216 protein-coding genes and 2 pseudogenes (2 of these 218 only partly in view) are annotated in these 223,914 nt (G+C 69.0%); 96 read left to right on the top strand and 122 right to left on the bottom strand.

Features of this window, described 5'->3' with window-relative positions:
• A protein-coding gene (locus tag BJQ94_RS13320; RefSeq protein ID WP_265399137.1) for a DUF1801 domain-containing protein crosses the window boundary here: on the top strand, positions 1-2 show a 2-nt sliver of it. Its footprint begins 403 nt before the window's first position; a 2-nt sliver of its 405-nt coding sequence is all that appears in the window; its start codon lies off the left edge, out of view; only part of the stop codon is in view: it crosses the left edge, with 2 bases visible at positions 1-2.
• Between the two features lie 244 nt (positions 3-246).
• Here the strand turns inward: BJQ94_RS13320 and BJQ94_RS13325 are convergent, their stop codons facing one another.
• The gene (locus BJQ94_RS13325) at positions 247-1,065 is read right to left on the bottom strand and encodes a phosphatase PAP2 family protein (RefSeq protein WP_265399138.1); all 819 of its coding nucleotides are present in this window, start codon (positions 1,063-1,065) and stop codon (positions 247-249) included.
• A 704-nt stretch (positions 1,066-1,769) separates the two neighbouring features.
• A complete protein-coding gene (locus BJQ94_RS13330) occupies positions 1,770-2,990 on the bottom strand; it encodes an MFS transporter (protein ID WP_265399139.1) in 1,221 nt (406 codons plus the stop codon).
• A 162-nt stretch (positions 2,991-3,152) separates the two neighbouring features.
• On the opposite strand from BJQ94_RS13330, the gene BJQ94_RS13335 reads away from it, so the two are divergent.
• Together BJQ94_RS13335 and BJQ94_RS13340 are read left to right on the top strand one after the other, a co-directional pair.
• A complete protein-coding gene (locus BJQ94_RS13335; RefSeq protein WP_265399140.1) occupies positions 3,153-3,743 on the top strand; it encodes a helix-turn-helix domain-containing protein in 591 nt (196 codons plus the stop codon).
• 181 nt (positions 3,744-3,924) lie between these two features.
• The gene (locus BJQ94_RS13340; RefSeq protein WP_265399142.1) at positions 3,925-4,353 is read left to right on the top strand and encodes a nitroreductase/quinone reductase family protein; all 429 of its coding nucleotides are present in this window, start codon (positions 3,925-3,927) and stop codon (positions 4,351-4,353) included.
• 7 nt (positions 4,354-4,360) lie between these two features.
• On the opposite strand, the gene BJQ94_RS13345 is transcribed toward BJQ94_RS13340, so the two are convergent.
• Positions 4,361-6,019: an FAD-dependent monooxygenase gene (locus tag BJQ94_RS13345; protein WP_265399143.1), complete on the bottom strand. Its 1,659-nt coding sequence runs from the start codon at positions 6,017-6,019 to the stop codon at positions 4,361-4,363.
• Positions 6,016-6,768 (bottom strand): hypothetical protein, encoded by a 753-nt coding sequence (locus tag BJQ94_RS13350; RefSeq protein WP_265399144.1) that lies wholly within the window; start codon positions 6,766-6,768, stop codon positions 6,016-6,018. Before BJQ94_RS13350 ends, BJQ94_RS13345 begins: the two co-directional genes overlap by 4 nt.
• A gap of 325 nt (positions 6,769-7,093) precedes the next feature.
• Between BJQ94_RS13350 and BJQ94_RS13355 the strand changes: the two genes are divergently transcribed.
• Together BJQ94_RS13355 and BJQ94_RS13360 are read left to right on the top strand one after the other, a co-directional pair.
• Entirely contained in the window at positions 7,094-7,648 is a 555-nt protein-coding gene (locus BJQ94_RS13355) for a GNAT family protein (protein ID WP_265399145.1), read from the top strand.
• Between the two features lie 101 nt (positions 7,649-7,749).
• A complete protein-coding gene (locus BJQ94_RS13360; RefSeq protein ID WP_265399146.1) occupies positions 7,750-9,063 on the top strand; it encodes an MFS transporter in 1,314 nt (437 codons plus the stop codon).
• Between the two features lie 9 nt (positions 9,064-9,072).
• On the opposite strand, the gene BJQ94_RS13365 is transcribed toward BJQ94_RS13360, so the two are convergent.
• Together BJQ94_RS13365 and BJQ94_RS13370 are read right to left on the bottom strand one after the other, a co-directional pair.
• Positions 9,073-9,330: a hypothetical protein gene (locus BJQ94_RS13365; protein ID WP_265399147.1), complete on the bottom strand. Its 258-nt coding sequence runs from the start codon at positions 9,328-9,330 to the stop codon at positions 9,073-9,075.
• A gap of 105 nt (positions 9,331-9,435) precedes the next feature.
• The gene (locus tag BJQ94_RS13370; protein ID WP_275875497.1) at positions 9,436-9,564 is read right to left on the bottom strand and encodes a hypothetical protein; all 129 of its coding nucleotides are present in this window, start codon (positions 9,562-9,564) and stop codon (positions 9,436-9,438) included.
• A 56-nt stretch (positions 9,565-9,620) separates the two neighbouring features.
• On the opposite strand from BJQ94_RS13370, the gene BJQ94_RS13375 reads away from it, so the two are divergent.
• Entirely contained in the window at positions 9,621-9,905 is a 285-nt protein-coding gene (locus BJQ94_RS13375) for a glutaredoxin domain-containing protein (RefSeq protein ID WP_265399148.1), read from the top strand.
• A 166-nt stretch (positions 9,906-10,071) separates the two neighbouring features.
• Here BJQ94_RS13375 and BJQ94_RS13380 read toward each other — a convergent pair whose 3' ends face one another.
• The gene (locus tag BJQ94_RS13380) at positions 10,072-10,551 is read right to left on the bottom strand and encodes a hypothetical protein (protein WP_265399149.1); all 480 of its coding nucleotides are present in this window, start codon (positions 10,549-10,551) and stop codon (positions 10,072-10,074) included.
• A gap of 278 nt (positions 10,552-10,829) precedes the next feature.
• Here BJQ94_RS13380 and BJQ94_RS13385 point away from each other — a divergent pair, with 278 nt between their 5' ends.
• The 3 genes from BJQ94_RS13385 (at position 10,830) to BJQ94_RS13395 (ending at position 11,666) form a co-directional block, all read left to right on the top strand.
• A complete protein-coding gene (locus BJQ94_RS13385; protein WP_265399150.1) occupies positions 10,830-11,129 on the top strand; it encodes a hypothetical protein in 300 nt (99 codons plus the stop codon).
• Positions 11,129-11,356, top strand: coding sequence for a hypothetical protein (locus BJQ94_RS13390; RefSeq protein ID WP_265399151.1), 228 nt, complete (start codon positions 11,129-11,131; stop codon positions 11,354-11,356). The genes BJQ94_RS13385 and BJQ94_RS13390 overlap by 1 nt, the downstream gene beginning before the upstream one ends.
• Before the next feature lie 73 nt (positions 11,357-11,429).
• Complete coding sequence (locus BJQ94_RS13395; protein ID WP_265399152.1) at positions 11,430-11,666, top strand: hypothetical protein; 237 nt, start codon at positions 11,430-11,432, stop codon at positions 11,664-11,666.
• 39 nt (positions 11,667-11,705) lie between these two features.
• Here BJQ94_RS13395 and BJQ94_RS13400 read toward each other — a convergent pair whose 3' ends face one another.
• The gene (locus BJQ94_RS13400) at positions 11,706-12,398 is read right to left on the bottom strand and encodes a hemerythrin domain-containing protein (RefSeq protein ID WP_265399153.1); all 693 of its coding nucleotides are present in this window, start codon (positions 12,396-12,398) and stop codon (positions 11,706-11,708) included.
• Between the two features lie 352 nt (positions 12,399-12,750).
• Between BJQ94_RS13400 and BJQ94_RS13405 the strand changes: the two genes are divergently transcribed.
• The gene (locus BJQ94_RS13405; RefSeq protein ID WP_265399154.1) at positions 12,751-15,687 is read left to right on the top strand and encodes a bifunctional diguanylate cyclase/phosphodiesterase; all 2,937 of its coding nucleotides are present in this window, start codon (positions 12,751-12,753) and stop codon (positions 15,685-15,687) included.
• A 24-nt stretch (positions 15,688-15,711) separates the two neighbouring features.
• Here the strand turns inward: BJQ94_RS13405 and BJQ94_RS13410 are convergent, their stop codons facing one another.
• Positions 15,712-16,113 (bottom strand): helix-turn-helix domain-containing protein, encoded by a 402-nt coding sequence (locus tag BJQ94_RS13410; protein WP_265399155.1) that lies wholly within the window; start codon positions 16,111-16,113, stop codon positions 15,712-15,714.
• A gap of 135 nt (positions 16,114-16,248) precedes the next feature.
• On the opposite strand from BJQ94_RS13410, the gene BJQ94_RS13415 reads away from it, so the two are divergent.
• Complete coding sequence (locus BJQ94_RS13415) at positions 16,249-16,830, top strand: NAD(P)H-dependent oxidoreductase (RefSeq protein WP_265399156.1); 582 nt, start codon at positions 16,249-16,251, stop codon at positions 16,828-16,830.
• 240 nt (positions 16,831-17,070) lie between these two features.
• A complete protein-coding gene (locus BJQ94_RS13420; RefSeq protein WP_265399157.1) occupies positions 17,071-17,943 on the top strand; it encodes a hypothetical protein in 873 nt (290 codons plus the stop codon).
• A gap of 87 nt (positions 17,944-18,030) precedes the next feature.
• Here BJQ94_RS13420 and BJQ94_RS13425 read toward each other — a convergent pair whose 3' ends face one another.
• The 10 genes from BJQ94_RS13425 to BJQ94_RS13470 form a co-directional block, all read right to left on the bottom strand.
• Complete coding sequence (locus tag BJQ94_RS13425; RefSeq protein ID WP_265399158.1) at positions 18,031-18,534, bottom strand: NUDIX domain-containing protein; 504 nt, start codon at positions 18,532-18,534, stop codon at positions 18,031-18,033.
• A 434-nt stretch (positions 18,535-18,968) separates the two neighbouring features.
• Positions 18,969-20,261, bottom strand: a complete 1,293-nt coding sequence (locus tag BJQ94_RS13430; protein WP_265399159.1) for an MFS transporter — start codon at positions 20,259-20,261, stop codon at positions 18,969-18,971.
• Entirely contained in the window at positions 20,254-22,239 is a 1,986-nt protein-coding gene (locus BJQ94_RS13435) for an allophanate hydrolase (protein ID WP_265399160.1), read from the bottom strand. Before BJQ94_RS13435 ends, BJQ94_RS13430 begins: the two co-directional genes overlap by 8 nt.
• Positions 22,236-22,925 carry an urea amidolyase associated protein UAAP2 gene (locus tag BJQ94_RS13440; RefSeq protein WP_265399221.1) on the bottom strand — a complete coding sequence of 230 codons (690 nt, stop codon included), beginning with the start codon at positions 22,923-22,925 and terminating at the stop codon, positions 22,236-22,238. The genes BJQ94_RS13435 and BJQ94_RS13440 overlap by 4 nt, the downstream gene beginning before the upstream one ends.
• A complete protein-coding gene (locus BJQ94_RS13445; RefSeq protein ID WP_265399161.1) occupies positions 22,925-23,773 on the bottom strand; it encodes an urea amidolyase associated protein UAAP1 in 849 nt (282 codons plus the stop codon). Before BJQ94_RS13445 ends, BJQ94_RS13440 begins: the two co-directional genes overlap by 1 nt.
• The gene (locus tag BJQ94_RS13450) at positions 23,770-24,426 is read right to left on the bottom strand and encodes a cysteine hydrolase (protein WP_265399162.1); all 657 of its coding nucleotides are present in this window, start codon (positions 24,424-24,426) and stop codon (positions 23,770-23,772) included. The genes BJQ94_RS13445 and BJQ94_RS13450 overlap by 4 nt, the downstream gene beginning before the upstream one ends.
• 138 nt (positions 24,427-24,564) lie before the next feature.
• Positions 24,565-25,563, bottom strand: coding sequence for an ABC transporter permease (locus BJQ94_RS13455; RefSeq protein ID WP_265399163.1), 999 nt, complete (start codon positions 25,561-25,563; stop codon positions 24,565-24,567).
• 52 nt (positions 25,564-25,615) lie between these two features.
• Entirely contained in the window at positions 25,616-26,494 is an 879-nt protein-coding gene (locus tag BJQ94_RS13460) for an ABC transporter permease (RefSeq protein ID WP_265399164.1), read from the bottom strand.
• The gene (locus tag BJQ94_RS13465; RefSeq protein WP_265399165.1) at positions 26,491-28,266 is read right to left on the bottom strand and encodes an ABC transporter ATP-binding protein; all 1,776 of its coding nucleotides are present in this window, start codon (positions 28,264-28,266) and stop codon (positions 26,491-26,493) included. Before BJQ94_RS13465 ends, BJQ94_RS13460 begins: the two co-directional genes overlap by 4 nt.
• Positions 28,267-28,350: 84 nt before the next feature.
• Positions 28,351-29,967, bottom strand: coding sequence for an ABC transporter substrate-binding protein (locus BJQ94_RS13470; RefSeq protein WP_265399166.1), 1,617 nt, complete (start codon positions 29,965-29,967; stop codon positions 28,351-28,353).
• 169 nt (positions 29,968-30,136) lie between these two features.
• Between BJQ94_RS13470 and BJQ94_RS13475 the strand changes: the two genes are divergently transcribed.
• From BJQ94_RS13475 to BJQ94_RS13485, 3 genes are all read left to right on the top strand, one after another.
• Complete coding sequence (locus tag BJQ94_RS13475) at positions 30,137-31,402, top strand: amidohydrolase family protein (RefSeq protein WP_265399167.1); 1,266 nt, start codon at positions 30,137-30,139, stop codon at positions 31,400-31,402.
• The gene (locus tag BJQ94_RS13480; protein ID WP_265399168.1) at positions 31,399-32,091 is read left to right on the top strand and encodes a TetR/AcrR family transcriptional regulator; all 693 of its coding nucleotides are present in this window, start codon (positions 31,399-31,401) and stop codon (positions 32,089-32,091) included. Before BJQ94_RS13475 ends, BJQ94_RS13480 begins: the two co-directional genes overlap by 4 nt.
• Positions 32,092-32,225: 134 nt before the next feature.
• On the top strand, positions 32,226-32,510 hold the full coding sequence (locus BJQ94_RS13485) for a hypothetical protein (protein WP_265399169.1): 285 nt from the start codon (positions 32,226-32,228) through the stop codon (positions 32,508-32,510).
• A 147-nt stretch (positions 32,511-32,657) separates the two neighbouring features.
• Here the strand turns inward: BJQ94_RS13485 and BJQ94_RS13490 are convergent, their stop codons facing one another.
• Positions 32,658-33,350 carry an alpha/beta fold hydrolase gene (locus BJQ94_RS13490; RefSeq protein WP_265399170.1) on the bottom strand — a complete coding sequence of 231 codons (693 nt, stop codon included), beginning with the start codon at positions 33,348-33,350 and terminating at the stop codon, positions 32,658-32,660.
• Between the two features lie 343 nt (positions 33,351-33,693).
• Here BJQ94_RS13490 and BJQ94_RS13495 point away from each other — a divergent pair, with 343 nt between their 5' ends.
• From BJQ94_RS13495 to BJQ94_RS13535, 9 genes are all read left to right on the top strand, one after another.
• On the top strand, positions 33,694-34,164 hold the full coding sequence (locus BJQ94_RS13495) for an Asp23/Gls24 family envelope stress response protein (protein ID WP_265399171.1): 471 nt from the start codon (positions 33,694-33,696) through the stop codon (positions 34,162-34,164).
• The gene (locus BJQ94_RS13500; protein ID WP_265399172.1) at positions 34,161-34,349 is read left to right on the top strand and encodes a DUF2273 domain-containing protein; all 189 of its coding nucleotides are present in this window, start codon (positions 34,161-34,163) and stop codon (positions 34,347-34,349) included. The genes BJQ94_RS13495 and BJQ94_RS13500 overlap by 4 nt, the downstream gene beginning before the upstream one ends.
• Positions 34,349-34,705 carry a hypothetical protein gene (locus BJQ94_RS13505; protein ID WP_265399173.1) on the top strand — a complete coding sequence of 119 codons (357 nt, stop codon included), beginning with the start codon at positions 34,349-34,351 and terminating at the stop codon, positions 34,703-34,705. The genes BJQ94_RS13500 and BJQ94_RS13505 overlap by 1 nt, the downstream gene beginning before the upstream one ends.
• A complete protein-coding gene (locus BJQ94_RS13510; protein WP_265399174.1) occupies positions 34,705-35,280 on the top strand; it encodes a DUF6286 domain-containing protein in 576 nt (191 codons plus the stop codon). Before BJQ94_RS13505 ends, BJQ94_RS13510 begins: the two co-directional genes overlap by 1 nt.
• Complete coding sequence (locus BJQ94_RS13515; RefSeq protein WP_265399175.1) at positions 35,277-35,906, top strand: Trp biosynthesis-associated membrane protein; 630 nt, start codon at positions 35,277-35,279, stop codon at positions 35,904-35,906. Before BJQ94_RS13510 ends, BJQ94_RS13515 begins: the two co-directional genes overlap by 4 nt.
• Before the next feature lie 63 nt (positions 35,907-35,969).
• Positions 35,970-36,176, top strand: a complete 207-nt coding sequence (locus BJQ94_RS13520; protein WP_265399176.1) for a hypothetical protein — start codon at positions 35,970-35,972, stop codon at positions 36,174-36,176.
• 31 nt (positions 36,177-36,207) lie between these two features.
• Positions 36,208-36,570, top strand: a complete 363-nt coding sequence (locus BJQ94_RS13525) for a hypothetical protein (RefSeq protein WP_265399177.1) — start codon at positions 36,208-36,210, stop codon at positions 36,568-36,570.
• Positions 36,571-36,665: 95 nt separating this feature from the next.
• Positions 36,666-37,211: a cysteine hydrolase family protein gene (locus BJQ94_RS13530; protein ID WP_265399178.1), complete on the top strand. Its 546-nt coding sequence runs from the start codon at positions 36,666-36,668 to the stop codon at positions 37,209-37,211.
• Positions 37,212-37,272: 61 nt separating this feature from the next.
• The gene (locus tag BJQ94_RS13535) at positions 37,273-37,839 is read left to right on the top strand and encodes a GrpB family protein (RefSeq protein ID WP_265399179.1); all 567 of its coding nucleotides are present in this window, start codon (positions 37,273-37,275) and stop codon (positions 37,837-37,839) included.
• 178 nt (positions 37,840-38,017) lie between these two features.
• Here BJQ94_RS13535 and BJQ94_RS13540 read toward each other — a convergent pair whose 3' ends face one another.
• Both BJQ94_RS13540 and BJQ94_RS13545 read right to left on the bottom strand, forming a co-directional pair.
• Complete coding sequence (locus BJQ94_RS13540) at positions 38,018-38,398, bottom strand: VOC family protein (RefSeq protein WP_265399180.1); 381 nt, start codon at positions 38,396-38,398, stop codon at positions 38,018-38,020.
• 81 nt (positions 38,399-38,479) lie between these two features.
• The gene (locus BJQ94_RS13545; RefSeq protein ID WP_265399181.1) at positions 38,480-39,529 is read right to left on the bottom strand and encodes a LacI family DNA-binding transcriptional regulator; all 1,050 of its coding nucleotides are present in this window, start codon (positions 39,527-39,529) and stop codon (positions 38,480-38,482) included.
• Positions 39,530-39,712: 183 nt separating this feature from the next.
• Here BJQ94_RS13545 and BJQ94_RS13550 point away from each other — a divergent pair, with 183 nt between their 5' ends.
• From BJQ94_RS13550 to BJQ94_RS13570, 5 genes are all read left to right on the top strand, one after another.
• Positions 39,713-40,972, top strand: a complete 1,260-nt coding sequence (locus BJQ94_RS13550; RefSeq protein ID WP_265399182.1) for an extracellular solute-binding protein — start codon at positions 39,713-39,715, stop codon at positions 40,970-40,972.
• Between the two features lie 5 nt (positions 40,973-40,977).
• Positions 40,978-42,072 carry a sugar ABC transporter permease gene (locus tag BJQ94_RS13555; RefSeq protein WP_265399183.1) on the top strand — a complete coding sequence of 365 codons (1,095 nt, stop codon included), beginning with the start codon at positions 40,978-40,980 and terminating at the stop codon, positions 42,070-42,072.
• A complete protein-coding gene (locus tag BJQ94_RS13560; RefSeq protein ID WP_265399184.1) occupies positions 42,069-42,977 on the top strand; it encodes a carbohydrate ABC transporter permease in 909 nt (302 codons plus the stop codon). The genes BJQ94_RS13555 and BJQ94_RS13560 overlap by 4 nt, the downstream gene beginning before the upstream one ends.
• 61 nt (positions 42,978-43,038) lie before the next feature.
• Entirely contained in the window at positions 43,039-45,120 is a 2,082-nt protein-coding gene (locus tag BJQ94_RS13565; protein WP_265399185.1) for a glycogen debranching N-terminal domain-containing protein, read from the top strand.
• 427 nt (positions 45,121-45,547) lie between these two features.
• Positions 45,548-46,006 carry a VOC family protein gene (locus BJQ94_RS13570; protein ID WP_265399186.1) on the top strand — a complete coding sequence of 153 codons (459 nt, stop codon included), beginning with the start codon at positions 45,548-45,550 and terminating at the stop codon, positions 46,004-46,006.
• A 67-nt stretch (positions 46,007-46,073) separates the two neighbouring features.
• Here the strand turns inward: BJQ94_RS13570 and BJQ94_RS13575 are convergent, their stop codons facing one another.
• Positions 46,074-46,592 (bottom strand): phosphohydrolase, encoded by a 519-nt coding sequence (locus tag BJQ94_RS13575; RefSeq protein WP_265399187.1) that lies wholly within the window; start codon positions 46,590-46,592, stop codon positions 46,074-46,076.
• Between the two features lie 232 nt (positions 46,593-46,824).
• The gene (locus BJQ94_RS13580; RefSeq protein ID WP_265399188.1) at positions 46,825-47,439 is read right to left on the bottom strand and encodes a heme-binding protein; all 615 of its coding nucleotides are present in this window, start codon (positions 47,437-47,439) and stop codon (positions 46,825-46,827) included.
• A gap of 117 nt (positions 47,440-47,556) precedes the next feature.
• Between BJQ94_RS13580 and BJQ94_RS13585 the strand changes: the two genes are divergently transcribed.
• A complete protein-coding gene (locus BJQ94_RS13585; protein WP_265399189.1) occupies positions 47,557-48,681 on the top strand; it encodes a hypothetical protein in 1,125 nt (374 codons plus the stop codon).
• A gap of 38 nt (positions 48,682-48,719) precedes the next feature.
• On the opposite strand, the gene BJQ94_RS13590 is transcribed toward BJQ94_RS13585, so the two are convergent.
• Together BJQ94_RS13590 and BJQ94_RS13595 are read right to left on the bottom strand one after the other, a co-directional pair.
• Positions 48,720-49,313, bottom strand: coding sequence for a dihydrofolate reductase family protein (locus BJQ94_RS13590; protein ID WP_265399190.1), 594 nt, complete (start codon positions 49,311-49,313; stop codon positions 48,720-48,722).
• A 134-nt stretch (positions 49,314-49,447) separates the two neighbouring features.
• Positions 49,448-51,622, bottom strand: a complete 2,175-nt coding sequence (locus BJQ94_RS13595; protein WP_265399191.1) for an elongation factor G-like protein EF-G2 — start codon at positions 51,620-51,622, stop codon at positions 49,448-49,450.
• Positions 51,623-51,728: 106 nt separating this feature from the next.
• On the opposite strand from BJQ94_RS13595, the gene BJQ94_RS13600 reads away from it, so the two are divergent.
• Complete coding sequence (locus BJQ94_RS13600) at positions 51,729-52,100, top strand: DUF1294 domain-containing protein (protein WP_265399192.1); 372 nt, start codon at positions 51,729-51,731, stop codon at positions 52,098-52,100.
• A 35-nt stretch (positions 52,101-52,135) separates the two neighbouring features.
• Here BJQ94_RS13600 and BJQ94_RS13605 read toward each other — a convergent pair whose 3' ends face one another.
• From BJQ94_RS13605 to BJQ94_RS13645, 9 genes are all read right to left on the bottom strand, one after another.
• Complete coding sequence (locus tag BJQ94_RS13605) at positions 52,136-52,297, bottom strand: hypothetical protein (RefSeq protein ID WP_265399193.1); 162 nt, start codon at positions 52,295-52,297, stop codon at positions 52,136-52,138.
• Between the two features lie 184 nt (positions 52,298-52,481).
• Positions 52,482-53,954, bottom strand: coding sequence for a peptide MFS transporter (locus tag BJQ94_RS13610; protein WP_265399194.1), 1,473 nt, complete (start codon positions 53,952-53,954; stop codon positions 52,482-52,484).
• Positions 53,955-54,101: 147 nt separating this feature from the next.
• Entirely contained in the window at positions 54,102-55,574 is a 1,473-nt protein-coding gene (locus BJQ94_RS13615; RefSeq protein ID WP_265399195.1) for a peptide MFS transporter, read from the bottom strand.
• A gap of 195 nt (positions 55,575-55,769) precedes the next feature.
• Positions 55,770-56,021: a type II toxin-antitoxin system PemK/MazF family toxin gene (locus tag BJQ94_RS13620; RefSeq protein ID WP_265399196.1), complete on the bottom strand. Its 252-nt coding sequence runs from the start codon at positions 56,019-56,021 to the stop codon at positions 55,770-55,772.
• Between the two features lie 52 nt (positions 56,022-56,073).
• Positions 56,074-56,304 carry a hypothetical protein gene (locus BJQ94_RS13625; protein WP_265399197.1) on the bottom strand — a complete coding sequence of 77 codons (231 nt, stop codon included), beginning with the start codon at positions 56,302-56,304 and terminating at the stop codon, positions 56,074-56,076.
• 107 nt (positions 56,305-56,411) lie between these two features.
• Complete coding sequence (locus BJQ94_RS13630; RefSeq protein ID WP_265399198.1) at positions 56,412-56,750, bottom strand: HepT-like ribonuclease domain-containing protein; 339 nt, start codon at positions 56,748-56,750, stop codon at positions 56,412-56,414.
• 28 nt (positions 56,751-56,778) lie between these two features.
• On the bottom strand, positions 56,779-57,231 hold the full coding sequence (locus BJQ94_RS13635) for a helix-turn-helix domain-containing protein (protein WP_265399199.1): 453 nt from the start codon (positions 57,229-57,231) through the stop codon (positions 56,779-56,781).
• Positions 57,232-57,344: 113 nt separating this feature from the next.
• Positions 57,345-57,755: a DUF2256 and DUF3253 domain-containing protein gene (locus BJQ94_RS13640; protein WP_265399200.1), complete on the bottom strand. Its 411-nt coding sequence runs from the start codon at positions 57,753-57,755 to the stop codon at positions 57,345-57,347.
• 197 nt (positions 57,756-57,952) lie between these two features.
• Positions 57,953-58,987 (bottom strand): NADPH:quinone reductase, encoded by a 1,035-nt coding sequence (locus tag BJQ94_RS13645; RefSeq protein ID WP_265399201.1) that lies wholly within the window; start codon positions 58,985-58,987, stop codon positions 57,953-57,955.
• A gap of 482 nt (positions 58,988-59,469) precedes the next feature.
• Between BJQ94_RS13645 and BJQ94_RS13650 the strand changes: the two genes are divergently transcribed.
• The 3 genes from BJQ94_RS13650 to BJQ94_RS13660 all read left to right on the top strand — a co-directional run bounded on the left by BJQ94_RS13650 (position 59,470) and on the right by BJQ94_RS13660 (position 60,363).
• Entirely contained in the window at positions 59,470-59,682 is a 213-nt protein-coding gene (locus tag BJQ94_RS13650; RefSeq protein WP_265399202.1) for a hypothetical protein, read from the top strand.
• A gap of 27 nt (positions 59,683-59,709) precedes the next feature.
• Positions 59,710-60,039: a hypothetical protein gene (locus BJQ94_RS13655; protein WP_265399203.1), complete on the top strand. Its 330-nt coding sequence runs from the start codon at positions 59,710-59,712 to the stop codon at positions 60,037-60,039.
• 117 nt (positions 60,040-60,156) lie between these two features.
• Entirely contained in the window at positions 60,157-60,363 is a 207-nt protein-coding gene (locus tag BJQ94_RS13660) for a hypothetical protein (RefSeq protein WP_265399204.1), read from the top strand.
• A 200-nt stretch (positions 60,364-60,563) separates the two neighbouring features.
• Here the strand turns inward: BJQ94_RS13660 and BJQ94_RS13665 are convergent, their stop codons facing one another.
• Together BJQ94_RS13665 and BJQ94_RS13670 are read right to left on the bottom strand one after the other, a co-directional pair.
• Entirely contained in the window at positions 60,564-61,169 is a 606-nt protein-coding gene (locus BJQ94_RS13665) for a hypothetical protein (protein ID WP_265399205.1), read from the bottom strand.
• 69 nt (positions 61,170-61,238) lie between these two features.
• Entirely contained in the window at positions 61,239-61,856 is a 618-nt protein-coding gene (locus BJQ94_RS13670; protein WP_265399206.1) for an NAD(P)-binding domain-containing protein, read from the bottom strand.
• A 156-nt stretch (positions 61,857-62,012) separates the two neighbouring features.
• Here BJQ94_RS13670 and BJQ94_RS13675 point away from each other — a divergent pair, with 156 nt between their 5' ends.
• Entirely contained in the window at positions 62,013-62,627 is a 615-nt protein-coding gene (locus BJQ94_RS13675) for a TetR/AcrR family transcriptional regulator (RefSeq protein ID WP_265399207.1), read from the top strand.
• 63 nt (positions 62,628-62,690) lie between these two features.
• Here the strand turns inward: BJQ94_RS13675 and BJQ94_RS13680 are convergent, their stop codons facing one another.
• The 4 genes and pseudogenes from BJQ94_RS13680 to BJQ94_RS13695 form a co-directional block, all read right to left on the bottom strand.
• Complete coding sequence (locus tag BJQ94_RS13680; RefSeq protein WP_265399208.1) at positions 62,691-63,662, bottom strand: ADP-ribosylglycohydrolase family protein; 972 nt, start codon at positions 63,660-63,662, stop codon at positions 62,691-62,693.
• A 72-nt stretch (positions 63,663-63,734) separates the two neighbouring features.
• Positions 63,735-64,007, bottom strand: a pseudogene (locus BJQ94_RS13685) (PH domain-containing protein); the annotation flags it as partial.
• Between the two features lie 152 nt (positions 64,008-64,159).
• Positions 64,160-64,426 carry a type II toxin-antitoxin system RelE/ParE family toxin gene (locus BJQ94_RS13690; protein WP_265399209.1) on the bottom strand — a complete coding sequence of 89 codons (267 nt, stop codon included), beginning with the start codon at positions 64,424-64,426 and terminating at the stop codon, positions 64,160-64,162.
• The gene (locus BJQ94_RS13695; RefSeq protein WP_265399210.1) at positions 64,423-64,644 is read right to left on the bottom strand and encodes a DUF6290 family protein; all 222 of its coding nucleotides are present in this window, start codon (positions 64,642-64,644) and stop codon (positions 64,423-64,425) included. The genes BJQ94_RS13690 and BJQ94_RS13695 overlap by 4 nt, the downstream gene beginning before the upstream one ends.
• Positions 64,645-64,883: 239 nt before the next feature.
• On the opposite strand from BJQ94_RS13695, the gene BJQ94_RS13700 reads away from it, so the two are divergent.
• Entirely contained in the window at positions 64,884-65,408 is a 525-nt protein-coding gene (locus BJQ94_RS13700) for a hypothetical protein (RefSeq protein WP_265399211.1), read from the top strand.
• A 99-nt stretch (positions 65,409-65,507) separates the two neighbouring features.
• On the opposite strand, the gene BJQ94_RS13705 is transcribed toward BJQ94_RS13700, so the two are convergent.
• Positions 65,508-66,017: a DUF202 domain-containing protein gene (locus BJQ94_RS13705; RefSeq protein WP_265399212.1), complete on the bottom strand. Its 510-nt coding sequence runs from the start codon at positions 66,015-66,017 to the stop codon at positions 65,508-65,510.
• Positions 66,018-66,283: 266 nt separating this feature from the next.
• Here BJQ94_RS13705 and BJQ94_RS13710 point away from each other — a divergent pair, with 266 nt between their 5' ends.
• The gene (locus BJQ94_RS13710) at positions 66,284-67,840 is read left to right on the top strand and encodes a hypothetical protein (protein WP_265399213.1); all 1,557 of its coding nucleotides are present in this window, start codon (positions 66,284-66,286) and stop codon (positions 67,838-67,840) included.
• A 645-nt stretch (positions 67,841-68,485) separates the two neighbouring features.
• Entirely contained in the window at positions 68,486-68,974 is a 489-nt protein-coding gene (locus BJQ94_RS13715) for a DUF4257 domain-containing protein (protein ID WP_265399214.1), read from the top strand.
• A gap of 335 nt (positions 68,975-69,309) precedes the next feature.
• On the opposite strand, the gene BJQ94_RS13720 is transcribed toward BJQ94_RS13715, so the two are convergent.
• The 6 genes from BJQ94_RS13720 to BJQ94_RS13745 all read right to left on the bottom strand — a co-directional run bounded on the left by BJQ94_RS13720 (position 69,310) and on the right by BJQ94_RS13745 (position 76,755).
• Positions 69,310-71,472 (bottom strand): hypothetical protein, encoded by a 2,163-nt coding sequence (locus tag BJQ94_RS13720; protein WP_265399215.1) that lies wholly within the window; start codon positions 71,470-71,472, stop codon positions 69,310-69,312.
• Positions 71,473-71,729: 257 nt separating this feature from the next.
• The gene (locus BJQ94_RS13725; protein WP_265399216.1) at positions 71,730-72,557 is read right to left on the bottom strand and encodes a hypothetical protein; all 828 of its coding nucleotides are present in this window, start codon (positions 72,555-72,557) and stop codon (positions 71,730-71,732) included.
• 449 nt (positions 72,558-73,006) lie between these two features.
• Entirely contained in the window at positions 73,007-74,533 is a 1,527-nt protein-coding gene (locus tag BJQ94_RS13730; protein ID WP_265399217.1) for a PTS ascorbate transporter subunit IIC, read from the bottom strand.
• A gap of 42 nt (positions 74,534-74,575) precedes the next feature.
• Positions 74,576-74,848, bottom strand: a complete 273-nt coding sequence (locus BJQ94_RS13735; RefSeq protein ID WP_134525074.1) for a PTS sugar transporter subunit IIB — start codon at positions 74,846-74,848, stop codon at positions 74,576-74,578.
• 60 nt (positions 74,849-74,908) lie between these two features.
• On the bottom strand, positions 74,909-75,367 hold the full coding sequence (locus BJQ94_RS13740) for a PTS sugar transporter subunit IIA (protein ID WP_265399218.1): 459 nt from the start codon (positions 75,365-75,367) through the stop codon (positions 74,909-74,911).
• 203 nt (positions 75,368-75,570) lie between these two features.
• Entirely contained in the window at positions 75,571-76,755 is a 1,185-nt protein-coding gene (locus BJQ94_RS13745) for an ROK family protein (protein ID WP_265399219.1), read from the bottom strand.
• Positions 76,756-76,850: 95 nt separating this feature from the next.
• On the opposite strand from BJQ94_RS13745, the gene tkt reads away from it, so the two are divergent.
• The 3 genes and pseudogenes from tkt to BJQ94_RS13760 all read left to right on the top strand — a co-directional run.
• Positions 76,851-78,914, top strand: a complete 2,064-nt coding sequence (gene tkt, locus BJQ94_RS13750; RefSeq protein WP_275875498.1) for a transketolase — start codon at positions 76,851-76,853, stop codon at positions 78,912-78,914.
• Positions 78,915-78,925: 11 nt separating this feature from the next.
• Positions 78,926-79,621, top strand: coding sequence for a deoxyribose-phosphate aldolase (gene deoC / locus BJQ94_RS13755; RefSeq protein ID WP_265397596.1), 696 nt, complete (start codon positions 78,926-78,928; stop codon positions 79,619-79,621).
• Positions 79,622-80,038: 417 nt separating this feature from the next.
• Positions 80,039-80,416 (top strand): annotated as a pseudogene (locus tag BJQ94_RS13760) (ATP-binding protein); the annotation flags it as partial.
• Between the two features lie 932 nt (positions 80,417-81,348).
• Here the strand turns inward: BJQ94_RS13760 and BJQ94_RS13765 are convergent.
• From BJQ94_RS13765 to BJQ94_RS13775, 3 genes are read right to left on the bottom strand one after another with little or no spacing between them, the layout of a single operon-like run.
• Positions 81,349-84,354 (bottom strand): HsdR family type I site-specific deoxyribonuclease, encoded by a 3,006-nt coding sequence (locus BJQ94_RS13765; RefSeq protein WP_265397597.1) that lies wholly within the window; start codon positions 84,352-84,354, stop codon positions 81,349-81,351.
• A 24-nt stretch (positions 84,355-84,378) separates the two neighbouring features.
• Entirely contained in the window at positions 84,379-85,566 is a 1,188-nt protein-coding gene (locus tag BJQ94_RS13770; RefSeq protein ID WP_265397598.1) for a restriction endonuclease subunit S, read from the bottom strand.
• On the bottom strand, positions 85,559-87,082 hold the full coding sequence (locus tag BJQ94_RS13775; RefSeq protein WP_265397599.1) for a class I SAM-dependent DNA methyltransferase: 1,524 nt from the start codon (positions 87,080-87,082) through the stop codon (positions 85,559-85,561). The genes BJQ94_RS13770 and BJQ94_RS13775 overlap by 8 nt, the downstream gene beginning before the upstream one ends.
• A 395-nt stretch (positions 87,083-87,477) precedes the next feature.
• On the opposite strand from BJQ94_RS13775, the gene BJQ94_RS13780 reads away from it, so the two are divergent.
• On the top strand, positions 87,478-87,921 hold the full coding sequence (locus BJQ94_RS13780; RefSeq protein WP_265397600.1) for a hypothetical protein: 444 nt from the start codon (positions 87,478-87,480) through the stop codon (positions 87,919-87,921).
• A gap of 224 nt (positions 87,922-88,145) precedes the next feature.
• On the opposite strand, the gene BJQ94_RS13785 is transcribed toward BJQ94_RS13780, so the two are convergent.
• Together BJQ94_RS13785 and BJQ94_RS13790 are read right to left on the bottom strand one after the other, a co-directional pair.
• On the bottom strand, positions 88,146-88,607 hold the full coding sequence (locus BJQ94_RS13785; protein ID WP_265397601.1) for a hypothetical protein: 462 nt from the start codon (positions 88,605-88,607) through the stop codon (positions 88,146-88,148).
• A 5-nt stretch (positions 88,608-88,612) separates the two neighbouring features.
• Positions 88,613-91,381 carry an ATP-dependent RecD-like DNA helicase gene (locus BJQ94_RS13790; RefSeq protein WP_265397602.1) on the bottom strand — a complete coding sequence of 923 codons (2,769 nt, stop codon included), beginning with the start codon at positions 91,379-91,381 and terminating at the stop codon, positions 88,613-88,615.
• A gap of 303 nt (positions 91,382-91,684) precedes the next feature.
• Here BJQ94_RS13790 and BJQ94_RS13795 point away from each other — a divergent pair, with 303 nt between their 5' ends.
• From BJQ94_RS13795 to BJQ94_RS13805, 3 genes are all read left to right on the top strand, one after another.
• A complete protein-coding gene (locus tag BJQ94_RS13795; RefSeq protein WP_265397603.1) occupies positions 91,685-93,577 on the top strand; it encodes a hypothetical protein in 1,893 nt (630 codons plus the stop codon).
• Between the two features lie 772 nt (positions 93,578-94,349).
• Complete coding sequence (locus BJQ94_RS13800; RefSeq protein WP_265397604.1) at positions 94,350-95,033, top strand: hypothetical protein; 684 nt, start codon at positions 94,350-94,352, stop codon at positions 95,031-95,033.
• Positions 95,034-95,766: 733 nt separating this feature from the next.
• A complete protein-coding gene (locus BJQ94_RS13805) occupies positions 95,767-96,825 on the top strand; it encodes a magnesium and cobalt transport protein CorA (protein ID WP_265397605.1) in 1,059 nt (352 codons plus the stop codon).
• 120 nt (positions 96,826-96,945) lie between these two features.
• Here the strand turns inward: BJQ94_RS13805 and BJQ94_RS13810 are convergent, their stop codons facing one another.
• A complete protein-coding gene (locus BJQ94_RS13810; protein WP_265397606.1) occupies positions 96,946-97,218 on the bottom strand; it encodes a hypothetical protein in 273 nt (90 codons plus the stop codon).
• A gap of 1,059 nt (positions 97,219-98,277) precedes the next feature.
• On the opposite strand from BJQ94_RS13810, the gene BJQ94_RS13815 reads away from it, so the two are divergent.
• The 5 genes from BJQ94_RS13815 (at position 98,278) to BJQ94_RS13835 (ending at position 102,911) form a co-directional block, all read left to right on the top strand.
• Positions 98,278-99,177 (top strand): alpha/beta hydrolase, encoded by a 900-nt coding sequence (locus BJQ94_RS13815; protein WP_265397607.1) that lies wholly within the window; start codon positions 98,278-98,280, stop codon positions 99,175-99,177.
• Between the two features lie 3 nt (positions 99,178-99,180).
• Positions 99,181-100,110 carry an alpha/beta hydrolase gene (locus tag BJQ94_RS13820; protein ID WP_265397608.1) on the top strand — a complete coding sequence of 310 codons (930 nt, stop codon included), beginning with the start codon at positions 99,181-99,183 and terminating at the stop codon, positions 100,108-100,110.
• A 119-nt stretch (positions 100,111-100,229) separates the two neighbouring features.
• A complete protein-coding gene (locus BJQ94_RS13825; protein WP_265397609.1) occupies positions 100,230-100,580 on the top strand; it encodes a GntR family transcriptional regulator in 351 nt (116 codons plus the stop codon).
• Positions 100,581-100,583: 3 nt separating this feature from the next.
• Positions 100,584-101,555 carry a hypothetical protein gene (locus tag BJQ94_RS13830; RefSeq protein WP_265397610.1) on the top strand — a complete coding sequence of 324 codons (972 nt, stop codon included), beginning with the start codon at positions 100,584-100,586 and terminating at the stop codon, positions 101,553-101,555.
• A 108-nt stretch (positions 101,556-101,663) separates the two neighbouring features.
• Positions 101,664-102,911 (top strand): acyl-CoA dehydrogenase family protein, encoded by a 1,248-nt coding sequence (locus BJQ94_RS13835; RefSeq protein ID WP_265397611.1) that lies wholly within the window; start codon positions 101,664-101,666, stop codon positions 102,909-102,911.
• Positions 102,912-102,932: 21 nt separating this feature from the next.
• Here BJQ94_RS13835 and BJQ94_RS13840 read toward each other — a convergent pair whose 3' ends face one another.
• From BJQ94_RS13840 to BJQ94_RS13865, 6 genes are all read right to left on the bottom strand, one after another.
• Positions 102,933-103,091 (bottom strand): hypothetical protein, encoded by a 159-nt coding sequence (locus BJQ94_RS13840; RefSeq protein ID WP_265397612.1) that lies wholly within the window; start codon positions 103,089-103,091, stop codon positions 102,933-102,935.
• A gap of 73 nt (positions 103,092-103,164) precedes the next feature.
• Positions 103,165-103,386 carry a hypothetical protein gene (locus BJQ94_RS13845; RefSeq protein ID WP_265397613.1) on the bottom strand — a complete coding sequence of 74 codons (222 nt, stop codon included), beginning with the start codon at positions 103,384-103,386 and terminating at the stop codon, positions 103,165-103,167.
• Between the two features lie 20 nt (positions 103,387-103,406).
• The gene (locus BJQ94_RS13850) at positions 103,407-103,781 is read right to left on the bottom strand and encodes a hypothetical protein (RefSeq protein ID WP_265397614.1); all 375 of its coding nucleotides are present in this window, start codon (positions 103,779-103,781) and stop codon (positions 103,407-103,409) included.
• 197 nt (positions 103,782-103,978) lie between these two features.
• Positions 103,979-104,386 carry a VOC family protein gene (locus tag BJQ94_RS13855; protein WP_265397615.1) on the bottom strand — a complete coding sequence of 136 codons (408 nt, stop codon included), beginning with the start codon at positions 104,384-104,386 and terminating at the stop codon, positions 103,979-103,981.
• A 103-nt stretch (positions 104,387-104,489) separates the two neighbouring features.
• Positions 104,490-105,188, bottom strand: a complete 699-nt coding sequence (locus BJQ94_RS13860) for a YafY family protein (RefSeq protein ID WP_265397616.1) — start codon at positions 105,186-105,188, stop codon at positions 104,490-104,492.
• Positions 105,189-105,276: 88 nt separating this feature from the next.
• Positions 105,277-106,401, bottom strand: a complete 1,125-nt coding sequence (locus BJQ94_RS13865) for an epoxide hydrolase family protein (RefSeq protein WP_265397617.1) — start codon at positions 106,399-106,401, stop codon at positions 105,277-105,279.
• A gap of 283 nt (positions 106,402-106,684) precedes the next feature.
• Here BJQ94_RS13865 and BJQ94_RS13870 point away from each other — a divergent pair, with 283 nt between their 5' ends.
• The 5 genes from BJQ94_RS13870 (at position 106,685) to BJQ94_RS13890 (ending at position 111,489) form a co-directional block, all read left to right on the top strand.
• Complete coding sequence (locus BJQ94_RS13870; RefSeq protein ID WP_265397618.1) at positions 106,685-107,845, top strand: hypothetical protein; 1,161 nt, start codon at positions 106,685-106,687, stop codon at positions 107,843-107,845.
• Between the two features lie 199 nt (positions 107,846-108,044).
• Positions 108,045-109,088 (top strand): iron-containing redox enzyme family protein, encoded by a 1,044-nt coding sequence (locus BJQ94_RS13875; RefSeq protein ID WP_265397619.1) that lies wholly within the window; start codon positions 108,045-108,047, stop codon positions 109,086-109,088.
• Complete coding sequence (locus BJQ94_RS13880; protein ID WP_265397620.1) at positions 109,085-109,381, top strand: CDGSH iron-sulfur domain-containing protein; 297 nt, start codon at positions 109,085-109,087, stop codon at positions 109,379-109,381. Before BJQ94_RS13875 ends, BJQ94_RS13880 begins: the two co-directional genes overlap by 4 nt.
• Positions 109,382-109,571: 190 nt before the next feature.
• Positions 109,572-110,054, top strand: coding sequence for a hypothetical protein (locus tag BJQ94_RS13885; protein ID WP_265397621.1), 483 nt, complete (start codon positions 109,572-109,574; stop codon positions 110,052-110,054).
• A gap of 94 nt (positions 110,055-110,148) precedes the next feature.
• Positions 110,149-111,489, top strand: coding sequence for a CoA transferase (locus tag BJQ94_RS13890; protein ID WP_265397622.1), 1,341 nt, complete (start codon positions 110,149-110,151; stop codon positions 111,487-111,489).
• Positions 111,490-111,535: 46 nt separating this feature from the next.
• On the opposite strand, the gene BJQ94_RS13895 is transcribed toward BJQ94_RS13890, so the two are convergent.
• The 3 genes from BJQ94_RS13895 to BJQ94_RS13905 are packed head-to-tail and all read right to left on the bottom strand — an operon-like array spanning position 111,536 to position 114,364.
• Positions 111,536-112,138, bottom strand: a complete 603-nt coding sequence (locus BJQ94_RS13895; RefSeq protein ID WP_265397623.1) for a response regulator transcription factor — start codon at positions 112,136-112,138, stop codon at positions 111,536-111,538.
• On the bottom strand, positions 112,135-113,415 hold the full coding sequence (locus tag BJQ94_RS13900; protein WP_265397624.1) for a histidine kinase: 1,281 nt from the start codon (positions 113,413-113,415) through the stop codon (positions 112,135-112,137). The genes BJQ94_RS13895 and BJQ94_RS13900 overlap by 4 nt, the downstream gene beginning before the upstream one ends.
• A gap of 4 nt (positions 113,416-113,419) precedes the next feature.
• Positions 113,420-114,364 carry an alpha/beta hydrolase gene (locus BJQ94_RS13905; protein WP_265397625.1) on the bottom strand — a complete coding sequence of 315 codons (945 nt, stop codon included), beginning with the start codon at positions 114,362-114,364 and terminating at the stop codon, positions 113,420-113,422.
• A 160-nt stretch (positions 114,365-114,524) separates the two neighbouring features.
• On the opposite strand from BJQ94_RS13905, the gene BJQ94_RS13910 reads away from it, so the two are divergent.
• From BJQ94_RS13910 to BJQ94_RS13925, 4 genes are all read left to right on the top strand, one after another.
• Entirely contained in the window at positions 114,525-115,118 is a 594-nt protein-coding gene (locus BJQ94_RS13910) for a TetR/AcrR family transcriptional regulator (RefSeq protein ID WP_265397626.1), read from the top strand.
• A 77-nt stretch (positions 115,119-115,195) separates the two neighbouring features.
• Positions 115,196-116,023 (top strand): helix-turn-helix transcriptional regulator, encoded by an 828-nt coding sequence (locus BJQ94_RS13915; RefSeq protein WP_265397627.1) that lies wholly within the window; start codon positions 115,196-115,198, stop codon positions 116,021-116,023.
• Positions 116,024-116,241: 218 nt separating this feature from the next.
• Positions 116,242-117,063 carry an alpha/beta hydrolase gene (locus tag BJQ94_RS13920; RefSeq protein WP_265397628.1) on the top strand — a complete coding sequence of 274 codons (822 nt, stop codon included), beginning with the start codon at positions 116,242-116,244 and terminating at the stop codon, positions 117,061-117,063.
• Between the two features lie 179 nt (positions 117,064-117,242).
• Positions 117,243-117,602, top strand: coding sequence for a hypothetical protein (locus BJQ94_RS13925; protein WP_275875499.1), 360 nt, complete (start codon positions 117,243-117,245; stop codon positions 117,600-117,602).
• 87 nt (positions 117,603-117,689) lie between these two features.
• On the opposite strand, the gene BJQ94_RS13930 is transcribed toward BJQ94_RS13925, so the two are convergent.
• Positions 117,690-118,595 (bottom strand): G5 domain-containing protein, encoded by a 906-nt coding sequence (locus BJQ94_RS13930; protein ID WP_265397630.1) that lies wholly within the window; start codon positions 118,593-118,595, stop codon positions 117,690-117,692.
• 636 nt (positions 118,596-119,231) lie between these two features.
• On the opposite strand from BJQ94_RS13930, the gene BJQ94_RS13935 reads away from it, so the two are divergent.
• Positions 119,232-121,568 (top strand): EAL domain-containing protein, encoded by a 2,337-nt coding sequence (locus BJQ94_RS13935; RefSeq protein WP_265397631.1) that lies wholly within the window; start codon positions 119,232-119,234, stop codon positions 121,566-121,568.
• Positions 121,569-121,884: 316 nt separating this feature from the next.
• Here the strand turns inward: BJQ94_RS13935 and BJQ94_RS13940 are convergent, their stop codons facing one another.
• A complete protein-coding gene (locus BJQ94_RS13940) occupies positions 121,885-122,457 on the bottom strand; it encodes a dihydrofolate reductase family protein (protein WP_265397632.1) in 573 nt (190 codons plus the stop codon).
• A 292-nt stretch (positions 122,458-122,749) separates the two neighbouring features.
• Here BJQ94_RS13940 and BJQ94_RS13945 point away from each other — a divergent pair, with 292 nt between their 5' ends.
• On the top strand, positions 122,750-123,610 hold the full coding sequence (locus tag BJQ94_RS13945; protein ID WP_345893447.1) for an LLM class flavin-dependent oxidoreductase: 861 nt from the start codon (positions 122,750-122,752) through the stop codon (positions 123,608-123,610).
• A 354-nt stretch (positions 123,611-123,964) separates the two neighbouring features.
• On the opposite strand, the gene BJQ94_RS13950 is transcribed toward BJQ94_RS13945, so the two are convergent.
• Positions 123,965-125,182: a siderophore-interacting protein gene (locus BJQ94_RS13950; protein ID WP_345893448.1), complete on the bottom strand. Its 1,218-nt coding sequence runs from the start codon at positions 125,180-125,182 to the stop codon at positions 123,965-123,967.
• 151 nt (positions 125,183-125,333) lie between these two features.
• On the opposite strand from BJQ94_RS13950, the gene BJQ94_RS13955 reads away from it, so the two are divergent.
• Positions 125,334-125,822, top strand: a complete 489-nt coding sequence (locus BJQ94_RS13955) for a DUF2809 domain-containing protein (RefSeq protein WP_265399033.1) — start codon at positions 125,334-125,336, stop codon at positions 125,820-125,822.
• A gap of 50 nt (positions 125,823-125,872) precedes the next feature.
• Here the strand turns inward: BJQ94_RS13955 and BJQ94_RS13960 are convergent, their stop codons facing one another.
• The 4 genes from BJQ94_RS13960 to BJQ94_RS13975 all read right to left on the bottom strand — a co-directional run bounded on the left by BJQ94_RS13960 (position 125,873) and on the right by BJQ94_RS13975 (position 130,193).
• Positions 125,873-126,676, bottom strand: coding sequence for a nuclease-related domain-containing protein (locus tag BJQ94_RS13960; RefSeq protein WP_265399032.1), 804 nt, complete (start codon positions 126,674-126,676; stop codon positions 125,873-125,875).
• A 363-nt stretch (positions 126,677-127,039) separates the two neighbouring features.
• A complete protein-coding gene (locus BJQ94_RS13965) occupies positions 127,040-127,384 on the bottom strand; it encodes a hypothetical protein (RefSeq protein ID WP_265399031.1) in 345 nt (114 codons plus the stop codon).
• Positions 127,385-128,114: 730 nt separating this feature from the next.
• A complete protein-coding gene (locus BJQ94_RS13970; protein WP_275875500.1) occupies positions 128,115-129,164 on the bottom strand; it encodes an asparaginase in 1,050 nt (349 codons plus the stop codon).
• 267 nt (positions 129,165-129,431) lie between these two features.
• A complete protein-coding gene (locus BJQ94_RS13975; RefSeq protein WP_265398909.1) occupies positions 129,432-130,193 on the bottom strand; it encodes a GntR family transcriptional regulator in 762 nt (253 codons plus the stop codon).
• Positions 130,194-130,376: 183 nt separating this feature from the next.
• Between BJQ94_RS13975 and BJQ94_RS13980 the strand changes: the two genes are divergently transcribed.
• Positions 130,377-131,585: an MFS transporter gene (locus BJQ94_RS13980; RefSeq protein ID WP_265398908.1), complete on the top strand. Its 1,209-nt coding sequence runs from the start codon at positions 130,377-130,379 to the stop codon at positions 131,583-131,585.
• Positions 131,586-132,315: 730 nt separating this feature from the next.
• Here BJQ94_RS13980 and BJQ94_RS13985 read toward each other — a convergent pair.
• From BJQ94_RS13985 to BJQ94_RS13995, 3 genes are all read right to left on the bottom strand, one after another.
• On the bottom strand, positions 132,316-132,705 hold the full coding sequence (locus tag BJQ94_RS13985; RefSeq protein ID WP_265398907.1) for a hypothetical protein: 390 nt from the start codon (positions 132,703-132,705) through the stop codon (positions 132,316-132,318).
• Positions 132,706-133,462: 757 nt separating this feature from the next.
• The gene (locus tag BJQ94_RS13990; protein WP_265398906.1) at positions 133,463-134,119 is read right to left on the bottom strand and encodes a flavin reductase family protein; all 657 of its coding nucleotides are present in this window, start codon (positions 134,117-134,119) and stop codon (positions 133,463-133,465) included.
• Positions 134,116-134,706, bottom strand: a complete 591-nt coding sequence (locus BJQ94_RS13995) for an NAD(P)H-dependent oxidoreductase (protein WP_265398905.1) — start codon at positions 134,704-134,706, stop codon at positions 134,116-134,118. Before BJQ94_RS13995 ends, BJQ94_RS13990 begins: the two co-directional genes overlap by 4 nt.
• 361 nt (positions 134,707-135,067) lie before the next feature.
• On the opposite strand from BJQ94_RS13995, the gene BJQ94_RS14000 reads away from it, so the two are divergent.
• From BJQ94_RS14000 to BJQ94_RS14015, 4 genes are all read left to right on the top strand, one after another.
• The gene (locus tag BJQ94_RS14000) at positions 135,068-136,330 is read left to right on the top strand and encodes a nucleotide disphospho-sugar-binding domain-containing protein (RefSeq protein WP_265398904.1); all 1,263 of its coding nucleotides are present in this window, start codon (positions 135,068-135,070) and stop codon (positions 136,328-136,330) included.
• Positions 136,331-136,489: 159 nt separating this feature from the next.
• Entirely contained in the window at positions 136,490-137,197 is a 708-nt protein-coding gene (locus BJQ94_RS14005; protein WP_275875501.1) for a hypothetical protein, read from the top strand.
• 32 nt (positions 137,198-137,229) lie between these two features.
• A complete protein-coding gene (locus BJQ94_RS14010) occupies positions 137,230-137,568 on the top strand; it encodes a transcription initiation protein (protein ID WP_265398863.1) in 339 nt (112 codons plus the stop codon).
• An 84-nt stretch (positions 137,569-137,652) separates the two neighbouring features.
• The gene (locus tag BJQ94_RS14015) at positions 137,653-138,441 is read left to right on the top strand and encodes an alpha/beta fold hydrolase (RefSeq protein ID WP_265398862.1); all 789 of its coding nucleotides are present in this window, start codon (positions 137,653-137,655) and stop codon (positions 138,439-138,441) included.
• A 149-nt stretch (positions 138,442-138,590) separates the two neighbouring features.
• Here BJQ94_RS14015 and arsM read toward each other — a convergent pair whose 3' ends face one another.
• The 9 genes from arsM to BJQ94_RS14060 all read right to left on the bottom strand — a co-directional run bounded on the left by arsM (position 138,591) and on the right by BJQ94_RS14060 (position 150,096).
• The gene (gene arsM / locus BJQ94_RS14020; protein ID WP_265398861.1) at positions 138,591-139,352 is read right to left on the bottom strand and encodes an arsenite methyltransferase; all 762 of its coding nucleotides are present in this window, start codon (positions 139,350-139,352) and stop codon (positions 138,591-138,593) included.
• A 268-nt stretch (positions 139,353-139,620) separates the two neighbouring features.
• Positions 139,621-140,268, bottom strand: coding sequence for an isochorismatase family protein (locus tag BJQ94_RS14025; protein ID WP_265398860.1), 648 nt, complete (start codon positions 140,266-140,268; stop codon positions 139,621-139,623).
• Between the two features lie 44 nt (positions 140,269-140,312).
• Positions 140,313-141,887 (bottom strand): MFS transporter, encoded by a 1,575-nt coding sequence (locus BJQ94_RS14030; protein WP_265398859.1) that lies wholly within the window; start codon positions 141,885-141,887, stop codon positions 140,313-140,315.
• Positions 141,788-143,452, bottom strand: a complete 1,665-nt coding sequence (locus BJQ94_RS14035) for an amidase (RefSeq protein ID WP_265398858.1) — start codon at positions 143,450-143,452, stop codon at positions 141,788-141,790. The genes BJQ94_RS14030 and BJQ94_RS14035 overlap by 100 nt, the downstream gene beginning before the upstream one ends.
• A gap of 177 nt (positions 143,453-143,629) precedes the next feature.
• Positions 143,630-144,715 carry a pyrimidine utilization protein A gene (gene rutA, locus BJQ94_RS14040; protein WP_265398857.1) on the bottom strand — a complete coding sequence of 362 codons (1,086 nt, stop codon included), beginning with the start codon at positions 144,713-144,715 and terminating at the stop codon, positions 143,630-143,632.
• A gap of 151 nt (positions 144,716-144,866) precedes the next feature.
• Complete coding sequence (locus BJQ94_RS14045) at positions 144,867-145,916, bottom strand: ABC transporter permease (protein ID WP_265398856.1); 1,050 nt, start codon at positions 145,914-145,916, stop codon at positions 144,867-144,869.
• A complete protein-coding gene (locus BJQ94_RS14050) occupies positions 145,913-147,511 on the bottom strand; it encodes a sugar ABC transporter ATP-binding protein (protein ID WP_265398855.1) in 1,599 nt (532 codons plus the stop codon). The genes BJQ94_RS14045 and BJQ94_RS14050 overlap by 4 nt, the downstream gene beginning before the upstream one ends.
• Complete coding sequence (locus BJQ94_RS14055) at positions 147,511-148,680, bottom strand: sugar ABC transporter substrate-binding protein (protein ID WP_265398854.1); 1,170 nt, start codon at positions 148,678-148,680, stop codon at positions 147,511-147,513. The genes BJQ94_RS14050 and BJQ94_RS14055 overlap by 1 nt, the downstream gene beginning before the upstream one ends.
• A 381-nt stretch (positions 148,681-149,061) precedes the next feature.
• Complete coding sequence (locus BJQ94_RS14060) at positions 149,062-150,096, bottom strand: LacI family DNA-binding transcriptional regulator (protein ID WP_275875502.1); 1,035 nt, start codon at positions 150,094-150,096, stop codon at positions 149,062-149,064.
• 274 nt (positions 150,097-150,370) lie between these two features.
• On the opposite strand from BJQ94_RS14060, the gene BJQ94_RS14065 reads away from it, so the two are divergent.
• Positions 150,371-150,784: a hypothetical protein gene (locus BJQ94_RS14065; RefSeq protein WP_265399037.1), complete on the top strand. Its 414-nt coding sequence runs from the start codon at positions 150,371-150,373 to the stop codon at positions 150,782-150,784.
• A 230-nt stretch (positions 150,785-151,014) separates the two neighbouring features.
• Here the strand turns inward: BJQ94_RS14065 and BJQ94_RS14070 are convergent, their stop codons facing one another.
• On the bottom strand, positions 151,015-151,740 hold the full coding sequence (locus BJQ94_RS14070; RefSeq protein ID WP_265399038.1) for a pyridoxamine 5'-phosphate oxidase family protein: 726 nt from the start codon (positions 151,738-151,740) through the stop codon (positions 151,015-151,017).
• Positions 151,741-151,908: 168 nt separating this feature from the next.
• Here BJQ94_RS14070 and BJQ94_RS14075 point away from each other — a divergent pair, with 168 nt between their 5' ends.
• The 12 genes from BJQ94_RS14075 (at position 151,909) to BJQ94_RS14130 (ending at position 164,757) form a co-directional block, all read left to right on the top strand.
• Positions 151,909-153,381 carry a PLP-dependent aminotransferase family protein gene (locus BJQ94_RS14075; protein WP_265399039.1) on the top strand — a complete coding sequence of 491 codons (1,473 nt, stop codon included), beginning with the start codon at positions 151,909-151,911 and terminating at the stop codon, positions 153,379-153,381.
• Between the two features lie 372 nt (positions 153,382-153,753).
• Positions 153,754-154,272 carry a flavin reductase family protein gene (locus BJQ94_RS14080; protein ID WP_265399040.1) on the top strand — a complete coding sequence of 173 codons (519 nt, stop codon included), beginning with the start codon at positions 153,754-153,756 and terminating at the stop codon, positions 154,270-154,272.
• A 3-nt stretch (positions 154,273-154,275) separates the two neighbouring features.
• Positions 154,276-155,163: an ABC transporter ATP-binding protein gene (locus BJQ94_RS14085; protein WP_275875503.1), complete on the top strand. Its 888-nt coding sequence runs from the start codon at positions 154,276-154,278 to the stop codon at positions 155,161-155,163.
• Positions 155,160-156,032: an ABC transporter permease gene (locus tag BJQ94_RS14090; RefSeq protein WP_265399042.1), complete on the top strand. Its 873-nt coding sequence runs from the start codon at positions 155,160-155,162 to the stop codon at positions 156,030-156,032. The genes BJQ94_RS14085 and BJQ94_RS14090 overlap by 4 nt, the downstream gene beginning before the upstream one ends.
• Positions 156,033-156,167: 135 nt before the next feature.
• Entirely contained in the window at positions 156,168-157,268 is a 1,101-nt protein-coding gene (locus BJQ94_RS14095; protein ID WP_265398844.1) for an ABC transporter substrate-binding protein, read from the top strand.
• 124 nt (positions 157,269-157,392) lie between these two features.
• A complete protein-coding gene (locus BJQ94_RS14100; protein ID WP_265398845.1) occupies positions 157,393-158,475 on the top strand; it encodes an LLM class flavin-dependent oxidoreductase in 1,083 nt (360 codons plus the stop codon).
• Positions 158,472-159,152 carry a cysteine hydrolase gene (locus BJQ94_RS14105; RefSeq protein WP_265398846.1) on the top strand — a complete coding sequence of 227 codons (681 nt, stop codon included), beginning with the start codon at positions 158,472-158,474 and terminating at the stop codon, positions 159,150-159,152. The genes BJQ94_RS14100 and BJQ94_RS14105 overlap by 4 nt, the downstream gene beginning before the upstream one ends.
• A complete protein-coding gene (locus BJQ94_RS14110; RefSeq protein ID WP_265398847.1) occupies positions 159,149-160,516 on the top strand; it encodes an NtaA/DmoA family FMN-dependent monooxygenase in 1,368 nt (455 codons plus the stop codon). Before BJQ94_RS14105 ends, BJQ94_RS14110 begins: the two co-directional genes overlap by 4 nt.
• Positions 160,513-161,823, top strand: a complete 1,311-nt coding sequence (locus tag BJQ94_RS14115; RefSeq protein WP_265398848.1) for an MFS transporter — start codon at positions 160,513-160,515, stop codon at positions 161,821-161,823. The genes BJQ94_RS14110 and BJQ94_RS14115 overlap by 4 nt, the downstream gene beginning before the upstream one ends.
• Before the next feature lie 220 nt (positions 161,824-162,043).
• A complete protein-coding gene (locus tag BJQ94_RS14120) occupies positions 162,044-162,721 on the top strand; it encodes a response regulator transcription factor (protein ID WP_265398849.1) in 678 nt (225 codons plus the stop codon).
• Positions 162,714-164,042: an ATP-binding protein gene (locus BJQ94_RS14125; RefSeq protein ID WP_265398850.1), complete on the top strand. Its 1,329-nt coding sequence runs from the start codon at positions 162,714-162,716 to the stop codon at positions 164,040-164,042. The genes BJQ94_RS14120 and BJQ94_RS14125 overlap by 8 nt, the downstream gene beginning before the upstream one ends.
• Positions 164,043-164,166: 124 nt before the next feature.
• Complete coding sequence (locus tag BJQ94_RS14130) at positions 164,167-164,757, top strand: PepSY domain-containing protein (protein ID WP_265398851.1); 591 nt, start codon at positions 164,167-164,169, stop codon at positions 164,755-164,757.
• A gap of 19 nt (positions 164,758-164,776) precedes the next feature.
• On the opposite strand, the gene BJQ94_RS14135 is transcribed toward BJQ94_RS14130, so the two are convergent.
• From BJQ94_RS14135 to BJQ94_RS14165, 7 genes are all read right to left on the bottom strand, one after another.
• Entirely contained in the window at positions 164,777-165,166 is a 390-nt protein-coding gene (locus tag BJQ94_RS14135; RefSeq protein WP_265398852.1) for a hypothetical protein, read from the bottom strand.
• A 171-nt stretch (positions 165,167-165,337) separates the two neighbouring features.
• Positions 165,338-166,531, bottom strand: a complete 1,194-nt coding sequence (locus BJQ94_RS14140) for an NmrA family NAD(P)-binding protein (RefSeq protein WP_265398853.1) — start codon at positions 166,529-166,531, stop codon at positions 165,338-165,340.
• 555 nt (positions 166,532-167,086) lie between these two features.
• Positions 167,087-169,246 (bottom strand): alpha-galactosidase, encoded by a 2,160-nt coding sequence (locus tag BJQ94_RS14145; protein ID WP_265398271.1) that lies wholly within the window; start codon positions 169,244-169,246, stop codon positions 167,087-167,089.
• A gap of 275 nt (positions 169,247-169,521) precedes the next feature.
• Positions 169,522-170,853, bottom strand: coding sequence for a sugar ABC transporter substrate-binding protein (locus BJQ94_RS14150; protein WP_265398272.1), 1,332 nt, complete (start codon positions 170,851-170,853; stop codon positions 169,522-169,524).
• Positions 170,854-170,950: 97 nt separating this feature from the next.
• A complete protein-coding gene (locus tag BJQ94_RS14155; RefSeq protein ID WP_265398273.1) occupies positions 170,951-171,865 on the bottom strand; it encodes a carbohydrate ABC transporter permease in 915 nt (304 codons plus the stop codon).
• A complete protein-coding gene (locus tag BJQ94_RS14160; protein ID WP_265398274.1) occupies positions 171,862-172,812 on the bottom strand; it encodes a sugar ABC transporter permease in 951 nt (316 codons plus the stop codon). The genes BJQ94_RS14155 and BJQ94_RS14160 overlap by 4 nt, the downstream gene beginning before the upstream one ends.
• On the bottom strand, positions 172,809-174,872 hold the full coding sequence (locus BJQ94_RS14165) for a beta-galactosidase (RefSeq protein WP_265398275.1): 2,064 nt from the start codon (positions 174,870-174,872) through the stop codon (positions 172,809-172,811). Before BJQ94_RS14165 ends, BJQ94_RS14160 begins: the two co-directional genes overlap by 4 nt.
• A gap of 139 nt (positions 174,873-175,011) precedes the next feature.
• Between BJQ94_RS14165 and BJQ94_RS14170 the strand changes: the two genes are divergently transcribed.
• Positions 175,012-176,034 carry a LacI family DNA-binding transcriptional regulator gene (locus BJQ94_RS14170; RefSeq protein ID WP_265398276.1) on the top strand — a complete coding sequence of 341 codons (1,023 nt, stop codon included), beginning with the start codon at positions 175,012-175,014 and terminating at the stop codon, positions 176,032-176,034.
• 81 nt (positions 176,035-176,115) lie between these two features.
• On the opposite strand, the gene BJQ94_RS14175 is transcribed toward BJQ94_RS14170, so the two are convergent.
• A complete protein-coding gene (locus BJQ94_RS14175) occupies positions 176,116-176,679 on the bottom strand; it encodes a hypothetical protein (protein WP_265398277.1) in 564 nt (187 codons plus the stop codon).
• A gap of 189 nt (positions 176,680-176,868) precedes the next feature.
• Here BJQ94_RS14175 and BJQ94_RS14180 point away from each other — a divergent pair, with 189 nt between their 5' ends.
• Both BJQ94_RS14180 and BJQ94_RS14185 read left to right on the top strand, forming a co-directional pair.
• Entirely contained in the window at positions 176,869-177,147 is a 279-nt protein-coding gene (locus BJQ94_RS14180; RefSeq protein ID WP_265398278.1) for an acylphosphatase, read from the top strand.
• A gap of 102 nt (positions 177,148-177,249) precedes the next feature.
• A complete protein-coding gene (locus BJQ94_RS14185) occupies positions 177,250-178,020 on the top strand; it encodes a Pr6Pr family membrane protein (RefSeq protein ID WP_265398279.1) in 771 nt (256 codons plus the stop codon).
• 92 nt (positions 178,021-178,112) lie between these two features.
• On the opposite strand, the gene BJQ94_RS14190 is transcribed toward BJQ94_RS14185, so the two are convergent.
• The 7 genes from BJQ94_RS14190 to BJQ94_RS14220 all read right to left on the bottom strand — a co-directional run bounded on the left by BJQ94_RS14190 (position 178,113) and on the right by BJQ94_RS14220 (position 186,193).
• The gene (locus tag BJQ94_RS14190; RefSeq protein ID WP_265398280.1) at positions 178,113-178,382 is read right to left on the bottom strand and encodes a hypothetical protein; all 270 of its coding nucleotides are present in this window, start codon (positions 178,380-178,382) and stop codon (positions 178,113-178,115) included.
• A gap of 283 nt (positions 178,383-178,665) precedes the next feature.
• On the bottom strand, positions 178,666-180,102 hold the full coding sequence (locus tag BJQ94_RS14195; RefSeq protein WP_265398281.1) for an FAD-dependent oxidoreductase: 1,437 nt from the start codon (positions 180,100-180,102) through the stop codon (positions 178,666-178,668).
• 223 nt (positions 180,103-180,325) lie between these two features.
• The gene (locus tag BJQ94_RS14200) at positions 180,326-181,984 is read right to left on the bottom strand and encodes a methyltransferase (RefSeq protein WP_265398282.1); all 1,659 of its coding nucleotides are present in this window, start codon (positions 181,982-181,984) and stop codon (positions 180,326-180,328) included.
• A gap of 157 nt (positions 181,985-182,141) precedes the next feature.
• Positions 182,142-183,296, bottom strand: coding sequence for an NAD(P)/FAD-dependent oxidoreductase (locus BJQ94_RS14205; protein ID WP_265398283.1), 1,155 nt, complete (start codon positions 183,294-183,296; stop codon positions 182,142-182,144).
• On the bottom strand, positions 183,289-184,029 hold the full coding sequence (locus BJQ94_RS14210; protein ID WP_265398284.1) for a class I SAM-dependent methyltransferase: 741 nt from the start codon (positions 184,027-184,029) through the stop codon (positions 183,289-183,291). The genes BJQ94_RS14205 and BJQ94_RS14210 overlap by 8 nt, the downstream gene beginning before the upstream one ends.
• 4 nt (positions 184,030-184,033) lie before the next feature.
• Positions 184,034-185,296 (bottom strand): type III polyketide synthase, encoded by a 1,263-nt coding sequence (locus BJQ94_RS14215; protein WP_265398294.1) that lies wholly within the window; start codon positions 185,294-185,296, stop codon positions 184,034-184,036.
• A gap of 60 nt (positions 185,297-185,356) precedes the next feature.
• On the bottom strand, positions 185,357-186,193 hold the full coding sequence (locus BJQ94_RS14220; protein ID WP_265398285.1) for a phosphatase PAP2 family protein: 837 nt from the start codon (positions 186,191-186,193) through the stop codon (positions 185,357-185,359).
• A 124-nt stretch (positions 186,194-186,317) separates the two neighbouring features.
• Between BJQ94_RS14220 and BJQ94_RS14225 the strand changes: the two genes are divergently transcribed.
• The 3 genes from BJQ94_RS14225 (at position 186,318) to BJQ94_RS14235 (ending at position 188,365) form a co-directional block, all read left to right on the top strand.
• Positions 186,318-186,545, top strand: coding sequence for a hypothetical protein (locus BJQ94_RS14225; protein WP_265398286.1), 228 nt, complete (start codon positions 186,318-186,320; stop codon positions 186,543-186,545).
• Between the two features lie 259 nt (positions 186,546-186,804).
• On the top strand, positions 186,805-187,248 hold the full coding sequence (locus BJQ94_RS14230; RefSeq protein WP_265398287.1) for an Hsp20/alpha crystallin family protein: 444 nt from the start codon (positions 186,805-186,807) through the stop codon (positions 187,246-187,248).
• A 178-nt stretch (positions 187,249-187,426) separates the two neighbouring features.
• Positions 187,427-188,365: a phosphodiesterase gene (locus BJQ94_RS14235; protein WP_265398288.1), complete on the top strand. Its 939-nt coding sequence runs from the start codon at positions 187,427-187,429 to the stop codon at positions 188,363-188,365.
• Here the strand turns inward: BJQ94_RS14235 and BJQ94_RS14240 are convergent.
• From BJQ94_RS14240 to BJQ94_RS14250, 3 genes are all read right to left on the bottom strand, one after another.
• Positions 188,295-190,124, bottom strand: a complete 1,830-nt coding sequence (locus BJQ94_RS14240) for a stealth family protein (protein ID WP_265398289.1) — start codon at positions 190,122-190,124, stop codon at positions 188,295-188,297. The genes BJQ94_RS14235 and BJQ94_RS14240 overlap by 71 nt on opposite strands.
• 345 nt (positions 190,125-190,469) lie before the next feature.
• Positions 190,470-190,898 (bottom strand): DUF1761 domain-containing protein, encoded by a 429-nt coding sequence (locus BJQ94_RS14245; RefSeq protein ID WP_265398290.1) that lies wholly within the window; start codon positions 190,896-190,898, stop codon positions 190,470-190,472.
• A gap of 182 nt (positions 190,899-191,080) precedes the next feature.
• Positions 191,081-193,012, bottom strand: coding sequence for a DUF255 domain-containing protein (locus BJQ94_RS14250; RefSeq protein ID WP_265398291.1), 1,932 nt, complete (start codon positions 193,010-193,012; stop codon positions 191,081-191,083).
• A gap of 263 nt (positions 193,013-193,275) precedes the next feature.
• On the opposite strand from BJQ94_RS14250, the gene BJQ94_RS14255 reads away from it, so the two are divergent.
• The gene (locus BJQ94_RS14255; RefSeq protein ID WP_265398292.1) at positions 193,276-193,536 is read left to right on the top strand and encodes a PLDc N-terminal domain-containing protein; all 261 of its coding nucleotides are present in this window, start codon (positions 193,276-193,278) and stop codon (positions 193,534-193,536) included.
• A 16-nt stretch (positions 193,537-193,552) separates the two neighbouring features.
• The gene (locus BJQ94_RS14260) at positions 193,553-194,278 is read left to right on the top strand and encodes a hypothetical protein (protein WP_265398293.1); all 726 of its coding nucleotides are present in this window, start codon (positions 193,553-193,555) and stop codon (positions 194,276-194,278) included.
• Between the two features lie 434 nt (positions 194,279-194,712).
• Here BJQ94_RS14260 and pnuC read toward each other — a convergent pair whose 3' ends face one another.
• The 7 genes from pnuC to BJQ94_RS14295 form a co-directional block, all read right to left on the bottom strand.
• Positions 194,713-195,381, bottom strand: a complete 669-nt coding sequence (gene pnuC / locus BJQ94_RS14265; protein ID WP_265401167.1) for a nicotinamide riboside transporter PnuC — start codon at positions 195,379-195,381, stop codon at positions 194,713-194,715.
• Between the two features lie 80 nt (positions 195,382-195,461).
• Positions 195,462-196,043, bottom strand: a complete 582-nt coding sequence (gene msuE / locus BJQ94_RS14270; protein WP_265401168.1) for an FMN reductase — start codon at positions 196,041-196,043, stop codon at positions 195,462-195,464.
• Between the two features lie 259 nt (positions 196,044-196,302).
• Positions 196,303-197,136: an aldo/keto reductase gene (locus tag BJQ94_RS14275; RefSeq protein WP_265401169.1), complete on the bottom strand. Its 834-nt coding sequence runs from the start codon at positions 197,134-197,136 to the stop codon at positions 196,303-196,305.
• Positions 197,137-197,292: 156 nt separating this feature from the next.
• A complete protein-coding gene (locus BJQ94_RS14280) occupies positions 197,293-198,120 on the bottom strand; it encodes an ABC transporter permease (RefSeq protein ID WP_265401170.1) in 828 nt (275 codons plus the stop codon).
• On the bottom strand, positions 198,117-199,046 hold the full coding sequence (locus tag BJQ94_RS14285) for an ABC transporter ATP-binding protein (protein WP_265401171.1): 930 nt from the start codon (positions 199,044-199,046) through the stop codon (positions 198,117-198,119). Before BJQ94_RS14285 ends, BJQ94_RS14280 begins: the two co-directional genes overlap by 4 nt.
• On the bottom strand, positions 199,043-199,339 hold the full coding sequence (locus BJQ94_RS14290) for a transcriptional regulator (RefSeq protein WP_265401172.1): 297 nt from the start codon (positions 199,337-199,339) through the stop codon (positions 199,043-199,045). The genes BJQ94_RS14285 and BJQ94_RS14290 overlap by 4 nt, the downstream gene beginning before the upstream one ends.
• A gap of 2 nt (positions 199,340-199,341) precedes the next feature.
• Positions 199,342-199,989, bottom strand: a complete 648-nt coding sequence (locus tag BJQ94_RS14295; protein ID WP_265401173.1) for a hypothetical protein — start codon at positions 199,987-199,989, stop codon at positions 199,342-199,344.
• Positions 199,990-200,075: 86 nt separating this feature from the next.
• Here BJQ94_RS14295 and hrpA point away from each other — a divergent pair, with 86 nt between their 5' ends.
• A complete protein-coding gene (gene hrpA / locus BJQ94_RS14300) occupies positions 200,076-204,077 on the top strand; it encodes an ATP-dependent RNA helicase HrpA (RefSeq protein ID WP_265401174.1) in 4,002 nt (1,333 codons plus the stop codon).
• A gap of 120 nt (positions 204,078-204,197) precedes the next feature.
• On the opposite strand, the gene BJQ94_RS14305 is transcribed toward hrpA, so the two are convergent.
• On the bottom strand, positions 204,198-204,674 hold the full coding sequence (locus BJQ94_RS14305; RefSeq protein WP_265401175.1) for a MarR family transcriptional regulator: 477 nt from the start codon (positions 204,672-204,674) through the stop codon (positions 204,198-204,200).
• 130 nt (positions 204,675-204,804) lie between these two features.
• Here BJQ94_RS14305 and BJQ94_RS14310 point away from each other — a divergent pair, with 130 nt between their 5' ends.
• Positions 204,805-205,182: a DoxX family protein gene (locus BJQ94_RS14310; RefSeq protein ID WP_265401176.1), complete on the top strand. Its 378-nt coding sequence runs from the start codon at positions 204,805-204,807 to the stop codon at positions 205,180-205,182.
• 63 nt (positions 205,183-205,245) lie between these two features.
• Here the strand turns inward: BJQ94_RS14310 and BJQ94_RS14315 are convergent, their stop codons facing one another.
• The 7 genes from BJQ94_RS14315 to BJQ94_RS14345 all read right to left on the bottom strand — a co-directional run bounded on the left by BJQ94_RS14315 (position 205,246) and on the right by BJQ94_RS14345 (position 212,096).
• Positions 205,246-205,851: a TetR/AcrR family transcriptional regulator gene (locus BJQ94_RS14315; protein ID WP_265401351.1), complete on the bottom strand. Its 606-nt coding sequence runs from the start codon at positions 205,849-205,851 to the stop codon at positions 205,246-205,248.
• A gap of 43 nt (positions 205,852-205,894) precedes the next feature.
• Entirely contained in the window at positions 205,895-206,527 is a 633-nt protein-coding gene (locus tag BJQ94_RS14320; protein WP_265401177.1) for a hypothetical protein, read from the bottom strand.
• Positions 206,524-207,921, bottom strand: a complete 1,398-nt coding sequence (locus tag BJQ94_RS14325; protein WP_265401178.1) for an amidohydrolase family protein — start codon at positions 207,919-207,921, stop codon at positions 206,524-206,526. The genes BJQ94_RS14320 and BJQ94_RS14325 overlap by 4 nt, the downstream gene beginning before the upstream one ends.
• 351 nt (positions 207,922-208,272) lie before the next feature.
• Positions 208,273-209,025 carry an amino acid ABC transporter ATP-binding protein gene (locus BJQ94_RS14330; RefSeq protein ID WP_265401352.1) on the bottom strand — a complete coding sequence of 251 codons (753 nt, stop codon included), beginning with the start codon at positions 209,023-209,025 and terminating at the stop codon, positions 208,273-208,275.
• Positions 209,026-209,066: 41 nt separating this feature from the next.
• On the bottom strand, positions 209,067-210,104 hold the full coding sequence (locus BJQ94_RS14335; RefSeq protein ID WP_275875504.1) for an amino acid ABC transporter permease: 1,038 nt from the start codon (positions 210,102-210,104) through the stop codon (positions 209,067-209,069).
• A 3-nt stretch (positions 210,105-210,107) separates the two neighbouring features.
• Positions 210,108-211,004, bottom strand: coding sequence for an ABC transporter substrate-binding protein (locus BJQ94_RS14340; protein ID WP_265401179.1), 897 nt, complete (start codon positions 211,002-211,004; stop codon positions 210,108-210,110).
• Between the two features lie 195 nt (positions 211,005-211,199).
• Positions 211,200-212,096 (bottom strand): ABC transporter substrate-binding protein, encoded by an 897-nt coding sequence (locus BJQ94_RS14345; RefSeq protein ID WP_265401180.1) that lies wholly within the window; start codon positions 212,094-212,096, stop codon positions 211,200-211,202.
• Positions 212,097-212,357: 261 nt separating this feature from the next.
• Between BJQ94_RS14345 and BJQ94_RS14350 the strand changes: the two genes are divergently transcribed.
• Positions 212,358-213,224 carry a PhzF family phenazine biosynthesis protein gene (locus BJQ94_RS14350; RefSeq protein WP_265401181.1) on the top strand — a complete coding sequence of 289 codons (867 nt, stop codon included), beginning with the start codon at positions 212,358-212,360 and terminating at the stop codon, positions 213,222-213,224.
• A 132-nt stretch (positions 213,225-213,356) separates the two neighbouring features.
• Here the strand turns inward: BJQ94_RS14350 and BJQ94_RS14355 are convergent, their stop codons facing one another.
• Positions 213,357-214,187 (bottom strand): sulfurtransferase, encoded by an 831-nt coding sequence (locus BJQ94_RS14355; protein WP_265401354.1) that lies wholly within the window; start codon positions 214,185-214,187, stop codon positions 213,357-213,359.
• 82 nt (positions 214,188-214,269) lie between these two features.
• On the opposite strand from BJQ94_RS14355, the gene BJQ94_RS14360 reads away from it, so the two are divergent.
• Entirely contained in the window at positions 214,270-215,478 is a 1,209-nt protein-coding gene (locus BJQ94_RS14360) for an MFS transporter (protein WP_265401182.1), read from the top strand.
• A 77-nt stretch (positions 215,479-215,555) separates the two neighbouring features.
• Here the strand turns inward: BJQ94_RS14360 and BJQ94_RS14365 are convergent, their stop codons facing one another.
• On the bottom strand, positions 215,556-216,497 hold the full coding sequence (locus BJQ94_RS14365; RefSeq protein ID WP_265401183.1) for an SDR family oxidoreductase: 942 nt from the start codon (positions 216,495-216,497) through the stop codon (positions 215,556-215,558).
• A gap of 188 nt (positions 216,498-216,685) precedes the next feature.
• Here BJQ94_RS14365 and BJQ94_RS14370 point away from each other — a divergent pair, with 188 nt between their 5' ends.
• Together BJQ94_RS14370 and BJQ94_RS14375 are read left to right on the top strand one after the other, a co-directional pair.
• Positions 216,686-217,594, top strand: coding sequence for a DUF559 domain-containing protein (locus tag BJQ94_RS14370; RefSeq protein WP_265401184.1), 909 nt, complete (start codon positions 216,686-216,688; stop codon positions 217,592-217,594).
• Positions 217,595-217,662: 68 nt separating this feature from the next.
• Positions 217,663-218,481, top strand: a complete 819-nt coding sequence (locus BJQ94_RS14375) for an aldo/keto reductase (protein WP_265401185.1) — start codon at positions 217,663-217,665, stop codon at positions 218,479-218,481.
• 72 nt (positions 218,482-218,553) lie between these two features.
• Here the strand turns inward: BJQ94_RS14375 and BJQ94_RS14380 are convergent, their stop codons facing one another.
• The 4 genes from BJQ94_RS14380 to BJQ94_RS14395 form a co-directional block, all read right to left on the bottom strand.
• Entirely contained in the window at positions 218,554-219,540 is a 987-nt protein-coding gene (locus BJQ94_RS14380) for an aldo/keto reductase (protein ID WP_265401186.1), read from the bottom strand.
• 77 nt (positions 219,541-219,617) lie between these two features.
• On the bottom strand, positions 219,618-220,844 hold the full coding sequence (locus BJQ94_RS14385; RefSeq protein ID WP_265401187.1) for a hypothetical protein: 1,227 nt from the start codon (positions 220,842-220,844) through the stop codon (positions 219,618-219,620).
• Between the two features lie 71 nt (positions 220,845-220,915).
• Positions 220,916-221,839, bottom strand: coding sequence for an alpha/beta hydrolase (locus BJQ94_RS14390; RefSeq protein WP_265401188.1), 924 nt, complete (start codon positions 221,837-221,839; stop codon positions 220,916-220,918).
• A 20-nt stretch (positions 221,840-221,859) separates the two neighbouring features.
• Entirely contained in the window at positions 221,860-222,075 is a 216-nt protein-coding gene (locus BJQ94_RS14395) for a hypothetical protein (RefSeq protein WP_265401189.1), read from the bottom strand.
• 162 nt (positions 222,076-222,237) lie between these two features.
• Here BJQ94_RS14395 and BJQ94_RS14400 point away from each other — a divergent pair, with 162 nt between their 5' ends.
• Together BJQ94_RS14400 and BJQ94_RS14405 are read left to right on the top strand one after the other, a co-directional pair.
• Positions 222,238-223,179 carry a DUF4349 domain-containing protein gene (locus BJQ94_RS14400; RefSeq protein WP_265401190.1) on the top strand — a complete coding sequence of 314 codons (942 nt, stop codon included), beginning with the start codon at positions 222,238-222,240 and terminating at the stop codon, positions 223,177-223,179.
• Positions 223,180-223,189: 10 nt separating this feature from the next.
• Positions 223,190-223,914, top strand: the 5' portion of a protein-coding gene (locus BJQ94_RS14405; protein WP_265401191.1) for an acyl-CoA dehydrogenase family protein. Its footprint extends 469 nt past the window's final position; 725 of the gene's 1,194 nt are visible here — the first part of the coding sequence; it begins with the start codon at positions 223,190-223,192; its stop codon lies off the right edge, out of view.

A 223,914-nucleotide genomic window follows, 5' to 3' on the forward strand; every position in this document is an offset into this window, starting at 1 on the left:
GATCCGGCGCCGGCAGGGCGGGGTGCGACGCGGCGCGGCGGCGCGGGGTGCGATGCGGCGGCGCGACGGCGCGGGTGCGACGCGGCACGGAACGCGCCTTGCGCCCGTTGCGCGGGCTACGCGCCGTTTCGCGGGTGGCGCGCCGCACGCGAAACGGCGCCATGCCCGCGCAACGGTGGGGAGCCCCATCGGCGCCGCCGCTCCCGTCCGGGACGGTCTGCGGCGGTCCGCGGCGGGCCGGCGGCGCTACGCGGGGGTTGCCGCGCGGCCGCTCGGCACGACAGGCTCGTGCCGGCCGCTCGCCCGCACGCGCACGGTGCGCCAGGTGTCGAGGGCGATCACCCCGCCGAGCACCGCGAGCGCCAGGCACACCGAGGCGAGCGCATCTGTTGGCCAGTGGTAGCCGAGGTACACCCGGCTGATCGCGGCCAGCCCCACGCCGACCACCAGGAGCACCCCGACCACGACCGCCGCGCGCCGGCTCGCCGCCCGCCGCGAGTAGATCAGGTAGGTGACCAGGAGGAGGAAGTTCGTGGCGCCCGACACATGCCCGGAGGGGAATGAGTAGGTGGTGTCGACGCCGAAGAGCATCAGGTCGACGGGTGGTCTCGTCCGTTCGACGAGCCGGGTGATCACCTGCACGAGCACCAAACCGGTGAGGGTGCCCAGCGCCAGCAGCACCGGCCGCCAGAGGTGCTTGGCCAGGAAACCCCAGATCACGATGGCGCCCAGGATCACAACGGGCAGTGCCACCGGCCCGAACCCGATCGCGAGGCCGATCATGATCGCGGTCACGGTGCCGGTGCGGCTCTGCATCAACCAGGCGTTCAGCGGCGAGTCGATGCTCGCCACGTCGTCCCGCTGCACGATATCGGCCAGGATCACGAGAAACCCCACCACTCCGATGACGACCAGCGCCACCGCGAAAACGTAGAGCCTGGTGCGCTCGCTCGCGGTGCGCCAGCGGTCTTCCACGATGAACTTCTCGTGCAGCGCTCGCAGGCGTTCCCGCTTGGAGAGGGACGGGTCGGTCACAGGCGCGGCCCGTCCGAGACTCGGATGCATCGGTGCATGGTGTCCTTTCGGGTGGCGCTGGTGCTGGCAGAGCTCGTGCGGGTGGTGCGGGTGGTGCGGGTGGTGCGGGTGGTGCGGGTGACACGCGATTCCCGGAGATTGAGATTACACAGCGCCAGAAGTGAAATCCACTCGACTCGCGGGACGGATGCGGCCCGGCCGCCGGGGTGTGGGTCGGGTCGGGAGGCTCGGGGTATGTGGCCGTGCAATTCGCGGCACGCGGGTCAGGCGCCGTTATGCGGGTGGCGCGCCACCCGCGAAGCGGCGCAGTGCCCGCGCTACGAGATACGCGGGTTGGGCGCCGCTGCGCGGGTTGGGCGCCGCTGCGCGGGTTGGGCGCCGTTGCGCGGGTCAGGCGCCGCGCGGGCGTGGTGCCCGCGGAACGGCGTAGCGCCCGCGCATCGAGAAACGCGGGTTAGGCGCCGTTACGCGCGTGGCGCGCCACCCGCGAAGTGGCGCAGTGCCCGCGCTACGAGATACGCGGGTTGGGCGCCGTTGCGCGGGTCAGGCGCCGTTGAGCGGGTCAGGCGCCGCGCGGGCGTGGTGCCCGCGGAACGGCGTAGTGCCCGCGCTCCGAGATACGCGGGTCGGGCGCCGTTCCGCGGGTGGCGCGCCACCCGCGAAGTGGCGTAGAACCCGCGCATCGAGAAACGCGGGTTGGGCGCCGTTGCGCGGGGTGGGCGCCGTTGCGCGGGTTAGGGGTTGGCGCGGGGCGCCGGCAGGGCGGCGGCGCCGGCGGCACCGCGGCCGGGGAGGGCGGCCACCACGGAGGTGCCCAGCGCGAGCACGATCAGCACCGGGGCGGCCACACCGAGGGCCGTCTGCAGGCCCACCGCGGTGGCCTCGAGCCCGAGCAGCACCGCGATGATCCCCTGCATCAGGTAGGCCACCGTGTACACCACGGAGATGGTGCCGGCCCGGTGGTGCGCTGGCGCGTGCCGGTTGAGCAGCCCCAACCCGCCGAGGAACAGGAGCCCGTAGCCCACCCCGGCGGCGACCGAGGTGACCGCGAACACCGGCAGCGACGCCGTGGCCGCACTGAGCACGAGCAGCGCCACCGCCGTGGCGCTGGCCACGCCGCCGAGGCCGATGGCCAGGCGGGCGGGCATCCGTTTGGCGGCGATCGCGGTGATGCCGATGACCACGGAGGTGATGGCGAGCACCAGCCCGGAGACGAGGGTGTTGTCGGAGTGGATGAGGTCGGCGGAGATCTGCGCGCCGAGCGAGAGCAGCACCGCGCCCACGCCGAACGCCGTCGTGATCGCCAGCGCGGATGTGGTGACCACGCCGCGCAGGCCCGCCGGCACCCGGATCGGCCGGGGCCGCCACCGCGCCGAGGTCTGGGTGTCGGGCACGTGCCTGGGCAGGGTGCGCACGGCTAGGAAGACCACAGCGGCGGCGAGCACGACCACCCAGTAGCTGAGCTGGCGCGGGGCCGGCGCGTACTGCACGAGTGCGCCGGCGACGATGGTGGCCACGGCCAGGCCGACCGCGGTGGCGGCCGTGTTCACCGAGCTGGCCCTGGCCGTGCCGCCGCGGGTGTTGAACTCCACCATGGCCGCGCTGGCCGGCGCCATCGCCAGGCCCACGCCGACGCCCTGGAACGCCCTGGCCACGAACAGCCACGGCTCGGCCGGCGCCACCGCGAACAGCAGGGCGCCCAGGAACATCGCGGCAACACCGGCGAGCAGGGTGGCGCGGCGGCCGATGTGGTCGGAGAGGTCGCCGAACACGAGCAGCACCACCACGAGCACCAGCGGGTACACGGCGAACAGCGTGGTGGTGGCCGCGGGCGTCATGGCCCAGTCGTGCGCGTAGAGCGGGTAGATCATGGTGGGCGAGCCGCTGGCCCAGAGGGCGAGCATCGCCACGGAGGCCGCCGTCCAGAAGCGGGCGGCGGGGCGGGACTGCGACATTCGGCTCCAAACCGGACGACTGCCGTCGGACGCCCCAGACCAGCCGGGGCCGCCGATGGCGACGGATGCGCCGCGCCTTTGCAGGGCCGGCCGCCGGGTGGCGACCTCCCGGCAACGCTAACAGGCTGGGTTGGTTAATCCAAGTCAATGTAGGATGGGGACATGACAACGGAATCCTCCGATGCTCCGCCACCAGCTGACTCGCCGGCGCACTCGGCGACCTCGTTCCACGCCTCCCCTGCGCCGCACGCCGCGGCGAAGCGCTCCGGCGACGAGCTGCGCTGCTCCATCGCCCGCACCATGCAGGTGCTCGGCGACCGGTGGACGATCCTGATCGTGCGGGAGTGCTTCCGCGGCCGCACCAGGTTCAGCGACTTCCGCAAGGTGCTCGGCATCCCCACCGACATCCTCACCACCCGGCTCTGCTCCCTCGTGGAGGCCGGCGTGCTCGCACGCCGCGGCTACCGTGAGCCCGGCGCCCGCGAACGCTTCGACTACCACCTCACCCCCGCCGGCGACGCCCTGCTGCCGGTGCTCGGCGCCCTCGCCCAGTGGGGCAACGAGTACCGCCCCTCCGGCCACGGCCCCAGCCGGCTGTACCAGCACGCCGACACCGGCGAGGCCGCGTCGATCGCCTTCGTCACACCCGCCGGCCAGGTCATCGACCTGCCCGACATCGCCATCGTGCCGGGTCCGGGCGAGAACGACCCCGAGATCGGGCCCATCCGCCCCCTCGCCGCCGCGCCGCACTGACCCGCACCGACTGAGCCGCTACCCACCGGCCCGCGCAACGCTGCCCGTTGCCGGCCCGGCTGCAAGGGTTCACAGGCGGGCGGGTCTGTGCCTTTCGGCGGCGCGGCGGCGGCAGTACCGTGTCTGGCATGGGCGGATGCGCGCCCCAGGTTCACAAGACCAGACCGGAAGGAGCCAGACCATGAGCAGCACCTCGACGGGGCTGGGCGGGTATCTGCCGCCGAGTTACGTCATGCAGCACGTTGTCAACCCGATCGCTCGCACCATCGGCGTCCCCACCCTCATCGTGCGGGGCCGGATCAGCGGGCGGGAGATCAGCACCCCCGTCGCCCCGTTCGAATTCGAGGGCGACAAATATGTGATCGCCGGACGCGGCGAGACCCAGTGGGTGCGCAATCTCCGGGTGGCCGGACGCTGCGAGCTGCGCATCCGCTGGCACCGGCAGCCGCACCTGGCCACCGAGCTGCGCGGTACCGAGCACCAGCTCGTCGCCGCCGCCTATCTCGAGCGGCTGGGCCGCCGTGCGAACGCGTTCCTGGCCGAGCTGCCGGATGCGGCCGATCACCCCATCTTCCGGCTCGAGCCGACCGGCCCGGCCGTTCGCGGCTGAGGCCGAGTCAGCGCTCGAGGACTCCCACCATGCGCAGCCAGGCCGCGAGCTGCCCTTCGTCGAGCACGGGCGCCCGCAGGGCCGCGTAACCGTCCGGCCGCACGACGAGCATGCCGGTTCCGGGCCGGTCGTCGAGGCGATGCACGTGCACGAACGGCCCCAGCAGCCGCTCGGGCACCGGGCGCGCATCCGCCTGCAGGAAGATGTGCACACCCGGCGTCGCCATCAACTCGTGCGCCCGCACCCGGCGGCCCTCGCAGCGCACCAGGGTGTCGGCCACCCGCGAGCCCGGCCGCAGGCCCCGCCGGGCCAGGCCGTCGCGCACCGGGATCAGCGACGCCTGCACATCCACCGACAGCACGCTGCGCGGATAGCGCAGCCGGAACTGCGCGAGCGTGCGCACTCCGGCGGCGGTGAGGCGCCGCCGCCGGATGAGCCACGGCAGCAGCGGCGCGCCGGCCGGCACGAGCACGGCCCGGCCCAGTTGGGCCAGTGGATGCAGGCTGGCCTCGGCCCAATAGATCAGCCGGGTGAGGCGCAACACCGCAAGGTCCGCCGGACGGCGCTCCTGCGCGTAGGAGTCGAGCAACGCCGACCCGGGCAGTGCAGCGAGGGTGCCGGGCGCGGGCGTCTCCCCCGCCGCGGAGGGGCGGGCCCGACGCCCGGCCGCGGCCGCGAACCCGAGCTTCCAGCCGAGGTTGACCGCGTCGTGGATGCCCGCATTCATGCCCTGCGCGCCCGCCGGGGAGTGCACGTGCGCGGCGTCACCGGCGATGAACAGCGGCCCGCGGCTGAACCGGCTGGCGATCCGGTGCTGCAGCCGCACCTGCGCCGACCAGGCCAGCTCTTCGATGTGGGCGGGCAGGCCGCTCTCGTCGAGCAGCCGCTGCAGCTGGGCGCGCGGCACGGGCGGACCCGGCTGGCCGAACGGCTGCCGGTCGGCGCCCGCACGGCGGGTGGCGAGCATCCGCCAGGTGGCCCGCTCGCCGATGTTGAAGAGGAACACCAGCCCGCGCCGGCCGACGACGACGTGTGCAACCCCGGGCTCAAGGGTGGCGGGCGCGGCGGGCGGCAGCGCGGCGCCGAGCTCCACGTCGGCAAGCACCACCTCCTGCGCGTAATCGCCGCCGAGCCAGCCGCCCACCGAACCGCGCACCAGGCTGGCCGCGCCGTCGCAGCCCACCAGATAGCGGCAGAGCAGGTTCTCGTCGGATTCGCCGTCGGCGTGCCGCAGCTCGGCCCGCGCCCCGCCGTGCCGCAGACGGGCCAGCCGCACCAGCTCGGTGCCGCGTTCCACGGTCACCCCGCGCTCGGCGAGCGCCGCGCCGAGCACGGCCTCCACGTCGGCCTGCCGGATCAGCAGCAGGTGCGGGAACGCCGTGCCGGGCAGGTCGAGCTGGTCGATCGCCACCGGCACCACCCGCGAGCGAAGGTGCAGCCGCGCGGTCGGCGAGCTGTCGCCGCGCGCGAGCAGCGCATCCGTCACCCCCAGCGGGCGCAGCAGTTCGAGGGTGCGCGGATGCATCACCATGGCCCGCGACGCCCGGAACGGGTCGGTGCGCCGTTCGACGATGCGCACCAGGGCGCCGTGGTCGTGCGCCTGCAAGGCAAGGGCGAGGCCCGTGGCGCCGGCGCCCACCACGAGCACGTCGACGTCGTGGCTCATACCGGTTCGCGCACGCGGCGCTTCGCTGAGATCGGCTCGGTCGGGCGCCACCAGCCCGCCGGCCCGGATGCCTCGGCCGGCCCCGCCGCGTGCACCCGCCCGGGAGCAATCGACGTGACCGCGGCCGAGCGCGGCGTTCCGGCGAAGGGCGCAGGCCCCGCTACGTGTGCGCCCCGATGCCGGCCGTTCGGCGCCGCCGGCGCCCTCGGCGCGGAATACCGGCCCGGGTCCCGCAGGAACACGTCCCGGCACACCCCCGGCAACACCCGGTAGTGGATCGACCCCGGCACGCTGCCCAGCGCAAGCACCCGCCACAGGGTGCGCGCGTAGGTCTCCGCCGCCTGCGCGCCGTCCCACTCGTAGACCCCCCGGTAGCGGCCGTTCTCGTCGTGGGTGAGCCAGAGTTTCGACACGTAGCCGGGAAACCCCACGAATAGCGGCGTGTTCAGGATGCTCTCCACCCGGAACCAGCGGTGCGCCCTCCCCTGCAGCATCCGCAGTCGGAAACCCACCACGAGCACAACGGGTTCACGTGTGACGTCGCGGTCGACGACGGTCTCGCGGTAGACCACGGCATGGCTGCCGTCGGCGAAGGTGAGCTGCCTCCCGGTGTTCTGCCGGGGCAGGTGGATGCGCCGCTGCAACAGCAGCACGGCCGTGCGCAGCACGCATCCGACCAGGCCGAGCACCGCGGGGACCAGTGCGAGCGGAGGTCTCTCGGCCACGCCGCTGCTGGGCTGGATCGTCATGGTGCTCCTCCCCGCGGCACTGGGTGCGTCCGCCGGGGTGGCGGGAGCCGGTGCACGACCGTGCCAGCATAGGCAGCCCGTCGGCGCCCGGGAAGGGCCGGCGGCGGCAGCCGGCCGGCCGGGCGACCCGCCGGACGACCCGATTCCCGGTCGCGTCGCGCGCGTTCCGAGGGGTAGCCTGAACTGCGCCTTGGCGGGGTCTTCAGCCGCGGGGGCAGCATCCGCTCGCCATCTCTCTGCCTCGTTTCTCGCCGTCGAGCGTCCCGCAGCCTCCTCGTGGAGTCCGCCCAGCATCTCCAGCGCACGAATGATCGACGAAGGACCCATGACTTCGATCTCTCCCCTCGACGAACCGTGGCCGTCCACGGTCGCCCCGACGGTTCAGCTCGTGCAGCTGAACGCCGCCACTATCGACGCCCTCGCCGACGAAGACCTCGACCTCGCCAATGAGCAGGCCGCGGTGGAGCTGAGCCCCTACTTCGTGGAACCCGCCAGCGCGAACACCTGGCGGCGGCGCAGCCGGCAGCTCGCCGAGACCCCCACAGATGCCAGCTGGATCACCCGGGTCATCTACGACCCCACCCGGCAGCTGGCGGTGGGCCAGTCCGGCTACCACGGCGCCCCGGACGCCGATGGCATGGTCGAGGTCGGTTACGCGGTGGATGCCGCGTTCCACCGGCAGGGTTACGCCCGCGCCGCTCTCACCGCGCTGCTCGAACGGGCCAGGCTGGAGCCGTCGGTCGCGGTGGTGCGGGCCAGCATCCGCCCCGACAACCTGCCCTCGAACAACCTCATCGCCCAGTTCGGCTTCGTGGCCGTCGGCGAGCTCTGGGACGACGAAGACGGCATGGAGACCATCTTCGAACTCCCCGTCGGCTAGCCCGGTCGGCTAACCCCGTTGGCTCGCCCGGACAGTGACCGGCGGCATCCGTGCCAAGCTTGTTCCCGTACGCCGACTCCCCACGAAAGACCGCCGACGCAATGACGCCTCCCGCACGCCCCATCAGCCGCCCCGACGTGGATGTGCGCCGCGCGCGCACCGCCGTCGCCGTGCTGTTCTTCACCAATGGCGCCCTCTTCGCCAACCTGATCCCCCGGTATCCGGCGATCAAGGCCGACCTCGGCCTCAGCAACGCCGAATTCGGGCTTGCCATCGCCGCCTTCCCGCTCGGAGCGCTCATCGCCGGGCTCGCCGCCGGCATGCTGATCCGCCGGTTCCGGTCGTCGCGGGTGGCCGTGGTCTCCACCATGCTCACCGCGGTCGGGCTGATCCTGGCCGGCGTCGCGCCGGGCTGGGCGGCCCTCGCCCTGGGCATCTTCCTCGCCGGGGCGATGGACTCGATCACCGACGTGGCGCAGAACTCGCACGGGCTGCGGGTGCAGCGGCTCTACCAGAGGAGCATCCTCAACTCGTTCCACGCGGTCTGGAGCATCGGCGCGGTCACCGGCGGCCTGCTCGGCGCGGCCGCCGCCCAGCTCGATGTGCCCCGCGGCACGCACCTGATCGTCTCCGCGGTCACCTTCAGCATGTTCGCCCTGGTGGCCTACCGGTCGCTGCTGCACGGCCCCGAGCCCGTCGAACCGACCGAACCGCCGGCATCCGCCCCCACCGACCCGGCCGCCGGATCGGCCGATGTCGCCGCCGGCGGTGCGGCCGGCACCAGCCCGGCCCGCTCGTTCGGCCGGCTGGGCAAGTGGCTCGTGCTCGGCGCCCTCGTGGTCATCGCCGCCTCGGGCGCGCTGGTCGAAGACGCCGGCAGCACCTGGTCGGCGATCTTCCTCTCCGACTCGCTCGGCACATCCGCCCTGCTGGCCGGTTTCGGCTTCATCGCGCTGCAGGGCATGCAATTCATCGGGCGGATGCTCGGCGACAGGTTCGTGGACAGGTTCGGCCAGCGCGCCGTGGCCCGCACCGGCGGCGCCATCGTGTTCCTGGGCATGGGCACCGCGCTCGCGTTCCCGTCCGTCGCCGGCATCATCGTGGGCTTCGGCCTGGCCGGATTCGGCGTGGCCACGCTCATCCCCGCGGCCATGCACGCCGCCGACGAACTGCCCGGCTTCCGCACCGGTACCGGCCTCACCATCGTCGCCTGGCTGCTGCGGCTGGGCTTCCTGGTGTCGCCGCCCATCGTCGGGTTCATCGCCGACCTGTCCGCACTGCGCTACGGACTGCTCGTGGTTCCCCTGGCCGGGCTGCTCGTGGTGCTGTTCGCGCCCGTGCTCGCCACCCGGGTGCGCCCGCGCGCGACGGATGCCGCTCCCACCGACGAACCGGAGCTCGCCTCCGCGACCTGACCGTTCGCGTTAGTCCGCGGGCATCTCGTCGGCGGCCCGCACCGTGGGCGCCGGCGGCACCGGGGGCCGCAACGCGAGGCCGAGGAAGACGGCCAGGCCGAACACACCGGTGATCAGCCCGCCCGCACTCAGGTAGGTCTCCGCGGGGCTGAGCGGCGTGATCTGCGTGTCGACCCGGGCGCCCAGAATGATCAGGTACACCGTGGCCGCCACGCAGAGGGCACTGCTCACGACCAGGCCGAGCACGACAAACGCACGATGATTCACGTTGGCTCCTTCGGGTAAGGAAACGTTCACGTGCAGTCAAGCACAGATCAGCCCTGATCAGGCCGAAATCCGCGCACCCTCAGCGGGGGGCTTGGTCACGATGCGCTAACGCCAGAAGAAGACCAATTCCAGTGCCGCCCCGCCCAGCTCCGACATCTGGAGGGGCAGACGGGCCAGCCAAGCGCGCGCTCGCTCCCGCATCCGTTGCCGCCGCGCGGTGCCCGTGTCGCTCATACCCGCAGCCTAGGCGCTCAGCGGTCTCCAAGGCGCGGCGCGCTTACACTCGACGGATGACCGACTCCGCCGCTTCCGTCCCGTCGACCGCCGATGCCCGCCTCACGATGTTCGGCGCCGAGTGGTGCCGCGACTGCCGCCGGTCGAAGTCGCTGCTGGACGGCCTGGGCATCGACTACGACTACATCGACCTCGAGAGCGTCGCCGACGGCGCCGACCGGGCCAGGGCCATCAGCGGCCGCACCCAGATCCCCGTGATCGTCTTCGCCGACAACACCCACCTGGTGGAGCCAAGCGACGCCGACGTGCGCGCCAAGCTCACCGCCCTGGGCACGATCTAAAACTCCCGCGAGCCGTGAGAAGAGCCCCCCAAAAGTCGCGACTTTAGGGGCTTTTCTCACGGTTCGCGGATGCTGGTCGGTGCAGTCATCCAGGTTGGCCACCAGGGCGATCGGGTCGCGAGGGTGATCGTGTGGGAGAAGGGGACCCCGCCGCCGCTGAGCCCGGCTAGCGCGGCACCCCGAGCAGCTCCCCCAGGGTCGTCAGTGCCGCGGTCTCCTCGTCGCTGACGAAAGTGCGGCCGGCCGTCACCGGGCCGCCCTCCGGTGCAGCCCTGACCACGTGCTGCGCCACCCTGTACAGCCAGGCCCGGAACGCCGACGCCTCCGCCCGCGCGTGCGCGTCGACGATGCCCAGCGCCCGGCCCAGCTCCCGCAGCACCCTCTCCTGCCCGGCGGGCGAACCGTCGATCGTGCCCAGGTCGCGGGTCAGGTGCTCGGCCACCAGGTCCGCCTCGATCTCCCGCACGAGCGGCAGACCGTCCGGCTGGGATGCCTCCAGCGTCACGGCCTTCTCCGCGGCGAGCATCTCGGTGAGCATGCCGATCGGTCCGCTGGGTGAGGAGCCTGCCACGAACATGCCCACGAGGAACGGCGCGCTCCCCACCATCCGCCACTGCTCTGCGGTGAACGCCTCCTTGACGCTCATCTTTCGCTCCTCACCGAGTGCCGGCGGCCCCGGCCCTGCTCCCACGCTACGCCTGCCCCTCCCCGGCTCGGAAGCCCCGGAGAGCGCACGGATGCGCCGCGATCGCCCGAAAAACCCGTTGCGCGGGCACGGCGCCGTTTCGCGGGTGGCGTGCCACCCGCGCAACGGCGCGCAACCCGCGCAACGTGAAAAGACGGCCCCGCCCGGCTCCGGCAGCCCGCGCGCGGATGCCCGCCCGCCCGTTGAACCGCACCCCGCCCGGGTATACCGTGTGCGCCATGACCACCGTCACCCAGTACTGGGCACCCCACGAGGGCCAGAACGGGCTCTACCAGGCCAGGGGCACCCTCATCTGGTCGTGGCCGCTCGGCGACAACTCGCACTACTGGGGTTACGCAGTGCGCCCCTACCAGGGCAACATGCAGGTCGAGATCGAACGCGAGTGGACCACATCCGACAACGACATGCAGTTCGTCGAACACTTCCTGGTCACCGTCTCCGACCCGGTCGGCCGGGAATTCCGGCCATCCGGCAACGGCGGGCTGCTGATGTTCACCGCGATCGAAGTGGAGTCCTGATGCTCCTCATCGCCGTGCACGACCACGCCGGCACCATCATCGGGGCCGTCATCGACGACGGCGAATACCCGACCCCCACGCCCGTGCCGCCGGAGGACTACCGGCTCGCCCGCATCGAACTCACCGACGAGCAGGCCAGGCTGGGTCTGTTCGAGCTGTGCACCCGGATGTGCGTGGACGCCCACACGAACACGCTCGCCACCATCGACAACCACGCGGCATCCTGATGCCCGCGCCCCGGCCGGCCCCGCCCGGCGGCCACCGCGTGGTGCCCGGGTAGTCTTCATTTCGGGGGTACTGATGAACATGACAGACCAGGAGCTATCCGAGGCTGACGGGCTGGCGATCTTCGACGACGTCCACGAGGTGCGACCCGAACGGGCGAGCGTGATCGGCTTGCACCTGGCCACGATCGTGCTGAGCTATTCGATCATCCTCGGCATCGTGGTGGTCGTGGCCGTTGTCGTGGTCCTGGCCGTCACCCTGGCCTGGCCGTTCGTCGTGGCCGCGCTCTTCCCGGAGCTTTCACCGCTCTGAGCCGTCGCCGCCCGGCCGCCTGCCCGCGGGCGAACTCAGCTACCGCACGAGCGCCGCACGGTACCGCTCGTACCTCTGCTTGCCCACCACCCGCCAGATCAGCCGCAGCGGCGCCTGCAGGTGCTCACGCTGCCACTCCGCGCCGCCATCCGGTTGCGCGTCGAGGATCGTGCCCAGCTGGATGAACACCTTGCCCTTCGGCGTGGCCCTGCGGCCGTGCTCGGCGAGCGCGTCGACGTCCCGCGGCGCCAGAACGGTCTCCATCACCGGCACGATGTTCGTCTCCTCGTCGGGCAGGTGCACGGCGAGCGCCGCGTTGATCCCGGCGAGCGCGGTCGTCACGGATGCGGCATCCGTCGCCCGGCCGCCGGCGCGCCAGGCCGGCAGGCTCGCGTCGAGCTTCGCCAGGTGCACGAGCATCTCGGCATGCTGCTGCTTCATGCGCTCGACATGGGCCGTGCACGACGGAGCCCGGTTCTCCAGCCGGTCCCAGAGCAGGGTGTCCTCGCCCTCGTGGTGGGCGTGCAGCCCGACGGAGAGCATCGCCAAGTAGTCGCCGACGATCTCGGCCTGGGCCGCATCCGAGTCGGCGACACCGCCGACCAGCGCCGGGCCCTCGCCGAACCCGGCCCGGAACATCCGATGGATCTCGGCCATGCCGCGGGCGTCGCAGGTGCGCGTGCGGTTCGCGCCACTGGGGTCGCCGCTGGCGGGCAACGCTGTAGCGGGCATGAGGACTCCTTCGTCGGTGAACGCGGCTATCGGTAGGCGCTGCAAACTGTATTCGGGTGCGGGCCCCCCATCAAGGGGTCACCGGCTCGATCGACTATCGGCCGGGCACCCGCCCACGTGCGTCGAGCATTGTCGGCGGCGGATGCCGGTGCGCGGGTCAGGCGCCGCTCCGCGGGCTGCGCGCCACCCGCGCAACGGCGCCGTGCCCGCGGAACGCCCACGGCACTCACCGCGCAGCCGAAGAGTGCCACGGGCAGCGGCGGAGCGGTGCCGGGACGCGTCGCTCGCATCCGCTACTATTCGATAACTGATCACAGAATCGCGATCCACCCGGCTCGCAGGCAGGGGCACAATGGCACTGGGATCGTCCGTCGCCGGCCCCCAGCCCATCCCGGCCGCGCCCACCGACCCCGACCAGGCCGCCGAGATTCGCTGGCCACTCGGGATGCCCGCCGAGCTCGCCGGGCAACTCCCGCCCGTGCCCGCCGGCAGCGGGGTGATCATCCGCGGGCTCGACCACCGAGTGCTCGGCGCTAACGCCCAAGCGGTCAGACTGCTGCACCTCACCTGGGACGAGTTGCTCGCCAGCTCCGCCGATGACCCGCGCTGGAAACCCCTCGACGAGCAGGGCCTGCCGATCGCACTCGACCACCGTCCCAGCGCCGTGACGATGCGCACCGGCCATGGCGTTGACGACAGCCTCCTGGGTGTGACACTGCGCAGCCCGGGCGATGCTCCTGACCGTCTGATCTGGCTGAGCGTGAGCACTGGCCTGACCACCGGTGGGAGTGGAGCGCCCCTGGCCACCGTCACCGTGTTCGCCGATGTGACCGAGACCCCGCGCGGTCGGAGCGCCACCGACCGGGTCCTCGCCAGCTACCGCGACCTCGGCGACAACGTCACCGATTTCGTGCTGCGCACCACCACGCTCGGCACCATCGAGTGGGCTTCCCCTTCCGTCACAGCGGCCACCGGCTGGCCGCTGGCCGCGGTGATCCAGCACGTGTCGACGGAATTCCAGCACCCCGACGACACGGCGACAGCCCGCGAGCTCATGGACCGCCTCCTCGCCGGCGACCGCGCCCAGGGCCGCTACCGAGTGCTCTGCGCCGACGGCAGCTATCGCTGGTTCGTGGTCTCATCCGGGCCCATCATCGCCGGCGACGGACGAGTGACCGGCGGCGTGCACGGCTTCACCAGCATTGACGCCCTGGTCGACGCCGAGCTGACCGCCGAGGCCGAGCGGGGCATCCTGCGGGAGTCCGAGCGGCAGTACCGCCTGCTGGCGGAGAACGCCTCCGACGTCGTGCTCATGATCGGCATCGACGACAGAATCGCCTGGGTCTCGCCGTCGGCGGTGGAGCTGCTGGGCTGGAGCCCCGACGCCCTCGTCGGACAATCCTCCCTGTACCTCATCCACCCCGACAATGTCACCGACGTGCTGCAGACCCGGGATGCGTTCTCCGACGGGATGCTGCAGCTGGCCCCGTTCCAGGTGCAGCGCAAGACCGGCGAGCACCGCTGGATCTCCGCGTCGATCCGCGAAGTGCGGGACCCCGACGGCGACCTCATCGGCCGGGTGGTCTCCCTGCGCGACGTGCACGAGGAGACCCTCGCCCGGCAGGCCCTCGAGGCGTCGGAGACGATGTTCCGCGCGGTGCTGACATCGTCGTCGACGGGCATGATCCTCTGCGACCTGACCGGGCGCATCCAGGTGGTGAATAAGGCGCTGTGCCGGATGCTGCACCGGGACGAGGCAGGGCTGCTGGGCCGGTCAACCGACGATCTGGTGCATCCGGCCGACCGAGCCGCCCTGGCGCAGGCGCGTGCCACGACCATCGCTGCCGACGGCTCGGCGTCGACCATCGAGCTGCGGTTGATCCGGGCGGACGGCGTGATCATCTGGGCGCGGCGGTCCTCGTCGCTGATCCGCAATGCTGCCGCCGCACCGGACCGCCTGGTCGTACAGCTCGAAGACGTGACGACCGAGCACGAGGCACGCGAGGAGCTGCGCGTGCAGGCGTTCAACGACCGGCTCACCGGGATGCATAACCGGGCCTGGATCCTCAACGCGCTGGAGCTGGACCTCGACCAGGCCCAGCGCTCAGGGGGCACGGTGGGCGTGCTGTTCATCGACCTCGACAACTTCAAGCTCGTGAACGACTCGCTCGGCCATGCGGCCGGCGACGAGGTGCTGGCCGAGATCGCCGAGCGGATGATGGGCGCGATGCGACCGCAGGACCGGGTGGGCCGGTTCGGCGGCGACGAGTTCGTCGTGGTCGTGCCCGACGGTCACGACCCCGCGGAGGTGGAGCGGGTGGCCGAGCGCATCGCCACGGCCCTGGGCACCGAGCTCACCATCGAAGGACACCGCATCATGCCCACGGTGTCGATCGGGATCGCCCTCTCCACGCCGGAGTCCACCGCCGCCAGCCTGCTCCGCGACACCGACTCCGCGTTGTTCCGCGCTAAGAAAAGCGGCCGGGCCCGTTGGCAGTTCTTCGACGCCACCATGCATTCCCAGGCCATGACCCGGCTCACCATCGAAGACGAGATCCGCACATCGTTGCTGGCCGGCGACTTCGTGGTGCACTACCAGCCCATCGTGGCCCTCGCCGACCGCAGTGTGGTCGGCTACGAGGCGCTGGTGCGCTGGAAGCATCCGCACCGCGGCCTGCTGGCGCCGGCCGAGTTCCTCGCCGTCGCCGAGGAGTCCGGGCTGGTCGTGGGCATCGGCCGGGCCGTGCTCGACCAGGTCTGCGCGGTGCTGGCGGCGCATCCGGATGCCGCGGGCACGATCAGCGTCAACGTGTCGGCCGTCGAACTGGCGCACGAGGAGTGGGCCGAGAGGTTCCTGGCCACCGTGCACCGGCACGGGGTGGACCCGTCCCGCCTGGTCGTGGAGGTCACCGAAACCGCGGTGCTGTCGCTGCGGTCCCACACCGTGGGCAGCGTGACCGCCCTGCGCGACCGAGGTGTCGGCCTGCACGTGGACGACTTCGGCACCGGCTTCTCGTCGATCTCGGTGCTGCGCGACCTGCCCGTCACGGGCCTCAAGCTCGACGCCAGCTTCGTGGCCGGCCTCGGGTCCGCCCCCGGTGAGGATGCACCCGTCGACGGGCACGGCGACGGCCTCGCCGCCGGTCTGGCCGGCCTGGTGGCGCACCTCGGTCTCACCGGCGTGGCCGAGGGCATCGAGACCGACGCGCAGGCCGAGACCCTTCGCCGGCAGGGCTGGCAGCACGGCCAGGGCTACCTCTTCGGCCGCCCCGCTCCCTGGCCCGTCTGAGGAGTCCTCCCGGCCCCGCCCGGCCTATCCGTCGAACCGGACCCGGCTCCGTTCGATCTCGGCCCGATGGTCCTGGGTCCACTGGATGAACGCCCGCACCGGCTCGCGAAGAGTGTCACCGAGCCCCGTGAGCTCGTATTCCACCCGGGGCGGGGACTCCGGGTAACTGATGCGGGTGACCAGGCCGTCCCGTTCGAGGGCGCGCAGGGTGCGGGTGAGCATCCGGTGCGAGATGCCCTCGACGGCGACCATGAGATGGCCGAACCGCACCGGGCCATCGTTCAGCGCGCGGATCACCGGCATCGACCAGCGATCGCCGGTCATCGTGAAGACGTCCCGCACGAGAGAGCGGATGGCCGGAACCGCACACTGCGTCTCCAGCTCGGTGTCGAACGTGACACCAGTTTCTGCGGGCACAACCGTCATGGCGGGTTTCTTCCCTTCGTGTGCGTCACGCACGTCAAAGTGCGGGACTCGGAGCAGGACTAAAACCGCGGTGAAACCGCTTCCCGGTACTGACAACGCCCAATATGCACGTTTAGTTCCCAAGGAGAAGAACCTGTGACCAAGATCGCCATCATTCTCGGCAGCACCCGCCCCGGACGCAACGGAGAGGCCGTCGCCACCTGGGTGCGCGATATCGCCGCACGCCGCAGCGACGCCGAATTCGAGCTCGTGGACCTCGCCGAGTTCCCGCTCCCGCACTACGACGAGCCGATGCCGCCGTCGATGGGCGTGTACACGAACGACCACAACAAGTCGTGGTCGGCCAAGATCGCCGAGTTCGACGGCTACGTGTTCGTCACGCCCGAATACAACCACTCCACCTCCGGGGTGCTCAAGAACGCCATCGACTACCTGTACACGGAATGGAACAACAAGGCGGCCGCGTTCGTGAGCTACGGCGGTGTCGGCGGCGCGCGCGCCGTCGAGCATCTGCGGCTGATCGCCTCCGAGCTGCAGCTCGCCACCGTGCGCGGCCAGGTCGCGATCTCCCTGATGACCGAGTTCAAGAATTACTCGGAGTTCACGCCGAACGACTACCTGCTTCCCCAGGTCGACACCATGCTCGACCAGTTGGTGTCCTGGTCGAAGGCGCTCGAGCCGCTGCGCGCGTCAGGCTCGGAGCAGGCTGCCGCCTAGCGCCGCATCCACGCCGGCCGCCGCACCACGCGGGTCAGGCGCCGCGTTGCGCGGGCACGGCGCCGTTACGCGGGTGGCGCGCCACCCGCGTAGCGGCGCCTCGCCCGCGCATCGCTTGGGAGCGCCATCACCAGCCTCAGTTCCGCTCCCAATCCTGTGCGTTTGGCTGTTCGTGCCATGCTTGTCGGGCGGGGACGCGATCCAATCGCATCGTTGAGCCACGATCAGAGGAGGGCAAGTTTGCCTGACAAGACGAAACGCTCGGGATGGCTCGTTGGCGCGCAAGTCATTGGTTTTGCGGCGGCCACTATCGCATCGATTATTGCCATAGGTGCCTGGCTACCCGATGCGATCGAAAATGTCTTCCCTCGGCAACCCCTGTACGCAAAATTGGCAGCAATTCACGTGGGATATGCGGAGGACTTCCTCGTCGAATCCCTCGGCACTCCGACAACCACGACACCGTTGTCGGGCGATCTCGGCTGGAGACAGCTTGTATTCATCCGTGATGAATTCGCGGTTGGCGCGACTATTAACGATGCCGATCAGATTGTCATCTACTCCGTGCTGTCTTGTAGTCCCGACTTCGAGCCCACGTTCACTGCGCCCGATTCGCGGACCATCCAACTTCCAGCCGGCAATCTAGCCTCTACAGGCGCCTCGGATGCCGCGGTTGAGAGTGATCGATCGCTGGTCTACATCACAGGCGGGACTGGTGGATCCATCGATCAGCTAGTGGAGTTGGGCGGCCCCTCCAGCTTCGCTACGCGCGAACAGTCGTACCTTCTCGGGGTGAGCGCAGACTGCGGCTCGGTCCGTTTCTTCGAGCCGCAAGGCGAGTCGTCCTACACTGGTTTCGCATCAGATGGGCCCGGGAGGCTCCAGGAATACCGCCGTGACACTCCTCCGAATTTCTACACCGAGATCGCAGCGCTGCCATTCCCACTGATTCAACGGACAGGGTTGCCCTACGCGTTCAACGAAGTGGGCAGTCTCGAATTCTTCCCTAACGGCGAGGCAGAAGAAAGCATCGCTACGACCGCAACGATCTGGCGGTGGGACCTCCCTCCTAGTTGGGCCCGGAAGGCCGGGTACACCCCTGCTGAAGATTGAGTCGTGGCCCTTCTCGATCCGCTTCTGACTGGCGACGAGCAGACCACCGCCGAGCGATTCGCGGGGCCGCTGACGGATGTAGGAGCGTCACCCGTCGGTCTCGTCGCCCGCCGGGCCGAGCTGTCCCTGGCCGCGCAGCTCCTGCGCCAGGGCATCCAGCACCGGCAGTTGACCGCGCACCAGCTTCACCCGGGCCTCCGGCAGGCCCACCCAGCGGGCATCATCGACCTCGGCGAACTCCTGCAGCCGGCCAGACCCCTTCGGCCATTCCAGCTGGAACGTGTTGCTCACCACCCGCTCCACGGTGAAGTCGGCCTCCGCCGCGAACACCGTCACGAGCTTGCCGGACGGCTGCCGGAACTCCCCCAGCCGGAGGTACTCCACGTCGGGGGCCGGCACCCCGATCTCTTCCTCGAACTCGCGCCGGGCCGCGGCGAACGGGTCCTCGCCCGGCTCGTACTCCCCCTTCGGGATCGACCAGGCCGCCGCATCCTTGTGTGCCCAGAACGGGCCGCCCATGTGCGCGATCCACACCTCCGGCACCCCCGCCGTGCGCCGATACAGCAGGATGCCCGCGCTGCGTACTGGCATCGGCTCCCCTTTCGAGACCGATCTTGGCCGTTCTCGCGGGCCGGTGCAACGCCGGTGCCCGTAACTGATCGCGCAGCGCCATCCGCTGGTCGGCAGGTCCAGCGCTTCGGCTCGTCACAAGCATCCGGGCCGCCCAACTGGGCTACGCGGGCAACACGCCGCTGCGCGGGTGGCGCGCCACCCGCGAAACGGCGCCGCACCCGCGCAACGCAAATCCCGCGCATCCGCCCCCGGCCCGCGCCAGCGCGGCCGCGCGCCCCTGCACTCACGCGCGGGGCGGCCCCAACCGAGGTACGCGGGTCACGCGCCGCTGCGCGGGTGGCGCGCCACCCGCGAAACGGCGCCGCACCCGCGCAACGCAAATCCCGCGCATCCGCCCCCGGCCCGCGCCAGCGCGGCCACGCACCCGCCCGCGACGGATGCCGGCGCCCAGCTCAGAACGCGGCCACACGCCCCCGCGCCGAGACAAGCAGCACCAGCACGACCACCACGGCCATCACGGCCGCTCCCCAGTACGCGACCACGAGGATGCCGCCGCCCGCGATGATGACACCGCCGGCCAGGGCGCCCAGGCCGGTTCCGAGCGCGATCACCGAGGAGTTCAGCGCCACCACGAGCTGCCCGTGCCGGCCGGCCAGGCCCAGCAGGATCCCCTGCAGCGGCGAGTTCGCCGCCCACGCCGCGAAGCCCCAGGCGGCGAAGACCAGCCCGGCGCCCCACACCGAACGGCTCGCCACCGGCAGCAGCACCAGGGCGATGCCGCACACGGCAAAGCTGAGCCAAAGCGTGCGGGCGGCGCCCCAGCGGTCCGCCATTCGCCCGCCCACGATGTTGCCGAGCACCCCGGCCGCGCCGTAACAGAGCAGCAGCAGGCTCAGGCCGATGCCGTCCACCCCCGACATCGCAGTGAGCAGCGGCGACGCGTAGGTCTGCACCATGAGCGCCGCGGCGGTCTCGAGCATCGACACGAGCAACACCACGAGCACGATCGGCGACGGCCAACCGCGGCCGGGCCGGGCCACGATCGCCGCCTCGAGCAGCTGCCGGGACGGCCGCGGCACGAGCGTGAGCACGGCCACGAACGCCACCACCGCGAGTCCCGCGGTGAGCGCGTAGACGCCGCGGTAGCCGAGCACCGGGCCGAGCAGGTTGCCCACCGGCGCCGCCACCACCGTGGCCGTGGTGAGCCCGCCGAACACCGTCGCCAGCGCCCGGCCGCGCTCCCCCGGCGCCGCCAGCCGAGAGGCCAGCACCGTGGCGGTGGGCGTGAACCCGCCCGCGGCGAAAGCGGCCAGACCGCGCAGAAGCGCCACGGTGTCGTAGTCCTCGGCGAACGCTGTGCCCACGCAGGCCAGCGCGAACAGCGCCAGCGCAGTGAGCATCAGCAGTCGACGCGGCAGCCGGTTGCCCGCCAGTGCCACGAGCGGCGTCGTCACCGCATAGGTGAACCCGTACACACTCACGAGCCGGCCGATCTCCGGCACGGTCACACCCAAGTCGGCCGACATGGTCGGCAGCAGCCCGGTGACGATGTTCGAGCCGAACCCGATCGCGAAGGTGCCCAGCGCCAGCGGCCAGAGCCGGGGGCGGCTGCGCGCCGCGGATGCCGGCCCGCCGGCCTCGGCGTTCACTCGCGTGTCCGGGGTGCTCGCGGACGATGCCGGCTCAAGGCCCGACACGGGCAACGGCTGGGTGCTCGGGTGCGCCGGCAGTACCGCGTCAGGCACGGATCGATCCGGTCGTCGGGGCGGCACCGGCCGTCGCGGCGGCACCGGTCGTCGGGGCGGCACCGGCCGTCGCGGCGGCCCCCGACACGTGGGCGCGCCAGTCGCCGTCAGCGACGACGGTCTTGCCGGTGGCTGCGGTGGCCTCGCAGAGGTAACCGATCACCTCGCGGCCATCGAAGAGCGTGACCCGGCCGAGGCCGAGCGGCGGGGCGACCTCGAGCAGCAGGGCCGACAGCGCGGTCTCCGGCACCCGCCACAGTTCCCCCAGCACGCTGGTGTCGGTGCCGGGGGTGCGCACCATGCCGGGCCGGTTCAGCGCGTCGCCGAGCGCCACGAGGGTGTAGCCGGTCGCGGTGCGCACGTCGCCGGCGAACAGGGCGCCGTGGCGGCGCATCCGGTCGTGCAGGGGCAGCCCGGAGAGGTGCGCGCCCACCACGAGCAGGTGCACGCCCCGGTCGTGGTCCGTTGAAACCCGGTGCCCGGGCACGCTCTGCTCGCCAACGTGCTCGCGGGTCACCCTGTCCCGCGAAAGCACATCTCGCGAAAGCGGCGTAATGGCTGCTTCGGATGCGCTGAGGTGACCGTTCGACCGCTCTCGCGACAGCTCCCCCCGCGAGATCGGCGAAAGTTCCCCATCAACAGCGTTCAAGGGGACATTTGCCCGCTCTCGGGAGAGCAGGTCCACGCGCAGCAGCAGCGCGGCGACGTCGCGGGCCACCGCGTCGGCGAATGGGCGGGCGAGCACCTGCACGCCCACGTTCTCACCGGGCACGCCGGCGTCGATCGGCACCGCGTAGGCGGGGTAGCCGAACAGGTTGGCGAAGTTGGTGAAGGTGCCCAGCCGCGAGTTCACGGTCACGGGCTCCGCGGCCACCTCGGCCAGGGTGGGGTGGTGCGTGGTGGTGGGCAGCAGCATGGCGTCGGCGCCGGCGAAGGCCAGCTCGCCGGCGAGCTTCAGCTCGGCCAGGCGCACCACATCCGCCGCGTACCGGTGGGCGGGCAGCTCCCCCGCGGCCGTGACGATGCCGGCCACCACGGGGTCGAGGCCCTCGGGGCCCGCGGCGATGATCTCGCCCACGGCTGCATATCGTTCGGCCACGAAGGCGCCGTTGTAGAGCAGTGCAGCGGCGGCCAGGAACGGGCTGATATCGATCTCTACCAGGGTCACGCCCGCGTCGCGGAGCCGGCCCAGGTGGGTGTCGAATGCGGCGCGCCAGAGCGGGGCGAGCGCCGCGAGGTCGGCCGGCCGCGGCACGGCCAGCACCGGCGAAGCGGGCGCGGCGAGCGGGGCGGATGCCGGCACTGCGACGGCGAGCGCGTCGCGTCCGTCCGGCCCGGCGATCACCCGCAGCACGGACTCGGCCAGATCGAGTCCGGCGGCGAAGACCGTGACGCAGTCGAGGGTGCGGCAGGCCGGCAGCACACCCGTGGTGGGCACCAGGCCCACGGTGCCCTTCACGCCGACGATGCCCTGCAGTGCGGCGGGCACCCGGCCGGAGCCGGCGGTGTCGGTGCCGAGCGCGAAGTCCACCAGTCCAAGGGCCACGGCCACGGCCGACCCTGACGACGAGCCGCCGGAGATCCGGTCGGGGTGCTGGGCGCTCCGCACCGCGCCGTAGGGGCTGCGGGTGCCCACCAGGCCGGTGGCGAACTGGTCGAGGTTGGTCTTGCCGAGCACCACGGCGCCCACGGCGCGCAGTCGCGCCACGGCCGTGGCGTCGGTGTCGGCCGGATGCGCGAAGCCCGGGCAGGCCGCCGTGGTGGGCAGCCCGGCCACGTCGATGTTGTCCTTCACCGCGAACACCAGCCCCGCCAGGGGCAGCGGCTCCGACGAGGTGGCGGCGCCGGCGAGTACCTCGGCCAGCTCCGCGGCGACGTCGGCCTCGGCGCGCAGCGTGATCCACACCTCGGGCCGGTCGGCGGCGGCGATCGCCGCATAGACCTCGGCCACCCGCGCAGCGGCCCCTGCCACGGTCATCGCGCGGCCCGGGTCACGAGCATCCGCACCGGTGTGGGGTTGAACCCGTTGCAGGGGTTGTTGATCTGCGGGCAGTTCGACACCAGCACGAGCACGTCGCGCTCGGCGCGCAGGCTGAGCGAGAGCCCGGGCGCCGAGAGGCCGTCGACGATGCCGAGCGCGCCATCCGCTTCGACCGGCACGTTCATGTAGAAGTTGATGTTGCTGACCAGGTCGCGTTTGCCCAGGCCCCACAGGGCGCCCTCGGCGAGGAAGTTCTCGACGCAGGCATGCTGGTGCACGGTGTGGTGGCCGTAGCGCAGGGAGTTGGACTCCTTGCTGCAGGCGCCGCCGATGGTGTCGTGCCGGCCGACCTCGTCGTGCACAAGGGTCATCAGGGCGTCGCCGGTGTTCGCGCGCAGTACCGAACCCTGGCTGAGGTATACGTTGCCCTGGGCGCTGATGGTGTCGGGCGCGCTGTAGCGCACGGCGGTGTCGGCGGCGTCGTAGAGCAGGAAGTCGACGGCCTGGTTGCCCTCAAGATCGACGATGGTGAGCTCGTCACCGGCGGCGACAATCGCAGACCACGGGCCGCGGCGGGCCACGACCTCGTCGAGCACGATTACGCGACCGGCCAGGCGCGCGGGCAGGCTCGCGGCGCCGAGCGGTGGTACTGGGGTCAGGTCGCTGCCGGCATCGATGCCCATCACAGCCCTCTCATTCGCGCGTAGTCGATGGTGTTGCCGAAGGCGCGGGCGGCCTCCGGGGTGGCGGTGGCTTCGGGCGACTCGAGCGTGGCCGCGTCACCGCGCCAGGCCCGGATGCGCACCGGCGTGCTGGTGTACTCCGGCCGAGGGTCGACCGGGGAGGGCACATTCGCCACGAGCAGCACGGCGGGCAGCTCGAACCGCAGTCGCACCACGGCGCCGGGTCCGGTGGAGCCGGTGAAGACCAGCGCGCCGTCGTCGGCCACGCGCACGCCCTGGAACAGGGCGACGGTGGGCGGCAGGTCGCGCGGCGCCAGGCCGTGCTTGGCGGCGCCGAGGATCAACAGTTCGCGGCCGGCGGGGCTGGAGCCGTGGGCGGAGCCGTCACCGTAGCGGGCCTCGTTCACCGCCCGGGTGGAGGTGCCGGCGAAGGTGTCGTGCGCGCCGGAGTCGTCGGCGACGATGGTGGCGAGCACCCGGCCGCGATCGGAGAGCAGCATGGCGCCCTCGCCAAGGTACGCCTGCCACTGGATCTTGACGGTATCGGCCACGTTCAGGCGCTCGTCCAGCTGCGCCTGGTTGAAGATCGCCAGGTGCGCGCAGGCGTCGCCGTCGAGGTCGGTGAACTCCACGACGGTGCCGCGCTGCACGGCCAGGGTGGTGTAGTTGCCGCCCGCCACGGTCTCGGCGGCGAACCTGTCGGCCTCGGCGAGCCCGGCCGGCCAACCGTCTGCCGTTGCGGCCGGAACCGTGGGCATGGTCGTGACCCGGGTGCCGCCCTGCGCGCGAGCGTGCGCCCGGGCGCCGGAAGGCGACGCGGTCGACCCGGCCAGGCTGGCCTCGCTCACGCGTTCCGCACCAGTTCGTGCACCGGGTTCACGGGCTCGGGGGTGGGCAGGGTGTCCAGCCACTCGTTGGTCTGCGCGGCCGTCACGAGGGCGTCGCGCTGCAGGTAGTGCATGGCGTTCAGTGCGGCGGAGTGCGCCTCGAAGGTGGAGCCGCCGACGCAGTCGGTGAGCACCCGGAACCTGTAGTCGTGCTGGTGCGCATCCACTGCCGTGTAGTGCACGCAGACGTCGGTGAGGCCGCCGACGAGCAGCAGGGTCTCGGCCTTGTAGGCCTTGAGCACGATCTCCAGCTCGGTGCCGAAGAACGCGGAGTAGCGGCGCTTCTTGATCAGGAACTCGTCGGGGCGCGGGTCGATGCCGGGGGCCAGTTCGGTTTCTTCCCAGCCTTCGAGGCAGTGCGGGCCCTCTGCGCCGTCGAGTTCGCGGCCGATGTCCACCAGCGACGGCTTGTGCACCTCCTGGATGAACACCACCGGGATGCCCTTCTCGCGGCAGTGCCGGATCACCTCGCGCACCCGCGGAGCGCGCTCGGTGCGGCCGCCCATGTAGGGGATCTCGGTGCGGGAATCCTCGCGGGGAATCTCGCCGCCCTGGATGTCGACGACGATGAGCACGGTGTTTCCGACGATGTTGAGCGTCTCGGCGGCAGTCATGGTGGTTCCTTTCGTGGTGGCGGGCGCGAGGGCCCGCCGGGGCAGTTCGTACAGGCCGCGGCAGCGCCGGGCGGGAGGTGAAGGTGTGAAAGCGGGTGAGCGGATGCGCCGCCGGCGGTGGCCGGCGGCATCCGCGGGTCAGGTGAGCGAGAGGCGCCGGTCGGCCACGACCTGCAGCACGTCGACGATGGTGTTCAGCAGCACGTAGGTGATGCCGAGCAGCAGGGCCACGCCGGCGATGCCGGGGAAGTCGCTGGCGTTGACCGACTTCTCCAGGTAGCTGCCCAGGCCCGGCCAGGCGGTGATCTTCTCGACCACGACGAGTCCGCCGAGCAGCAGCCCGGCCTGGATGCCGATCATGGAGAGGGTGGCGCCGAGCGAGTTGCGCAGGGCGTGCCGCACGAGCACGGCGGACTCCTTCATGCCGGCCGAGCGGGCGGTGCGGGCGTGGTCGGAGCCGAGGTTCACCCGGAGGCCATCGACGAGCACCCGGCCGATGGCCACGGCGGGGCTGATCGCGGCGCAGGCGGCGGGCAGCAGCAGGTGCCAGATGGCGTCACCGGCCACATCCGCCCGGCCGGCGAGCAGCGCATCGAGCACCAGCAGCCCGGTGGGGCTCGACGACCCGGAGCTGAAGCTCGAGCGGCCGCCGGAGGGGATGAGGCCGAGCGAGCCGTAGAACACCAGCACCCCCACCATCGCGAGCAGGAAGGTGGGCGCGGCGGCGCCGGAGAGCAGCACGAACCGCACCACGGCGGCCCCCTTCCAGCGCACCACGGTGAGCATCGCGAAGAAGGCGCCGAGGATCAGGGCGAAGCCGAGGGTCCACAGGGCCAGCTCAAGGGTGGCCGGGAACGCGCTGGCCAGGCCGTCGGCGACGGGGGTGCGGGTGCGCAGCGAGTTCTGCAGGTCGCCGTGCAGCAGCCCGCCGAGGTAGTCGAAATACCGCACGATGGCGCTCTGGTCGAGGCCGAGCCGTTCGCGGGCGCTGTCGACCGCGGCGGCCGAGGCGTTGGCGCCCACGTAGGCCTTGGCCGGGTCCACGCCGCTGAGCTCCTGCAGGGTGAACAGGGCCACGGTGAGCGCGAGCAGCACGCCGGCCATGGCGAGGATGCGCTTGAGGATGAACATCAGCATGTCGGCATCCGTTCTGAAGTGGGTGAGTGAGGTGTGGGGGCGGATGCGGCGCTCATCGGCGGGCCAGCAAGTCGCGGATGCCGTCGCCGGCCAGGTTGGCACACAAGGCCAGCAGCATCACGGCCAGGCCGGGCACCACGGGCACCCACCAGTACTGCAGCAGGTACTGCATGCCCTGCGCGGCCATGGCGCCGAGCTCCGGGGCCGGGGCCGGGGAGGACAGCCCGATGAAGGACAGGCCCGACATAGCCACGACGAGGCCGCCCACGTCGAGGCTCGCGGCGATCACCACGGTGGAGGTGACGCCGGGCAGCAGGTGCCGGGTCACCCGGCGGGTCCAACCCACCCCGGCCAGGGTGGCGGCCTCCAGGTGCGGCCGGGCCGCCCAGGAGCGCACCTCGCCGCGCACCAGCCGGGCGTACATCGGCCACCAGACCACGGCAACGCCGATCAGCGAGCTGGTGAAGCTGGCGCCGAGGGCGGCGGCCACGACCATGGCGATGAGGATGCCGGGCAGGGCGAGGAACAGGTCGGTGACCCGCATGAGCAGACCGTCGGCCCAGCCGCCGAGGGCTCCGGCGACGACGCCGACGAGGCCGCCGATGAGCACCCCGGAGGCGATGACGATGGCCGCGGCGGTGATGCTGGCGCGCAGCCCGAAGAGCAGGCGGGAGAAGATGTCGTAGCCGAGGGCATCTGTGCCGAGCAGGAAGCCGGGGCTCAGCGGCGGCTGGAACGGGTCACCGGCGCGCAGGATCGGGCTGTACGGCGCGAGCACCGGAGCGAGCAGCGCCACGAGCACGAGCAGAACCAGGCCCCCGACGCCGATCAGGTTGACGGCCGAGGAGCGGTGCCGCAGCGCGGTGACCCGCTGCCATTTGCGGGTGCCGCGGCCGAGCGGCGCGGTGGGGGTGGGGGCGAGAACGCTCATGCGCGGGCCTCTCCGAGGTCGGTTCCGAGATCGAGGTCGAGATCGAGGTCGACGTCGAAGGTGTCGAGGTCGGCGGTGCGGATGCCGCCGGTGCGCGGCCGTTGCGGGGCGACCCGCAGGTGCTGGCCGGGAATCGCGGCCAGCAGTGACCGGGTGTACGGCTTGATCGGGTTGGCGCACACCTCGGCCGCGGCGCCGAGCTCCACGATCTCGCCGCGGTTCATCACGGCGATGCGGTCGGAGATGACGCGGGCGGCGGCGAGGTCGTGGGTGACGAAGAGCAGCGACATGTTCAGTTCCCGGCGGAGGCGCCCGAGCAGGTTGAGCACGGTGGCGGCCAGCGACACGTCGAGGGCGCTGGTGGGTTCGTCGCAGAGCAGCACGGCGGGCGGCACGATCACGGCGCGGGCGATGGCCACGCGCTGGCGCTGGCCGCCGGAGAGGCTGTCGCCGCGCACCCTGGCCACCTCGGCGGGCAGGCCGACCCGCTCGAGGGCTTCCTCGATGCGGTCGCGCACCTGGCTGCGAGTGAGGCCCGGGGTGGTGGCGGTGAGGCGTTCGCGGAGCAGTTCGCCCACGCTCAGCCACGGCGTGAGGGAGGACCCGGCATCCTGGAACACCATCTGCGGGCGGGTCGTGCCGGCCACGGTGACGCTGCCGGAGCTGGGGGTGTCCAGGCCGGCGACCATGCGCAGCAGGGTGGACTTGCCGCAGCCGCTCTCCCCCACGAGAGCGACCGACTCGCCCTGGGCGATGGTGAGGCTGACACCCCGCACGGCGTCCAGGCGTCGGCGTTTCCAGGCCGGGCCGCTGGTGAAGCTGCGGCGCACATCCGTGATGGTCACGGCCGGGGCGCCGGGCACCACGGCGGGCCAGAGCGCGGGCAGGTGGTCGGCCGCGCCGGCACCGTGCGCGCTCACGATGGGCCGGTCGGTAGGGGTGTTCAGGTCGATCCGGGAGGCGAGCAGGCCCTGGGTGTAGGCGTGTTGCGGGGTGCCGAGCACGGTGCTTACCGAGCCGGTCTCCACGATCTCGCCCCGGTACATCACGGCGATGCGGTCGCTGATCTGGGCGGCCACGCCGAGGTCGTGGGTGACGAAGATCACGCTGCAGCCGTGCTCGTCGCGGAGGGCCAGCAGCAGGTCGAGGATCTGCGCCTGCACGGTTACGTCGAGGGCGGTGGTGGGTTCGTCGGCGATGATCAGCGAGGGGTTGCGGGCCAGGGCGAGGGCGATCATCACCCGCTGGCGCAGTCCTCCGCTGAGCTGGTGCGGGAACGCGCCGAGCCGGGTCTCGGGGTCGGGGATGCCGACGTCGGCGAGCAGGCTGAGCACGTGCGCTCTGTCACGGGCGACCTCGGCGAGCTGGTGGCCGATGGTCATGGTGGGGTCCAGCGAGGTCATCGGGTCTTGGAAGACGGCGCCGATGTGCTCCTTGCGCACAAGCCGGTCGGCTTCGGCGGTGGTGCCGACGATGTCGGTGCCCTGGATCTGGATCGAGCCGGTCACGGCGGGTTTGGCGTAGGGCGGCAGTAGTCCCATCATGCTCAGGCCGAGCACGCTCTTGCCCGAGCCGGATTCGCCGACCAGGCCGAGGATCTCGCCGGGCATCACGTCGAAGCTCACGCCGCGCACGGCCTGAATGGCGGTGCCCTCGCGGTGCAGGGTGATGCGCAGGTCGCGAACACGGGCCACGGGGGCGGATGCGCCGGGCGCCGCGTCGGGGCCGGCGCCGGGCTGTGCGGGTGCGGGCTGTGCGGATGGGATGGTCATGCTCGCCTCTGGAAGATTCGGGTGGGAGAGGAGGTGGCCGGCGGGGCGCTGGTGCGCACCCGCCGGCCGGGTCGTGCTGTCCGACTACTCGTTGCCGAGGGCGGCGAAGTGCAGAACGTTGTACTCGAGCAGGTTGCGGGCGTCGTCGATGCCCGTCAGCCCGGTGCGGGTGATGGTGGTGGTCTGCAGCGAGCCGATCGAGAACCAGTACTTGGTGTCGATGATCTTCGCGGCGATGTCGCCGTACGCGGCGTCGCCATCCGTCAGCAGCGCGGCGTCGAGGTCGTCACTCAGGCCGGGAACCTCGGCGGCGAACAGGTCGAGGCCGCCGTTGGGCGTGTAGATGATGCGGGCGAATGCGTCGACGTGCGCGGCGTCGGGGAAGGCACCCATGATGACCAGGTCCGGCGCGGCGGCGAGGTCGTCGGTCATCATGTACACCGAGCCACTGCCCATCGAAACCGCCTCGGAGGGCAGGCCGGCGGAGCTGAGCGTCGCACCGAGTTCCTGGGCCACAACCGCGGCGTCGGCACTCGATGCCGGGTAGCCGATGCGGATGGTCTTGCCCGTGGCGATGCCGGAGTCCACGATCGACTGCAGCGCGGCCGGGTCGTAGGTGACGCCCTGGTCGTCGAGCGCGGAGTCGACCATTCCGGCCGGGAACAGCTGGCTGGTGGGCACCTCGAGGTCGCCCATGGCCGAGTCGATGATGGTGTCGGTGTCGATGCCTGCGAAGAGCGCGGCACGGTCGTCCGCGGTGGTGAAGATCGACGAGGCCGGGTTCATGTAGATCATCTGGGTGGTGTAGTTCGGGAACGCCGTGGCTTCGATCTCGTCGTTGTCGACGAACGAGGCGTAGGTGGACTTGTTCAGGTTGCCCAGCACCCCGTCGATCTCGCCGCGCTCGAGGCGCAGCTGGGTGGCGGAGGCGTTGTCGCTGATCTCGATGTTCACGGTGGTGAACTCCGGGGCGTCGCCCCAGTAGTCGTCGGCGGCGGTGAGCTCGTAGGAGACGCCGGTGTCGACGGCGGAGAGTTCATAGGGGCCGGTACCGGCGTCGTGGGTGGTGAGGTAGGTCTGCGCGAAGTCGTCGCCGGCTTCGTCGGCCAGCACAGTGGGGCTGATGATCTTGAGGCCGAACGGCGAGGCGAGGTAGTCCACGAATGCCGAGTTCGGGGCGGCGAGGGTCACCTCGACCGTGTAGTCGTCGACCGGGGTGACGGCGGTGACGTCGCCGACCATGTAGGCAGGTCCGCCGTCGACGTCGGTGCGACGCTCGAAGGAGGCCACCACGGCGTCGGCGTTGAACTCGGTGCCGTCGTGGAAGGTGACGCCCTCCCGCAGGGTGAAGGTGTAGGTGAGGGAGTCGTCGGAGAGGGTCCAGTCGGTAGCCAGCTCCGGAACGATTTCCGCGGTGGCTTCGCCGTCTTTGTAGGCGACGAGGCCTTCGTAGGTGTTCTCGATGATGTTCAGGCCCGGGCCGTCGTAGTTCACGTCGGGGTCCGGCGGGGTGGAGTAGGCCTGCAGGCTCACCACGGTGAGGCTGTCGGCGCCGGCGGAGCCGAAGCTGTCGGTGGAGGATGCAGAGGAGCAGCCGGCGAGGGTGAGCGCGGTGACGGCGGCGAGACCGGTGAGCAGCGCCGCCTTCTGGGGGCGGGAGAACGCGGACCGCGCGGGGCGGCTGAACAGGGTGGGGGACATCGGGTCGAACCTCTCGGAACAGGGGTGGGTGGGGCAACACCCGGGAATCGAGCGGGCCGCCGAAATATCTATCGCTGACAAAAACTATCTCGGCTCTGTTTCGCGAGCATTGCGTCATGTTTCGTGCAGGTAAATTCGATCAGCGATAGGTATTCGGTAGACTGGAGCCATGACTTCGAGCCTGCTGCTGCGCAACGTGACCCTCATCGACGGGCTCGGTGGCGCGCCGCGACCCGGCACCGACGTGCTGGTGACGGATGGCCTGATCGCGTCGATCTCCCCCACCGGCGCCCTCGCCCTGCCGCAGACCCTCAACCCGGATGCCCTCACCGTGCTCGACGGCACCGGCCACACCGTGTTGCCCGGCTTCTTCGACTGCCATGTGCACGTGAGCACCTCCCCCGCCACCGACACCCTCACCAGCATCACCGAGCCGGAGAGCGCGAAGACCCTGCGCGCGGTGCCCGCCCTGCGCGCCACCCTCGACGCCGGGGTTACCAGTGCCCGCGACCTGGCCGGCGCGGACTCCGGCTTTCGCGATGCCATCGCCGACGGCGTCATCCCGGGGCCGGCGCTGCAGCTGGCCATCCGCATCCTCAGCGTCAGCGGTGGGCACGGCGATTGGCGCACCGTGGGCGGCACCCCGCTGGACACCGGGCCCGGCGCCGGCGCCGTGGGCGACTCCCCCGCCGACTTCGTGCGGCTCACCCGCGAGGTGATCCGCGAGGGCGCCGACTGGATCAAGGTGGCCGCCACCGGCGGCATGGGCAGCCCGCGCAGCAACCCGGAGGGCGGCGGCCTGAGCGAGGCCGAGCTGCGCGCGGTGGTGGCCGAGGCCGCCCGGCACGGCCACATCGGCGTCGCCGCGCACTCCATCGGCACGGCGGGCATCATGGCGGCGGTGCGCGCCGGGGTGCGCAGCATCGAGCACGGCTACCTCATCGACGACGCCACCATCGAGCTGATGGGCGAACAGGGCACCTACCTGGTGCCCACCCTGGCCACCCTCACCCGGCCGGTCTCCCCCACCGCCGCGCCTTGGGCGATCGCCAAACGCCACCGTACCCTGGAGACCGCCCGCGACCGCGTGGGCGCGGCCATCCAGGCCGGGGTGAATGTGGCACTTGGCACCGACGCCGGCATCGTGGAGCACGGCAGCAACCTGCGCGAGCTTGCGCTGCTGGTGGAGTTCGGCCTGACCCCCATGCAGGCGATCCTCGCCGGCACGTCGGCCGCCGCCCGCATGAGCGGCATACTGGACGAGGTCGGCACCATTGAAGTCGGCAAAAGAGCCGACCTGGTGGCAACTCGCCTTGACCCGCTCGCCCAGATCGGCGCGCTGGCCGATCCGGGCGCGATGCGGCTGATCGTGCAGTCCGGCCGCATCCACCTCTCCACCCTGCCCCTCGAGACGACGGAGCCCCAGAGCGCATGACCTTGATCCCCGACCAGCCGGCCGCCCCCAAGCGCACCGCCGGCCGCCCCCGCGCCGCGGGCAAGCAGCGCGAGGGCCTGAGCACGCGCGACGAGATCCTCGAGGCCGCGGCCGCCCTTTTCACCGAGCAGGGCTACACCGACACCACCACCCGGCAGATCGCGTCGGTGGTGGGGATCCGCCAGGCCTCGCTGTACTACCACTTCGCCGACAAGGGCAGCATCCTCAGCGCCCTGCTCACCGGCACCGTCGAACCGGCGGTGCACTTCGCCGAGTGGCTCGACATGCAACCGCTCGACGCGCCCACCAAGCTGTACGCGCTGGCGAAGTTCGACCTCGACGTGATCCTGCAGGACCGCTGGAACCTGCACGTGCTCTACCGCCTGCCCGATGCCAAGGCCGAACGCGGCGACACCATGCAGGCCGCACTGCAGGAGCACTACCTCCGCTTCGCCACGGCCGCCGCCGCAACGGGCACCGACCCGCAGGCCGTCACGGATGACCTGCACCTGGTCTTCGGCCTGGTCGAGAGCATCCTGGTGCAGCGCGACTGGGGCGGGGGCGCCGCCCGCCACGCCTACGCCGAGTCCATCGCCCGAGGCTGCCTCCGCCTGGTGCGGGTGCCGGAGTCCGCCCTCGCCAACATCGACGAGGCGGCCCAGCGCACCATCGCCGCCTACCCCGCCTAGCCCCCGCGCCCACACGGCGATGCGCGGGTTACGCGCCGTTCCGCGGGTGGCACGCCACCCGCGAAGCGGCGCCGCACCCGCGCAGCGACCGGCACGCGGTTGCGCCAGCCTCGCCCCGGGCCGAGACTGGCCGGATGACCGACACCGACTGCCCGCACCCCCTCTCCCGGCGGGACGCCGCGGCCCTGATCGGCATCCTCGCGAACCTGGAGGGGCTGGTCTGGGTCTCCCGCATCGACGACGACGACGTCGAGATGCTGCGCGGCCGCCTCAAGCAGGATGGTGCCACCACGCCCGTAAGCGCCGGCGCGGGCCCGCGTGTGCAGCTGCGTCAGGCGCTCAACGACCTCAACCAACGCCTCCGCTACACGCTGGGCGAATACAACAGCCCACCCGACCCGGAACCGGTCCCGCGCTAACCGCCCGCCCCGACCGAGCTGCGCGGGTTACGCGCCGCTTCGCGGGTGGCGCGCCACCCGCGCACCGGCGCCGCACCCGCGCACCTGCATCCGCCCCGCCTGTCGGGGGCCGCGCCCAGCAGCAGCGGGCTCGCCTGAGGGCCCGCCTCAGCGGCCGACCAGCGTGGCCAGGAGGGCGGCCGTGCGGGCCGGAGCACTCAGGAACGGCGAGTGGTCGCTGTCGAGCACGACGACCTCGTCGGCCTGGGCGGCCATCGCGCGCTGCAGGTCCGGATGGATGGCATTGTCGTCGTCGCAGACGATGTAGGTCGCGGGGATGGTGTGCCACGCCGCGCCAGTGACCTGCTGCGTGAACGAGACGAACGACTGCGGGGCCAGGTCGCGGATGGCCGCCTCGGCCACCGCGGGCGCGCACCGGTTGTAGAACAACGTCGCGGGGTTCGTCGCGCCGATGGTGCTCCCGTCGTCGGAGAGCGTCCAGAGGTCGTCCCCGCCCTCGACAACGTCGCTGCCGTCATCAGAGAGGTCGAGCAGCGACATCCCCGGCCGCGGCATGAACGCGGTGAGGTAGACGATCCGCTCCACACTCGTGTTGCCCACGAGCGCCTCGGTGGTGGGCATACCGCCATAGGAGTGGCAGACGACGGTGGTGGCGCCGTGCAGCGACACAGCATCCCGGATGGCGCTCGCATCGGTGTGCAGATCGGCCAGCGCCGGCGAGGCGCTGGGCAGGTCGACGATCACCGAACGGATGCCGCGGGCGTCGAGCTCGTCCCGTAACGTGCGCCAGCTCGATCCACGATGGCAGGCGCCATGAACCAGAAGAACAGTGTCCGACACGCGCCATCTCCCTCACCGGCCCGAGGCCGAAATATCTATCACCGATAGTAATGGCACCGTGGGTGGTGCGCCGGCGATTCGCGGGCCACGCGCCGTTCCGCGGGTGGCGCGCCACCCGCGGAACGGCGCCGCACCCGCGCACCGCGCACCGCGAACCGCGAACCGCGCACCGCGCACCGCGCCAGCGGGCATCCGCCGCGGCCGAATCCGCGAGCCACCTGAGAAAAAAGGTCAAGGCCGTGACGAAATCCCCATTTCGCGCATCTCATAGGTACGGCGACTTACTCGCCCCGGCCGAACAACCTGCTTGGCCGGAATCGACACACTGTTGTGGAGGCATCTCATGGCCAACGAAGACAACCACCCCACGTCCACCATCCCCGGCGCCCGCGTCGACGGCGCCGCCAAGTTCGGCGCCGAGAACCGCCCCGGAGACGTGCACGGCAAGACCACGATCGCCGACGGCGTGGTCTCCAAGGTCGCCGGCATCGCCGCCCGCGAGGTACCCGGCGTCTACGCGCTCGGCGGCGGCGCATCCAGGGCGATGGGCGCCATCCGCGGGGCCGTCGGCCAGGATGACCTGACCCAGGGCATCAAGGTGGAGGTCGGCGAGACCCAGGCCGCCGTCGACGTCACGATCGTCGTGGAGTACCCGGCACCGATCCAGGAGGTCGCCGACGCCGTGCGCACCCAGGTCACCACCGCCATCACCCGCCTGGTGGGCCTCGAGGTCGTCGAGGTCAACATCCTCGTCAACGACGTGCACCTGCCCACAGAGGACCAGGGCGCCGACGACGAACCGCGCGTCTCATGAACGCCACCGTCACCGGCCTCGCCGTCGGTGCCGTTCTCGCGTTCGCGGCGCTGACCTTCGGGTTTTGGGGCTTCCTGCTCGTGGCCGTGTTCATGGCCGTCGGGCTGCTCGTCGGCCGCATCGTCGAGGGCAAACTCGACGTGCGGGGCCTCGCCAACGCCCTGAGCGGAAAACGAACCTCCTGATGCCCGCCGACACCGCCGCCGCCGGCTACCCCGGCAGCATCACCGTTCGGCAGCGGGCGTTGAACACCGTCGCCCGGGCGGTCTCCGCGGAGGCGCTCGGCGTGCCCGCAGGCCAGGTGACGGTCACACTCCAGGACGACCACGGCCTGCTCGGCGTGAGCGTGGTGGCCCCGATCCGGGTGCCCGACCTCGACACCGTCGCCCCTGGTGCCCCCGGCCGCACGGTGCTGCACCGAGTGCAGGAGGCGCAAGCGACCATCCGCGCCACCACCACCCGCATCACCGGCAACCAGGTGGGCCGGGTGGATGTGCGCGTGCGCGGGGCGCACATCAGCCAGGACGAGCGGGTGCGGTGATGAGCGCTCCCTACGCCCGCATCGTGCGCCGCGAAACCCATTCGCCGCGCACGGTGGCCACCATCGTGCTGGCCGGCCTGATCATCCTGGCCTGCGGCTACGCCGGCGTCGAACTGGTGCTGCGGATGCTGGGCCAGCCGCCGCTGCTCGTCACGCCGGAAGCCGCCCTCGACTGGGTGGCCACGCTGCCGGACCTGCAACCGCAGGCCGCCATCACCGCCGGCGGCGTGGCCCTGGCCCTGATCGGGCTACTGCTGATGCTGCACGCCATCCTGCCCGGCCGCACGGCCCGGCATCAGATGCTCGACGAGAACCGGGCGGTGCTCGTGGACAACGGCGTTCTCGCGTCCAGCCTCGCCCGCCGCGTCGAAACCGTCGCCCGGATCCCGCACGGCCAGGCCGTCGTGTCGGTGTCGCACCGCCAGGCCACCGTCGATGTCACCCCCACCTCGGGCATCCCCGTCGACGAGAGCGCCATCCGCGCCGCGGTCGACGACGAGATCGCCGCGTACAACCTCAAGCCCGGGCTGCGCGCCACGGTGCGCATCAACCCGACGGGAGCGGTCGGCTCATGAACAACACCAACAGGGCGCTCAACCGTACCTTTATCTTCGTAGTCGGCCTGATTCTGCTCGCGGCCGGAGCGGCAGCGGCCGCGCTTCAGTTCTGGCCGTGGTGGGCCGACCAGTGGCAGTATGCCGGCCGCCAGACCTCACAGTTTGTCGCCGACGCGCTCGAGGCCAGCCCGGTGCCCGGCACCGGCTTCAGTTGGTGGATGCTGGCCGCGCTCGCGGTGCTGCTCCTCCTCGTGATCGGCATGATCCTGCTCATCGCCAGCGTGGGCGGCGGCGGCAGCCGGGAGATCTACCGCTCCCCCAGCAGCACTCGGGCCGGCCGGCCGTCCGCCGGCGCCGACCAGGTTGTGCTCGACACTTCCTTCGCGGTGGACGCGCTGAAGAACTCGCTCGACAAGCGGCCCGACCTCGTCAGCAGCAGCGTCGGCGCCTTCACGGTGAGCCGCCAACCGGTGCTGCACATCGGTGTCACGCCCCGGCAGGGCACGTCGCCCCGGCTCGTGGCCGACGAGGTCGACACGCTGCTGAGAAACCTCGCCCTCGTCGTCGGCGACGCCCCGGCCAGCTGCCTCACGATCCAGTCGGGCCTGCGCGCCCAGCTCGGCCGCAATCAGCGCGTGCTCTGAGCATCCGCCCCCCTACCCACCCAGTTCGCTTCACTCAGTTCGCCAATCAGAAAGCAGCCCCTCATGACCGCACTCCGTTTCCTCCTCGTCGCCGCCGTGGCCTTCGTGTTCTACCTCATCGGCGCCAAGGCCGGCCGCGGCCGGTACCGCGAGATCCGCCGCAACGCCAAGAAGGCCTGGAACGACCCGACCGTGAAGAAGGTGCGCGCCCGCAGCCAGAAGCTGGCCAAGCGCAACGCCAAGCGCCTCACCAAGGCCGTTCACCACTAACCCCCCTTCCACCGCACCCGAAAGGACACCCATGACCGACAACACCGCACAGCAGGCCCACGACTTCGCCGAGGATGCCGCCGCCAAGGCCGGCACGTTCGCCGAGGATGCCGCGAAGAAGGCCGGCAACCTCGCCGACGACGCGGCCGCCACGGCCGGCGACCTCGCCGAGCAGGCCCGTCAGGCCGTCGACGACACCATCGCCACCGCCAAGTCCGCCCTGAAGGATGTCGACACCTCCGCCGTCATCGCGTCGGCACAGGACTTCGCGGGCAACACGCTCGACAAGCTCTCCGCCGCTTACAAGCGCAACCCCGCCCTGGTCATCACCATCGGCTCGGCCGCACTTGCCGCCGTCGCCGCGGTGGGGTCCGTGCTCGCCAAGCGCCGCTAACCGGTCTCACCAGGTTGCCCTCGGTCCCCTCGGGTGCACCGGGGGCAACCGGCGGAACACTCCGGCGAATGAGCGGGAGCGGCCATACTGATCTGATGACTCGCGCGCTGATCCTCGTTGATATCCAACTCGACTACTTCCCCGGGGGCGCCTACCCCCTCGCCGGCCCGAACGAGGCCGCGACCGCGGCCCGCACTGTTCTCGACACGTTCCGTGCCGCCGGCGAGCTCGTGGTGCATATCTTCCACGTGGCCACAGACCCCGGGGCCACCTTCTTCCTCCCGAATACACCGGGAATCGGCTTCCACCCGCTCGTGGCGCCGATCGCCGGAGAACCGGTTCTGGAGAAGCACGAGCCCAACAGCTTCATCGGCACCGGGTTGCACAACCTCCTCACGGATGCCGGCGTCTCCGACCTGGTGATCGTCGGCATGATGAGCAGCATGTGCATCGACTCCACCACCCGTGCCGCCCACGAGCTCGGTTTTGTCGTCACCGTCGTCGCCGACGCCTGTGCGGCACCCGACCTGACCTTCGGTGACACCGTTGTTCCCGGTGCCACCGTGCACGCCTCGTTCATGGCGGCCCTCGACGGCAGCTTCGCCACCGTCATCCCGAGCACAGGGCTGCTGCCGGGATAGGCCCGCCAGCACGCGCCACTCGGCCACGGAACGGCCAGGTTCACCCTGCCAGACTGGATCCATGAGCGAAGCCAGAGATGCCGAATTGGATGCGGTCCTGATCGGCGGCCGTGAGCACCGCGAGATTGTTGTCGTCGAGTACGACGAGGCCTGGCCGGCGCAGGCCAAAGCACTGATCGACTCGATCCGGGCCGCGGTAGGGCCCGTCGCCCTCGCGGTGCACCACATCGGCTCCACCTCGGTTCCCGGCCTGGCCGCCAAACCGATCCTCGACCTGCTGCTGGTGGTGGCCGATGTCACGGCCGAAGACGGCTACGTCGGCCCGCTGGAGCAGGCCGGCTGGGTGCTCCGGGTGCGCGAAGAGGGCCACCGGCTGCTCCGCACCCCGGCACGGGACGTGCACCTGCACGTGCTCCCTCCCGCGACCGCGGCCGAGGCGGACTACCTCGACCTGCGCGACTGGCTGCGGGTGAACGCCGACGATCGCGCCCTCTATGCCCGCACCAAGCGCGACCTCGCCGCCCGCGATTGGACGGACATGAACTACTACGCCGACGCGAAGACCCCGGTCATCGCCGAGGTCCTCGGCCGGGCGCGCGCCTGGCGCCAGGCCGCATCCGCGACCTGACCCGGCCTGCGCCGCCGCACTGCCCTCGCCCGAGCTGCGCGGGGCAGCCAGCCGAGCTACGCGGGCTACGCGGGCTACGCGGGCTACGCGCCGCTTCGCGGGTGGCGCGCCACGCGCGCAACGGCGCCTCACCCGCGCATCGCCGACCGCGGGTCAAGCGCTGCTGCGCGGGCTGCGCTCAGCTGCCCGCCGGCGGGTGCTCGGCCACGCAGAACAGGTTGCCCTCCGGGTCGGCCAGGGTGGTCCACTGCACGTGCGGGAACTCGTCCAGAACGTCCCACTTGTAGACGGCGCCAAGGCCGACAAGACGGTCGACCTCGGCCTGTCGCGATCCCCACGGCACGGTCAGGTCCAGGTGCGACGCCTGGTGGCCGGGGCGCGGCGCGGTCTCCGGTTGGAAGAACATCGCGAATCCGCCGGGGCCGGCCGGCGGCAGGTACACGCTCTCGCCGCCCGGCGAGGGTGTGGCCCCGGTGACGGATGCCCAGAATCCGGCGAGCGCGGTCGGGTCCTGGGCCTCCAGGTTGTAAGCGCCGAGGGCGATCTGGTGTGTCGTCATGGGTGCGACGCTAGCAGGCACCTCAGACATCCCGGCGAGGTCTGCCGACGCGCTCTGACGGCTGGCCGGCGTCGCAACGCGTCAGGCCGGCGTGTCCATCGGGATGGCGGCGAACTCGCGCGAGACCAGCCGCGGCTTGACCATGCGATGCCGCGGCGCGAGCGACTCCGGCGCGTTGTGCACCTTGCCCTCGAACTCGCCGGTCAGCAGCTCGAGCACCCCGGCCGCCACCTCCTCCACGGACTGGTCCACGCTCGACAGCCCGATCGCGGCGGCGATGGGGGTGTTGTCGTACCCGGTGACGGGCACCCGCTCGGGGTTGGCGATCATGGCGCCCAGGGCCAGCGAGTCGCTCGCGCAGAGCACGGCGTCCAGGCGGCCCGCACTGCGCCGCAGCTCCTGCATCGCGGCGGTCCCGGCGGCCACACCGTCAACCGTGACCACCTCGAGTGCGTCGAGCTCCGCTTCGGTCACGTCACCACGCTCGAGCATCGCGTCCCGCCAGCCACGCCGGCGGTCCTCGCCGGTGCCGGAGGGGCTCGGCCAGCCGATGTAGCCGATGCGCCGGGCGCCGGCATCCTGCTGCGCCCGGGTGGCCTGGTGCAGGCCGGCCCAGCCGTCCACATCCACCCAGAGGTGTTGCGGGTCGTCCATGTCGTCCACACCCCAGGGCCGCCCGAAGGTCACGAAGGAGATCCCGTTCTCGATCAGCCATTTCGTTCGGGGGTCGCCGTCGAAGGTGGAGGTGAGCACAAACCCGTCCACATCGGCGCCGTCGTTCAGCCGCTGCAGCTGGGTGATCTCGTCTTCGGGGCTGGTGGCGGTGAACAGCAGCACCCGCAGGCCGAGCCGGTCGGCCTGCTCGGTGAGGGCGTGCAGAAACCTGTCGAGCACCGACCCCGAGATGCCGTCGATCATCGGGTCGAGCCGGATGCCGATGGTGGAGCTGCGTCGGGTGCGTAACCTTCGCGCCGAGGCGTGTGGGCGGTAGCCCAGCCGGGCTATCGCGGCCTCGACCCGCTCCCGGGTGTCGGCGCGCACGATGCCGGGCGAGTTCATCACGTTCGAGACGGTCTGGCGGGAGACGCCGGCCGCCAGGGCGACATCCGTCACGGTTGGCAGTGAAGCCATGGCCGCCCCTCCCCTACGAGTTGATCGATCCAACACCGATCCCCCACAGAATACCGCGTTTGCTCCCACAAAATCCCGCAAATTTGGATCGATCAAAAAAGATTTGATCGATCAAATAAATTCGGCTACTGTGACCACTACACAAGCAGACGCGCAATGCAGCGCGACAGAAGGAGCACCAAGATGCAACGACGCAACTCTCGCTGGCTGATCGGCGCAGGCCTCACCGTGGTCGGCGCCCTCACCCTCAGCGCGTGTGGTTCCGGATCCGGTTTCAGCAGCGACACTGCCGATTCCGGCGGCGAACTCACCAGCGACTCCTCCCAGGGACTCAGCATCCTCATCGGCTCCAGCGGCGACGCCGAGACCGCCTCGGTCAACGTCGCCGTGGCCGCCTGGTCCAAGGACTCCGGCACCGACGCCGAGGTGAGCGTGGCCAGCGACCTCAACCAGCAGCTCGCCCAGGGCTTCGCCGCGCAGAAGCCCGCCGACGTCTTCTACCTCTCCACGGATGCCCTCGCCGGCTACGCGTCGAACGGCTCGTTGCTGGCCTACGGTGACCAGCTGGCCAACAAGGATGACTTCTACCCGAGCCTGGTCAGCTCCTTCACCTACGACGGCAAGTTCTACTGCGCCCCGAAGGACTTCTCCACCCTGCAGCTGATCATCAACACCGACCTGTGGGCTGCGGCCGGGCTCACGGATGCCGACATCCCCACCACCTGGGACGAGCTCGCGACCGTGAGCAAGACCCTCACCACCGGCACCCAGGTGGGACTGGCCGTCGGTGGCGAATACGCCCGCCTTGGCGCGTTCATGGCCGAGGCCGGCGGCAGCCTGATGAATGAAGACAGCACGGAGGCCACCGCGAACAGCGCGGAGAACGTCGCGGGCCTTGAATACGCCCAGTCCCTGCTCAACGACGGGGTGATGGCCTACGCCAGCGACATCGGCGCGGGCTGGGGCGGCGAGGCATTCGGCAAGCAGCTGTCCGCCATGACCATCGAGGGCAACTGGATCACCGGCGCGATGAAGAACGACTTCCCAGACGTCAACTACACCGTCGCCGAGCTGCCGGCCGGCCCCGAGGGCCAGGGCACCCTGCAGTTCACCAACTGCTGGGGCATCGCCGCCGACAGCCCCAACCAGGCCGCCGCGCTCGACCTCGTTGAGCAGCTCACCAGCAAGGACGCCCAGCTCACCTTCTCCGCCGACTTCGGCCCGATGCCCTCGATCCAGTCCGCCGCCGACGACTGGAAGAGCGCCAACCCCACCCTGGTGCCCTTCCTCGACGGCGCCGACTACGCCAAGGGCGTGCCCAACGTGCAGGGCGCCGCGGATGTGGTGAGCGACCTGAACGCGCAGCTCGAGTCGCTGAAGACCGGGGACGCTCAGGCGATCCTCGACTCCACGCAGAAGAACCTCGAAGCACTGCTGAAGTAGTCACCATGTCGACGCCCGCACGCACGTCTCGCCGCTCCGGAATCCGGGGCGGCGAGGCCGCCTCGGGGTGGCTCTTCACCGCCCCCATGATCATCCTGCTCGGAATGTTCCTGGTCATCCCGGTGCTGATGGCCCTCTGGGTCAGCTTCTCCGACTGGAACGGCCGCGGCAGCCCCTTCTCGGCTTCTGTATCGTTCGTGGGCTTCGACAATTACTCCGCCCTGGTCGGCGGCGGCGGTCTGGCCGAACAGGACTTCGGCACGGCGCTGCGCAACAACGCCTGGTACGTCATCCTGGTGGTGCCGATCCAGACGATGCTGTCGCTGTTCCTGGCGGTGCTGGTCAACCGGCAGATCCTGCGCGGACGCGGTTTCTTCCGCACCGCGTTCTACTTCCCGTCGGTCACCAGCTCCGTGGCCATCACGGTGCTCTGGCTGTTCCTGTTCAGCGCCAGCGGCGCCGTCAACAAGCTGCTCGCGTTCGTCGGGGTGAACGGCCCGAACTGGTTCAATGACCCCAGCGGCGTGCTGCACAACCTCCTCGGCGTGTTCGGCGTCACCACCGGCCCGGCCGCGCTCACCGGCAATACCTTCCTGGGCATCTCCTTCTGGGAATGGCTCGCCGGGCCATCCGTTGCCATGAGCGCGTTCATCCTGATGGCCGTCTTCACCACCAGCGGCACGTTCATGCTGCTGTTCATCGCCGCGCTGCAGAACCTCAGCGGCGACGTCGTGGAGGCGGCCATGATGGACGGCGCCAACGGCTGGCAACGGTTCTGGCGGGTCACCCTCCCCCAGCTGCGGCCCACCCTGTTCACCGTGCTCACCCTCGGCCTGATCGGCGCCTGGCAGGTCTTCGACCAGATCTACACCGGCACCCAGGGCGGGCCGGGCAAGACCACGCTCACCCCCGCCTACCTCTCCTACCAGGCCGCGTTCACCAACCAGGCCTGGGGCCAGGGCGCCGCGATCGCGTTCATCCTGTTCGTGATCATCGTGGTCTTCACCCTGTTCCAACGCTTTCTGCTGGCCGAACGCAAGGTCTCCGCCCGACGGATGCGCCTGTACGTGCAGACCCCGACCGCCGGAGGTTCCAAATGAGCACCACCGTGAGAACCCGTGTGCGCAGCCAGTCCCCGTCCCGGCGGCTCAAGTCGCTCGGCCGGGAGCAGCTGCCCACCCGCGCGATCGCCGGCCGGTCGCTGCTCTACGCCATCCTGATCGTGCTCGCGATCATCTACATCGCCCCGTTCCTGGTGCAGGTTGCCACCTCCTTCAAGACGGATGGCGATGCCGCCGCCAATCCGATGGCGCTGATCCCCGAGACCTGGTCGACGGCCGCCTATCAGCGGCTGTTCCTCAACTCGGACTTCCCGGTCTGGTTCCAGAACTCCGCCATCGTCACGGTCTTCGTCACCCTCGGCCGGGTGTTCTTCAACTCCCTGGCCGGGTACGCCCTGGCCCGGTTGCACTTCCGCGGCCGCAACGTGATCTTCGCGCTGCTCATCGCCGTGATGAGCGTGCCCGGCGTGGTGCTGCTGATCCCCAAGTTCCTGGTGATCAACCAGCTGGGCATCTACGACACCTACGTGGCGATGATCGTGCCGTTGCTCACCGATGCGGCGGGCGTGTTCATCATGAAGAACTTCTTCGAGTCCATCCCCGCCAGCGTCGAGGAGCAGGCCCGCATCGACGGGGCCGGCACCTTCCGGGTGTTCTGGTCGATCGTGTTGCCGATGGCCCGGCCCGCCCTGGTGACCATCATCATCCTGTCGTTCCAGGGCTCCTGGAACGAGTTGTCGCACTTCATTGTGGCCACCCAATCGGCCGAGCTGACCACACTCACCAAGGGTGTCGCGTCGCTGGCCTCCGGGCAGTTGAGCCAGGGCACCCAGTACCCGCTCAAGCTTGCCGCGGCGGCGATCATGACCATCCCGGTCGCGGTGATGTTCTTCATCTTCCAGAAACGCATCATGAACACCACCGACGGGGCAGTCAAGGAGTAACTCTCCCACCGGCCTCTTTGCCCCGATCCGCACCACAACACCCTGGAGTCGTACCTCACTCATGTTCTCTCACCCCGTCCAGCCGCTGCTCCACGATTCCGCCATCGTCCTGGCCGCACCCACCCAGGCGTGGTCCGGGTTAGACGGGCGCACGAGCCTGCCGATCCACGGCCTGTACCACGCCGACACCCGCGTGCTCTCGGGCTGGAGCCTGTTGGTCGGCGGTGCCGCCGGCGAGCCAATCGGCTCGGCGTCGCGTGGTGCGGGCGAGATGACCTTCAGCGGGCTGCTGCGACACCTCGACGACCGCACCGCCGACCCCCGGCTGCGGCTGCAGGTCACCCGCACGGTCACCGCCGGCCGGCTCACCGAACGCATCACCGTCGAGTCCGGGCTGGCCGAACCGATCGACACCACAGTGTCGGTGCGGCTGACGGCCGATTTCGCCGATATGCAGACCGTCAAGGCAGGTCTGGCCGGCGCGGCCGAGCGGGCCGCGTTCCCGGCCGCCGAGCTGCCCGAGACCCCGGTGGTCGAGGTGCAGACAACGGACGCGGGCATCCGCCTGGCCACGCCCACAGTGGCGGCGCTCGTGCAGGTGAGCGGCGACGGCGTGCTGGGCACGGATGCCGCGGCGCTCGGCCGCCACTCGGCCGACCCACTCGGCGCCCACGGCCAGCCCACCGAACTCGGCGCGAGCTGGGCGGTCACCGTGCCGGCCCGCGGCAGCGTCACCGTCACGTGGACCGTCGACATCGACCACGCCGCCACAGTTGTACAGGCTGCTCCCGGGCTGCCGGAATGGGCGGGCGTCTCGGTGCTGTCCGGCGATGCCCGGCTGGGCCGCTGGGTGCAGAAGGCGTTGGAGGACCTCTCCGGGCTGCGGATGGCCACGACCGCGCGGCCGGAGGAGCCGTTCCTGGCCGCCGGCGCCCCGTGGTTCTTCACCCTGTTCGGCCGGGACTCGATCTGGGCTGCCCGGTTCCTGCTGCCGTTGGGAACCGAGCTCGCCGCCTCAACTCTGCGCATCCTCGCCGAACTGCAGGGCACTCAGATCGTCGACGAGACCGCCGAGCAGCCGGGCAAGATCATGCACGAGCTGCGCCCGGCCGCGTTCACCATCCCCGGCGAAGACGTGTCACTGCCGCCGCTGTACTACGGCACCGTCGACGCCACCCCGCTGTGGATCTGCCTGCTCGCCGACGCGCACCGCTGGGGCATGGCCGACGCCGAGGTCGAGGCGCTGCTGCCGCACCTCGAGGCGGCGCTGGCCTGGATGCGGGACTTCGGCGACAGTGACGGCGACGGGTTCCTCGAGTACGTCGACAGCACCGGGCACGGCCTGGCGAACCAGGGCTGGAAGGACTCCGGCGACTCGATCCAGTGGCGCGACGGCAGTCTCGCCGACGGCCCGATCGCGCTCTGCGAGGTGCAGGCCTACGCCTACCAGGCCGCGATCGGCGGCGCCGCCCTGCTCGACGCCTTCGGCCGGCCCGGCGGCGACACCTGGCGCGCCTGGGCCGCGAACCTCCAGGCCCGGTTCCGTGAATCCTTCTGGATCGACTCCCCCGAGGGCCGTTACCCGGCGGTGGCCCTGGACGCGTTCAAACGCCCGGTCGACACCGTGACCAGCAACATCGGCCACCTCCTCGGCACCGGCCTGCTCTCCGCCGAGGAGTCCGCCCTCGTCGCCGCCCGGCTGGTCTCCCCCGAACTCAACTCCGGATTTGGCCTGCGCACCATGTCCACCGATTCGGCCGGTTACTGGCCGGTGAGCTACCACGGCGGCTCGGTCTGGACCCACGACACCGCCATCGCCATCGCCGGCCTCGGCCGCGCCGGCTTCGGTGCCGAAGCTGGCGAGCTGATCACCGGCCTCCTCGCCGCGGCCGAGTCCTTCGATTACCGGATGCCCGAGCTGCACTCCGGCGACGCCGCATCCGCCGTCACCGCCGCCGGTGCCTACCCGGCGGCGTGCCGCCCGCAGGCCTGGTCGGCCGCGGCGGCGGTCTCCGTGCTCGGCACCGTGCTCGGCCTCGACCGGGATCCGGTCACTGGAGAGGTGACCTCCACGCCGATCTCGCCCGCCATCGTCGGCGAGGTCAGTGTGCACGGCCTGACCGCCGGCATCCGGGTGCCGTAGGCCCGGCCCGCCCGGACGGGTTGGTCGGGTCGGTCGGGTCGGTCGGGTCGGGTCGGGTCGAGGTCGCGCGCGGGCCCAGTCCGAGTCCGGCGGCGGCCCGGCTCCGACCCGAGGTCGGTTGCGGGCCCAGTCCGAGTTGCGCGGGCTACGCGCCGTTTCGCGGGTGGCGTGCCACCCGCGAAACGGCGCCGCACCCGCGCACAACCCACGAACCGTCGAACGCGGGTCCCACGCCGCTGCCCGGGTCCCACGCCACGGATGCGCGCCACCCGCGTAGCGGCGCCGTACCCGCGTACCACCCGCGATCCGTCCGACCCGGCGCCAATGCGCCCCCGGGATTCGGGAGCCGCGCTCCGCCACGCCACCGAAGGCGCAGAAGCCCGTTTCCCGCACCCTCTGGAAGGCCCACCCGGGCTACCATCCCTGCATGAGCGAACCCACCAGTCCCCCACCCGCGCCGGTTCGGCAACTGCGTCTCGTCGTCGAGACCGAGGACCTCGATGCCGCCGTCTCCTTCTACCGAGACGTGCTGGGCCTGACCGAACGGGAGTCCTACGAAGGTGAGGTCGACGCCCGGGTGGTGATCCTCAACGCAGGCATCGCCACCCTCGAACTTTCCAACCCCGCGCAGGTGCGCCTCATCGACCGGGTGGAGGCCGAGGGCCGGCCCAGCGCACGCCTCCGCATCGCCTTCGAGGTGGACGACACCGCCGCCACGACCGACCGGCTCGTCGACGCCGGCGCGGTCCTCATCGCCACGCCCCGCGAAACGCCGTGGCGCTCGATCAACTCCAGAATGGATGCGCCGGCCGGGCTGCAGGTCACTCTGTTCCAGGAGCTGGATGCCGGGGCCCTGCCTGAGGATGCGCCCGACTTCTCGACCTGAGCGTCGCGTCGCCTCGACAGCTGCCCACCTCGCACGCTCTCCCCGTCCCGGCCCTGCGGTGATCGGCTCAGGGGCCGAGTAGCGCCGACAGTGTCGTGCCGAGCAGCCGCGCCGACTCCTCGTATTTGGCCGTCAGCCGCTCGCGCGTCTCCGGGGGCAGCGCGGCCTGGCGTGCGGGGTTCGCGTTGTGGGCAAGGTCGGCGTGCTTCACGACGAGCGCCAGCGGGTCGGCGGCCACCCGGGCCATCGACGCCGCGAGGGGTTCCCCGGCCCGTTTGGTCAGCGCATCCACGGCCAGCACGAGGCTCTCCTCGAAGCCTTGCGCGCGCAGGTCATCGAGGGTCACCGGGGTGTCTTCGACCACGTCGTGCAGCACGGCCACGGTCTTCTCGCGCACGGTGTGCACCCGGTCCATCACGCCCAGCGGATGCTCGATGTAGTCCACCCCGAGCTTGTCGACCTGCCCCGCATGCGCCGCCCGGGCCAGCGCGATCGCCGCCTCCAGGCTGCCGGCCGCCGGTTTATGCACACCGTCGCCCTCGGCATCCTCTGGGTCGGTGCCGGATGGGGCGGTGCTGAGTGTCATGGCAACTCCTCGAAGGCGAACAGTCGGTCTCCTTCGACGCTAGCGCACCCGACCGCGCCAGCTGAGATGCGCGGGTCACGCGCCGCTTCGCGGGCACAACGCCACGGATGCGCACCACCCGCGTAACGGCGCCGTACCCGCGCACCGCGAAACGCGGGTCACACGCCGCTCCGCGGGCAGCGCGCCACCCGCGAAACGGCGCCTTGCCCGCGCACCGCGCGTCCGGCCGGCCTCACGCCCCGCGAGCACCATCAGCCGGCGGCGGGGTGCCGTTGTCGTCTCCGACCTCGGCGATATCGATCATCACCTCGTTGCGGCGCATGAAGGCGGGCTTGAACGGCGGATCGAACCGGGCGAATCTCGGCTCACCCGTCGACCTGAGCCCGGCTTCGGCAATGGCCGATCTCAGCTCCTGCAGATGCCGGGTGTAGCCGTCCTGGGTCCAGCGCCCGCGATACCGGGTCACCGCCACAACGCTCCCGGCCACGGTGCGAAGGTTCACCTGCGGGTCGGTCGGGCGCGGCGCGGTCTCGGCCGTGAGGCCCGCGGGCAGCACGAACGCCACCCGAAAACTGCCCTCGGCGCCGTCCACCGGCTGCTGCACGACCGGCGCGGTCATCGCGATACGCGACGACACCGCATCCTGCACCACGGGCGCGGTCATCGCCACCCGGCTGCGGGAGATGTTCTCTCCGCTGATGTAGGCGAAGAGGTAGCGGAAGGCCCTGTTGCCGACGTCATCGAACGCCCCGGTCACGACCACTTCGGCGAGCACATGTTCGGGGTAGCGGCGCAGTTCGAACTCGTCGAAGCTCTGCACCACGTCGTAGGGCTGTTGCTCGGTCACGGTTTCACGCTACTCCGATGCGCGCCTACTACGTTCACTCGGATGCCGACCGCGTCTGGGTCTGACGGTTCGAGGACTGCGCCGCGTCACTCGCGGTTGCGCCGTTAGGGTCGGGGCATGCGATCTCTGCGCTTTGGTACCGCCACCGCCCTTGTTCTGCTGACCGCCTCGCTGGCGTCCTGCGCGGCCGCGCCGCAGCCCAGCGCCCCTGTTGAGCACAGCGCCTCAGTTGAGCAGAGCGCCAGCGCCGAACCCGTTGAGACGCCCACGCCGCTCACCTGCGGCGATCTGGTGTCATCCGACGACGCAGCCCGTGCGTTGACGGGTACCGATGGCACCACGCCCGACCCGGTGGAGGCCGTGCAACCCTCGCAGGCCGTCGAGCAGGCACTGCTCACCGGAGCCGGCGGGATCGCCTGCTCGTGGCGGGTTGGTGCCGGGCAATTGGGGATCAGTGCCGAGCAGGGCGATTGGGCGTATCTGAGCGTTGAGGTGCTGCCCGATGCGGCGGCCGAGTGGGTGCCCCCGTACGCCGGTGATACTCCCTCCGAGGAACACCGAACTGTCGGGTCGGTGGAGGCGACAACCAGCGCGGGCGAAACCGGGTGGTGGATCTCCGCCCCCGTGGGGTCCGCCTGGGTCGACGTGCGAGTCACCTCGTCCGGTCTCATCAGCGGCGGGAGCCGGTTCGAGGGCGCTGCGTTCGCGGGCGTGCTCGATGCCATGATGCCGGCCGCGGAAACGACCTTCGCGGCCATCACCACGGCGACCGCCGAACAGCTGAGCTGGCCACACCTGCCGGTCCGGGCGGGAGAAGCCCGCTGCGACGGCGGCCTCGACCAGGCGGGCATTGAAAATGCGCTCCAGCTTGACGGCGCGCCAGTGAAGTACAGCCTGGCGGATGCGCGCGCTCTGCCGATCGACGCGCTCGCCGACGCGGTCGAAGCGCGAATCGGGGTGTTCCGGTGCGAACTATTCGCCGAAGGCTACGGGTACACCGACATCACCGTGGTGCGTGATTTCGAGTCGGTCATCGACGAACTGGCGACGATGCCCGATATCGCGTCGGCGCTCGAGCCCGTCGTTCTGGTCGGGGCGGTCGACGGCGAGACGGCGCTGCAGGCCCGTCGGGAGGATGGGCCGCGCTCGCCCGTGTACTTCACCCTGGGGCAGACGCTCTACGGTGTGTCCTCCGACGGAGCGGCCACCGTCGCTGGAGCGATCATCGCCCAGACCCGCTAAGAGCGGGCGCCGGCGTAGCGGTGCTGGTCGTACTGCGATCAGTGCCGCACGCGGTAGGTGACGTGGGTCACGAACTCCTTCTCCACCGAGCTCACCAGTTCCAGGCCGAAGTCATCCGCGGGCGTGAGCACCGGCTCGCCGGCGCCGAGCACCAGCGGCGCGATGTGCAGCCGCAGCTCGTCGATCAGCCCGGCCGACAGGTACTGCCGCACGGTGGATGCGCCGCCGGCGATCGCCACCGGCTTGTCTCCCGCCGCGGCGCGAGCCTGCTCCATTGCCGACTCGATGCCCTCGGTGACGAAGTAGAACGTGGTGCCGCCCGCCATCACGAGCGGCTCACGCGGATAGTGGGTGAGCACGAAAACCGGCGCGTGGTACGGCGGTTCGTCGCCCCACCAGCCCTGCCAGTCGTAGTCCCACTCGCCGCGGTAGGGGGTGAACATGTTGCGGCCCATGATGAAGGCGCCCGCATCCAGGATCGCCGCGATCTCCGCGGCGTTCTCGTCGGGCCGCTCGAACATCCAGCGGTGCAGGTGTTCGCTACCGTCGCCGATCGGGTGCTCGAGGCTCTGGTTCGGGCCCGCCGCGTAGCCGTCGGTGGACACCCCGATGTCGCAGGTCACAATGGTCATACTCGATCGCTCCCGTTCGCCACGTTCATCCCCGCGACGGCCGCCGCGGAGTCGGCCGACCCGGCGAAACCGGCCACCGACACCAGAGTGGACGACATCGGCTCCTGCCGCAAGCATCCCCGCGGGCGTTACGGTCACACCCCTGCAGCCGCCGTCGCCACCTTGGCCGGCACCGGCTCGTGCCGCAGGTAGCCGCGCCGGAACCAGCCGCTGCCCGCGGTCAACGCCCGGAGCTCGATGGCATATCGCAGCAGTTCGGCATCCGGGATCTCGGCGCTCACCTCGGTGCGCTCACCGTCGACCGCGGTCGTGCCGGTCATGTGGCCGCGTCGGGTGGACAGGTCGGTCATCACCGCGCCCACGAAGGTGTCGGGCACGCTGATGGTCACCGTCGAGACCGGCTCGAGCAGCTGGATGCGACTGATCCGCGCGGCCTCCCGCAACGCCAGCGCGCCGGCGGCCTGAAACGCGGCATCCGACGAATCGACACTGTGCGTCTTGCCGCCCACCAGCGTCACCCGGATGTCCACCACGGGAAATCCCGCCGCCACACCCTTCTGCAGCTGCGCCCGCACGCCCTTCTCCACCGAGTCGATGTAGTGTCCGGGGATCGCGCCGCCGACGACCCGGTTCACGAACTCGAACCCGGCCCCGCGGGCGAGCGGTTCCACCTCGATGTCGCAGATGCCGAACTGGTCGTGGCCGCCGGACTGTTTGACGTGCCGGCCCCGGGCGGCGGCCGGCGTGGCGAATGTCTCTCGCAGCGGCGTGATCACGTCGACGGTTTGCACGTGCACGCCCTGGGCGCGCAGCCGGTCGAGCACCACTTCGGCGTGCGCCTCGCCCATGCACCACAGCACCAGCTGGTGGGTTTCGCTGTTGCGTTCCACTCGCAGGGTCGGGTCCACGGCGGCGACCTTGCCGAGGTTCTTGGCCAGCGCGTCGTCGTCGCTGTGCGCCTCGCCCTGCACGGCCACGGGCATCAGCGGTTCGGGCATCTCCCACGCCTCCACCAGCACCGGGTTCTCCCGGTCGGAGACGGTGTCGCCGGTCTCGGCGTCGGTGAGCCGGGTGAGCGCGCAGATGTCGCCCGCCACGCAGTACGGCACCGGCCGGAGGGTGGCGCCGAGCGGGGATTGCAGGTGGGTGACGCGTTCGTCGCTGTCGTGGTCCTGGTGGCCCCGGTCGGTGAGCCCGTGCCCGCCGATGTGCACGATGGAGTCTTCGCGCAGGGTGCCGGAGAAGATGCGCACCAGGCACACCCGGCCCAGGAACGAGTCGATGGTGGTGCGCACCACCTCGCCCACCAGCGGGCCGTTGGGGTCGCAGGCCACCGGCCCAACCGGGTGGCCGTCGAGGTCGGTCACCACCGGCAGCGCCCGCTCGAGCGGGGTGGGGAACGCGCCGGTGAGCAGGTCCAGCAGTTCGCCCAGGCCCACCCCGGTCTCCGCGGCGGTCGCCAGCACCGGGTAGAACCGCCCGCGGGCCACGGCGATCTCCAGGTCGGCGGTGAGGGTGTCCAGCGCGATCTCGGCGCCGCCGAGGTACCGGTCCAACAGGGTCTCGTCCTCGCTCTCGGCGATGATCCCCTCGATCAACGTCGCCCGCGCCGGCTCCGCGTCGGCGCGTTCGTCCGCGGTCGCCGGCCGCCCGCCGGTCTCCTGGGCCACGTCGTCGCTGCGCTCGGACACCGTGCCGGTCAGCAGGCTGAGCAGCCCGGTGATGCTGCCGCCGTGGCGGATCGGCACCGCCAGGGGCAGCACCGCCGCACCGAAGGCGTCCTGGCAGGCCGCGAGCACCGCGTCATACGAGGCCCGCGGATGATCGATCCGGCTGATGACGACCGCGCGCGGCATCCCGATCCGGTCGCACTCCGCCCAGAGCGCCGTGGTCGCGGCGTCGACCCCGTCCACGGCCGAGACCACGAACAGGGCCGCATCCGCCGCCCGCAGCCCGGCCCGCAGCTCGCCGATGAAGTCGGCGTAGCCCGGGGTGTCGAGCAGGTTCACCTTGATCTCGGCCACCGCCAGCGGCAGCACCGACAGCGTGACCGAGCGTTGCTGGTGAATCTCGGACGGGTCGGAGTCGCTCACCGTGCTGCCCGCCTCGATCGAGCCCAGCCGGGTGAGGGCGCCCGTGGCCGCGAGCAGCGCTTCGGCGAGCAGGGTCTTGCCGGCGCCGGAGCGGCCGACCAGGGCCACGTTGCGGATCTTCTCCGGCTGGTCGACCGGTGCGCCCGACGCTGATGCCCGCCGTTGCTCCGCGCCGCCGCGGCCCTTCGCCGCATCCTGTGTGCCTTTACCCGTCATGAGCAGCTCCCGACGTCGTCGTCTTGATGTGCACCGTTCTAACCGATTGATACCCACACCCGACCGAACGGCAAGGGCAGCCGGCCCGGGCCGTTACGCTCGATCCATGCGTTACCTGCCGGTGCTCCTGTTCGTGATCGGCTACCTCGTCGTGACTGCCCTCTGGCCGATCCCGCTCTGGGTCGCCGGGCTCTATCTCGTGGCCAGCATCGTCTGCTTCGTCGTGTACGCGGTCGACAAGTCCGCCGCTCGGGGCGATCGCCGGCGGGTGCCGGAGAAGACTCTGCTCGGGTTGGGCCTCATCGGCGGCTGGCCGGGCGCCATCGTCGCCCAGCAGACTCTGCGGCACAAGACCCAGAAGGTCAGCTTCCGCCGGGCGTTCTGGGCGACCGTGGTCGTGAACCTGGTGGTGTTCGCGGTTTTCGCCACGCCGGTGTTCTCTGTGCTCGTGGACTGGATCACGCGCTCGCTGTCGTAACAGCGGCAATTACGCGGCTCGGCACATCCGGGCCGTTACTCGGGCGAGGGCCGGGTGCGCGCCTGCAGCCACGTGGCGTGATCGCGCAGCCCGAACCGCACGCCCAGCCGGATCACCCAGAACAGGGCGAAGGCGACGAGCCCCACGGCAAGGGCGAGGATAAGAAAGTAGACGAGGATCCCCCATGAGCTGAACATGGGGCAAACCTACCAAGACACTCCGCGCCCGGCCCACCGGGTCGACACGCCGTTGCGCGGGCTGCACGCCGTTTCGCGGGTGGCGTGCCAGGCGCGCAGCGGCGCCTTGCCCGCGCATCACCATCCGCGGCACCCCGACGAGCCCCGCAGACATCCGCACCTCGGTGATCTGCCCCGAGTTCGGCTACCGCACCCCGCTCATCAGCCGCAGGATCGGCCGGGTGAACAGCGCCAGGATGGCGCCGAGCACGATGGCGATGCCACCGAGCACCCCGAAGTACAGCTGCTCGGGTGCCACCGCGTACCACTGGGCCAACAGCCCGGAGATCGCGCTGCCCAGGGCCACCGACAGGAAGAACAGCGCGACCATCTGCGTCTTGAACAGCTCGGGCGCGAGCTTGGTGGAGACCGACAGTCCCACCGGGGAGAGCAGCAGCTCGGCCACGGTGAAGACCAGCAGGATGCCCACCATCGCCAGCAGCGGAGTCGAGTTGGCCGCTCCCCCGGCGAACGGCAGGAACGCCAGGAAGGCGAGGCCCATGATCGCGGTGCCGAACGCGAACTTCACCGGGGTGGACGGCTGCTTGGCGCCCCACTTGGTCCAGAGCATGGCGAACACGCCCGACAACACGATGATGAAGACCGGGTTGATCGACTGCACCCACGACACCGGCATCTCCCAGCCGAGCAGCGTTCGGTCCAGGCGCACGTCGGAGTAGATCGTCACGACCGTGAACTGCTGTTGGTAGAGCGACCAGAACGCCACACTCGCAATGAACAGCGGGATGAACGCGTACACGCGCTTGCGTTCAACTGTGGTGATGCTCTTGTGGCTGAGAATCACGATGAAGTACGACACGGATGCCACGATCGTCACGCCGATCACGATGGTCACCAGGTTTGTGGCGGTGATGATCCCCGTGAGCACGAGCACCACTATGAGCACGATGGCCGCGGCGGCGATCAGCGCGTAGCGCGGGTACTGGCTGCGCGGCAGCGGCGCGGGCACCTGGCGCGACGACTCGGGCAGGTGCTTGCGCCCGAACGAGTACTGGGTCAGACCGATCGCCATGCCCACGGCGGCCAGGCCGAAGCCGTAGTGGAAGCCGATGGTGGACTGCAGCAGCCCGGTGAGGATCGGGCCGAAGAACGCGCCCAGGTTGATGCCGAGGTAGAACAGCGAGAAGCCGGCGTCGCGCCGGGGATCGTCCTTGCGGTACAGCGCCCCGACCACGGAGGTGGCATTGGCCTTGAGGCCGCCGCTGCCGAGCGCGATCATGATCAGGCCGACGATCACGCCGGCGACGCCGGGGATCAGGGCCAGGGCGAGGTGCCCCACCATGATCACGACGGCGCTCACATAGAGCACCCGCTCCGAGCCGGCCAGCCGGTCGGCGACCCAGGCGCCCAGGATCGTGGAGAGGTAGACCGCGCCGCCGTACGCGCCGACGATGCCCGCCGCCGTGGCCTGCGGAATGTCGAGGCCGCCCTCGGCCGCCGAGTAGTACAAATACAGCAGCAGGATGCCCTGCATCCCGTAGAACGAGAAGCGCTCCCACATCTCCACGCCGAAGATGCTCGCCAGCGCCCGGGGTTGACCGAAGAATCGGTGGTCGTCCTGGAGGGTGTCTGAATCAGGCTCCGCGATCTTCGTCATTGTCCTGACCCTACTCCGGGGGCGGGGGGCCAAGGTCCTTTAGGGTCGAGCGCGGGTGCCGCGCCGCTTCGCGGGTGGCGCGCCACCAGCGCAGCGGCGCATAGTCCGCGCATCGCCGGACGCCCCCACTTCTGACCCGGCCGGGCGCTAGCGAACCCCGCTCATCAGCCGCAGGATGGGCCGGGTGAACAGCCCCAGGATGATGCCCAGCACAATGGCGATGCCGCCGAGCACCCCGAAGTACAGCAGCTCGGGCGCGGTGGCGTACCACTGGGCCAGCACACCCGAAATGGCGGTGCCCAGGGCCACCGAGAGGAAGAACAGGGCCACCATCTGCGTCTTGAACAGCTCCGGCGCAAGCTTGGTGGAGACCGACAGCCCCACCGGCGAGAGCAGCAGCTCGGCAATCGTGAAGACCAGCAGAATGCCGATCAGCGCGAGCAACGGGGTGGAATTCGGCGCTCCCCCGGCGAACGGGAGGAACAACAGGAACGCCACGCCCATGATGCCCGTGCCGAACGCGAACTTCACCGGCGTGGACGGCTGCGACGCGCCCCAGCGGGTCCAGAGCGCGGCGAACACCCCCGACAGCACGATGATGAAGACTGGGTTGATCGACTGCACCCAGGGCACCGGCATCTCCCAGCCGAACAGGTTGCGGTTCAGCCGCTCGTCGGAGTAGATCGTCACGACCGTGAACTGCTGTTGATAGAGCGACCAGAACGCCACACTCGCGATGAACAGCGGGATGAACGCGTACACCCGGCGGCGTTCGACCGTGGAGATGTGCCGGTTGCTGAGGATCACGATGAAGTACGACACGGAGGCCACGATCGTCACCCCGATCACGATGGTCACCAGGTTCGACGCCGTGATGACGCCCGTGAGCACCAGCACCACGATCAGCACGATGCCCCCGGCCGCAATGGCCCCGTAGGGCAGGTACCGGCGTCGCGGCAGCGGGTCGGGCACCGCGCGGGATGAGGCGGGCAGACGCTTGCGGCCGAACGAGTACTGGGTGAGGCCGATCGCCATCCCCACCGCGGCCAGGCCGAAACCGTAGTGGAAGCCCAGGGTGGACTGCAGCAGCCCGGTGAGCAAGGGGCCGAAGAACGCGCCCAGGTTGATGCCGAGGTAGAAGATCGAGAACCCCGCATCGCGCCGGGGATCCTCCCGGCGGTAGAGCGTTCCCACCACCGACGTGGCGTTGGCCTTGAGACCGCCGCTGCCGAGGGCGATCAGGATGAGGCCCACGATCACGCCGGCGACATCCGGAATCAGGGCCAGGGCGATGTGCCCGCACATGATGATCACCGCACTGACGAAGAGCACCCGCTCGGAGCCGGCCAGCCGGTCGGCGACCCAGGCGCCCACGATGGTGGAGAGGTACACCGCCCCGCCGTACGCCCCGACGATCCCGGCCGCCGTGGCCTGCGGTATCCCGAGGCCGCCCTCGGTCGCCGAGTAGTAGAGGTAGAGCAGCAGGATGCCCTGCATCCCGTAGAAGGAGAACCGCTCCCACATCTCCACGCCGAAGATGCTGGCCAGCGCCCGCGGCTGACCGAAGAATCGGTGGTCGTCCTGTGCGATCTCTGGCCCAGGCTCGGCGATCTTCGCCATGCTGACAAGGTACGCCTGAGGCGCGCGGAGCACGACCTCTGGGTTGCGCCGAGCCTGCCCGGGCGCCGGGCGCGTGGGGCGGGCTCTGCGAGCGGTGGGTGGTTTTTCGGCCTTGCGGCGGCGGGCCACCCTTCAAGCTGCAAGACTTACCGCCTTGCGCGAGCCGGCTTCTAGCGCGGCCGCCCCGCACGAGCCCTAATCAAGCTCCAGCGCCAATCGCAACGCGTCGTTGATCTCATCAAGCTCGGCCCGACTGACGTGCCCGACGAGAGTGCCGAGACGCTCCGGCGCGACCGCTGCCGTCTGCTCGATGAGCATCTGGGTGGATTCCCCGCCGATTGTGATTGTCGGGCGAAAGCTCTGGGGTCTGGCCGAACGCGAGGTGGGCGCGACCAACACGGTCGAGAGCGTGAGGTCATCGGACTGCAGAACGATGGCGTAGCGCACACCTGCCTGCTCGTGTCCGCGGGTGCCTCGCGGTGCGGTCAGGCGGTGGATGTCACCACGCACGCAGGTCTTCCATCTCTTGGAGAACGGCACGGCTTTCGGCACGATCCGCCTCGTCCTCGAGCAGAACGGTGGATTCGTAGCGCATCTTCTCTCGCCGACGTAGGCGGGCAGCATCCACCAGCGCCTGACGAATAGCTGTGGACACCGTCGCGCCATCCGCGGTCAGCTCATCCAGAGCCCGCTGAGCGGGTTCATCGGTTCTGAAATTGATGACGGCCATGGAACAAGAATACGACAGCACGTAAGACAAATCCACTACACGATTCGTTTTTCTCCAGCCCACGGGTGGGCCTCAGATGAGGCGCACTCTCGACTTTTCCGCCCGCGCTAGTCAATCCCCAGTTGCACCAGTAGCCGAGGAAAGTCCGTGACGAGCGCATTCCAGACGATCTGGTAATCGGTGTTCGCGTAGTCATGGGCGAGGTAGTTACGCATAGCCCGCAGCTCCGTCCACGCCACGCGTGGGTGCTGGTCCCGATAGGCCTCAGGCAACCGCTCGACGGCGGTCTGCAGGTCGATCACGATGGCTTTCGCCGCGAGCTGCTGGGTGCGATCGGCTCGGTCGAAGAACACTTCTCGCCCGCGAGCCGTGATGAGGTTCGCGTGACGAACCAGATCCCGGATGTCGGCCAGCAGCGCATCCGTCCGGTCGAATTCGTGAGTCATTGTGCCACGCTCCCGCGGGCCCGGTCGCTCACAATGGCACCGCCTCGGCGACGGCCCGGTCCCGGATGGCGCCCTCGGCCCTGTCACTCATCACGTCGACGTGCATGCCGAGAAGCGTCTCGAGATCGAGCACCAGTCCGGCCGCATCGAGGATGGATGCGTCCGGGGCGAAGGTGACGAGGAGGTCGATGTCGCTGCCGACGACATCCGTGCCCCGGGCGACGCTGCCGAAGACCCGCACGGCGCCGGCCCTGCGGCTGCCGGCCAGTTCGATCACGCGGTCCCGCTCGCGCTGCAGCACCACCGACGGCCGCTCAGCGGCGGCGTCCAGGATGCGGGCCAGCGTCTCGGGTCGCGGTTGCACGCGGCCGGCCTCGTACGCAGAGAGATTGGGCTGCGGCACCCCCGCGCGGAGGGCCAACTCGCTCTGCGAGAGTCCGGCCCGTGCGCGCGCTTCGAGAATCCGCGTCGCTATGCTCATGCCGGAATTATAGCCCGGGACTATAAGCGGATGCGAGATGCCCGCCCACGCCCGAGCGCCGTGCCACCCGGCGCTTCGGGCCGATATCCCGAACCCTGTGCCTACAGTTCGCCTTACCGCGGCCTACGCAACCGGATGGGCCCCTTGGCGGTCGACGGATCGACCACCGACCCGCCCTGGGTGATCTGCAGCTCCCCGCGGGCCACCATTCGGCGGGCGGCGCGCCGGGCCGGCTCCATCAGATCGCGCCACTCGTCGCCGCCGATGGCTCGGGCCGCGTCGGACGGACAGGTCGTGGCATCCTGCGCTCGGGCCGCCAGCAACGTGCCGATGGTGTCTTCCAGCTGGCGGTCGGTGTCGTCAACCCGGTGGGCGCGGCACGCGTCGGAGCAGTACTTCACCGCATCCCAGTTGTCGGCCCACTTCGCGCGCCACTCGATGCGCCGTCCGCAGGAGGCGCAGGTCTTCTCCGACCGTTCGCCGGCAGGGTCAGACGAGGCGGATGCGCGTTGACGGTGGGCCATGCCTTCTATCCTGCGTGATCGGGCCCCTGAGCGGGTAGAGCCACCCCTCGAGGTGAGCCCCCGTGGTTCACTGCACCTCGTACCGGCGACCGCGCCCGCTAGAGCGGGCGCGGTCGCCCACACGAGGTGCAGTCACGGCCCCCAGCCCCTCGCGCGCTGGCAAAACGCGTCATCGGGCCCTTGAGCGGGTAGAGCCCCTACTGCGCAGGCGCCACGTCGATGAGCACCTTCCCCACCACGCCGCTCTCCACGAGCGCATGGGCATCCGCCGTGTGTACCAGGTCGGTGCGGTGCAGCGGCAGCCCGGCCTCCTCCCCCACGGCGAGCGCGCCGTCAACGAGGGCCGCGTTGATGTCCTCGGCCGCCGCCCGAATCTCGTCCATGCCCACGGTGTACAGCAGCACGAACTGGTAGCGCACGTTGAGGCTGAAGTGCCGGCGCACGTCGAGGGTCATCTGGTCGCCGCCGTTGTTGGCGTACACGGCGATCGACCCGCGGTTGCGGATGACGGCCAGGTCCAGCTCCGCGTTCTGGGCGGGTGCCACCTCCACGATCTGGTCCACGCCGTCCGGGGCGATGGCCCGAATCTGGCCGACGATGTCGTGGTCGGTGTAGGTGAGCACGTGCTGCGCGCCCGCGGCGGTTGCCAGCGCGGCCTTGGCCGGTGAGCTCACTGTCGTGATCACGGATGCTCCGGCCCACCGGGCCAGCTGGATCGCGGCGTGCCCCACCGCACCGGCGCCGCCGGCCACGAGCACGGTCTTGCCCGAAAGCGCACCCGGATGCAGCCGGCGCGGGCCGTCTTCGGCCACCGTCAACGCGCGGTGCGCCGTGATCGCCGGCACCCCGAGGCTCGCGCCCTGGTCGAAGCTCGCATTCGCCGGCAAGGCAAAGACGCGCTCCGCGGGCAGCACAGCCAACTCCTGAGCGGACCCACTGTTCGCGCGCTGGTACGCGGCGAGCGCCAGCCAGACCCCGTCGCCGACCGCCACGTGCTCCACCCCGGCGCCGACCGCATCCACGACCCCAGCACCGTCCTGATTGGGCACCACTTCGTCGAACGCCAGTTTCTCGCCCGGCGCCGCGCCCTGGCGCGACTTCCAGTCGGTGGGGTTCACCCCGCTCACCACGATGCGCACCCGCACCTCGCCGGCGCCCGGTTCGGCCACCGGCCGATCCACGAGCTGAAGCACGGACGGGTCACCGGTCTGGCTGTACACAATGGCTTTCATGTGAGAGGCAACGCTGGCGCGGGTGGAATGTTTCCCGGCCTGCCCATTTGGCGGCGCTGCCTCGTTGGCTCAGCCCGATCGCGCGGGGTTCGGCCGATCCACGCGTTCCGCGGGCTACGCGCCGTTTCGCGCCCAGCGCGCCACCCGCGCAACGGCGCAAGACCCGCGCAACGCCAACCGCCCGCGCGCAGCTGCGCCCGACCCGCGCAGCGGCAGCTCTTCGGGCGGCGCACGCACCCCCGCGTCAGGCCGAGCGACCCCGTTCAGTGCGGTGCACGCTATCGACCACCCCCTCCGCCGCACAAGTCGGCACTTGCGCCGACTAGCAATCCCCCGCGACTGAGCGGATGGTTGCAGGCACCCGTTCATCGTCGCTCCCGGGCCCGCACCGCCGGTGCGGCTCCCACCAATGCACGACACGGGCACGGAAGAATTGTCGAAACCTGGGTGAAGATCAGATGAGCAGCAACTCAACTAGCACCATGTCCGTGCGCTCGCTTCGGATCTGGAGCGGCATCGGAGCGGGCATCCTCACCGCCGGGCTCATACTCCTCGCCTTCGGCGTCGCGTTCTGGAAACCGCTGAGCACCGCACCCGACCTCTGGGCGATGACAACCTGGGCACTGGTCGGGGTGGGCCTGATCGTGACGGTCATCGCCACGGCCACGCTGGCCACCAGATCACGCCGGGAATAGCCGACCATGCAATCCGCGAAGGAACCCATGGACGAGACCTCCGACCGCGCCCAGACTCAACGGCAACTTGACACCATCACTGCACGCATCGACGCACACGTGTTGAACTCCCAGCGCATGACGGATGCGCGCCAGGTCACGGCCGAGCACCGCGATGCCGGCAAAGGGGCGGTGGAACAGGCCCTGTCCGAGCGGGGCCTGCCGGGCGCCGCCGAGCAGGGCAGAGCGCTGGTGTTCGGACTCGCCTCACTCGCGCGGTTGAACCGCAAACGCCTCCGGCTCGAGACGCGCATCGCGGCCATGGAACCAGACGTTGCTGCAGGCCGGGAGGAGCTGGAGCGCCAGGAGAAGCTCTAGAGCCGGAGGAGCCGCGACGCCGGGCGAACTCGGAGCTACACTCACTGCGCGGGCGACTCCGGGGCTCGCGCCGCGCCCGCACCACACTGTCTTCTCCGTGCAAGAAAGCAGGCCGCCATGACCGTCCCGCGACTTCTCCTCCTTGCCGGCATCGCGCTGCTCTGCTACCTCCTGGGCACACGGGCCGGCCGAAAACGATCAGAGCAGATCCGCGAGAGCGCCCGCAAGGTCTGGCACTCCCCCGAGTCGAAGAAGGCCCGGGGCACGCTGCAGAAGCTGGCTAAGCGCAACGCGAAGAAGATCGATAAGGCCGTTCACCACTAGCTGGCGCTGAGCCTGTCAACGTAATTCCGCTACCCGACCTCGAAAACGCGCCCCTCTCGCTGGTCGAGCTCGTCGAGACCCCGGAACCTGACCTCACCAACGCACTCTTCTCGCGGGATCTCGACAGGCTCGATCAGCGGGGCTGTCGCGCCCCTCTCGCTGGTCGAGCTCGTCGAGACCCCGTAACCCGACCTCGAAACCTAAACGTCGACGTCCGCTACCCCGCGCGTCGCACCAACCGGCAACCCCGGCACCCGAGCCCCCGCAAGTCTCCGGGTCATCTGCAAATAGTCCGGCCTCACCGTAACCCGGCCGCCCACCGCCAGCTGTCGCCGGGTCTCACCCAGCAGATGCTCCACCGCCTGTTCCAGCCGCTCGTACCTCTCCACCCCATAGTCCTCGTGCTTATCGGGCAGGCCTTTGCCCTTCTCCCGCATCGAATACGAGTGGTGCCGCACGAGCATCGCGGCCAGCTGAACCTCCGCGCCGCCGACGAGTTGCAGCTGGCCCACCCCGATCCGCACACCCTCGTGCGCGTTCTCCAGCTTCGCCAGGTCGACCGGTGCCCCCTTGCTGCCCACGAGGTGCAGCATCCGCAGGGCCTGCGAGGTCACCTCGACGGTGGCATCGCGCAGATTGTCCATCTGCATGTCGTGTCGTTTGGTGCGGCGGGCCATCACAGACTTGATACTTTCCGCCACGATAACCGACAGCGCGGCCCCGGCGAACGCGCCCACGGCGATCGGCCAGGTGGCCAGGTCGAATCCCGGAATGGCCGCGGCGAACGAGGCGGTGTCACTGATCATGACCCCACCCTAGAGCAGCGGATCAGCCGCGAACGGCCGCCGGCGCCGGGCCCGGCGGCCGCTCTAACGTCAGACGGCCCCGGCGCCCAGGGCGATGTCGAAACCGGCGCCATTCCGCGCCACGCCCACCAGCAGGATGCCGGCCCATTCCAGGGCGTGGGTCATCTCGAGCCCGCCGGCGTCGCGGGGCCGCATCCCCAGGCTCTCCAGGAACGCTGCGACCTGTGCCTTCGCCTCAGCGCCGTCGCCGGCGAAGAACAGGTCCACCGGCTTGTCCTCGGCAATCACGCCGCCGAAGATCGTATTGAACGCCTTCACCACGTGTGCGCCGTCAGGCGCCACGGCGGCGATCTGCTGGGCCACCGAGTTGCCCGGCGTCGTCACGACCCCAATGCCGTCGGCGTTGAACGGGTTGGTGATGTCCACGAGCGTCTTGCCGGCCAGGGCGTCGCCGTAGTGCGTCACCACGTCAACCGCGGCCTGGTACAGCACGGCCAAAACGACGATGTCCCCCGCCGGCCGGGCGCCATAAGTGCCGACGGTGGCGCCGTGGCCGATCTTCTCGGCGAGCGCCTGAGCCGTGGCGATGTTGCGGCTCATGAGCTCGACGGTGTGGCCGTGCGTCGCCGCGCGGGTGCCGATGGCGGTGGCCATGTTGCCCGAGCCGATGATGCTGATGGTGGTCATGGCGTGTAATCCCTTGGTGTGGTTGGAGCAGGTAATCGTGGGTCCGTGCCGGCTCGATATTATGTACACCGTTCGGTGTGGTTAACGTATCCGGCGGATGCGCGGAGTGTCAAGTTATGCACACCGATCGGTACCCGAGTGGGCTACGCTGGACCCATGACGGAGTTGGAGAAGGGCCCGCAAGGCCTCCGCCGCGGCCGGGGCGCACACGAGCGCATCCTCAGCGCGTCCCAACAGCTGTTCCCCGAGCAAGGCATCAACAGCACCGGAATCGACCAGATCTGCGCGGTGGCAGGCGTGTCCAAGCGCACGCTCTACCAGCACTTCGGCGGCAAAGACGAGCTCATCGCCGAGTACCTGCGCCGATTCGATCCCGACATCATGCCCGGCGTCTTCGACAACACCGCCCTCACCCCCCGCGAGCGTCTCCTCGCCGTCTTCGACATCCACCCGACGCTATGCCCGTTCATCAGGACGGCCGTCGAAATCCAGGACCCGGGCCACCCCGCACGTATCCTCGCCCGCGACCGCAAAGAGGGCATGGCGGCGCGGTTCACCGCCACGGCCCGCGAGGCCGGCGTCGCCCACCCCGAACAGCTCGGCGAGCAGTTGGCGCTCCTCCTCGACGGCGCGTCCGCCCGCGGCCGTGCGCTCAACACGGATGCGTTCGACACCGCCGCCGCCATCGCGCTCGTGCTCATCGACAACGCCCTCCCCGCCGCGGCGGTACCGGTCGGCGCCAGCGCTGGCGAGCAGCCGAGCCCGGCTTAGGGCGCAACTCTCAGGTCGCCGCACGACCGCGGACCGGCTCTCAGCGAGGTGCCCCTCCGCCGGTCAAGCCTGTCGAGACGCCGCACGCCGCTGTCCAGCCCGCACCGCGTCCATCCCCAAGTCCACCAGGTCCGCCGCCTTCAACCCCGGCCACCCATGCACAATCCGCATCCACTCCCCCGGCACCGCCGAAGCACCCCACCGAGCCCCGACCAACTCGCCGGCAATCGCCGCCACGGTGTCGGTGTCCCGGCCACCCCGCACCGCAGCCGCCAACGCCAGCTGCAACTGGCTCGCATCCGTCTCCGGTGCAGAGCGAATCGCCGACCAGGCCGCCTGCAACGCCTGCACCACCCAGCCGTTCCGGTCAAAGTATGCAGGCGGATGCGCTTCCGCCTCGTCGATCAATCCGGCCCACCGCTCTCGTCGTTCCTCCGGCAACGCGCCGAGCCCCACCCGCACGTCCAGCTCTGCCTCAAGCACGGCATGCCGAATCGCCAGGCACCAGAGCACGCAGGCGTCGCCGGCATCCGCTTCGATGTGGGTGAGATCGCTGATCGCCCGGGCGGCGACGGCCAAGACATCCGGGTCATCGAGGTAGGCCAGCGCCACCGGGGCGGTGCGCATCAGCGACCCATTGCCGGCGCTGCGGCCGTTGAGCTCATGGTGCTTCTGCGCTGAGATCCGCACGCCGGCCGCCGTAGGCGCCGCGCTGCCGAGCACCGCGCGCAGCTGAATGCCCACATCCGGAGCGGTGCGCGCCCAGTCCACCCACTGCGCCACGATCTCGTCGAGCACCCGCTCATCGGCTAAGTCCCGGCCGGCGGCTACAGCCCGGGCGATCGGCACCGCCATCGAGGTGTCGTCGGTCCACTCACCGGGCGCCCAATCGAACTGGCCGCCGCCCTTCATCGTGACCGCGGCACCGTCTGGCAGCGGCGGCCCGAACTCATAGCCGGCGCCGAGCGCGTCGCCGCAGGCCAGGCCCAGGAGCACTCCGACGGCGCGGTCGGTCTGCGTGGTGGTGAGTGTCATGGCAACCCCCTCGTGATCACATGCTGATCACTTCGACCGTATCGCTGCGGCAGCCCCGGCCACTACCTTTCGCTAGACGCTCGCCAGCTCAGCGCCGAGCACGGCGTGGGTGATGAGTCGGTCAAGTGCCCGAACGTCGACGGCCTTGCCTACCTTGATCTTGATGTGACCGGCGCGCGTCCACAGCTCAATTTCACCGTTGATGTCGAGTGAGCCCGCGTTCTCCGACGACCACATGTTCACGCTGGAGTAGGGCAGCGAGTACATCTCAACCTTCTTGCCGGTGATCCCCTGTGCGTCCCGCACGATGAGACGCTTGGTGGTGAAAATCGCGCTGTCCCTGAAGGCTGTATTGCCCGCACGACCAGCTCTGCGATCGAAACGCCCCCTAGCGGGGTGATGGATGGGCCCGACCGCGGTCGCCGCAACCGGATCGCCCCCCTTCGAGGTCGAGGGATGCATGGCATCCTGTCGGTTGATCTGTTTCGTGACGGGGTTCAGCACACATCTCTGCGATGGTCGACGTTCACGGCCAGGACCACCAACACGTCGTCCAAGATTTGGACGAGGATGCGGTAATCCCCTACGCGGTATCGCCAGACACCGGAGTGGTTTGCCGTCAGACCCTTCCCCCGTTGTCGAGGATCGTCGAGGCTTTCAAGGTCTTCGAGGTAGGACAGGACGCGTCGCTGCACTGCGCGGTCCAGTTTCTTGAATTGGCGATCAAACTGCTCGGTGGTCTCCACGTGCCACCGGGCGGTCACAGCTCAGACTCTGCTTTCAGCGCCGCGAGCGGCCGGGAGCGGCGGCCCCCGGCCTCGAAGGAGTCCAGCGCCTCGTCTGCCAAGAAGGCGTCCTCCAGGTCGGTCAGATGCTCGCGGAGGGCGGCCCGAACGTAGAAACTCTTGGAACGGCCCGTGCGCTGTGACAGCCGTTCCAGGCGCTCTTCCTCCTCGGGGGTGAGACGGATCGAAATCGTCATGATGCCCTTCAAAGTAAGACTTGTTTACATGCACGATACGCCTAGCGCGGAGCCGAGTCCAGGCTCGTTGGTTAGCCACCTCATGGCCTGCAACCCCACGCCGGGCCGCTCGAGTCTTGCGTTCCGGTAACGAACACGCCCCAAAACACGCCCCGAACATCGACGTGGCCGGCAACCCCGGCCAGGGTGGAGCCATGCGGCCACAGGCATCCCCACCGAGAGTCACGGTCGCTGTCCGTGTGCTGCTGGGTACGGCAACCGCGTGCGTTCTGCTCAGCGGTTGCGTCGGCGTCTCAGGCGGCGATGCCCCAGAGGTGGACCCGGCCAAGATCGTGGACGGTTACGACTGCCTGGCGCCGGACCTGATTGATTGGGCGTACCCGCCCCACTCGGCCAGCGCGCCCGACCCCGAGCATCCGTATGCGCCGGATGCCGGCCGGGTACCGGACGGCTTCACCCCCACCACGGCCGAGCGCTGCGACGTGATGACCAACCTCGGCGATGCCCAGGGGGTCAGTGTCACCGCGGTCACATTCGCGGGCGATCTCGCACCCCTTCTCGCCGCTCTGGCCGAGCCCGACGACGACGACTCGAACGTTGCGTGCACGGCCGACCTGGAACTGGTGCCCCCGCTCTGGCTCGTCGACGCGGCCGGCAAGGCCATCAACGCACACTACCCCGTGGACGCCTGCCACAAGACGAAGCCCGGCGCGCGGGACGCTCTCGCCGCCCTTCCGGTGGTGGACACCACGACGCTGCAGTAGGGGCAGGCTCCATGGCGGTGTTGCTGTGCCTCCGGGCGTCCCCCGCAGGTCACTCCCCGTCGCCCCAGCGGATGACGTCCCGCACGGGCGCCGACCGCCTCACCACCAGCGGAACCGGCGCGGCACCGCGCGGGCCAGGGTCACCAGCCCGAAGAGGGCGCAGAGCGCACTGATGTCGGCGAGAACTCCATCGGCGGCCGGCCGGGTGAGCAGCAGGATACCGACGCCGAGCGTCGCCACCCCGAGGCACAGCCGCCACGCCAGGCGCGCCCGAGGGTTGGCGACACCGCTCCGGCCCGGCCACCCGCTGCGGGGGCCGGGCGGGTTCGGGTTCTCCACCTCCGGGCCGTCCACGACCGCGGCGAACCCGTTCACCCACCGACCGGTTCCCACCTCGGGGCAGTTGGCGTGCACGCTGTCGCTGATGGGCTCGAAGTCTGTCGGCCACCCCCGGTACATCGCGGCCGTGAGATTCACGTCGAACTCGACGCGGCCATCCGCCCAAAGGGCGTCGTACCGCACCCGGCTCACCGGCCGGCGACGCCATCGGGATTCACCGATGAATCCGGTGGCGCGCACGGCGACGGCATGGTCTGTGGTTGCAGGCATAGCTAGATGGTCACACACCGAGCGCTCCCCGACGAGCCCACTCACGCGCCAACACGCAGGTCGAGCTCCTCGAGACCCCCTGAGCTAGTCATTCCGGGCACTGTCAGTCGTGAACTGACACGTACCTGATTCTCGTCCGCTCGTCACCCCGTCCGTGGGCCTGAAGAGTAAGGCGCCGCCGCGCCTGCCCGACCTTGTCTCTAGGAGCGAGCGCGAACAATTGTCAATCCGACCAGTAAGGTCATGACGAGCGAAAGGTCACAGAATTGTCGATCGAGTCATACCTTCAGAGGGCCGGGTTCGTTGGCGATCCTCTAGCCCACACGAACGCTGAGCAAGAAGATCGCCTGGGGGACTATTTCGTTCCACCGCCGTATTTCCAGAGCGTTCTGGGCGACCCAGCAACGCCGAAGTCCAATGTTATTTTCGCTCCCCGGGGCGGAGGCAAGACTGCCCAGCGGTTGATGATTGAACGAGAGGCAGTAGCACCCGGCGCCACCTACCTGTGCCTCACGTACGACGCCTTTGCATCGGTTGTCAGCCACGGTGGAGGACTGGCTGCCCACCACGTGGAACTATGCCGCATCGTCACTTTGGCGATCCTCTCCTATTTAGAAGACGAAAGCATGGAGGCGATTTTCCTATCCGATCACGAGCGCCAAATCGTCAAGGTTGCTGCACAGCAGTTTGTCGGCGTACTCGGGCTCGGTGAATACAAAGCCGCAGTCGGTGCCGTGAAGACGCTGGGTGACAAAGCCGGAGACTTCTGGAAAAAGTACGGTGGCCCCGTGGCCGCGGGCGTCGCACTGCTCATGAAAAGGGCGGGACTTGACGATGTGAACATCTCGATCACCTTAGAGCAGCAAGCACAGGACTCCGGTGCGGCAAGTAGCTACTACTTTCTGTCTGAGTTGGTCGAGATTGCGAAGAAGCTCGGGTGGGAGGCGGTATATTTCTTGGTCGACAAGGTTGACGAGACACCGAGCACCACAAATAACGCGGAAGCAGCCGGCAAGCTGATCCTTGAATTGGTCACTGATTTGCCCACGCTCGAAACCCCGGGCGCAGCATTCAAGTTCTTCTTCTGGGACCAAATGGAGGAATACCTCCGAACCAACGGCCTTAGAGGCGACCGAGTCGAAGTGGTGAACCTGGGCTGGAGTGTTAACGAACTGTCCGAGATGCTCAGTAGGCGGCTGGCGGCATTCTCCAACAACAGGGTCACCTCTTTCAATCAAATCGTCGACAGCCCTGCAGCCGTGGACTTTCACAAGGTGCTCGTCTACCTAAGTCACGGTTCGCCCCGCGACATGATCCGCATGGCGCGATCGATAGTTAAGCAGCACACTCGGATGCCAAACGAGGCCGCAACGATATCCCCAGATACTGTGGCTAGGGGAATCGTTGAGTTTTCGAAAGAGAGCACTATTGAGAAGTTCGGCCGCTTCCAGAGCGACTTCTCCCGAATCTCTAGTGCGAGCTTCACCCTCACCGACTTGGCGAGTGTTTTCAAAATAAGCCCGACGGGAGTTACCAACAAGGTGAACGCATGGATCCCCACTGGTGCTGTGAGGCCACTCGGTACGCGACCGAATCCTGGCGCCAAACCGCTCAATCTGTATGGCTTCGCGGATTTGAGAATCGTGATCGCGTCGAGTTCCGACAGAATTGGCCTCGTTTTGTCGACCAAAGCTGTTGAATGTGCCGACTGCGGGAACATCATTTACGCCAATGAAACGGCGTTGGATTGTCCCAATTGCGGTTCAAAGGTCATCGGCGAAGCGGCGAGGAGTCTGTTAGAGGTTTGCGCGCTTCAACACTGATGGTACTCAGCCGGGGAACGACCTGCGCTCCTGAGTCGATCTTCAAAGGGGTCTAACTTACTGCTATCGCCATTGGCACGCGATCTCCCGCCGCTCTCGCCGCCCTGGCCGACTCGAATGTCGCGTGCACGGCCGACCTGGAACTGGTGCCTCCGCTCTGGCTCGTCGACACGGCCGGGAGGGCAATCAACGCCTACTCCCCCGTGGACGCCTGCCTCAAGACGAAGCCCGGCGCGCCTGACGCTCTAACCAAACTCCCCGTGGTGGAGACCACGACGGTGATGCTCTCGCCCCACTCCCCGCGGTGGACACCACGACGGTGAGGCATGTGCAGCTGCAGCTGCAACCGCACCCGACACCCGCCAGCCGCCAGCCGCCAGACATCATCGTTAAGCCGCTGAGCTCGTCACGCTCCCCGACCACTCCCGCCAGCTCGCGCAATACCTGAGCGCTCGTGCCGCCGGGTCGAGGAGTAGACAAGTTGGGTTGTCCGGCCGTGCGCGGGTAGTCGGGGTTCGGGACAGAGTTGTCCGCGGCGTCGAGGTCCACGAAGCAGACCGCATCTACGGGCCTCCTACTGGGACTGACCTCTCCGAACGATACCAAATGGGGTATATGTTGTGGCCGACAGACTGGAGTCAGACGATGATTCTGTTTTCCGAATCGTGGGCATGGTTGGCCATTTACGCGATCACCATCGGCGGTGGTGCAATCGGTGGCTTCGTCGCAGAACTGTTGCTGAGAGGTGCAGCGGGCCAGATCGAAAAGCCAAAAGAGTCGAAGAGGTTTCTGGACCTTGGAGTCTGGGCAAATGTGATTGTGGGCTCGGCCGCCGCTTCGGCGGCGCTGCTCTTCGTTCAGCCGGGTGTCTTCGAAGTTGGCGGAGTGAAGATTCAGGGATATGAAATACGCACGGTTGTAGGTCTGTCTTTGGTGATTGGCTCGGCGGGTGGCGCCGCAATCGCAGCGATGCAGGAACGAGTCGTCGCCGCACTAAAGACCAAGGAAGCGAGCGACATCGCCAAACTGGCGAAACAGAAAATTCGAGCAATTGAGGAGCAGCAAAAGGAAGGCACGGTGTCGGACAAATCGTTTGCTGACGCGGTACGCGACATCGACTTGTTGAGTACGTAGGCGATTCTCCATCACAACCGCCGCCGCACAACCGCCGCCGCTGTGAGGGTCGTCGATGACGACCGAGCACTGCCCGCCACAGGTCTCCCTGAGCATGCTGCAATAAATCTTCCTAAACCCGCCCAATCGATATCCAGGGTGTGGGCCTCGAGCAGTGGACCTCATGCCGATGGTCGAAACAGAGGTTCACTAATGAACGCGCCGTCCCGTGCCGCGCTCAGCTACCGCCTTTGGGCCCATCCCTGGCGGCATGATTCGCTTATCAAGCGGCCACTCCCGGAGGCACCCCGGCGCGCATAGCTCTAGCGCGACCCGGGGCACCCCATCGTGACTGTCTACTTCTTGGCTTCGAACCACACCTGGGTGAACCCGCCGGCGGCGATGAATACTTTGCCGCTGCGCGCATCGCCCTTACCCTTGTGCGCGTCGGCGACGGGCTGCCCAGTGGCGTCGAACGCCTGCTGCACCAGCTGCTGACCGCGGGGCACGTCAACCCGGCGCTGGGCGTCGGCCGTGTCGGCGCTCACGAACAGCGTCGAGTCGCCGGCGGGCCCGGTCACCGTCACTGTGGAGATCAGCGGCTGGATCAGCAGCGCGTCGAGCTGCGCCGCGGCATCCGTGCTGCCGATCACCTGGGTGGACTTGCCCGGCAGGGTGTTGGTGAGCGGCAGCGGCAGCAGCTGGCCGGGCGCCTCGGTGACGCCCTGCTCGCCGGCGCCGCCGTTGGCGGTGCTGCCGAGCGGCTGCGTCTTGCCCTTGCCCGGCTTGGTGGTGCCGGTTGTCCAGGTGGTGGTGCCCGACGGGTCGACGGCCTGGTTCACGATCGGATGCACCCGGCGGGCCTGGTCGTCGGCCGGCACGGTGATGCGCAGGGTTCCGCCCGCCCCAAGGTCCACATAGGCGCCGCCGGACCAGTTGGCCTCCCCGGTCCAGGCCGACGCCGGGGTGGTGACCGTGCCGCCGGTGATCGTGCCGGACTCGGCCTCGACCACGCTCAACCCGTGCGTGGCCACCGTGCTGGTGACGCCGAGGGCCGCGGCCTTGAGGTCGGGGTGCGCGTCGAGGGTGAGCATCGACAGGAGCGCGTGGATGGTCGACTCGGCGCCGGAGTTGGCGTTCACCCGGCCGTCCCGTTCGATGCCGTCGATCGCGGTGCCCGTGGCCGGGTCGTACGCCGGCAGGCCGCTGCGGTTGGCGCCGAAGTACCAGCCGGCGGTGATCGCCGCCACGTTCAGCAGCCCGGGGGCGTCCGCCGCGTCGGCGGTGACGACCAGGCTCTGCAGCCGGGAGTCGACGCCGTAGGCGATCTGCGCCTCGCCGGGGGTCGGCGACCAGGCGTTGTCCGGTCCGCCCGCGGCGAGCAGCTGCGGGGTGAACTGGGCGGTGTCCTGCACCGCGGCGCTGAGCAGAGCGGGGTCGTCGAGCACCTCGGATGCGGCCGCGGCGGCCGCGGGGGCCAGCCCGCCCCAGGCGTGCCACAGGCTGGGCGACTTGGTCCACGGCATGATCGCGCCGAACGGCCAGTCCCCGCTGGCACCCTCGGTGGTGGACATCGCCGCGATGCCCTCACTGAGCTGGCTGAGCGCGGTCTCGGCGCTAGCGGCGGTAGGCCCGGTGGGCTCCGCCTCGAGGTAGGCGGCGAGGCCGAGCACGGCCTCGGCGGACGCATCCGCCCCGTCGGCGATCAGCCAGGCCGGCACCGGGTCGCCGTCGGCGACGTCGAAACTGCCGTAGTCGCCGAGCGAGCCGTCGTTCAGCGCGGCCAGGCTCAGGTCCATCCGGTCCTGCAGGAACGCGGCGAACGCCGGGTCCTCGTCGGCGAACGCGGCGTAGCCCTCGCCGAGCGCCCACACCGTGCGGGCCAGCCAATAGGACTCGGCCGAGTCGCTCGGGTCGGGCAGCTCCACCGGCTCGGCGCTCGGGTTCAGGGTGCCGTCCACCTGCTGCCACAGCACCACGTTGCCGACGCCCGGCCCCTCGGTGGTCTGCAGGTAGGTGAGCGAGCGCAGAGTCTGGAAGGCGTGATCGCGGCTCGTTGTGTCGCCGGTCTGCTGCCAGTGCCGTAGGTAGACCACGGCCGCGCGGGCGGTGTCGTCGGCGTTGAACGCGCCCTGCGTGTAGTAGCCGGTGGCCGGGTCGAGGTCTCCCCCGCCGATGGGCGTGTAGCTGCCGTCGTCGTTCTTGTCGGCGTAGGTCCAGGGTGCCTCCACCACCGGGTTTTCCGCCGCCCGGTAGGTGGTGTGCCCGGCGATCAACGGCAGCGGCACCTCGTCGAGCAGAAAGTTCAGGTGGCTGAGATTGGTCAGCGGGGCGGATGCCTCGGCGGCCGGGAGCGCCGCCGGCCCGCTGCCGACCGCCGGTGTCACCGCCGACGCGGGGGCGATCCCCAGCGCGCCGGTGCCGGCGAGGGCCACCAACAGGGTCGCGGCCAAGGCGAGCCGGCCGGCCCGCGGGTGGGTGGATGGACAGGCTTTTGATCGAACATCGTTGTACGTCATCCGTCAACTAAACCGGTTAAGGCGATAGGAGTCAAGAACATTCCTCACTCGAGTGGACCCTGCAGAGCTATGCCGGGGCGCAGCACGCCCCTGCTGCGACCGATGCTTCTCGTCCGGCCCGGCTCGCCCACCACACGCATAGCGAGCCCATCTCGCCGCCCGGAGCACAGTCACGCCGACCCCTGCACCACCGCCAGCGGACAGCTAGATCAGAGCAGACACCAAGCCAATTCTCCTGATCCTATTGAAGCCGCCGTCTAAGACATTGTTAATCTCAGGAGTTCTGCAAGGCCGGGATACCCGGAGTCCTCTGCCAGCACGCGCTCGAAGTCTTTCTTCGCCATCGCCCGCCTTCCATCGGCAAGGTACGTCAGACCTCGCTGGATGTAGGCCCAACGCCTCAGATCGACCGGCCCAGATTGAACTCGAAGTGCTTCCTTGAGCGATGCCTTCGACGCCTCGAAATACCCTTGCTCGCGGAGTGCGATTCCTCGTTGAATGAGCAGATACGTGGACGGTTCGTCGACATTGACGACGCCATTCGTGAGTTCGACGACATCCGGCCATCGCGCCTGCTCGGCATATAGCTCAGCCAATGAAACCGCTGCGATGGTCGTAGGCGTCAACGATTCAACAACTTCCGTAGCCCGAGCTCGGTTGCCAACCTGCTGTTCCAGCTTTGCGAGCAGGAGACCAAGAGCGTCGCGCGAGAGCGACATTGTGGCGGCTAACCCCTCCGTCACTGGCACCGTGAACGTTACCCACGGCATGTACCGATGCACGAAGGGATCTTGGTCGGGCTGGTATCCAGTGCTATGGAGCCAATCAAGCAAGGCCGTTGCTCGGGTCAGATCCTGAGCAGGCAACGACACACGAAGCACTTCGACTAGAGAGATGGTCCGTGCCGCCGGAGGATTTTCCACCGCGAGTCTGTACAGCGATAGCCCATCGGTCGGGTAGGTCAGCGCTCGGTAGAGCGTCTTTTCCCAGGAGGGCGCGAAGACTCCGGGCTTGATCGACGACACCGCACCCGACGAACTGGTGGCGCCCTCGTGGTCGACCGCCCTACCTGCTCCTGAAGGCACTACAAAACTGGAAGTGTGGGAGATTCCGGTTCCAGGAATCCCAGCGGTGCGGGTAACTCGTCCTCTACTATTCACGCTCACGCGCGCGCCAGCTGCTCCTGCACTGATACCCATCGATCTGGGGCTAACGTTCAAGCGCACTCCCGGGGCAATCTTGAGCGACGTCCTCACTCGGAACCCCACCTGACACCTCCTCATTGCGATATGTCGCAGAGAGTATCGCCATTTGCGTTCTCCGCCAGCCCCAAGGACCTCCCGCATCGGCCCACTCCCCACGGTCCGAGCTCGCCCGGTGACGGGTCAGGCGCTGATCCGAGCGGTGCGCGCAACCTGCGCAGCGGCGCCGCGGCCGCACAACCCGGCCCGCACCTTCACGGTGCTCCCACACAACGACAGAGGGCGACCCCGCGAACGGAGTCGCCCTCTGGCGAATCAACCAACCTGTGAAGCTAGACGGCGTCAGCCGCCGCTTCCTTCGCAGCCTTGCGCTCCGCCTTCTCGGCGTCGAGCACTGCCTTCTCGGCCGCCTTCTCTTCGGCGATCCAGATGTCACGCTTGGCCCCGGGCACCCAACCCTTGTCCACGACGCGGATCTGGAAGACGATCGCGACGCTGACGAGCACCACGGCGATGAGAATAGCGAGGATGACCGCGAGGCCGCCTCCGACTCCTACGCTCACACCCACGAGGGTGCCGAACCAGCCGAAGTCGGCGTCGCCGAAGGTGCTGTTGGCGAAGCCGAAGTCGCCGAGAACGAGCAGCAGGATGGCGGGCAGGATGGTGATGATCACGCCGTTGACGAAGCCACCGATCATCGCGCCCAGGCGTCCGCCGGTCGCGTTGCCGTAAACACCGGCACCACCACCGGTGAAGAAGTGCGGCACCATGCCGGGCAGGATCAGCGCGAGCCCGAACATCGGGTTGAGCCAGATCGCCAGAACACCCAGGGCGATGAGGCCACCGGCGAAGGAGCTCAGGAAGCCGATCAGCACGGCGTTGGCGCCGAACGGGAACACGATCGGGATGTCCAGGGCCGGGCGGGCTCCGGGGACGACCTTCTCGGCGATGCCCTGAAAGGCCGGCACCAGTTCGCCGAGCACGGTGCGCACACCGTAGAGGATGACCGCGACGCCCACACCGAACTGCAGCGCCTGAGCGAAGGCGGCCATGATGAAGGCGCCAGCGTCAGCAGATCCGAAGATGTCGAGCGCGTCCTGCAGCGGCAGGGCGATGAGCCCCCACACGGCGAAGACCAGGTAGATGAGCACCATCGACAGCGACGTGGCCACCATCGAGTCGCGCAGGAACTTGAGGCCCTGCGGGAACTTGATGTCTTCGGTGGACTTGCTGTTGCGGCCTACGGCCTGGCCGGCGGCACCGGCGGCGATGTAGCCGAGGGTGCCGAAGTGGCCGATCGCGATGGTGTCGTTGCCGGTGATCTTCTTGGTCCACGGGTGCGCGAACGCGGGCATCACGACCATGATCACGCCGAGCAGCAGCGCGCCGATCAGCACGACCAGCCAGCTAGCTCCGTCGCCGAAGCCGACGGAGAGCACCACAGTGAGCATGGTGGCCATGAAGACCATGTGGTGACCGGTGAGGAAGACGTATTTAAGAGGAGTGAAACGGGCGAGGGCGAGCATCACCAGGAAGCCGAGCGTGAGCACGTAGGCGCTCTGGGCGCCGAACTGCTCCTGCGCGATGGCGGTGATGACCTCGTTGGTGGGGATGACGCCCTGGGCACCGGTGACCGCGAGAATCAACCGGCCGAGCGGGTCAAGGGAGCCCACCACCACGTTGGCGCCGGCGCCGAGGATCAGGAAGCCGAGGGCCGCTTTGAGGGCACCGCCGATCACCTGGCCGGAGTTGCGCTTGAGGGCCATGAGCCCGATGGCGGTGATAATGCCGATCAGATAGGCCGGCACGTTGAGGATCTGCTGCCCGATGAAATTCAGTACGACGACAAGCCACTCCATTGTGGGAGCTCCATATTCTGTGAGAGAGGGACGGTGCAGGGGTTATTCGACGGCGGCGGTGAGCTTCTCGGTGATCTCCTCGAGATCGAAGAAGTTGTTGATGATGATGACCTCGGCGGGCACGTCGCCGAGTTCCTCGGCGAGCTCCTGCGAGGTGAGCACAATCTCGGCGGTCTGTGCGGCGCCGCGGGCCACGCCCATGTCGGCAGCTTCGACATCCGCATCGATACCGAGCTTGGCGAGAACCTTCTCGGCGTTCATTTTGAGCAGCACTGAGGTTCCAATGCCCATTCCACAGACGGCGACGATCTTCATGGGGTGCCTTTCGATTGGGTGAGACGAGTGGGAGAAATCGGGGGGATGCGGGTGGCCGCGTTACGCGGCTGCGGCGAGGTCGCCGAGCACGGCGCGCACCTCGTCGGCGGTGTCGGCCACGGTCAGGCGCTTCATCGCGGCGGTGTCGGAAAGCACTCCGGCGAGCGCCCGCATCACCTGCAGGTGGGCGTCGTGGTCTTTGGCGGCCAGGCCGATCACGAGGGTGACGGGGTCGTTGGCCTTGTTGCCGAACTCCACCGGGGTGGCCAGGCTAACCCAGCTCAGTCCACCGGTGAGAACCGCGGGCGACGGGCGGGAGTGCGCGAGGGCGACGCCGGGGGCGATGACGATGTAGGGGCCGTGCTTTTCGACGGCGTCGATCATCTCGTCGGTGTACGCGTCCGTGGTGGCGCCGCCGGCCACGAGTCCCGCACCCGCGAGACGGATGGCGGCCCGCCAGTCGGCAGCCTCCGCTCGGGTCTCGATCGACGAGAGGGCTTCGGCCAGGTTCAGTGCCACGAATGAACTCCTTTGTTGTTTCGGTGCGGCCGGCCCGCGAGGGCGACTGGCTTGACTGTATAAGCCTAGGCGACCTTTTGTCTATAAGTGCACCAAAGTTTTTCGAGACGGCAATACAAGCGCTTCGCTGCGGGCAGGATGCACCTATCGGCGAGGGCACGCTCGACACCTCGCCCGGCCGGAGCGAGGCACCGCGCGGGCGGTCAGCTTGAAACGGTGTGCAGCGTGACGCCGGTGGCCCCGCCGCGAGTGAGCCGGCTGATGCGGTCGGCCTCGAACAGGGCGTCCTGCGCGATGAGCGAGGCGCCGGTGACGCCGGCAATGTGGCCGAGCCGGGACTTCTCCACGACGAGCCCTTGCAGGGCGAAGTCGCGGGCACCGGCAAAGATCGCTTCCCGAATCGCGCCGAGGAATGGCTCGCCGGCCTGGGCGAGGTTGCCGCCGACCACCACGGCCTGCGGGTTGAGCAGCCCCACCACGTGGGCCAGGCTCTGGCCGATCTCGGTGCCGGTCTCGGCGAGCAGGCGCAGCACCGCAGGGTCGCCGTCGTTGGCCAGGCCCACGATGTCGCTGCTGGTGCGCACGCGGCGGCCCAGGCTGAGCAGTTCACTGCGAATGACCGCGCCGCTGGCGATCGACTCCAACCGCACGGTGCGCTCCCCGCCGGCGCGCACGGCGCTGAGCTCGCCGGCGCCACCGCGGGAGCCGTGGTAGATCGACCCGTCGAGCACGAACGCCAGGCCCACGCCGATGCCGGCCTTGAGCACCACCACGTCGCGGTACTCGGTCCAGCCGCGGCGGGCCTCGGCGAGCGCCATGATGTTCACGTCCCGGTCCACGGCGAAGACGGCGTGGTCGTAGCGGCCGGCGAAGTACTCCTTCACCAGCACGTCGTTCCACTGGGTGTCCACCTGCGGGCTGGCCAGGCGACCGGTGACGAAGTCGACCGGGCCGGGCACGCCCACGCCGATGCCCACTACGTCGGCGCGGGTCTTGCCGAGCCGGTCGAGCATGTGGTCGAACACCTGGCCGGCCCACTCGAAGATCTCGGCCGGCCCCTCGCTCAGGCCGATGTCGGCCTCGTCTTCGCTGAGGATGGTGGAGACCAGGTCGGTGATGGCCAGGCGGGTGTGCGAACCGCCGATGTCCACGGCCAGCAGCAGACCGGCATCCGGGTTCACGGCGAATTCTTCGGGCGGTCGGCCGCCGCGGGAGTCGAGCTGGCCGACACTCATGACGATGGAGGCGTGCAGCAGTTCGTCGAGCCGGCGGGCCAGGGTGATGCGCGACCAGCCGAGCTGCTCGATGAGGTCGGTGCGGGTGGTGGCACGGCCGGAACGAATGAGGTCTAGGACCACACCCGAGCCGGTGGACAGAGCGTGTGCCATGGGATTCCCGTCTTTCGAACGCATCCGCCCAACCTGCGGGTGGTGCAAAAACCAATTGTTTGACTTAAGTACATTTGTATACCAAAGTATCTCGCATGGCTACCGAAACGAAGAAGTTCCCGTCACAGACGACGTCCGCCGCACTTGACGCCCGCGCCGTCGCAAGCGCCCAGGCCCTGGCCGCACACGTGGTGCAGGCCAAAGGGCATGGACACGGCGGCACCGCCATGGCATTGGCACCAGTGTCCCACGTGTTGTTCTCCCGAGTGCTGCGGCACTCCCCCGCCCACCCCGACTGGCCCGCCCGCGACCGCTTCATTCTTTCGGCCGGTCACGCAAGCCTTCTGCTCTACACCCAGCTGTTCCTCACCGGCTACGGCCTCACGCTCGACGACCTCGCCAAGAGCCGCACCCTGGGCTCCAAGACCCCCGGCCACCCCGAGGTGCACCACACCGTGGGCGTGGAGATGAGCACCGGCCCGCTCGGCCAGGGCGTTGCCTCCGCGGTGGGCATGGCCATGGCCGCCCGGCACGAGAGCGCCGTGTTCACCCCCGGCTCCGCCCTGCTCGACCACACCACCTGGGTGCTCGCCGGCGACGGCTGCCTGCAGGAGGGTGTCTCCGGCGAGGCGTCCAGCCTGGCCGGCACCCTCGGCCTCGACAACCTCGTGCTGATCTGGGACGACAACCACATCACCATCGACTCCGGCACCGACGAGACCTTCACTGAAGACGTGCGCGCCCGGTACCGGGCCTACGGATGGCGGGTGCTCGAGATCGACACCCCCACCGACCTCGACGCCCTTGAGGCCACCCTGCGCGAGGCCGCCGAGCGCACCGGCCGGCCCACCCTGGTGGCCCTCCGCACCGTGATTGGCGCCCCCTCGGCCAAGTTCGGCGGCACGTCCGCCGCGCACTCCGGCGGCTTCGGCGCCGACGAGCTCGCCCTGGTGAAGACCACGCTGGGCTTCGCCCCCGACGCTCCCCTGCACGACCTCGTCTCCCCCGAGACCCTCGAGCACACCCGCGGCGCGCTCACCCGCGGCGACCGGATGCACACCGCCTGGGAGGCCGACCTCGCCAGCTGGGCCACCCGCGAGCCCAAGGCCGCGGCGCGCTGGCACGCCTTCCGCGGCGGCGCGGTGGAGGCCACCGCGCTCGACACAATGAAGCTCGGCGAGCCCGGCGACCCGATCGCCACCCGCAAGACCAACGGCGCCGTGCTCCGCGCCCTGCAGGGTTCGGCTCCGCTCTGGGGTGGCTCGGCCGACCTCGCTGGCTCCACCACCGTGGAGGTCGACGGAGCACGGTTCTCCGCCGCCAACCCGGCCGGCGCGTTCATCCGCTTCGGCATCCGCGAACACGCCATGGCCGCCATCCTCAACGGCATCGCCCTACAGGGCCCGTGGCGCCCGTTCGCCTCTACCTATCTGGTCTTCAGCGACTACATGCGCCCGAGCATCCGCCTCGGCGCGCTGATGGGGCTCGGCGCGGTCTACGTGTACACCCACGACTCCGTCGCCGTCGGCGAAGACGGCCCCACCCACCAGCCCGTCGAGCAGATCGCGTCGCTCCGCACCGTCCCCGGCTTGGACGTCGTGCGCCCCGCCGACTCCGTGGAGGTCGTCGCCGCCTGGCGCCGCGTCCTCGCCTCCCCCGACCGCCCGGTCGCGCTCATCCTCAGCAGGCAGGACCTTCCCGTACTGGCCAGCACTGACCTCACCCCCGCCGGGGTGACGGCCGGCGGCTACGTGCGCTGGCAGCACGGCGACGGCACCGACCTGGCCATCCTCGCCACCGGCAGCGAGGTGCACCTCGCCATCGACGCCGCCACCCAACTCGCCGAACAGGGCATCAACGCCCGCGTGATCTCGATGCCCTGCGTCGAGTGGTTCGCCGAGCAGACCGCCGCCTACCGGGAGTCAGTGCTGCCCGCAGCACTCCGCGCCCGGGTCGCCGTCGAGGCCGGCCGCGGCGACGCCTGGTACCGCTGGGTGGGCCTGAACGGCCAAGTGGTCTCGGTCGAAGAGTTCGGCGAATCCGGCAGCGGCCCCGAGGTACTGCGCCTCCGCGGCATCCACCTCGACGCCGTCCTCGCCGCCGCGCACGCCACCCTCGCCACCGCAGCGCACGGCACCCCCGAACTGATCACCAACTAAGGACGCACCCCATGACTTCCCTCTCTCCCAACGCCGCCACCGTCGCCCGCATGATCGACCACACCCTGCTCAAGCCAGAGGCCACCGCCGCCGCCGTCGCCGCCCTCATCGCCGAGGCCATCGAGCTGGGCACCTACTCGGTTTGCGTCTCCCCCTCGATGCTGCCGCTCACCATCCCCGCCGGCGCCGACCTCAAGGTGGCCGTCGTCTGCGGCTTCCCCAGCGGCAAGCACCACAGCAGCATCAAGGCCGCCGAGGCCGCCCTCGCCATCGCCCAGGGCGCCGACGAAATCGACATGGTCATCGACATCGGCGCCGCCAAAGCCGGCCGCTTCGCCGACGTGCAGGCCGACATCGCGGCCGTGCGCGCCAGCATCCCGGCCCCGAAGGTGCTCAAGGTGATCATCGAGTCCGCCGCGCTAACGGATGCCGAAATCGTCGCCGTCTGCGAAGCCGCCGTGGCCGCGGATGCCGATTTCGTCAAGACCTCCACAGGCTTCCACGCCGCCGGCGGAGCGACCGTGCACGCCGTTCGCCTGATGAAGCAGACCGTGGACGATCGAGCCCGGGTGAAGGCGTCGGGCGGGGTTCGCAGCTTGAACGATGCGCTCGCCATGATGGAAGCGGGTGCCACCCGGCTCGGTGTCTCCGGTAGCGCAGCAATACTGGCCAGCCCGGCTCAGAACAAGCCGACTAGCGCGTATTAGTCGATTGTCTCGGTCAGGATTGTGCGAAAACGGCATGGTCGGAACAGCCGCTTGTCTCAAGCATCCTCCACTGCTCGCAGACGGGCCCATATCGCCGGACCACAAAGAAGCAGGGCTCGATCGCTGTCCTTTGGAGACAGATGTGACCTGGCAGACTTGTTCAGATGGCGAGTGTTACGAGACACGCCAATTCGGACGTCTGCGATTGAGTCCCGATACATCCGCCCCGCAACGGCGTTCCTGGTGCAGGTCCATGGTCCATTCGCAGCTTCCCAAGCTGCTGGCGCGCACTTCGCCGGCGGCAACCGACTCGATGAGTTAGTGTCAGTTTGACGCCTTGCAGGCCACCTGGATGCCTCTTCCAACTTCTTGAGCCCATGCCAGTTCTCAAGGAACCTTGGACTTTCTCATTGAACTAAGCATGGCCACCGGGTCCTCTTCGACACCGCCACGGGCTGGGTCGCCCGCCTGCAAGACGCCCACGCCCGCGGCAAACTCGCCGCAGAGCTGACCCGGCTACGCCGCTACAGCGTCTTAATCTGTGACGAAGTCGGCTACATTCCGTTCGATCAGGACGCCGCGAACCTGTTCTTCCAGCTCGTCGCGAGCCGATACGAACACGCATCGCTGATCATGACGAGCAACCTGTCCTTCGGGCTCTGGGGCGAGGTCTTCGGCGACCCGACCGTCGCCTCCGCGATGATCGACCGCATCGTTCACCACGCCGACGTCATCAGCCTCAAAGGCACCAGCTACCGGCTCAAAAGCCACCAGCCCGCGCCCGGTACGGCATAGTGGAAACACACATAGTGGTCCTGTTTTCACCCGGCACTATTGGCCCTGTTTTGGGTCGGCGTCAACACCAAGTTCTTTAGCGTTGCCTTTGACCAGGATGTCCGCGCACAACACCGTCCCTCTTCATCTTGCCAGCGAACAAGCGATCTGGACCGCACTCGGCCACGACGTGGTCAAATACGGCCTTTGCTTTGTGCCTCCGTGGGCGAACACTGATCCGGCAGAACGAAGTGGAGACTGTCGAATACTTCTCCGCCGAGGAGGTGGGCGCACCTTTTCCTCAGGCAGGCGAACAACGGCGACTGATTCGCGCTGGGGCCGCCAAGGCAGCGTCACAGATGCTCGCGTGTATAGGCCGGTTCAGCCACCAACGAGACTACGCGGGCCCGGATGAGTCCTGAAGATGCGGCGCACCGCGTCACCCTGCTTCCGCTATTGGCAGCCCCGTGGCGCTCCTGAAGTCCTGCAATCGCCCGGCTTGTGTCAAAGCCGAACGTGGAATCCCGGACGGCCACGTGGCGCGAAGGAAGTCCTTTTTCTGACGGCACGCCAGCAGAACTTGATCAGCTCTCGTGCTCCGCGGTGATGACTCTTTCTCGCGCCTTTCGATTCGATCGTGCGAGATGGGAGGTGGCGGACCCACATACCGAGCCGGCCTTGTGGGCGATTTAGGCGAGGGACAATCGCACTGCCGGATGTACTAACACCATCCGAGAATCGGCCGTGCTACGGGCTCTATATCCGCGACTCGCTAGAGCTGCGCGGAGCTTCTACTTGCCCCCTGCCGGGCACCGCGGGCGAGCAGATCTAGTCTCCGAAGAAGGTTGTTGTCCTCAGCAACCCGGCGCACACCACAGTACAGGCCGTCAGTCACAGGGCGCGCCCCGAACTGGACAAATTATGCCTCGCTGGGACCAGTTTGACCCGCTTGGTCAGTAATGCATCTCCACATACCGGTAAGCGCTCTCAAACGGTTCACCTGATAGCGGTAGCTTGAACTTTCGGAAAACCTGCAGCAGGTTCTTCCGGACAGTCCGTTTCCCGTCATCTTTGACCGTCCAGCCTGGATACGACACCTGTTTCACGATGCGGTCGATCTCCGCGACTATGTCACCAATAACCACCGGCACGTCTGCGGGTTTGTACTCCTCAAATATCTGGGTCAGCGCGCCAAGATGAGGGTTGGGCAGAAGGTCTAGGCCTGGGCCACCGTCCTGGTCTTCGGCCCGTTCAGCCTCTCGCAAGTCTTTAGCGACGGTGAAGAGCTCTCGCAAGTATTCGATGGAGTCTTTGGCGCGAGCGAGCTCGGACTTCCGGAGGCGTTCGAGGCGGTCAGATAGGCCGCGGAATGCGATGTGATCACCGTTGGGCCCGGTCATGCGCCGTCGGAGTCTGGTCTCGATGGAGTCGATGATCTCGTCGATCGGCTTCAGAGTGAGCGCTTCGTCATCCGCGCCGATGACTCCGCCAGCGATCAAGTTTTGGACGGTAGTCGAGTCGGCTATCTGGACGGTAACTCTGGGGTTTCTCACGCTGATATCGGTGATGTTTGAGTATACGAGCGCCAGCGTTTTCGCGCCTACGCGGTCCCAGAGGAGGCTTGTGTCGTCGGACGGTGTGACAGCCTGGTAGATGCTGGCTAGCCAGCGGTAGTCATCGCGGTGTTCGAAGAGCGCGGGGTGTGGCGACAGTGTCTCCCAGAAGGTTTGAATGAACATGAAGCTCAGGGCGAACTCGTCACGGATCGAACCTGAGGGAACTCGTTCGACAGCGGCGTAGAGGCCGTCCATGGTGTTGTCGGTGCGGTCGAGGCCGGCGAATAAGGTCAGCAGCTCCACGAACTCATCGAGGAAGGCTTCGAGCATCCCGTCGATGTCGATCTCACGCTGCTTCTTGTCCGGGTTGTTCGGTGTCATCGCCCGAGCGAATCCGTTGCCAAGGCCGATGTAATCAACGACTAACCCGAAGGCTTTCTTCTGCTTCGTTTCTGGATTCGACCAGGGCCGGTTGGTTCGGGTGATGGTCTGAAAAAGGGTGTGAAGCTTCAGGGGTTTGTCGAGGTAGAGGACGCCCTCGATAGGGGCATTGAATCCAGTGCCAAGTTTTGCTGTGACGATGATGAACTTGAGTGGATCCCCGAACGTACGGAATCGGTTGAGCAGCGTTTCTTCCTGTGCGTCTGTGAGTTTGTGCTTATCCCATTCAGTGGGGTCGTCTTTGCCGAGTGCGCTCATGACCAGCGCGGCTTCATCCGCGATCCCACGCTCAGCTAGAAGCTCCGTGATCTGCTCGTGGTACGCGACGCATAGAGCGCGGTTGTAGACCACGATTTGTGCCTTCATCGCCAACGGATCGACCGTGGAGTAGAAGTGATCGAGGATGTCCGAGCAGACCGCGCGGATGCGTTCAGGGTTCGCGAGCAGAGTGGCGACGGTGGAGAGACGAGCGGCGACTTCTTCCATCTCACCGTCGTCAAGGTCTTCGGAGACGGCAAATTCCAGAAACTCCGTCTCAAGCTTCTCCTGGTCGATCGCGAACTCAATCATTCGCGACGACACCCGCATTGGCACGGTGGTTCCGTCGGCAATGGAGCGGTCGGAGTCGTAGGCGTTGAGTGCGTGCCCGGGATCACCCTCGTAGCCAAAGAGCGCGAAGGTGTTCCTGTCTAGGTCAGCGATGGGGGTGCCGGTGAAGCCGAAGAAGAACGCGTTGGGGACTGCGGCGCGCATCTGAGCGCCGAGAGTGCCTTCCTGGGTCCGGTGCGCTTCGTCTACCAGGACAACGATGTCGCCGTTGGCAGAGAGCAGCCCGGCGCCGCTAAATTTGTGGATTGTAGTGAAGATGACACCGCGTTGATTGGAGCTTAGGGCGGTGCGAAGCTCCTCAGATGTTCGAGCGACGGTGAGACGGGTGGCGCCGGTGTCCCGGAACTGGCTGTAGGTCTGCCGCACGAGTTGGGTGCGGTCAGCGATGGCAACGATAGTCGGGTTCTTGAGTCTGGGGTCGTTGATCAATCGGGCGGCGGCCCATGCCATCGCCAACGTCTTGCCCGACCCTTGCGTGTGGTAGATCAGTCCCTTGCGGGGTGTGCCAGCGGCGACGCGGTTGAGGATCGCTTCAACCGTTTCAACCTGAAAGTAGCGGGGGACGATTTTGATGACGGGCGCCGAGCGGTTCTCGGCGTCGCGTTCATACAGGGCGTAGTCGCTGAGGAGGGAGAGGATGGTGGCGGGTGCTAGGAGTTCATCGATCGAGAGTTTGACGCGATCCCACCCGGCGAGGTTCGCGTCAGTTGCGGTGCTCCCCCATTTTGCCCAGAAGTCTATTGGGGTGCGGATGGCGGCGTACCGGAACTCGTGGCCTTCAGTGGCGAAGGACAGGAGGTTGGGGACGAAGAAGTGGGGGCGTTCGACTTCGTAAACGTCGCGGATGTCCTTCGCCGCGTGAATCCAGGACTTTTTGTTGTCTACTGGCGTCTTCGTCTCGCCAACAACGAGCGGCAGTCCGTTGACCCAAAGGACGATATCGAATCGGGCCTTGCTTCCGGGGACACCAAATGTGACTTCGTCGGAAACGACGAAGGTGTTGTTGCTCACGTTGGCGAAGTCGATGAGGTGAATGGGCTCATCTTGACCAGTGGACGCCAGCTGGATGGACTGCCGGCCGCGGGCCCAGGCAGTGAGTTGTTCGTTGGCTGCCATCAACCCGCTCTCCCCAGTGGAGATGATGATGGTCCGGATTTTGGTGATGACGTCGTCGACGAGGGTGGCGTCTGCGTTGAGGCTCGGGTTGATCCGAATGATGGCTGCACGCAAATCGGATTCGACTAGCGCGCTTTCCAGCGGTCTACTGAGGCTGGCTCCGGGTATGTGTGTCCATCCTCCGCTTGCCAACCGGTCGACGATGGCCTGTTGGACTGTTGTCGCCTCAGTGAACACCACTATTCCCTTGCCCCCATGACCTCATGACCTCATGACCTCATCATACGATGACGGAATTTCGTGTTCACCGCTGAGATAAGTCGCGAGGATATTTGTGCGGACACTGCGGAGGGAGTCGGCGGTCGCTTGACATTCGGCCTCCGTGTCTGCGAACGCCTGCAAGATGCCAACGATTTTCGACTGAGTTTCGGAGCTCGTATCAGGCACTGGAATCTGCCGAAGCTTCTCGCCTGTCAGGTGGCGAATGGTCGTACCTGTCGTGAAGTCCTCAAGGCCGCCTGAATCCGCCAAATACTGCATGTAAAAGTACAGGAATGCGGGGTCCAATGCGTCGTTGCATCTGACGCGGTGGATCGCTTTCTGGAAGTAGATGCCGGGTAAATCCTCGGTCACGAGTGCAGAACGACCAACGATTCCGCCTTCGCAAATGAGCAGGTCCCCCTTGCGTAGCTCGAATTCGATACGGTCGACATCTGAGAGGGGCATCTCCTTGAGGTCATGAAGATCGATACGTCCCCACTGGACGTTTGCGTTGCGCAGGTACGGCCAGGAGCGATGGCTACCCGCAGTTGTGCTTGAAAGCATTTTGCCCAGCCGAGTCGATGCCAGTGCCAGCAGAGGCTTAGTCGAACCGCCGCAGAGGACCCCAAAGAGGGATTCAGACAAAGCAACCCGCACTCGTACAGTGAGTTCACCGCTCTGCACTGCCGATTCGATTGCCTCGTCCAGTGTTCCTATCAGGTCGACAATGCGCCGTTGCTCGCGGAGATTGGGCACAGCCATTCCGAGTGAAAGAAACTTCGACACGTCAAGGCGAACACGGTTAGTAGTGCCAGCTGAAACAGAATCGCAGAGGTCAGAAAACTGGGTGCTGCGCGCGACGATATCCATGTAAGCCGGCGACATCACGGAGGTATCCACCGAATACGAGAGAAAATCCCCGGTTACCACAGCGCCGTCGAGCTCTGGCGGCAAGAGGGAGTTGGACCCCTTGCGAGCGTCGATCTTGGAGATCATGAGATCGCCTGCACGCACCTCAAACCTCGCCGTACCAAGGTCGGCGCCCTTGACCACTTTCCGCAGCCGCGCCCCTCGCCCGTACAGCGGCAGTGTAACCATCTTGTAGTCCCGGTCAAGCACTATTGCTGGTGTCCGACGTATCGCTTTCAGGAACTCAGCAAAAGGTGTGATGTCCCGTGTCTCATGCATCGAAACCCGCTGCCTTCAGCTTCTCGTCGAGCACAGCCTGAGCTGCCATGAGCCGCTCCTGCGCCTCGCGCATGAGGACGATCGCCTCTTCGACATTCGCTTCCACAGCCGTCTCGCTCTTCAGGTACCGGCCGATGTTAAGGTCAAAGTGGTTCCGTTCGAGCTCATCTATTTCAACGAGGCGTGCTTTGACCCGACTTTCGGAATTGGCTGAGGCCGGCGCTCGGTAGGCGTTGCTGATAGCGGCGATGTCGTCGTCATCCATCGTGTTTTGGTTCTTGCCCGGCTGCAAGCGGTCCTTGCCGTCGATGAACAGAACTGATCCGATTCGCTCGGATGGCTTCGTCTTCCGAAAGATGAGAAGGCATACGGGGATGCTCGTGGAATAGAACAGATTGTTGGGGAGGCCGATGACAGCTTCGAGAAGATCGGCGCGGATCAGTTTCTCGCGGATAGCTGCTTCCTTGCCTCCGCGGAACAGTGCGCCGTGAGGCATAACGATGCCAGCGCGCCCGTCTCCGTCCTTCATAGTCGACACGATGTGCTGGATCCAGGCGTAGTCGCCGTTCTTCGCAGGTGGGACCTCCCCGCCAAATGCACGACCGTAGCTGTCGGAAGCCCAAGCGTCGGCCCCCCAGTTCTGGAGGCTGAACGGTGGGTTGGCCGCGACCACCGAATACTTACGGAGGCCGCCCGATGCAGTTTTCAGCTTCATGTCGTTGAACGTGTCGCCACGCACGATCTGGAAGTCGGTAAGCCCGTGAAGGTACAGGTTCATTTTCGCCATAGCGGCAGTCGTCAGGTTGTATTCCTGACCATAGAGGCTGAGCGTGCGTGCATCCCCGCCGCCGCCATTGACGGCGTTGACTGTTTCGATGAGGATGCCGGCCGACCCACACGCGGGGTCGCAGACGGAGTCGCCGGGCTGGGGGTCGAGGATGCTGACGAGCAGGTGCACGACGTGGCGCGGGGTGAAGAATTCCCCCGCTTTCTTACCGCTGGCTTCCGCGAATTCACGCAAAAGGTACTCGTATGCGGCGCCTAGGGCATCACCGGTGACGCTTAACGGATTAAGGGTGAGCTTGTCGAACGCGTCGAGCAAGTCTGTGAGCGCTGTCTCAGGGAGACGTTCTTTGTTCGCCCAGTTCACATCTCCGAAGACGCCATCGAGCTTCCCGAAGTTGGCCTCCTGGACGCGCAGAAGCGCCTTGCCTAGTTTCGAGCCGACGTTCCTAGCGGTGTCGATGACGTCATCCCAATGGCAGTCCTCTGGGATGATGAACGCCTGATAGGTCGATTCGATGTCGTCGGTGAGGTCTTCTCCGAAGTCGGCAATAGCCTGGGCGTGATTGAAATCCCAGCTGTCGCTTATCCATTTAAAGAACATCACCGGGAACACGTAGGACTTGAAGTCGCCCGGGTCGACGGGACCGCGGAGCGCATTCGCACCGGCCCACAGGGTGGCTTCCAATTGGCGCTGGGTGATGTGTGCTGGATCGGTGGGGGCAAGTGTCACTTTGGGTTCCTCTGTTGGGTCAAGGGGCGAGGAACGTTTTGCAGCAAAGCACTGAGCCCAACGCGGCCTGCGCCCCCAAGTTCAGGATAGACGGCAGACCGTCGCGACCGGCCCGGCCCACTAGGCGGTTGCCCGGACCCCACCCAACTGAAGTCCAGTTTTCGACGGGCTTCGACAGCGTGTGGCCCGACTCTAAGCACCGACACTTGTCGTCGAGACCGTTGTCGTCAAACGAGGGATCTATCTACATGCTCAGTGGCAACGCAGGCTGGCAACTCGCCACTCAATCCGCGGTGGATGGCAAGCTCCGGTCGTTCCGCTGTTCGGCTTGACCAGAGCCTTTCCTTGGCGCGCTGGGCCAATTCCGTCAGTGTGGCGAGCGGTACTGTGAATGAATGAAGAGCCGAACCAAATTCTCGAACGATGTCGCCGCTTTCGCACTAATCGACATGACCGAGCTGCGGGGCACCTGGGACCTATCTAGCACCCTGCTGCGCAACCTTCATCAGTGCACCTCCTTTTGCAAGTTCGCGAAAGGCACATTCCACGAGGCGAAGTTCTGCGACTACATGCTGGGCCTTGACCACCAGCGGGCACTTAACGATGCGACCGCATACTTGCTCGCCAACCCCGCTGGGCGAGTATCTGGCAGCCTTTCGATTTCCAAGGTATCGACGGGCCTGAGAGAAGGGTCGCCACAAGCGGAGTTGACTCTCTCGTTTCTTACCGACCCCGTTACGTTGAAGGCGCGCAGAGGTTTCGACAACGGACGCCACCGCGCAACGGCGCTTTTCGACGCTGGAGCGACAGGACAGATTCCGGTTCTCGATCTTCCGTAATTCAGCCGCAGAGCGCTGTCATATCGATCGGGTTCTGGATCCAGACGGCCTGTCGCGCTGCACTACACGGCCAGTAGCTTAAATTCGAACGGGCACCCGGCCCACACTCGATGTTTGGGCGGCATTGCGACCTTCCTTACCGTGAAGACGGTAGTCGTCGCGGACCTTGCTGGCGATTCGCCTATCCAGCCTGTCGGGTTAACGGCCCGACCAGTAACTGGAAACTAGCCTCTCGTTGTGAAGTCGACCATCATCTGGGCATACGGGGCGAAGGTTTTGTTATTTTCAAGCACAGGCCATTCGCGCCATGGGCCCGCAAAATTCAAGCGGCTGAACCTCTGCCGTGCCGGACTTTGCTCGATTCCCATGTACCAAGAATCGAAGTCTTTGAACTGATCGAGGGTGATATCAATCGTGAAGACAGCCCGACCTTCTGCGTCCCGCAGCTCGCGCCATGCGTGACCGGACAGCGAGCTGGGGAGCTTCATCTCGACGAACGTCCAATCGCCCAAACCCCGTACCGCGAGCACTTCGGCGAGAGCGATGGACGCCCACTCGCAGAGTCCCTGCGGGAAGTAGGTCTTCGCGCCGCGGAACGGCTCGTGCGGCATGTCCTGCAGCGCACCTCGTACTTCAACGGCAGTTGCACGAACCTGATCGAGATCGACGCGGCGCATCATGTTCACGCGACTTACTTCCGCTTGAGCGAGCCGATGGGCTTCAGCCCACGTCGACTTGCCAGCACCCGCAGGTCACGTCCACTTTCAGGTCGCGCAAGCTGACTCAGCACTTCCTTCTGCGTCTCGGGAGTCCAGAAGATCTTCAGCTGGCGCCGAGCCCGAGTGACCGCCGTGTAAAAGATGCTGTGGGGAATCTCGTCCTCGTTCGCATCAGTGATCACGACTTTCACGGATTCGTATTCGAGACCCTGCGCCTTGTGGATCGAGACCGCGTAGGCGACCTGGAAGGGAACGCTGCTGTTATTCCCCTCGTCGTCCTCATCGCTGTTGCCGCGCTCGTAGACTGAGAACCTGACCACCGAGCCGCTGACCCACTCAAGCTCCGTGCCGAACACATCGAACTCAGTGACGATCCGATCGATCTCCACATCGAATTGGATCCGTCCAGGGTGGCGCTCGATTGAGACGAGCTTTCCCTTGAGGTTGTTGTAGATCACGCCGCGGAAGCGTTCTGAGTCGTAGAAGAGGACAGGGTCGCCCACTTTATAGGTGGACACACCCCAGGTCACTTCCGGCTGCGGGTTGCTGCTCTGGAGAAACCGATTGATGTTGTTGATCCCGTAGAGCCCATCGTAATTCAGGCACAGGATGATCTCGTCGTCAAGCTGCGCCTCGAACAGCGTCTCGTCAAGCACGGTCGAGTAGCCATAGTGGGCGAGCAGTTCGTCGATGTTCGGATCGATCGCGCGGACCGCGCCCCAAAACTTCAGAAGGTTGTCGTTCTTGGTCCGGTAAGGATTGGTGAGTTCGAATACTGAGGTCGACGGGATATAGGCCGGGGCTAGCGTGAACCAATTTCCGAATTTGATGGACTCAATCTGGTACACATCGCCGACAAGTACCAGGAGCTTGAATTTTGTCCGAGTGAGCACTTTCAGCAGATCCTCGTTGCTGACGGTGCTGCACTCGTCGATGATAAGGACGTCGTATTCATTAGTGGACGGCCGCCACGTCTCACGCGCAATTGTACGAAAATCGGAGTTTTGCGCGGTGACCCGTCGCTCGAGGTTGTTCACGGCCGGGTTGGTGTGTGCCAGGAACAGTTTTCGCTTGTCATTGAAGTAGTTCGCGATGTGGTTGATGATGGTCGACTTGCCCGTTCCGGCGGCCCCGTAAATCAGCGCGACTTGCGACTCGCTGAACAACGACTTCAGGGCGTCGACCTTCAGCGGGTCGTCCACCGTTACGGTCGTAGTCTCCCGGAGCCATCGGTCAACAGCCTCCGAGTAACCGCCGATTCCCGACTTCGAATACTTCTGGAGCTCCTCGATAATCTCGACCGTATCGTCCTCATAGCTCCGAAGAAATAAGTGTCCGTTGTCCTCCTCGAGATCCCGCCGAGGGCGGTGTTTGTAGTAAAGCGCGCCGTTGTAGTCCGCTACCAGGGACGGCAAATCCCCGAAACTCTCAAGTTCTTCTACTGGTGTATAGAGCAACCCGCGTTGCTCGACGTTATTCTTCACGCGTCGCGCAAGTAGTTCGTGCTTGTGCGACGTCGAGTCGAGACTCTCGAAAAGATCCGCAAGGCGTGCGTTGTGGCCCATCGGGGACGAACAGAATGGCATCGAGTCGAAGGGCTTGCATCCGAACTGCAGGTTCAGGTTCGAGAGCCCACTCCAGGTCTCCGGGCTGTACTGCTGCTTCAAGATCACGTTGTTCATCCGCAACATCAAGTAGCGGATGACGTTGTGGCCGGCAGACTTGCTCGCGAACAGGCCTCGCGCTTTCTCGAGCACGGGGAAGATCTGTGCCTTCTGAACCCGTGCGGTCGCGTCGGCTTTGAGCCTCTCGAAGCGTTCGTCTGACAGCGCGACTGTGTCGAGGAGACTCGACTCAGTCTGCGTCAGATGCTCCATTAGAGTGCGGTACTCCGAGCTACCCGACTGCACCGTGGTGTGCATCCCTAGAAGCCGGGCGAAGTTGTTGAACTCGCACGGGCGGATAGAGACCTGCCAGTCGAGAATCACAGATATGGGCATTGTTTGCCCGAGCACATTAATCGACTCCGGCACCACAGTCAGGTAAGCCGCATACTTGTCGGTCATGTCCACGTCGGTGAATGCGATGATGCGGTCGAATTTGCTAAAACGATCCGTTGCCTGGCGGAACACCACTTCATAGAGGATCCGTCCTTTCGCGAAGAATGGACGAGTGCGGTGGATGTAATAGCGGTCACGGTCCCCTCCTGGCGTTGGGTCGGCGCGCACGGCCGCGATTCGCTGGGCAATTTTCTCGTGGTACTCGCGAAGCGACGGGTCGAGGTCGACCGGGAAGTCTTCCAAGTTTGTGAGGATCGCCATCCCACAGTCATCCTGGAGCAACTCCCGAATGCGGATGAGGTACTCGTAGTACTTCAGCATCAGCCGCTCGGACGTGTCACCGTCCATTGTGTAGTGCGACACACTCTCCTGCAGCAACTTGTGAAACCGATGGAGGAATTGGATACGTTTCTTGGCCGAACCGACGAATACCAACCCATCTTGGATTGCGGTGTAGGTGTACTCAGCGTTGTTGTCGCCCGTGTGAAGAAGCACGGCCGCACCCTCGACGAGGTTGCGTAGCTGCGCTAGGACGTTCAGAGAAAGAAGGCCACGGTCGTCCTTCTGCGCGGCGATACTCCTTGTGATTGCTTGATCCGCACCGCGGATCTGTTTCTCGACGCTTAGCATTTCGGTAGGGCCCCATACTCCGTCAATGATGCAGGCGTAAATCTGCAGCACCCGCGCTGAGCACCCATAGTCTCCCCCGTCTCGGTCTGGGCAGCAAATTGCACAACTGCCCAAGGATTGCTTTTTTCGGCCATTTCATCAGGAGTTTAGTCCTCAGGCTGGCACCGTCGCGAGAGTGCTTTCGTCGTTCTAGCCCGAAGGCCGCGAGTAGGCCCACATAGCCTGGGCACCACGAAACGTCGAACAATACGTTTGCGCTTCTAATATGACGTCTATTGCTCCATAGTCGAAGTCAGCCATGACTACACATTTGCACTGCACCGGGCACGAATTGCCGCGAGTGAGACACCGCCCATGATGATCGACTACAACGTCAGCGACCACTGGTCGGGTGATGCTCCTGACTGGCTCAAGTCGCTAGTTTCATCGCTCGACAGGCATCACGGCGTCAGCACCGTCCTGCCTCTCACCGTGATTATCGAAGAAGTAGCTGAGTGGGTTGAGCTCGCCAGCGGCGTAGATGCCTGGAAGAAAGCCGCCAACCGGACCTCACTGCAGCTCGACATTGATGAATCATTGGCAGCCCTTGGCCCCGCACTCACTGCGCAAATCGCGGCTGAGGTGGCAGCCTTCCAAACGGCACTAGTCGCGCTTTCAAGTAGCCCGTCAGTGGTGCTCGCACGGCCGCCCGGAACTCGCAATGATGCGGTCTGGACAGGCCTTGTCGCCGCGGCCCACAACCTGCTTGCGACACTCCATAGTGACAACGCAGCCCGCGCCAGCTGGGACGATTTGATCGCCGTTGCCCAGAGCCGCGGCCTCGACGGTCGGCAGTACCGCCCGATCTCAGAGCAGCTGTATATCCAACTTCAGCGGCGCGGGCACGACGCGGAAATCATGTTCCGCGAATTAGTCTCCATCGTCGCGTTTGGGCGTCAGCCTTGGGAGCTCCCAATCGGTGAGACGGATACGCCTCTTGAGGACCGACTTTCGAAGGCCCGCGATCTTGTGGGGACGCCAGCCGATGTGGAGCCCATCGTGGTGTGGCTGGGCTACAAGGGGCGCATCCATCTGCATTTCGCTGCTGGCCGTGTCTCGTTCTACCAGGCGCAGTGGGCGGTTCCAAACGCCGAGCCGGGCCGGTTCGAGTTCGACCACAAAGCGGAACTCTGGGAGCTGGTACACAACGGCTACACCTTCAATACTGACGAAGACTCTGATGTCGACACCCTCGTGCGCGTCGATCTCGGCAACACGACTCACGCGGGTGCGCTGGACCGAGCTACTGAGATTGTTGACGTAATCCTGAATGTCTCGATTCACCGTGCCGGCGGGATCCGTCCCCAGCTGGCTGAGCACGCGGTGCTGCGTTCTGGACAGACCGCGGGCGGCGGGCGTCGGGCTGTTCGCAATCGGACGGGCTTCCCCAACGACAATTATGGTGCGGGCATCACGTCCGAGGCGATCGAGCGGCACGGACCGCGGATCGCGGAGGCGCTCGCTCGCGAGGAACTCCCCCGATTCTTGGCTGCGGCGATTCAGGTACAGACGACCGCGGATCATCCATTCAGCCGAGACATGGCGCTTCGGACTCCGTCGGAAGCGGACATTAGCAGCGTGATCCCGCTCTCTGACCGAATCGTCCAGCACGTCGCCGCACATGCAGCCATGGATCCCAATGACTTGTTCAAGCTCCTTAGCGAACGGTGGTCGCATGCCCGGTGGCTCACCGATCTTCGGTATGCGGCGGGCATGTGTCTGCTCGGTGGCGGCAGCCGCAGCGAGCTACTCAACGAACTGACGCGCGAGTGGATGTCTGAGCGACCGGAGCTGCCTTGGATCCTCTACCTCTCGGATCGAGCCGACGATTTCCTATCGCTGTGCCGTCTGGAGCACGAGCGCGCTTGGATCGAGCGCATGCTCGCCAGCATTAGCGATCACGCCATTTACACAGCGCTAATCCACGTATACACAAGCGAGGGCACTGTCTTGGAAGCTCGTCGTCGCCGCATACGTAACGCGCTGGTGCACGGCAACCCCACGAGCTTCGCCGTCGTAGAGTCAGTGCGTGAATACGCCGAGTTTCTAGGCGGCAGCGCGCTCAACCTGGGGCTTGAGGCGTACGTCGAAGGCACCACTCCCTCCTCGGCGCTCACAAGCAGGACAGATGAGTTTGTCGCAATGCGAACGGGGCAGGATGCTGCAAGCTTCTGGCGCGGTTTACCAGACAGGCAGTCGAACGAGTAGCGGCCTGCTGAGAAACGATTCGATGTGTACGTGCTTCGGCATCTGGCCACGAGTCACGTTCGGCTCCCTCAACTCACGAACGAAGATCTACAATTACCCGCCGCCTGAGGCCAGGAAGAACTCGAGGGGGAACCGCATGAGGCTCCCACGCGACTAGCCCATCAGGCCAGAGTCACCAGTCCACAATTCGGACACAGCCAGTACGGTGTGTCATCCGGGCCGGTCAGCCGCAGTCGAACTAGGCACGAGGGACAATTCGGCCAGGCTGGAATTGCGTCATCATCCATGGAATGAACGATAGAGGCCCTAGGACGACGCCGTCGGACTTATTTTCATCCAAAGGGCATGTGGGTGTTAACGCCGACCGAAAACAGGACCATTAACGCCGATTGAAAACAGGACCACCGACAACTTGATGGGTATAACCCCTGACTTCAAGGTGCGGATCAATAGAGTCCTGTTGGATGAAGTCGACGGTCCGATGCTGCGGCACGTGCTACAGGACATGCGTGGCAAGTCGCGTGTGCTGCCGGCCCGAGTGAGGGACCGGCCGTCACGAGACGGACTAGCACTGCGCTGGGAGAAGTTCGCGGCCTGATTTCTAGGGACGAACACAGCAGCGGGATTGCAACGCTCTTTTCGGGCGCTGTCGAACAGCGCGCTTATAGCCCAATGGCAATGCAGCCAGCTGGCACAGTCAGTTGGACCAGCCCAAACGACCGCAGGATGCCGCCCGCGGAAGTATCTTGTTATCGTTTGCGAGGAGGCGTAAATGGCGCGAGTTGCACAATCAGATGACGAGCTTCGACAACACCTTCGAGAACAGATTGGATTCTTAAGAGACAGTTGCGTGCGGTTCGATGAAGGTAAGACTGAGTACGCGAAACAAGCCAGCCTGACCTTGCGAGTGCTCCTACATGACACGAGAGCAAGCCGCTCGCTCCTGGGCCTTCTCGGTCTAAAGAACAAGATGCGATTCTTGGATTCTGCGGGACAGATGTTGGAGTCAAACCTTGCCACTTCGGCCAATCTGGTGACCATGCGCATGACGATCACGGATGAGCATGGAAGCGTCCAGCCAAGCTATGTACCAGTGCTCGACGACTATGAGCATCGTACCCATCTGAACCGCCTTACTGCCTTTGGCAAGACCCGCGAGCCGGCGGCAGGGCGCGCGCTGGATTTCGACGATTGGTGGGATCTTAGCGTTGTGCGGGATGACGCCAGAAATGATTTCTCACGTCGCCAGCTCGTTCTTGCACTCTGCAATCAAGATGGGGGCGGACACATCGATCCGGAAGTTGACGCGGCGTACTATCGACTCACGCGCAGCAACTCGCTCGGATACGCCACTTTCGGAAGAGGGGATGAGACTGCCTTCGGCTCACCGGTTCCAGGGTCTGTACGCCAGATTGGGCATGAGGTACTGAGGTCGATACCGCGTTCCTGGGGCTGACCCAAACGGGACAAGTCGAGAAAGTATGAGCCTTCGAGGGCTCTGGAATGCCTCCGCGCAAGTCCCAGCCAAAGTGCCGGCGGCAGCGCGTGCGCGGTATGCGAAGCGCTTGAAAGGGCGACTGGAACGCCTCGACAACGACCCCACCCCAGCGCAGGGGGCCGACTTCCCCACAGCCTGGGGTGGATGCGCCCAAACGCCAAGCAGCGAGTCCGGTCCTCCAGCGGGACTGCATCCTGCCGATTTCTCGCGTCGCCCGGTACAGCATCGTCGATGTGGTTCCCGCCTGCCCTTCGTGTAACGCGAGCGAACGCCCGCAAGCGCCTCGACGAGCGCACGTTCCTGCTCCGCTACGCGACGATCCTGCCGACGCTCCGGTCAGCCGAGTAGGCGCCGGCATCCCACCGGGTCGCACCCCACCAGCCTCGTCCTCCTTCAGAGCACGTTACCCAACCGGTTACCTGGTGGTGGTACGGTATCCGAGGCCCAGGCAGGGCCACGACAATCTTCGATCGAAGGCGGGTGAGTAGCCATGGCTGGTGATAGTCCGCGCTCCACTCCCTTCGCGGTTGTTGTTTCGCCCTGACCTTCTAGGCCGGGCGTCGCGCCGGGAGTGGCGCGCTACTGAACCTCCCTTGCGAGGTGGCATTTGTGTGCCGTCGATTCTTGACGCGCCCCTGGCCGCCTTGGGCTTGCTCACGCGCTCTCGTCGACCGACCGACGGAGTACGACCATGGCACTCATCGACAACGGCATCTACGTGACCGGGCAGCGCACTTCCAGCCCGCAGAGCCTCGACGAGACCTACCAGCAGCTACGCGAGTGCGCGGGAATGGCCTGGATCGGGCTGTACCGTCCCGATGCGGACGAGATCCGCAGCGTCGCCGACGAGTTTTCGCTGCATCCGTTGGCCGTGGAAGACGCTTTGAAAGGTCACCAGCGGGCCAAGCTGGAGCGGTTCGGCGACACCCTCTTCGTGGTGTTGCGGCCGGCCTGGTACCTCGACGCCGAAGAGCGGGTGGAGTTCGGCGAGGTGAACGTGTTCATCGGTCCGGGCTTCGTGGTGACGGTGCGGCACGCCGAGAACCCCGACCTGGCCAACGTGCGCCGGCGGATGGAGGAGAACCCGGCGATGCTCGCGCTCGGACCCGAAGCCGTGCTGCACGCCGTGCTCGACGAGGTCGTGGACGCCTACTCCCCCGTCGTCGCCGGGCTGGAGAACGACATCGACGAGATCGAGAACCAGCTCTTCGGCGGCGACCCGTCGGTGTCCCGGCGCATCTACGAGCTACTCAGCGAGGTGATCGACTTCCAGCGCGCCACCGGCCCGCTGCGCGGCATGCTCGAGGCGCTGCTGCGCGGTTCGGAGAAGTACCAGGTGGACGTGGAGCTGCAGCGCTCGTTCCGGGACGTGCTCGACCACGTGCTGCGAGTCACCGAGCAGGCCGCGTCGTTCCGGGCGCTGCTGGAGAACGCGCTCGTCGTGCACTCCACCCTGGTGACGCAGCAGCAGAACGACGAGATGCGGCGCCTTTCAGAGGCCGGCCTGGCGCAGAACGAGGAGACCCGGCGGCTGTCGGAAGTGGGCCTGGAACAGAACGAGGAGGTGAAGAAGATCTCCTCCTGGGCGGCGATACTGTTCGCACCGACGCTGGTGGGCACGATCTACGGGATGAACTTCGACAGCATGCCCGAGCTGCACTGGGAGTTCGGTTATCCGGTGGCGGTGGCGGCGATGGGGCTGATGGGGTTGGGGCTGTGGGGGATTTTCAAGCGGCGGAAGTGGTTGTAGACGGTGGACATGCATTACTCACTTAGGCGTGCAAAGCGGCCGACACCGGTCCCTCGACTCAGAAATCTTGTCCTGACCGGTTGGCATTCCCGTTTTGTAAAGGCAAGGGATTGACCTTGACTAGATGGTGGAAAGCTCTCTTAAAATCTCTCGCTTGACTTCTTCCGGCAGTTCCCGCCACCAGGTTGGATTGGCAAACCAATGGTCCATTCCAGCCATCCAGGCCAGCGTTAGATTATCTAGGCTGGCTTCACCGTCGATGAACTGGAAATCGTAACTTTCGACGAAATGAGCATCATCGGCGGTTGACCCGAAGAGAGTCATCGTGTCATCTCCGTCTTTCATAGACGCCATGACGACCATGACGGACGGAGCACCGCTGGTGTCGAGCATTGTGCTCCCTGAAAACGCGACTCGCATGTCGCTCTTATGTCGATGGACCCTGACCCATCGAGGGAGCTCAGAGTCTCCAAGCGACTTCGTGAGGTCAGTGTGCACAAACTCCAAGTAGGACAGTCGACGCGCTTCTTCGAGAAACAAGAGCGTTAGGGGGTCGACGATTTTTCTCGTCCACTCGGCCTTTGCTTTCATGGAGATAGGTAGCGCATTAATGGCTTGCTCGTAGCAATCTCGCGTCACGTCCAGACGATCGCAGAACCACCGGCGTCTCCAGCGCTCACGAGCCGTTGTCCGCATTAGTTGCAGTAGATAGTCCTCCGTTGCCACGAATCGTTTGGCATTCTCAAACCTGCTGAAGAGCTTCTCGTGGTCAGTGCAGTACCCAGGGAAAGTGGATGCATCGTTTCGTCCCACCTTCTTGATGGTTGGCGATTGAAGATCCCTTAGGTCAGGGGTCACAACATGGCCGCATTCGGATAGTGGCGTTATTCCGGCGCCGTTGGCGATCACATGAGAGTTCTCAATTGCCTTCTCGGTGCACCCGATGAAAGAGCACGTTGTCTTCTTTGTCGTTCGACGAGGGAACTCGATTTCCCGCAGCTTGCTTTGCAAGGCAGTGGCGACCGCGGGATCACTTCTCAGCCCCGTAGATGCCATCCGAAACTCGCGCACACCTCTCGCGAATTCCGCCATAGCCTTTCCATCAGATGATCCTGACGTTGTGAAATCGTTCTCAACACTCACAGTTGCCCCCAACGATGACCGCCTGGAGTAAGTCTCGAGAGCAGCATTGCGAACCTATCAGGTTGTGGAGCAGAGCGGCCTCCGAGGAACGGTATTGCAGATCTGATCTGCATAAAAACGTCAGACCCGCGCGATGCAGTCCACGATGTCCGAGTCGCCCTGACGTGGAATCGGTCTCCGGGTCCGGGGAGCTTTCGATTGCGCCCTTCGAGGTGAACGGGAAACAAAGGCTTCGACATCAGTTCTGGAGAAGAATCCGGCCGTCGAGTCGACAGGTCAGGCAATTTTGAACGCTGTTAGGTTGAGCCGGTGACGTTACCGCTCTGGCTCGCCGATACGATCGCCAAACTCGTGCAGAAAGCACCGGGGTCTCCTCGGCTGGCTCCGGAGGTCGCCTTCGCGGAAATCCCGGCGCTCACCGAACACGTCACCATTCCCACCCGGCACGGCGTCATTGCTGCCGTGCTGTACTCCCCGGCAGGCGGCGCGGCCGGACGCGGTGTGTACGTCAACCTGCACGGCGGCGGATTCGTCATCCGTCACCCCGAACAAGACGACGCGCTCTGCCGCTACATCGCCGCCAACGCTGGGGTGACCGTGTTGAACGTGGACTACACCCCGGCCCCGCAGTCGCGTTTCCCCGGTCCCGTGGAGCAGGCCTACGACCTCGCCACCTGGGCGGCCGCAGCCGAACGGCCCTGGGATGGCAGCAAGCTGGCCATTGGCGGGCAATCCGCCGGCGGCGCCCTCGCCGCCGGTGCGGCACGCCTTGCGCTCGAACACGGCAGCCCCCGCATCGCGGTGCAGGTGCTGATGTACCCACCGTTGGATCTGACCGTCTCCGCCGCCAGCAAGAAGGCGGCCGGCAAGGAAACGTTCCTCGTGCGGATGGGACCGATCTTCGACACCGTCTACTGTCCCGACCGGGCCCGGCGCGGCGATCGGCTCATCTCGCCCGCCGGACCGAACGACCCCACGTCACTGGCCGGCATCGCGCCCGCGCTGGTCGTCACCGGTGAGAAGGACATCCTCCGCGACGAAGCCGTCCGCTACGCCGCCCGCTTGCAGGATGCGGGTTCTCTCCTCGCGCACCTCGACCTGCCCGATGTCGGGCACGGCTTCAACATCCTCGGTGCACCCCGCGAGGTCGTGCTTCCCGTCTACGCAGCCATCGCGCAGGCGATCACGACCGCCTTCGGATCGGAGTAGGCCGTGGACATCGACAGAGTGCACCCGGACTTGCGGACAGCGACGCAGAAACTCCCGGTTCCCGACGCATCCAAGAAGCTGGTGCGCATCGCGATCCGGCTGGCGACCCGGGTCATGCCCGTGCCCCGAACGGAATCCGTCACCGTCACGACCGTGACATCCGGCGGTGTGCGGTTGCGGATCTACCGTCCGGACACTCGCCTCGACGAGGGCGGGCTGCTCTGGATCCACGGCGGCGGCCTGCTCTTCGGCGACGCCCGTCAGGACGAAGCCCTCTGCGCGCAGACCGCCCGCGATCTGGGTATCGCGGTCGTCTCGGCCAATTACCGGTTCGCTCCCGAGCACCCTTTTCCCGCCGCGCACAACGACGTCCACGCCGCCTGGCAGTGGATGCTCACGCACGGAGCGGAGCTCGGCGTCGACCCGGCTCGACTCGTCGTGGGTGGGGAAAGCGCCGGTGCCGGGCTCGCCGCGGCCCTCGTGCAACGGTTGCACGACGAAGGCAAGGTTCAGCCGGTCGCGCAGTGGCTATTCGCTCCCATGCTCGACGACCGCACCGCCGACGACGACACTCTCGACAGCGCCGACCACTGGGTGTGGAACAACCGCGCCAACCGCGCCGGATGGAGCGGCTACCTGGGCGACACATTCGCACAGGACGATCTCGCGCCGTACGCCGCGGCCGCGCGACGCACCGACCTGTCCGGCCTGCCGCCGGCCTTCATCGCGGTCGGTGACATCGAGTTGTTCTATGCCGAAGACCGGGACTACGCCGACCGGCTTGAACAGGCCGGGGTTCCGGTGGAACTCGACATCATTGCGGGTGCACCGCACGGTTTCGAGAATTGGGCACGCGACACCGAACCCGCGAAGGCACTCATCCGCCGGGCCCACGCCTGGCTTCGGGCGGCGTTCGCCAACGTTCCGGTGTAAGCGCGGCCGCTGAGGCCTGTCGGCACCGCTCATCGGAGGATGGGATCGGGGTCTCGACGCGTCCAAAAGTCCCGAAGTGGGGGCTGGCGGACTCAGATTGTTCTACTAACATTACAAACATGTTGTTTCGAGTGGACCAGGCGTCGACGGTGTCGATCGCCGAGCAGTTGGCCGTGCAGGTGCGCGCGGCGGTCGCCGATGGCACGCTCGCTCCGGGCACCCGGCTGCCGCCGGCCCGGGAGCTGGCCAGCGCCCTCGACATCAATATGCACACCGTGCTGCGCGCCTACGCGCAGCTGCGCGACGACGGGATCCTGGAGATGCGCCAGGGCCGTGGGGCGTCGGTGCGGGCGGATGCCGGCGCCGGCACGGTGCGCCTGGTAGAGCTGGCCGACGCACTGCTCGCCGAGGCGCGCAAACTCGGTGTTGCCCTGCCCGAAGTACTGACCCTGATCCAAACGAGAGGCTGAGCCATGCCAGACGAGACCACCAACGAGGCCCTGCCGTCGCTCGACCCTCACGCCACCGGGCGGGACCGCCTCGCGGTCGGCTTGCTGTGGCTGCCGGTACTTGTCGTCGCGGGAACGGCCATGCTCTGGTATGACCAGCTTCCGGCCAGATTGCCGCAGCAGTGGGATGCGACCGGGGTCACCACCACCGCGCCGACAGAGGTGTTCCTGGCCATCACCGGCGGGATCGCGCTGCTCAGTGCGTTGGCAGGGCTGGCCGCTCTCGCACGCGGCACCGCCGACATCCGTCGCACCCTGCTGTTGATCGCCGGCTGCGCCGCGGGGCTGAGCACGGGCATCTGGCTGGTCTCGGCCGGGCTGGTAATCGCCACCGGAACGCCGGAACCGGCCGCGGGCGGCTGGCCGTTGCTCGCCGTTCTGCTCGGCGCCTTCGGGCTGATCCCGTTCGCGCTCTCCCCGCGCCGGCCGATCGGGCAGGTGCCGCACTCCCCCGCGTCGGTGCCGTTGGCCGCGAGCGAGACCGGTGCCTGGTTCACCACCGTGAACGTGCCGATGTTCCTCTGGCTGGCCGGCATCCTGGGCCTGGCCACGGTTGCGATCGCGGTGCTCAGCGTGGTGCTCGGCGGTCCCGGATCCGGCGGCGCAGTGACGGTGGGGCTAGTGACGCTGTGCTGCCTGGCCTTCGGCCGGCTGCGGGTGAGCGTCGACCGGCGCGGACTGCGCGTGGTGTCGGCGCTGCTGGGAGTGCCGCTGCGGTACCTGCGTCTCGACCAGATCGTGTCGGCCCGCGCCCAGACCATCGTGCCGATGGAGTGGGGCGGCTGGGGCTACCGGATCCTGCCCGGCCGCTCGGCCATCGTGGTGGCCGGCGGGCCCGGCATCGTGGTGGAGCGCACCAACGGCACCCTGTTCGCGGTGACCGTGCCCGAGCCGGAGCTGCCGGCCGCGTTGCTCAGCACGCTCGCCGCGCGGTAAGAGGGCTGGAGAAGACCCGCTCGGCGCCGGCCGCCTTGAGATCGGCGGCGGCAGACACGAACCGTCATCTCCGCGCGGGGTCGGGGGCCGCTGACCTAGTGTCCTTGCATGACCACGCTCACCTCCTCCCCCGTTGCCCCTGTCGACTACGCCAGCCTGGCCGCACGATTCCGACCGATCTTCGCTCGGATCGCCGCCGGCGCATCCGCTCGGGAACAGGATCACCAGCTGCCCTACGAGCAGATCACGGAACTCACGAGCGCCGGTTTCGGTGCCCTGCGGGTGCCTGTCGCCGACGGCGGCCTGGGCGCGACCCTGCCGCAGCTGTTTCGGCTGCTCACCGAACTCGCCGCGGCGGACTCGAACATTCCGCAGGCGCTGCGCGGGCATTTCGCCTTCGTCGAAGACCGCCTCGTGGCCTCCGGTGCCCAGCGCGACGTGTGGCTGGCCCGGTTCGTGAACGGGGAGATCGTGGGTAATTCCTGGACCGAGGTGGGCACCGTCACCATCGGTGACGTCATCACCCGGGTGCGCCCGGCGGTCAGTGGCGCGCCCGGTGACCTGGTGGTGAACGGTACCAAGTACTACTCCACCGGCAGCATCTTCGCGGACTGGATCGACACCTTCGCCCAAGTCGACGATACCGGCAAGAACGTGATCGCCGTGGTGAACGCACACCAGCCCGGCGTCACGCACAGCGACGACTGGGATGGCTTCGGCCAGCGCACCACCGGCAGCGGCACCAGCACGTTCGTGGATGCCGTTGTGGCGGAAGAGAACGTGATCGACTTCGATACCCGGTTCAAGTACCAGACGGCGTTCTACCAGGCGGTGCTGCTGTCGGTTCTGGCCGGAACGATCAAAGCCGCCGAGCGGGACATTGCGGCCGAAGTGAAGGCACGCACGCGGATCTTCTCGCACGGCAACACCCAATCCTTCGCGAGCGACCCCCAGATTCTGCAGGTGGTCGGCGAGGTTTCCGCGCAGGCGTTCGCGGCCGAGGCGAATGTTGAGAAGGCCGCCTGGGCACTGCAGGGAGCCTACGAGAGCGCGTTCCTTGGCGACTTGACCGAAGAGGAACGGCTCAACGACCTGGCCGAGTTGGCGACGGCGCAAGCCCAGGTGGTGCTGGTGGCGCTGGCCACCCGAGCCACCTCCGACATCTTCGACGCTCTGGCTGCGTCGGGGGTGTCGACCTCGAAGAACCTCGACCGGCACTGGCGCAATGCCCGCACCGCGGCCAGCCACAACCCGTGGGTGTTCAAGGCTCGCATCGTGGGCGACTATGCCGTGAACGGCACACAGCCCAACCGGATCTGGTCCATCGGGGCGGCATCGCTTAACCGGAGCGAGTAACGGGGTTGTGCTCGGTCCCGGTCAGCCGGTGACCGGGGCGAACCTGGCGATTGCGGCCGGCGTCACGGGCGTGAACGGGTTCACCTGGGTGCCGTCGGGATCGCGCACCAGCTGGGAGCGGTTGCCGGCGGGGCGGGCGGAGCCGGGCCCGAAGACGGCGACAGTGCGGTTGGGTGCCATTCTGTGTACGCAGCTCCACGAGCTCGGCGTTGGGCTAGTCGGCCTTACTGAGGCGCAGAGCGCCAGCGCTGGATCAGCTTGCGTCGGCTTGGAGTGCGCTCAGGACCGCCTCGCCGTAACGCGCGACAATCTTGTTCGTCGTGTCATGCCCGGCCATGATGGAGGATTCGCTCAGCTCCTGTCTGGCTGATTTTATGAACCAGACATGTCCCTGATTGCAGGCAATCAGAATTTCATCGTCAGACGCGAAAATGCTCAGGTCGCCATCGTCCTCGTTGTGTTTCATATAGCTCATGATTTTTCCCTATGTCTGGTTTATCGGCCGAAGGCGGAGGGGTACTTGCTCACGGCCTGTTCGTATGAACTCTTCGATGCAGTCGCCCGCAATACAGCGAACTTAACATTTGCGGCCTGCGCATCTTGTGTGGCGGCCGCCGCCGTCTTCTTTGCTTCGTCGACGCCCCTGACGCCAAACCAGTAGCCCAAAATAAGGGTAAGAAACGGAACAACCACAGCGAGAGTTTCCTTAGCGTGTGCATATGGATCAGTCACCAGCCCGGTCCCGTCGTTCTTAGTGGGCTGCGTGCCTAGCTCCAGATTGACGATGAGGAGCCACCAGACAAATATGGCGATGATGACCGCCGTAACAACCCAGCGGCCCCAATCGCCGACCCCAGTTTTCTGCGGCATTTCATGTCTCCTCTGCAAATCGGTGTTCCGTGGATAGCAGGTGGAATGCATGGCTAGATGCCGGAGACAATATCGCCGACTCTTCGCCGAGGGAAGTGGCTCCTGCGTCATGAGCCGAATTGGACCTTCGGGCCGCATTCGAACCGGTAGCCAGCAGCAGCCTCACGCCCTGGCCCGCCACCCACTACACCCGCCGGTCAGCCAGCGACCTGGGCGAACTTAGCGATCGCGGCGGCCGTCACCGGCGTGAAGAGGTTCACCAGGGTGCCGTCCGGATCGCGCACCAGCTGGGAGCGGTTGCCCCACGGCAGGTCCCGCGGTTCACCGATCAGCTCGATACCGAGGGCGGCGAGCGCGGCGCTGAGCGCATCCACATCGGCCACCAGAAACTCGACGATGGCCGAGTGGTTGTCAGCCGGGCGGGCGGAACCGGGCCCGAAGACGGCAACCGTGCGGGTGCTGCCGATGGCCAGGGTGCCGTTCGGTGTGCGCAGTTCCGCGAACTCGGGGTTCGGCCGGTCGGCGGTGAGGCCGGTGATCGTTTCGTAGAACGTGACGAGCCGGTCGACGTCATCGGTGATCAGGCGGAGGGAGACGAGGTTCATGGGGGCTGCTCTTTCGGGTGAAGGCGCGCGGAGCATCCGCGACTCTCACCATGCTGTCGGGCGGGAGCGACAGCCCTATGTCGGTGTTTCTGAGTTCTTTTTGTTAGAGCAGCGTGAGGGTTAGCAGGTCCCCGTCGGGCACCTGGATCTCGTCTTGCCGCACGCTGCGCCGCGGGGCCCGCTCGGCGGTGGCCGTGACCTGGTCGATGCGGTCGAGCTTGAACACGCGGATGCCCGCGCGCAGCCGGCACCAGCCGAGCAGGTACCAGCCGGTGGTGGAGCCAACGTACCCAAGCGGCTCGACATCCCGCAGGGTGCTGGCGCCCGTGCGGTCGGTGTAGCGCAGCCGGAGAACGTGGCGGGCCGTGACGGCCTGGGTGAGCACGGCCGGAATCGGCGGCGCCTCGGGGCTGGCGCCGACAAAGTGGATGCGGGCCGCCAGCTCGGTCGCGTTGTGCGCGTCGGTCTCGTGCATGGCCACCAGCAGCTTGCGCAGCGCGGTGTTGCCGGCCTGGTGGAACGGCGTGCCGGCCAGGCCGCGCAGCGCCACCGCGAGCGCCACGGCTTCGTCGGGGCTGAAGTTCACCGGCGGCAGGGTCATCGCCGCGTCGAGGCAGTAACCGCCGGTTCGCCCGGGTTCCGCCCACACCGGCACGCCGGTCTGCTGGAGTGCGCTGATGTCGCGTTCCACGGTGCGGGCGCTCACCTCGAACCGGCCGGCCAGCCAGGCGGCGCTGCGGGGTCGCGGTGCGATCGCGCGCAGTTCTTCCACGATCCCGTACATGCGGTCGGTGCGATTCATTTGCTTTGACGATACGGGCATTCCGGGTCTCGACAAGCTCGACCAGCGGCAGGGCGGGCTCGACCAGCGGCAGGGCGGGCTCGGCGCCCTAGCGCAGCGGCCGGAGGAACTCGCGGAGGTCCGCGGCAAGCGCGTCGGGCTCCTCGTGCGGCGCGAAGTGCCCGCCCCGCGCCATCTGGGTGTACCGCACCACGTTGTAGGTTCTCTCGGCCCAGCTGCGCGGCGGCTGTCCGAGATCGTGCGGGAACATTGCCACCGCGGTCGGCACATCCACTCGCTGCACCCGGGTGGTGAGGCCGGCGGCGAACTCCCAGTAGGGCCGGAACGAGGTGGCGATGGAGTTGGTGAACCAGTACAGCGACGCCTGGGTGAGCAGGAAGTCGTCGCTGAACCGGGTCGACAGGTCGCCGTCGCAGTCGCTCCAGGCCCGGTACTTCTCCACGATCCAGGCCAGCAGGCCGGCGGGCGAATCGGCCAGCGCCGGAGCCAGGGTGAGAGGGCGGGTCTGCTGCTGGTGCTGGTAGCCGCCCTCCTCGGCCACCCAGGTCTGCACCGCGGCCAGGTAAACCTGCTCGTCGCCGGTGAGGGTGGCCGGGTCGACCTGCACCGGCGCGGCCACGGCGAGCAGGTGGATGCCCACCACCGCATCGGGATGCGCCTGGGCCAGGCGTGAGGTGATGCCGGCGCCCAGATCGCCGCCGTGCGCGGCGTAGCGGGTGAAGCCGAGCTCGTCGGTCATGAGCTGGTGCCAGAGTTCGTGGGTCTGCTCGGCATGGCTGGGGCGCTGCGGGGAGAACGGGAACCCGGGCAGGGCGGGCACGATGACGGTGAACGCGTCGGCCGCGTCGCCGCCGTACCGGGTGGGTGTGGCCAGCCGACGAGCGAGTTCGACGAGCTCGATGGCGGTGCTGGGCCAGCCGTTGGTGAGGATGAGCGGCAGCGCGCCCGGGGTCTCGGCGTTGAACCGCAGGTAGCTCAGCGGGGTGCCGTCGAGGGTGGCCTGGTGCCAGGGCAGGTCGTTGAGGAGGGCCTGCTGGGCGGCCCAGTCGAAGCCGTCGGCCCAGTAGGCGGCCAACCGCCGAAGTTCCCGGGGGTCGGTGCCCGTGGCCCACCCCGGCGTGGGCCAGTCCGGTGACCAGCGGGTGCGCCGCAGCCGATCGCGGAGGTCATCAACGTCGGCCTGGGGAACATCGAGCGGCACAGCAGAGGTCATCAAGCCAGTCTGGGCCCTGCGAGCGGTGCCCCGGGGCCGGGCGCACGAACGTTTATGAGGAGAAAGTGAGTTTAGGAGGACCCTGTGCGATATTCCGTCCTCACAAACTCACTTTGTCCTCATAAACGTGCGCTTGCCTCCCTGGCCGATCCAGCCCATCTCATCGCCCGAGGACTGCGGGGTCTCGACGAGCTTGAGCGGCGCGGCGGGCGCATCCGCTGACCGGGCGTTACTCTCAGACGAAGCCGGTTGTCGGCGATCAGCGCACACGTGGGGTGGACGAATGCACACGACGGAGTACAGCACGACGAGCCTGCAGACCGCAGCGCTCACCGAGCGGGTGAAGCGCAGGGACGTGCGGGAGTTCTACCGAGCGTTCGCCGCTCGATATCCAACGGTGCGAAACCGGTACCTCCGGGTGCAGCGGGTTGTCATGTTCATCGGTGGCAGTGTGACGCTCCTCGGCGCGCTTCTCATGGCCTTGGGCTCGATCCGTGAGATTTACGTCGGCGGGCTCAACGGTGACGGAGATCTCGTGCCCATGGCCCTCAACGGCGTGTGGATGCTCGGCCTCGGCATTCTGTTCACGTGGTCCTTCAGGCGCCTGTCGACGCGTCGGGGCACACCGAGCAGGCACTACCGGCTCGCCCGGTTCGCGGCCGACAATGGCCTGAGTTACGAGCCCGGGCCGGTCATCGTGAAACATGTGAAACCCTGGGCGGACCGCGGCGTCCTCAGGCTCACCCGAGTGATGCGGCCCGTCTCGCAGCGCTCGATCGAATTCGCCAACTACGAGTTGCGAGCTGGAGCGGCCGGCACCGGCGGTGCCCGGTTCGGCGGTTTCTGCGCGGTTCGGTTGGCGACCCGCCTGCCGCACATCCTGCTGCGCGCCCAGGACGGCCCGGCCGACCAATTCACGCTGGCGGCGCTGCCCGACCGCGCCCAGCGGCTCTCCCTCGAGGGCGACTTCGACGACCACTTCACCCTGTACTGCCCCGAAGAGTACGAGCGGGATGCGCTGTACCTCTTCACCCCGGATGTGATGGCGCGCCTGATCGACCGTGTGCACGGGTTCGATGTCGAGATCATCGACGACTGGCTGTTCTTCGTAAGCAGCCGAGACGTGGTCACTCTCGACCCGCGCGCTTGGCAGGGACTCTACGACGCGGTGGCCGCTCTGAGCGACAAGATCGATCGGTGGGAGCGGTGGCGAGATGACCGGCTGCCGTCGGTGCCGAGGGTGGCAGCCAGTGCCGATGCTGTTGCCGAGAACGCCGCCGGTCTGATCGCTCGCGGAGTGAAGCCCCCCGCGGCCGGTTCGCGGCGGGTGGCCAAGTCCGGCCGGCGGCTGAGGATGCGCCTCGGGGCCGGTGAACTCCTCGGGATGATCGCATTCGGATTGCTGATGATCGGCGCCGTAGTGACAATCTTCTACTCGCTCTGATCCCCACCTCGGCGGGCGGGGTGGGCATGGCTTCGACTCTGCCCCCAGTTGCGGGTACATTTTTTGGCCGCCGTGGCTCTGTCTCGCGGCCGTCGGTGTCGGCCCTCGCGCCAGTGTCGGGGGTGGCGGGTAGGCTCGGCCATCTTGGCGGCGCAGCCACCCGGGCGCGCCCAGCCAGCCGACTAGCGAGGTCACGCAGATGCGCATCCCCAGTTCCCGAGGCCCGGTCAGCAGTGCCCTGCTCGAGCTCCTCGACACCTCCCCCACCGACACCCCCACCGACCTCGCCGCAACCCTGCGCGAGCGCACCGCCGCCGCGCTGCGCGACACCAGTGATGTGGTGCAGGACGACGACCTGCAGACCGCTTTGTTCACCGCCTACGAGCTGCGCTACAGCGGCCTACAGGGTGTGGACGACGACTGGGAGTGGCACCCGGAGGTGCTCGCACTGTGCGCGGCGATCGAAGCGCCGTTTGAGCGGGCGCTGCGGGAGCGCGCATCCGTGCCCGAGCTGCCCGCGCCGGGTGTGGAGAGTGTGGCGGCGGCCCTGTTTGAGCTGACCGGCGCCGACAGCGGGCCGAGTGTGTCGCGCTACCTGGCCAAGAAGGCCACCGACGAGCAGGCGCGGGAGTTTCTCATCCTGCGCTCGATCTACCAGCTCAAGGAGGCCGACCCGCACACCTGGGCCATCCCGCGCCTGCGCCGGCACGCCAAGGCCGCGCTGGTGGAGATTCAGGCCGATGAGTACGGCGGCGGCCGGTTCGACCGCATGCACGCCGAGCTGTTCGCGCGCACGATGCGCGGTGTGGGCCTGGACGCCACGAACGGCCACTATGTGGACATGGTGCCGGCGATCACGCTGGCGTCGAGCAACATGATGACCATGTTCGGCACCCATCGCCGGCTGCGCGGCGCCATCGCCGGGCACCTCGCCGCGTTCGAGATGACGTCGTCGCTGCCCAACCGGTTCTACGGCAACGGGTTCAGGCGCCTGGGCTATGACAAGGACGTCACCTTCTACTTCGACGAGCACGTTGAAGCGGATGCGGTGCACGAGCAGATCGCCGCCCGCGACCTGGCCGGGTCGCTGGCCACCGACGAACCCACGCTGCTCGAGGACGTGTTCTTCGGCGCCGCGGCCGGGCTTTACGTGGACGGCCTGGCCGGCGCCCAGCAGATCGACGCCTGGACCGCCGGCACCTCGGCGTTGCGCACGGCGGAGACCGTGAGCGTGCCGGCATGACCGGGCCCGACCAGCCCGCCACCCGGTGGGACGACCAGTGGGAAGACCAGCCCGCGGGGACCGCAGACGAGCCGGTGAGCATCACCGCGTACCCGAACGGTCCGCTGCTGGTGCGCGGTCCGTTCGAGATCCTCACCCCCACGGGCGAGGTCATCCCGCCGCGCCGGAGGACCGTGGCGCTCTGCCGCTGCGGGGTCTCCACCCTGAAACCGTTCTGCGACGGCAGCCACAAGGCCATCGGGTTCACGACCGAGCAGGAACCGCCGGAGCCGCAGCCGCCGCTGGGCTCGTAGGCAGCCGGGTCGGCGACCGCGTGCACGGGGTTCGGGGTCGGTTGCCCGGCCGGAAGTGGACCTGCTTGCGGGCGTACAAGTGGCCCTCGGCACGCGTCTCGATTGCTGGGACCGTTGTCGTTACCGCAGTGCGCGCCTGCCGCAGCCCCGGGTGGGCGGTGCCCCGTCATTGTTCCCGAGAAGGAAACCCATGTCCTCGACCGATCCGCACTCCGCCCCGACCGACTTCGACTTCATCATCGGCGACTGGACGGTTCAGCACGAACGCTTGGACGGGATCTTCGCCGGCGCGAACACCTGGACGGCGTTCGACGGGCTCTCCTCCACGCGCACGATCCTGGGCGGCTACGGCAACCTCGAGGACAACCTGCTCCAGCATCCGTCGGGTGACTTTCACGCGGCGGCGCTGCGCTCCTACTCCGCCGCGGATGACGTGTGGTCGATCTGGTGGCTGGACGGCCGCAACCCGACCCAGCTCGACACACCGGTGCGGGGTTCCTTCCGAGCCGGCATCGGCACCTTCGTGGCGAGCGATGTGCTGGATGGTGTTCCCATCCGGGTGCGGTTCATCTGGGACGCCACCGGTGCGCATCCGACCTGGCAGCAGGCGTTCTCGAACGACGACGGGTCGACCTGGGAGACGAACTGGCGGATGACGTTCACGCGGGCGTGACCGCAGACGACAGTACGTCGACCTTGCTCACAGTGCGACGGAGGTTCTGGTCGTGGATCTTGACGATCGTCATCCTCGACGCGAGTGTGGGGTCATGTCACTTGACGAAGAATTACTCGACGGCATGCTGGTCGCCCTTCCCGGCGTCGGGCGGGATGATCTGACTGTTCTGACCGAAGGTGGGCTGCCGTCGGCGTTCCCCACCACCGAGTTCGCCTCGGCAGCGGTGGCTGCGGCCGGGCTCGCGGCGGCACGGTTCGCCGGCGCGGGCGCGGTGACCGTGGACCGTCGGCTCGCCTCAGCCTGGTTCGGCTGGTCCATTCATCCGATTGGGTGGGACCTGCCGACGGTGTGGGACGCGATCGCGGGAGACTACGTCACCCGCGACGGATGGCTGCGGTTGCACACCAACGCACCGCATCACCGGGCCGCCGCGCTCCGGGTGCTCGGCACCGCCAACGAGCGTGACGAGGTAGCGGCAGCTGTAGCCGCCTGGACCGGCGACGACCTCGAGCGCGCGGTCGTGGCCGCCGGCGGCTGCGCAGCCGCGATGCGCTCACCCGAGGAATGGTGCGACAGCCCGCAGGGGCGCGCCGTCGCCGCGGAACCCCTCATCGCCTGGGAGAACCTCGTGGTGCAGCCGGAGCCACGACCTGGCGCGCCCAGCCGACCGCTCGCGGGAGTGCGGGTGTTGGATCTCACCCGCGTGCTGGCCGGACCCGTCGCAACCCGGCTCCTCGCCCAGCTGGGTGCGGATGTGCTGCGCATCGACCCGCCGGATTGGGACGAGGGCGTCGTGCCCGAGGTGACGCTCGGCAAGCGCACCACCCGCCTCGACCTGACCCTCGACCGAGACCGCACGGTGTTCAGCGACCTGCTGGCGACCGCAGACGTGCTCGTGCACGGGTATCGGCCCGGAGCCCTCGACGGCTTGGGCTTCGGAGCACACGAGCGACAGCGCATCCGCCCGGGTCTGATCGACGTGGCCCTGGACGCATACGGCTGGAGCGGTCCCCGCCGCGCCGACCGGGGCTTCGACAGCCTCGTGCAGATGAGTACCGGCATCGCCCAGGCCGGAATGGTCGACGGCGGCGCAACCGTGCCCGTGCCTCTGCCCGTGCAGGCGCTCGACCACGCCACCGGGTACCTCGCCGCAGCGGCCGCCCTCACCGCACTGGCGAGTCGACGGGACAACGCCCCGGGCATCACCGCCCGGCTCTCGCTCGCCCGCACCGCGCAGCTTCTGCTGGCGCACCGCGGGGAAGGCAACCACGAACCATTCACGCCTATCGACCCCACGGATTATGCGCCCGGCCTGGAAGCGACGAGTTGGGGTGCGGCGACTCGTCTTCGCTCCCCCGTGCGCATCACCGGGATCGACCTGTCGGCGAGCCCGGCGCACGCTCTCGGCCATGACCAAGCCCGGTGGCTGTAGGCGGCGCACCGGCACCTCCCCGGCCCGGCTACCCGCGTGGGACTGCCTAGATCCAGCCACGCTCCCACGCGGTGGCCGCGGCCTCGGTGCGGGACTCGGCGGCGAGCTTCGCCATCGCGAAGGAGATGTGGTTGCGCACGGTGCCGTGCGCGAGGCCGAGCTGTTTCGCGATGTGCCGGGTGGGCAGTCCCTCCCTGGCCAGCCTGAGCACGTCCACCTCCCGGGCGGTGAGCGGGCTCTCCTCTTCGGTGAGCGCCGCGGTGGCCAAACGCGCGTCGATGTACCGCTCGCCGGCGGCGACCGAACGGATGATCGTGGCCAACTCCGACGCGGGCGTGGACTTGGGCACGAAGCCGCGCACCCGGGTCGCGAGCGCCCGTTTGAGCGTGCCCGGCCGGGCATGCCGGGTGACGATGATCACCTGCGTGTCCACGAGGTGCAATAGCCGCTGGGCGGCGTCGATGCCGTCGAGCCGGGGCATCTCCAGGTCGAGCAGCATGATCGCCGGGCGGTGCGCGATCGCCGCGGCCACCGCCTCCTCGCCGTCGGCGACATCCGCGACGACCTCGAGGTCGGGTTCGAGGGAGAGCAACGCCACGAGGGCCCCGCGGATGAGCTCCTCGTCATCGGCGATCACCACCCGGATCATTGGCCGGCCGCCTGCCGTGTCAGCGGTGTCGACGTGCGCGCGTCCGCGGGAGCTGCGGCGGTTCGGGTGGACGCATCCGCCGTTTCGGTCGCGGCGCCGGGCGCGGGCATCCGCACCACCAGCGTGAACGTGTCGTCGGTGCGGGTGGTCTCGATCGTGCCGTGCTGCGCCGCGACCCGCTGGGCCAGACCGGACAGCCCGGTGCCGCCGCGGCGCACCGCACCGGCGGCGTTGTTGCTCACGGTCAGCCGGTACTCGGCGGCGTCGACGAGCAGGAGCTCGATCGTGGCGTGGGTGGCCGTGCTGTGCCGCAGCACATTGGTGGCGGCCTCCCGAATGGCGACCGCGAACACGGCGCCGACCGCGGTGGGCATGCCCGGGGTCTCGATGTGCGCCTCGCAGCGGATGCCTGCCGAGCGCAGCACCGCCGCCGCGTTCCGCACTTCCACGGCCACGGTCACCGTGCGGTAGTCGTTCACCACCGCCCGGGTGTCGTCGAGGGCCGCCTGCGCGATCTTGCGGATGTCGGCGATCTCGCGGGCGGCCTGCTCGGGCCGGGCGGTGAGCAGCCGCTCGGCCAGTTCGGTCTTCAGCGCGATCACCTGCAGGTTGTGGCCCTGGATGTCGTGCAGGTCGGTGGCGAACCGCAGCCGTTCCTTCGCCACGGCGAGCTCGGCGGCGGTCTGGCGGGCGTGCTCGAGTCGCAAGACCACCTGCAACGCCCAGACCGCGCTCAGCGGCATGACCGTGTACAGCGCGAGGGTTCCGAGCACGATCAGGTCGGCCGTGTCATCGGCTCCGACCGGGGCGACGATGGCCGCCGGTGAGGTGAGGAGGCCGATTAGGCCGCCGCCGATGACGGCCGCGTTGGTGCCGAGCACCACCACGCCTTTCCACCAGCCGCGCACCAGGCAGCTGAGCACCCCGCCGGCCAGGGCGAACAGGAACGCCCAGCCCCACCCGGCGAACGGGGTGAGCACGGCCAGCAGCCACACCGCGCCAGCCTGCACGAGCAGGGCGAGCACCAACGGATGCGTGGGCGCGGCCTCCCCCGACCCCCGCAACAGCAGCGGGATCGCGGCGAGCGCGGCGGCCACCGCGCCCAGTGTGAGGAGCGCGAGCAGAATCATCCGTGGGGTCAGGGGCAGGGTGATGCCCAGCAGCAGTTGTACGAAGCCGCCGACGAGCACCACCAACCCCAGCGTCAGCACGGTGGAGCGGCGCATCATCCGCAGGTCGGCGGCCCCGCCGGGCGCGGCCTGCTCAGTGTGCGTCATGGTCTCAGCGTAACGACAGCGCCGCGAGGAAATCCGTGGTGCCCGCCGCGATCTCGGGCGAGAGGGTGTGGTGCAGGTAGTGGTCGCCCGTGAGCGTGATCACCTGGCCGGTGTCGACGCTTGCGGCCTGCTGCTCGTGCAGGGCCACCCAGCCGTCCACGTCGGTGTCGTTCGCCCGCACGAAGAGCAGCACCGGCAGCTGGGCGGGGAACGTGGCGCCGCTGACCGCGGCGAAGTTGGCGGCGGTGTTCGCCATCTCGTTGACCAGTGTGGGAGCCGCCGCGTTCTTGCTGCTGAGCAGCTTCATCTGGCTCACGGTGTGCTCGTCAAAGGGCAGGCCCGCATACGGGTCGGGTGCCAGGGCGGTCAGGGCCCGGGTGATGCCGAGGGTGCTCAGGGCCGCGATCAGGTCGGCCGGGATCGGCTCGTCCGCGCCGGGCTGATCGGGCACGCTGCTGTCGATGCCCACGAACGCGACGAGTTCGTCCGCATACGCGGCACTGTAGGTGAGGGCGTAGATGCCGGCGATGGAGTGGCCCATCAGCACGTACCGATCCACGCCCAGGTGCTGCAACGCCTCGTGCACCTCCCGGGTGATGTTCGCGGCGGTGCGCTCGGTGTCGGTGGGGTCGCTCAGGCCGGTGCCGAACGGTTCAACGGCTACCACCCGGTAGCTGTCGTCGAGTTCGTCGATGAGGGGCTGGAAGTCGAGCCCGGGTGCGGCCGTGCCAAGCCCCGGCAGGAGCACGATGGTCTGGTCGCCGTCGCCGCTGAGCACGACGTTCATCTCCTTGCCGTCCACGGGCACCCGTTGCCCGTAGTCGGTGATCGAGGAGGCCTCGGCGGCCGTGGCGACGACGTTGACCACGGCGGTCGTGGCGACGAGGAGCACCGGAATCGCGACCAGGACCCCGAGGGTGACCAGGGTGATTCGGAGGGGCTTCTTCATGGGGTCTCGTCTCGATTGGCGGGGCGGTAGGGGTCGCTCCGGCGGTGTAAGACCAGCCAATCAAACGAGGGTGGCGGCCGGAAGTGCCCGGGTGTCATCGCCGGCCGTGACAGGTGTCACGAATGGGTGCGACGAGCCCGCGCTGGAGTAGCGTATGAGAATGTCCCGCCCCCGTACCTTCGATGAAGACACCCTTCTCGACGCCGCCGTCGAACTGTTCTGGGTGCACGGGTACAAAGGGGCGTCGCTGACGCACCTCTCCGCCGAGACCGGTGTCACCAACGGCAGCCTCTATCAGGCCTATGGCAGCAAATGGGCGCTCTTCCTCGCCGCCTACCGCCGCTACTGCGCCACGCGCGTCGCGGTCGTCGTCGGGGCCTTCACCGAGGAGCGCGACGGCATCGAGCGCACTGTGAACGCCTACTTCGACGCGATCGTGGACGATTGCCTCGCGCATCCCGACCGGCGCGGCTGCCTCATGCTCAACACCATCTCGGAGCTTGGCACCGACGCCGACATCACTCGCATCAGCGCGGGAACCGTCGACGCGATGGAAGCCGCCGTGGCCGGCGCGCTGGTTCGGGTGACTCCGCCCGCCGCGGACCCCGCCATGATCACGGCCTCGGCGGCCCATGTCGTGGCGCTGTCCCAGGCGCTGATCCAGCTCTCGCGAATGGGCCGCGCGCCCGAGGACCTGCGACGCATCGGCGGTCAGGCTGCCGCATCCACGCAGCGTTTGTTGCAAATCGCCTAAAAACTTGTGCGCATCCGAGGATGTGGAGGGGCCGCTCTACAAAGTACGGTGGACCTATCTAATCGGTAGGAGAGCGTATGTCGGCGGGTCTGATCGTCCTCGGTGAGTTTCTGCGGGCACGCCGCAACGTGTGCCAACCCGAGGATGCCGGCATCTTCCGCGATCCCGGCCGGCGGGTGCCGGGCCTGCGCCGCGACGAGGTCGCGAGACTCGCCGGCATCAGTGCTGAGTACTACCTGCGTCTGGAGAAGGGCCGCGGCGGCCGGCCCTCCGACCAGGTGCTCAACGCGCTCGCACGGGCGCTCGGACTCGACGCCGACTCCCGCCAGTATCTGCTCCGGGTCGCCAGTGGCGAGTTGCCCAGCCCGTTCGATGCCGTCGGCGAGTCGGCCGACCGGATCGCCCGAGTGCTCGGCCACTGGACACACACGCCCGCGTACATCTCCGACAGCAACCGCGACATCGTCGCGGCGAACCCGCTTGCCACGGTGTTCGGCCATGGCGGGCTGTCGGCCGGGTCGAACGTCGTGGTCGACCTGTTCAACGACCGGATGAAGAGCACCCTGGTGGAGTGGGAGGCGATGACCCGCTCCTCCGTGGCCGGCCTCCGGCGCGACGCCGACCCGTTCTCGCCGCGGCTGGCCGAACTCGTCGAACAGCTCTCGGCTGACCCCGACTTCGTGCGGATGTGGGCACGGTACGACGTGTCGGGGCCGGAGGACGCGCACATCCGGATGGTGGTGGAGAACGTGGGCACCATCGAGATCGAGGTGCAGAACTTCGCGGTGCGCAGCATGCCCGGGTACCTGCTCACCGTGCTCGCCGCACCCCCGCAGAGCCTCACGGCCATGGTGTTCTCGAGCCTGGCCGCGTCCCTGGACGCGCCGGGCGGCCAGTCAGCCTGACGGTGGTACTAACAGGGACACGCACGGCGCCGGGCCCCGCCCGTACCGTAAACCTAATTCCTCCCCGAGCCGGGGGGGCCGCTGGGGAGGGGGCGTAATGGGCAGGATCGCAACCCGGCCGCCGCCGCCGACCCCACGGGGGCGCCCTCGCTTCCCTGGCCAAATCAGACCATCCTGCCCCTGAAGACCCAATCGAATCCCCCCTACAAGGAGAGAACATGCCGTATTTCACCACCTCAGACGGAACCGAGATCTACTACACCGAGCAGGGCACCGGCCAGCCCGTGCTGCTCAGCCACGGTTGGCCGCTGTCGTCGGACGCCTGGCAGGTTGAGCTCAAGCTGCTGGCGGATGCCGGCTACCGCGCCATCGCCCACGACCGCCGCGGCCACGGCCGGTCGGCGAAGACCTACACCGGCAACGACATGGACACCTATGCCAAGGACCTCGCCGAGCTGGTCGAGTCGCTCGACCTTACCGACCTCGTCGTGGTCGGCCACTCCACCGGCGGTGGCGAGGTGGTGCGGTACGCCGCCCAGCACGGCAAGGGCCGGGTCGTGAAGGTCATCACCGCCGGCGCCGTTCCGCCGCTGATGGTGAAGACCGACAGCAACCCCGACGGCCTACCCATCGAGGTCTTCGACGGCATCCGCGCCGGGGTGCTCAAGGATGCCTCGCAGTTCTACCAGGAGCTCACCGAGGCGTTCTTCGGCGCTAACCGGGAGGGCTCGGCGGTGTCGAAGGGCGCGAAGGACGACTTCTGGCGCCAGGGCATGCTGGTGAACCTCGCCGCGGCCTACGACTGCATCAAGGCGTTCTCGGAAACCGACTTCACCGAGGACCTCAAGGCCCTCGACGTGCCGATCTTCATCGCGCACGGCGACGACGACCAGATCGTGCCGATCGGCGCGGCGGCCCTGAAGTCCGCCGAGCTGGTGAAGCACGGCACCCTCAAGGTCTACCCGGGCGCCCCGCACGGCGTCTATGGCGACTACCAGGCCGAGTTCGACCAGGACATGCTCGCCTTCATCGCCCAGTAACTGCGGTCTGCCGGCGACGTTTTTGCGTCGTCGTCCACTGCCCGGGGTGTCGCTCAGACGCCCCGGGCAGTTCGTGTGTGCGCAGGCGAGCCGGGCGCATCCGGGTGCTGGCACGGAGGGCGACCGGCTCAGCGATAGGCTGCGCGAGTAATAGATCCGGTGCACGAACGGAGTCGCAGGTGAGCTTAGACATGGCATTGTCGGTGTTCGGGATCGTGGCGACCGCTCTGCTGCTGGGGTTCATCGGCGGCGGGATTCATGAACGGGCGCGCGCGGAGGAAATCGTCGCTTTGGGTGTGTCTGCTGAGGGTGTGTCTGCTGAGGGTGTGTCTGTGGAACCCGAGACGACCGTTCGGCCCCGGATTCCGGTGCTCACGATCGGCCTGATCGTCATGTTCCTGGGCTGCTGTCTGCGGCTCGTCGACCCGTCGGTGATCGCTCCCCTCTGGCTGCAGTACCTCCTGCTCGCCGGGCTGCCAGCGTCGGCTGGCTACGGGGCGAGACGGATGCTGGCCGCGCGCCTCAGCTCCGCCAGCTGACTCCTCGACCCGGGCCGGTCACGCGGGCGGCGGGACTGACCAAGCGATCGTGGTCGCTTGGCCGAGCCAGCTCAGTGGAGCTGCGGATTAGCTGTCGCAGGCGATGCCATCGCCGTCACGATCGAGATCGTAGATGTCGTTGCCGACGATGCGCACCGGACCGTCGACGTATCCCGGGCCGTCGCCGCTGCCACCGGCGCAGTCCACGTCGGATGCGATTGGCACACAGGCGTCGGCATAGTTCGGGTCGCAACCGTCGCTGACCGGTGCGGGCTCGGGTGCTGGAGCCGCGACAGGCGCGGGCACCCGGGTGCCGACCGACGTGACCTCGTCGACGGGCTGCACGGTGGTTTCTTCGCGGGCCACCGACCGGGAGACTTCCACGCCGTCGATGTACTTCACAAGATAGGTTGTCACCTTCTCGCCGTTGCCACCGCTGACGGTGACCGCGGATGTGCCGACGTCGATGCCGGCGTCATCGACGGTGACGGCGGCGTAGGGAAGCACGCTCGCCTCCTGAACCTCGGCCTCGGTGGCAACCGGGGTGGGCGTCGGTGTGGACTTTGGCTTCGCGGTGGGCTTTGTCGTGGCCCTCGGGGTTGCGCTGGGCGAGGCCTGCGGAGTCGCGGTCGTGCCGGTGCTGGACTGGGCGGTAAGACTGGCCAGGTTCGAGCCTGACTGCTGCACCGCTGCGTTCGCACCGGACCCGAACAAGAGGAGCACCAGGCTGAGGATGATCGCCAGCACGCCTGCCTTGCGGGAGCGCAGCCGCGCAAGCGGTGCAGCACCCTTGACGACGGCGACGATACCGAAGATCAGCCCCAACAGTCCAAGGAGCGACACGAGCGCCCAGAAGATACCCATCACCGAGGTCACGACGATCCCCAGAACGATGACGCCTGCGATCATCCACCGGGTGCGGGTGGGAATCCGACCGGCCGGCCCGCGGAACCGGGCAAACGGACCGCCCACGGGTGGCTGCGGGAGGCTCATCGGAGCACTGACTGCGTGCGAATGGGATGGAAGGCCGGAATGTGGGTCATCAGTGTCCTCTAACGGGCCGCGGGCGCAGCACCACAAGCTAGCAGCCCGGTGGATCGCCAGGTCAGCCCGCTTTGGGGGGCCATAACGGCCGGATCTTCGGTTCGGCGGAGCTCAACCACTGGGGCAGCGTCGTCGGTCTCCCTCCAGGGCCGGGCCGCCCTCGTCACCATAAGTTGGTCGAGCTTGTCGAGACCTCGCTAGTTCGTCCATTCGCCGTGTGGCGCGACACGCAGGCCCGGTCACCGGGTCTCGACAAGCTCGACCAGCGAGGGGGGCGCGACACGCAGGCCCGGTCACCGGGTCTCGACACGCTCGACGAGCGAGACGGGCGCGACGCGCAAGCCGGGTCACCGGGTCTCGACACGCTCGACGAGCGAGACGGGCGCGACACGTAGGCCGGGTCACTGGGTCTCGACAAGCTCGACCAGCGAGACGGGTGCGACACGCAGGCCGGGCCGCCGCGGAAGGCTCGCTAGAGGCGGTCTCGTGATGATGCCAAGGGTGAGGTTGGCTCACTGGTAAGTTCTAGCTACGTGTCGACGCCGTCACCCGGCGCCGCGAACACACGGTGAAGGAACGCAACAGATGGTCGCAGTCGGGGAATGGTCCACGCCCGGGAAACCCGTACGGATCCGGCTGCGTGAGGTCCTGCCGACGCTGCTGCGCCGGCCGGCCGGCATCCTGCAGGGCACCCGTTGGTTGTTCACCTGGCTGGGGCTGCTTTCCCTGCTGTTCAGCCTGCCCGGGGTGTTCCCCCTGGCCAGCGTCTACCCGTCCGCGGCGCTGCTGGCGGGCGGCGCCACCCTGTTCCTCTGGGGTTCCTGGATCTACGGCTTCCTGCGCCAACAGGTGCCGTTCGGCCTGGAGGTGCTCGATGCCGTGGCGATCACCGCGTTCGCGCTGGCCGGGCCGTCGCCGGCGGCGGTCACCCCACTGATCTTCGCGTCCGCCTGGCTACGCACCCTCTACGGTTCGCCGTGGCGATCCGTCGCCCGCGGCGCTCTCTACACGGCGGCGCTGGTGGCCGTCACGGTGCTCTGGCCGCTGATGCCCGACCACACGACGATGCCCGACCTGCTGCGGCAGGCCGGCGTGGTGTCGATCATGCTGCTCACCGTGGTGGTGTCCGGGCAGCTGCGTGAGGGACTGCAGGCGCACGACTGGGCGATCGAACGCGACAAGGCGCTCACCCAGACCGGCGCGAAGCTGCTCGGCCTCACCGACCCGGAGCGCATCCGTGGCCTGGCCTGGACCACCGCGAACGAGCTCGGCTCAACCACACCGGGGCTGCGAGTGCTCAAGGCCGCCCGCGACGGCCAGGTGCTGCGCATCGGCGCGCGCACCGGGCAGTTCAGCGCCCTGCCCGAGACGATGCCCGGAGCGGTCGTGGACTGCGCCGGACCGCTGGAGAATGCCCAGATCGCGAACGTCGGCCCGCTCAACGACGCCGTCGGCGCGCCCCTGGAGTGGGAGTGCATCCCGCTGACCGAGGAGAAGGACGACGCCTGGCTGCTGGTGGGCGCGCCGAAACGCATCCCGGAGGGCACCATCCTGTCGGTGCGCAGCCTGGTGAACCAGGTGAACCTGGCGTTGCGCAACAGCGACGCGCACCGCCAGCTGATGGCGCAGGCCAAGCACGACGCGCTCACCGGGCTCGACAACCGGCCCTCGTTCACCGCCAAGCTCGCCGCCGAACTGCTGGGTCAGAGCGACGAAACGGGTGGGCTGCACGTTCTGTTCCTCGACCTCGACGACTTCAAAGACGTGAACGACCACCTCGGCCACCGGGCCGGCGACGCCGTGCTCACCGAGGTGGCCGAACGGCTGCGGCACTGCACGCGTCCGAACGATGTGGTCGCCCGGCTCGGCGGCGACGAGTTCGCGGTGGTGCTGCAGGGCAGCACGGATGAGACGGCCGCGGCCATCGCGCACCGGATGGTGGGCTCGCTGGCCGCGCCGATCATCGTGAACGGGCGACCCGTGCGGGTGGGCGCCAGCGTGGGCGTCGCCTCGGCGACCCCCGGCATCGACCTGGACGAGCTGGTGCACCAGGCCGACGTGGCGATGTACGCGGCGAAGGCCAACGGCAAGGGCCAGGTGAAGGTGTTCACCGTGGGGCTGCTGCAGACCGACTCGTCACTGGTGTCGTTCGAACGGCAGCTGGGCCGGGCCGCCGGTGGCGGCGAGCTCGTGGTGCACTACCAGCCGATCGTGTCGCTGACGGATCTGCACTGCACCGGCGCCGAGGCGCTCGTGCGCTGGCTGCACCCGGAGCGGGGACTTCTGCTGCCGGAGGAGTTCGTGTCGCTGGCCGAGAGCTCCGGCTCGATCCTCGGCGTTGGCGCGTTCGTACTGCGCCGGGCGTGCGCGGATGCGGCGACCTGGCCGGACGCCCGGCCGGGCGTGCCGATGACGGTGCACGTGAACATCTCGGCTCGGGAGCTGGAGAGCGACCACTTCGTGGACTCGGTGCTGTGGTGCCTGGCCGACAGCGGTCTGCCCGCCGCCCGGCTGGTGCTCGAGCTCACCGAGACGGTGGTGCTGGAGTCGGTGGCCGCGGTGGAGCGGCTGAAGACCCTCGCCGATCACGGCATCCTCATCGCCATCGACGACTTCGGCACCGGGTACGCGTCGCTGTCGACACTGCGGATGCTGCCGATCACGGTGGTGAAACTCGACGCGAGCTTCGTGGCCGGGGCGCTGGGCAACCCGGTGGACCGCAGCGTGGTGGAAGCGATCGTGCAGATGAGCGGGAAGCTGGGCATCAGCACCGTCGCCGAGGGCGTGGAGCGGCCCGATCAGCAGGAGCTGCTCGCGGAGATGGGCACCGATGCGGCGCAGGGGCACCTGTACTGTGCGGCCCTGCCGGTGGACCAGCTGTTGGAGTGGCTCGGGCGGGCGGAGCGGGCCGAGATCCGCTGACGCGCGGCCGGCCGGCCGGCTCGCGAGGACGGGTCACCGGGTCTCGACAAGCTCGACCAGCGGTACGGTCGCGACCCCGCCGTTGGTCGAGCTTGTCGAGACCCCGCGACGTGCGCGCGTGACACGACCCCACTGTCGAGGCCGGCGCGTCCAGTCCGTTGGTCGAGCGTGTCGAGACCCCGCGACGCGCGCGCGTGACGCGACCCCACCGTCGAGACCGGCGCGTCCAGTCCGCTGGTCGAGCTTGTCGAGACCCCGCGACGCGCGCGCGTGACAGGACCCCACCGTCGAGACCGGCGCGACCGCGCGCATCCGGTTAGCTCGACAGCACCTCGTAGCTGGACTGGGTGAAGCCGGCGCCCAGCTCGCGGGTGCCCACGTGCCGCAGGTGCACATCCGCGCCGAGCGGGCCGAACAACGGGATGCCGCTGCCAAGTAGCACCGGCGCCCGGGTGATGGTGATCTCCCGGATCAGCCCGGCGCGCAGGAAGCTCTGGATGGTGCGGCCGCCGTCCACGTACACGCGGCGGCGGCGCTCCGCGGCGAGGGTGTCGATCACCTCGGCGAGGGTGGCGTGCACGGTGGTGTTGGGTTCGGCCGCGGCGTCGATGCTGCGCAGCAGGGTGCGGCTGAGCACGAGCACCCGTTTGCCGGCGTAGGGCCACTCGGGGAACGCGCTGACGGTGTCGAAGGTGGCGCGGCCCACGACCATGGCATCGATGCTGGCGAAGAACTCGTCGTAGCCGGTCTCACCCAGCGCGTCGCCCGCGGCGGTGAGCCAGTCGAAGTCGCCGTTCTCGCGGGCGATGAAACCGTCGAGGCTGGTGCCCACGAAGACGCAGCCGATCATCGCGGCAGCGCCGCCGGCCGGGTCGGGCGTGGGGGTCATACCAGCACGGTAGCAGCCGCCGCCGACGACGGCGAGGGGTCGGGCGGGGCTCGCCCGGGCCGGTCGGCGAGCGCTCCCCCGGCTGGCGGGCCGGGTTGCCCCGGGCCTGCTGGCGAGCCCTCCGCGGCTGGCTGCCAGGGCGCGGCGATGCCGATGCGGCCGGCCTGCTGCCGGGCGGCCGGGGTGTGCGGCCGGGTGCTTGTCAGCCTCCGTAACCCCGCGCTAGGGTGCCCGTGCACAAGGAAGGTGGGCCGGTGCCGACGCTGCTGAACCGTTCGCGCGAGGGCGCGCGATGACCGCGGGCGACTACGGCATTGCGCTGTCGTTCGGCACCTTCATCACTCCGTTGGCCGCGGACCCGCCGGGCACGGTGGCGATGGCGGTGGCCAGCGAGCGGGCCGGGTTCGACCTGGTCACGTTCCAGGACCATCCGTATCAGCCGGCGTTTCTCGACACCTGGACCCTGTTGTCGTGGGTGGGCGCCTGCACCGAGCGGGTGCAGCTGGCCGGCAACGTGCACAATCTGCCGTTGCGGCCGCCGGCGGTGCTGGCCCGGTCGGCCGCGTCGCTGGACCGGCTCACCAACGGGCGGATGGCGTTGGGCCTGGGCACTGGCGGGTTCTGGGACGCGATCGTGGCGATGGGCGCCGACCGGCGCACCCCGGCCGAGGCGGTGTTGGCTTTGAGCGAGGCGATCGGGGTCATCCGGGAGATCTGGGACACCGACACCCGCGGCGGCATCTTTCGGGACGGCCAGTTCTACCGCCTGGACGGTGCCACCCGCGGGCCGGCGCCGGCGCATCCGATCCCGCTCTGGCTGGGCGCGTACGGGCCGCGGATGCTCGACCTCGTCGGCTGCGCGGCCGACGGCTGGCTGCCCTCGCTCGGGCGGCTCGACGGCACGGCACAACTCGGCGAGGGCAACGCCCGCATCGACGCCGCCGCTGATGCGGCGGGGCGCGAGCCGTCGAGCATCCGCCGGCTGCTCAACGTGGGGTCGGCGGATGCCGAGCCGGAGCAACTGGCGGAGCTTGCGTTGGAGTACGGGATGGACACGTTCATCGTGTCGGTGGACGACCCGGGCGTGCTCGCGCGGATCGGCGACACGGTGCTGCCGGAGACCCGTGCGCTCGTGGCCGCGGAGCGCGGCTGAGCGCGGCTGAGCGCGGCTGAGCGCGGCAACTGTTCCCGAATCGGACAATTGCGCCCGGTGCGCCGGCACCATTTGTCCGCACGGGGAACAGTTGCGGTGCGGCCGGGACGGGACGGGACGGGGAACAGTTGCGGTGCGGCCGGGACGGGACGGGGAACAGTTGCGGTGCGGCCGGGACGGGACGAGCGAGTAGCGCCCGAGGCCGCGCATCCGGCTCGGTGAGCGCATCCGGCGAGGGCATCCGGCGCGGCCGGCGCGGTCAGGGCTGCAACTGTTGCCGAACCGGACAATTGCACCCGGTGCGCCGGCAACAATTGTCCGGACGGGGAACAGTTGCGCGGCACCGGGGACGGCTCAGTCGGCGAAGATGGCCCCGACCGGTTCGCGTTTCTCGCTCTGGAACCGGTCTTCGGCGCGGCCCCGCGCCCAGTAGGCGGACAGGGACAGGGCGCGCCGGTCGATCCCCCACTCGTCCTGCAGCACCGCCCGGATCGCCTGCATGGCGCCGCGTTCACCGTGCGCGAAGACGGCGACAGGGTCGGTAGGCCGCGGTAGTGCCTGCACCGCAGCGGCGAGACGGATGCCGGGCTCGGCCGGATCCCCGGGGCCGGCGCGGTGCAGCCAGCGCAGCTCCACTCCGGCGGGCGAGGTCAGCGGCAGCTCGTCGGCTTCGCCATGCACCTCCAGGAGGGCGAGGCCGCGGGCGGTGGCCGGCAGCGCCTCGAGCACCGCGGCGATGGCCGGCAGGGCGGAATCGTCGCCGAGCAGGAGGTGCACGGTGCCCGGGTCGGTAGTCGGCGTGTACAGGCCGCCGGGGCCGGACAGGGCGAGCAGGTCGCCGGGTTGGGCGGCGGCGGCCCAGGGCCCGGCGATGCCCTCGTCGCCGTGCACGACGAAGTCGATGGCGATGCTCTCGCTGGCCGGGTCCACGGACCGCACCGTGTAGGTGCGGCGCACGGGCAAGTCCTCCGGCGGCAGTGTGCCACGGAGCCGGTCGAGGTCGTAGGGCGGGGTGAGGCCCAGGTCGGCCCGGGCGAAGAGGATCTTGACGTAGCTGTCGGCCGCGGCAAGCCGGTCCGGGTCGGCGCCGGCCAGGAACGAGGCATAGCCCGCGCCGCCCAGGTGAACGCGCACCAGGTGCGGGGTGAGCCGCTCGGTGCGCTGCACGGTGAACACGTGCTGCACCGGGGCCCGCCGGGCTGGGCGGGCCGGGGCGCTCGCTGGGGTGGGGGCGCCCGCGGCGGCGGCAGCGGCCTGGGCGGATGCGGCCGGCGCCGAAGTGGTCTTTTCGGGATCAGCCCCAGCAGGAGGAGCAGTCGCGGCGGAAGCAGCCAAGGCGGGAGCGGTCGCGGCGGCAGCAGTCGCGGCGGCAGCAGTCGCGGCGGCAGCAGTCGCGGCGGCAGCAGTCGCGGCGGCAGCAGTCGCGGCGGCAGCAGTCGCGGCGGCAGCAGTCGCGGCGGCAGCAGTCGCGGCGGCAGCAGTCGCGGCGGCAGCAGTCGCGGCGGCAGCAGTCGCGGCGGCAGCAGTCGCGGCGGCAGCAGTCGCGGCGGGGGTGAGGTCTGGGACGGACATGCTTCCATCCTTCCGGGTGCCCGGCTGCGCAGGGCCGCACCCGGGCTGGGAGTTGCCGAAGAATGTGGATGGCGGCCAGGGCATCCGCTCGATGCCTATTCGTCTGCATCGACCGTGACGCGGACACGGTGTCACGCGGTACGGTTTGGCTATGAAGCGCAACAACCGGGTGCCCGCGACGGGCTCCCCGCGGCCAGAGTCGGCCCCGGCGGATGCGCACCGCTCGCGCGATCTTCTCGGATTCACCGCCGAGGGCCCGGCCGACATCCCGGCGGTGCATCGCCGCACGGCGCTCGCCGCCGCCGCGGGCCTGATCGTGGTCACCGGTCTGGTCGTGCACTTTGCGATCAGCGGGCCGGCCGGCGATTTCGTGGCCGACGCTCTTTACGCGGTGCTGGCGTTCCTCGTGCTGTCGTTCGTGTTCGTGCGCGCCCGCAGTTGGCGGGTCGCGGTGTTCGCGTTCGCGCTCTGCGTGGGCATCGAGTTGTTCCAGCTCACCGGGGCGCCGGCCGGCCTGGCCGAGGTCTTCCCACCGGCGCGGTTGCTGTTCGGCACCACCTTCTCCGCGATCGACCTCGTGGCCTACCTTGTGGGGACCGTCGGCGCCGCCCTGGTGAGCACCTGGCGGCGGCTGGACTGAGCCGGGCCGAGCTCGGCTGAGCGGGCTGCGCCGACCAGCGCTGTTCCGCTTTAGACGGCGCCGAGCAACGCCTGCTCGATCAGCAGGGCCGCGCCCACCGCTCCGCCGCCGAGGCCGAGCACCCCGGCAACCGACCAGAGCAGCCGGCGGATGCGCGCCCTGCGCACCTGGCCGTCGAGCACGGCGAAGCGGCTCATGACGTCGGGCGATGCCGGGCTGGGGTGCTGGCGCCAGGTGGCCGGGCTGTCGAGAATCACCACCGCCTCGGCGATCTCGTCGTCGCTGAGCACGGGCTGCAACCGCTCCAACCAACGCAGCAGGCCGCGGGCATCGAGCACCTTCACCTGCACGGGCTTGTCACGGAAGGTGATCTGCTTGGGGTCGACGAGAGCGATCACCGGTTGCACGGGCGCGAGCAGCGGCATCCGCTCGCGCAACACGGTGGTGACCCGTTCGGCCTCGTGTTCGGCGGCGGGCAGGTAGGCCTTCTTGTGGCCGGAGACCGTGACGGTGCGCTGGCCCACCCAGATGTGCTTGCCGCAGTGGTGCTTGGTGTTGATGGTGAAGATGCCGCCGGGGCCCACCAGGATGTGGTCGATGTCGGTGTCGTTCTTGCCGATCGGAACGGCGTGGAAGGCGGTCCAGTCGGCCGGCAGGGTGGCGAGCAGCTTGCCCACCGTGATCTCGCCCTGCGCGCCGAGGTACCAGCTCACGCTCTCCGGGCAGAGCGGGGACTTGCCGAACAGGCGGGCCACCCGGGTGCGCGGCGGCACGGCCGTCTGGCGGGAGAGGAGGTGCTCGATGACCAGCTGCGCGGCGATGCGATTGCGCATGGCGGGTGGGTGCAGGGTCACATTGCTCCTTCGGGCGCGCCCAGACGCGGCTGCGCCCGGAAGACCGCGTGGACGGGCTGCAGGCCGGGACCACCTCACGGATGTGCGCCGCTTCGGGGCGTGCAGACCATCCGGAAAGCAGTGTGGGTGGGGCGCCTTACCGCGTTCGGTGGTCTGAGGTTAGCGAGCACGGGGACCCCGGCGGCACCCCCATAACGAGGCACGTCGCACAGCGGATGGCGCACGGGCCCCGGCGAGGCGCGGCAATCCCGCGCCGGAACGCACAACTGTTGCCCGTGCGGACAATTGGTCCCGGCACACCGGGCGCAAATGTCCGTTTCGGGACCAGTTGGGGCTCGGTACGGGCTGCGCTGACCGGGCGGGTCAGGCGGTCTCCTTGAGGTAGCGCCAGAGGAGCACCGCCGGGCTAGCGACCATGAGGATGAGGCCGCTTGCCGCGACGTAGGTGGACAGCCACTCGATCTGGTTGGGCACCCACGGCATCCTGTCGCCGGCCCAATACAGACAGCGGATGCCCAGCGGAAACCAGCTGATCTGCCCGACGGCGTTCGGCCCCTCCAACGGCACCGGGGACACCGGGGTGTAGGCGAGGTCCGTCATGCACAGGTAGCCCAGGTCGTTGCGCAGGGTGGGCAGGAACGGGGCAAGTGCCCAGGCGACGAGGAGCGCGCCCAGGACGACGAGACCACCGACAGCGCAAAGCGCCATCGCGTTCCGCTAGTTGAATCCCCGCACAGGATGCCTCCCCCGGTTGTGCCCCCAGCAGCACCCTATCCGGCCGAGCGCAGGGCCGGGCCGCTGGACAGTAGGCGGGGACGTGTGGGTTCGGGTCCCACCATCGGGCGTGCCGCGAGCACCGGGCCCAGCGGGCGGGCGTGTGCGGGTGAGCGGGTGAGCGGGTGAGCACGGGTCGTTGCGCGGGCAAGGCGCCGTTGCGCGGGTGGCACGCAGCCCGCGAAACGGCGTCTAACCCGCGCATCCGGTGTCGCGCCCGTTGCGCGGGTGGCACGCCACCCGCGCAGCGGCGCTTGACCCGCGCAACCGACCGAGCCTCTGATGCGGGTGGCGTGCTCGTGGCGCAGAAGTCCGCTTCGGCAACAGTTGCGACCCGTCCGGATGCACCGGCTCAGCTCGCAGCGCCGCGCCGTCCTCGCCGCGCCAAACTGGTCCCCGTGCGGACAAGTGGTCCCGGCACACCGGGTGCAATTGTCCGCATCGGCACCAGTTGTGGCCCGACCGGATGCACCGGCTCAGCTCGCAGCGCCGCGCCGTCCTCGCCGCGCCCAACTGGTCCCCGTGCGGACAAGTGGTCCCGGCACACCGGGTGCAATTGTCCGCATCGGCACCAGTCGCGGCCCGGGCGCAGCGGGGCCGGCGGAGGCGACTGAGCGAGGCGACTGAGCGGGATGAGCGGGACGGATGCGGCGGATCCGGCGGCTCAGTAGGCCGCGAAGGCGGCGATGATCTCGGCGCGGGAGAGCCCGGCGGCCAGGCAGAGCATCAGCAGGAGACGCGCGGCCTGGGGCGAGAGGGTGTCGCTGGCGATCACGCCGCGGTCGTCGAAACCGTGCCGCTGCACGACCCGGCCGCTGATGGCGCGGCTGGACTGCACGATGGTGACCCCGGCCGCGATGGCCGCGTCGATCGTCGCATCCACTGCCGTGGGGTTCATGCTCGGCGGCAAGGATGCCACGACCACACCGCGGGCGCCGTTGGCGAGGGCGGCCGTGAGGGCGAGCTCGTCGGAGCCGGAGTACATGGTGACGATGTCCACCCGGGGCAGCGGGGTGGCGTAGTCGGGCAGCTCGGTGGAGAACCGGCTCGCCGTCGTGTGCAGGCGCAGCAGCTTGCGGTAGAACCACACCTGGCCGTAGGGGTCGATATCGCCGAGCCGGCCATGGTCGCGGGCCTTGAAGGTGCTCAGCCGGTGGTTGTCGGTCTTCATGACGTCGCGGGCGGAGAGGATCTCGTCGTCCATGGCCACGAGCACCCCGTGCCCGACCGAGGCGGGTGAGGCGGCGACCCGCACGGCGTTGGCGAGGTTGAGCTGGGCATCCGACCCCATCGCGGTGGGTGGGCGCTGAGCGCCGACGATGACGATGGGAACCTCAGTGGGCACGGTGAGGTGCAGAAAGTAGGCGGTCTCCTCGAGGGTGGCGGTGCCGTGGGCGACGACGATGCCGGCGACGGCGGGGTCGTCGGCGATGGTGTCGAGGATCGCCTGGCGCAGGCGCAGCCAGAATTCGACGGATGCGTCGTTGCTGCGGATGCGGGAGAACCGGCGGGTGTACACCGTGATGTCGTCGGGGAATGTGTAGAGCGGCAGGGCCTCCTCGTCGGTGAGCACCTTGGCGAGGTCGACGTAGTCGAGGCGGTCCTGGGCGTCATGGCCGCCGCTGCCGATGGTGCCGCCGGTGAGCAGCACGGCCACGCGGGGCTGAGCCTGGTCGGCGGGAGAGGTGGGGGTGTGGGTGTCTGGCGGGGTCATCGGGGCTCCTCGGTGGTGTCGGGGTGGGGTGCGGGCGGGGGCGGGGTTTCGGGCGGGGTGCGGGACTACAGAACTGCGGCTAACTGTTCCGGACGGGGCACAGTTGCGGTCGCATGAGGGCGGCTGGGTGCGGGCGGGACTGCGGGACGGCGGGACGGCGGCTAACTGTTGCTCCTCCGGACAATTGCACCCGGTACGCCGGGTGCAATTGTCCGGACGGGGCACAGTTGCGGTCGCATGAGGGCGGTTGGGGACGGTTGGGGACGGTTAGGGGCGGGGCAGGAGCGGGAGCTGGGTCGGGGCATCCGGCACGATGGCCAGGCCGTGGCCACGCAGGCGCCGGGTGTCGGCGGCGAGCGCCAGAAGCAGGCGCTCGTTGGTGCCGCGGATGTGAGCGGTCAGCAGCCGGGCGGCGGTGTCGGCGTCGCGGGCCTCGAGCGCGTCGAGCACCGCGCGGTGCTCCTGCCAGGCCTGGTCGCGGGCGGCGGGGGTGCGCACCTCGAGCCAGCGGGTGCGAGCCAGGCGGGTCATCGCGCCGCGCACCGTGTCGGCCATGACGGGGTTGCCCGCGAGCCGGGTGAGTTGCTCGTGGAAGTCGCCGCCGGCCCGGACCCCCTGCTCTGCGTCGGCGCCGACGGCATCGCCGTCGCGGGATGCCTCCGCGCCCGGTGCGCCGCCAGGCCGGGCGGTGTCGAGCAGCGCGGCGACGGCCGCGATCTCGGCATCCGTGGCGCGTTGCACGGCCAGCCGCACGGCCGCCCCCTCCACAGCCTCGCGCAGCTCGGCGAGTGCACCGATCTCGGCGAGGTCGATGGGCGAGACGATCCAACCGCGACCATCGCGCTGCACGAGGCCCTCGGCGTCGAGGCGGCCGAGCGCGGCGCGCACCGGGGTGCGGGACGCGTCGAAGCTGGCCTCGAGGCCGCGTTCGGTGAGGCGCTCTCCCGGCGCGAGTTCGAGCGACAGGATGGCGGCCCGCAGTCGGTCGTAGAGCTGCACGGTCTGCGAGGCAGCAACGTTCGTGATCATCGGTCCTTCCCGGCGGGCTTACCCGTTCATCCCGCGACCCGTGAGCTGAGCCCCGAAAATCGCGTGATGTTGGGGCTTTTCTCACGGTTCGCGCAAGGTTCGCGCCCGAGCCACCCGCGACATCCGATTTGGTATACCAAGGTGGTGTACCAGAAGATTAGCAGTAACACCGAGGAGAACACCATGGCCATTGCCACCGCCGAGACACCGACCGTCAGCGCCCGCGCCTGGGTCGTGCTCGGACTCGGCGTGGCCGCACAGACTGCGGGCACCGTCTTCGTGAGCGCCCCGGCCTTCCTCATCCCCCTGCTGCACACCGAGCGCGGCCTGTCACTGGCCCAGGCTGGGCTGCTCTCCGCAATCCCCACCTTCGGCATGGTGCTCACCCTCATCCTCTGGGGCGCTCTGGCCGACCATATCGGCGAGAAATGGGTGATCGCCGGCGGGCTGCTGCTCACCGCGCTCGCGGCCGGCGGGGCGATCCTGGCCGAGGGCTACGTCATGCTCGGCCTGTTCCTGCTGCTCGGCGGCATGGCGTCGGCGAGCACCAACTCGGCCAGCGGCCGCATCGTGGTGGGCTGGTTCCCCAAGCACAAGCGCGGACTCGCCATGGGCATCCGCCAGATGTCGCAGCCGCTCGGCGTGACCGTCGCCGCCGTCACCATCCCGGTCATCGCCGCGGATGCCGGGGTGGGCGCGGCGTTGCTCGTGCCGTTCGCGCTCACGGCGGTGCTGGCCGTGGCGTGTGCGATCGGCCTGGCGAACCCGCCGCGGGTCGCCGCGCGCGCCGGGGCCCCGGGCCTGCCGGCGCACAACCCGTACCGGTCCAGCGGTTTTCTCTGGCGCATCCACGCGTCGTCGGTGCTGCTGGTGGTGCCGCAGTTCACCATCTCCACGTTCGGCCTGGTCTGGCTGGTGAGCGAGCAGGGTTGGGATGCCCTCGCCGCCGGCGTGCTCGTGGGCGCCGCGCAGTTCGTCGGTGCGATCGGGCGCATCGTGATCGGTGTGGTGAGCGACCGGGTGGGCAGCCGGGTACGGCCGCTGCGCTGGGTGGCCGTGAGCGTGGCGAGCGTGCTGCTCGTGCTGGCCGCGGTGGATGCCGCACACTGGGGCGCTGCCGCCGTGGTGTTCGTACTCGCGACAACGGTGACCGTGGCGCCCAACGGGTTGGCGTTCACGTCGGTGGCCGAGATGGCCGGGCCGGGCTGGTCGGGCAAGGCGCTCGGCGTGCAGAACACCGGCCAATTCATCGCAGCCTCCCTGGTGGGACCCCTGATGGGAGCGCTGATCGGCGTGGTCGGCTACCCGCTCACGTTCGTGGCCGCGGCCGTGTTCCCGGCGCTCGCGGTGCCGATCGTGCCCCGCGCGCACGCCGAGCACGACCACCTGTAGCGCGCCGCCACTCCCCTCGGCCGGGTCGGGCTACGCCACCCGCGGTCGTCCGGATGCGCCCCGCGTCGGGCTGCGGCACCCGCGGCCGTCCCGATGCACCCGCGCCTGGATGCGCCGCCTCTGCGGGCCCGGATGCGCCACCTCAGCGAGCACCCACTCCGTGACTTGCCGCAAAACGCCCCTTCAGCACCCGGGAAGGGGCAGAATGCGGCAAGTCGGCGAACACATATCCGCCCACTTGCCGCAAAGTGCCCTTTCAGCACTCGCCAAGGGGCAGGATGCGGCAACTAGGCGAACCCACATTCACCCACTTGCCGCAAAACACCCCTTCAGCACCCGCGAAGGGGCAGAATGCGGCAAGTCGGCGAACCCAAATCCGCCCACTTGCCGCAAAACGCCCATTCAGCACCCGCGAAGGGGCAGAATGCGGCAACTCGATGAATAGCCATCCGCGAGTTGCCGCAAAGCACCCCTTCAGTACTCGCCGGCAGGCAGGATGCGCCACCTCGGTGGCTGCCGCCGGACGATCGCACCCGCGCCGAACGGGTCACGCACTGGGCGTGACTCCGCGCTGGCGGCGCAGGTACTCAGTTGACGTTCTCACCGCAAAACGGGCACTTGTAATCGATTCTCGGTTGATACTGGTCCTTGAACACCGTGTGCCCCTTCTCGCAGGCGGCGTCGAGCAGCCAGTTGCCAGTGCGCGTCTTGGATGCCTCCGTTCTGAACATCAGAAGGCGTCCGATCCGACGAACTTCGCTTCGACGGCGTCTGCCGCACCGGTGACGAGCACCAATGGCGCGTCAAAGTCGCCCGCATCGAGGTCGGCAAGCGGCACGGAGTGTCTGATCATGAGCATGTCGCCGTAGATCACAACACCGCCGACCGAGTATTCGGACACTTCACGGAGCAGGGAGTTCAACTCGACCGTTCCGACAGTTGCCACCGGCGAAGCGATTATGGCGAACTCGACACCCGTACCGGTGGTGCTGTGGCTGACGAGCACCATTTGAGATCGCCCGTTACCGGTAGAAAACAGGAGTTTCAGCAAGTCCCCGTCGTCAGCGGAGATCTGATAGTTGGATCCGATGTAGGACTTCAGTTGTAGCCATGACGCCATGTGCCTCTCCTTAGGTCAGATTTTCGCAGGAGCATGAGGGGTGCCGCCCTGCGCTGAAGTGAACGTAGCCGCGACCTCATTCCGCCGAGACGCCCAGTACGGGGGTGACCTCTCCGCCGCCACAAGGGTGCTCCATCACCGCCCGCCAGGGCAGCAGGATGCTGCACCAGGACGAACATGCATCCACCCACTTGCCGCGAAACGCCCCTTCAGCACCCGGGAAGGGGCGGAATGCGGCAACTCGGCGAACACACATCCGCCCACTTGCCGCAAAGTGACCCTTCAGCGCCCGCGAAGGGGCGGAATGCGGCAACTCGATGATCAGTGAGGGCTCGGCAGCTCGACGGAGGAGTAGGCGCCGAAACGGCCCCTCCGATTGGGCGGAAGGGCCGTGGCGGGCGACGCGAGTGCGGACTGACAGTGACGATAACCGGATGCGCGACCGCGGGCATCCGCGCCGGTGCTGAAACCGCGGCAACGCTGGCGCGGCGCTGGCACGACACCGGCGCGAAAAGGGGAACCGGCGCGACACCGAGGCATCTGGCCGGTAAAGGGGAACCGGCGCGACTCCGAAGCGCCTCACCTATAAAGACACCGCAGGGCCTTGCCTATAAGGGGGAACCAGCTCGACGCCGAGGCATCTCGCCGGCAGAGCAGAACCGGCGCGACACCCCAGTGCCTCGCCGACGGGGGAACCGGCGCGACACGAAGGTGTGAGGTGCCACGCCGGCCGTTTGAGGGGCCGAACCGCGAGTGGTTACGCGGCCTTGGGCTCGGCGGGGAGCAGGCTGCGGAACGCGGCCGAGTGGTAGATCAGCGGGTCGCGGTCGTCGCTCACCTTAAGCGACTTCACCTCGAGCAGCACGATCGTGTGGTCGCCGGCCGGGGTCTCCGAGTAGATCTCGCAGTCGAGCCAGAGCGAGGAGCCCTCGATGAACAGCGCGCCCAGCTCGGTGGTGCGGGTGTCGAGGCCGGCGAACCGGTCGCCCTTGCGGGAGGCCAGCTGGTAGCACTCGCGGGCGTGGTCGCTGCCGAGGATCGAGACGCCGATGCGTCCGCCCTGGCGCAGCACCGGCCAGGTCGTGGAGCTGTTCTGCACCGAGAACAGCACCAGCGGCGGCTCGTACGACACACCAACGGAGAACGACGACGCCACCAGGCCGGTGGGCACCCCGTCGATCTCGGCGCAGAGTGCGGCGACACCGGAGGGGAACTTACCGAACGCCGAGCGGATGTCGCTCGGGTCGCTGCTGATGGTTTCGAGGCCGTGCGTGTCGGTGGGCGCCAGCGCCGTGACGAGGTCCAGGTCCAGGTCGAGGTCCCGGTCAGCGTCTACGGTCGACTGCGGGTCCACGGGCGCCGCCGCGTCGAGGTCGAGGTCCACCGGGGCTCCGGTCAGGTCGCGGGGGCTCATGCGCCGGCTCCGTTCGAGACGGTGGCGGATGCGTCGGACGCGGTCTGCACATCCGACTCGGGGTTCTTGCCCAACATGCCCATCGTCAACGGTTGCAACAGGCGCAGCACGGCGAGGTTCTCGGATGCCCAGGCGGCGACGATCTCCTCCATCTTCTCCATCTGGCCGGTGACGAAGTAGAGGCCCTTGGTGGGCACGCTCGCACCGAGCTCGACGAGCAGCGGACGCAGGTTCACGTCGACGCCCATCGAGTGGCTGAGGTCGGCGCCGGTCATCACCGGGATGGCGGTGACGCCGCGCAGGCCGTTCGCCGCATAACGGTCGAGGAAGCCCTTGAGCAGGCCGGTGTAGGTGGCCTTGTAGGTGGGGCTGGCGACGACGAGCAGGTCGCTGTCGGCGACGGCCTGGTTGAGTTCGGCCATCTCCGGGGAGGGCCACTCGAAGATGTGGCTCGAGTGAACGGCCAGGTCGATGACCCGCAGGTCATAGGTGCCGGCGACGAGAAGCTCGTCGACCAGCGTTTCCGCAAGCTTGAGGGTGCGGCTCTGGGGCTTGGGGTTGCCCACCAGAATTGTAATTTTCAGCATCGTGTTCCTCCATCGAACCACTGGATCAGGTCACGAATTCGAGGACGAACTACCAATCGTGAGCGCCTGGATGCGTGCGTGGAATCGCACACCTGTCGGCACGGACATGCATAGCTTCGTCATCAAACTCGATGAGTGAGCCACTGAGGATTGGTGTCTCAGATGGTGAGCAACGGCTTACGTCGCACTCATAGTCTGCGCATCCCCCGTTGCGGCTGCGTGTCCCGGTTATTACAACTGTGTTTCGCCACCTCGGTTGTTCCAAAACGGGTGGGCAATGGGTGCTGCTGGGCGGCGGATGCGGGCATCCGCCGGGCCATCGGCCCTTGCGCCGGCCCAGAACCGGCGCGACCATATTCGCATGGCGCACATCGTGCTCTCGGTCATGCCGTTCGCCGGCCACGTGGCGCCCGCGACGGGGCTCGTCGCCGAACTGGTGGCGCGCGGCCACTCCGTCACCGTGTACACCGGGGCGCACTACCGCGGCCGGTTCGAGGCTCTCGGCGCCGCCGTGCACACCTGGCAGGCCGCCCCCGACTTCGACGAGCACAACCTGCCCGCCACGTTCCCCGGCACCGATCGGCCCGGGCGACTGGCCGTGCGGGCAGACATCGAGCAGGTCTTCGTGCGCACCCTGGGCGGCCAGGCCCGCGACCTGGTGCACCTGCACCGGCGGCATCCCATCGACCTGCTGCTCGGCGACGTGTTGACGTTCGGCACCGGGCCGGCCGCCGAGCTGCTCGACGTGCCGTGGGTCACCGTGTCGTTTGTGCCGCTGAGCTACCCGACCCCCACCCTGCCGATGCCCGGCGTGGGCCTGAGCCCGGGGCGTGGCCGCGGCGGCCGGGTGCGTGACGCGGCCCTGCGGAGCGTGTTCGCCCTGTTCTCCCGCCGCATCGGCCGGCTGCTCACCGAGCAACGCGACGGGCTGGGCCTGCCGCCCAGCACCACCCCGATCAACCGGGTGTTGTATTCGCCGCGCCTCAACCTGGCCAGCGGATGCGCACTGCTGGACTTCTCCCGCACCGACTTACCCGACACCGTACGGTTCGTGGGCCGGTTGCCCACGGTGGGCGGCGAACATCCGCTGCCCGACTGGTGGGCACAGCTCGGCGACCGGCCGGTGGTGCTGGTCACCCAGGGCACCCTGAACATCGATGCCCGGCAGCTGCTGCGGCCGGCGCTGGAGGCGCTGGCCGACGTGGATGTGACCGTGCTGGCCACCACCGGTGGGGTGCCGCTGCCGTTCCCGGCGCCGGAGAATGCGTTCGTGGCCGACTTCGTGCCGTTCGATAGGGCGCTGGGCCGGGCCAGCCTGGTGATCAGCAACGGCGGCTGGGGCGGCACCGTCGAAACGCTGGCGGCCGGGGTGCCGATGATCGTGGCCGGCGGCGACCGCGACAAGCCCGAGGTGGCCGCGCGGGTGGGCTACAGCGGCGCCGGCGTGAACATGCGCACCGGGCGGCCGTCCGCGCGGGCGGTCGCCACGGCATACGCGCGGGTCGTGGCCGACCCGGGCTTTCGCGACCGGGCCCGCGCGGTGGCCGCGGAGCTCGATGGGCTCGGCGGCACGGGCCGGGCGATCGACCTCGTCGAGGAGGCACTCGCCGACGTCGGCGCCTAACGTAGCGCGGCCCAGGCCCGGCCCCAGCCGCGCCCAGCCCAGCCCAGCCCGACCCGCCGCCAGCACGCCCCGGCCCCGGCCCCGAAAACCCAATCTGCTAGCCTCGCCATTCGCCTACCGCGCCACGCGGCGGGCAGACACGGGGGGGGGGGAAATAACATGTCGGTGAAGACTCTGGGGTTCGGGTTCGCGGGGGTGCTGGTGCTGGCGCTCGTCGGTTGTGCCGGCGGTGACGCGGCACAAACGGATGCGGCGCCCACGGCATCCGCCCCGGCCGCCACCTCGGCCACGCCCACCCCCGACGCCACCGCCGAGTCCTTCCCCACCCTCACCGATGCGGATCTCGCCGGCGTCTTCACGGACCTGCAGTTCGTTCCCGACGAGTTCGACGACACCAGCGCCATGCTGAACTCGATCTACCCCGGCCTGACGACATCCGACGACACCTGCCTCACCCCGTTCGGAGCGGGCTGGGACCAGACCGTGAGTGACGGCACCGTGCAGTTCGGCACGAGCGGCGACCGCTCGATGACGGCGGTCGTGGCCAGTGCCGGCGACGGCGATGTCGCCTCTGCGCTCGTGGCCGACTCGGCGGATGCGCTCGCGCGCTGCGCCACCGGCACCGACCTGTTCGTGATGCAGGGCCAGCCCGTGCAGACGAAGGTCGAACCGTTCGATGTCGAGCTCACCGGCGCCGACGAGTCCGTCGCGTTCCGGGTCACCGGCGATGTCGGCGGTTCCGCCTTCACCCTCGTCGGGATGACGGTCCGCGTCGGCGGCAACGTGGTCGCGCTCGTCGGCTGGGACCCGGCCACGAACGAGTCCTACGTGCCGTCCGCGACGCAGATGTTCGTCGACACGCTCTAGCCTTTCGGCCCACACGCGGGCAGCATCGGGTCATGACCAAGTATCTGATCACCTTCCCGGCCGAAGCGCTGGTCGTCAGCGACGAGGAATTCCCGATCGTCGAGGCCGAATCGCGCGCTGTGATCGAGGAGGCGAAGGCCGCCGGCGTCTACGTCTTCGGCGGCGGCATCAACGAAGGCGCTGCTCCCGTGCTGGTGTCCGCCGACGGGTCGGTGGGCACGGAGATCTACCCGGGCTCCGAGCTCACGGGCGGGTTCACCGTGCTGGAGCTGCCGACGCGCGCGGACGCGGTTGAGTGGGCGCGGAAGATCGCGGTGGCCTGCCGGTGTGCGCAGGAGCTCCGCGAGTTCCACTATGACCCGGGCAGTTAGGCGGGTATCGCCGTCGACGCGGAAGCGCGGGGGCTCGCGTGGGCCGGGCGACGTATCATCCGCTCGTGTGGTCGAATAGAACCGATGCATACTCCCCCAGCCCCGCCCGCTCGCACCGTCATCGCCCCCGACAACGTGCAGATCGCCACCTACGAGTTCGGCGACCCCGATGCGCCCACCGTGCTCGCGGTGCACGGTTTCGCGTCAAGCGCGCTGGCCAATTTTCACGCCACCGGTTGGATCCGCGACCTGGTGCGCGAGGGCTACCACGTGATCGCGATCGACCAGCGCGGCCACGGCCAGAGCGACAAGCCGCACTCCGCCGACGGCTATTCGATGGACCTGCTCGTCACCGACGTGCTCACCGTGCTCGACACCTTCATGCTCGACGAGGTCGACTACGTGGGCTACTCCCTCGGCGCCCGGGTCGGCTGGCACGCCGCCCGGTTCATGCCCACCCGCATCAACCGGGCCGTCTTCGGCGGCATCCCCGACGGCGACCCGCTCACCCGGTTCCGGGTCGACGAGGCACGCGCTTTCGTGCAGAGCGGCACGCCGGTGACGGATGCGCTCACCGCCGCGTATCTGAAAATGGCCGGCGCCATCCGCGACAACGACCTCGAGGCGCTGATCGCCCTCGTCGAGGGGATGCGCGACGGCCCACAGCCGCACGCCGCGAACGCGCCCGAGCAGCGGGTGCTCTTCGCCACCGGCAGCGAGGACCGCATCCTCGAGGCGTCCCGGGCCCTGGCCGAGGCCACCCCGCACGCGTCGTTCTTCGAGATCCCTGGTCGCAACCACTTCAACGCGCCCACCTCCCGGGCCTTCCGGGATGCCGCGATCGAGTTCCTGGGCCTGCCCGGCTCCGACTGAGCCCGGGCGCGACACACGCGCACCTCACCAGGTCTCGACAAGCTCGACCAACGACCAGGCACGACACACGCGCACGTCACCACCATCCCGCTGGTCGAGCTCGTCGAGACCCCGCGAGACGACCTGCAGACGGGACCGCACGGCGCCGGCTAACTCGGCTTGACCGCCTTGACGATGGCGCCGTGCATCTGCGGGGCCACCTCGTGGGTGAACTCCACGCTCACGTCGGTGAATCCCACCGCGGTCAGCGCCACCCGGTACTCCTCCTCAGACAGCGCCCCGGCGATGCAGCCCGCAAAGGAACCGCGCTCGATGCGCTCACTCTCGCTGAGCTGGTTCTCTGCCACGACGTCGGAGAGCCCGAGCCGGCCGCCCGGCGTGAGCACCCGGAACATCTCGCGCACCACGGCGTTCTTGTCGGCCGAGAGGTTGATCACGCAGTTGGAGATGATCACGTTCACGGTCGCATTCGGCAGCGGAATCTCTTCGATGAAACCCTTGAGGAACTCGACGTTCGTGGCGCCGGCCGTGGCGGCATTCGCGCGGGCGAGGGCGAGCATCTCGTCGGTCATGTCCAGGCCGTAGGCGAAGCCGGTGGGGCCCACCCGGCGGGCGGAGAGCAGCACGTCGATGCCGCCGCCGGAGCCGAGGTCGAGCACGGTCTCGCCGGGACGCAGGTCGGCCACCGCGGTGGGGTTGCCGCAGCCGATGCTGGCCAGCATCGCCGCGTCGGGCACCTCGGCCTGCTCCATCCCGGTGTACAGCGCCGAGCCGAACACACCGCTCGTCTCCAGCGGTGTGCCGCAGCAGGAGCCCTCGCTCACGTCGGTGATCTGCAGGGCCTGCGCGGCGTAACGCTCCCGCACCTGCTCGGTGATGGCCGACTTCTCGGTCGCGGTCTTGTCGCTCATCTGCGGTCCTGCCTTCAGCACATATCGACGGGCGTCGATGTAGCAAGTATGGCGGTAACATAGACGGGCGTCAATGGGCTCACATCGGAGCTGCGTCGCCGCTGCCTCGCCCCTGGGGGACCCAGCGTCGCCGCGGGGCCCGCCGCCCACAACTGTTCCCCGTCCGGACAAATGTTGCCGGCGCACCGGGCGCAAATGTCCGCTTCGGCAACAGTTGGCGGGCGGGCGCGCGCAGACCGCGGCTAGGAGGGACTCCGGGACTGCGGGGCTAGAGGGACTCCCAGTAGGCGAGGACCTGGGCGGTGGAGTAGATCTCGCCGGTCTTCATGCCGAGGTCGAAGATGTTGGCGGCGTGCACCTCGGGCAGGCGGTCGCCCACGGCGTCCTCCACGATGATCGGGATGAACCCGTTCTGCATGGCGTCGATGGCGGATGCGCGCACGCAGCCGCTGGTGCTCAGCCCGGCGATCACGGCCGTGTCGATGCCCCGCGCCACGAGGTTCGCGGCGAGGCTGGTGCCGAAGAACGCGCTCGGGTACTGCTTGGTGATGAGGGTGTCACCGGGCAGCGGGGCGAGGCTGTCGATGAACTCCTTGTAGGGGCTGCCGGGCAGGAACGCGGCCAGGGCCGGCACCTTGCGGAAGAACACACCGGCATCGGACCCGTCGGGCGCGAGCACCACGGTGGTGATGTAGACCGGCACCCCGGCGGCGCGGGCGGCGGCGGCGAGCACCCTCATCTGCTCGGCAGGCTTCTCCACGCCGGCGTAGAGGCCGCAGGTCTTGTCGATGTAGGCCACGACCGGGTCGACGATGATCAGTGCCGGGCGGGCCCCGGGTTCGAGGCCGCCCGTGTAGCCGGCGGCGGCATAGTCGGCCGCGGCATCCGTGGACGAGGTGTCGGGGGTGGTGCTCATGGCTGCTCCTGGGGTGTGGGTGGGTCGGATGGCGGGGTTGCGGCTCACGGGTCGGTGATCACGATGATAGGCAGGGTTCGGGGGCGGCCGGGGCGCGGGCCGATCACGCTGAGGATGCCGCCGATGAGCGCGAGCACCGCGAAGAGCACGAGCGCCCACTGCACCCCGTTGACGAACGAGTTCAGGCCGGAGGGGTCCATGCCGAACAGGGTGCCGTTGTAGGCGGCGAGCCGCTCCGACGCGCTCAGGCCGCCGGTGGCGATGGCCAGCGCGATCGCGGTGCTGAACAGGTAGCCGGCGTTCTGCAGGGTGGACCGGATCGCGTTGGCGATGCCGCGCCGGGTGGCCGGCACCCGCGACATCAGCGCGGAGGTGTTCGGCGTCATGAACAGCCCCACCCCGAGCCCCACCAGGAACAGCGCCGCGGCGATGAACGGGTACGCGGTGTGCGCGCTGAGCGTCCCGGCGAACAGCAGCGCGCCGGCGCAGATCATCAGCATGCCGACGGAGGTGAGCCAGCGCGGATTCACCGTGCGCACCAGTCGGCCGGCGAACCCGGCGGCGAGCATGGTGCCCACCGGGGCGGGCAGGATCATCAGCCCGGCGTCGATGGCGCTGAGCCCCTGCACCCCCTGCAGGTACAGCGAGGCGAGCAGCACGATCGCGAAGTTGCTGATCGCGTTGAAGAACGCGGCCAGGTAGATGAACGAGATGGTGCGGCTCTTGAACAGGTTCACGTCGATCAGCGGATGCTCGCGGCGCTTCTGCAGCAGCACGAACCAGGTCCACACCACGATGGACGCCGCCACCATGGCGAGGATCCCCGGGCTGCTCCAGCCGAGCTCGCCGCCGAAGGAGACCACCATCACGAGCAGCGCGATGCCGAGCACCGAGAGCACACTGCCGAGGTAGTCCATGCTCTCGTGCCGCACCCGGGGGCCCGCCCGCGGGATCAGCCTCATCGAAAAGACCAGCCCGATCAGGCTGATCGGCAGGCCGCCGAGGAAGATCCAGCGCCAGCCGACGACGTCGGTGACCACGCCGCCGAGCAGCGGGCCGAGCACCTGCCCCACGGCGGCGACGGTGGCGTTGATGCCCAGACCGCTGGAGAGGATGTGGCCGGGGAAGACATCCGTGAGTAGCGCGGTGGTGTTGGTGATGATCGCCGCGGCGCCCACGCCCTGCACCAGGCGCATGGCGATGAGGAAGCCGGGGTCGGCGGCGAGGCCGCAGCCGAGGGTGGCGAGCATGAACACGACGATCCCGGCCAGGTAGAGCCGGCGCCGGCCGAGGATGTCGGCGACCCGGCCGAAGACCAGGATCAGCGTGGTGGTGGCGAGCATATAGACGAGGAGTACCCAGGTGGTCTGGGTGCTCGTGGCGTCGAGGTCGCGGGTGAGGCTGGGCAGGGCGATGGACAGGCCGCTGGAGTTGATGAAGACGAGGACGACGCTGAGGCTGGTGGCAAAGAGGATCTGCCAGGCCCGGCGCGCGTCATTCCCCGCTGTCAGGGCCGCGATCAGGCCACCGGGCGCTCGGGCGCCCAGGTCGTGGCGATGCCCGGCAGCCGCCGGTGGTGGTCGGTGACGGCCTGGAAGCCGATCGCGGCGGCCAGGCACAGGCGGTCCTGCCAGGGCCGGGCGATGAGCTGGATGCCCACCGGCAGGCCGTCGGGGGCGAGCCCGGCCGGCGCCATCAGCGCCGGGAAGCCGGTGTAGTCCCAGAGCCGGGTGTTGCGCGGGATGACATCGTGCAGGTTGAACACCTCGCCGTCGACGCTCATGGTGAGGTCGTCCAGCCGCGGGGCGGTGGCGCCGATGCCGGGCGTGAGCAGCACGTGCACGCCGGCCTCATCCATCCGGTCGAGGATGTGCTGCTGCATGAGCGGCCGGCGGCGGAGCGCGCGCAGGTAGTCGACGGCCAGCGGTACAAAACCGCAGTCCAGGCGGGCGTTGGTGCCGGCGTCGAAGAGGTCGCGGCGATCGTTGTTGGCCTCCTGGGTGGAGGCGAGTTCGCCGTAGAAGACGTTCCAGGACTCGTCGTGCACAGCCTCGAGACCGTCGAACTCGATGGGCACGAGCTCGGCACCGAGCCCGGCGAACACCTCGAGGGCGGCCTCGAACGCGGCGAGCACGGCGGCATCGCAGCGCTCGGTGAACCAGCCGCGGGGAACGCCGATGCGTAGCCCGGCAACACCCGCGGGGTCGGCGGCGAGGTCGGGCACGGCGGCGCCGGCGGTGGGGTCGAGGCCGTCGGGGCCGGCCATCAGCGGCAGCAGCACGGCGAGGTCGGCGGCCGAACGGGCCATCGGGCCCACGTGGTCCATGGTCCAGGAAAGAGACGCGACCCCGGTGCGGGGCACGAGGCCGTAGGTGGGCTTGATGCCGGTGAGGCCGCAGAGCGCGGACGGCACCCGGATGGACCCGCCGGTGTCGCTGCCGAGCGCGAACGGCACCAGGCCGGCGGCCAGCGCGGCGGCCGAGCCGGTGGAGGAGCCGCCGGTCCAGCGTTCCTCGTCCCAGGGGTTGGGCACCGGGCCGTAGCGGCCGTTGTCGGGGGCGCCGCAGGCGAACTCGGTCGTGGCCGACATGAACACCGGGATCGCCCCGGCCGCGCGCAGCCGGCTGACAACAGTGGCGTCGGCCGGCGCGATGCGGTCGCCGGTCTGCTTCGACCCGGCGGTCACCGGGGTGCCGGCCACGTCAATGATGTCCTTGACGGCGAACGGGATGCCCTCCAGCGGACGGGCGGTGCCGGCACGATAGCGGGCGTCGCTGTCGGCGGCGGCCTGGTGGATGCCGGCAATAGCGGCGAGCACCGCGGCGGGGGCGGGCCCGGCGGCGCTCCAGCGCGGCTCGAGCAGCGCCACCACCACGGAGGGGGTGACGGTGCCGGCGGCGTAGGCGGCGAGCAGGTCGGTGACCGTGGCGGTGGGGACCGCGAACGGAGCCGTGCCCGCGGGCTCGGCGGCGCGGGTGGATGCGACCGGGCCGGGCGCGGCATCCGCGGCCAGCAGCTGCCGGAAGAGCAGGTCGGCGTGGCCGGGTTCGTTCTTCTCGCTCGAGGGCGAGGCGGGGAGGGGGTGCCGGCGGCTCTCCTCCAGGCCGGCCTGTAGCAGGGGGGTGATGGTGCGGCGGGCCTGGTCATTGGCGTTGCCCGGGATGGTGCCCGTTGCGTGGGTCATGTCGAAGCCTGTTCTGTGAAGCCTGGTCGGGCCTGCGCGGCCGGGAGGGCGGTCGCCGGCGGCCGGGAGCGTGATCGCCCGGGGCAGGGAGCAGCGCTCGGGGCGCGCCGGCCCGCTCGAGAAGCCGAAGGGGCTCGAGCGGGCCGGGCACCGCGAGGTGCGGGGTGCGGATGCGGGTTAGGAGACCGAGAGGTTGGCCACCACGTCGGCGCGGGAGGTCATCAGCGGCTGGATCTTGGTGCCGTAGTCGTCCAGGCCCTTGATGAAGTCGTCGAAGACCAGCATGATTCCCTTGGTGCCGTGCACCTCGGCGGCCTCGTCGAGCAGGCGCGCGACGGTCTCGTACGAGCCCACCAGGGTGCCCATGTTGAGATTGACGGCGCCCTCCGGGGCGGCGATGGTCTTGGCGGTGCTGGTCTCGTCGCCGGTGTCGCTGGCGGCCTGGCCGATCATCCAGCCGATTGCCGTGAGGTCGATGCCGTCGTTGTAGTTCTGCCAGAGGGCCTGGGCCTCTTCGTCGGTCTCGCCGGAGATGATCATGAACAGCACGTAGGCGCCCACGTCACGGCCAGTCTTCTCGGCGGCCACGGCCAACGCGGTCACACCGGAGGCGTGCGCGGTGGGGGTGTTGACGCCCAGGCCCATCACGAAGTTGTAGTCGGCGTACTTGGCGGCGAACTCGATGCCCACGGCGCTCTGGCCGGCCGACACCACGGGGATGTGCTTCTCGGGCATCGGCAGCATCTTGCAGTCTTCCATGGTGAAGAACTCACCCTTGAAGTCGCTGACGCCCGTGGTCCAGAGGTCCTGCATCACGCGCACGTACTCCTCGGAGTAACGGTAGCGGCGCTCGAAGTGGACGTCGCCGGGCCAGATTCCCATCTGGGCATATTCGTCCTTCGCCCAGCCGGAAACCAGGTTCACACCGAAGCGGCCGTGCGAGATGGAGTCGACGGTGGTGGCCATCCGTGCGGCGACCGCGGGCGGCAGGGCCAGCACGGCGGCGGAGGCGTAGAGCTTGATCTTGTCGGTGGCAGCGGCGAGGCCGGCCATCAGGGTGAACGACTCGAGGTTGTAGTCCCAGAACTCGCTGTCGCCGCCGAAGCCGCGGAACTTGATCATCGAGAGGGCGAACTCGAAGCCGTAGTCCTCGGCCTTCTTCACGATCTCGAGGTTGAAGTCATAGCTGGGCTTGTACTGCGGCGAGGTGTTGGAGATGAGCCAGCCGTTGTTGCCGATCGGGATGAATACGCCGATGTCCATGAGGGGATCCTTTTCTTCGGGGAGCGGGTGCTGTGGGTCGTGCGGGTCTAGAGGGCGGTGCGGGTGCTGTGGGTCGTGCGGGTCTAGAGGGCGGTGCGGGTGCTGCGGATGGTGCCGGTCATTCTGGTCAGTCAGTCTGAGGATTTTCGGTCTATTTGTGCGCCTTAGCGGACTGCCGGCGGATGGCCTGGGAAAGGGCCACGGCCACGATCAGGGCGCCGCCGTAGAAGAGCTGCTGCACGTAGCTCTGCGCGCCCAGCATCTGCAGGCCGACGACCCCGGTGAAGAGGAAGAAGACCGCGATGAAGGTGCCAACGGCGTTGAACCGGCCGGGCACGATGGCCGTGGCGCCGAGGTAGCAGGCCGCGAAGGCCGGCAGCAGGAAGGACTGGCCGCTGGACGGGTCGGCGCCGCCGAGGCTGCCGGCGTAGACGATGCCGGCGATGCTGGCGACCAGGCCGGAGCCGATGAACGCGCCGATCCGGAGCCGGTTGACGTTCAGGCCGCTGAGCTCGGCGACCTGGCGGCCGCGGCCCACGAAGAGCAGCCGGCGGCCGATCGGGGTGGAGGTGAGGATGACGAGGATGATCGCGGCGGCGATGAGGCCGTAGAAGAACTGCAGCGGCATGCCCAGGATGCCGCGGAACCCGACGGTGGCCTGCACCAGGGCGGAGTCGACGCCGGTGACCGAGGAGGAGTTGCTCATCCACTGCACCAGGCCGAGCATCACGGTGGCCGAGCCGAGGGTGACGATGAACGAGTCGATCTTGAACACCACCACGAGTACCCCGTTGATCAGGCCCACGATGAGGCCCACGGCCAAGGCGGCGGCCAGGCTGGGCAGCAGCGGCACGCCGAACTGGGCGTTGAGCACGGCCACGGTCATCGACGACATCGACAGGGTCGACGCCACCGAGAGGTCGAACTCCCCCGCGGTGAGCGGGAAGAGCAGGCCGAGGGCGAGGATCAGCAGCACGGCCTGGGAGCCGAGCACGTTCTGCAGGTTGCCGACGGTGAAGAAGGTGTTCGGCAGCATGAGGCTGAAGACCACGATCACCGCGAGCCAGGCGATCAGCAGGGCGTACCGCTCGGTGTGCAGCCAGAAGTTGCGGGCGGGCTTGGCCGGGCGGGCGGTGCCGGGGCCGGCCGGGGTGCCGGGCGCGGCAGCCGTGGTGCTGGCGGGCGCTGTCGTGGTGGTCATGAAACACTCTCTTTCAGCAGGGCCGGGGTCTCGGTCAGGCTCGTGATGACGGATGCGGCAATCAATTCGTGGGTGAGGTCGTCGCCGGTCAGTTCGGCGTGCGGGCGCCCGTGGGCGAGCACGATGACGCGGTCGCAGACCGCGGCGAGCTGGTCGTAGTCGCTGGAGGCGCAGATGATCGGCACTCCACCGGCGGCGGTGGAGCGGAGCAGCTCGAAGATGATGCTGCGGGCGCCGATGTCGACACCCTGGGTGGGTTCCTGCAGCAGGATCAGCTGCGGGTCGTCTTGAAGCCACTTGCCGAGCACGGCCTTCTGCTGGTTGCCGCCGCTGAGGGTGCTGAACAGCGCCTGCGGGTTGCGAGGACGGATGTCGTAGCTCTCGGAGATCTCGTCGGCGCGGCGGCTGAGGCCGGCGGCGTTCAGGCCGAACCAGGAGCGGAACTTGCCGATCACGGGCAGGGTCACGTTCTGTTCCACCGTGAGTTCGCCAACGCCGCCCTGGGTCTTGCGGTCGGCCGGCACGTAGACGATGCCGGCCTTGAGGGAGTCGCGCGGGGACGCATCCGCCAGGTCGCTGCGGGTGCCGCGCAGGGTGAGCTGGCCGGTGGCGGCCTGGGCGCCGTAGATGCCGGCGAGGGCGTCTTCGAAGCCGGAGCCGGCCAGGCCGGTGAGGCCCACGATCTCGCCGGCCGCGACGTCGAAGCTGAGCTTGTCGACGTGGCCGGTGGCGAGGTCGTCGACCCGGGCGACGGCGCCGGCATGGTGGGTGTCGGTGCTGCTGGGGGCGGACTGTTTGGCCGGGCGCAGGGTGCGGCCCACGATGAGCTGCACCAGCTGCTCGTCGGTGGTGCCGGCGGTGTCGAGGTGCGCCTGTACCTCGCCGGCTCGCAGCACGGTGACCCGGTCGGTGTGTTCGAGCACCTCGGTCATGTCGTGGGAGACGAGCAGGGCGCTCATTCCGCCGTCGGCGACGAGTTCTTTCACCACCCGGAAGAGCAGGTCGGTGTCTTCCTTGGGCAGGAAGACGGTGGGTTCGTCGAGCACCAGCAGTGAGCGGTGGTCGCCGAGCTCGCTGACGGCGCGGAGGATGGCGATGAGGGCCCGGTCGGTGTCGCCGAGCCTGTCCACGGTTTCGCGCGGGTCGATGTTGAGGCCGAACCGGGCGAAGGTCTCCGCGGCTTTGGCCTGTTCCTTCTTCCAGTTGATCAGGGGGCCGCGGCCGGCGACGATGTTGCTGATCCGCAGGTTCTCCACGACGCTGAGCTCGGGCACCAGACCGAGGTCCTGGTGCACGAAGCTGATGCCGAGGGTGCGGAAGTAGCCGGGGGCGATCGGGAGGGTGATCGGGGTGCCGCGCAGCCAGGCGCTGGCACCCGCATCCGGGGTGTAGAAGCCGCTGAGGATCTTGATCAGCGTCGACTTCCCCGAGCCGTTCTCCCCGAGCAGACCATGGATCTGCCCGGGGAAAACGTCGAGGTCGACGTGAGAGAGCGCGGTGAGGCCGCCGAAGGTCTTCGACAGGTTCTCAATTTTGAGGAGGGGCGCGAGCGCCTCGGGGGTGCGCTCTGACGGTGTCGACGTGGAGGGAATCACTACGGCTGGCCCCACAGTGCTTCGTAGCCGGTGACGTAGGCGTCGCCGTAGCCTTCGGTCGAGCCCGGCGGGGTGCCGGTCTCGTCGACGTTCTCCTTGGTGAACACCTTGAGCGGGGTCTGCGCGAAGCCGTCTTCGACGACCGGGGTGCCGGTCAGCACGCGGCCGACCTGGTCCATGGTGGCCCAGCCGAGCCACGGCATCGACTCGCCCACGTCCATGGCGAGCACGTCGCCCTCCTGCATGATCTTGAGCACGGCGGGGGTGCCGTTGAAGGACGCCGCCTTCACCTGACCTACCTTGCCCGCGGCGACGACTCCGGCCTCAACGAACAGGGCCATCGAGTCGAAGACCGGCAGCACGTAGTCGAGTTCCGGGTTGATCTGGATCTCGGACTGCACGCTGGTGGAGATCTTGGTCGCCCAGTCGGCCAGCGGAACGTTGACCTCCTTGACGGTGCACTCGGGGCAGTTGGTGGCGATCTCGTCCTTCATCGCGTCGATGATGCCGCCGGCGACGGGCACCTCAGCGGTGTTGACGAGGAGGATGTTGCCCTTGCCCTCGGTCTCCTGGATGGCCCAGTCGGCGCTGAGCCGGCCGGACTCGTTGAACGGGGCCGTGACCTGCCCGGCGATGAGGTCCTTGATCGAGTCGGGGATCGCCTCGCCGTCCTGGATGGTGTGGGTGACGACCACGGGGATGCCGGCGGCCTTGGCCCGCTCGAGGGCGGGAACCAGCAGTTCGCCGTTGATGCCCTGCGAGAGCAGGATGACGTCGGCCTTCTGGCTGATCGCCTGGTCGATGCCGGCGGTGTGCTCGGTGGGGCTGCCCTGGTTGGTGTACTCCACCCAGGTGGCGCCGTAACGCTCGGCCACCTTCTGGGTCTCCTCGCTCACCGTGACGATGAACGGGATGGCACTGGTGTTGGGGATGTTGAAGATGGTCTTGCCGGCGATGTCGGCCATGGCGAACGGTTCGGCGTCGAAGGTGAACTCGGGGTCGGCGCTGAACTTCTCGATCTGCGCGGTGGCGTAGGCGAGGCCATCCGCTGTGCCGCTGGAGTCGGTGGTGGTGGATGCGGCGGTGGTGGAGGCGCAGCCGGTGAGCATGAGGGCTGCGCTCACCCCCAGTGCGGTCCAGGTGAGGAATTGCCGGGAACGAGTGTGCATGTGTTTCTCCTAGGTGCGGGCACGTCTTGAGGATGCTGTGGGCAGTGCGGGAAGGGCTGTGCGGGACTGGAAAAGCAGGGTTCCTGTTGACGGTGGGTGTCGCCGGTCGGAAGGCTGTGCATTCGAATGGATACCGAATGCATTCGAATGTAGCGGAGGTAAATTACGCGAAAACGCACAAAAGGGGGCCGAGGGTAACGGTCTCTGGTCGGTAGTGTTACGGCCGCGTTAAAGCGCCGGTGTATCGGCCCTCAGCACGCCAACTGTTCCCCTTCCGGACAATTGCGTCCGGCGCACCGGGCGCAGAAGTCCGCTTCGGCAACAGTTGTGCGCCACGCGACGGATGCGCCGGGGGCGGCGGGGCCGACGTCTGGTGCGGGGTTAGGCGGCGGGGGTGGGCCAGGGGCCGGTGGTGCCGCGTTCCACGAGGTGCACGGGGAACACCGTGCGTTCGGGCTCCTCTTCGAAGAGGCCCTCGATGCGGTCGAGCAGCCGGTGGGTGCCCGCGGTGGCGATCTCCAACAGCGGCTGGCGCACCGTGGTGAGGTCGAACATCGACCAGCTGGACATCCGCAGGTCGTCGTAGCCGATCACCTGCACGTCGTCGGGGATGGAGAGGCCCAGGCGGTTCGCCGCGTCGATCACGCCGTAGGCGATGTAGTCGGTGCCGCAGTAGACCACGCTGGGGCGCTCGGCCGGGGAGAGCAGCTCGGTGCCCATGGCGAGGCCGGTCTCGTGCTCGATGAGGCCGCGGCGCACGAACTGCGGCTGCAGCGGGATGCCCAGCTCGTCGAGCCGGGCACGGAAGGCGACCTCCCGGAAGTTGATGCTCGGGTTGTTCTCGGGGCCGCCGACCATGGCGATGCGGCGGTGGCCGAGCCCGTAGAGGTAGTCGGCGATGAGGACGCCGCCGTGGCTGCCGTCGGCCACGAACCTGTCGATGGCGCCGGCGTTGGGCGAGGTGACGTCGCGGCCGATCACCACGAGCGGCAGGCCGCGGGCCACGAGGTCTTCGGCGAGGGTCGAGCCCACGCGGGCCTGCATGAACATGGCACCGGCCACAAGCCCGCCGCGCAGAGCGTCGACGTCGCGTTCGCGCTCGCCCTCCGAGCGGTCGCTGAGCAGCAGCATCCGGTAGCCGCGTTCGTTGAGAGTGGTCTGCACCGAGTCGACCAGCTGCGGGTAGACGGGGTTCTGCAGGTCGGCCACGAGCACCGCGATGGAGCGGCTGACGCCGGTGATCAGGCTCTGCGCCATGAGATTGGGCGAGTAGTTGATGGTGGTGGCGATCAGGCGGATGCGTTCCCGCGTGGCCAGCGACACCCGCGGGTCGTCGCGCAGGGCGCGGGACACCGTGGACTGGGAGACGCCCGCCGCGCGTGCCACGTCATAGCTTGTCGCGTGGCCTGCACTCATGGGTCTCAGACTATGTCACCGGATGGCGTGGGAGCCGATGCGCGGGCGGGTGTCCCGGCCGGTTTCGCCGCCCCGGTGCGCAACTGTTGCCGCAGCGGACAAGTGCGCCCGGTGCGCCGGCACCAATTGTCCGCACGGGGCACAGTTGCACGGGCGAGGCCGGGCGGTGCGCCGCGCGCCGTACACTGAGCCATCGAGGGCACCGCGCCATCGAGAACACTGAGCCGTCGAGAACACTGAGCCATCGACACCATCGCGACGAGAGGAGCCGGGCATGACGCACATCGGGGCCACCGGGCGCATCCAGCCCGAGTCGACCGAGCACGCCATGCTGCGCGCCCTCGGCGAGCGCCTCGGCGTCGACCTCGAACCGCGCACCCTCACCGTGCCCGGCGGCCTGCGCGTAGAGGTGGAGGGCATCGACGCCGCCGCGAGCGTGCTCGTGCAGCTGGTGGCCAATACCGGCGCCCCCAAGTCGTCGCACCGCAACAAGGCCATCGCCGACATGCTCAAGCTCGTCTGGCTGCGGGGCGTCTTGCCCACCCGGCCCCGCCTGGTGATCTGCATCAGCGAGCCCCTGGCCCGGTTCTTCACCCCGGCGTCCTGGCCGAGCGCCGCGGCGGCCGATATGCACGTGGATGTCTACATCTTCCGGCCGGATGCGCCGCTGGAGCTGCTCACCCGCTGAGCCCTCGGCCTCCCCACGCCGTGCCATAGGCCGGTGCGCAACTCAGTTACGCACAAAGCACCTTCCCGCAGCCCGCACACCGTGCGAAGTCCGCTCCTCAGCGCGCGGCAGGCGGTCGGCTGCGCTTCAGCGGCGCGGGATGCGGCGGTGGCCATCGGACACGACGGCCTTGACTGTGCACACGACGCCGAAAGCCGCCAGGGCGACCAGGCCCGCGCAAGCGGCGACGATCATCCGGCCGCGCTCCCCGACTCACACCGTGCGGGCGCGATGCGGGCCGCGTAGGCGAGCGCCGCGGCGGAGACCGGGGTGCCGAGCGGGGTGAGCGCGGAGGTCTCCGGCGCCTGGGCGGTCAGCCGCAGCGGCAGCACCCCGGCCCAGATCGAGCGGTCGTCGCCGTCATCCGCCGCCTCGGAGGCGCCGTGGGCGCGCACCTTCACGCTGGCTTCGTCGAGGGGCAGGCGCAGCACGAGGGTCGCGGCGAGCTCGCGCTTGGTCATGCCACGCACCTCATCCCAGCGGCCCGGCATCAGGTGGTCGGAAACGACGCGCATGGCCTCCTCCTTGTCTTCAGCGGCGACCACCGTCGGCACGCCGAACACGACGGCGCTGCGGTAGTTCATCGAGCTGTCGAACAGCGAGCGCGCGTACACGAGGCCATCCAGGTGGGTCACCGTGACCGAGATCGGGGTGCCGGAGGCCATCGCCCGGAAAATACCGCTGCCGGTGGAGCCGTGCAGGTAGATGGCGTCGCCACCGCGGCCGAAGCCCATCGGCAGCACCAGTGGCAGGCCGTCGCGCACGATCGCGACGTGGGCGACGAGGGCGTCGTCCAGGATGCCGTACAGCTCGGCGCGGTCGGTGCGCTGGCGCTCGGGCGCCCGGGTGATGCGGGTGCGGGCGGTGATGGGCAGGTCGGTGCCCACATCATTCTGGGGCTGGGTGGGGAGGGACATGCTACTAGGATCGGTGTCAGATTGGATCAGCGACAGGGCCACTTCTGGCAACTTTGATTGGACCGGTTGGTTTCGGCGTCGCCGGTGCGACAGGCGGCGGCTCCCGGCTCGGCACGTTCCGCCCGGCACGCCCCACGCCCCACACAGAACGTGAAACGAGGAACCACGATGAACGCACACGAGCTGCCGATCCTGCTCGATCGCGCGTCCGAGCTTCCTCTCGCGGCGCAGCTCGCGACCGCCCTGCGCCGGGCGATCCTCGGCGGTATCCTGCAGCACGACGAGGCCCTGCCGTCCACCCGCGCCCTCGCGACCTCGGTGCGGGTGTCCCGCGGCACTGTCGTTGCCGCCTACGACCAGCTCGCCGGCGAGGGCTACCTGCTGGCCCGGCCAGGTTCGGCAACCCGGGTCATGGTGGAGCGGCACGATGCCGTGCCCGCACCGGCTGCCCGGAACCCGACCAGCGCCGCGTCCGCAGCGGCCAGGCCACCTCGCCCTGTCACTCCCCCGCCCCTGATCGACCTGGCGCCGGGGCATCCGTCGACCCGCACTCTCGTCGACCCGGCCTGGACCGCGGCCTGGCGGGCCGCCGTCGCCGCATCCGGGCGCAGCGACTCGCCGCCCTCCAGCGGCACGATCGACCTGCGCACCGCCATCGCCGACCACGTGAGGCGCGCACGGGGATTGGCCTGCCGCCCCGACGACGTAATTGTCACGGCAGGTACCAGCGACGCCCTGGCGACTATCGGACTGGCCGTCGCGGCCCTCGCCGGTGGAGCGGACGGCAGCGAGGCCGGCACGCACTCCGCCCGCATCGCCGTGGAGGACCCCGGCTACCCCACCGCCCGCCGGGTGCTGCGGCGGGTCGGCGCGCTCCTCCTGCCGGTGCGTACCGACTCGGACGGCATCGACCTGGCCGAGCTCGCCGCGCTCACACCGGCGCCGCACGCGGTGCTGGTCACGCCGAGCCACCAGTATCCGCTCGGCAGCAGCCTCTCGGTACAGAGCCGGCTCGACCTGCTCGGCTGGGCGCGGGCAGCGGATGCCGTGGTCATCGAGGACGACTACGACAGCGAGTTCCGTTTCGAGACCATGCCGTTGCCGGCCGTGGCCACCCTCGACAGGTCGGGGCGGGTGGCGCTGGTGGGCAGCTTCTCCAAGACCGTCACCCCGTGGATCCGTTGCGGCTACATCGTCGCCAGCGGCGACCTCGGCGAGGCGCTTCGCGCCGTGCGGCACGACCTCGACGCCACCGTCTCCGGCGTGCAGCAGGCAGCCCTCGCGCACTACCTCGCGAGTGGCGGCCTGGCCCGCAACGTCACCCGGGTGCGCCGCGAGTACGCCCACCGCCGCGCCCTGGTGATCGGCGCCCTCGGCGCGCTACCCGGCGTGCGGCTGGCGGGGCTCGACGGCGGGCTGCACGTTGTGGTGCACATTGACCTGCCGGGCGGGGCGGATGCATCCGCTCTCGTCGCGCAGGCCGCCGAGCGCGGGGTGCGGGTGGCGTCGCTGGCCGACTACGCGGTTCTGGACCGGGGGCAGCACGGGCTGGTGCTCGGCTATGGGGCGCCCACTGACCTCGAGCTGGCGCGGGCGCTGGCGGTGCTCGCCGAGCTGCTCGCGGCACCGAGCACACACTGATTTGCGGGCGCAGGACCACCACGCCGCTGGTCGAGCCTGTCGAGACCCCGCGACCATGCTTACGTTTAACGACCGCGTCGCGGGGGTCTCGACGAGCTCGACCAGCGGGATGGGCGCGACCCGCAGGCACGTCGCGGGGGTCTCGACACGCTCGACCAGCGGGAGGGGCGCGACCCGCAGGCAGTGCGGCGAGCGCCGGCGGGAGTTTACCTGCGCGAAACAGGAGACTGACTTTCGCGAAATCTGCGCGTCCTACTGTGAAACCCAACGGACCTCCGCGGGCCATTTGCCACTGACTGCTACAGCCAGCTGATCACTTCACCCGCTCGCTCTCCTCCTTTAGACCACTCGTATTGCGCCTTGGAGGCTAGCGTGCAGAAGACTGACCCCCGTTCCGGTGAACCCGCGGCCGACGCATCCGCCGCCTTCGACCCCGCCGAACTGCGCCGGGCACTGGCCGGCATGGCCACCTCGGTCACCCTCGTCACCACGAACGTGAACGGCGTCGCCTACGGCTTCACCGCCAACAGCTTCACCAGCGTCTCGGTGACTCCGCCGCTGGTGGCCGTGTTCCTGGCCGAGACCGCCGAGAGCTACCCGGCATTCGCCCGCACCGACCACGTGGCCGTCAACATCCTCGGCGCCGACCAGGGCGACGTGGCACGCCACTTCGCCACCAAGGGCATCGACAAGTTCTCCGCCGTCACCCTGCACGGCGACTACGACCGCGTTCCCGTCGTCACCGGCGCCCAGGCCTCGCTCCTCGGCCAGGTGCACGAACGCTGGACCGTCGGCGACCATCTCATGATCATCGTGCACGTCGACGAGGTCATCCGCACCGAGCTCCCCCCGCTCGTCTACCAGAACCGCGAGTTCAGGAAGCTGGTCTGACCCATGACCCTCACCGCCCCCACCCCCACCGCGAGCACCGCAGACTCGATTTCGATCCGCGGCGCCGTCAAGATCTACGGCTCCGGCAACGGTCAGCACGTGGCGCTCAGCAACGTCGACGTCGACATCAAGCGCGGCCAGTTCGTGAGCATCATCGGCCCGTCCGGATGCGGCAAATCCACCCTGCTGCGCCTCATCGCCGGCCTCGAAGACGCCGACGCCGGCACCGCCGAGGTCTTCGGGGTCACTCCCGAACGCGCCTGCGCCGCGAAGATGATCGGCCTGGTGCCGCAGGCGCCCGCCCTGCTGCCCTGGCTCGACGTGCTCGGCAACGTGAGCATGCCCGCCAAGGTCAACCGCCGCGCCGACAAACTGCGCAGCCGCATCCACGGCCACCTCGCCCGCCCCGCCCCCGACATGCTCGACCTGCTGGGCAAGGCCGGGCTCACGGATGCCGTGCACAAACTGCCCGCCCAGCTCAGCGGCGGCATGCAGCAGCGCGCCGCGATCGTGCGGGCGTTCGGCGTGCAGCCGGACGTGCTGCTCATGGACGAGCCGTTCTCAGCGCTCGACGAGTTCACCCGCGAGTCCATCCAGGAGCAGCTGCTCGACATCTGGGACGAGAACAAGACCACCGTGGTCTTCGTTACCCACTCCGTCTCCGAGGCGGTGCGGCTCTCCGACAAGGTGCTCGTGATGTCGGCCCGCCCCGGCCGCATCACGGCCTCCGTGGACATCACCCTGCCGCGCCCGCGCAGCCAGGCGATGCTCAAGAGCGCCGAGTTCCACCACTTCGAAGACCTCATCCGCGACCACCTGCAGACCGCCTGGCAGGAGAACCCGATCACCGGGTCCACCAGCATCCCCAGCCCGGCAGGAGCCGCCCAGTGACCGTCATCGCCCCCGAGCCCGCCACCCTTCAGGAGACCTCCGTGACCGAACCCACGGCGCTGCCGGTGAAGACCACCCGCTCCGGCCTGCCCAAACGGCTCGGTTTCCTGCGCCCCGCCTACTGGCTGCCGCTCGCGGTGCTGCTGGTGGGGCTCGGCATCCTCTGGAGCATCACCGCCAGGGACAGCCCCTACCTACTGCCGCCGCTCGCCGCCGTGGGTGAGGCGCTGGCCGCCAACCCCGGCTTCTACCTCACCAACGCCTGGGCCACCCTGGCCGTGGCGCTCGTGGGCCTGGCGATCGGGTTCGTCGCCTCGTTCATCCTCGCGGTGCTGGTCTCCGAACTGCCCATCGCGCGCCGGGCCATCATGCCCGTCGCCGTGGTGCTCAGCGTCACCCCGCTCGTGGCCATCGCCCCCGCGCTGGTCGTGGCGTTCGGTTTCGGCCCGGAGCCCAAGCTCATCGTCACGGCGCTGATCTGCTTCTTTCCCATTCTCATCAACGTCGCCACCGGCCTCCGCTCGGTGTCGCCGGCGGTGCTGCAGGTCTTCACCACCCTTCATGCCTCACGCCTCGAGATGCTCTGGCACGTGCGGATGCCCAGCGCCCTGCCCTACCTCTTCACCGCCCTGCGCGTGGTGTTCCCGCTCTCCATCATCGGCGCCGTCGTCGCGGAGCTCTCCGCCCCGGGCGCCGCCGACGGACTCGGCACCGTGATCAGCGTCGCGTCGTCGAACAACCGCCTCGCCGTGGTCTACGCCGCCATCTTCTGCCTCGCGATCATGGGCTCGCTGCTGCTGCTCATCATCACCGCCATCGAAGACCGCGTGCTGCACTGGCACGAGTCCCGCCAGGGCGCCAAGAGCTGACCCTCCCCCACCTTTCCCGCCGCATCACCTCCCCGCACGACCCGCATCACCCGCATCACCCGCATCACTCGCACCACTCGTTTCACAGCCCTGCATTTCCCGTCGCCTCTTCCCCCACCGCACCAGGAGACCGCTATGCCCACCCGCCCTGTCCACAAGCTGGCCACCGTCGCCATCGCCGCCCTCGCCCTCAGCCTCGCCGCCTGCAGCTCCACGGCCGACAGCGATACCCCCTCCACCGACACCGCTGGTGCAGCCAGCGCCATCTCCGCCGACCGCTGCGAGCTCAACAAGGCCGCCGGCACGATCAACTTCCTCACCGGGTACCAGTACCAGGCGTCGGTGTCGATCCTCAACATCATCGCCGCCGACGAGCTGGGCTACTTCGACGCCCTCTGCCTCGACGTCGACATCCAGCCCGGCACCGGCGACACCAGCCAGAACGCCCAGCTGCTCGCGGCCGGCACCGTCACGATCACCAGCGTCGACGAGCAGAACCTGATCACCGCGCAGGACAACGGCATCGACGTCACCGGCATCGCCACCTACTCCAACGTGGGCCTGGAAATCCTGATGACCGGCACCGACGTGACCGACCTCACGCAGCTGGACGGCACCATCCTCGGCCAGAAGGGCAACCTGCCGCCCGCCGTGGGCGCCATGCTCACCAACGCCGGCGCTGACCTCTCCAGCATCCAGCAGGTCGTCGTGGGTTACGACCCCACCATCCTGCCGCGCGGCCAGGTCGACTCGCTCACCGGCTTCATCTCCAACGAGCCCAACCTGCTCGAGGCCGCCGGCGAAGACGTCACCGTGTGGCGCCCCTACGACTTCGGCGTGGCCGGGTCGCTGGGCAGCCTGGCCGTGAACAACGAGTTCGCCGCTGACAACCCCACCGCCGTCGAGGACTTCCTGCGCGCCAGCCAGCACGCCTTCGACTACTGCGGCGACAACGGCGAAGAGTGCGTCGCCTTCGCGTCCGACCTCTCCGGCGAGGGCTACGACGCCGCGCACAACCTCAAGGTCTGGACCACCGAGTACGACATCGTCACCGACAACCAGCCGGCGGATGCCCCGATCGGCCTGATCGACTTCGACAACGTCACCGCCGAATCCGAGTTCCTCGTGGACAGCGAGCAGATCGCCAAGGCCCCCGCCGACCCCACCGCCTACTTCGACAACAGCTTCGTCGAGGCGATCTACGACGGCACCACCCTGATCTGGCCGGCACCGTAACCCAGCCCGTCGCCGGGGCGCCCACTGCGGGTGCCCCGGCTTCACCCCTCCCCACCTTCCCGGCTCGTTTCCGCCTCGTTTTCGACTCCGTCACAGCCCTCCGCACAGCAGAAAGAGTCTCCCCATGTCAGCACGCGAGTACGGCGTCTTCCTCCCGATCGGCAACGGCGGCTGGTTGGTATCCACCACCGCGCCGCATCCCGACGGCAGCTACGAGTACAACAAGACCACCGCGGTGCTCGCCGAGCAGGCCGGCCTCGACTTCGTCATGTCGATGGCCAAATGGCGCGGCTTCGGTGGCTCCACCGACCACTGGGGCAACACCCTCGAGTCGATGACCATGATGGCGGGCCTGGCCGAAGCCACCGAGAAGGTGAAGATCTGGGCCACCGTGCACGCCAACATCCACAGCCCCGCCATCGCCGCGAAGATGTTCGTCACTCTCGACCAGATCTCCAACGGCCGCGCCGGCATGAACATCGTCTCCGGCTCCTATGCCGACGAGTTCGAGCAGATGGGCCTTTGGGACGCCGATATGTCGAAGGAGGCCCGCTACCAGATGGTGGAGGACTGGACCCGCGCCGTCACCCGGCTCTGGACCGAGGACTCCGTGACCATGCAGAGCGACACCTTCACCCTCACCGACTGCGTCTCCCGCCCGCACCCGCGCGTGCAGCCCACCCTGATCAGCGCCGGCCGGTCGCCGCGCGGACGCAAATTCCAGGCCGAACTCTGCGACGGCGCGTTCCTCTCCGGCGACACCATGGAAGAGCTGCGCGACTCCTCCCGCGACGTGCACGACCAGGCCGCCGCGCTCAATCGTTCCGTGAAGACCTACGCCATGCTCACCGTGGTGATGGGCGACACGGATGCGGCCGCCCAGCGACGCGTCGACGTGATCGGCGCCGGCGTCGACGTGGAGGCCCTGGCCAACATGCGGGTCTCCTGGGGCATGCCGCGCGACCGCGCCACCTCCTGGACCCAGTCCGCCACCGGCCAGGACGCCTTCCAGACCCCCTACGTGGTCGGCTCCCCCGACACCGTGCTCAACCACATCAACACCGTCGTCGAGGGCGCCGAACTCGACGGCCTGATGCTGATCTTCCCCGATTACCACGCCGATCTGCCCAGGTTCGGCGAGGCCGTGCTGCCCACCCTGCGCGCCCAGGATGCCGCCCGCCAGACGAGCGGACTGGTCACCTCATGAGCACCGACAGCCCCTTCGCCGGCCTCGACAACCGCGCCGGCGCCCTGCTTGTCGTCGACGTGCAGCGCTCCTTTGCCGACCTCGGCTACCTCTCCGACTATGGCCTCGACTCCGCCGCGGAGGCGTCGATCGCCGCGGCCATCCGCACCATGGCCGGCCTGGTCGAGCGCGCCCGCGCCGCCGGGGTTCCCGTGGTCTGGATCGAACTGGCCTCGGACCCCGACCGGCTCTGGGGTGCCAGCAACTGGCTGCGCGGCCGCGGCTTCGACGAACCGATGGACGACACCGAACCCTGCGTGATCGGCACCCCCGGCGCCGACTGGTACGGCGTGCTTCCGGCCGCCGGCGAGCTCCGGGTGCAGAAACGGCACTACAGCGGTTTCCTCGACACCGAGCTGCACAGCCGGCTGCAGGGCCTGGGCGTGGTGTGGGTGGCCGTGGCCGGCCTCACCACCGAGTGCTGCATCGCCGCGACCGCCACCGACGCGTTCCAGCTGGACTACCCGGTGCTGATCCCCCGGGACGGCACCGCCGCGTACGACGTGCGGGTGCACGAGAACGCCCTCGAGATCCTCGCGCTCACCACGGCGCACGTGGTGACCAGCGATGAACTGGCCGGATTCTTCCCGGTCGCGAGCCGCGCATCCGTCACGACCGCCTCAGCGGTGTCGGCATGACCGCCGCCGACCGGGACCCGAGCCACCTGCACCTCGCGTTCGACCTGTCATTCACGCACACAGAGGGCCGCTGGGCCCGGCCCGGCTCCTGGACCGGCCGCACCTTCCCCGACGTGAAGATGTTCCAGGAACTGGCGATCACCGCCGAGCGCGGCGGCATCGACATGCTCTTCTTCGGCGACGGCACCGGCCTGCCCGACACCTGGCGCGGCTCCCCCGACGCCGCCGTCGAGTGGGGCGTGCAGTGGCCCCGGCACGACATGAGCCCGTTCATCGCCGCGATGAGCGCCGTCACGCAGAACGTCGGCTTCGGACTGACCTATTCCTCCACGTTCATGCATCCGTTCTATGTGGCCCGGCTGCTCAACTCGCTCGACCATGTCACGAGCGGGCGCATCGCGTTCAACGTGGTGGCGTCGACCCGGCGGGCGGATGCGGCCAACTACGGCTTCGACGAACTCCTCGAACACGGCAAGCGGTACGAGCGCATGGAGGAGTTCATTTCGGTGTGCCAGCAGCTCTGGGACTCGGTGGAGCCGGACGCCATCGTGATGGACCGGGAGACCGGCCGGTTCGCCGACCCGAAGAAGGTGCACGCCATCGACCACCACGGCGACTTCTTCGACGTGCGCGGGCCGCTCACCAGCGTGCCCAGCCCGCAGGGGCATCCGGTGCTCGTGCAGGCCGGCAACTCGCCGCAGGGCATCGCCACGAGCGCCAAGTTCGCCGACCTCATCTTCGGTTTCGGCGGCAGCCTGGCCAGCCAGCAGCGGCACCGGTCGCTGCTCGACGTGGAGCTGGCCGCCAACGGCCGCAACCCCGCCGACGTCGGCATCCTCTGGGCCACCCAGATGGTGATCGGCCGCACCAGTGACGAGGCCGCCGCCCGCAAGGCGGAAATGCTCGAGTACTGGGGCGACGAAGCCGTGGGCGCGTACCTCTCCTACAACTCCGGCTACGACTTCTCCACGGTGTTCACCGGCGCGAGCGACACCATCGTGCTCGGTGAGCTGCAGGCCGAGATCGTGGCCGGGCACGCGTCACCGTCCGGGTTCGTGGGGCAACTGGTGCAGGAGCTCGGCGCCGACCACTCGCTCTCCCGCACCGAGTTCTTCGAGCGCGGCTGGGAGCACGCCGTGGGCTACAACCACACCCTCAGCGGCACCGCGGCGCAGCTCGCCGACCAGCTCGAGGAGAACTTCGCGGCCACCGGCTCCCGCGGCGGCTACATGATCGGCAACCCGCTGAGCATGCCGGCGTCGTACAACGACATCATCGAACTGCTCGTGCCGGAGCTCCGCCGCCGCGGCACTATGGGCCCGGCGTACCCCGGCGCGACGCTGCGCGAGAACCTCGCGTCGTGAGCGTCCGCGTGACCGGGGTGGATGCCGCATCCGCCCCGGTCGGCCGCCGGGGCGCGTCGCTCGGCGAGCAGACCCTGCTGCTTTGCTGCCTGATCGGCGCCACCCAGATGACCTGGGGCACGATCGTGCCCGCGCTGCCGCTCTACGTCGACAGGTTCGGCGCCACCGCGCTCGTGCTCGGCCCGATCATCGCCGCGTTCGGCTTCGGCCGGGTGCTCGCCAACATCCCGGCCGGCATCCTGCTGCGCTGGTGGAAGCCGCGGCCGTACCTCTGGGCGGTGAGCCTGCTGCTTGTGGTCGTCACCGGCCTCACCGGGCTCGCCGCGGATGCCAACTCGTTGATCGCCGCCCGGGTGGTCGCCGGGGTGCTCGGCGGCGCCGCGATCACGATCGGCTTCGCGATCCTGGTCTCCGGCGCGCCACCCGCCCGGCGCGGCCGGGTGATGGCCACCGTCACCGCCGTGCAGATGTCCGCTGGCGCGGCCGGCTCCTTCCTCGGCGGCCTGGTGCTCACCTGGTTCCCGCTCGAGGTGGTGTTCCTGGTCGCCAGTGTGCCCCTCGCCCTGGTGCTCGCCTGGGACGCCCTGCGCCCCGCCGCGCACTACTGGCTCCCCCGCGGCCGTGCCGCGACGACGCCGGATGCGTCCCACGCGCCGGTCGAGCCCCATCCGCTGGTCGAGCTTGTCGAGACCCCGCTGGCCGCCGCATCCGAATCGAGCCCGACGGCACCCCACTACGCGGGTGTGGGCGTCGTCGCTATCGTGATTGCGCTGGCTCTCAGCTCGTTCGCCACCTTCTTCGCCCGGTTCGGCGGCGAGCAGGGACTCGTGCCGGTAGCGGCATATGACACTGGCGGCCTCACCCCGCTCACCCTCGGACTGGCGCTGGCCGCGGCGACCCTGCTTTCCCTGGCCGCGCTGCCCGTGGTGGGCTCGCTCATCGACCGCGGCCGCCGGCTCGCCGTGCTCGTGCCGGGCGTGCTCGCCTCAGCGGCCGCGCTGCTGATCTTTCCCGTCGCGAACGGCCCGTGGCTGTTCGCCCTGGCGATCGTGCTCTACGGCCTGGCCACGAGCGTGGCGGGCATCGTGCCCACCGTGCTCATGAGCGAGGCCGTGCCCGCCCGGCAGAGCGGCCTGGTGGTGGGCATCACCCGCACCGCCGGCGACCTCGGCGCCGTCGCCGGGCCGCTGGTGGCGCTGGCGGTCTACGACGCGAGCGGCCTCTGGCCGGCGATCCTCGTGATCGTGGCCCTGCTCCTGCTGGCCAACCTCACCCTCGCTCGACTGCTGCTGCGCCGCGGCGCCTGAGCCCTGAACCCATCGGTGCGCCGGCATCCGCTCACTCATTTCGGCATAAAGCACGGTCCTGGCCGCCACTAACACTGCGAAGTTCCGAACTGAAGCCTCCCCGCAGCCGCCGCCTGCGCACGACGTTCGGGCTGATCACAGCAGTTTCAGCTTGCCTTCAGGGGCAGACGCCAGACTGGCTGCGGTGGCCGTGCGGCCGATCAGCTGACGAGGGGGCCGGATGCGAGTCCTGGTGGTGGAAGACGAAGTGCGGCTGGCGACGGGGCTGAAACGCGGGCTCGAAGCCGAGGGCTTCGCGGTCGACATTGCCGGCACCGGGCCGGACGGCCTCTGGCTGGCCCGCGAGAATGAGTACGCGGTCATCCTGCTCGACATCATGCTGCCCGGCCTCAGCGGCTACCGGGTCTGCGAGACCCTGCGGGCCGAGGAGAACTGGACCCCGATCCTCATGCTCACGGCCAAGGACGGCGAGTGGGACCAGATCGAGGCGCTCGACACCGGCGCCGACGACTACCTCACCAAGCCGTTTTCCTCCGCCGTGCTGCTCGCGCGGATGCGGGCCCTCATCCGCCGCGGCACCAGTGCCCGGCCCACCGTGCTGCGGGCCGGCGACCTGCACCTGGACCCCGCCACTCGCACGGTCAGCCGGGGCGACGCATCCGTCGACGTCACCGCCCGCGAGTTCTCGGTGCTCGAGTACCTGATGCGCAACCGCGGCACCGTGGTGAGCAAGCGCGACGTGCTCGACAACGTCTGGGATTTCGACTTCGAGGGCGACCCGAACATCGTGGAGGTATACGTGCGGCACCTGCGCAACAAGGTGGACCGGCCGTTCGACCGGGCCGCGATCGAGACCCTCCGCGGTGCCGGCTACCGACTGGCGGCCAACGGTGGCTGAGCGGCGCACCCGGTCGATTCGCGGCCGGATCACCCTGGTGTCCACCGCGATCGTGGCGGTCACCCTGATCGTGGGCGCCCTGGTCTTCGTTCTCGTACTTCGCGGCGTGCTGCTCGACGAGGTGGGCACGGCCGTCGAACGCGACCTCGAGCAGATCGAGACCGACCTCGACTCCGGCACGGGCGTGGCCGGTCTCGACGCCGAAGACGATGACATGCTCTTCCAGATCACCGATGCCTCGGGCGCCCTCGTCGCCGGCAGCGACGCCCTCGACGGCCGGCTGCTCAGCGTTCCAGACGGCGGCGACGCCCAGATCATCCGGGTGCCCGGCGAAGACACCGACTATCTCGTCCTGGCAGACGACCAGAACGACACCACCATCGTGGCCGGGCGCTCGGTGGAGAACACCGACGAGGCCGTCGCCGCGGTGAGCGTGCTGCTGGCCGGGGCCGTGCCGCTGCTCACCGGCATCGTGGCGCTGCTCACCTGGATCGTGGTGGGCCGGGCCCTGGCGCCGGTTGAACGGATGCGCCGCGAGGTGGACGCCGTCACCGCGACCAACCTCGACCGCCGCATTGCCGACCCCGGTCGCGCGGACGAGATCGGCAGGCTGGCGCACACCATGAACGGCATGCTCGACCGGATCGAACGCTCCCAGCACGCTCAACGGCAGTTCGTGTCGGATGCTTCGCACGAGTTGCGCTCCCCGCTCGCGTCCCTTCGTCAGTATGCCGAGGTGGCTCAGGCGCATCCCGACCGGGTCACCCTCGACGACCTGTCCGAGGCGGTGCTCGACGAGGTCGACCGGCTGGAGCGCCTCGTGGCGGGCATGCTGCTGCTGGCGCGGGTGACCGAAAGCTCGATCACCAGCTCGGGAACGGACGTGGACCTGGATGACCTGATGCTCGCCGAGGCCCGCCGGTTGCGGGACACGATGGCCCTCAGCATCGACAGCACCGGGGTGGGGCCGGCCCGGGTGCGCGGCGATCAGAATCTGCTCGGCCAGGTGGTGCGCAACCTGGTCGACAACGCCGCCCAGCATGCCTCAGAGCGGGTGAGCCTGGCGCTGAGCGTGGTCGACGGGCAGGCGGTGCTGGTCGTGGAGGACGACGGCCACGGGGTGCCGCCCGGTGAGCGCGACCGGGTCTTCGAACGGTTCGTGCGGCTGGATGAGTCCCGCGCCCGGGCATCCGGCGGCACCGGCCTGGGACTGGCGATCGTGCGGGAGAGCATGCAGGCGCACGGCGGCACCGTGCGGGTCGTCGACAGCGCGCTGGGCGGTGCCCGCTTCGAGGTGCGGCTGCCCGCATCCGCGGACTGACCCGGCCCGACCAGAGTTTTCTGAAGCGGCGTTCAGCGGGCTTCAGCCTGGCTTCAGCGGCGCCTTGGCACAGTGGGGTCATCGGCCACGGCATCCGTGGCACCGCTCGAACAAGGGACATATCGTGAAGAAGAAGACCATCTGGATCACCGGCGCAGCCGTCGCCGCCGTTCTCGTCGTGGGCGGCGCCGGCCTGGCTATCGCCGACCCGTTCGACACCGACGGCCCGCTCACCGGCAACACCCTCGACAAGGCCAGCACGGCCGCCCTTGACGCCGTCGGCAGCGGCACCGTCACCGGCTCCGAGGCCGGCGACGACACCGACGCCCACGCCTACGAGGTGGAGGTGACCCTCGCCGACGGCACCGATGTGGACGTGGCCCTGGACGACTCGTTCGGCGTGCTCTGGGTCGACGGCCTGCCCACGGATGCCGCCACCTCGGTGCCAAGCACCGGCACCGGTGACGACACCACCGGCGCCGACGATTCCTCCGGCCTGGCCGCCCTCACCGAGACCGACCGCTCGGCCGCATCCGCCGCGGCCCTTGCGGCCGTGCCCGCCGGCTCAGTGGGCACCGTCACCGAGGTCGAGCGCAGCGACGACTTCGACCACGCCTACGAGGTCGAGGTGACCCTCGAAAACGGCCAGGACATCGACGTCGAGCTCGACGCGAGCTTCGCGGTGCTCAAGGTCGACGGCGTGCCCGCGGCCTAGCAATCCGCACCGCAGCCGGTCAGGCCGGGTCGCCGCCGCCCCAGCGGGTGCCGGCGAACTCGGCCGCGTCACCCTGGGGCGCCCGCCCCGCGGCGCAGGCCCGCAGCCGGCTCACCCACAGACGCACGAACGTGGCGGCCACGGCCAGCGGAACACACACCAGCAGCAGTCCGCGGCCGATGACAACGAGTCGGGCGGCCGCCGCGGCATCCGCCTCGAGTGCCGCCAGGTTGAGCAGCACCAGCAGGGCTCCCGTGACGGCGACGGCCACGGCCGCGGCCACCGCGGCGATCAGGGCCGGCAGGGCCGCCCGGCCGCGCTGCAGCACCAGCAACACCGTATCCGCGACGAACGAGAGCACGAACGGCAGGATCGCGCAGAGCAGGATGACGGCGGGGAGGGCGATCACCGGCGGACGGCCGCCGAGGTCAGAGCGAGTGGCATGGAGTGATCCGTCCCGTTCAGCGTTCACCTAACAGGATCGGCGACCCTCAGGATCGACGGTACCAATCCGCGCCACGGCGCCACGGCGCGTGACCGCCCCCAATTCGGGGGCCCGCATCCGGGGCGGTGCCGCGGGTCACAGCCACGTCTGCCGATGCTCCTCGACGAAGTCGCGCAGGGTCGTGGCCGGCCGGTCGGCGAGCCGGCGGATGCTGCGGTTCGGGAACCCGACGAGACGCCGCCGCATCGCCCGGTACCAGGCGGTCTGCGCGGCGATATCGGGCGGCGTCGCCCCCTGTTTCGCGGCCAGTTCCCGGTACTCGGCCTCGGTGGTGGCGGTGTAGCGCACGGGCCGGCCGAGCACCTCGGTGAGCAGCTGGGCGACCTGCGCGAAGCCGACGGCCTGCTCCCCCGCGAGGAAATACACCTTGCGCAGGTGACCGGGTGCCGTGAGCACCCGCGCGGCGGCCCGGCCCACGTCGTTTGCGTCCACGAACGCGGCCTTGGCATTGGCCGCGGGCAACACGATCTCGTCACGCAGTCGGATGTCGTCGCGATACCGGGTCGACAGGGTCTGCATGATCACGTTCGGCCGCAGGATCGTGTACGGCGTGCGGGTGCGCTTGAGGTACTGCTCCACCAGGTGATGCGGAGACCGGTTGTCGAACCGTGCTCCCGGCGCCGACAGGAACACGATCTGGCGCACACCGCTCTCCTCCATCGCCTGGTCGATGAAGGGGATGAGGGTGCGGCCCACGTCGCCGACGGTGGGCGGCAGGGTCAGGAAGACCCTGTCGACGCCGGCGAGGGCGCGGGCCCAGGTGCCGCGGTCGGCGAAGTCGAAGGCGCGCACGGTGGTGCCGCTGCCGTCGACGGCGTGACCGGCAGCGGAGGCGCCCCCGGCCCGGCCCGGCCCGGCCGCGGCGGGTCGGCCCACCGTGCGGTGGGGCGCCGAGGTGGCGGGCAGGCTGCCCGGCTTATGCGCCGGGTTGCGGTACGGTTTCTGGTTGGGCGCCCGCAGCGGCTTCCCGCCGACGGGGGTGGTGCCGGGTCGGGCGCTGCCAGGGCCGCCGGGCTGCTGGCCGGTGCCGTGACCGGCGCCCGGACGAGCGCTGCCGGGTCCGCCGGGCTGCTGGCCGGTCGCGGTGCCGCTGGCGCGCCGGGCGCCCTCGGCGATCCAGGCGCGCGGGTCCCGCATCCCGGCGACGACGGTTTCGCCTGCCGCGGCGAGGGCGTCCACCACGGCCCGCCCCACAGTTCCGGATGCCCCGGTGACCAGGACCCCGGCCCTCGGCGCGGGGCGTCGGGGCGGCGGGCTCTGCTCGGTCATCCCCTTACGTTAGTCTCCCCGCCCCGCCAAAGCGGCCCTGTGGCGCCCTCGCCACCCCGAAGTAACCCCACCCCGCTCTCGCGAAACCCCCGTCTCGCGAAAGCGGCCGCGCGGCGACCTCAGCACCCCCGAAGCAACCCCAACCCCGCTCTCGCGAAAGCACCACTGAAGGTCCCGTCCCCGGACCCCCTCTCACAACCCCATCCCGCGAAAGCGGCCGCGCGGCGACCTCAGCACCCCCGAACCAACCCCGACCCCGCTCTCGCGAGGACCTCATCTGGCGAAAGCGGCCGTGCGGCTACCTCAGCACCCCAGAAGCAATCCCAACCCCGCTCTCGCGAAAGCCCCACAGAAGGCCCCGTCCCCGGACCCCCTCTCACAACCCCATCCCGCGAAAGCGGCCATGCGGCGACCTCAGCACCCCCGAAGCAACCCCAACCCCGCTCTCGCGAGGACCCCATCCCGGGAAAGCGGCCGTGCGGCGACCTCAGCACCCCCGAAGCAACCACATTCCCGCTCTCGCGCGAGGGCAACGGATGAGCGACAGCCGCGCGGTCAGACCGCGTCGAGAGTGAACAGGGCGGCCTGCTCGGGCGTCAGCAGCGGGGCCGGCAGGCCCACGTCGGCGAGCACGGCGCCGGAAAGCACCAGCTCGTCCGCGCCGGCGGCCAGCCAGGCCGGCGGCACGGTCTGCATGGTCTGCGGCGCCGGCCCCACCAGCAGCGGGCGCACCCGGTAGCGCCGGGCCCGGTCCAGGCCGGGGAACCGGATCGGTGCGGGCAGCGCGGTGCGCGGAGCGGCCAGCGCGACCTGCGCGAATACGGCGGAGGCGCCATCCGTGGCCACCACGCCGTGCAGCTCGAGCGCCGGGTCGGAGGCATCGGCGTGCACGATGACGCCGGCGTGCAGCAGCGCCCTGCGCTCCTTATAGATGGCGATCCAGGCCGCGATCTGGTCGAGCTCGGCGGCGGATGCCCGGGTGAGGTCCCACTCGATGCCGGCACTGCCGAACAGCGCCGTCGCCAACCGGAAGCCGAGGGCCGAGGTGCGCCAGGTGGTGTGAGCGGTGGCGGCGCCGAGGTGGCCGCCGAGGTACTCCGGCGGCACCAGCACGCTCGTGTAGCGCTGGATCTGCTGCCGCTCCAGCGGGTCGTTGGTGTCGCTGGTCCAGACCCGGTCCACCCGCTCAAGGATGCCGAGGTCGATCCGGCCGCCGCCCGACGCGCAGGACTCGATCTCGAGCCCGGGCTGTGCGGCGCGCACGGCGTCGATCAGCCGGTACAGCGCGGCGGTCTGCCGGTGCACGGAGCCGCCGAGCAGGTCGCGGTTGTGGTCCCACTTGAGGTACGCGATGGGGTACTCGGCCAGCAGCGCCGTGAGCCGCTCGAGCAGCCAGGCGAACGCATCCGGGTTGGCCAGGTCGAGCACCCGCTGGCCGCGCCAGGTGGGGGCGGATGCCGAGCCGAGCAGCCAGTCCGGGTGCGCCCGGGCCAGATCGGAGTCGGGGTTGACCATCTCCGGTTCCACCCAGAGCCCGAAGTCGAGGCCCGCCGCGTGCACCCGCTCGATCAGCGGGTGCAGGCCCTGCGGCCATTTGGCGGTGTCGACGAACCAGTCGCCGAGAGCCCGCTGGTCGTCGGTGCGGCCGGAGAACCAGCCGTCGTCGAGCACGAACCGCTCCACACCGACCTGCGCGGCGGCGTCGACGAGCCGGCTCAGGGTGGGCAGGTCGTGGTCGAAATACACGGCCTCCCAGGTGTTCAGCAGCACCTTGCGCGGGCCGGTGATCGTGGACCACGAGCGGATCCACGGGTGCAGCCGGGCGCTGAGCCCGTCCAGGCCCGCGGCCGAGTACACGGCCACGGTCCACGGAGTCGTGTAACTCGCGCCGGCGGCCAGGCTCAGCTCGCCGGGCGCGAGCAGCTCCCCCGCACCCACCACGGCGTAGCCGAGCGCGCTGCGCTCGGCCCAGACCCGCTTGTCGCCGCTGTGGGCCAGGTGCACCGCCCAGACCTCGCCGCTGCGGAAACCGAACCCGGCGGTGCCGGCGACGGTGAGGTAGGAGTCGTCGTGGCCGGGCCGGCCGTGCCGGGACTCGCGGCTCCAGGCGCCCTGACCGAGCGTGCTGCGCTGCGGGCGGCGTTCGTGGCTCCACAGTCCGGTGAAGTCGAGGATCTCCGCCGCCCGGTCTGGCACCGGCAGGATCGCGTCGAGTCCGGCCAGTTCGAGAGTGCCGGCCCCGGCTTCGGACGCGGTGTTGGTCACGGTGTGCCGCAGCCGCAGCACCCCCTGCACGGTGAGTTCGAGGTCGGTCGTCACCGTCACGGATGCATGCGCATCCGCCAGCTCGATGGCGAGCGTGTTGTCGCCGCGCTTGTGCACCGCCACCAGGGTCAGCGCTGGGTCGAGGGTGCCGGACGGAGCGGGCGAGCCGTCGGGCAATCCAACGCGCGATCCAGCCGTGGCGCCGACGCGGAAACCACCCAGGGCGGGACGTCCGCTCCAGCCCTCGGCGAGGGCGGGCAGCAGGCTGAGCCGCAGCGGCACGTCGATGGAGCTGGGTCCGACGGGCGGCACGCTCGCGGCGGCCAACGCATCCAGGTCAGCAGGGGTCAACGCGCCGAGGTCGGCACCCCAGTGCACGATCACCGGGGTGCCGCTGCCGGTGGCGTCGAGAATCAGGCTGGTGCCCGCGGCACGGAGGTGGTGAATCATGACACTGCTTTCTTCCACAAACACAAAGTTGACTTGCCCAAAACTGCTAGTCCGGGAGGCCCACCCACTAGTAAAAGTGGGCCACCCACATCCAGCAACAACTGGGGTGGCCCGAATTTGCGAGTGCGGGAGGGTCCCCAACTAGCAGAAACGGGCCGGTCCAGGTTCCGGATGCCCGCACGACCGTACCGCCCGGCGCGCGAGGCGACGGGCGGTACGGGTGGTTCAGCCGATCAGCCGTGAGGCCGATCAGCCGTGAGGCCAAGGGCCCCGGTCTACTCCGCGACGGGAATGGACTGTGCCTTGAGGGCGTCGATCGTGGCGCTCTGACCGGTGGTGAGGGCATCCGCGAGGGTGCCGTCGCCGCTCACTGCGGCCTTGAAGCCGTCGGAGACGTCGTTGTACGTCTGGGTCATGGTCGGACCCCAGACGAAGTCAGCCGAGACCTCGCTGGATGCCTTCGCGAAGACGTCGTAGATCGGCTGGTTGCCGTAGAACTCCACGCCTTCCTTGAGCACGGGCAGTTCGAGGCCGGCCTTGGCGGCCGGGTACAGGTTGGCTGCCTCGTTGAGCATGGTGAGCGACTCGCTCGAGCTGTTCAGCCACAGGGCGAACTGGGCTGCTTCGTACGGGTGCTCGGAGCCGGTGAACACTGCGGTGGACGAGCCACCCCAGTTGCCGCTGGCCGCGTCGCCGGCTTCCCACTGCGGGGACTCAGCCACGGCCCACTTGCCGGCCGTGTCGGGCGCGCCGCTGGCGATGGAGTTGGCACCCCAGGCTGCGGAGTTCCAGGTCCAGGCTGCACCGGTGTTGTAGGCGTTGTCCCACTCGGTGGTCCAGGCCGGAACGGTCGAGACCAGGTCACGGTCGATCAGGTCCTGCCAGAAGTCGGCCACCTTGATGGACTCGTCGCCGGTGAGGTCGACGTTCCAGTTGTCGCCGTCGTTGCCGAACCAGGTGCCGCCGGCCTGCCAGACGAGTCCGGCGAACTGGTTGATGTCACCCTGCGAGAAGTTGGTGATGTACGCGCCAGTGGCCCGCACCTGCTCGGCGGCGGTGGCGTATTCCTCCCACGTGGTGGGGATCGCGATGTTGTTGGCCGCGAAGAGGTCGGCGCGGTAGAACATGGCCATGGGGCCGGAGTCCTGCGGGATCGCGTAGACGGCGTCGTCCTCGTTGAAGCTGACCTGGCCCCAGGTCCAGTCGACGAAGTCGTCCTTGGCTTCCATCACACCGGCGCAGGAGGCCAGGTTGACCAGGCCGTCCTGCACGCGGAAGTTGGGCAGTGCGTCGTACTCGATCTGGCCGAGGTCGGGCGCATTGCCGGCTTCGAGCTGGTTGAAGAAGTTGGCGTAGGTGCCGCCGTTGCCGTTCGGGCCGGTCTGCACGGCCACCTGGATGTCGGGGTTGGCCTCGTTCCAGACCGCGACGACGTCTTCGATGCCGGGGATCCAGGAGGTGAAGGTCAGGTCGACCTTGCCCTCGGCGGGTGCACAGTCGGCAGCGTCGGCGCTGTCGGTGCTCGTGCCGGCGGCGGAGCAGCCGGTCAGGGCAACCGTGGCTGCGGTGAGCAGGGCAACGGTGGCCGCTCTCTTGGTGATTCGCATTGTTTTCCTTTGTTGGGTTTTCGCTGAAAAGGAGTGGTGCAAGGTGGTGCGGATGGTGCGGGTAAGGCTGGTCGAACGGTCAGGAAGTTGAGGGAGGTTATTTGACGCTGCCGGCGCCGAGGCCGTTGCGCCAGAAGCGCTGCAGCAGCAGGAACAGGATGATCAGCGGGATGATCGACAGCAGCGCGCCGATGAGCACGTAGCCGCGCAGCTCGGGGATCTGGTTCACCTGGGAGTTCCAGGCGTACAGGCCGAGGGTGACGGGGAAGAGGGTCTCGTCGCGCAGCATGATCAGCGGCAGGAAGAAGTTGTTCCAGATGGCCACGAACTGGAAGAGGAACACCGTGACCAGGGCGGGGAACATCAGCTTCACCGAAACGGTGAAGAAGGTGCGCACCTCGCCGGCGCCGTCCAGGCGGGCGGCTTCGATCAGTTCGTCGGGCACGCTCGCCGAGGCGAAGATGCGGGTGAGGTAGACACCGAACGGGCTCACCAGGCTGGGCAGGAACACGGCCCAGAAGGTGTTGGTGAGGCTGACCTGGCTGAAGATCAGGAACAGCGGCAGCGCCAGTGCGGTGGCGGGCACGAGCACCCCGCCGAGCACGATGTTGAACAGCAGTTCCCGGCCGGGGAAGCGGTACTTGGCCAGGGCGTAGCCGGCCATACCGGCGAACAGGGTGGCAAGCAGGGCGCCGGCGCCGGCGTACAGCGCGCTGTTGAGCATCCACTTGAGGAAGACGCCGTCACGGTAGGCGACCAGGTTGCCGATGTTGGCGAACAGGTTGAAGTCGGCGAACCAGAGCGGGTTGGTGCTGGTGAACTGTGCGCTGCTCTTGGTGCCGGCGATGAACAGCCACCAGATCGGGATGAGGAAGTAGAGCGTGAAGACGAGCATCACGGTCATCGCGCCGACCCTGGAGAGCGGGCTCTCCTTGGCGACCTTCGGGGTCGGGGTGTTCTTCAGCCGCTTCGACGGGCGGGCGACGGTGGGCGTCTCGGTGAGGGCGCTCATTTGCCTTCCTTCCGCTGGGTGAACTTGAGGAACGAGAACGACAGCACGAAGGTGGCCAGGGCCAGCACCACGCTGAACGCGGCGGCGAGGTTCACGTTGGGGATCGAGGAGGTGGAGTAGACCATCAGGTTCGGCGTGAACGTGCTGGTCACGGCGGAGCTGAAGGAGCGGAACACCTGCGGCTCGGCGAGCAGCTGCAGGGTGCCGATGATGGAGAAGATGCCGGTGAGCACGATCGCGGGCATGATCAGCGGGATCTTGATCGACCAGGCGATGCGCAGCTGGCCGGCGCCGTCGAGGCGGGCGGCCTCGTAGATCTCGGTGGGGATGGCCAGCAGTGCCGAGTAGATGATGAGCATGTTGTAGCCCACGTAGACCCAGGTGACGACGTTCGCGATGGCCCAGAGCACCAGGTCTGCGGAGAGGAAGCTGATGTTGCCGGTGATGGCGGTGAACGGCGACAGGTTGGGCGAGTAGAGGAAGCCCCACATGATCGCGGCGATGACGCCGGGCACCGCGTACGGCACGAAGAACGCGAGCCTGAAGAAGCGCTTACCGCGGAGCAGCGGGCTATCCAGCAGCAGCGCGAACAGCAGCGCCAGGCCGAGCATGACCGGCACCTGCACCACGCCGAAGGCGAGCACCCGGCCGATGGCTGCCCAGAACGGGCCGTTCTGGAACACCAGGAGGTACTGGGTGAGACCGCCGAACACCTCGGTGGCCTTGCCGAAGGTGCCGTCGCGCTCCACGACGAGCAGCGACTGGTAGATCGCGTAGCCGATCGGCACCAGGTAGAACAGGGTGAACAGGATGGCGAACGGCACGATGAAGATCGCGATCGCCCGGGGGTGCGCGACCTTGATCTTGCGGGGTCGGGCCTGGCCGGATGCCGGGCTGCGGGGAGCCGCGCTCCGGGCATCCGCGGCCGGAAGGGCTGGTGCGCTCATGATGCGGTGTCCTCTCTGAGAACGCGTACGGCACCGGCCGGTACGCGCAGGGTGCGGGCGATGACGGTGTCGGTGACGAGCTCGAGACCGGACCCGCTCACCTCCACGTCGGTGTCGCCGTGGTTGATGATGAAGCGGTAGGCACGGTCGGGGGCGGCGCGGCGGATGACCTCGACGAGGCCGTCGCCCTCCGGGCCGACCGCGGTGACGCGGGCCTGCCCGGCGATGGTGCGGAGCAGGTCGCGGTAGGTGTCGGCGGAGGGCGCGGTGGCCAGGTACCAGGCGGTGCCGGCGCCGTGCCGGTTGCGGGTGAGCGCGGGCACGCCGGGCAGGGCGCCGTCGGTGTAGTGCGCGACGGCCTCGGCGCCGGCCAGGTGCAGGCGTTCGGACCACAGGGTTCCGGTGGCGCCGGCGGCCAGGCCGATCGGGGCGTGCAGGCCCACGGTGGTGCCCGGCGCCAGCGGCACGAACTCCTCGACGCGCACGCCGAGCAGGTCGCGGAACGCGCCCGGGTAACCGCCGAGGCGCACCCTGTCGTCTTCGTCGACGATGCCGCTGTAGAAGGTGACGAGGGCGTGGCCGCCGTCGGCGACGAAGCCGGCGAGGTTGTCGGCCTGGGCGTCGGTGACCAGGTACAGCGCGGGCACCACCACGAGGCGGTAGCCGCTGAGGTCGGCATCCGGGGAGACGATGTCGACGGTGACGCCGAGGCGGTGCAGCGCGGTGTAGGCGGCGTGCACCTGCTCGAGGTATTTCACCGACTGGGACGGCCGGGATTCGCCGTCGCCGGCCCACCAGGCCTCCCAGCTGAACAGGATGGCGGCATCCGCCACCACGCGCGTGCCGATGATCTCGTCGAGCCGGTCGAGGGTGGCACCGAGCTGAACCACCTCGCGCCAGAGCACGGTGTCGGTGCCGGCGTGCGGCACGAGTGCGGAGTGGAATTTCTCCGAGCCCTGCAGCGAGGCGCGCCACTGGAAGAAGCAGATCGCCTCGGCGCCGCGGGCCACGTGGGCCAGCGAGTTGCGGGTCATCTCCCCCGGCGCCTTGGCCAGGTTCAGCGGCTGCCAGTTCACGGCGCTGGTGGACTGCTCCATCAGCAGCCAGGCGTCGCCGCCGGCAAGTCCCCGGGTGAGGTCGGCCGCGAAGGCCAGCTCGGTGGTGGGGTCGGCGAGGCGGTGGTCGAGGTAGTGGTCGTTGGCGACCACGTCGACCGCGGATGCCCAGCGCCAGTAGTCGAGGTTGCGGATGTGCGCGGCGACCATGAAGTTCGTCGTGACCGGCAGGCTGCTGTGCTGGCGGATGACGGCCTCTTCGGCCTTGTAGTAGCCGAGCAGTTCGTCGGAGCTGAACCGGTGGAAGTCGAGCACCTGGCCGGGGTTGCGGCTGGAGAGGGTGAGCCTGGGGGTGTGCACCTCGGCCCAGGCGGTGTAGCGCTGGCTCCAGAAGGTGGTTCCCCAGGAGGCGTTGAGGGCGGTGATGCTGCCGTATTTGGTTTCGAGCCAGACCCGGAACGCGGCGGCGGTGTCGTCGTCGTAGCAGAGCGCGTTGTGGCAGCCGAGTTCGTTGGAGACGTGCCAGAGTGCCACGGCCGGGTGGGCGCCGTAACGGATCGCGACCTGCTCCACCAGGCGCAGGGCGTGGTCGCGGAACACCGGCGAGCTCGGGCACCAGGCCTGGCGGCCGCCGGAGTAGCGGGTGGTGCCGTCTTCGGTCTCGGGCAGGATTTCGGGGTGCAGCGTGGTCAGCCACGGCGGCGGCGAGGAGGTGCCGGTGCCCAGGTTCACCCGGATGCCGTGCGCGTGCAGGAGGTCGACGATGGTGTCGAGCAGGGTGAAGTCGTACTCCCCCGGGGCCGGCTCCAGCGCGGACCAGCCGAAGATGTTGATCGCGACGAGGTCGACGCCGGCCTGCTGCATGAGCAGTACGTCTTCGGCCCAGACCTCTGGACCCCACTGCTCCGGGTTGTAGTCGCAGCCGTAGGCGATGCCGTTCTGCACGAACGGGGTCGCCGGGGTGACCTGGTGCGTCACGGCCGGGGTGGCTACTGGCGAATTCATCTGCTCCTGCTTCGATCTGCGTTCTGTGAACGTGCACAGGTCGGGGAGCAAATGACTCCTCATTGAGTGTCTGTGAACGTACACAGAGTAAGTACAGCGCGGCCCCCGTGTCAAGCGAGCCGACCGGTACAGTTATCGAATGGTGACAATTCCGGGGCGGCGCAAGCGCGCGACCATCCACGACGTCGCCGCCGAGGCGGGGGTCTCCCGCGGCACGGTGAGCCGCGTGATGAACAACGAACCGTACGTCTCCGCCGAGGCGCGGATGGCCATCGAAGCGGCCATCGAGAAGGTCGGCTACGTGCCGAACACCGCGGCGCGCAACCTCGTCATGCAGCGCTCCCAGGCCGTGGGCCTGATCGTGCACGAACCCCATTCCCTGTTCCTCGAAGACCCGAATATCGGCGAGATCCTGCTCGGCGCGAACTCCGCGCTCTCCCGTGCCGACTACCAGATGGTGAGCCTGGTCATCGAGTCCGACCGCGACACCGCGCGGGTGGCGCGCTACCTCAGCGGCGGCTTCGTCGACGGCGTGATCGTGGTGTCAGCCCGGGAACAAGACCCGATCACGAGGGTTATCGAACGGTTGGATCTGCCGGCGGCGTTCGTCGGGCATCCGCAGGACCTGCGCGACCTGCCGTACGTGGGAATCAACAACCGCGCCGCCGCCCGGGCCATCACCGAACGCCTGATCGGCACCGGCCGCACCCGTATCGGCATGATCGCCGCGGCGCTGGACCGTGACTCCGGCTCCGACCGGCTGGCCGGCTTCACCGATGCCCTGGGCGAGCGATTCGACCCGTACCTGGTGGCCCCGGTGCCGCTGTACACCTATGCCGACGGACGCGACGGCATGCGTGCGCTTCTCGCCCGCGACCCGTTGATCGACGGGGTCTTCGCGGCCTCCGACGTCATCGCCGCCGGGGCGCTGAACGCCCTCCGCGAGGCCGGCCGCAGCGTGCCGGTGGAGGTGGGCATCGTCGGCTTCGATGACAGCGCCTGGGCGCTGCGCTGCCAGCCGTTGCTCTCCACCGTGCGCCAGCCCGCCAACGGCCTCGGCCAGCGCGCGGCCGAGTCGGTGCTCAGCCAGCTGCGTGGCGAGGCTCCCGAGCTCGGCGGCATCCTGCTCGACACCGAGATCGTCTGGCGCGACTCCGCCTAACCGTTCCCGAAGCGGACAATTGCGCCCGGCACACCGGCACCAATTGTCCGCATGGGCAACAGTTGAGGCTGCCCTCGTGCACTAAGCCTCGTCGAGGTGGCGCGCGATCTCGGCCAGGATGCCCGCCTGCAGGTCGATCGAGCCCCGCCAGTCCCCCGGCCGGGTCAGGCCGTGCCCCGCCCCGGGCACGGAGCGCAGCCGGGCGGCCGTGCCGGCGATCGCATCCGGCTGCCAGAACGCATCCAGCTCACCGCCGATGGCGAGCTCGGCCGCCGTGCCGTCGCGCAGCGCCTGGCGCACCGGCTCTTCGGTGAGCAGCGGCGTCAGCCACACTCCGGCGATCCCCGCGCGCCGTGCCCAGGGCAGCGCGTAGGTGCCGAACGATTTCGCGACGACGAGCCGGCGCGTGCCCGCGGGGCTCGCGGCGAACGCCTCAGCCACGGCGGTCTCCACGAAGGGCAGCGGATCCGCCCGGGCAACCTCGTCCACCGTCCAGTCCACGGCCTGCACATGCCAGCCGCGCTCGGCGAGCAGGGTGGCGCACCAGTAGAGCAGCGGCGCCTGCACGGAGTAGTTCACCCCGGGCAGCAACACGGCGACAGGCGCATCCGCCGACTCGGCCCGAGCCCAGGTGTAAGTGGTCATGCCCCGACGGTACCGCCCCGCCCGCCGCCCGCGCAGCCGCCCGTCTCGCCCCACTGTTGCCGATGCGGACTTCTGCGTCCGGCGCACCGGACGCAGAAGTCCGCACGGGGAACAATTGCAGCGGGGAGCGCCGACGGACGGACGCGGCGCGGCCCGGCGGGCTTGTCGGAGCAGCGGCCGGCGCACACAATGGGGAGCGTGAGTCGCAAACGGGTGATCGTCACTGGGATGGTGCAGGGCGTGGGGTTTCGGTACTACACCGAGGCGGAGGCCAGCGCGCTCGGACTGGGCGGCTACGTGCGCAACCGGTCTGACGGCGCGGTCGAGGCCGAATTCGAGGGCACCGACGACGCGCTCGACCGGATGCTGACCTGGCTGCACACCGGACCGCGGTTCGCGAACGTTCAGTCGGTGCAGGTGACCGACCTGGCCGAACTGGGCGAGGCCGCGTTCAGCGTTCGGCTCTGAGCCGACCCGGCGAACGCTGTCGCCGGCGACGGATGTCGACGCGGACGACGGCCGCGCACCCTGCGATTCTCTGGCACCGGCGCTCTGGCGTACCGTGGGAGTATGGGCGCGCAGGCATCCGGTCCCGACCGGACTGGACCGACGGTGCGCGAATCCTCCCGGCCACGGGCGGAACAACAGGCGCGCCAGCCGTTGCCCGCGCGCCGACGCCTCACCGTGCGCTCCGGGTACGGCATCGGGCGGCTGATCCTCGCCGCCGCCGGCGTGGTCGGGTTGATCGGCAACTACGAGTACGTGCTGCTGTTTCCCACCTTCGCGGCCTACAACGTCTTCACCTATTTCACGGTGCAGAGTGCGATCGCGGCCGTGGTCGCGTTCGTGCTCGGCGCGATCGTGGCGTTCCGGCGGCAGTCGGATCCGCAGTGGCTCGACCTGTTCCGGGCGCTTGTGACCACGTACATCCTGGTCTCCGGAATCGTCTTCCTCACCATCGTCATCCAGTCGTCGTCGCGGGACTATTCGATCGAGGTGCCCTGGCCCAGCCAGGTGCTGCACTTCTACATTCCCACTATCGCGCTGCTGGACTGGCTGACCGACACCGGCAAGGCCCGGTTGTCCTGGCGCTTTCTGCGCTGGATTCTGCCGTACCCGATCGCCTGGGGAATCTTCACCCTCGTGCGCGGCTCGATCGTGGGCTGGTACCCGTACTTCTTCCTCGATCCGGCCCAGGTGAGCGGCCCGCTCGAAACCGCGGTGTATTGCCTCATCGCGGTCGTCCTGTTCCTGGGCATCGCGGCGGTGCTCGTGGCGACATCCCGGCTGAGCTGGCGGCCACGGTCGCGAAGCGACCGCAGCTCGTCCGTGCCCAACTAGGCACGGCGACCCGGTACGGCCGCCCGGTGCGGTAGGCCCCGGCCGTGGCGGCGCATCCCACGGATGCTCCGCCGCCCGGCCGGCACCCGCCGCTACTGCTCGACGGGAACGAAGGTGTACTGGCTGGTGAGGTGCTCGGTCTCGCAGGTTCCGCAGTAGAGCACACCGGAGGCCTGCATGGCCGAGACCCGGGGCGAGCACTGGATCACCTTGGGGCCGCAGCACGGCGAGATGACCATGAAGGCGCCCGGCTCGGCGGCGGAGTGGCCGCTCAGGCTGCGGTGGTGATGGCTGCCCTCGCAGGGCAGGTTGGTGTCGAAATCGAGTAACGACATGGAGCTGAGATCAGTCAGGATATACATGGTTCACACGGTCAATCAGGAGAGGCATCGGCCGCGGTGCAAGTGGGACACCGGGATCGCGACCGCACCCGATGGCCGACGGCGGAAAGGCAGAGGACCCGACCGGACTCCGTCGGCACGACCAGTCGGGAAACGGCTGGATCTCCCCGTAGGGGCGTCCCTGTAGTGGACGGCCCCTTCACCGACTAGACGTTTCGAGGAGCTTACACCGGGACTCTGAGTTTTGCTCGTTAATTATCGGGCGTCGATGGGCGCTGTTTTGACCCGGCCGAAGAAGGCCCGATCAGGGCGCGGGGGTGGCCGTCGCGAGCACCGCAAACGGCTCGAGGCTGCGCAGCGCGGCGTCGGTGAACTCGGTGTCGCCCACCTCCGCGAGGCTCAACGCCTGCTCGCCGCTGACAAAGCCCACCAGGATGGGCTCGTTGGTGAGCGGCATCATGTTCACCCACACCCGGAACGGCAGAGTGTCGTCGCCGACGGTGGTCCACAGGGCCGCCTCGGTGTCCCAGAACGGCTCGTCGAAACGCAACCAGATCTTGTCGAGCGTGCCCATGCCCAACGCGGCGATCGCGCCCCGGTGCGCGAACGGCAGCGCCGGCTCGAATTCAATCACGTCGCCCTGCAGCACGCCGAGCGGCACGGTGACAATGGCCCGGTCCACGGTGAGGGACTCCCCGGTGCCCAGGCGCAGGCTGACCGAGTCCTCGGTGTACGCGATCCGGGTCACCACGCTGGAGTAGAGCACGTCCAGATCGGTGGCGGCGTCGTCGACGAGGGCGCTGTACCCGCCGAGCACGATGCGGGTGTCCTCCGCGGCCGTCGTGGCCGGGGTGGGGGCGTACCAGCCGGACATCTCGTCGGTCGGCGCGCCGGACTCCAGGGTGGTGGAGGTGGCGAGTTGGTAGTTCAGCCAGTCGGCGTCGGAGACGCCGGCGTCGCCATCCGTTTGGGAGAGGGTGGCGGAGCCGCTGGCAATGAGGGCCTTGGCCACCGAGGTGTCCTGGGCCTGTTCCGCGGCCCAGGCCAGTGCCGCGGTGACGGTGTCGGCGCCGACCGGCGAGACCGTGGTGACGGCGCCGTCCGGGGTGCGCACCTCCGGGGTCGGCAGGAACGGGGCGTGCGAGACCTCGAGGCCGGTCAGCTCCTCGTCGAGGGAGTTGGCGCTGGCGGAGACGATGAACGACGGGCCGAGTTCGACGGGGATCGGCCAGGCGTTGTTGGTGACGGTCTGGATGCGCCCGCCGAGCCGGTCGCGGGCCTCGATCACCATGACGGTGAAGCCGTCGTCGGCGAGCTGACGGGCCGCGGCGAGGCCGGCGATGCCGGCGCCGATCACGGCAACCCGCTCCCCCGGCTCTGCCACGTCTTCGAGCGCCCTGGCGGCGCGTTGGCCGGCGCCGCGCGCGCCCTGCACGGTGCCGGGCGCGTCGGCGGAGACGGCCTCGCCGGTGAGGAAGAGTCGGTTCAGGATCGGTTCGGCGAGGTCCTCGCGTTGCTGCGGTGTGGAGGCCACCGCCGCGAAACTGTAGGATCCGCGGGCGAACGGGTCTTCGGACCAGGAGGTGCGCAGCATGTCCGCCGGCTGCGGTACCAGCGACGGCGCGGGCGTCGCGGTGGGCGTGGGCGTGCCGGTCGGGGTGGGCTTGGGCGGCACGCAGGCGCTGAGCGCCACGAGGGAGAACCCGGAGAGGGATCCGATCAGGAAGGTCCGACGTTTCATCGCTGTACTCGCGTCAGGTGACGCACTCCTCTCGGCCCCTCGCAGTGGTACCCCTCACGCTACCTCAGGCCGCGGCCGCCGGGCTTCCGCCGCCGCGCGGGTCCCGGTGCGGGCGCGTCCCTCCGACTCCGTCATCCGCAACTGTGCCCCGTGCGGACAAATGGTCCCGGCACACCGGGCGCAAATGTCCGCTTCGGCAACAGTTAGCGCGGACTGGGGCGGATCAGGCGGTGGGCGTCTGGAGGAAGCCGTCGTCGAGGAGGGCGCGCACCCGGGGCAGCAGCTCGGCGCGCAGCAGGGCCGCGTCGGCGTCGAGCAGCTGGGCAATGGCGTCGATGATGGCGCCGACGGGCAGCTCTCCGTCGCAGGCGCCGACGAGGGCGGCCTGCGCGGTGTCCAGCGGCACCGAACGGCCGAATCCGCCGCCCTGGTGCAGGGTCATCAGGGTGGGGTCCTCCTGGCCAGGCCAGAAGTGCCGCTCCTCGGTGACATCCGACCCCACGGTGAGCGTGGCGCGGGCCAGGGCGTCGTCGTCCAGCCCGGCGTGCCAGTCGTGCGCGGCCAGGCACTCGGCGAGGTGGCTGCCGATGCCGGCGGCGTTGTGGCCGAGGGCCTCCGGCAGGCGTTCGAGCCGCAGCAGGCGGGGGCGGGCCGGAGCGGTGGCGCGACCGCGGGCATCCGTGCCTGGGCGGCGCAGCAGCATGTAGCCGAAGCCCACCTGGCGCACCCCGCGGGCCTCGAAGTCGTCGAGCCAGGCGCCGTAGAGCCTGTCGAAGTCGGGGGTGTCCGGCCGGGTGCCGCCGTCGCGGATCCAGGTTTCGGCGTAGCCGGTGGGCAGCTGCACCTCGCGCTCGATGATCCAGGCGTCCAGTGGGGTCTGATCGACGGGGCGCGCCGCCGCGCCGAGATCCGAACCGGTGCCGGGCGCCGGTGCCTCGAGCCAGCCGGTGAGCCTGTCGAAGGCGTCGGCGCCGTCGTGGTACTCCCAGTTGCCGAGCAGCTGGGCCACACCGTTCACGGTGAGGTGCTCGGCCGCGCCACGCACCACGGCCTCCACGAGCGCGTCACCGATGAGGCCGCCGTCGCGGTATTCGTAGCTGGGCACGCCCTCCACCCGAGGGGTGATCACGAACGGCGGATTGGAGATGATGTGGTCGAACCGTTCGCCCACCACGGGGTCGAACAGGCTGCCGAGCCGGAACTCGATGTTCTCGACGCCGTTGAGGCGGGCGTTCAGCGCCGCGAGCTCGAGGGCGCGTTCGGAGATGTCGGTGGCCACGACGCGGGTGGCGTGCCTGGAGGCGTGCAGGGCCTGGATGCCGCAACCGGTGCCCAGGTCGAGGACGCTGGCGACCGGGGTGGGGATCATCAGGGCGCTGAGGGTGAGCGACGCGCCGCCGACCCCGAGCACGTGATTCTCGCTGAGCGCGTGGCCCAGGGCGAGTTCGCCCAGGTCGGAGACGATCCACCAGCTGCCGGCGCCGTGCGCGTCGACGAAACTGTACGGGCGCAGGTCGACGAGCGGATGCACCTGCGCCGGTCCGGCGTCGAAGGTCGGTTCCTGCGGGGTGCCGCCGTGCGCGTGGTGGGCGCCCAGCAGGCCGAGTCGCTCGGCGCCGGCCACGCCCAGGGTGGGCAGCGCGGCGTCGATCTCGGCGCGCGTCACGGGCAGCCCGAGCACGAAGAGCTGTGCGAGGGCAACGGTGGGCTCCGGCACGGTGAGGGTGGACCGCAGCCGAGCGAGCGCCCGGAGGGCCGGCACCCGCTGGTTGCGGTGCAGCGCGGCATCCGCCTCGATACCCCACAGCCCGGTCAGGGCGGTCACCGAGAAGTTGGCGGCGGTGAGGTCGGCGCGGAGCAGGTCGATCAGAGGTGCGGTCACCCTCCCATTCAACTGCACCTGGGGCTCCCGGTTGCCCCGCTGGCGCCCTTGGCCGGTCCAACTGTTGCCGATCCGGACAATTGCGCCCGGTGCGCCGGGACCATTTGTCCGCATGGGGAACAGTTGCGGCACCGGCTCGCCGCAACGGGCGCAGCGGCTAGAGCCAGCGCATGGTGAAGGCCCGGGCGAGCAGCCCGTTCAGCGGCGGCGTCGCCAGGATCCGCACCAGGGCGTTCCGCAGCCGCAGGCGCAGCCCGTGCACGGGCCGACCCATGGCCATGTTGAAGCCGGCCTGCCGGGCGGCCCGGCGGGCGCTGCGGCGCCGGAGCCTGTCGTAGTCGCCGAGGGTGGCGCGTGCCTCGATCGGCTGGGCGAGGGCGTGTTTGAGACCCGGCGCCAGCGCCAGCGCGTCGAGCCAGCCCAGGTTCATGCCCTGCCCGCCGATCGGGCTGATCTCGTGCGCGGCGTCGCCGACGAGCACCACCCGGCCGCGCACCATCGCTGTCGCGAGCCGCTGCTGCACCGAGAACGCGCTCGGCGCCGAATCCGAGGGCGGCAACAGCACGCCGGTGCGGGCACGGATGAGCGCGGTCAGGTCGTCGATCGGCGCATCCGTCATGAGGGTGGGCGTCATGGCCACCCAGCGGCGCCGGCCGCTGGGCAGCGGGAAGGACTCCACCACGCCGCCCTCCTCGAAGAACAGCACCGCCTCGCTGCCGTGCTCGCCGGTGTCGGGGTAGTCGGCCATCAGGTAGGTGTCGCCGCCGCCGAGCAGGTGCGAGGTGATGCCAACTGTCTCGCGCAGGTGCCCGCGCGCGCCGTCGGCCACCACCACGTAGCGCGCCGCGGCCAGGATCTCGGCGCCGTTGTCGCCCGGCCCGTCGTCGGCAGGCTCCGCGAGCACGTCCACGTAGTCGCCGCGGTCCTGCAGTGTGCCCACGAGCACCCCCGAGCGGAGCCCGTCGGGCCGCAGCTGCCGGAACCGCTCGCGCAGCACGGCCTCGGTCTCGTACTGCGGCAGCGCGACGACGAACGGGAACCCGGCGGTGCGGGTGAACGACAGCCGGCCGAGGGTCCGCCCGCCGCAACGCACGCTGCCGGCCTCGATGCGCACCGCCCGGGCGAGCACCTCGTCGGCCACGCCCGCCTTGCGCAGCACCCGCATCGACGGCGGGTGGATGCCGATGGCTCTGGCCTGCATCGACGGTTCGGTGCGCCGTTCGAGTACCTCCACGTCGACACCGTGCTCGGCCAGCAGGCAGGCCAGCAGGATGCCGACTGGACCGCCGCCCACCACGATCACCTCACGCATCGCGGGTTCCGTCCTGGTCCACCCGAGGGGTCGCGGTGCCCGGCGCGGCCCAGCGCAGCACCAGCCGGTAGGGCACCTCGCGGCGCACGGTCCAGCCGGGTGGGGCCGCGGCGACGAGCTCGGGGTAGGTGAAGCTGCGCCGGATCGAGGTGAGGCCGTCGGCGCGGATGTACGAGCGGCGGAAGAACGGCCAGGTGCCCAGGCCGAAGCCGGCATAGGCCAGCGGGGATCGTTCGATGTCGCCGTGCAGCACGAGCCCGCGGCTGAGCCGTTCGGAGTCCGCCAGCAGCGCCCCGAGCTCGGCGGCGCCGAGGTGGTGCAGCACGTGGTTGGAGAGCACGGTGTCGAAGCGCTCCCCCGCGAGCACGAGGTCGCCGCTGAGCGCCCGGCGGAACTCCAGCCCGGGCAGCGCCGGCCGGCCGGTTGCGAAGGCGTGCGCGCGGGCATCCGGGTCGATCGCGGTCACGGACAGGCGCAGGCCGTCGCGGGCCGCCCACCGGGCCAGCGATCTGGCCACGTCGCCGCCGCCCGAGCCGATGTCGAGCAGGGTGTGCGGGCGGGTCGCCGACAGGCGCGGCCGGATGTCGCGGCGGTAGCTGTGCGCGAGTCCGGACACGACCGCGTTGACCAGCCGGAAATCCGCGTAGGTGCGGGCGAGGGCGTCGGGGTCGCAGTGCGGGTCGTCCATGATCTCGACGGCGTCGACCGCGCGCTCGCGGAGCGAAGGGAGCACGGCCTCAGCCGCGCGTCACGGTCATCAGGCTGGATTCGACGGTGAGGCCGGGGCCGAACGCCATCGCGCAGACGCGGTCGCCATCGGCGGTGGCCTCGCCGTCGAGAATCGCCTTCATCACGAAGAGGATGGTGGCGCTGGACATGTTGCCGTTGGTGCGCAGGGTCTCCCGCGACGGCACCAGCTGCGCCTCACTGAGCCCGAGCTTGGCCTCGGTCTTGTCCAGGATGCTGCGCCCGCCCGGATGGATCGCCCAGTGCGCGATGGCCGTGCTCAGCGGCGACCGCTGCGCCGTCGCCGTCAGCAGCTGGCCGGTCGCGTCCGGCGCGGTCGGATGCGGCGCGGCCGAGTCGCCGGCGCCGGCCTCCGCGGTCGCGGCGCCGGCCTCGGCCAGCACGCCGTCCGCGAGAGCCAGGGTGAGGGCGTCGTCACGGCCGAACAGCGGGGCGAGTGCCGACTCGATGTGCTCGTCGATGATGTGCGGCACGTAGGAGCTGAGGATCATCTCGAAGCCCTCGTCGCCGATCTTCCAGGCCATGTCGCCCTCGCCGACGGGCGTGATGACGGTCTCGAAGTGGTCGAGGATGAGGGCGTTCTCGCCGGCGACCGGCGGGCGGCTGCTCACGATGCCGGCCGCCGCGCCATCCGAGAACAGCGACGAGGCCACGATCGTGTCGGGGTCGCTCGAGGTGCGCAGGTGCAGCGAGCACAGCTCGGCGCTGACCACGAGCACCACGGCGTTCGGGTCGGCCTCCACGAACTGCTTGGCCGTGCGCAGCGCCGGCATCGACGCGTAGCAGCCCATGAAGCCGAGGTGATAACGCTGGGTGGAGGGGGCCAGGCCCAGTTCCCGCACCAGCATGTAGTCGGGGCCGGGGGCGTAGAACCCGGTGCAGGACACCGTGACGACGTGGGTGATGTCACTGGCCTCGAGCCCCGGGCAGGCGGCCAGTGCCCGGCGGCCGGCCTCCACGAACAGTTTCGTGGCCTGCTCGATGTAGAGCTCGTTGCGCACCCGGGTGCCGGGCATGAGCAGCCGCTGGGTGGCGGCGTCGAAGAACTGCGGGTCGGACGTCTCCGAGTCGAGGGTGAGTTCTTCGATCACGGTATGCCGGGTGTCGATACCGGACAGATTGAAGGATGCGGTCACCAGCCGCTGCCCGAGCCGGCTGAGGCCGGGCTGGGCGGCGAAGATGTCCCGCACTTGCTCCTGCACAAGGACAGTGGGCGGTACAACGGTCTGGAGCGCTCTCAGCGTGACGGCCATGCCCCAGTGTGACACGCACCGTGTCGAAGGCACACCCCCGGGCCCGGCGCGGCGGGTCGGTCAGGGCAGGCGGTCGAACAGGCGGGTGGCCGTGATGGCGAGCACGAAGCCCACGGCGACGATGGCGGTGACGGCGCCGAGGTACGCCACCGGGGCGGCCGAGCTGCCGAAGGCACCCGTCGCGCCGATGCCCACGGCGACCGCCGTGACGATCGCGGCGAGCACCGCTATCCAGGTCTGCAGTTTGAGGCCCACCCTGGCCGGTGTCGGCGTGCGGGCGGCGCGTTGACGACCGCCGGAGCGGGTGAGCACGGCCCCGCCGATGCAGCCCCAGAACGACACCACGAGCAGCGCGGCGATCACATCGCTGGGCCGGTGCCACAGGCTCACCAACGTCGACACACCCGCTGCGACGGCGAAGGCGGCCCCGAACGTTCCGGCCAGCCACCGGGTGTGCGGGCTGGCGACGAGGAACACCACGAGGGCGGATGCCGCCGCCACCGTCGTATGCCCGGACGGGAATGAATTGGAGACGTAGCCATCGACGCCGAGGTCCGGCCGGGTGAGGAACACGTTCTTGAGCAGCTGCGTGGTCACCACGGCGGCCATCGCGCTGCCCACGGCCACGGCCAGCGGAAACCAGGCCCGGCGCACGGCGGCGATGACCAGGCTCACGGTTGCGCCGACGGCGACCATCACCGAAGGGATCAGATCGAGCAGGCGCTTGGTCACCGCCATGCCGGTCGTGCCGTCCTCCGCGCCGTTGAACGCCAACTGGTCGATGGCTTGGCCGGCGGAGTCCCGCACGAAGAACAGGTACAGGCCGACGAAGGCCGCGACGCACAGGACCGCGGCGCCGAGATAACGGGTGGGGGTGAGGCGGGAGAACGAGTGCACCCTCTACTGTCCCACGGCAGCATGGGTGAACCGTGAAAGCGAGGTGTGCGAGACGTGAACGGCTCCTCGACGGGCCGATCGACGCGGCTCTTGACATCAGGATGCGGCGGCGTAGCGTCGGATTATGACCAGCAAGAAGACGAGGCGGGAACGACCCGCCCGTACTGCCGACGCTCGTCAGGGACCCGACCGTTCCCTCGACCGCGGCGGCTACCCCGGACTCGAGGGCGACTTCGAGTCAGAGCGACGACGGGCCGCGTCCGCCGGCAACGAGACCGTCGAACCGTACGAGCACGGTGAGGGCGACACCCCGGTGCTGCCGGCTGGGGCACCCGGCCTCACCCACCCCTGACCGCGGCGGACAGCGCCCGGCGGGCTGCCCCGCAGCCCGACCCGGCGGAGCGACACAGGCATCCGGACAGCATCCGGAGCCGTCGTGTGCCCGCCACCGGACCGCGCATTCGCTGGCCGCGAACAGTGCCGTCGCACCGGTTGCGAGCCGCGATCCGCGGGATCAAAATGTTAATAGTTGAGTCCAACCGACTCAACTTTGGAACCTTCGGCCGGTCCGACTGGCCCGCGCCGACGATAGAGAAGAAAGTGAGTCGAACATGGCCATGAACTACGATCCCTTCCGCGAACTGGACCGTGTCGCCGGAGCCCTGATGGATGTGCGCGGCCCGCGCCTGATGCCGATGGACCTCTACCGGTCCGGTGACGTGTACGTGCTGAACGCCGACATGCCCGGCATCGACCCCGGCTCGGTCGACATCGACGTGGACGGCCAGCTGCTCACCATCCGGGGCGAACGCACCCTCGCCAATCACGACAACGTGAAGTGGCTCACCCGGGAACGCACGGCTGGGTCGTTCCTGCGCCAGTTGAACCTCGGCCAGGGCATCGACCTCGACAACATCAGCGCCACGTATAACAACGGGGTGCTGTCGGTCACCATCCCGGTGACCGAGGCCGCGAAGCCGCGCAAGATCGAGGTCAGCACCGAAAAGCAGGAGACCGTGACGGTGAAGGAAGGCGAGAAGCACCTGGGGAAGTAGTGCGACGGACCACGACGTGAACCGACACGAGCACAGGATCCGGAGGGAATTTCCCTTCGGGTCCTGTCTTTTCGCGTGTTGTACACGGTATGTTCATAATTCTCTGATCGACTTGTTTTTGTAGCACCCGCAGCGTAATCCCCGTAAAGTGCATTAGTACCAAACGAATGGAAGCTCCGTGAGCATTCGAACGGCCGAATACCCCAGGCCGGATTATTTCCTTCTCCACCTCAGCGACACGCACCTGCTTGCGGACGGTAACCGTCTCTACGGAAGCGTGGACAGTGCCGCACACGTCGAACGGCTGTTCGCGGACGTCGAGGCGTCCGGCGGTAAGCCAGACGCGATCATCATCACCGGCGACCTCGCCGACAAGGGTGAGCCTCACGCCTACGCGCAGTTGCGCGGCATCGTCGAACCCGCAGCGGAACGCCTCGGCGCCAAAGTGCTCTGGGTGATGGGCAACCACGACAACCGGGCGAACTTCCGCACCGAGCTTCTCGGCCAGGAGCCCAGCCTGGCGCCGATCGACCACGTCGACTATGTCGGCGGGCTGCGGATCGTCACCTTCGACACCACGGTTCCGGGCAGCCACTACGGCGAGATCTCCGAGCGCCAGCTCGAGTGGCTCAGCGAACAGCTCAGCTTCCCGGCGCCGGACGGCACCATCCTGGCCATGCACCACCCGCCCGTGCCGAGCATGCTCGACCTGTCGGTGGCGGTGGAGCTGCGCGACCAGGCCAGCCTCGCGCAGGTGCTCCGCGGCACGGATGTGCGCAGCATCCTGGCCGGACACCTGCACTACTCGTCCACCGCCACGTTCGCCGGCATCCCCGTGTCTGTCGCCTCGGCGACCTGCTACACGCAGGACCTCAATGTGCCGGTCGGCGGCACCCGCGGCCGTGACGGCGCCCGGGCATTCAACCTCGTGCACGTCTACGCCGACACCGTGCTGCACTCGGTGGTGCCGCTGGGCGAATTCGAACCGCTGGACTACATCGACGCGGCCGAAAGCGCCCGGCGACTGGCCGCTTCCGGCATCGAGATCATGCCTGCTGGTTCTCTCCCCGCGTACCGCGAGCCGCCAATGACCAGGCCGATCCCGGTTCTGCGATAACGTCGCCGTTCATCAAGCCTGAACCGGTTCCGAGGGCACTCTCGATGAGGGTGTCCTCGCCGTGCTGGGTCTCGGCGATGACGGCTTCGCGTTCCCACGGGGCCACGATCGGGAAGTAGCGCTCGAGGAAGTCGGTGACCGCCTCGGTGCGCACCTCGTCGCTGATCTCGGGGAAGCTGCCGTCGTTGAGGCAGAACATGTCCTGGTCGCGGCGCTTGAGCAGCTTGTTCATCTGGCGCAGGGCCAGCTTGAGGGTGGTCTCCACGTAGAGCGAGCGGGCCTGGGTCTGCTCAACGGCCCGTCCGGTGGCGAGCGCGTAGTAGTGGTACAGCGAGTTGGTCACCGAGATGTCGGTGGCCGAACGGAACCGGCTGGCCATGGTGCGCTTGAAGTCCTCGGGGAACTCGGCCTCGAGGTCGAACATGACGCTCTTCCGCAACGGCGCCGGGGTGTGCTCGAGGTGTCGGGTGGTGACCTTGCCGAACCGTTCGCGCAGCAGGGCACGGTTCACCCGGGCGGCGTTCTCGAATCCGCTGCGGCTCGGGTCGTTGTCGCCCAGGCCGATGCGGGTGGCCGCCTCGACGAACTTGGTGATGCCGCCGGGCGAGTAGAACAGCTCGGGGCCCACCGGGCGGCCGAAGAACATGTCGTCGTTCGAGTAGATGAAGTGCTCGGCGATCCCCGGGATGTGGTGCAGCTGGCTCTCCACGGCGTGCGAGTTGTGGGTGGGCAGCACGGAGACATCCGGGAAGAAGTCTTCGCTGTTCATGATGGTCACCCGCGGGTGGTCCACCAGCCACTCTGGGGCCGGCGAGTCGGTGGCGATGAAGATGCGACGCACCCAGGGCGCGAACATGTAGACGCTGCGCAGCGCGTACTTGAGTTCGTCGATCTGCCGGAAGCGGGCTTCCGACTCGTCGCCGGAGCCGACGACGTAGGACTTCATGCGCGCGGCGCGAGCCTTCTGGAAGTCGGAGGACGAGCCGTCGACCCAGGAGAAGACCAGGTCGATGTCGAAGCTGATGTCGCTGACGAGGTCGTCGAACATGTTCTGCAGGGTGCGCCAGGTGCGGCCGAAGAGTTCGACCGTGGTCTCGCGGGCCTCGGCGCGGGGCAGTCGCCGGCGCATCAGGGCGTTTTCGACGGGCGCGACGATTTCGTCTTCGCCGAACCGCCACAGTTCGAGCTGGAACGCCGTTTCGGCGCCGTAGCGGAGCCGGCCGATGGGTTCGATGCGCGGCTGGTAGACACGGAAGACGTCGGAGGTGCGCAGGACGGCGAGGGCGCCGTCGGCGGCGAGGACCGGCCGGGCGGGTTCGCCGTCGAGCGGCTTGAGGTAGAAGGGGGTGTTGGCGAACGCGTCGGCGAGCACCCGGCTGATCTTCTTGCGGCGCTTGCGGTTGACGGCGATGACGGGGCGGTCGTGGTCGCCGCGCACCAGCAGATAGTCGATGCCGGCGGCGTCGAGGGCCTCCGCCAGGGCGAGGAGGTCGCTGACCCGGGATTCGTGCGGGGTGAAGTGGCCGTTGATCAGGGCGATCTCGCCCTTGCGCACAACAACGTCGTCGCGGTCGAACCGGCGAGTGCGGTCGTCGAGGGTGAGCAGCACCAGCTCGGGTTCGCTGCTCAGCGAGAGGATGGGCATGGACGCGGTGTCCGGGGCCGGTTCGTCGACCTGGGTCGGTGCGGCCTCGGAGAAGCCACTGCCGGCAGCGGTGCGGGAGTGTCGGGTGGAGTCGGTGCGGTCAAAGCGTGCCATGGTCCTCCTTGGAGCAATTGCGTGGAGCGGTAACGGGTGCAGGGCGGCTGCGGGGCGAGAGCGGCTGGTACGTGGCGATTCAGAAGGTGGAACTCCGCGTAGCGGGCAGCAGTGCGCCAGGCCCCGGAGTATGCGCCCGGGTCGCCCGGGCATCCACGCACTGGTCCAGACCGGGCGTGGAGCCCGCGGGTAACAGTGTCGTTAGTCCTAGTGTACGACGCCGCGGGGGTCGGCTCGTGACCGGCGCGGGTGCGTCGTGTCGCACCGACACGACCGGATGCGCCCGGCCGGGCCGCCCGAGCCGCGCAGCATTGTGCAGGGCGGCTGGTTCGACGCCGGATTCCGTCAGGCGGCGCCGATGCCGAACAGGCCGATGATCAGCGCCATCACCAGGATCGTGACGAGCTCGTGGGCGAGGTTGAGCGCGGTGAGGCCCCACGGCCGGCGGTCGAAGGCGTCGTGGGTGATCATCCGGGCGGCAGTGAACCCGGCCCAGAGAATGAGACCGGTGAGCAGGGTGTTGCCCAGGAAGTTGCCGCCGTAGAAGTTCTGCGCGATGGCCGCGGCGCCGGCGAGCACCCACGCGGTGATGAAGCTCACGATGACCGTCACCACGATGGCCCGGGTGGCACCGGCCTGCAGGCTCTCGTCGGTGTGCCCGGCCACCCGCATCCAGTACCGGCCGAACACCGCTTTGGCGTACCAGATCGCGCCGATCACCATGCTCGACGCCGTGGCCAGCAGCACGGCCCAGATGTTCACTTCGGGGATCATGACGGTCTCCTTCCGCCGGCGGCGGTGCCGGGTGTGCTCCGATGCTAGCGCCGTCGGCCCCCGGCGGCAGCGGCTGCGCAACTGTTCCCGTTCCGGACAAATGCACCCGGTGTGCCGGGTGCAAATGTCCGCTCGGGACACAGTTGCGGCCGCGGTGGGCGGCGCGGGAGGACGGGCGGCGGTCAGGCGAGGGCTGCGGGGTCGGTCGTGGGCAGGCGGCAGACGAAGTCGTGACAGAGGTAGGCGGTGGGCAGGCCGTCACGGGTGCTGCGCTCGGCGAAGAGCTCGAAGCCGGCCGCGGCGAAGGCGGCGCCCTGCTCCTCGGTGACCACGGCCACCAGGCCGAGGCGGCGGCGGGCCGCGTCGACGAGGGCGGCGCTGTCGGATGCGACGCTGTCGGATGCGGCGCTGTCGGATGCGGCGCTGTCGGATGCGGCGCTGTCGACGGCTGGGAGATCCGGGGCGGGGATGACCACCACGAGTTGCTCCACCGGCGAGGTGAGCGTGTTGACCAGCCGGAGGGCGGCGCCGAACGCGAGCGGGTTGGTGTTGCCCGCACCCACCAGGCGCACCATCCCGGCGGTGGCCGCCTCCCTGTACCGGGCGGCGCCGGTGAGCAGGTAGAGGCGCCAGGCCGCTGCCGCGATGGCCGAGAGCCCGGACGGGTACGCGCCCTCAGAAGGGTCGGTCGACAGGGCTAGGCCCTGGCCGGTGAGCACCGGGTCTGCGCCCTCCGGCGGGACGAAGGCCACGTCGGGCGAGGCCGTGTCGACGGAGGCCACATCGGCGTTGGGGAGGGTGCGGTCGATCAGGTCCCGCGCCGCCTCCGCGTAACGCACCTCGCCCGTGGCCGTGGCGAGCTCGAGCAGACCGCCGGCGAACATGCCGTAGTCCTCGAGGGTTGCGACGGCGGGCGACAGTCTGGCCCCGATGGAGGCGCGCACCAGGGCGCCGTCGCCCCGGCGGTGCAGAGTGAGCAGCCGGTCGGCGGCGCGGCGGGCCAGGGCCAGCGCGGTGTCGTCGGCGAAGGCCAGCCCGGCGCCGGCAAGCGCCCCGATTGCCAGGCCGTTCCAACCGGTGAGCACCTTCGCGTCGAGGGCCGGCGGCGCCTGGTCGCGGCGGGCGTCTTCGTCCAGGGCGTAGTAGCCGCCCTCCACCCGCACGCCGTCGACGGTGCTCTCGGAGTCCTGGGCGCTGGCGAAGCCACCGTCGGGCAGCTGCAGCACCTCACCGAGGAACCGCACCAGCCCCTCGGCCACGAGGCGGGCCCAGCGTTCGCCGGTGAGCATCCACGCCCGGGTATAGAGGTCGAGCAGTTGGGCGTTGTCGTAGAGCATGCGCTCGTAGTGTGGGTCGCTCCAGTCCCGGTTGACCGCGTAGCGGAAGAAGCCGCCCTCGACGGGGTCGCGGAGCGGCGACGCGCCCATCCGCTTGAGGGTGCGCAGTGCCAGGTCGCGGCCGTCGGCGCGGTCGAGCAGCAGGCCGAGGGTGGGCGATGCGGGAAATTTGGGGGCGCCGCCGAAGCCGCCGTAGACCGGGTCTTCGGCCGTCGCGAGCCGGTCGACGATCTCGGCCAACTGCGTTTGGTCGGGCAGCCGGCCGTCGGCGGCCGGTGCGGTCTGCGCGAGCGCCTCGACGAGTCCGGCGGCGCTATTCTCCACGGCGTCGCGGCGGGTGGTCCAGGCATCCGTCACGGCCGCGAGCACCTCGCGAAACGCCGGATGCCCGGGCATCGGGGTGGGCGGCGAGTAGGTGCCGGCGTGGAAGGGCCGGCCGGCCGGGGTGACGAACACATTCAGCGGCCAGCCGAGGTTCTGGGTGAACGCGCCGGCGGCGGCGAGGTAGCTGGCGTCCACATCGGGGTGTTCCTCGCGGTCGACCTTGATGCTCACGAAGTGCTCATTGAGGTAGGCGGCTATACCGAGGTCGCTGAAGCTCTCGCGAGCCATCACGTGGCACCAGTGGCAGGTGGCATAGCCGATCGACACGAGCACCGGCACATCACGGCGGCGGGCTTCGGCGAAGGCGTCCTCGCCCCAGGGCTGCCAGTCGACGGGGTTCGCAGCGTGCGAGCGCAGGTACGGGCTGATGGCATCGGCGAGGCGATTCGGCATGGCTCCATTGTCACCCGGCAGTCTGCGTTCTGGCTGGTCGCGGCGCGATCCGCGGGCGCGAACCTCTCCGCGAGGTGCCGCATCGCGCCTGGGGCGGGGCGCGAAACGGGTGGATGCCGCGGCTCGGCGACCGCCGGCAACTCGACGTGCCGCATCCTGCCTCGGCGGGGCGCGGGAAGGGACATTTCGCGGCAACTCGCGTGCGCATGGAGGGTTGCCCAGACCGGGGCCGACTGTGAGACTGGAGGCGACGAAGGGGCACGATGGACGTCTGGGCGCTGCTGCTGGGAATTGGCACGATGGCCCTGGTCGCTGCGGCCGTCGTCATGGTCTTCACGTCGCTCTTCAGCGCCCCGCTGACCGGCACCGAGCGGGCGATCTGGGTGCTGATCATCCTGGCGTTCCCGATCCTGGGTGCCTTCGTCTGGCTGTCCTGGGGCCAGGACTCGCTCCGCCACCGTCCCTCCGGTGGGCGCGCGCCCGGCAGCCCGGCAGCCTCGGCCTCCGGTCCCTCCCGGCCCTGACCGGCACAGCGTCACGATGACCGAACGCACCATGACTCCCGCCGAAGCTGCGGCGCTGCTCGAGGTGGCGATCGACGCGGAGCCGGAGCAGGTGGAGCGCGCCTACAGGTACCAGGCGCAGCGTTCCCACCCCGACCGGTTGGCTGCGGCCACACCGGCGGAGCAGGCCGCGGCGGCCGCCCGGTTCGACAGGTACACCCTGGCGCGCTCCGTGCTGCGCGACGCCGACGCCGAGCGGATGCGCGCCTCCCCCGCCGCCGGTCCCGCCGGCCCCGGTGCCGCAGAGCGTGGTTCCGGCGGCGGCGGTTCTGCTGGCTCCTCCGCGTTCGGCGTAGCCCGCGGCGCGAACTGGGGCGCGAACTGGGCGGCCGATGAGCCGTACGAGCCCGTGGTTCCGGCAGGGCCCTGGTTGTTCTGGGTGTGGGTGGGTCTCTACGCGGTGGCTGCCGTGATCGCGTTCATCGGTGGCCCGCTGCCGTATTCGGCGGCGGACCTGTGGCTTCGGCTGCTGCCGCTCGGGCTCGCCGCCGTGGCCTTCGCCCGCACCGGGCGGCGCGGCTTCCTGGCCGTGGTGGTCGCCCTGGGCGCCGCCACTGCCGTGCTCACCATCCTGTTCGCGTCGTTCGGCCCGCTCGTGTCGATGATCCTGCTCGGCGCACCCGTGCTCGGGCTCGTCGCCCTCGGCCGGCAGCGCGGCCCGCAGCGACCCGATGCGGCCGGCGCGCCCCGGCCCGCGGCCTGAGTCCAGCCCCGCCCTGCGGTCTGAGTCCCGCCCCGCGCCAGCCGCGCCCCGTCCGCACGCCGCCCGCGTCGCATCCGCACCCCACCCCACCCGCGTCGCGCCCACATCCCACCCGCGAAAGCGGTGAAACGGTCACCCCAGGTCTCGGAGGCAGCCGCACGGCCGCTCTCGCGGGAGGCCCATCTCGCGAAAGCGGCACTGTGGTCACCACCGGCGCGCCAAGTGACCACACGGCCGCACTCGCGGAAGATCGATCTCGCGAAAGACCGCTCTCGCGGAAGCGGTGAAACGGTCACATCAGGTCCCGGAAGCAACCGCACGGCCGCTCTCGCGAAAGACCGAACTCGCGAAAGCGGTAAAACGGTCACCTCAGGTCTCGGAGGCAGCCGCACGGCCGCTTTCGCGGGACGCCGGGGCAGAGCGGGCGGGGCGGGTCAGGCCGGGACGTGCTCGAGCAGCGCCTGGCGCCGGCGTTGCACCCGGCTCCAGATCACGAATCCGGTGATCGTGAACGCGCCGTAGAAGAGATACAGGATGGCCGAGGCGTAGTACCCCGCGCTGACCAGCAGCGGAACACCGACGATGTCGACCGCGACCCAGATCAGCCAGAACTCGGTCCAGCCGCGGGCCATGCCGTAGGTGGCCAGGAGCGACCCGGTGAAGATCCAGGCGTCGGCCCAGACCGGTTCGAACGAGCCCAGCGCGCGGAAGATCGGCGTGAGGATGAGCGTGCCGGCGACGAGACCGACACCCAGGCCGATCCGGGCGCGCGTGCCCGCCCAGTGCGGAGCGACCGCGACGGTGCCGGCCGAGCGACTGCGCGACCACTGGATCCAGCCGTAGACGGACACGATGATGAACATGATCTGGCGACCGGCCTGGCCGAGCAGATTGACCGGGTTGGGTGTGCCGAAGACCGCGCCGAGGAACACCGTGAAGAGCAGGGCGTTGCCGAGGATACCCACGGGCCAGGCCCAGATCTTGCGGCGCATCCCGCCGACGGCGCTGGCGATGCCGAACACATTGCCGATGATCTCGCGCCAGAGGATGGTCTGGTCACCGATCTGCAGCTGGGCGTCAAAAAGCCAATTGATCAGGGACACAAGATACTTCTCTCCCGGATGGGTCGCATCCGTGCACGTCCCAATGTAAGGCTTTGGGGCGCGGGTCTATTCCGCAGGCGCTACCAGACGATGGCGGCGGAGTCCGCCGAGAGGTTCGCCGGCAGGCTGGCCCGCACCAGCGGCAGCCCGCGGCGGATGGCCTGGTCGATGCGCTCGCTGAGCTCGGCGTTGGTCACCCGGTAGTCAGTGAAGTCGGAGTCCTTGGCGTACACGCCGAGCGGCAGGGTCAGCGCCTGGAAGAAGCTGAACAGCGGCCGGAACTGGTGCTCGAGGATGAGCGCGTGCCGGTCGCTGCCGCCGGTGGCTGCGAGCAGCACCGGCTTGTCGACGAGCGAGTACTGCTCCACAAAGTCGAAGACGTGCTTGAACAGGCCGGTGAACGACGCCCGGTACACCGGGGACGCCACGATGAGCAGGTCGGCGCCCTCGATGCGCTGGAGGTCGGCCTCGGCCGCCGGCGAGAGCTCGTCGCGGCGCAGCGCCCCTGAGAATTCGCGGCCCACCTGGCTGAGCTCGATCAGGTGCACATCGATCGACAGCTCGCGCTCCAGCGCGTCGAGGATCGCCCGCACGAGGGCGGTTGTCTTCGAGGGGGCGTGCAGGCTGCCGGAGACGGCGACGACGTTCAGGGTGTACGACATACCTCGACGCTAAATGGCCGGTGCGGATGCCGCCACCCGCGCCGACACACGGCGTAAGACGGCGGATGCGCCCGGCGCCACCGCATCCGCTGCCCGCGCCGCTCGGGCATTCGCCGAGTTGCGGCAAGCGCCCCTTCAGGCGCACCCACGGGGCATTTCGCGGCAAGTGGGCGCAGTGCACTGCACCGACGTGCCGCAAACGGCCCCTTCAGCGGTGCGGAAGGGGCCGTTTGCGGCAAGTCGATCGAGCCCGGTGGGGCTAGTTGACCTCGTTGGGGTGCGCGCTGACCCGGCCGCCGCGCTCGAGCGCCGAGATGGTGGCCAGCTCGGTGTGACTGAGCTCGAAGTCGAAGACGTCGAAGTTCTCGATCATGCGCTCGCGGCGGTTCGACTTGGGGAAGACAATGTTGCCGGTCTGCAGGTGCCAGCGGATGACGACCTGAGCGGGGGTCTTGCCGTGCGCCTCGGCCGCGGCGGTGACCACGCCTTCGTCGAGCAGCGGGTACTTGCCCTGGCCGAGCGGTCCCCAGGCCTCGATGTGGATGCCGTGCTCGCGGGCGAACGTGGTGACCTCGGCCTGCTGGTAGGCGGGGTGCAACTCGATCTGGTTGACCGCGGGCACGACCTCGGTTTCGTCGAGGAGGCGCTTCAGGTGCGGCACGAGGAAGTTCGAGACGCCGATCGAGCGGGCCCGGCCGGACTCGCGGATGGTCTCGAGCGTCTTCCAGCTCTCCACGAACTTGTCGTTCGCCGGTGCCGGCCAGTGGATCAGGTACAGGTCCACGTAGTCCAAGCCAAGCTTCTCCAGGCTCGCATCGAACGCGTCCAGCGCCGACTGGGTGCCCTGCTTGTCGTTCCACAGCTTGGTGGTCACGAACAGCTCTGAGCGGTCGATACCGGATGCGGCGAGCGCCTGGCCGACGCCCTCCTCGTTGCCGTAGACGGCGGCGGTGTCGATGTGCCGGTAGCCCACCTCGAGCGCGTCGGTGACGATGCGGGTGGTCTCGGTCGGGTCGACCTTGAAGACCCCGAAGCCGAGCTGCGGGATGGTGTGGCCGTCGTTCAGGGTGATGGTGGGTACGGATTTCGTCATCCATTGAGCCTACGGAGCACGCGGCCGGGGCGCACGTCACGCATGCCGACAGCGTAATCCGCGGCCGACTGTTCCCGAAACGGACAATTGTTGCCGGCGCACCGGGCGCAAATGTCCGCTTCGGCAACAGTTGCGAGGTGCGGCCGGGCGACAGGCCTAGTGGTAGCGGCGGCCCTCGTCGCGGCGGAAGAGCAGCAGCGCCAGAGCGAAGGTGACCGCGGTCCAGACCAGGATGCCGATCCACACCCACGGCTCCAGCTCACCGCCCTGCACGGCCCAGATCACGAACTCCCGGGCCTGCCGCGACGGCAGGAACTTCGACACGGTGTCGAGCCAGTCCGCGAAAAGGTACGGCGGCAGGAACAGACCGCCGGCGAACGCGAGGCCGAACATCACGATCTGCACCACCGCGATCGCGGCCTTGGACGACATCGAGTAGCCGATCGAGATGCCGATGAACATGAACGGCAGCGCCGAGATGCCCAACGCCACGAGCCCGGCGAGAATGCCCAGCACGGATGCCTCCGCCGCCGTGAACAACGCACCGATAGCGATCACCGGCAGGATCGACACCAGGCCCATCAGGCCGGTGGAGAAGATCTGGCCGAGCACCCGGGAGATGCCCGGCACCGGCAGGGTGCGCAGGTACGGGTCCCATGGCTGTTCCCGGTTGGCCGAGATGTTCAAGCCGAAGCTGAACAGCGAGTTGGACATCAGCGCGAACACGCTCAGCGCGATCACCGCCTGGGTGGCAAACTCCGGGTTGTCAGCGACGGTGCGTTGCGGCACCACGAAGAACAGCAGCGACAGCCCGGGGAACACCAGCGATCCGATCAGGGCGGCCGGGATGCGGAATGTCTCGAGCAGGATGATCCGCGCGTGCACGAACGTGAGGGCGAGGATGCCCGTGCGCCCGCCGAGCACCGTGCTGCGGCCGGGTGCGGCCGGAGCGGCGCCGGCCGGGGTGGGGGTGAGAGTGCTCATCGGTTCATCTCCTTCTGGGCGGTGAGGGTCGCGGAACCGGGCGCATCCGTGCTCCCGGTGAGGGTGAGGAACGCCTCCTCGAGGGTGGCGCCGCGCACGGTGAGGTCGGTGAACGGGATACCGGAGCGCACGAGTTCGACGATCAAACGGTCGCTGTCGTTGGCGTAGAAGGTGGTGCTGCCGTCGTCGCCGAGGTCGCGGCCCACCACGCCGGGTAACCCGCTGACCCGGTCGGGCTGGTCGGTGACCAGGCGTACCTGCCGCAGCGAGACCTGGTTGATCACGGCCGCGACGGTGTCGTCGGCGATCACCCGGCCGTGGCCCATGACCACCACGCGTTCGGCGAGTGCCTCGATCTCCTCGAGGTAGTGGCTGGTCACCACCACGGTGGCGCCGCGGTCGTGCTGCCGGCGCACGGCATCCCACAGGGTGCGCCGGGCATCCACGTCGAGCCCGGTGGTGGGTTCGTCCAGCAGCACCAGCCGCGGCTGGCCCACAAATGCCAGCGCCACGCTGAGTCGGCGCTTCTGCCCGCCGGAGAGCGCCCCGGTCTGGCGTTTGAGCAGCTCGCCCAAGCCGAATTCCTCGGCCACGGCCGCGGTGGTCAGCGGCTCCTCGAAGTGCCGGCCGACGAAGTCGATGACCTCGCCCACCCGCAGGGTCGGCGGCAGCGCGGTCTCCTGCGGGGTGCCGCCGAGCTTCTGGCGCATCCGGTAGTCGCCGGGCGACCCGCCGAACAGGGAGACGGTGCCCGAGCTCGGCGTGCGCAGCCCCTGCAACATGGTGAGCACGGTGGACTTGCCCGCCCCGTTGGGCCCGAGCAGGCCCAGAATGCTGCCGGAGTGAATGTCGAGGGTGACGTCGTCGACGGCGAGCACGTCGCCGAAGCGGCGGGTGACGGAGTCGAGCCGGGCCAGAACGGTCATGCGGATTCTCCCAACAGTGCACGGAGGGCTTCCAGGTAGTCCTCGAAGGCGCGTCGGCCCGAGCGGGACAACGCGAGGTACGTGGCCGGAGTGCGGCCCTGGTGCGATTTCACGACGTCAACGTATCCGGCGTCTTCGAGCTTGCGCAGATGCGTGGACAGGTTGCCGGCGGTCATGCCGAGCAGCTCTTGCAGCCGGGGGAAGGCGATCTGGTCGCCCACCGGCAGGGTGGCGAGGGTGGCGGTGATCTTGAGCCGGGCGGATGCGTGGATCACCGGGTCGAGTTCGTCCACGGTCAGCGCCCCCGCCGGCGCCGCACGGCGAGAGAGCCGGCGGCGATGAGGAACGCCACACCCACACCGAGGGCGAGCACGAGGTCGTTGCCGGGCGACCCGGCGAAGGTGGAGACCGCGCCGACCGCGAGAAGCACCAGGCCGAGCACCAGCTGGGAGACGTCGCGCCAGAGGGCGGCTCCGCCGAGGTAGATGGTGCCGCACATCAGCGCGTAGGCGGCCGGAAAGTAGAGGTTCGCGAGCTCCGGCGACAGGCCCTGGCCGATCAGGCCGGTGCCGACCAGCGCGAACGCCGCGCTGCACACCGACCAGGACAGCCCGTAAACGGCGCCGGAGAAGGTGGAGATGCCCCGCACCCCGCGGTTGATGCGGATGCCGAGCACCGCCGACGCCACGATCGAGGCCACCAGCATCACGATGAACACCGGTGTGGCCAGGTAGTCCGGGATGGTGAACCACGGGTTGCCGTCGGTGTCACCCGACCAGAGTGCCAGGAAGCCGACGAGCCAGGTGATGCCCCAGATGAGGTACATCCAGATCACCGGAGACTGCTGGGCGTTCTGCACCTGGCGCTGCTGGCTTTCGAGCAGCGCCAGCATCGCCCGCGGGTCGTCCAGCGGCTGGTCGGTGTCGGTCGTGTCGGTATCCATACCCACTTTGTAACACAAACTACTTTGCGCCACAACAGTTCGGCCCGAAGTGGGGTGGCGCCTGGAAGCAATAACATGGAGGGCTAATGATTCCCGTGAAAATCACCTTCCCGCCCGAGTTGCCGATCAGCCAGCGCCGCGACGACATCGCGCGCGCCATCCGCGACAACCAGGTCGTGATCGTGGCCGGGTCCACCGGGTCGGGCAAGACCACCCAGCTGCCCAAGATCTGCCTGGAGCTGGGCCGGGAGTCGATCGGCCACACCCAGCCGCGCCGGCTCGCCGCGCGCACCATCGCCGAGCGCATCGCCGAAGAACTCGGCCAGGAGGTCGGCGAACTCGTCGGCTACCAGGTGCGCTTCACCGACCGCGTCGGCGCCGACACCCGCATCAAGCTCATGACCGACGGCATCCTGCTCAACGAGATCCACCGCGACCGGATGCTGCGGAAGTACGACACCATCATCATCGACGAGGCGCACGAGCGCAGCCTCAACATCGACTTCCTGCTCGGCTACCTCCAGCAGCTGCTCCCCCAGCGCCCCGACCTCAAGCTCATTATCACCAGCGCCACCATCGACCCGGCCAGCTTCGCCAAGCATTTCGCGGCCGCCGACGGCACCCCGGCGCCCATCATCGAGGTCTCCGGCCGCACCTACCCGGTCGAGATCCGCTACCGCCCGCTCGTGGCCGAGGCCGCGATCGACGACGACGATGAGCTGTCGGATGCCGCGCCCAGCGTGGACCGGGACTACATCGAGGGCATCTCCGCCGCGCTCGACGAGCTCGAGCAGGAGTCCAACGGCGACGTGCTGGTGTTCCTCTCCGGTGAGACCGAGATCCGCGACGCCGCCGACGCCCTGCAGGGCAAATTCGCCGGCGGCGGCCGCACCAGCCCCACCGAGGTGCTGCCGCTCTACGGCCGGCTGTCCTCCGCCGACCAGCACAAGGTCTTCCAGCCCTCCACCGTGGCCGGGGTGCGGCGCCGCATCGTGCTGGCCACCAACGTGGCCGAGACCAGCCTCACCGTGCCGGGCATCCGCTACGTCATCGACGCCGGCACCGCCCGCATCAGCCGGTACAGCGTGCGCTCGAAGGTGCAACGGCTGCCGATCGAGGCCATCGCGCAGGCCTCCGCCAACCAGCGCTCGGGCCGCTCCGGCCGCACCAGCGACGGCATCGCCATCCGCCTGTACAGCGAAGAAGACTTCACCCGGCGGCCCGAGTACACCGAGCCGGAGATCCTGCGCACCAACCTCGCCGCGGTCATCCTGCAGATGATCTCGCTGGGCCTGGGCGACATCGCGCAGTTCCCGTTCCTCACCCCGCCGGACTCCCGCAATATCAAGGACGGCCTCGACCTACTCACCGAGCTCGGCGCCGTCAAGGCTGTGGTGGCGCCCACCGGCACGCCCACCGAAGACCCGAGCCAGGCCGGCGGCCGCTCCGGTCGTGACGGCGGGCGCGATGGCGGTCGCGGTCGCGGCGGTCGCGGGCCGCAGGGCGGGCGGATGGCCGTGACGGCCGGCACGCACAGCCTCACCCGGGTGGGCCAGCAGCTCGCCCAGCTGCCCATCGACCCGCGGTTCGGCCGCATGGTGATCGAGTCGAAGACTCAGGGCACCAGCCGCGAGGTGATGGCCATCGTGGCCGGCCTCACCATTCAGGACGTGCGCGAGCGCCCACTGGAGCGCCGCGGCTCCGCCGACGAGAAGCACGCCCGGTTCGCAGACCCCACCAGCGATTTCCTCTCGCTGCTCAACCTCTGGAACTACCTCGAGACGCAGCAGAAAGAGCTCGGCTCGAGCGCGTTCCGGCGGCTGTGCAAGAACGAATACCTCAACTACCTCCGGGTGCGCGAGTGGCAGGACGTCTACAAGCAGCTCCGCCAGCTGGCCAAGCCGCTCGGCCTGCACATCGGCGACCCGAGCGTGAACCCCGACGGCATCCACCGGTCGATGCTCTCCGGCCTGCTCTCGCACATCGGCCTCAAGGACGTGGCCAAGAAGGACTACATCGGCGCCCGGCAGCAGCGGTTTGTGCTGTTCCCCGGCTCCGCGCTGGCCAAGAAGCAGCCCAACGCCGTGATGAGCGCCGAGCTGGTGGAGACCAGCCGGCTGTTCGCCCGCATGAACGCCGTCGTCGACCCGGCCTGGGCCGAACAGCTCGCCGGCGACCTCTGCAAGCGCTCGTATTCCGAGCCGCACTGGGAGAAGAAGCAGGGCGCCGTGGTCGCCTACGAACGCGTCACCCTGTACGGCGTGCCGATCGTGCCGCGCCGCCGGGTGCAGTTCTCCCGGGTGGACCCGGCCTATGCGCGCGAGCTATTCATCCGGCACGCCCTCGTCGACGGCGAATGGGACCTGGACCGGGTCGACCAGCGGGTCACCGCATTCGACCGCTCCAATACCGCCCTGCGCAAGGAACTCGCCGAGCTCGAGGAACGCACCCGGCGCCGCGACATCCTCTTCGACGACGAGGCCGTGTTCGAGTTCTACCACCGCCGCATCCCCGCCGAGGTGCACAGCACCCGCACCTTCGAGACCTGGTGGCGCGTCGCTCGCGCCCAGACCCCCGACCTGCTCACCATGACCGCCGACGCGCTCGTGCCCGAGGATGCGCCGGAAATCGACGAGTCCCTGTTCCCGCCGGCGTGGCAGCAGCGCGACCAGCGATTCGCGCTCAGCTACCGGTTCGAACCCGGCGAGGAAGACGACGGCGTGACCGTGCAGGTTCCGCTGGCGCTGCTCGCCCGGGTCTCCCCCACCGGCTTCGACTGGCAGGTGCCTGGCCTTCGTGCCGACCTGGTCACCTCGCTGATCAAGTCGCTGCCCAAGGCCATCCGCCGCAACGTCGTGCCCGCCGCCGACTGGGCCGTGCGCCTGCTCGCCGAACTGCCGGAAGCCCCCGGCGTCGTGAAGAGTTCGCTGGTCGAGCCTGTCGAGACCTCGGTACATGTCTCGAAACGCGACCAGGATGCCGACCCGTCCTTCGCCGAAACCCTCGCCGCCCTCATCCAGCGCCTCACCTACGTGCCCGTCACCGTGCGCGACTTCGATCTCTCCCGAGTTCCCGCGCACCTGCGCATGACCTTCCGGGTCGTCGACGAACGCGGCCGCAGTGTCGCCTCCGGCAAAGACCTCGGCGAGCTGCAGCGCCGCCTGGGCAACAAGGTGCGCGAGTCCGTCGCCAAGGCCTCCGCCGCGGTGCCCAAGAACGCCATCGAGCGGGCCGGTCTCACCACCTGGGACTTCATCGAGCTGCCCCGCCACATCGACACCAAGCAGGGCGACAACACCATCCGCGGCTACCCCACCCTGGTCGACGACGGCACCTCGGTGAGCATCCGCATGATGAGCACCGTCGACGAGCAGGCCCGCACACTGCCCGGCGGGGTGCGCCGGCTGCTACTGCTCGCCACCGCGTCACCGGTGGCGTACGTGCAACAGCACCTCACCGGCGCCGAGAAACTCTCCCTGGCCACGAGCCCGTACCGCTCCACCCAGGCCCTGTTCGATGACTGCCTCGCGGCGGCCGTCGACGATGTGCTCTACCGGGTGCGGCCCGACGGCCAGGTGTTCATGAAGGCCGAGTTCGACAGCATCCGCGACCGCGTCTCGGGCGTGGTGATGGACTCGATGTTCGAGACCGTCGGCCTCGTCGCCCGGGTGCTCACGGCGTCCCGCGCCGCCGACAAGGCGCTCAAGGCGTCCACCAGCATGGCGCTGCTGGCCGCACTCACGGATGCCCGTGAGCAGCTGAACGGGCTGGTCTACCCCGGTTTCGTCAGCGCCACCGGCCTCGCCCAGCTGCGGCACCTGCCGCGCTACCTCGGCGGCATCACGGCTCGCATCGACAAGCTTCTCGACAACCCCAACCGCGACCGGGTCTGGATGAACGAGGTGCAAGCAGCCACGGCCAAGTTCGCCGACGCCGGTGGCCGCATCCCCCTGCCGGAGACCGCCGCGGCCAACCTGGTGCGCGCCCGCTGGATGATCGAGGAGCTGCGCATCAGCCTCTTCGCCCAAGAGCTGCGCGCCGCCGAGTCCGTCTCCCTCCAGCGAATCCAAAAGGTCCTGGCCTCCTAACGCCCTCATCTCGCGGGATCACTTCGACAAGCTCAGTACAGCGCTCGACAAGCTCGATCAACGAAATTGTCGCGACCGAACGCTGGTCGAGCTTGTCGAGACCCGGTGACCCTCCCTGTGTTAGGGGGACCCGTCGCAGGCGTCGGGGTCGTCGGGGTTCGCGAGGGCGCGGGCGACCTCGTTGAGCGAGGTCACCTGTCCGGGCGTCAGGTGGTCGAAGACGAGCTTGCGCACCTGGGTGACGTGGCCGGGGGCCGCGGCGACGAGCTTGGCCAGGCCGGCCTCGGTGAGAGTGGCCAACACGGCCCGGCGGTCATCCGGTGCCATCTGGCGCGTCACGTACCCGGCGGCCTCCAGCCGGGTCACGATCCGCGACAGCCTCGACTGCGAGGTGTTCGCCGAGTTGGCGAGCTCGCTCATCCGCATGCAGTGGTCATCCCGCTCCGACAGCATCACGAGCACCATGTAGTCGGCCATGGCCAGGTCGGAGTCGCGCTGCAGCTGCGAGTCGAGCGCCGCGGGCAGGAGGAACAGCACCCCCGCGAGGGCCTTCCAGGCGTCCAGCTCGTCGGCTGACAGCCACCGGGGTTCGTCCATCTGCCCACTCTAGCGAGATTTACTTGACGTCGAAAGTAGTTCACGCTAGTTTATTTGACGCGGCAACTACTTCCGTCGCAATAATCTTCGTTCGGCGTCTTCAGGGGCCGGCATCAACACAGGAGTCCCCATGAACATCGCCATCTGGATCATCACCGGCCTGCTCGCCCTCGCCTTCATCGGCGCCGGCCTGATGAAGGTGGCCCAGCCGCGCGCCAAACTCGCGACCGGTGGCATGGCCTGGGTCAACGACTATTCGGATGCCGGCGTCAAGCTGGTCGGCCTGGCCGAGCTGCTCGGCGGCCTGGGCCTGATCCTGCCCGCCGTCACCGGCATCGCCCCCATCCTCGTGCCCATCGCCGCGGCCGCCCTCACCGTGATCATGATCGGCGCTGTCGTCTGGCACGTGCGCGCCGGCGACGGCGCCAAGGAGACCATGCCCAGCGTGATTCTCGGCATCCTGTCTCTCGTGGTCGCCATCACCCGCTTCGGCCCCTGGGCGTTCTAGTCTCGCGCTACATCCCCGAACCGTGAGAAGGGCCCCAAAAACGTGACGTTTTTGGGGCCCTTCTCACGGTTCGCGGGGGTGAGTCACCTGCACTCCGAGCATTCGAAGAACGTCGACGACGAGCGCGTCTGCCAGTGCGGCGCGGTCCTCTACTGGCAGCGTTGCGGCAGCCCCCAGCACCGCCCCGATCGCCCCCGTCGCCGCGATGACCGTGGACGGGCTGCTCACCTCCTCCGGATGCAGGGACGCGATTGCCGCGACGATATCCCCCCGCACTCGATCGGCGAGGGCCGGCTTGCCGGCGTGGAGAAACGACATCTGCCCGATGAGCAGTTTCGCCTCGTCGGGATGGGTCAAGTGGAGCCTGCCGGTGAGACGGATGCTGAGCGCCAGGCGTTGCAGTGGATCGGAGACATCGCTGAGCTGGGAATCGAGCCAGTCTTCGTAGCGCCGGGCAGCCTCGATGAGCGCCGTGTCGAACAGGGCGGCCTTGTTCTCGAAATGATTGAAGAACGAGCCGAAGCCGACGTCGGCGAGTTCGGTGATGGCCTTGATGCTGGCTTCCTGGGCGTGCCCGTTGGCGAGGAGTTCCTGCGCCGCGCGCACGAGCGCCGCGCGCGTTCGCTCCTTGCGGCGAGTGTTGCGCCCTTCGGTCGGCACCGTCGTCATCTTGTCCACCGTCTCACGCTACAGCGCTCAGCATCTGCGGGATTCACCGCTCCGTCACGGCGATCCCGGCGACGGTCCTGAGGGACGCGATCGGTGTGAAGCTGTCACAGGCCAGTGTCACCGTCGAGACGTCGTGCGTCCACGTTGGCCTCGTATTCGCGCAGGTCACGTCCGCAGTGCCGTCGGCGAACGACACGGTCGCCTCGAGCAGCGGGGTGGTGCGGTCGCTCGCGCTGACGGTGAGGTCGAGGGTGGTCTGGTTATACGCATCGCTCGAGACCACGGCCACCCCCGAGACCGTGTAATCGGGCCCGGATGTGCCGGAGGTGACGTCGGCGGTCACCGTGCCCGTGGTCGCCGCGATCACGGCGACCGGAACGACGCCGGCGATGATCGCCCCGAGTGCGGTAGCGATCACGGCGGCCCGGAACGCCAGCGTCGGCCTGCGCCCCCGGTTCGGGGACACCCGCCAGATCAGCGTGATGCCCGCGCAGAAGAGGAGCAGTGTGGCGGCGCCCGCGATGGATGCGTTGACGGACTCTCCCCGGATGGTGAGTTCGACCGACCACACCCAGGAGACGATGACGCCGAGGGCGACGAGCGTCCACCCGGCCGCGCGCATCCATCGTCTGCGCGCCTGGCTCTGTGTCTTTGGTTGGATTGTGTCGTGCGTCATGATGCCTCCGCGGATGCGAGTAGTCGGTCGACGCTCTCGTCGAGCTGCGCGACGGTGTGATAGTTCCCGGAGTTGACCACGGCGCTGATCCGGCTGAGGTTGTCGACGCTCGTGAGTGGATCGCTGTCGAGCAGAACGAAGTCAGCGGCCATTCCAGCGTCGACGGCCCCCATCCGGTCGGAGCGTCCGAGGAACGCAGCCGGAACCGTGGTCGTCGCCCGCAGCACGTCGAGCGGCGTGAGACCTGCGGCCGCCAGCTCCTGGAATTCGGACGGCATGTCCTGCCCGGGGTTGCCGCCAGGGCCGTCCGTGCCGGTCATGATCGGCACCCCGGCTGCGTGCATGATTCCCACAAATCGTGAGGCTGTGTCGTAGTACTGGTGGTACGCGGCACGGCGCTTCTCGGGAAGATCGAGGAAGGCTGTGCGGGTTGTCTGGAAGTTGCTGCGGACCTGCGCCGACAACATCTGCAACCACGGATGGTCTTGGTATTCGGGAGCGTCCATCCGGTACTCGGTTCGCAGCCGCGACAGCGTCGGGGTCTGCCAGGTGCCGTTTTTCGCGAAGGTGGCCGACAGCGTCTTCGCGGCCCCCTCGTCGAACGTGTCGAGCGCCCTCTGCAACACCGAAATGGACTCCGGCGCATCCGACAGCGCAGGATTGAGCAGAGTGGTCGCCGTCGCCTTCGTGACGATCTCGCTGGCGAACAGCTGCTCGGCGAACGGCACGTAGCCGAGCGCATTGGGCAGGGCGAGCGAAGTGTCGGCTATGGCGCGCAGGGCGGTGCGTTCGCTGGAGGTCTCTATCCAGATATTGGCGCTGGTGCCGAGGTGCTCGAGGTAGTCGTAGCCCGCGTCCGATGCCTCGGCGGGGGTGATCGACGGCGGAAGGTGACCACCGATCGTCATGCCCTGCTGGTGCGCCCAGCTCACCGCAGCGAAGAACACGTCGCGTTCCACCATGATGAGTTTGATGAAGTCTGCCCCGAGGGCCTTCTGCCGGCTGATCTGGTGGCGCACGCGCTCGATCGTGGGCGAGTTGAACGGCATCAGGATCGCTCCGGCCATCGCCAGGAGCCCCGGCGTGTCTGCGCCGAGCGAGAGACGGCCCTCTGCGCGACGTTTGAGCAGCGCATCCGGTCCGGCCAACTGGCGCATCCCGGTCGTTCCCTCCCTCAGCATCGACGCCATGAACAACTCGGAGCGCTCCTCCTGAAAGACGTGCGTGTGCATGTTGTTGTAGCCGGGCACCACAAAACGACCGGCCCCGTCGATCACCCGAACCCCGCTCGCGGCCGCGGTCGCCGCGGCACCGACCGAGACGATCTTTCCCCGGCGCACCAACACCGACATGTCCGGATGCGTGCTGCCGTCGCGGGGATCGATGATCGTCACGTGGTCGATCCGCAGCGGGCGGGCATCGGCACCCGTGGATTGTGCAGGGAGGTGTTGTCCCGTGAGGCTCGACACGAGGGGCCCACCCGATGCTGCAACCACACCGAGTCCCAGTGCGGTGAAGCCGATGGTTTTGAGGAGGGTCCGTCTGGATGGTCCGGCGGGCGTGTCCCCTGCCGGGTTCTGCTTCGGCGTCATGGTCAGCTCTCTATCTCGACCGGTCGTCGCCGTCGTTATTGATCGTAGTTACACTTCTGATCGTATCATCAACAACTTGGGCTACTCCCGAACCGTGAGAAGGGCCCCAAAAACGTGACGTTTTTGGGGCCCTTCTCACGGTTCGCGTGGGTGTTAGAGCACTTTGGAGAGGAAGGCCTGGGTGCGCGCATGGCGTGGGTTGGCCAGGACCTCCGACGGGAGACCCGACTCGACGACGATGCCGGCATCCATGAAGACCAGGGAGTCGGCCACCTCGCGGGCGAAGCCCATCTCGTGGGTCACCACGATCATGGTCATGCCCTCCTTGGCCAGGCCCTTCATCACGTCGAGCACCTCGCCGACGAGTTCGGGGTCGAGCGCGCTGGTGGGCTCGTCGAAGAGCATTAGCTTGGGCTCCATCGCCAGCGCGCGGGCGATGGCCACTCGCTGCTGCTGCCCGCCGGAGAGGTGCGCCGGGTAGTAGTCGGCCCGGTCGGCCAGGCCCACCCGGGCGAGCAGGTCGCGTGCGGTGCGTTCAACCTGCGCCTTGGGCAGTCCCTTCACCCGCAGCGGGGCCTCGGAGACGTTCTGCAGGGCCGTCATGTGCGGGAACAGGTTGAACCGCTGGAACACCATGCCGATGTCGCGGCGCTGCTTCGCGGCTTCCTTGGGCGCCATCTCGTAGAGCTTGCCGCTGGACTCGCGGTAGCCGATCAGTTCGCCATCGACGCTCAGCCGCCCGGCCGAGAGCACCTCGAGGTGGTTGATGCAGCGCAGGAACGTGGACTTGCCGGAGCCCGAGGGCCCGACCAGGCACATCACCTCGCCGCGCTTGACCTCGAGAGTGATTCCCTTGAGCACCTCGTGCGAGCCGAAGCTCTTGGTCACCTGTTCGGCGAGCACCATCGGCACGTCAGCGGATGCCGCGCCCCCCACGGTTGTGTTGCTCATCGGGCTCCCCCGTCGCCGGGCGTTCCCGGATTGTCGGTCTTCGGCGGCACGATCACGGTGGGCTGGCCCGCCCCCACGACGGGCACGACGCCCGTGATGGCACCGGTGCCGGCGTCGGGCTCGGTCTTGTCGGCCTGCCGGTCGCCCACCCCGCGGGAGAAGCGCTTCTCGAGGAAGTACTGGCCCACCATGAGGATCGAGGTGAAGAAGAGGTACCAGATCGACGCCACGATGAGCAGCGGGATCGGGTTGAAGGTCTCCGCGGAGATATCGCGCGATCTCGTGAACAGCTCGAGGCTGAACGGCACGGCCGTGACCAGCGAGGTGGTTTTCAGCATCGAGATCACCTCGTTGCCGGTCGGCGGGATGATCACCCGCATCGACTGAGGCAGGATGACGCGGGTCATCGTCTGCGACCAGCTCATGCCCAGCGCGATCGACGCCTCTTCCTGGCCCTTGTCCACGGCGAGCAGGCCCGCGCGCACGATCTCCGCCATGTAGGCGGCTTCGTTCAGGGCCAGGCCGATGACGGCCAGGGTGAAGGTGTTCAGCGCCGCGTTGGTGCTGAACGAGATCCACGGCGTCATGAACGGCAGGCCGATGTCGATGCTCGTGTAGATGAGCGAGATCAGACCCCAGATGGTCAGCTGCACGTACACCGGGGTGCCGCGGAAGATCCAGAGGTAGAACCAGGCGACACTCTTGACCACGGGGTTGGGCGAGAGCCGCATCACAGCGAGGATCACACCGAGGACGATCGCGATGACCATGGAGAACACGGTGAGCTCGAGGGTCACCACGGCGGCCATCGAGATGCGCCGGTCGAAGAGGTACTTGCCCACCGACGGCCAGTCGTAGGCCGGCCGGAAGGCCGCATCCACGACGAAGAACACGAAGATCGCGACGAGCACGATCGCGAACACCACCCGCCACGGGTGCCGCAGCCGGATGGCCTTGATCGGCTCGGACGTGGGCGCCTCGCGCACCGGCGGGGGCGACCCCGCCGGTGCACCGTTCACGTTCGTGGTGCTCATGGGTTAACCGTTCGCGGCTGCGTTGATCGTGATCTCGTCGATGCCGCCGTCGGCGACACCCCACTCGTCGAGGATGGCTTGGTAGCTGCCGTCGTCAACCATGGACTGCAGTGCGGCCTGTACGGCGGCGGTGAGCTCGGAGCCCTTAGCGACGACCATGCCGTACGGGGCCACGTCGAAGGTCTCACCGGCCAGCTGCAGCTTGTCGCCGGTCTGCGCGATCGCGTACAGCGTCACCGGGGAGTCCGCGCTGAGCGCGTCGGCCTGGCCGAGCACGACGGCGTTGGTCGCGGCATCCTGGGTGTCGAACTTGAGCTTCTCGATGGCGGGCTTGCCGGCGGCGACGCAGGCGTCGCTCTTGGCGGGAACCTCGTCGGTGTCCTCGTAGGTGGTGGCCTGCACAGCGACCTTGAGGCCGCAGGCGTTGTCGGGGTCGACGTCCTTCCCCTTCGCCGACGCCCACTGGATGCCCGCGGTGTAGTAGTTGACGAAGTCAACCTGCTGCTCGCGCTCCACGGTGTCGGTGAACGACGACGAGCCGATGTCGGCCTTGCCGCCGGAGACGCTCGGAATGATGTTGTCGAACTTGGCGACCTGGAACTTCGGCTCGAGGCCGAGCTTGGCGGCGATGCCGCTGGCGATCTCGACACCCCAACCGATCGGGTCGCCGGCCTCGTTCTTGAACTCGTTGGGCGCGTAGGTCGGGTCGGTGCCGATCACGAGGGTGCCGGTGTCGGCGACCTCGGCGGGGACCATGGCCGCTGCCGCGTCGTCCTTCTCGATCGTGGGGGCGCTGCTGGTGTCTGTGCCGCTGGTCGCGGGCGTCGAGTTGTCGACGCAGCCGGTGAGCATCAGCGCTGCGACGGCAGCGAGGGCGGGAAGTACGTATCTAGCGCGCATGGCACAACCTTCTTCGTAGGGTGTCGAGGGTTCGGTTCGACTGAACGGCAGTGAACGGTACGACTGCAGTGAGCCTAATACACCCCTGCGCTGGGGGAATGGGCCGGCGATATCGGTTCGGGAACAGCCCGACCGACGCCCGCCAAGGCTACCGCGTTCCGCGGCGGCGGACTCCGGCGGCCTCGTCGCCGGGGGTTAGCCGTTCGCGGCTGCGTTGATCGTGATCGCGTCGACGCCACCGTCGGTGACACCCCAGGCATCAAGGATGGCCGCGTAGCTGCCGTCATCCACCATCGACTGGAGGGCGGCCTGCACGGCGGCGGTGAGTTCGGATCCCCTGGCGACGACCATGCCGTACGGGGCCTCATCGAACGTGTCGCCGGCCGGCTGCAGCTTGTCGCCGGTCTGGGCGATCGCGTACAGCGTGACCGGGGAGTCGGCGCTGAGCGCGTCGGCCTGGCCGAGCACAACGGCGTTGGCCACGTCGGCCTGGGTGTCGAATTTGAGCTTCTCGATGGCGGGCTTGCCGGCGGCCACGCAGGCGTCGCTCTTGGCGGGAACCTCGTCGGTGTCCTCGTAAGTGGCGGTCTGCACGGCTACCTTCAGGCCGCAGGCGTCGTCGGGGTCGACGTCAGTACCCGCTGCCGACGCCCACTGGATGCCGGCGTTGTAGTAGTTGACGAAGTCGACCTGCTCCGCGCGCTCCGGGGTGTAGGTGAACGAGGATGCGCCGATGTCGGCCTTGCCGCCGCCCACGCTCGGAATGATGTTGTCGAACTTCGCGACCTGGAAGCTGGGGGTCAGGCCGAGCTTGGCGGCGACGCCACTGGCGAGTTCGATGTCCCAGCCGATCGGGTCTCCGGCCTCGTTCTTGAACTCGTTCGGCGCGTAGGTCGGTTCGGTGCCGATGATCAAGGTGCCACGATCGGCAACCTCGGCCGGGACCAGCGCGGCTGCCGCGTCGTCTCTTGTGATCGCAGCGGCGCTGCTCTCAGGCGAACCTGACGCCGCCGGAGTCGAGTTGTCGACGCATCCGGTGAGCATCAGCGCCGCAGCAGCAGCGAGGGCGGGGATTACGTATTTAGCGCGCATGGCACAACCTTTTGATGGGTCTCGAGCCCTCACGGGATCGAGTCGACTGAGCGGTCCGGGGGTGGAACGACTGGAGCGAGCCTGAACACCCCTGCGCTGGGGTGCGGCTCGGCCGAAATCGGATTCGGGATCAGTCGAAACGGAGCAGGTCAAGGTTACCCCCTCCGCACTGGCGCGTCCGGGCCAGTCCGGGGTGAGAAGCGTCCACCGCCCACGAATTGGCCTGTACGTCACGCGGGGCACCTCTGCCAGCATGGGGCCATGACCGTACCCGTGCTGCGTTATGCCGCCTTCACCGACCCTGACCTCGCCGATGCCGCCGCCGGGGGCAACCCGGCCGGCATTGTGCTCGATGCGAGCGGCCTCGACGACGCCGCGATGCAGGCCATCGCGGCGGAAGTCGGCTACGCCGAAACCGCATTCGTCACGGTGCCCACGGTCGACGGCGACCCGCGGCACAGCCGGCTGCGGTACTTCTCCCCCGTGGCCGAGGTGCCGTTCTGCGGGCACGCCACGGTCGCCACGGCCGTGGCACTCGCCGGCCGCGACGGCGCCGGCGCGCTCACCTTCGACACCAGCGTCGGCCCCATCACCATCCACACCCGGGCGACGGATGTCGGCGTCACCGCGTCGTTCACCAGTGTCGAGCCGCAGCTGCGCGCCATCGACCCCGGGGTGCTCGCCGACCTGCTCGAGCTGCTCGGCGCCACGCCCGCGTCGCTGCATCCCGGCTACCCGCCGCGGCTGGCCTTCGCCGGCAACTGGCATCCGGTGCTGGTCTTCGCAGACCCGGGCGAGTTCGACACCTTCACCTTCGACCCGGCATCGATGCGCGCCCTGATGGATGCGCAGGGCTGGGCCGGCACCGTCACCACGCTGGTCGCGCGGGGGCCGCACGAGTTCGAGGCGCGCAACCTGTTCCCCGTCGGTTCCATCAGCGAGGACCCGGCCACGGGGTCGGCCGCCGCGTCGGTGGGCGGGTACCTGCGCGAGCTCGGGCTGGTGCGACCGCCGGCACAAGTGGTCATCCGCCAGGGCCGGCATGTGGGCCGGCCGGGCCTGCTGCTGGTGGACGTGCCCGTGGCCGGCGGCATCGTGGTGACCGGCAGCGCGGTCGAGATCGGCTAACCCTCGGCCGGCGTCCGGTCTCGCGGCACGCCTTCGGTCCGGCGGCACTAGGTAGGTCCGGCGGCACGCGTTCAAACGCGGGCCGGCGCGCGCAACGAGTGCCGCGACGCTCTGGGACTGGGGCGGGTGAGGTTATTCGGCGCCGGTCGCGACCGGCCGGTCGGGCAGGTTGGACCACTGCGACCAGGAGCCGGGGTAGAGCGCCGGGGTGAACCCCGCCAGTGTGAGGGCCACGGCTTCATGCGCGGCCGTCACCCCGGACCCGCAGTAGACACCCACGTCGAAGCCGTCGTGCGAACGCACCCCGAGCGCCTCGAACCGGGCCCGCAGCTCGGCGGCCGGCAAGAACCGGCCGGCGGCGTCGAGGTTGCCGCCCGTCGGGGCGTTCAGCGCGCCCGGGATGTGGCCGGCGCGCGGGTCGATCGGTTCGGTGTCGCCCCGGTAGCGTTCCGCGGCGCGGGCGTCGAGCAGCACGCCGTCCTGTGCGAGCGCGGCCGCGGCATCCGCGTCGAGGGTGGGCAGGGCGCCGAACGTCAGGGTCACCGACCCGGCCGCAACAGGCTCCTCCCCCTCCACGACGGGCAGTCCCTCGGCCCGCCACGCGGCCAGGCCGCCGTCGAGCAGACGCACGTCCGCCACCCCGGCGTGCCGCAGCAGCCACCAGGCGCGTGCAGCCGACATATTGCCCAGGTCGTCGTAGACGACGACAGTGTCGCCGTCGTTCACGCCCCAGCCGCGGGCCGCGTTCTGCAGGTCGGCGAGGGCGGGCAACGGATGCCTGCCGTCGGCCGGTTCGCCGTGCCCGGCCAGCTCGGTGTCGAGGTCGACGTACACGGCGCCGGGCAGGTGCCCGCGGCGGAATTCGCCCCGGCCGGGAGGGCCGCCGAGCTTCCAGCGCACGTCGAGGATGCGCGGGGCCGGGCCGACAACGAGGAGCGCGGCCAGATCGGCCGCCGAAATCAGTGTGTGCACCCGTTCACGTTAGCGGGCGGCAGGGAGGCCGCGCTGTGCGCCGACGGCCGCCCCGGTCGTAGACTGGAGGGTTGTGAGCAGCTACTGGACCCTTCTGAAAACCCCGGGCGTTGCCCGACTCATCGGAGCCCAGCTCACCGCCCGATTCCCGTTCGGCATGCTCTCGCTCGCGTTCCTCATCCACATCGAGGGCATCTTCGACTCGTATGGTGCGGCGGGCCTGGTGCTCGGCGCCATGAGCATCGGACAGGCCATCGCCGGGCCGCTGACCTCCCGGCTGATGGGCCGCCTCGGCATGCGCCCGGTACTCATTGCCACGATGGTGGTCTGCACCACAGCGATCGTGATGATGGCCCTGCTGCCGCTGCCCATCCTGGGCCTGATGATCGTCGGTTTCATCGCCGGCCTGTCGATGCCGCCCATCCAGCCGGCCGTGCGCACCATCTACCCCAAGGTCGTCAACTCCCGCCAGCTGACGCCGCTGTTCTCCCTGGATGCCTCCGCGCAGGAGATCATCTGGGTGCTCGGCCCGGTCATCGCCACCTTCGTGGCCATCCAGGTCAGCACCACCGCGGGCATCCTGCTCGCCGCGTTCTTCCTCGTCGCCGGCGGCGTCTGGTTCGTGGCACTGCCCGAGGTCGGCCGGGTGCGCATCCCCCGCAGCCGCCGCAAACTGGGCGTGGTGCTCAAGAAGCCCGAGGTGCTGCTGAGCACCGTCGTGGGCTTCATGCTCGTCGCCGCCTGCTCCGCCGTCGAGGCCGGGGTGGTGGCCGTGTTCGGCCACGGCAGCTCCAACGCCGGCTGGGTGCTGGGCATCTTCGCCGTCGGCTCGCTCATCGGCGGCCTCGCCCTCGGGCACCTGCCGATCGGCCCGTGGGCGCTGGCCAGCCGGATGCTCATCGTCACGATCGGCCTGGCCGTTGCCGCCATCTGGCTCAACTTCTGGTGGCTCTCCGGAGCGCTGCTCCTGGCCGGCATCGGCATCGCACCGTCGTTCGCGGTGCTGTTCGGCATCGTGTCGGCCAGCGTCAAGTTCAGCGACACCGCCGAGGCCTACGGCTGGATCGGCACCGGCCAGCTCATCGGCGCCGCCCTCGGCTCGGCGCTGGCCGGCTTCGCGATCGATCACTCCGGCGCCGCGTCAGCGATCTACGTGGCCGCCGGGTTCGCGGCCCTCGGCACGATCATCCCCGCGCTCGGTCGCCGTTGGCACCCCGACCTGCGCGGACGCGACGTGAGCCCGATTCCCGACACCGAGCCCATCAGCATCCAGGTGTCTTAACTCTTCCGCGAGCCGTGAGTTGAGCCCCGAAAACCTCGGGTTTTCGGGGCTTTCCTCACGGCTCGCGAGAGGGCGCCTCAGGTCGCGAGGGCGAATCCGCCGTCGCTGGTGAGCACCTGGCCCACCAGCCAGCGGGCATCCGGCGTGCACAGCCAGCCGATCAGGCGGGCAGGGTCACGGGGGTCGCCGAACCGGCCGAACGGGATGGTGCGCAGGTACTCGAGCATGCCGGCCAGCGGTCGGTCGGTGGTCTCCGGGGTGAGGTAGCCGGTGTCCACCGGGCCGGGATTGACGGTGTTGAGGATGATGCCGTGGGTGAGCAGTTCACTGGCCACCGTGGCTGTCAGACCGGCCAGAACCGCCTTGCTGGCCGCGTACGCGACCTCCCCCGGCATACGCCCGTGCATTTGCCCGGAGGTGAGCCAGACCACCCGGCCGGTGGCGAACTCGTCGATGGCCGCGGGCAGGTCGGCGCGCTCGCCCGGCCGCCGCGGCGGGGTCGGTCCGGCGTCCTCTGCGTCGCGCCTGGCCGCGTCGCCGAACTGCTCGGCGAAGGCGCGGGTGAGCAGCAGTGTCGAGCGGGCGTTGACCTGCCAGTGCGCGTCGAGCATGTCGGCGGTGAGGTCGAAGATGGAGCCGTCGCCGCCGCTGCGGGCGTGGTTGGCCACGAGGATGTCGACCCGACCGGTGAGCCCGGTCGCCGCGCCCATCACCACGGCCGCGGCATCCGGCGTGGCCAGGTCGGCGCTCAGGTCGCCGAACACGGCACCCTCGGTCAGCGCCGAGCGGATGCCAGCCCGCACCGCGTCGAGGTCGTCGCCGCCCCAGGGTTGTTCCGCGTCGTGCGGGGCGAAGTGTTGCACGAACACGTTGGCGCCCAGCTCGGCGAGCCGGCACGCCACCGCGTAGCCGATGCCCTTGCGCCGGGATACCCCGGTCACCAGTGCCGTCTTGCCGTGCAGGGCGGGCCCGGCGGCCGGCGCCGGTGGAACAGACGGCTCGGGTGGGGCGGCGCTCATCGGGGCTCCTCGCAGGAGGTGGGGCTCGGGTTCTTCGTCGTCCGTACGCTCTCGAGACTAGGCCCGAACACCCCCGCGAACCGTGAGTTGAGCCCCGAAAATCCCCCATTTTCGGGGCTCTGCTCACGGCTCGCGAGGCCTGTGGATTGTTTCCCCGGGGATGGCGGCCGGTTTGGCATCATGTGCGCATGCCACGACGCGTCTCCCTTCCTCCAGAGCTCATGGCCGAACCTTTCGCGGTGGCGTTCGGCCGGAGCCTCGGCCTCACCCGCCGCCGGCTGCAGGGACCCGACCTCAGTGCGCCCTTCCGCGGCGTGCGGGCGGCCGGCCCGCCGCCCATCACGGCGCTCGAGCGCAGCCGCAGCTACGCCGAGCGGATGGCGCCCACGCACCTGATCAGCCACCACACGGCCGCCCTCCTGCACGGGCTGCCCCTGCCGGGCTGGCTGGCCGCCGACCCGCGCATCCACGTCACCGTTCCCGCCGGCACCCGGGCACCCCAGATGAACGGCGTCGTCGGCCACGAGCTGCGGCATGAGCTGCTGCACGCCGAGTTCGTCGACGGCATCCCGGTCACCTCACCGCTACAGACCTGGATCGACCTCGGCACCGTCCTGCCGCTTGGTGCCCTTGTGGCAGTCGCCGATCACCTCTGCGGCGGCGAGCGGCCCAACTTCGTGCCGGACGACCTGCGCCGGGCCCTGCTTCCCCTCGCCGGTCGCCGCGGGGTGAAGCGCCTCCGTGAGGCCGCCTCGCTGGCCCGCGCCCGCGTGGAGTCCCCCAAGGAGACCCAGACCCGGCTGCTCCTGGTCGACGCCGGCCTGCCCGAGCCGATCGTCAACTATGTGATCACCGACGCCGAGGGCGCCTTCCTCGCCCGCGTCGACCTCGCCTGGCTGCAGCACCGCGCCTGCGTCGAGTACGAGGGAGACGGCCACCGCACCGACCGCGCCCAGTTCCGCACAGACATCACCCGCCGTGAACGGCTGGAGGATCACGGCTGGCGGGTCATCCGGGTCTCAGACGACGACCTCCAGAACGGCGGCGAGGAATTCCTCCGCCGGGTCAGGGCGACCCTCCAAGCCCGCGAGCGGTGAGCAAAACCCCAAAAACCCCCGATTTTCGGGGCCCAACTCACGGCTCGCGGAAGGGTTTAATGGGAGGCATGGACCTCGCGCTGCAACTCAACGACGGACACACGATCCCTCAGCTCGGGTTCGGGGTCTACAAGATCCCGGATGCCCTGGCCGCCGGCGCCGTGCAGATCGCGTTGGAAGCCGGCTATCGGCACATCGACACCGCGGCCCTGTACGACAACGAGCGCGGCGTCGGCGAGGGCCTGGCCCGGGCCGCCCTCCCCCGCGACGAGGTCTTCGTCACCACAAAGGTCTGGGACGACCGGCACGGCTACGACCAGACCCTGCGCGCCTTCGACGAGAGCCTGGCCAAGCTCGGCCTGGACTACGTCGACCTGTACCTGATCCACTGGCCCGCCCCGCGGCAGAACCTCTACATCGACACCTACCGGGCCTTGGAGACGCTGCACGCCGGCGGCCGCGCCCGGTCGATCGGGGTGTGCAACTTCCACACCCACCACCTCGACCGGCTGCTGGCCGAGACCGACATCGTGCCCGCGGTCAACCAGGTGGAGCTGCACCCGTGGTTGCAGCAGACCGAGGTGCGCGCCTACAACGCCGCCCACGGCATCCTCACCGAGGCCTGGTCGCCGTTGGCCCGCGGCCGGGCGATCGGCAACCCCGTGCTCGAGACCATCGGCGCGCAATACGGCAAATCCGCGGCACAGGTGGTGCTGCGCTGGCACCTGCAGCTGGGCAACGTCGTGATCCCCAAGTCGGCGACCCCGTCGCGCATCCGCGAGAACCTGGACGTTTTCGACTTCACCCTGACCGACGCCGACATCGCGGCGATCACGGCCCTCGACGCCGGCGAACGCACCGGCATGGACCCGGACGACCACAGCTGACGCCCCGAACCGTGAGAAGAGCCCCAACCCGGCGCTCGGGTTGTGGCGCAGCTCACGGCTCGCGAGTGGTGACTACCAGCGTTCGTGGATGGACTCGCGCAGGAGGCGGTCGTAGATGGACTGAACGCCTTCCATGAATTCGAGCGGCAGCGCGGGCAGGGCGCCGGCGGATGCGTTGCCCTGCGCCTGCGACACCGACCGGGCGCCGGGGATGACCGAGCTGACCCCGTCGATCTGCGCCACCCAGGCCAGCGCGGCCTGCGCGGGCGTGAGGCCCTCCGGCACCAACGCGGCGAACTCGGCCGCGGCGATCAGACCGGTCTCGTAGTCCACGCCGGAGAAGGTCTCCCCCACGTCGAAGGCGCTGCCGTCACGGTTGTAGTTGCGGTGGTCGTTCGCGGCGAAGGTGGTCTCGCGGGTGTACTTGCCGGTGAGCAGGCCGCTGGCCAGCGGCACCCGGGCGATGATGCCCACGCCGGCGGCACGCGCGGCCGGCACGACAGCGTCGAGCGGCTTGAGCCGGAACGCGTTGAGGATGATCTGCACGGTGGCGATTCCGGGCCGGGCGATGGCCGTCAGCGCCTGCTCGCAGGTCTCCACGCTCACGCCGTAGTTGGCGATCACACCGTCGTCGACGAGGGTGTCGAGGGCGTCGTAGACCTCACCGGAGTCGATGACCGCGCTGGGCGGGCAGTGCAGCTGCACGAGGTCGAGGGTCTCGGTGCCCAGGTTCCGGCGGGACCGCTCGGTCCACGCGCGGAAGTTCGCCAGCACGTAGTTCTCCGGCAGCTGGTCGACGCGGCGGCCCATCTTGGTGGCCACGGTGATGTCCACCCCCGGTGCGTCATGCTCGAGGAAATGCCCGATGATCTGCTCGCTGCGTCCGTCGCCGTAGACGTCCGCGGTGTCGAAGAAGGTGACGCCGGCGTCAACGGATGCGGCGAGCACGGCGGTGGCGTCGGCCTCGGTGACGTCGCCCCAGTCGGCGCCCAGCTGCCAGGTGCCCAGTCCGATGACGGAGACGGTGCGGCCGGTCCTGCCCAGTGTTCTCTTATCCATGCGCCCAGCCTAGCCACGAGGTCGTTCGGCGGCGGGAGGACAGCCGGTCACGCAGCGAACACGCAGCCGCGCTCAGATCACCGGCACTGCCCGGCCACGGCGACCTGCTCGTCGCTTGGACGGCCGTACGCCTCGACCCCTGAGCCGGCATCGAAGCCCTGGCTCATCGACCAGGCCGTGGCCCAGGTCTCCTGGTCTTGCTCGAAAGTGGCGCCGGAGAACAACGGCCAGCAGGTCTCCCGGTACACCTGCGCGTGGCCGACTTCGTGGGCGACGAGCGCGTGCGCCTCCGGGCCGTCGTACCAGACCTCTTCGATCGTGTAGTTCAGGCTGATGATCGACCAGCCGCCGTCGGTGTCGTAGGTCTCCGCGGTGCCGGACAACCAGTCGTGCCCGAGACCGGACACTTCTTCCGCCCAGACGAACTCGAGGGCGACTCCGTTGCTGAGGGACCGCGCGTAATCCTCGATCTCGCTGCGCACGGCCAACGCCGGGTCGGCGCGCCTGGCCTCGTTCAGGGCCTGCGAGGCGCGCACCTGCTCTTCGGCACCCATCAGGGCGGCGAGGAAGACCCCGTCCCTGGCGTTGACCATGGTGGGTTCACGGGCCTGTTCGGCCAGGCGGAGCAGCGCGACCTGCAGGGACCGGTTGGAGAGCGCGTCGGTCGAGATGGTCTGCTCCGCACGGGTCGCCGCCGCGGTGAAGTATGCCGCCTCGGCGTCGTCGAGGGAATCCCTCGTCGCCGTGACATCCGTCGCCGCCGTGAGCAACCGGTCCTCGGATCGACGGGAGTCGCGGGTGAGGCCTTCGAGTCGTTCGGCGTCAGCGATGGTCGCCCACGGGGGTCGGTACCCGGCGCCTGTGGTGAGGTCGTCGTCCGCGGCAGGTTCTGCGTCGGACTGTTCTTCTGCGATCCGGTCGGCCGCGGCCAGCGCCTCACGAAGGGCACCGGCCTCGGCGAGGGTGTCCCCGGCGAAGGCGGCGCTGTCGACCACGGAGTGAACCTGTCCGGCCAGCCAGACCGTGTTGCGCAGCCGTGCGTCGTGGGCGTTGAAGGCGTCGGTCTGCTCGTCGAGCTGCGTCGTGAGGGCAGATTCCGCTGCGATCTGACGGTTCTCGCCGGCGACGCTCCAGCCCCAGAATCCGGCGGAGAGCAGAGCGACCACAGCCAGCAGGATGCCCGCCCGGGCCAGGCGGCGACGGCCGGGTCGGCGCGGTGCCGGGGCGTCGGCCGCCGGGGCGACCAAGCCGGGGACCGGTGCGGTCACGGCGTCAGTGACGTCATCGGTCACATCGTCGGTCACGGCACCCCCAGGCTCACGTCGATGTCATCGTAGCGTGGCACGGCATCCCGGTCGGGCCGGCGCCGGAGCGCTCAGCCCAGCGCTCTCGGCGCTCTCCTCGCGCGCGCACCTGGCGCCGTCGGTGCGGGCTCTGCTGCGCCGTCGATCACCCGCACCAGCACCCGGGCGATGCGGCTGCGCACGATGTGGTCGTTGGCCTCCACCCGGTGCGTGGTGACGTGCCGCATCCGCTCGACCACACGCAGACTGCCCGGCGCCACGAAGGCGTCGAGCGCCCCGTAGATCAGGTCGACGGGGACGCGCAGGCCGGCGATGTCGCTCACCATGGTCTGCGATTCGATGCAGTGCTCGAGCGACTTCACGAACGGCGTCCAGCTCTGCGCGGTGAGCTCCAGGATGCCCTTGGGCAGCAGCCGGCCGAGCACGGCGGCATTGGCGAGGGTGAAGTCCTTGTTCGAGCGAAGGAACTCGTAGGCGCGCAGGTAGGCGGTGACCCTGGCGCGCACCCACGGGTCGCCGATGTCGGTGGGCGAGAGGTAGATCGGCGGCCCCACGAGCAGCAGCCGGGAGACCCGCATGCCCGGTCGGGCATACCGCTGATGCGTCGCCGCGAACCGGGTCGCGATCAGGCTGCCCAGGGAATGCCCCACCAGAACGAACGGCTCCGTGAGCCTGAGATCCCGGATGGTGGCGGCGAGCGCGGCAACGTGGTCGTCGAGGGTGTACTCGCAGTCCGGCGGCGCCGGGGAGGACCCGTGCCCGAGGATGTCGACGGCGATCACCCGGTGCCTCGGCGCCAGCAGCGGGACGACCTTGTGGAAGGTGACCGCGGTGGAGGCAATGCCGTGCACCAGGATCACGACGGGTCCGGTGCCGGTGCCGGTGCCGGTGTCGGTGTGGATGTGCAGCCGCGGGGTGCGGCGCCGGCGGAGTGCCTCCGCCAGCGCCGCCCGGATCCCGCTCTGCCCGGCCGCGGGCTCCGGTCCCGGACGCATGGATCCCTGCTGTGCCGGTGTTATTTGCGCAGGTCTTCCTTGTAGTCGTTCTTGGCCTTGGTGGCGTCGCGCTCGGCCTCGGCGTGCTTGACGTCAGCCTCGGCCTTCTTCACCTCGGCGTCGGCCTTGGCCTCGTCGACCTTGTCTGAGACGCGTTCCTTGGTGTCCTCTGCGGCTCGCTGGATCTTCTGACCGGTAGCGGCTAAGGCGTCTTTTGCGTCATCTGCGAATCCCATGGTTCCTCCTAGAACGAGTGCGACGTAGTTTTTCGGACTGCGGCGCCGTGGAATCCGACGCCACTTCGAGCGTACGGCCCGGCTCAGCGCCGAGACTCGATTGTGATCCGACTCCCAGAATGCACCCAGATTGGGGGTGCCGGCCGACCATACAGTTGGCCCATGAACCACAGCGCCGAGACACCAGGTGCGGCGGCGGAGCGCCGAGGCCGCACCATCCGCCGTCGGGCGAGCCGGGCCGGCGCGGCCGCGACACTCGCACTCATCGGCATGCTGCTGGCCGGCTGCACGGCCGCATCCGAGAGCAGCACCGACTCCGGCTCGTCCTCCAGCGTCTCCAGGGACGCCGGCACCATGCCCGGCGACCTCGTCGTGCCGGGTCAAGCCGCGGGAGAGGCGGCAGACGCCGCTGCCGGAGACGCCGCCACCGCCGACCGTTCGGTGATCACGACCGGCTCGGTCTCCGTCACCGTCGCCGACCCTATCCGGGCGGCGGAGAACGCGGCCACCATCGTCGAGGAGGCCGGTGGACGTGTCGACAGCCGCACCGAGACGCCGGAGACCGAGAACCAGGCCGCGAGCGCGAACCTGTCGCTGCGCATCCCCGCCGGTGACCTCGACCGCACCCTCGACGAACTCCGGGCGCTGGGCACCGTCAACTACGTGTCGTTGAACGCGTCGGATGTCACCCAGCAGAGCCAGGACCTCGACGCCAGGATCACCGCACTGACCACCTCCGTCGATCGCCTGCTCACCCTCATGTCGCAGGCCACCAGCACCACCGACCTGATCGCGATCGAGGGTGAACTCTCCACGCGGCAGGGCGAGCTGGAGAGCATGCGGTCCCAGCGCGACTACCTCACCGACCAGATCGAGTACTCCACGATCGGCCTCGACCTGTACTCCACCGGCACCGTCGCACCCGGCGCCCCCGACGACTTCTGGACCGGCATCGCGGCCGGCTGGAACACCCTGGTGACCGCGCTCGGCGCGCTCCTGGTCGGCATCGGCTTCGCCCTCCCGTGGCTGGTCATCGTGGCTCTGGCCGGCGGGATCGTGCTTCTCATCGTGCGCCTGGCTGCACGGAAGGGAAAGGCTACGTAGGCTTGCAGGTGTGACCGAATCCTTCCGCTCCGCGGTGCCCTCTCCCGCCGCCCCGGCGGCTGTGCTCGACGACGAGCTGCTCGGGCGCATCCGGTCGCGTGCTGCCGGCCACGACGCCGCCAACAGCTTCCCGTTCGACGACGTCGCCGAACTCGCCGAGGCCGGCTACCTGCGCGCTCTGGTGCCCGTGCGCTTTGGCGGGCTGGGCCTCACCCTGCCGCAGCTGGCCGTCGAGCAGGCCCGGCTCGCCGCTCACGCCCCGGCCACGGCCCTCGCGGTGAACATGCACCTGGTCTGGACCGGCGTCGCCAAGGCCATGCACGACCGGAGCGACCACGCCCTCGACTTCGTCCTCACCGAGGCCGCCCAGGGCGCGATCTTCGGGTTCGGCGTCAGCGAGCCCGGCAACGACCTGGTGCTGTTCGGGTCGGGCACGGATGCCGTGCCGCAGCCGGACGGCGGCTACACCTTCACCGGCACCAAGGTCTTCACCTCGCTGTCCCCGGTCTGGACCCAGCTGGGCACCATGGGGCTGGACGGCTCCGATCCGGCCCGGCCGCTGATCGTGTGGGCGTTCCTCGACCGCGCCGACCCGGGCATCAGCCGCAGGGACGACTGGGACACCCTCGGCATGCGCGGCAGCCAGAGTCAGACCACCCTGCTCGACGGCGCCCACGCCCCCGCCGACCGGGTCGTGCGCCGGCTGCCGCCCGGTCCGGTCAACGACCCGCTGAT

This window comes from Cryobacterium sp. SO2 (genome assembly GCF_026151165.2).
Lineage (GTDB): Bacteria > Actinomycetota > Actinomycetes > Actinomycetales > Microbacteriaceae > Cryobacterium.

What these genes read in the sequence shown, in the direction of transcription:
- BJQ94_RS13325 (WP_265399138.1), bottom strand. Translation starts at nt 1,065, where the DNA reads ATGCATCCGAGTCTCGGACGGGCCGCGCCTGTGACCGACCCGTCCCTC.
- BJQ94_RS13330 (WP_265399139.1), bottom strand. Translation starts at nt 2,990, where the DNA reads ATGTCGCAGTCCCGCCCCGCCGCCCGCTTCTGGACGGCGGCCTCCGTG.
- BJQ94_RS13335 (WP_265399140.1), top strand. Translation starts at nt 3,153, where the DNA reads ATGACAACGGAATCCTCCGATGCTCCGCCACCAGCTGACTCGCCGGCG.
- BJQ94_RS13340 (WP_265399142.1), top strand. Translation starts at nt 3,925, where the DNA reads ATGAGCAGCACCTCGACGGGGCTGGGCGGGTATCTGCCGCCGAGTTAC.
- BJQ94_RS13345 (WP_265399143.1), bottom strand. Translation starts at nt 6,019, where the DNA reads ATGAGCCACGACGTCGACGTGCTCGTGGTGGGCGCCGGCGCCACGGGC.
- BJQ94_RS13350 (WP_265399144.1), bottom strand. Translation starts at nt 6,768, where the DNA reads ATGACGATCCAGCCCAGCAGCGGCGTGGCCGAGAGACCTCCGCTCGCA.
- BJQ94_RS13355 (WP_265399145.1), top strand. Translation starts at nt 7,094, where the DNA reads ATGACTTCGATCTCTCCCCTCGACGAACCGTGGCCGTCCACGGTCGCC.
- BJQ94_RS13360 (WP_265399146.1), top strand. Translation starts at nt 7,750, where the DNA reads ATGACGCCTCCCGCACGCCCCATCAGCCGCCCCGACGTGGATGTGCGC.
- BJQ94_RS13370 (WP_275875497.1), bottom strand. Translation starts at nt 9,564, where the DNA reads ATGAGCGACACGGGCACCGCGCGGCGGCAACGGATGCGGGAGCGAGCG.
- BJQ94_RS13375 (WP_265399148.1), top strand. Translation starts at nt 9,621, where the DNA reads ATGACCGACTCCGCCGCTTCCGTCCCGTCGACCGCCGATGCCCGCCTC.
- BJQ94_RS13380 (WP_265399149.1), bottom strand. Translation starts at nt 10,551, where the DNA reads ATGAGCGTCAAGGAGGCGTTCACCGCAGAGCAGTGGCGGATGGTGGGG.
- BJQ94_RS13385 (WP_265399150.1), top strand. Translation starts at nt 10,830, where the DNA reads ATGACCACCGTCACCCAGTACTGGGCACCCCACGAGGGCCAGAACGGG.
- BJQ94_RS13390 (WP_265399151.1), top strand. Translation starts at nt 11,129, where the DNA reads ATGCTCCTCATCGCCGTGCACGACCACGCCGGCACCATCATCGGGGCC.
- BJQ94_RS13395 (WP_265399152.1), top strand. Translation starts at nt 11,430, where the DNA reads ATGAACATGACAGACCAGGAGCTATCCGAGGCTGACGGGCTGGCGATC.
- BJQ94_RS13400 (WP_265399153.1), bottom strand. Translation starts at nt 12,398, where the DNA reads ATGCCCGCTACAGCGTTGCCCGCCAGCGGCGACCCCAGTGGCGCGAAC.
- BJQ94_RS13405 (WP_265399154.1), top strand. Translation starts at nt 12,751, where the DNA reads ATGGCACTGGGATCGTCCGTCGCCGGCCCCCAGCCCATCCCGGCCGCG.
- BJQ94_RS13410 (WP_265399155.1), bottom strand. Translation starts at nt 16,113, where the DNA reads ATGACGGTTGTGCCCGCAGAAACTGGTGTCACGTTCGACACCGAGCTG.
- BJQ94_RS13425 (WP_265399158.1), bottom strand. Translation starts at nt 18,534, where the DNA reads ATGCCAGTACGCAGCGCGGGCATCCTGCTGTATCGGCGCACGGCGGGG.
- BJQ94_RS13435 (WP_265399160.1), bottom strand. Translation starts at nt 22,239, where the DNA reads ATGACCGTGGCAGGGGCCGCTGCGCGGGTGGCCGAGGTCTATGCGGCG.
- BJQ94_RS13440 (WP_265399221.1), bottom strand. Translation starts at nt 22,925, where the DNA reads ATGGGCATCGATGCCGGCAGCGACCTGACCCCAGTACCACCGCTCGGC.
- BJQ94_RS13450 (WP_265399162.1), bottom strand. Translation starts at nt 24,426, where the DNA reads ATGACTGCCGCCGAGACGCTCAACATCGTCGGAAACACCGTGCTCATC.
- BJQ94_RS13455 (WP_265399163.1), bottom strand. Translation starts at nt 25,563, where the DNA reads ATGCTGATGTTCATCCTCAAGCGCATCCTCGCCATGGCCGGCGTGCTG.
- BJQ94_RS13460 (WP_265399164.1), bottom strand. Translation starts at nt 26,494, where the DNA reads ATGAGCGTTCTCGCCCCCACCCCCACCGCGCCGCTCGGCCGCGGCACC.
- BJQ94_RS13465 (WP_265399165.1), bottom strand. Translation starts at nt 28,266, where the DNA reads ATGACCATCCCATCCGCACAGCCCGCACCCGCACAGCCCGGCGCCGGC.
- BJQ94_RS13470 (WP_265399166.1), bottom strand. Translation starts at nt 29,967, where the DNA reads ATGTCCCCCACCCTGTTCAGCCGCCCCGCGCGGTCCGCGTTCTCCCGC.
- BJQ94_RS13475 (WP_265399167.1), top strand. Translation starts at nt 30,137, where the DNA reads ATGACTTCGAGCCTGCTGCTGCGCAACGTGACCCTCATCGACGGGCTC.
- BJQ94_RS13480 (WP_265399168.1), top strand. Translation starts at nt 31,399, where the DNA reads ATGACCTTGATCCCCGACCAGCCGGCCGCCCCCAAGCGCACCGCCGGC.
- BJQ94_RS13485 (WP_265399169.1), top strand. Translation starts at nt 32,226, where the DNA reads ATGACCGACACCGACTGCCCGCACCCCCTCTCCCGGCGGGACGCCGCG.
- BJQ94_RS13495 (WP_265399171.1), top strand. Translation starts at nt 33,694, where the DNA reads ATGGCCAACGAAGACAACCACCCCACGTCCACCATCCCCGGCGCCCGC.
- BJQ94_RS13500 (WP_265399172.1), top strand. Translation starts at nt 34,161, where the DNA reads ATGAACGCCACCGTCACCGGCCTCGCCGTCGGTGCCGTTCTCGCGTTC.
- BJQ94_RS13505 (WP_265399173.1), top strand. Translation starts at nt 34,349, where the DNA reads ATGCCCGCCGACACCGCCGCCGCCGGCTACCCCGGCAGCATCACCGTT.
- BJQ94_RS13510 (WP_265399174.1), top strand. Translation starts at nt 34,705, where the DNA reads ATGAGCGCTCCCTACGCCCGCATCGTGCGCCGCGAAACCCATTCGCCG.
- BJQ94_RS13515 (WP_265399175.1), top strand. Translation starts at nt 35,277, where the DNA reads ATGAACAACACCAACAGGGCGCTCAACCGTACCTTTATCTTCGTAGTC.
- BJQ94_RS13520 (WP_265399176.1), top strand. Translation starts at nt 35,970, where the DNA reads ATGACCGCACTCCGTTTCCTCCTCGTCGCCGCCGTGGCCTTCGTGTTC.
- BJQ94_RS13525 (WP_265399177.1), top strand. Translation starts at nt 36,208, where the DNA reads ATGACCGACAACACCGCACAGCAGGCCCACGACTTCGCCGAGGATGCC.
- BJQ94_RS13530 (WP_265399178.1), top strand. Translation starts at nt 36,666, where the DNA reads ATGACTCGCGCGCTGATCCTCGTTGATATCCAACTCGACTACTTCCCC.
- BJQ94_RS13535 (WP_265399179.1), top strand. Translation starts at nt 37,273, where the DNA reads ATGAGCGAAGCCAGAGATGCCGAATTGGATGCGGTCCTGATCGGCGGC.
- BJQ94_RS13540 (WP_265399180.1), bottom strand. Translation starts at nt 38,398, where the DNA reads ATGACGACACACCAGATCGCCCTCGGCGCTTACAACCTGGAGGCCCAG.
- BJQ94_RS13545 (WP_265399181.1), bottom strand. Translation starts at nt 39,529, where the DNA reads ATGGCTTCACTGCCAACCGTGACGGATGTCGCCCTGGCGGCCGGCGTC.
- BJQ94_RS13550 (WP_265399182.1), top strand. Translation starts at nt 39,713, where the DNA reads ATGCAACGACGCAACTCTCGCTGGCTGATCGGCGCAGGCCTCACCGTG.
- BJQ94_RS13555 (WP_265399183.1), top strand. Translation starts at nt 40,978, where the DNA reads ATGTCGACGCCCGCACGCACGTCTCGCCGCTCCGGAATCCGGGGCGGC.
- BJQ94_RS13560 (WP_265399184.1), top strand. Translation starts at nt 42,069, where the DNA reads ATGAGCACCACCGTGAGAACCCGTGTGCGCAGCCAGTCCCCGTCCCGG.
- BJQ94_RS13565 (WP_265399185.1), top strand. Translation starts at nt 43,039, where the DNA reads ATGTTCTCTCACCCCGTCCAGCCGCTGCTCCACGATTCCGCCATCGTC.
- BJQ94_RS13570 (WP_265399186.1), top strand. Translation starts at nt 45,548, where the DNA reads ATGAGCGAACCCACCAGTCCCCCACCCGCGCCGGTTCGGCAACTGCGT.
- BJQ94_RS13575 (WP_265399187.1), bottom strand. Translation starts at nt 46,592, where the DNA reads ATGACACTCAGCACCGCCCCATCCGGCACCGACCCAGAGGATGCCGAG.
- BJQ94_RS13585 (WP_265399189.1), top strand. Translation starts at nt 47,557, where the DNA reads ATGCGATCTCTGCGCTTTGGTACCGCCACCGCCCTTGTTCTGCTGACC.
- BJQ94_RS13590 (WP_265399190.1), bottom strand. Translation starts at nt 49,313, where the DNA reads ATGACCATTGTGACCTGCGACATCGGGGTGTCCACCGACGGCTACGCG.
- BJQ94_RS13595 (WP_265399191.1), bottom strand. Translation starts at nt 51,622, where the DNA reads ATGACGGGTAAAGGCACACAGGATGCGGCGAAGGGCCGCGGCGGCGCG.
- BJQ94_RS13600 (WP_265399192.1), top strand. Translation starts at nt 51,729, where the DNA reads ATGCGTTACCTGCCGGTGCTCCTGTTCGTGATCGGCTACCTCGTCGTG.
- BJQ94_RS13605 (WP_265399193.1), bottom strand. Translation starts at nt 52,297, where the DNA reads ATGTTCAGCTCATGGGGGATCCTCGTCTACTTTCTTATCCTCGCCCTT.
- BJQ94_RS13610 (WP_265399194.1), bottom strand. Translation starts at nt 53,954, where the DNA reads ATGACGAAGATCGCGGAGCCTGATTCAGACACCCTCCAGGACGACCAC.
- BJQ94_RS13615 (WP_265399195.1), bottom strand. Translation starts at nt 55,574, where the DNA reads ATGGCGAAGATCGCCGAGCCTGGGCCAGAGATCGCACAGGACGACCAC.
- BJQ94_RS13625 (WP_265399197.1), bottom strand. Translation starts at nt 56,304, where the DNA reads ATGGCCGTCATCAATTTCAGAACCGATGAACCCGCTCAGCGGGCTCTG.
- BJQ94_RS13630 (WP_265399198.1), bottom strand. Translation starts at nt 56,750, where the DNA reads ATGACTCACGAATTCGACCGGACGGATGCGCTGCTGGCCGACATCCGG.
- BJQ94_RS13635 (WP_265399199.1), bottom strand. Translation starts at nt 57,231, where the DNA reads ATGAGCATAGCGACGCGGATTCTCGAAGCGCGCGCACGGGCCGGACTC.
- BJQ94_RS13640 (WP_265399200.1), bottom strand. Translation starts at nt 57,755, where the DNA reads ATGGCCCACCGTCAACGCGCATCCGCCTCGTCTGACCCTGCCGGCGAA.
- BJQ94_RS13645 (WP_265399201.1), bottom strand. Translation starts at nt 58,987, where the DNA reads ATGAAAGCCATTGTGTACAGCCAGACCGGTGACCCGTCCGTGCTTCAG.
- BJQ94_RS13650 (WP_265399202.1), top strand. Translation starts at nt 59,470, where the DNA reads ATGTCCGTGCGCTCGCTTCGGATCTGGAGCGGCATCGGAGCGGGCATC.
- BJQ94_RS13655 (WP_265399203.1), top strand. Translation starts at nt 59,710, where the DNA reads ATGGACGAGACCTCCGACCGCGCCCAGACTCAACGGCAACTTGACACC.
- BJQ94_RS13660 (WP_265399204.1), top strand. Translation starts at nt 60,157, where the DNA reads ATGACCGTCCCGCGACTTCTCCTCCTTGCCGGCATCGCGCTGCTCTGC.
- BJQ94_RS13665 (WP_265399205.1), bottom strand. Translation starts at nt 61,169, where the DNA reads ATGATCAGTGACACCGCCTCGTTCGCCGCGGCCATTCCGGGATTCGAC.
- BJQ94_RS13670 (WP_265399206.1), bottom strand. Translation starts at nt 61,856, where the DNA reads ATGACCACCATCAGCATCATCGGCTCGGGCAACATGGCCACCGCCATC.
- BJQ94_RS13675 (WP_265399207.1), top strand. Translation starts at nt 62,013, where the DNA reads ATGACGGAGTTGGAGAAGGGCCCGCAAGGCCTCCGCCGCGGCCGGGGC.
- BJQ94_RS13680 (WP_265399208.1), bottom strand. Translation starts at nt 63,662, where the DNA reads ATGACACTCACCACCACGCAGACCGACCGCGCCGTCGGAGTGCTCCTG.
- BJQ94_RS13695 (WP_265399210.1), bottom strand. Translation starts at nt 64,644, where the DNA reads ATGACGATTTCGATCCGTCTCACCCCCGAGGAGGAAGAGCGCCTGGAA.
- BJQ94_RS13705 (WP_265399212.1), bottom strand. Translation starts at nt 66,017, where the DNA reads ATGCCTGCAACCACAGACCATGCCGTCGCCGTGCGCGCCACCGGATTC.
- BJQ94_RS13715 (WP_265399214.1), top strand. Translation starts at nt 68,486, where the DNA reads ATGATTCTGTTTTCCGAATCGTGGGCATGGTTGGCCATTTACGCGATC.
- BJQ94_RS13720 (WP_265399215.1), bottom strand. Translation starts at nt 71,472, where the DNA reads ATGACGTACAACGATGTTCGATCAAAAGCCTGTCCATCCACCCACCCG.
- BJQ94_RS13730 (WP_265399217.1), bottom strand. Translation starts at nt 74,533, where the DNA reads ATGGAGTGGCTTGTCGTCGTACTGAATTTCATCGGGCAGCAGATCCTC.
- BJQ94_RS13735 (WP_134525074.1), bottom strand. Translation starts at nt 74,848, where the DNA reads ATGAAGATCGTCGCCGTCTGTGGAATGGGCATTGGAACCTCAGTGCTG.
- BJQ94_RS13745 (WP_265399219.1), bottom strand. Translation starts at nt 76,755, where the DNA reads ATGGCACACGCTCTGTCCACCGGCTCGGGTGTGGTCCTAGACCTCATT.
- tkt (WP_275875498.1), top strand. Translation starts at nt 76,851, where the DNA reads ATGGCTACCGAAACGAAGAAGTTCCCGTCACAGACGACGTCCGCCGCA.
- deoC (WP_265397596.1), top strand. Translation starts at nt 78,926, where the DNA reads ATGACTTCCCTCTCTCCCAACGCCGCCACCGTCGCCCGCATGATCGAC.
- BJQ94_RS13770 (WP_265397598.1), bottom strand. Translation starts at nt 85,566, where the DNA reads ATGCATGAGACACGGGACATCACACCTTTTGCTGAGTTCCTGAAAGCG.
- BJQ94_RS13780 (WP_265397600.1), top strand. Translation starts at nt 87,478, where the DNA reads ATGAAGAGCCGAACCAAATTCTCGAACGATGTCGCCGCTTTCGCACTA.
- BJQ94_RS13795 (WP_265397603.1), top strand. Translation starts at nt 91,685, where the DNA reads ATGATGATCGACTACAACGTCAGCGACCACTGGTCGGGTGATGCTCCT.
- BJQ94_RS13800 (WP_265397604.1), top strand. Translation starts at nt 94,350, where the DNA reads ATGGCGCGAGTTGCACAATCAGATGACGAGCTTCGACAACACCTTCGA.
- BJQ94_RS13805 (WP_265397605.1), top strand. Translation starts at nt 95,767, where the DNA reads ATGGCACTCATCGACAACGGCATCTACGTGACCGGGCAGCGCACTTCC.
- BJQ94_RS13810 (WP_265397606.1), bottom strand. Translation starts at nt 97,218, where the DNA reads ATGCTCGACACCAGCGGTGCTCCGTCCGTCATGGTCGTCATGGCGTCT.
- BJQ94_RS13825 (WP_265397609.1), top strand. Translation starts at nt 100,230, where the DNA reads ATGTTGTTTCGAGTGGACCAGGCGTCGACGGTGTCGATCGCCGAGCAG.
- BJQ94_RS13830 (WP_265397610.1), top strand. Translation starts at nt 100,584, where the DNA reads ATGCCAGACGAGACCACCAACGAGGCCCTGCCGTCGCTCGACCCTCAC.
- BJQ94_RS13835 (WP_265397611.1), top strand. Translation starts at nt 101,664, where the DNA reads ATGACCACGCTCACCTCCTCCCCCGTTGCCCCTGTCGACTACGCCAGC.
- BJQ94_RS13840 (WP_265397612.1), bottom strand. Translation starts at nt 103,091, where the DNA reads ATGGCACCCAACCGCACTGTCGCCGTCTTCGGGCCCGGCTCCGCCCGC.
- BJQ94_RS13845 (WP_265397613.1), bottom strand. Translation starts at nt 103,386, where the DNA reads ATGAGCTATATGAAACACAACGAGGACGATGGCGACCTGAGCATTTTC.
- BJQ94_RS13850 (WP_265397614.1), bottom strand. Translation starts at nt 103,781, where the DNA reads ATGCCGCAGAAAACTGGGGTCGGCGATTGGGGCCGCTGGGTTGTTACG.
- BJQ94_RS13855 (WP_265397615.1), bottom strand. Translation starts at nt 104,386, where the DNA reads ATGAACCTCGTCTCCCTCCGCCTGATCACCGATGACGTCGACCGGCTC.
- BJQ94_RS13860 (WP_265397616.1), bottom strand. Translation starts at nt 105,188, where the DNA reads ATGAATCGCACCGACCGCATGTACGGGATCGTGGAAGAACTGCGCGCG.
- BJQ94_RS13865 (WP_265397617.1), bottom strand. Translation starts at nt 106,401, where the DNA reads ATGACCTCTGCTGTGCCGCTCGATGTTCCCCAGGCCGACGTTGATGAC.
- BJQ94_RS13870 (WP_265397618.1), top strand. Translation starts at nt 106,685, where the DNA reads ATGCACACGACGGAGTACAGCACGACGAGCCTGCAGACCGCAGCGCTC.
- BJQ94_RS13875 (WP_265397619.1), top strand. Translation starts at nt 108,045, where the DNA reads ATGCGCATCCCCAGTTCCCGAGGCCCGGTCAGCAGTGCCCTGCTCGAG.
- BJQ94_RS13880 (WP_265397620.1), top strand. Translation starts at nt 109,085, where the DNA reads ATGACCGGGCCCGACCAGCCCGCCACCCGGTGGGACGACCAGTGGGAA.
- BJQ94_RS13885 (WP_265397621.1), top strand. Translation starts at nt 109,572, where the DNA reads ATGTCCTCGACCGATCCGCACTCCGCCCCGACCGACTTCGACTTCATC.
- BJQ94_RS13890 (WP_265397622.1), top strand. Translation starts at nt 110,149, where the DNA reads ATGTCACTTGACGAAGAATTACTCGACGGCATGCTGGTCGCCCTTCCC.
- BJQ94_RS13895 (WP_265397623.1), bottom strand. Translation starts at nt 112,138, where the DNA reads ATGATCCGGGTGGTGATCGCCGATGACGAGGAGCTCATCCGCGGGGCC.
- BJQ94_RS13900 (WP_265397624.1), bottom strand. Translation starts at nt 113,415, where the DNA reads ATGACGCACACTGAGCAGGCCGCGCCCGGCGGGGCCGCCGACCTGCGG.
- BJQ94_RS13905 (WP_265397625.1), bottom strand. Translation starts at nt 114,364, where the DNA reads ATGAAGAAGCCCCTCCGAATCACCCTGGTCACCCTCGGGGTCCTGGTC.
- BJQ94_RS13910 (WP_265397626.1), top strand. Translation starts at nt 114,525, where the DNA reads ATGTCCCGCCCCCGTACCTTCGATGAAGACACCCTTCTCGACGCCGCC.
- BJQ94_RS13915 (WP_265397627.1), top strand. Translation starts at nt 115,196, where the DNA reads ATGTCGGCGGGTCTGATCGTCCTCGGTGAGTTTCTGCGGGCACGCCGC.
- BJQ94_RS13920 (WP_265397628.1), top strand. Translation starts at nt 116,242, where the DNA reads ATGCCGTATTTCACCACCTCAGACGGAACCGAGATCTACTACACCGAG.
- BJQ94_RS13930 (WP_265397630.1), bottom strand. Translation starts at nt 118,595, where the DNA reads ATGAGCCTCCCGCAGCCACCCGTGGGCGGTCCGTTTGCCCGGTTCCGC.
- BJQ94_RS13935 (WP_265397631.1), top strand. Translation starts at nt 119,232, where the DNA reads ATGGTCGCAGTCGGGGAATGGTCCACGCCCGGGAAACCCGTACGGATC.
- BJQ94_RS13940 (WP_265397632.1), bottom strand. Translation starts at nt 122,457, where the DNA reads ATGACCCCCACGCCCGACCCGGCCGGCGGCGCTGCCGCGATGATCGGC.
- BJQ94_RS13945 (WP_345893447.1), top strand. Translation starts at nt 122,750, where the DNA reads ATGACCGCGGGCGACTACGGCATTGCGCTGTCGTTCGGCACCTTCATC.
- BJQ94_RS13950 (WP_345893448.1), bottom strand. Translation starts at nt 125,182, where the DNA reads ATGTCCGTCCCAGACCTCACCCCCGCCGCGACTGCTGCCGCCGCGACT.
- BJQ94_RS13955 (WP_265399033.1), top strand. Translation starts at nt 125,334, where the DNA reads ATGAAGCGCAACAACCGGGTGCCCGCGACGGGCTCCCCGCGGCCAGAG.
- BJQ94_RS13965 (WP_265399031.1), bottom strand. Translation starts at nt 127,384, where the DNA reads ATGGCGCTTTGCGCTGTCGGTGGTCTCGTCGTCCTGGGCGCGCTCCTC.
- BJQ94_RS13970 (WP_275875500.1), bottom strand. Translation starts at nt 129,164, where the DNA reads ATGACCCCGCCAGACACCCACACCCCCACCTCTCCCGCCGACCAGGCT.
- BJQ94_RS13975 (WP_265398909.1), bottom strand. Translation starts at nt 130,193, where the DNA reads ATGATCACGAACGTTGCTGCCTCGCAGACCGTGCAGCTCTACGACCGA.
- BJQ94_RS13980 (WP_265398908.1), top strand. Translation starts at nt 130,377, where the DNA reads ATGGCCATTGCCACCGCCGAGACACCGACCGTCAGCGCCCGCGCCTGG.
- BJQ94_RS13985 (WP_265398907.1), bottom strand. Translation starts at nt 132,705, where the DNA reads ATGGCGTCATGGCTACAACTGAAGTCCTACATCGGATCCAACTATCAG.
- BJQ94_RS13990 (WP_265398906.1), bottom strand. Translation starts at nt 134,119, where the DNA reads ATGAGCCCCCGCGACCTGACCGGAGCCCCGGTGGACCTCGACCTCGAC.
- BJQ94_RS13995 (WP_265398905.1), bottom strand. Translation starts at nt 134,706, where the DNA reads ATGCTGAAAATTACAATTCTGGTGGGCAACCCCAAGCCCCAGAGCCGC.
- BJQ94_RS14000 (WP_265398904.1), top strand. Translation starts at nt 135,068, where the DNA reads ATGGCGCACATCGTGCTCTCGGTCATGCCGTTCGCCGGCCACGTGGCG.
- BJQ94_RS14005 (WP_275875501.1), top strand. Translation starts at nt 136,490, where the DNA reads ATGTCGGTGAAGACTCTGGGGTTCGGGTTCGCGGGGGTGCTGGTGCTG.
- BJQ94_RS14010 (WP_265398863.1), top strand. Translation starts at nt 137,230, where the DNA reads ATGACCAAGTATCTGATCACCTTCCCGGCCGAAGCGCTGGTCGTCAGC.
- BJQ94_RS14015 (WP_265398862.1), top strand. Translation starts at nt 137,653, where the DNA reads ATGCATACTCCCCCAGCCCCGCCCGCTCGCACCGTCATCGCCCCCGAC.
- arsM (WP_265398861.1), bottom strand. Translation starts at nt 139,352, where the DNA reads ATGAGCGACAAGACCGCGACCGAGAAGTCGGCCATCACCGAGCAGGTG.
- BJQ94_RS14025 (WP_265398860.1), bottom strand. Translation starts at nt 140,268, where the DNA reads ATGAGCACCACCCCCGACACCTCGTCCACGGATGCCGCGGCCGACTAT.
- BJQ94_RS14035 (WP_265398858.1), bottom strand. Translation starts at nt 143,452, where the DNA reads ATGACCCACGCAACGGGCACCATCCCGGGCAACGCCAATGACCAGGCC.
- rutA (WP_265398857.1), bottom strand. Translation starts at nt 144,715, where the DNA reads ATGGACATCGGCGTATTCATCCCGATCGGCAACAACGGCTGGCTCATC.
- BJQ94_RS14045 (WP_265398856.1), bottom strand. Translation starts at nt 145,916, where the DNA reads ATGACCACCACGACAGCGCCCGCCAGCACCACGGCTGCCGCGCCCGGC.
- BJQ94_RS14055 (WP_265398854.1), bottom strand. Translation starts at nt 148,680, where the DNA reads ATGCACACTCGTTCCCGGCAATTCCTCACCTGGACCGCACTGGGGGTG.
- BJQ94_RS14060 (WP_275875502.1), bottom strand. Translation starts at nt 150,096, where the DNA reads ATGAGTGCAGGCCACGCGACAAGCTATGACGTGGCACGCGCGGCGGGC.
- BJQ94_RS14065 (WP_265399037.1), top strand. Translation starts at nt 150,371, where the DNA reads ATGACGCACATCGGGGCCACCGGGCGCATCCAGCCCGAGTCGACCGAG.
- BJQ94_RS14070 (WP_265399038.1), bottom strand. Translation starts at nt 151,740, where the DNA reads ATGTCCCTCCCCACCCAGCCCCAGAATGATGTGGGCACCGACCTGCCC.
- BJQ94_RS14075 (WP_265399039.1), top strand. Translation starts at nt 151,909, where the DNA reads ATGAACGCACACGAGCTGCCGATCCTGCTCGATCGCGCGTCCGAGCTT.
- BJQ94_RS14085 (WP_275875503.1), top strand. Translation starts at nt 154,276, where the DNA reads ATGACCCTCACCGCCCCCACCCCCACCGCGAGCACCGCAGACTCGATT.
- BJQ94_RS14095 (WP_265398844.1), top strand. Translation starts at nt 156,168, where the DNA reads ATGCCCACCCGCCCTGTCCACAAGCTGGCCACCGTCGCCATCGCCGCC.
- BJQ94_RS14100 (WP_265398845.1), top strand. Translation starts at nt 157,393, where the DNA reads ATGTCAGCACGCGAGTACGGCGTCTTCCTCCCGATCGGCAACGGCGGC.
- BJQ94_RS14105 (WP_265398846.1), top strand. Translation starts at nt 158,472, where the DNA reads ATGAGCACCGACAGCCCCTTCGCCGGCCTCGACAACCGCGCCGGCGCC.
- BJQ94_RS14110 (WP_265398847.1), top strand. Translation starts at nt 159,149, where the DNA reads ATGACCGCCGCCGACCGGGACCCGAGCCACCTGCACCTCGCGTTCGAC.
- BJQ94_RS14120 (WP_265398849.1), top strand. Translation starts at nt 162,044, where the DNA reads ATGCGAGTCCTGGTGGTGGAAGACGAAGTGCGGCTGGCGACGGGGCTG.
- BJQ94_RS14140 (WP_265398853.1), bottom strand. Translation starts at nt 166,531, where the DNA reads ATGACCGAGCAGAGCCCGCCGCCCCGACGCCCCGCGCCGAGGGCCGGG.
- BJQ94_RS14145 (WP_265398271.1), bottom strand. Translation starts at nt 169,246, where the DNA reads ATGATTCACCACCTCCGTGCCGCGGGCACCAGCCTGATTCTCGACGCC.
- BJQ94_RS14150 (WP_265398272.1), bottom strand. Translation starts at nt 170,853, where the DNA reads ATGCGAATCACCAAGAGAGCGGCCACCGTTGCCCTGCTCACCGCAGCC.
- BJQ94_RS14155 (WP_265398273.1), bottom strand. Translation starts at nt 171,865, where the DNA reads ATGAGCGCCCTCACCGAGACGCCCACCGTCGCCCGCCCGTCGAAGCGG.
- BJQ94_RS14160 (WP_265398274.1), bottom strand. Translation starts at nt 172,812, where the DNA reads ATGAGCGCACCAGCCCTTCCGGCCGCGGATGCCCGGAGCGCGGCTCCC.
- BJQ94_RS14165 (WP_265398275.1), bottom strand. Translation starts at nt 174,872, where the DNA reads ATGAATTCGCCAGTAGCCACCCCGGCCGTGACGCACCAGGTCACCCCG.
- BJQ94_RS14170 (WP_265398276.1), top strand. Translation starts at nt 175,012, where the DNA reads ATGGTGACAATTCCGGGGCGGCGCAAGCGCGCGACCATCCACGACGTC.
- BJQ94_RS14175 (WP_265398277.1), bottom strand. Translation starts at nt 176,679, where the DNA reads ATGACCACTTACACCTGGGCTCGGGCCGAGTCGGCGGATGCGCCTGTC.
- BJQ94_RS14180 (WP_265398278.1), top strand. Translation starts at nt 176,869, where the DNA reads ATGGGGAGCGTGAGTCGCAAACGGGTGATCGTCACTGGGATGGTGCAG.
- BJQ94_RS14185 (WP_265398279.1), top strand. Translation starts at nt 177,250, where the DNA reads ATGGGCGCGCAGGCATCCGGTCCCGACCGGACTGGACCGACGGTGCGC.
- BJQ94_RS14190 (WP_265398280.1), bottom strand. Translation starts at nt 178,382, where the DNA reads ATGTATATCCTGACTGATCTCAGCTCCATGTCGTTACTCGATTTCGAC.
- BJQ94_RS14195 (WP_265398281.1), bottom strand. Translation starts at nt 180,102, where the DNA reads ATGAAACGTCGGACCTTCCTGATCGGATCCCTCTCCGGGTTCTCCCTC.
- BJQ94_RS14205 (WP_265398283.1), bottom strand. Translation starts at nt 183,296, where the DNA reads ATGCGTGAGGTGATCGTGGTGGGCGGCGGTCCAGTCGGCATCCTGCTG.
- BJQ94_RS14215 (WP_265398294.1), bottom strand. Translation starts at nt 185,296, where the DNA reads ATGGCCGTCACGCTGAGAGCGCTCCAGACCGTTGTACCGCCCACTGTC.
- BJQ94_RS14225 (WP_265398286.1), top strand. Translation starts at nt 186,318, where the DNA reads ATGACCAGCAAGAAGACGAGGCGGGAACGACCCGCCCGTACTGCCGAC.
- BJQ94_RS14230 (WP_265398287.1), top strand. Translation starts at nt 186,805, where the DNA reads ATGGCCATGAACTACGATCCCTTCCGCGAACTGGACCGTGTCGCCGGA.
- BJQ94_RS14240 (WP_265398289.1), bottom strand. Translation starts at nt 190,124, where the DNA reads ATGGCACGCTTTGACCGCACCGACTCCACCCGACACTCCCGCACCGCT.
- BJQ94_RS14245 (WP_265398290.1), bottom strand. Translation starts at nt 190,898, where the DNA reads ATGATCCCCGAAGTGAACATCTGGGCCGTGCTGCTGGCCACGGCGTCG.
- BJQ94_RS14250 (WP_265398291.1), bottom strand. Translation starts at nt 193,012, where the DNA reads ATGCCGAATCGCCTCGCCGATGCCATCAGCCCGTACCTGCGCTCGCAC.
- BJQ94_RS14255 (WP_265398292.1), top strand. Translation starts at nt 193,276, where the DNA reads ATGGACGTCTGGGCGCTGCTGCTGGGAATTGGCACGATGGCCCTGGTC.
- BJQ94_RS14260 (WP_265398293.1), top strand. Translation starts at nt 193,553, where the DNA reads ATGACCGAACGCACCATGACTCCCGCCGAAGCTGCGGCGCTGCTCGAG.
- msuE (WP_265401168.1), bottom strand. Translation starts at nt 196,043, where the DNA reads ATGTCGTACACCCTGAACGTCGTCGCCGTCTCCGGCAGCCTGCACGCC.
- BJQ94_RS14275 (WP_265401169.1), bottom strand. Translation starts at nt 197,136, where the DNA reads ATGACGAAATCCGTACCCACCATCACCCTGAACGACGGCCACACCATC.
- BJQ94_RS14280 (WP_265401170.1), bottom strand. Translation starts at nt 198,120, where the DNA reads ATGAGCACTCTCACCCCCACCCCGGCCGGCGCCGCTCCGGCCGCACCC.
- BJQ94_RS14285 (WP_265401171.1), bottom strand. Translation starts at nt 199,046, where the DNA reads ATGACCGTTCTGGCCCGGCTCGACTCCGTCACCCGCCGCTTCGGCGAC.
- BJQ94_RS14295 (WP_265401173.1), bottom strand. Translation starts at nt 199,989, where the DNA reads ATGGATACCGACACGACCGACACCGACCAGCCGCTGGACGACCCGCGG.
- hrpA (WP_265401174.1), top strand. Translation starts at nt 200,076, where the DNA reads ATGATTCCCGTGAAAATCACCTTCCCGCCCGAGTTGCCGATCAGCCAG.
- BJQ94_RS14305 (WP_265401175.1), bottom strand. Translation starts at nt 204,674, where the DNA reads ATGGACGAACCCCGGTGGCTGTCAGCCGACGAGCTGGACGCCTGGAAG.
- BJQ94_RS14310 (WP_265401176.1), top strand. Translation starts at nt 204,805, where the DNA reads ATGAACATCGCCATCTGGATCATCACCGGCCTGCTCGCCCTCGCCTTC.
- BJQ94_RS14315 (WP_265401351.1), bottom strand. Translation starts at nt 205,851, where the DNA reads ATGACGACGGTGCCGACCGAAGGGCGCAACACTCGCCGCAAGGAGCGA.
- BJQ94_RS14320 (WP_265401177.1), bottom strand. Translation starts at nt 206,527, where the DNA reads ATGACGCACGACACAATCCAACCAAAGACACAGAGCCAGGCGCGCAGA.
- BJQ94_RS14330 (WP_265401352.1), bottom strand. Translation starts at nt 209,025, where the DNA reads ATGGTGCTCGCCGAACAGGTGACCAAGAGCTTCGGCTCGCACGAGGTG.
- BJQ94_RS14335 (WP_275875504.1), bottom strand. Translation starts at nt 210,104, where the DNA reads ATGAGCACCACGAACGTGAACGGTGCACCGGCGGGGTCGCCCCCGCCG.
- BJQ94_RS14340 (WP_265401179.1), bottom strand. Translation starts at nt 211,004, where the DNA reads ATGCGCGCTAGATACGTACTTCCCGCCCTCGCTGCCGTCGCAGCGCTG.
- BJQ94_RS14345 (WP_265401180.1), bottom strand. Translation starts at nt 212,096, where the DNA reads ATGCGCGCTAAATACGTAATCCCCGCCCTCGCTGCTGCTGCGGCGCTG.
- BJQ94_RS14350 (WP_265401181.1), top strand. Translation starts at nt 212,358, where the DNA reads ATGACCGTACCCGTGCTGCGTTATGCCGCCTTCACCGACCCTGACCTC.
- BJQ94_RS14365 (WP_265401183.1), bottom strand. Translation starts at nt 216,497, where the DNA reads ATGAGCGCCGCCCCACCCGAGCCGTCTGTTCCACCGGCGCCGGCCGCC.
- BJQ94_RS14370 (WP_265401184.1), top strand. Translation starts at nt 216,686, where the DNA reads ATGCCACGACGCGTCTCCCTTCCTCCAGAGCTCATGGCCGAACCTTTC.
- BJQ94_RS14375 (WP_265401185.1), top strand. Translation starts at nt 217,663, where the DNA reads ATGGACCTCGCGCTGCAACTCAACGACGGACACACGATCCCTCAGCTC.
- BJQ94_RS14380 (WP_265401186.1), bottom strand. Translation starts at nt 219,540, where the DNA reads ATGGATAAGAGAACACTGGGCAGGACCGGCCGCACCGTCTCCGTCATC.
- BJQ94_RS14390 (WP_265401188.1), bottom strand. Translation starts at nt 221,839, where the DNA reads ATGCGTCCGGGACCGGAGCCCGCGGCCGGGCAGAGCGGGATCCGGGCG.
- BJQ94_RS14395 (WP_265401189.1), bottom strand. Translation starts at nt 222,075, where the DNA reads ATGGGATTCGCAGATGACGCAAAAGACGCCTTAGCCGCTACCGGTCAG.
- BJQ94_RS14400 (WP_265401190.1), top strand. Translation starts at nt 222,238, where the DNA reads ATGAACCACAGCGCCGAGACACCAGGTGCGGCGGCGGAGCGCCGAGGC.